Consider the following 224,605-nt stretch of genomic DNA (forward strand, 5'->3'; position numbering starts at 1 on the left):
CCCCCCCCCCCCCCCCCCCCCCCCCCCCCCCCCCGCCCGCGGGCGGCCCCCCCCCCCCCCCCCCCCCCCCCCCCCCCCCCCCCCCCCCCCCCCCCCCCCCGCGTGCGGCGTCCGTCAGCAGCCGGGAGGCGGGTCGACGGGCACGGGTGCCGGGCTGGCGCCCTCCGGCACGAAGTAGGTGATGTAGAACACCACCGGCTCCGGGCGGTCGTTGGCGAAGGCGTGCGCCTCCGCCCGGTGGACGAACGCCGTCCCCGGCCCGAAGGTCTCCTCGGTGCAGCCGTGGCCGCCCCCGTGCACGGGCTGGACCAGGCGGAGCGTCCCGCTCTGGACGACGACCATCGACGGCCCCGGGTGCTCGTGCCACGGGAGGGAGCTCTGCGGCGCCAGGGTGGCCCGGACCACGGCCACGTCGGTGGGCTGCTCGCCCCGCAGGTCGACCCCCGCCTCCTCGACGGCGAACTCGCCCGCGGCCCCGCGGGCCAGCAGCTCCGAGGTCAGGGCCGGGGGCGTGGCCGGGGGCAGCGGCGCCGGCGGGGCCGGCGCGGCGGAACTCGTGGCGGGCTCCTCCGCCGAGCGGGTGTCGGGCTCGACGTCGGCGGTGCCGCACGCCACCACGGGCGCGAGCAGGGCGCCGACCCCGAGCGCCAGGACCTTGGACCTGGTCACGTCTGTCCGGGGCATCTCCGCCTCCCTGACGGTGGGGCCTGACGGTGAGCGCCGCCCGTCCCACGGGCGGGCGCCGCCGACGCTAGGGCGCCCTCGTGCGGCGAGGATGACCGCCGGATGAGACTTCGATGAGAGCCGACGGCCCCGTCCGGGGCGCCATCCCGGGCCGGCGAGGCGAGGGGCTCCCCCGTCAGCTCAGGTGGTCGCGCCAGTCGGCGCGCAGCCGGTAGCCGGCCCCCCGGACGGTCTCCACGACGTCGGCCTCGGCGCCGAGCTTGGCCCGCAGCGTCCGCACCACCGCGTCCACCACGTTGCTGCCGCCGGTGAAGTCGGTGTCCCAGACCTCGCGGAGCAGCTCCGCCCGCGTGACGGGCCGGCCGGCGCGACCGGAGAGGTGGCGGAACAGCCGGAACTCCAGCGGCGTCAGGGTCCGCGGCCCGCCCTGGACGATCAGCTCCCGGGTGTCCTCGTCGAGCTGCTGCCCCCGGTCCAGCCCGAGCTGCGTGCCGACGAGCGCGGCCAGCCAGCCGTCCACCGAGTCCGGGCCGAAGTCGAGCGCGACGCTGCCGAAGCGCACCCCCTCGAGCTCCACGTCCCCGTGCGGCACCGGGCGGAAGCCCAGCTCCCGGACCACCGGCCAGTACGTCGGCACGTCGCGGACGACGACGTACATCCGCCGCAGCGCCGGCCGCAGGGCCAGGTAGGTGCGCTTGACGTCGAGCCAGCACGCGGCCTGCGACGCGCACGGCGACTCGCCGTGCTCGGCGTCCAGCCACCGGCGCAGCCCCAGCGCCACCTGCCCCCGGGGCAGCGGGCGGTCGCGCAGGTCGCGCACCCATGCGGCCAGCACCGGGTCGTCCGCGACCGTGCCGGCGCGCAGCCGCCGTCCGTCGAGCAGGGTGAAGAACGCCGCGACCTCGCCGTGCCGGTCGCGGACGACGGAGAAGCTGTCCGGCGCGACCTCCCACCACCGCTCGAGGACGGCCGAGGCGCCGGGCCCGTCGTGCCGGCGCGCGATGCGCCGGACGGCCGCGGCGTCCCCGGGACGGGCCGGCTCGACGGCCATCGCCTGGGTGCCGCTGGGGAAGAACGCCTCCCGGACGACCGGGTTGTCGATGAGGTAGAGCATGTCCGCCGTGTAGCGCCACAGCTCCTGGGGCGGGGCGCCCCGGGCCTGCGCCCGCAGCTCCCGCCAGGCCGCCCGCCGGTGGTCGAGGTACCGCTGCGGCTGGGCGCTGCGCAGCAGGCCCGCGATGGCGGTCCGCACCGCGTCGTGGACGACGAGCCCGTCGCGGCAGGTGTCGACGAACGGCTGGTCGAGCAGCCGCGCGACGGCCGCGTCCCCGTCGGTGCCGGGCAGCATCGCGGCCAGCACCGGTCCGGTGGCGCGCCGGACGACCGACGCCGCCTCGAGGGCCTGCCGGGTCAGCGCGTCGCCCGCGTCGAGGTAGGACCGTGCCAGCTCGTCGACGACGCGGGTCATGGCCGCGTCCTCGAGGGCCAGCTGCGGGTGCTCCGCTACCCCCGCCGCGGCCAGGGTGAGGGCCAGCGGGTGCCCGCGGGCGACCCGGTTCAGCCGGGCCGCGTCCCCGGCGGGCACGCCGAGGTGGTCCAGCAGCCCGAGCGCGTCGGCCTCCTCCAGCGGCCCGAGCGGCAGGCTGCGGAACCCCTCCACCGAGAACCAGCCGGCCAGCGGCGGTGCCCGGCCGGCCAGCAGCAGGGTGACCCCGTCGGGCAGCGCCGGGGCGAGGACCTGGCGCAGCCACGTGTCCATGAGCCCGAAGGCCTCGCAGTGGTCCAGGGCCAGCACGGTGGCCGCCGGCCCCCGCCCCAGGGAGGCGACCAGCCCCGCGACGTCCGGGCAGCCGCCGACGGCGCGCAGCAGGCCCCGCTCGGTGGGCTCCACGGTCCGGCAGTCCAGCTCGACGACGGCGATCCCGCGGTCCCGGGCGGAGCGGAGGAACCGGTGCAGCAGGGCCGACTTGCCGATCCCGGCGATGCCGTGCAGGTAGCCCACCCGTCCGGAGCCGTCGTCGACCAGCTCGTCCAGCACCCGGAGCTCGTCCAGGCGACCGGCGAACACGCGTTCCTGCCGCACGGCGGGCCGGACCACGCGGCCAGTATCGGCGGCGCCGCCCGGCCCCACCAGGGCCGCCGGCCCCTGCCCACGGGCCGGCACCGGCCGCGCACCGGCAGGTGACGAGTTGGTCACGATCTCACCCGTCCGCGCGATGGCGGCGGTGTACGCCGCTCGGCCCCGGGTAAGCCGCGTACCGTGGACCTCGTCAGATCCAGCAGAGGACACACCGCACCGGCCGCCGGCCGGTGATGCACCACCCAGCACGACTGCACCACCAGCACGACCGAGTACGGCACCGCACCAGTGACGTCCCCTGCTACCCCGCCCCTCGAGTCCCTCCGGTTCCCGCCCCCGGCGAGTCCTGGAGCGAAACGACGGGGACGGGAATGGGAGGGGCCATCCTGGCGCTGTGCAGGAGGCCGATCCGCAGCCGCGGGTCCGTGCGGTAGAGAGCGAGTGATGACCCAGATGACCCAGACGCTGACGACGACCCCGCCCACCGACGACCTGGTCGTGCCGTTCCACTGTGACCGTTGTGGCGCCCTGGCGAAGGTGCGCGTCGTGCTCGCCAGCGGGAGTGACCTCGTCTTCTGCGGTCACCACGCCCGCGAGTACGAGAGCAAGTTGCGTGACATCGCGGTCGACATCATCGAGACTGACGGTGAGCAGCGCATCACAACGTGAGAGAGGCGCTATCTTGGCGCCGCAATGAAGCTCTCTCCCGACGATGCCGCCGCGTCCTCCGTCCCGCTCCGTGCGGGCGAGGGGCCGGCGGCTCCGTCGTTTCCGGGGACGCCCGAACGACGGCGACCCGAGGACGACCCCGCCATGCAGCAGCAAGCCTCCGCCGAGCAGGGCGCCGCGCCCGACGAGACCACCCGGCTCTCGGGCGGTCCTCTCGGCAGCCCGCCGCCGACCGGAGCCGCCCCGGCCGCGCACGGCCAGTCGTCCGTGGCCAGCCGCCCCGCCCCGGCCGGTCCGCAGCCGACCGAGCCGGTCCCCGGGTCCGCGGCCGCTCCGACGCCGCCCTACGTCGAGCAGCCCGACGACACGCGCCCGGTCTCCAAGGACTGGATGAGGGGCGCCCCCGAGGCCACCGCGGCCCCGGCCGCTGCCGAGCCGTCCCCCACCGGGGAGCAGGCCCCCGCCGGGGAGCAGGCCCCCGCCGAGGAGCAGGCCCCCGCCGGGGAGCGGGCCCCCGCCGAGGAGCCGACCCCTGCCGCCGCGACCACCCCCGCGGAGGCGCCGGCCGAGCCGGGGACCGACGAGGACCGGTCCACCCAGCAGCTGCCCGGCTACGTCGAGCGCCCGCCCGCGGCGGCCGCCGTCCCGGAGCCGTCCGCCGACGACACCACGGTGCTTCCCACCGAGCCGGGCCCCGGCACGCCGGGTGGGCCGCCGGCCGGGGGCGGTGGCGACGGCAGCGGCGCGGACGGCGCCGGCGGCACGCCCCGCCGGGCGTGGTGGCGGCGCCCCGCGGTCCTCGCCCCGGCCGCCGCGGTCGCGGTCCTCGGCGGCGCCTACGGGGCCGACCTGCTCCTCTCCTCCGGCGACGTCCTGCGCAACACGGTGGTGGCCGGCGTCGACGTCGGCGGGCTCTCCCCCGCCGACGCCGCCCGCACGCTCACCGACGAGCTGGGCACCCGCGTCGCGGCCGACCACACCGTCGTCGCCGACGACTTCTCCACGACCCTCTCCCCCGCCACCGCCGGCATCGCGCTGGACGTCGACGGCACCGTCGACGTCGCCACCGAGCAGCCGCTGAACCCGTGGACCCGGCTCACCTCCTTCTTCACCGAGCGCGAGGTGGAGCCGGTCCTCGAGGTCGACGACACGGCGCTGGCCGGGCAGGTCGAGGCGATCGCCGGCCAGGTCGACGTCGCCCCGGTCGAGGCGTCGATCGCCCTCGACGGCACCACGCCGTCCCTGGTCGAGCCGGTCGACGGCCGGGCCCTGGACCGGGAGGGCGCCGCCGCGGCGATCACCGACGCGCTCGCCTCGGGCGCCGACCCCGCCGAGGAGATCGAGCTGCCGGTCGAGGTCGACAGCCCCGTCGTCGGCACCGCCGAGGCCCAGCGGGTGCTCGACGGGACCGTGACCCCGGCGCTGTCGGCGCCGGTCGAGCTGGTCAGCGACGACGGCGCGACCTCGGTGGAGATCCCGGTGACGGCGATCGCGGCCGCGCTGCGCTTCACGCCCCAGGAGGACGGCACGCTCGCCGTCTCCCTCGACCCGGCCGCGCTCTCGGCGGAGCTGGGCGAGGAGCTCGGCGAGTTCGGCACCCCCGCCCAGGACGCCACCTTCCAGGTGCAGGGCGACACCATCAGCGTCGTCCCGTCGGTCGACGGCACCGGCGTGGCCCCGGCCGCCCTGGCCGAGCAGCTGCTGCCGGTGCTCACCGCGCCCGCGCCGCGCACGCTGACCGCGCAGCTGGGCCCGGTGCCGGCCGACTTCACCACCGAGCAGGCGCAGTCGCTGGGGATCGTGGAGCAGGTCAGCACCTTCACCACGAACTTCACCAGCCAGGCCAGCGGCACGAACATCCGCGTCGTGGCCGCGGAGGTGGACGGCGCGATCGTCCGGCCGGGCGAGACGTTCAGCCTGAACACCTACACCGGCCCGCGCGGCACCGCCCAGGGCTACGTGCCGGCCGGCGTCATCAGCGGCGGCCAGATCACCCAGGCCGTCGGCGGTGGGGTGAGCCAGTTCGCGACGACGATGTTCAACGCCGTCTTCTTCGCCGGGCTCGAGGACGTCTACCACAAGCCGCACAGCTTCTACATCAGCCGCTACCCGGCCGGCCGCGAGGCGACGGTGTACGAGGGCCAGATCGACCTGGTCTGGAAGAACGACACCGACACCGGCATCTACGTGCAGACCGAGTGGACCCCCGGCTCGCTCACGGTCACCTTCTGGGGCACCCGGCACTACGAGATCGAGTCGATCAGCAGCGACCGGCGCAACATCCGCCAGCCCGGCCTGATCGAGAAGCCCGACGACGGCAACTGCTCGCCGCAGTCCGGCTCGACCGGCTTCGACATCACCGTCACCCGGGTGTTCAAGGACCTGAACACCGGCGCGGAGATCCGCCGGGAGGAGTTCAACACCCACTACGCGGCCGAGGACGTCATCCGCTGCGTGCCGGTGCCGCCCGCCGCGCCGGAGGGCACCACTCCCCCGCCGGCCACCACGCCCGGCGGCTGAGCGGTCCCTCCCGCGGGGGAACCGACCGGCCGCGCGGCGGCCGGTCGGGCTCCCCCGCAGGTCGGCGCGTGCACACTGGGGAGGTGAGCGCGGTCCTGCCGAGCGGTTCCCCGGCGCGGGCCGGGGACGAGCCCGACCAGGCACCGCCCCCGGAGCGCGGCGACGTGCCGGCCGAGCAACCGGTCGCCGCCGCGCCGGCGACCCCGGCGGAGGACGCCGGGGCGGGCCCCGCCGACCTCCCGGGCCGCGGTCGCCTCGCCGGCTGGCCGGGCTGGATGCGCACGCCGCTGCAGGTGACCGGGCGGACGGCCGCCAAGGCCTGGCAGGACCGCATCCTGGGGCTGTCGGCCGAGGCCTCGTTCTGGCAGATCCTCTCGGTGCCGCCGCTGCTCATCGGGCTGCTCGGCAGCCTGGGCTACCTCGGCACGTTCATCGGTGCGGGGTCGGTGCAGGAGATCGAGGACCGGCTGCTCACCGCCTCGGCCGAGGTGCTCACCCCCGACGTGGTGGACTCGCTGGTCGAGCCGACCCTCAACGACATCCTGAACTCCGGCCGGCTCGACGTGGTCAGCGTCGGCTTCCTGCTGTCGCTGTGGGCCGGCTCCTCGGCGACCGCCACGTTCATCAACACCGCGGTGATCGCCTACGACCAGCGCGACGTCCGCGGGCCGATCGCCACCCGGCTGATGGCGCTGTGGCTGTTCGTGGTGGGCCTGGTCGTCGCCGTCCTCACGCTGCCGCTGCTGGTGCTCGGCCGCGAGGTGCTGGTGAACCTGCTGCCCGGCGGCTGGCGGCCCGTGGCGACCGTGCTGATCAACGCGGTCTACTGGCCGCTGGTGGTGGTCGGCCTGGTGCTGGTGCTCACCAGCTTCTACCACGTCATGCTGCCGCGCCGGCTGCCGTGGCGGCGGCACCTGCCGGGCGCGCTGCTGGCGATGGGGTTCTCCGTGCTCGCCGCCGTCGTCCTGCGCACCTACGTGGCCGACATCCTGGTCGCGGCGCTCCCCTACGGCGCGCTGGCCACCCCCATCGCGGCGCTGCTGTTCTGCTTCTTCTTCGCCATGGGCATCCTGCTCGGCGCCGAGCTCAACGCCACCATCCAGCAGCGCTGGCCGGCGCCCCTGCGCCGCCACGAGCGACGCCGCCGCGCGCGACGGGCGGCGAAGCTCGCGACGGAGGCGAGGAAGCTGGGGTTCGGCGGCGACTAGGGCCGCAGGGACTCGTAGATCTCCTTGCAGGCGGGGCAGACCGGGCTGCCGGGCTTCGGGGCCTTGGTCACCGGGAACACCTCGCCGCAGAGCGCCTCGACCATCGTCCCCATGACCGCGCTCTCCGCGATCTTGTTCTTGCGGACGTAGTGGAACAGCTCCGGCGGCTGGTCGGTGTCCTGGTCGCGGACGTCGGGCTTCTCGAGGATGTCGGTGCTGCTCATGGCGCCTCCCTGCGGCACGGGGCTCGGTCGTCGACCTCCATGATGGCAGCGTGCACCCGACCTCCCCGATCCCCGGCACCGATCGGTCGCCCCAGGTGGCCCTCTCCCCCGAGGTGGCCGAGGCGCTCGGCGCCGGCCGCCCCGTCGTCGCCCTCGAGAGCACCCTGCTCGCGCACGGCCTGCCCCGCCCCGAAAACCGCAGGGCCGCCGACGACGTCGAGGCCGCCGTCCGCCGCGGGGGGGCCGTGCCGGCCACGATCGCCGTCCTCGACGGCGTGCCGCACGTGGGCCTCTCGCCCGAGGAGGTGGACCGGGTGTGCGGTGACCCGGGACTGGCCAAGCTGGGCATCCGGGACCTGCCGGTGGCCGCGGCGCGGGGCTGGTCCGGGGCGACGACGGTCTCCAGCACCGCGCTGCTGGCCGCCCGGGCCGGCATCGAGGTCTTCGCCACCGGCGGGCTGGGCGGCGTGCACCGGCAGTCGGCGGAGACCTTCGACGAGTCCGCGGACCTCGGCGCGCTGGCCCGCACCTCGATCGTCGTGGTCTGCGCCGGCGTGAAGTCCATCCTCGACGTCCCGGCGACCCTGGAGCGGCTGGAGTCGCTGTCGGTGACCGTGGTCGGCTACCGGACGACGGCGTTCCCCGGCTTCTACGTCGCCGACTCCGGCTCGCCGCTGGACTGGTCGGTGGAGGACCCCGAGCAGGCCGCCGCCGTCTTCGCCGCCCGCCGGGGGCTGGCGGACGGCGCGGTGGTCGTGGCCAACCCGCTGCCCGACGACGAGCAGCTCGACCCGGCGCTGCACGACCGGGTGATCGCCGACGCCCTGGCCGCGGCCGAGGCCGCCGGGGTGCGCGGCAAGGCGGTGACCCCGTTCGTGCTCGACCACCTGCACCGGGCCAGCGCCGGCGCGACGCTGGAGGTCAACGTGCGGCTGGTGCTGCGCAACGCCGAGCTGGCCGGGCGGATCGCCGCGGCGCTGCGGGCCGGCTGAGCCGTGCGCCCGGTGCTGGTCGTCGGCGACCTCGCCACCGACGTCGTCGCCGTCCTCGACGGGGACCCGGCACCCGGGTCGGACCGGCCGGCGGCGATCCGCACCCGCGGCGGCGGAGCCGGGGCCAACGTCGCGGTCCACCTCGCGCGGCTCGGTGTGCCGGTGGTGTTCGCCGGCTGCGTCGGCGACGACCCGGCCGGGACGGCGCTCGCCGCCGAGCTCGGCGCCGCGGGCGTGGCGCCGGTGCTGCGCGTCGTGCCCGGCCTGCCGACCGGCACGATCGTCAGCCTGGTCGAGCCCGACGGGCAGCGCAGCATGCTCGCCGACCGCGGCGCCAACCTGGCGCTGCGCCCGGAGGACGTCCCGCCGCTGCCCGCCGGCGGCCACCTGCACCTGTCCGGGTACACGCTGCTCGACGACCGCCCGCGGACCGCGGGGCTGGCGGCGCTGGCCGCGGCCGTCGAGGCCGGGGCCACGGTCTCGGTGGATCCCGCGTCCACCGGCCCGCTGCGCCGCTACGGGGTGGACCGGTGGCTGGCCGACACCGCCGGCGCGACGGTGGTGCTGCCCAACGCCGAGGAGGCGCTGCTGCTCACCGGCTGCGCCGACGTGACCGCCGCGGCGCGGGCGCTGGCCGGCCGGCACCGCTGCGCGGCGGTGAGCCTGGGCGCCGAGGGCGCGCTCTGGGCCTCGGGCGCGCGGGTCGTGCACCGCCCGGCGCACCCCGCGACGGTGGTGGACACGACCGGGGCCGGCGACGCGTTCGCCGCGGGCCTGCTGTCGGTCTGGCTGGCCGACCCCGACGGCGACCCGGCGACCGCGCTGGACGCGGGCCTGGCGCTGGCCGCGCGGGTGGTCGCGCGGCCGGGTGCCCGCTAGTGGTCGATGACCCGCGAGCCCTCGATGGCCTTGAGGTCCGGTGTCTCGAGCGTCCGCTCGGGCCGGTAGCGGTTCACGTGCTGCTTGCTCTTGGGCGGGCCGTCGTTGGCCATGACGACGGCGATCCACGGCAGGACGGTGCCCAGGATCGCCAGCAGCAGCACCAGCCAGAGGAGCTGGGTGGCGGTGTAGACGACGGCCGCGGCCACGATGCTCAGCGCGCGGACGCCCATGGTGAGGACGTAACGCTTCTTGCGGGCGGCGTACTCGTCGAACTGGCTCGGTCGGGCGTCGGTGATCAGGACCGGCTCGGCCCGGTTCGACCGTGCGGACTCTCGGCTCGAGGCCACGGCAGCCATCCCTCCGCCGGCCGGTCGCGTGAGGGCTCCACGCCGACGGGTCCGGCTCGCAGGGCCCATCGTGCCACCGCGAGCGGGTCCGTGCAGGTGCCTCCCCGCGTCGGTCAGGCGCCCGACCGGGCGGCCTTCGCGGCCTGCTTCTGCGCCTGCTTGAAGGCGCGGACCTCGGCCAGCGACTCGGGCCCGGCGATGTCGGCGACCGACCGCCGCGAGCCCTCCTCGCCGTAGGCGCCGGCGGCCTCCCGCCAGCCGGGCGGGGTGACGCCGTACTGCTTGCCGAGCAGCGCGACGAAGATCTTCGACTTCTGTGCGCCGAAGCCCGGTAGCTCCCCGACCCGCTCCAGGAGGGTGGCGCCGTCCGGGGCGTCGGCCCACAGGTTCTCCGCCCGGCCGTCGTAGCGCTCGACCAGCAGCCGGCAGACCTCCTGGGTGCGCGCGGCCATCGAGCCCGGGTAGCGGTGGACCGCGGGCGGCCCCTGGAACAGCTTCGCCAGCCTCTCCGGGTCCTCGGCGGCCAGCGCCGCGGCGTCGAGCGTGTCGACGCCGAGCCGGTCGGCCAGCAGGCGCGGCCCGGCGAAGGCGCGCTCCATCGGGAACTGCTGGTCGAACAGCATGCCGAGGAGCAGCGCGAGCGGGTCGCGGCCGAGCAGCTCGTCGGCGGCGGCGTCCTGGGTCAGGGTGAGGGTCGGCACGGGCAGGATTCTGCCGCGCCGGAGCGGAGCGCCGGGGCGGGTGGTGCGCAGGCGGGAGGCCCCGACCGGCCGGTCCGCGTGCCCCCGCCGGCGCCGGGGGAGGATGCGGTGGTGCGCGCCGTGGTCACCCGGGTCCTCTCCGCCGCCGTGACGGTGGACGGCGAGGTCGTCGGCGAGATCGGGCGCGGGCTGCTCGCGCTGGTCGGCGCCGGCCGCGACGACGACGCCGACCGCGCCCGGTCGCTCGCCCGCAAGGTCCACGAGCTGCGGGTGTTCCCCACCGACGACGGCGCCCGCTCGGCGGCCGACCTGGGCCTGCCCGTGCTCGTGGTGAGCCAGTTCACGCTCCACGCCGACACCCGCAAGGGCCGCCGTCCCTCCTGGGACGGCGCCGCGCCCGCCGAGGTGGCCGGGCCGCTGGTCGACGAGGTGGTCGCGGAGCTGCGCCGCCGCGGCGCGCCGGTGGCCACGGGCGTGTTCCGCGCCGCGATGCAGGTCAGCTCGGTGAACGACGGGCCGATGACCCTGCTGCTCGAGACGTAGGGAAGAAACCCCCGACATCGGACGTTGAGGGCGGAATCACACGGGTATCACCCCCGTGACGGAACCCACGCCTGTGGTTTCCCTGTGATTCACGCCCCCGTGGAACACCGGGGGCGGTGGCCGCCGTTGGACTCGGCGTACCACACCGGAAGCGAGAGCCAGGTACCGGGCCCGGCGATCCCAGGTCCGGGGACCACGACGAGCGGATGATCCTGCGACGGCGCGGGGACATGCATCCGACCAGAAGGCAAGGACGAAGACCCACCGTGACCCTGTTGCAGTCTTCCCCCAACGACACCCTCGAGGTGCGCCCGCCGCGCCGGGAGTCCGACACCACCGGCCTGGTGTCGACCGACCTGGTGCGCGTGTACCTCAACACCATCGGCAAGACCGCGCTGCTGACCGCCGAGCAGGAGGTGGAGCTGGCCAAGCGCATCGAGGCCGGGCTCTACGCCGAGCGGCTGCTGGCCGAGAAGAAGCTGACGCCTGCCCTGCAGCGCGACTACCGGGCCCTCGCCATGGACGGGAAGGCCGCGAAGGCGCACCTGCTCGAGGCGAACCTGCGCCTGGTCGTCTCGGTGGCCAAGCGCTACACCGGCCACGGCATGACGTTCCTGGACCTGATCCAGGAGGGCAACGTCGGTCTGATCCGCGCGGTCGAGAAGTTCGACTACACCAAGGGCTTCAAGTTCTCCACCTACGCCACGTGGTGGATCCGCCAGGCCATCACCCGGGCCATGGCCGACTCCGGCCGCACCATCCGGCTGCCCGTCCACCTGGCCGAGCAGGTCAACAAGGTGGTGCGCACCCGTCGCCGGATGCACCAGGAGCTGGAGCGCGAGCCCACCGCCGAGGAGCTGGGCCTCGAGCTGGACATGCCCGAGGAGCGGATCACCGAGCTGCTCGAGTACAGCCGCGACCTGGTCAGCCTCGACCAGACGGTCGGTGCCGACGAGGAGTCCCGCCTCGGTGACTTCATCGAGGACGCCGACGCCGCGGTGGCCGAGGACGCCGTCGCCTTCCAGATGATGAAGGGCGACGTCCGCAAGGTGCTCGACACCCTGGAGGAGCGGGAGCGCGACGTCGTCGTCCTCCGGTTCGGCCTCGAGGGCAACCAGCCCCGGACGCTGGAGCAGATCGGCAAGCAGTTCGGCCTCTCCCGCGAGCGGGTGCGGCAGATCGAGCGCGAGACGATGGCCAAGCTGCGCGACCCGCAGCGCGCCGACGCCCTGCGCGACTACCTCGCCTGAGCGGGGCCCCTCAGGGGGCCGCTGACGAGCCGGGCCCCGGAAGGGGCCCGGCTCGTCGCGTCTGCAGGGCCGCCTGCGTGCGGCTGGTGACGCCGAGCTTGGCGAACACGCTGCCGACGTGGTGCTCGACGGTCCGCTTGCTGAGGAACAGCCAGCCGGCGATCTCGCCGTTGGACAGCCCCGCGGCGAGCAGCTCGAGGACCTCCCGCTCGCGCCGGGTCAGCGGCCCCGGGATGCGCGGCGGCGGCCCGGTGCGCACGCCCAGCCGGCGCAGCAGGCCGGCGACCCGGTCCGCGTCGGGGCCGGCACCGAGGTCGCGGAAGACCTGCCAGGCCGCGGACCACTCGGCCGCGGCCACCTCGGGCGAGGTCCGGGCCAGCGCCGTGCCGAGCGCGACCCGGCAGCGTGCCGCATCCCACGGCAGGCCGGCCCGGGTGAACCGGCGCAGGGCCGCCTCCAGGTGCGCGACCGCACCGTCGGCCCCCTCGCCCGCCAGCACCAGGCCGCAGGCCAGGTCGGCGCGGGCCTGCACGTGCGCCAGCCCGGTGCGCGCCGCGAGCGACCGCAGCCGGGCGACGAGGGCCCCGGCCTCGGCCGAGCGGCCCGCCGCGGCGTGCAGCTCGGCCAGCAGGCCGAGCTCTTCCCACCCGAGCACCTCCGCCGGGAGGTCGTCGAGCGCCCGGCGGAGCACGGTCGCGGCGAGCTCGGCCCGCTCCAGCGCGAGGTGCAGCCGGGCGAGCGGGACGGCGGCGCGGCGGTCACCCTCGGCGCCGTCCAGCAGCGCCGCTGCCTCCTCCGGGCGGCCCTGCCGGACCCGCAGGTCGGCCAGCCGCGCCGCGGCCCCTGCCCGCAGCGCCCGCAAGCCCGTGTCGTAGAGCCGCAGCGAGGCGGTGAGGTCGGCCTCGGCCTCCGCCCACCTGCCGGCCGCGGTGAGGACGCCGCCGCGGTGCATCCGGCAGATCGCCGGGATCCACAGGTCGTGCGAGGCGCGGCCGGCGGTGTCGGCGACGGCGGCCCACTCCTGCGCCCGGCGCACGTCGAGCACCGCCTCGCAGCAGACCAGCATCTTGCAGTAGATCTCGCCGACCACGAGGTGGTCGCGCACCTCCCCGCTCGCGGCGGCCACGACGGCCTCGTCGAGCCGGCGCATGCCGTCGGCGATCCGGCCGTCCAGCACCAGGGCCGCCCCCGCGTAGGCGAGCGCGCAGAACGCCAGGTCGGCGTCGGCGCACCGGCGGGCGAGCGCGATGGCGGCGCGCGCGTGGCCGGCGACGGCCGCCGGCTCCTCGGTGGCCATGGCCTCGGCCAGCTCGACCCAGCCCCGCTCGGGGCAGTCGCCGGCCTCGGCGGCGAGGCTGCGCGCGCGGGCGAGCCAGCCACCCGCGGCGGTCCCGTTGCCGTGGACCGCGGCGTGCAGGAACGCCAGCTCCCGACCGGCGATCAGGGCGGGCCGGCGGACCTCCCCGCGGGCGCGGTACCCGGCGAAGGCCCGTTCGTAGGACCGGACGGCGGAGGCGAAGTCGCCGGCCCACTCCTCGGCGCGGGCCAGGCCGTACCAGGCGTCCGGCGAGTCCCGCTGCCGCAGGGCACCGGCGAACACGCCGCGGGCCGCCGCCCAGTCGCCGCGCTCGAGGGCCGCCTCGCCGTCGGACAGGAGCACCGGCTCCGCCGCCATGCGCCGAGCATGCCACCGGCGCCGCCGCGGGGAGCCCGCTCGGCGCGCGGGTGCGCGGATGGGTGCGCGCACCGATGTGCCCGGCGGCGGGCGTCGCCATCCTCGGCCGGCGGGGGCGGAGTCGAGGAGGGTGCGATGTCCACGGAGACGTTCCAGGTGCCGGCCGAGGCCGCCGAGCTGTACGAGGCGCGGTTCGTCCCGGCGATCTTCGCGGAGTGGGCGCCGCTGCTGGCCGACGTGGCCGGCGTCCGGCCCGGTCAGGCAGTGCTGGACGTGGCCTGCGGCACGGGCGTCGTCGCGCGGGAGGTGGCCGCACGGCTCGGACCGGACGGCCGGGTCGTGGGCGTCGACCTCAACCCCGCGATGCTCGCCGTCGCCCGCCGGGTCCGGCCGGACCTGGAGTGGCGGCAGGGCGACGCCGGCGACCTGCCGTTCGCCGACGGCGCCTTCGACGTCGTCCTGTGCCAGATGGCGCTCATGTTCTTCCCCGACCGGGTGGGGGCGCTGCGGGAGATGGCCAGGGTGGCGCGGCCCGGGGGCACGGTCGCGGTGTGCGTGCCGGCCGCGCTGCGCGACCAGCCGGCGTACGGTCCGTTCGTCGAGCTGGCGGTGGACGTCGCCGGCCCGGCGGCGCGGTCGCTCCTGGGCAGCTACTGGTCGTGCGGGGACGCCGGCGAGCTGGTGCGCGCGTTCACGGCCGCGGGCCTGCCCGGCGCGACCGTCACGACCCGGCTGGGCACGGCGGCGTTCGGCTCGCCCGAGGAGCTGGCGGCCGTCGAGATCGACGGGTCGCCGCTGGGCGCGCGGATCAGCGCCGACGTGCGCGCGGGCATCCTGCGGCGCAGCCGGGCGGTGCTGGCGCCGTTCACCGAACCGTCGGGCGGGGTCGCCGCACCGCTGCGCTGCCACCTGGTGGCCGCGCCGCGCTGATCCCTCACACCGGGTTGCGCAGGCGGCGCGGGCCCTGGTCGACGCGGCCGGACGGCGGACCGACCCGGATCCCGCCGCCGGCCACCACCAGGGAGCGGCCGCCGTGCCAGGGGTTGGCCGGCCCGACGATCACGGGCTCCAGGGTGAGCGCGAGCACCTCGGGCAGGTCGTCGGCCAGCCGCGCCACCCGCAGCAGCAGGTCCTCGAGGGCGGCGGTGTCGACCGGCTCGGAGCCGCGGTAGCCGTCCAGCAGCGGGAAGGCGCGCGGCTCGCGCACGAGCTCGGCGGCGTCGAGGTCGGTCAGCGGCAGCGTGCGGTAGGCGCGGTCGCCGAGCAGGTCGGTGGCCACTCCCCCGAGCCCGAAGCTGACCAGGGCGCCGAACGAGGGGTCGTCGACGATCCCGACCACCGTCGCCACGCCGGGCGCGGCCATCTCCTGGACGATCACCGGGTCGCCGGCCGGGATGGCGGCGTGCGCGGCGCGGACGTCGTCGGCGTCCTTGAGGTCGAGGCGGATGCCGCCGAGGTCGGTGCGGTCGCGCAGCCACGGCGCGGTGGACTTGAGGACGACGGGGTAGCCGATCTCCTCCGCGGCGGCGACCGCCTCCTCCGCGGTGGCCGCCCGCCGGCTGCGCAGCAGCGGGATGCCGTAGGCGCCGAGGACGGCCAGCGCCTCGTCGTCGGTGAGGTCGCGGCCGGCCGGGCCCTCGGCCAGCACGCCGCGCACGACCGCGCGGGCCGCCGCCTCGTCGAGGTCGGCCAGGTCGGGGATCTGGCCGACCGGCCGCTGCCGCCAGCGGGCGTACTCGGTCACCTTGGCCAGGGCGATCACCGCCCGCTCGGGGGTGGAGAACGACGGCACCGACCCGCGGGCGGGCATGCCCTCCTCGTCGACGACGGCGAGCTCGGCCGGGATGCCCTCGCTAGAGAGGAACGTCGCCACGACCGGCTTCGCCGACCCGCTGGAGACCTCGCGCAGCGCGGCGCCGACCGCCTCGGCGCCCCGGATCTGCGGCGGGAGGTAGACGGCGACCACCGAGTCGACGCCGTCGTCGTCGACGGCCGCCTGCAGCGCCGCCCGGAAGACCGCCGGCCCGGCGCTGGTGCCGGTGTCGACCGGGTAGCCGTCGGCCAGCTGGAGGCCCTCCTCGAGGACGGCGTCGGCGACCAGCACCCCGAGCGCGGTGGAGTTGCCGACGACGGCCACCCGGCGGCCCCCGGGCAGCGGCTGGTGCGCCAGCAGCGTGCCGACGTCGAACAGCTGGGCGACGGTCTCGACGCGGATGACGCCGGCCGAGGCGAACAGCGCGGCCACCGACTGCTCGGGCACCTGCACCGACGTGCCGGCCAGGCCCGGGGCCATGCCCACGTGCCGGCCGCTCTTGACCGCGACCACGGGCTTGGTGCGGCCCACCCGACGGGCCAGGCGGGCGAACTTGCGCGGGTTGCCGAAGCTCTCCAGGTGCAGCAGCACGACCTCGGTGCTGGGGTCGGTGGCCCAGTACTGCAGCAGGTCGTTGCCGCTGACGTCGGCGCGGTTGCCCGCCGAGACGAAGGTGGACAGCCCGATGCCGCGGCTGCGGGCCCGCTCGAGCAGGGCCACGCCGAGCGCGCCGGACTGGGCGAAGAACCCGACCCGGCCGCGGCCGGGCACCATCGGCGCGAGGCTGGCGTTCAGCCGGACCGCGGGGTCGGTGTTGACCACGCCGAGGCAGTTCGGCCCGACCACCCGCATGCCCGAGGCCCGCGCGGCGGTGACGAGGTTGCGCTGGGCGATCCGCCCGTCGTCGCCCGACTCCCCGAAGCCGCCGGACACCACCACCAGGCCGCGGACCCGCTTGCGCCGGCAGCCCTCGACGACGCCGGCGACCTGCTCGGCGGGGACCGCGATGACGGCCAGGTCGACGTCGTCGGGGATCGCCTCGACGTCGGCGTAGGCCGGCACCCCGCGCACGTGCCGGACCCCCGGGTTGACCGGGTAGACGGGCCCGTCGAAGCCGTGCCCGAGCAGGTTGCGCAGCAGGACGTTGCCCAGCTTGCCCTCGTCGTTGCTGGCCCCGACCACGGCGACCGAGGACGGGGTGAGCAGCCGGCCGATCGACCGCGACTCGCTGCGCTGCTCGCGCTCGTAGGCCACGGCCAGCGCCGTCTCGGTCTGCGCGATCGGGAACGTCAGGTGGACCACGCCGTCCTCGTACTCGCGGCGGGGCTCGTAGCCGGCGTCGAGGAAGACCCGCACCATCCGGCTGTTCTGGGCCAGCACCTCGGCGACGAACTTGGTGACGCCGCGCTCGCGGGCGGCGGCGGCGAGGTGCTCGAGCAGCACCGAGCCGAGCCCGCGGCCCTGGTGGGCGTCCTCGATCAGGAAGGCCACCTCGGCCTCGTCGGTGCCGGGCAGCCGGTCGTAGCGGCCCACCCCGATGAGGTCGCCGCCGAGCAGCAGCACCAGGGCCACCCGGTCGACGTGGTCGACGTGGGTGAAGCGGTGCAGGTCGCGGTCGGAGAGCTTCTTCATGGGGCCGAAGAAGCGGTAGTAGCGGGTCTGGTCGGAGCTGCGCTCCATCAGCCCGACCAGGCCGCCGGCGTCCTCGGGGCAGATCGGACGCAGGTGGACGGTGCCGCCGTCGGCGGCAATGACGTCGGCCTCCCAGTGGGCCGGCGGCGGCGCGGGCGGCGCCGCGTCGGCGGCGGGCGGGGTGGCGGCGGGCGGGGTGGCGGTCTGCTCAGTCACGGGGGTCGTCCGGGTCGAGGCCGAAGTAGGGGAAGGCGGCGCGGCGGGCTCGCAGGATCGCCCGGTCCACGCGGGTCTCGCTGAAGGCGTCCCAGTGCGAGAAGCCGGTCCAGCCGCCCTCGGTCATGTGCGTCGGCGGGCGGGCGCGCAGCCCCCGGCCGGCGACGTCCTCGCGCCAGGACTCGGGGATCTCGGTGGCCGGGTCGAGCGGCACGCCGCCGGCGACCGCCAGCAGGTGGGTCCAGGCGCGGGGGACGCAGCGGACCAGGCCGTAGCCCCCGCCGCCGAGCGCCACCCAGCGACCGTCGCACAGCTGGTGCGCCAGGTCGTGCATCAGCCGGTAGCTGGCCCGCTGGCCGTCGACGGTGAGCGCGAGGTCGGCCAGCGGGTCCTCGTGGTGGGCGTCGCACCCGCACTGGCTGACGAGGACCTGCGGCTGGAAGGACCGCAGCACGCTGGGGACGACGGCGCTGAACGCGCGCAGCCAGCCCGAGTCGTCGGTGCCGTTGGGCAGGGCGAGGTTGACCGCGCTGCCGAGCGCCCGCTGGGGGTCGCCGGTCTCCTCGGGGAACCCGGTGCCGGGGAACAGGGTGAGCGGGGTCTGGTGGACGCTCACGGTGAGCACCCGCGGGTCGTCGTAGAACGCCGCCTGCACGCCGTCGCCGTGGTGGACGTCGACGTCGACGTAGGCGATCCGCTCGTAGCCCTGCCGCAGCAGCCAGGCGATGGCGATCGCGGCGTCGTTGAAGACGCAGAAGCCGGAGGCGCGGTCGCGCATCGCGTGGTGCAGCCCGCCGGAGATGTTCACCGCGTGCTCGGCGCGGCCCTCGTGCACCAGCCGGGCGGCGAGCACGCTGCCGCCGGCGATCAGCGCCGCGGCGTCGTACATGCCGTCGAAGATCGGGTTGTCGGGGGTGCCCAGGCCGTGGCCGACGTCGGGGTCGGCCGGTGCCCGCTTCACCGCCTCCAGGTAGGCCGGGTCGTGGACGAGCGTGAGCAGCTCGACGTCGGCGGGCGTGGGCTGCACGACGTCGATCCGGTCGGCGGACAGGACGCCGAGGGAGTCGGCCAGCCGCATCGTCAGGTCCAGGCGCACCGGGTGCAGCGGGTGCTCGCCGCCCATCGTGTAGCCGAGCAGGGCGTCGTCCCAGACCACCGTCACCGCGTCGCTCATGGGGCCTCCTCGCCGGACGCGTCGGCGGTCCGCCCGCCGCCCCGCCGTTCTCGGACGCTACCTGCTCGGCGGCGTGGCCGACGCCGCACCGACCACCCGCTCGAGGAAGCCTCCGCGGCCCCGCGAGTCCGTAGAATCCAAGGCCGAGACCGAGGAGCTGCTTGTGAACGACCTCATCGACACGACGGAGATGTACCTCCGGACGATCTTCGAGCTGGAGGAGGAGGGCATCGTCCCGCTGCGCGCGCGAATCGCCGAGCGCCTCCGGCAGAGCGGTCCCACGGTCAGCCAGACGGTGGCCCGCATGGAGCGCGACGGGCTGCTGCGGGTCGAGGGTGACCGCCACCTGCAGCTGTCGGACAAGGGCCGCGCCCTGGCGACGGCGGTCATGCGCAAGCACCGGCTGGCCGAGTGCCTGCTCGTCGACGTGATCGGCCTCGACTACGCCGACGTGCACGAGGAGGCGTGCCGCTGGGAGCACGTGATGAGCGAGGCGGTGGAGCGCAAGCTGCTCACCCTGCTGGGCAACCCGACCGTCTCCCCGTTCGGCAACCCGATCCCCGGCCTGGACGCCCTGGTCGGTGAGACGCCGCTGGGTGGTGAGACCTCCGCGGTGCTCGACTCGCTGACGCTGCTGTCGTCGACCGCCACCCCGGAGGGCCGGCCGGTGACCATCGCCCGGATCAGCGAGCAGCTGCAGGACCCGGAGACGCTGCGCGTGCTCGACGAGCGGGGGGTGCGGCCGGGTGCGTCGATGACCGCGCGCCTGGTCGACGGCACGGTCACCCTCGACGACTTCCCGCTGCCGCGCGGCGCCGCGCAGCACCTGTTCGTGCACGCCCAGGACGAGCAGCTGTCCCCGCAGGAGGCGGCCGCCGCGCTCTGACGCGCCGGCCGGAACGAGAGCCGCGGTCCCCTCCGGGGCCGCGGCTCTCGTCGTCCCCGGGGTCGCCGGGTCCGCCGCCGCGACCGCCGCGGGGGGCTCACTACGGTGGGGGCGTCGATCCCCGCACGTGAGAGAAGGCGCCCCGTGAGCCAGGCCGACGCGTCCGAGACCGCCGCCGAGACGCCCGCCCCCAGCCCGTTCCACCGGCTGGCCGACTACGTCGCGATCCCGCGCGTGGGCGGGCTGGCCCTCTCCCCCGACGGCCGCCGGCTGGCGATCTCGGTGCAGACGCTGGACCCGGAGAAGAAGAAGTGGCAGTCGGCGCTGTGGGAGGTGGACCCGGAGGGGCGCGCCGAGGCCCGCCGGCTCACCCGCAGCGCGCCCGGGGAGTCCTCGCCCGCCTGGACCCCCGACGGCTCGCTGCTGTTCACCTCGGCGCGGCCCGACCCCGGCGCCGCGGACGGCGACGGCGAGCCGAAGGCGGCGCTGTGGGCGCTCCCGCCGGGCGGCGGCGAGGCGCGCCCGGTGCTCACCCGCGGCGCGGGGATCGGCGGTCTCGCCGTCGCGGCCGACAGCGGCGACGTCGCGGTCGTCGTCGCCACCATGCCCGGGGCGGCCGACGCGGAGGCCGACGAGGCGCGGCGCAAGGAGCGCAAGGACGCCGGCGTCTCCGCCGTCCTGCACGAGAGCTACCCGGTCCGGTACTGGGACCACGACCTGGGCCCGGCGGCGCCGCACGTGTACTGGCTGGGGCAGCTGCCGGCCGAGCCCGCCGCCGGGGCCGCCGCCGAGCCGCCGGCGCTGCGCGACCTCACGCCCGACGCGCTGCCCCCGCTGGGCGCGGGCGAGGACGTCGCGCTCTCCCCCGACGGCCGGCTGCTCGCGCGCAGCGAGGACGTCCCCGACGGTCCCGCCGGTCGCCGCCTGCGGTTGGTGCTGACCGAGACGGCCACCGGCGGGACGCGGGTGCTCGTCGACGACCCGCTGGCCGACGTCCAGGGCGCCCGCTTCAGCCCCGACGGCCGCTCGCTGGTGTGCGTCCGCGAGGCGCTGTCGAGCTACACCGAGCCGCCGGACTACACCCTGCTGCTCGTCGACGTGGAGAGCGGCCGCGCCACCGACCTCACCGAGGGCTTCGACCGGTGGCCCAGCGCGCCGCAGTTCAGCGCCGACGGGACGGCCGTCTACTTCCTCGCCGACGACGACGGCCGGCACGCGGTGTTCCGCGTCGCGGTCGACGGCGGCGCACCGGTGCGCCTCACCGGCGACGGCGCCTACAGCGACCTGCAGGTCGCCCGGGACGGCAGCGCCCTCTACGCGCTGCGCTCGGCCTACGACTCCCCGCCGGTGCCGGTGCGGCTGGACCCGGCGGCGGAGCGCCAGGAGCCGGTCGTGCTGCCCAGCCCCGGCACGGTCGACCGGCTGCCCGGCCGGCTCGAGGAGGTGTCGGCCACGGCGGCCGACGGCGCCCGCGTGCAGTCGTGGCTGGTGCTGCCGGAGGGCGCCTCGGCGGAGAACCCCGCGCCGCTGCTGCTGTGGATCCACGGCGGCCCGCTGATGAGCTGGAACTCCTGGTCGTGGCGCTGGTGCCCCTGGGTGCTGGCCGCCCGGGGCTACGCCGTCCTGCTGCCCAACCCGGCCCTGTCGCAGGGCTTCGGCCAGGACTTCGTCCGGCGGGGCTGGGGCGAGTGGGGCGGCGCCCCGTACACCGACCTGATGACCGCGGTCGACGCCGTCGTCGAGCGACCCGACGTCGACGCGGAGCGGACCGCCGCGATGGGCGGGTCGTTCGGCGGCTACATGGCGAACTGGGTGGCGACCCAGACCGACCGGTTCCGGGCGATCGTCACCCACGCCAGCCTGTGGGACCTCGACTCGTTCACGGGCACGACGGACGCCGCCTACTACTGGGAGAAGGAGTGGGGCGACCCGCTGCGCGAGCCCAAGCGCTACGAGCAGAACTCGCCGCACCGCTTCGCCGACGCCATCCGGACGCCGATGCTGGTCATCCACGGCGACAAGGACTACCGGGTGCCGATCGGCGAGGCGCTGCGGCTCTGGTACGACCTGCAGAAGCGCGGCGTCCCGTCGAAGTTCCTCTACTTCCCCGACGAGAACCACTGGGTGCTCACCCCCGGGAACTCGATCGTCTGGTACGAGGCGGTGATCGCCTTCCTGGCCGAGCACGTGCTGGGCGAGGAGTGGCAGCGCCCGCAGCTCCTCTGACGGGCGGTCAGCCGGCACGGGCGGGGTCGCCGGGGCGGTCCAGCGTGGCGGCGACCAGGGCGCGCAGCTCGTCGGGCCGCACGCACTCGGTCAGGGCGGCGCGGAGGAGCTGGGCCAGCCGGTAGTCCTCGTCGGCGTCGAGGGCGTGCTCGAGCGCGATGCCGGCCATCGCGCCGTCGCCGCGCAGCCACGCGCAGACGGCGAGCAGCGTGGCCGGTGCCGCCGCCAGGCCGAGCGGCGCGCGGCGGGTGCACTCGGTCCACAGCACCTCCGCGGCGGCCGCGTCGTCGCCGAGCGCCAGCCCGAGGGCCCGGTCGCGCAGCGGGCTGCGCACGAGGCCCCAGAGGACGGCGGCCAGCTCCTGCGCGGGGAGTGCGGGTGCCGGCGCACCGAGGCGGCGCCGCCGCACGGCCGCCTCGACCGCCCGCCACGCCTCGTCCTCGACCGCGGTCCAGCCGGCGTCCCGGGCGCGGGACCGGAGGGTCGGCACCAGCGCGGCGCACGCCTCGCGGACCGCTGCCCGGTCCAGGCCGTCGAGGGTCTGCAGCCGCGCCCCCAGCTCGTCGCGGCTCCGGGCCACGACCTGCCCGGTGGCCACCGAGGCGGCCGCCAGGGGGCTCACCCCCTCCGGCAGCGGCGTGCCCGCACCGGGGCGGCAGCACGGGTGGGCGCAGTCGTAGGACCACCAGCGGCCGCCGCGGACCAGCAGCGCGTCGCGCACCGGGATGCCGGCCGCCCCGAGGGTGACGACCAGGGCGTGCACCAGCGGGCGGTGCGGCAGGTCGGCGCCGCCGGGCTCGTCCCGCGCCTCGGAGACGACCGCGAGGAGGACCGCGGTCGGGTCGTCGGTGGCGATGCTGCGCGTCAGGGCTGCGGCGAACGCCTCCGCGTGCCGCGGGGGCGGGAGGTCCATGCGGACCGTGAGGCCCACGCGGCCGCCCGAGTCACCGCCCAGGGCGACCACCACCACCGACTCGGCCGGCCGGAACCCGAGCAGGTGCGGCAGCCCCGCGGCCACCTCACCCGGGTCGGAGAGCCGGACCTCGTACTCGCACTCGTCCATGCCCGGGAGCCTGGGCGGCGGCGGGCCGGCGCGGGGACGACCGCGTCGATCTGTGGACGGCGTCGCCGGCTGTGGACGGCGGCGGCCGCGCGGACGCCCGGCCGCCCTACCGTCCGGATCGGTCGAGGGCGCCGTCAGTCGAGGGCGCCGTCAGTCGAGGGCATCGGACGCGGTGTCGTAGGCGCGCTCCAGGAGGGCGGTGAAGGATGCGGGGTCCGGCTCCTCGTCCCAGGACATCTGGGCGAGCCCGAGCACGCGGTCGCCGTCCTGCGCGATCCCCACCAGGGAGGTGGCGTCCCACGTGCCGCCGGGCCGCTCGCCCGAGACGCTCACCCGGAAGGCCGCCATGTCCTCCGGCGCGTCCAGGGGCTCGACCCGCACGGTGGCCGGGCCGTGGTCGTCGTCGCCGTCCCCGCGGTCGATGGTCACCGAGGCGCAGGCGTCCGCGACGGCCCGCACCGCCGCGACGACGTCCGTCTCCGTCGACGTGGCGGGGACGGCCAGGACCTGGAACGTGCGCACCCCGTCGGTGCGCGCGACCTGGGCGGCCGCGTCCTCGACGCCCGTGAAGGAGGAGGTGGCCCGCTCCAGCGCGGTGGCGCACTCGGCGGGCGTCACCGTGGGCTCGCCGTCGTCCCAGCGGTGCCCCCACCGGTGCCCGCCCCCGCCGAACGGTGCCCCGTCCGGGAAGAACCGGTGCACCTCCGCGTCCGCACCGAAGGCGTCGGCGGGCAGCAGACCGGGGGCGAGGGCGGAGTCCGCGGCGGAGGGCTCGTCGGACCGGTCGGCCTCGTGCGTGGCCGCGGCCGGTGCCGTGCGGGTCGGCGTGGCGCCGCCGCAGCCGGTCAGCACCAGCCCGGCGAGCAGGCCGGCCCCGAGGACGGCGGTGGAGCGACGGACGGCCGGCGCATCGCGCAGCATGCGACGACGGTAGGCCCGTCGACGGCGGCTGTGCAGCCCTCGGCTCCGCATTCACAGGGAGGCGACAGGCTCGGTGCAGGCGCCTCAGACCTCGTACTGCACCGCGCTGCGGGCGGCCAGCCACGGCTTCACGTGCTCGTCCAGCACCGCCAGGTGCAGCGGGTGCCGCGCGTAGCGCTCGTAGGCCGCCACGTCGGGGAAGTCGGCGACCAGCGCGGTGTCGGCGTTGCCCTCGCGCAGACCGGCGTCGTCGCCCACGGCGAACGCGGTCATCCCGCCGACCTCGTCGGGCAGCCGCCGCAGGGCGGCCAGGGTGGCCGCGCGACGCTCGGCGTCGGCGGCCTCGGACCAGGTGAACACGACGACGTGGCGCAGCACCGGGACAGCCTGTCAGATCGTGCTGACCGGGCGGTGAGGACCGCTGGTTAGAGTCCCGGCCATGGGACGGTCGTTGCGCATCGCACTGCTGTCCTACCGGAGCAAGCCGCACAGCGGCGGTCAGGGCGTCTACGTCCGGGCGCTGTCGCGCGAGCTCGCCGGGCTCGGCCACCGAGTCGAGGTGCTCAGCGGCCAGCCGTACCCCGAGCTCGACGAGGGGATCCGCCTGACCCGGCTGCCGAGCCTGGACCTCTACCGTGAGCCCGATCCCTTCCGCACGCCGCGGCCCTCGGAGTTCCGCGACTGGGTCGACGTCGCCGAGTGGGCCACGATGTGCACCGCCGGGTTCCCCGAGCCGCTGACGTTCAGCCTGCGCGCGGCCCGGCTGCTGCTGCGCCGCCGCGGTGAGTTCGACGTCGTCCACGACAACCAGTCGCTCGGCTACGGCCTGCTCCGGCTGACGCGGGCGGGCCTGCCGACCGTCGCCACGGTGCACCACCCCGTCGCGATCGACCGCGACCTCGAGCTGGCCGCGGCCTCGACGCTGCGCCGCCGGCTCACCCTGCGGCGCTGGTACGCCTTCACCCGCATGCAGGCGCGCGTCGCGCCGCGGCTGGACGGGCTGACCACGGTGTCGGAGAACTCCCGCCGCGACATCGAGACCCGCATGGGCGTGCCCGGCGCCGGCATCGAGGTGATCCCGGTCGGCATCGACCCCGCCGTCTTCACCCCGCCCCCGGCGGGCCGGCGGCGCGACCCCGGCTCGATCGTCGTGATAACCAGCGCCGACGTCCCGCTCAAGGGCCTGGTGCACCTGCTCGAGGCCGTCGCCAAGCTGCGCACCGAGCGGGCCGTCCGGCTCACCGTGGTCGGCACCGCGCGACCGGGCGGCCCGGCGGAGGCGGCGCTGGACCGCCTCTCGCTGCGCGACGCGGTCCGCTTCACCGGGTTCCTCCCCGAGCCGGAGCTGGTCGCGCTGCTCCAGTCGGCCGCCGTCGTCGCGATCCCGTCGCTGTACGAGGGGTTCTCGCTGCCGGCGATCGAGGCGATGGCCTGCGCCACCCCGCTGGTCACCACCGACGCCGGGGCGCTGCCCGAGGTCGTCGGCAGCAAGGCCGGTCTGCGGGTGCGGGCCGGGGACGTCGGCGAGCTCACCGCCGCGCTCGCCCTGGTGCTGGACTCCCCCGCCCTCGGCGAGCAGCTCGGCCGCGCCGGCCGGCGGCGGGTGCTGGAGTCCTACACCTGGCGGGCGACGGCGCAGCGCACCGCCGACTGGTACGCCGACGTGCTGCGCGCGAAGGGACGTCCGTGCTGACCATCGACTACGACCGGCTCGACCTGCGGCCGGGCATGCGGGTGCTCGACCTCGGCTGCGGCGAGGGCCGGCACGCCTTCGAGGCCTACCGCCGCGGCGCGCACGTCGTCGCCGTCGACTGGGGGCAGCACGAGGTGGGGACCACCAAGCGCTGGCTGGGCGCGATCGCCGAGGCGGGCGAGGCCCCGGCGGGGGCCCGCTTCGAGGTGGTCCGCGGCGACCTCACCGCCCTGCCGTTCCCCGACGCCGCCGTCGACCGGGTCATCGCCTCGGAGGTCCTCGAGCACATCCCCGACGACGTCACCGCCTTCGCCGAGATCGCGCGCGTGCTCGCGCCGGGCGGGCGGGTCGCGGTCACCGTGCCGCGCTACGGGCCCGAGCGGGTCTGCTGGGCGCTGTCCGACGCCTACCACGCCAACGAGGGCGGCCACGTGCGCATCTACCGCGGCGACGTGCTGCGCACCCGGCTGCTGGCGGCCGGGCTCACCCCTGGCGGGAGCCACCACGCGCACGCGCTGCACGCGCCGTTCTGGTGGCTCAAGTGCGCGGTCGGCGTCGACCGGGACACCGCCGCCGTCCGCGCGTACCACCGGCTGCTGGTCTGGGACCTCGTGAAGCGTCCCCGGCTGACGCGCACCGCCGAGAAGGTCCTCGACCCGCTGATCGGCAAGAGCCTCGTGGTCTACGCCGACAAGCCGGGGATCGCCCGGCCGGCCGGGCGGCCGGTGGCCGCGGCGGGCACCACGGACGCGGAGCGGACCGCTGCCGCCCGCTGACCGCGCCGGGCTGCCGGAGCTGCCGGGGGTGCTCGGCGCCGACCAGGTCCGCCGCACCGTGGCCGCGATCGCCGCCGAGCAGGGCCGCGACGGCGCCCTCCCCTGGTTCCGCGGCGGCCAGCTCGACCCCTGGGACTCCGTCGAGGCGGCGATGGCCCTCGAGGTCGGCGGCGAGCACGCCCGCGCCCGCGCCGCCTACCGCTGGCTGGGCGCCCGGCAGCGCCCCGACGGCTCCTGGGCCGCCGAGTACCGCGACGGCGTGGCGACCGCCCCGGCGGCGGAGAGCAACCACGCCGGCTACCTCGCCGTCGGCCTGTGGCACAGCTGGCAGGTCAGCGGCGACGAGGAGCTGGTCGGCGAGCTGTGGCCGGTGGTCCGCCGGGGGCTGGACCTGGTGACCCGCATGCAGCTGCCCGGTGGGGCGGTGGGCTGGGCGCTGCGGCCCGACGGCAGCCCCGACGACGTCGCCCTGCTCACCGGCAACGCCAGCCTGTTCCAGGCGCTGCGCTGCGGCATCGCCCTGGCCGGGCTGCGCGGCGAGGCCCAGCCCGACTGGGAGCTGGCGGTGACCGACCTGGGCACCGCCCTGCGCGAGCGCCCGGAGGCCTTCGCCGACCGCTCCCGCTACTCGATGGACTGGTACTACCCCGTGCTGGGCGGGGCGGTGACCGGCGCGGCGGCCCGCGAGCGGCTGGCCGCCGACTGGGACCGGTTCGTCGTCCCCGGGCTGGGCGCCCGCTGCGTCGCCGACCGGCCGTGGGTGACCGGCGCCGAGACCTGCGAGCTCGCCCTCGCGCTGGCCGCGGCCGGGCAGCGCGACGCCGCGCTGGAGCAGGTGGCGGCGATGCAGCACCTGCGCCACGACGACGGCTCGTACTGGACCGGCTACGTCTACGCCGACGACGCGCGGTGGCCGGTCGAGCGGACGACGTGGACGGCGGCCGCCGTCGTCCTGGCCGCCGACGCCCTCGCCGGCGCCAGCGGCGGGGCGCGGCTGTTCACCGACCCCGGCGCGTTGCCCGCGCCGGGTACGGCGCAGGTCACGGAAAGCGCTGATTGGCTGCCAGGGGGCGCGGGCACCGTCCGACCGTGACCTCCCCTCCCGACGTGACCGTCGTCGTCGCCAGCCGCAACCGCAAGGACGACCTCCTGGCCACGCTGCCCCGGCACGAGGCGCCGGTCGTGCTGGTCGACAACGCCTCCACCGACGGCACCGTCGAGGCGGTGCGCGCGGCGCACCCGCAGGTCACCGTGCTGCCCCTGGCGCGCAACGAGGGGGCCCGCGGCCGCACCCTGGGCGTGGCGCGCGCCGGCACCGAGTTCGTGGCCTTCGCCGACGACGACTCGTGGTGGGCGCCGGGCGACCTCGCCCGCGCCGTGAAGATCATGCAGGCGCACCCGCGGCTGGGGCTGCTCAACGCGCGCATCCTGGTCGGCGCCGAGGAACGGCTCGACCCCGTCTGCGCCGAGATGGCGGCCAGCCCGCTCGGCACCCCCGACGACCTCCCCGGCCCCGCCCTGCTCGGCTTCGTCGCCTGCGCGGCCCTGGTCCGGACGGCGGCGTTCGAGGAGGTCGGCGGCTTCGACCCGGTGGTGCGCTTCCCCGGCGAGGAGGAGCGGGTCGCGCTCGACCTGGCCGCGGCCGGCTGGGGGCTGGCCTACGTCGACGAGGTGACGATCCACCACCACCCGTCGCCGCGGCGGGACGCCCCCGCCCGCCGGCAGGCCGCGATCTGGCGCAGCCGGGTCCTCACCGCGCTGATGCGCCACCCGGCCCGCGAGCTGCCGGGGCTGCTGGTCGGCGCCGCGCGGGCCGGCGAGCCGGGGCTGCGCGGCCTGGCGCGGGCGGTCCCCGACGTCCCGGCCGCCCTGCGCCGTCGGCGGCGCGTGCCCGCCCACGTCTGGGCCGACGTGCGGCGGCTGGCCGGGGCATGACGGAGAACCCCCCTGCCCCCCACCACCCGCACGCCCGCGGCGGAACCCTGCAGGAGGGCCGGCCGGACCCGCGCGTCGCCGTCGTCGTCATCACCCACCAGCGGCGCGAGGAGCTGCTGCGGACGCTCGCGCTGCTGCGCGACCTGCCGGAGCGGCCGCACGTCGTGGTGGTCGACAACGGCTCGACCGACGGGACGGCGGACGCCGTGCGGGCGCGGTTCCCGGAGGTCGAGCTGGTCGCCAGCCCCACCAACCTCGGCGCGGTCGGCCGCAACCTGGGTGTGGCCCGGCTGAGCACCCCCTACGTGGCGTTCTGCGACGACGACACCTGGTGGGACCCGGGCGCGCTGCGGGCGGCCGCCGACGCGCTGGACCGCCACCCGCGGCTGGCCGTGGTGACCGCGCGGATCCTGGTCGAGCCGGGCGGTCGGGAGGACCCGATCGTGGCGGAGCTGCGCGACTCGCCCGTCCGCGGCGCCCCCTGGCTGCCCGGCCCGGCTCTGGGCTCGTTCCTGGCCGGCGCGTCGGTGCTGCGCCGCGAGGCGTTCCTCGAGGTGGGCGGGTTCTCCGAGCGGCTGTGGCTGGGCGGGGAGGAGGAGCTGATGGCCGGCGACCTGGCCGCCGCCGGCTGGGAGCTGTGCTACCTGCCGGAGCTGACGGTGCACCACCAGGCCAGCCGGGCCCGCGACGCGCACAAGCGGCGGCGCGACGGCATCCGCAACACCCTCTGGACGACGTGGCTGCGGCGGCCGCTGCGCCCGGCCGTGCGCCGCACCGCCCACCTGCTGCGCACCCTGCCGCGCGACCGGGTGAGCGCGCTCGGCCTGCTCGACGCCGCCCGCGGCGTGCCCTGGGTGGCGCGCGAGCGCCGGGTGCTGCCGCCGCACGCCGAGGCGCGATTCGCCGCGCTGGAGCAGGCCCAGCGGCGCTCCGCCGCGCGCCGGTACGTCAGCTGACGGCGAGCACGTCCGCAGGAGCGGCCGGGACCGGCTCCGGCCGGCCGGCCGCCCGGGCGTCCGCGCGCGCCAGCAGGTCGACCGCGCGGCGCAGCACGTCCGGTGGCTGGGTGAACGGCAGCCGGAGCCGGTCCTCCAGCGCGTGGCCGGCGCTGAACAGCGGTCCGGCCGCGAGCCGCACGCCGACCCGCTCCGCCTCGAGGACCAGCGCGCTCGACCGCGGCCCGGGCAGGGCGCACCACACGAACAGCCCGCCCGGCGGCATCGGCACCCGCCAGTCCGGCAGCCGCCCGGCGAGCGCCCCCAGCAGCACGGCGCGCCGCTCCCGCAGCCGGGCCCGGACCCCCTCGCGGGCGGCGTCGGCGCCGTCGAGCAGCGCGCAGGCCGCGAGCTGCTCGACCACGGCGACCGCCATCGTCGTCCGGGCGAGGGCCACGGTCAGCCGGCGCACGACGTCGGCGTCCGCGCGGACCCAGCCGATCCGCAGGCCGCCCCAGAACAGCTTCGACAGCGTCCCCACCGAGATCGTCCCCGGGGCGTACGCCGCGAACGGCGCCGGCGGCTCGGCGTCCAGGCCGAGCTCGACGAACGCCTCGTCGACGACGGCGACGGTCCCCGCCCGGCGCAGCTCGCGGGCCAGCCGTTCCCGGTCGGCCGCGCCCAGCAGGCGGCCGGTCGGGTTGGCGAAGTCCGGCACCAGGTAGGCCGCCGGCGGCCGCACGGTGCGCAGGGCCCGCGCGGCGGTCGCCGGCCACTCGTCCGGCGCCTCGGGGTCCAGGGCGGTGGGCAGGAGGCGGGCCCCGTGGCCGCGGGCCGCGTCGAGGGCGGTCGGGTAGGTGGGCTGCTCGACCAGCAGCGGCCGGCCCGGGCCCAGCAGCAGCGACAGCGCCAGCGACACCCCGGCCATGGCGCCGGCGGTGACCAGCACCTCCTCCGGCGCCGTCGGCAGGCCCCGGGCGGTGTACCGCTCGGCGACCCGGGCGCGCAGCTCGGGCAGGCCGGCGGGGTGGTAGCCGTGCCCGGGCAGGTGGCGGGGCAGCTCGGCCAGGGCGGCGGCGAAGGCGGCCGGCACCTCCGGCGGCGCGGCCGGCGCCGCGTGGGCCAGGTCGATCGCGGCGTCGTCCGGCGGGGCCGGCAGCCAGGCGCCCCGCGCCGGGCCGGCCGGCAGCACCGCGAACGTGCCGGCGCCCTGCCGGGCGGCGGCCCAGCCGTCCTCGCGCAGCCGCGCGTAGGCGGCGGTCACGGTGGCCCGGCTCAGCCCGAGCGCGGTGGCCAGCTCGCGCTCGGCCGGCAGCCGGGCGCCCAGCGGCACCCGGCCGTCGGCCACGAGCAGGCGCACGCGGTCGGCGAGCGCGGCGTAGCGCGGCGGTCGGACGGCGCCGAGGTCGCCCACGAGCTGCGCCAGGCGGGCGGCGGAGACGGCGACCACGCCACTTCCTCTCGATTGGCCTGTGGGGAACGGGCCAATCGTGCCGGACACTGGGGCTGTGCCACCACACCTGCTCCGCCGGCTCGTGCAGCTGTACCTGGGCCTGGCCCTCTACGGCGCCTCGATGGCGCTGATGATCCGCTCCGCCCTGGGCAACATGCCGTGGGACGTCCTCCACCAGGGCCTGTCGGAGCGGCTCGGCTGGTCGCTGGGCACCGTCACCGTCGTCGTGGGCGCGCTGGTGCTGCTCTGCTGGGTCCCGCTGCGCCAGCGCCCCGGGCTGGGCACGGTCAGCAACGTCGTCGTCATCGGCATCGCGGTCGACGCCGCCCTGGCGGTGGTGCCCGCCGTGGACGCCCTCGCCGGCCGGATCGCGCTGGCCGCCGGCGGCATCCTGCTCAACGCCGTCGCGACCGCGCTCTACATCGGGGCGCGGTTCGGCCCCGGCCCGCGCGACGGGCTGATGACCGGGCTCGTGGCGCGCACCGGGTGGTCGCTGCGGCTGGTGCGCACCGGGATCGAGGTGGCCGTCGTCCTCTCCGGGTGGGCGCTGGGCGGCACCCTCGGCGTGGTCACCGTCGTCTACGCGCTGGCCATCGGGCCGCTGGTGCACGCGCTGCTGCCGCTGCTCACCGTGCCGGGTGCTCAGCGGGCGCAGGAGATGCAGGTGCGCGCGGCCGGACGGGCGGCCAGCCGCTCGGGGGCGATCGCCGCCCCGCAGGACTCGCAGACGCCGTAACCGCCGGCGGCACGGCGGGCCAGGGCGGCCTCGACGTCGGCCAGCCGGCGCCGCGCCGAGTCCAGCAGGGCGGCGACCTGCTGGCGCTCGAAGGCGATCGTCGCCCCCTCCGGGTCGTGCTCGTCGTCGGCGTTCGACGACGCCGAGGCCGCCACGACCTCGTCGAACTCGCTGGTCAGCGCCTCGATCTGGCGGAGGGCGGCGGCCCGCTCGGCCAGCAGCGGATCGCTCACCGCAGCCGCCGCAGCACCCGCAGGGACCCGGTGCCGGGCAGCTCGGTGAAGTCGCCGGTGGCCAGCACCCGGGTGTAGACGCCGAACGGCGCCTGGCCGCCGTCGGCCGGGTCGGGGAAGACGTCGTGGATGGCGAGGGTGCCGCCGACGGCGAGCTTGCCCACCCACGCGTCCTGGTCGCGGCGGGCGGACTCCTCGGTGTGGCTGCCGTCGAGGAACAGCAGCGCCAGCGGCGTCGTCCACAGCGGCGCGAGCACCTCCGACCGGGCGACGACGGCGATCACGACGTCCTCGGCGCCGGCGTCGGCGATGGTGCGGCGGAACCGCGGCAAGGTGTCGATCCGGCCGACCGCCGGGTCGACCAGCGACGGGTCGTGGTACTCCCACCCCGGCTGGTGCTCCTCCGACCCGCGGTGGTGGTCGACCGTCACCACCTGCCGGCCGGTCTCCCGGGCCGCGGCGGCGAGGAACAGCGCCGACCGGCCCATCCAGCTGCCGACCTCCAGCAGGGGCCCGGGCACGGCGACCTCGCGCGCCGCCTCGTACAGCGCCCGCCCCTCGTCGGCCGGCATGAAGCCGGGGGCGGCCTCCGCGGCCGCCAGGAGATCACTCACCCGACCAGTCTCGCCTTCACCCCTGACAGCCCGCGCTCGGTGGTGCCGCCGGGGCGCGAGAACCGGGCGAGGAACGCGCCGACCGCCGTCGTCACCGGCGTCGCGAGCACGAGGCCGATGCCGCCCACCAGCGTGCGGATGACCTCCTCGGCCACGGCGTCGCCGGTGAGCACGGTCCCCGCCGACTGGCTGGAGATGGTGAACAGCATGATCAGCGGCAGCGCGGCGCCGGCGTAGGCGAACACGATGGTGTAGACGGTCGAGGCGATGTGGTCGCGGCCGATCGCCATGCCGCGGGAGAACAGCTGCCGCCAGCTCATGCCCGGGTCGACCTCGTGCAGCTGCCACACCGCCGAGGCCTGGGTGATCGTCACGTCGTTGAGCACGCCCAGCCCGGCGACGACGACCCCGGCGATGACCAACCCGGAGAAGTCGAGGGTGGGGTCGTACTGCCCGAGCTGGATCGTCTCCTCGCTGGAGAAGCCGGTCAGCCGGCTCACCGCCACGGCCAGCGCCCCGAGACCGGCGACCAGGGCCAGCCCGAACAGCGTGCCGACCAGCGCCGTCGTCGTCCGCGCGGAGAACCCGTGGGCCAGGTAGAGGACGACGAACATGATCGCGGCCGAGCCGGTCAGGGTGACCAGCGTCGGCGAGCTCCCCTCCAGCAGCGCCGGCAGCATGAACCACAGCAGGACGCCGAAGGCGAACGCCAGGCCGAGCAGGGCGGCGAGCCCGCGGAGCCGGGCGACGGCGCCGACCACCACCGCGAAGGCGATCGCCAGCACGACGATCGGCGAGGTCCGGGCGTAGTCGGAGAACTGGTAGGTGGCGCCCTCCGCCGCGCCCGGATCGCGCTGCAGGACGATCTCGTCGCCCTCCTCGATGCCGAACTCGACCACCTCGGCCGGGACGTCGACCTGCACGAACTCCCCGGCACCGTCCCCCTCGGTGACCTCGACGACGACGGTGGCGCAGGTGAGCTGCTGCGGCCGGCCGGCCTGGTCGGTCACCGAGCAGTCGTAGGGGGTGACCGTGGAGACCGTGCCCTCGGGGTAGGTGGTGCCGGCCGGGACCGCGGCCGCCGCGGCCTGCTCGGCGCGCCCCGGCTCGCCGCTGGGCCACAGCAGCACCAGCCCCAGCACGGTGGCCAGGCCGACGGGGACCAGCAGGAACAGCATCAGCCGGACGGCGCGGCGCCGGCCGGCGAGGGTCCGCTCGTCGGGCGGCGGCGCGTCCGGCTCGGGACCGTGGCTGTGCGGGTGAGAAGGCGGCACCCGATCAGGCTAGGAGGCGCTCCCCTCCTCCACCGGGAAGCGCAGCCAGAGCCCGGCGAGCTGCAGCGGCCGGGCCACGGCGTCGGGCGGGTCGACCAGGGCGACCTCCACGGCACGCGGTCGGCCCAGCTTCTGCAGCTGCACCAGCACCGCCATCCCCGCGGAGTTCATGAACGTCACGCCGGCCAGGCGCAGCCGGGTGCGGCGCAGGGTGGCGTGGCTCAGCAGCAGGTCGGTGAAGCAGCGCACCAGCGGCCGGCGGGCCGCCTCGGTCAGCTCCCCCACGACGGTGACGACGGCCGTGTCGCCCTGGAGCTCGGAGGTGACCTCCGGCTCCCCGGGGGCCGGCTTCTCCTCGGTCTCGCGCGTCGGTGCGGTCGGGTGCTCGTCCACGCCCCTGCGGGTAGCCGGGACGGCGCGACTTCACACGCCGGGCGGGCGCGGGACCGGACCGGGCAGGCCGGCCGCGCCGAGGTAGCCGGCCAGCAGCGCGAGGGCGACCTGGCGCACGGCGTCGTCGTCGGGCAGGAACCGCGGCGAGTGCAGACCGGGCCGCTTGCCCGCCGCGTCGGGCTCGCCGCCGTCGACGCCGAGGAAGAGCATGAGCCCCGGCCGCGCGGCGCAGTAGTGGGCGAAGTCGTCGCTGCCGAAGGAGCGGAACGTGTCGTCGACCCCCGCGCCGGACCGCCGCAGCCACGGCACCGCCGCGGCGGCGAGGTCGGGGTCGTTGACCAGCACGGGGTCGGACTGGTGGATGTCGACCACCGCGGTGCAGCCGTGCGCGGCGGCCGTGTGCCGGGCGACCTCCTCGACGGCCGCGTGCACCAGGCCCCGGTCCTCGAGGCGCATCGTGCGCAACCCGCCGCGGGCCCGGGCGGTGTCGGGCACGACGTTGAACGCGGTGCCGGCGTCGAGCTGGGTGACCGCGAGCACCGCACCCACGACGGGGTCGACCCGGGAGACCACCTGGGAGCGGAGCGCGACCACGATGGCGGCCAGCGCGAGGACGGGGTCGACGGTGGTGTGCGGGTAGGCGGCGTGCCCGCCGCGGCCGCGCACGGTGACGGCGAAGTCGTCGACGGCGGCGTTGACCGGACCCGCCGTGGCGGACACGACGCCGGCCGGGAGCTGCGGCTGCACGTGCACCCCGATGACCGCGCCGACGTCCTCCTCGTCCAGGACGCCGGACCCGGCCACGTCCCGGCCGCCCGACGGCTCGCCCTCCTCCCGCGGCTGCAGCACGGCGAGCAGCGGGGCCGGGCCGCCCACCCGCCGCACCGCCCGGCACAGCGCGACCAGGCCGGCCAGGTGCACGTCGTGCCCGCAGGCGTGCATCACCCCGCCGCGCGCCGCCCACGGCACCTCGGTGGCCTCCGCCACCGCCAGCCCGTCCAGCTCGGCCCGCAGCGCCACCGTGGGCACGCCGCCTCCGGCGAGGACGCGCACGACCCGCCCGGTGACGCCGGTCGGCCGGCCCTCGCCCGCGCCCAGCGCGGCGACGACCGCGGCCGCCGTGTCCTCCTCCTCCCCCGACCGCCGCGGGTCGGCGTGCAGCCGGTGGCGCAGCTCGACCGCCGCCGGGACCTCCGCGAGCACGGCGTCCTCGAGCCGGCGGTACCAGGCCCCCAGGGCGGGATCGGCGCTCACCGCGGCTGGTCGAGCCGGTAGGCGCGCACCGCGTTGCCGCGGCCGACGAGCTCGGCCACGCGGAGGGCGTCGGCCGCCGTCCAGTCGCCGTCGGCGACCCCCTCGGCGAGCAGCCCGCCCAGGGCGCGCCGGAAGAGCACCGCGCCCAGCAGGTGGAGCTCGGCCAGCCCGAAGGCGTCGCTGGAGTACAGCACCTTGCCGAAGGGGGCCAGCTCCAGCAGCTCGGCCAGCAGCGCGCCGGCCCGCCGGCCGAGGTTGTGGGTGGCCAGCCCGACGTCGACGAACACGTGCGGGAAGACCTGCGCCAGGTAGCCGGCGTGGCGGTGGAACGGGTAGTTGTGCAGCAGCATCACCGGCACGCCGGTGGGCGCGGTGGCCCGCAGCAGGTCGGTGAGCAGCAGCGGGTCGCCGCGGTGCAGGTCGGCGTCGGCGTCGCCGTAGCCGACGTGGAACTGCACCGGCAGCCCGAGGTCGACGCCGGCCCAGACCAGGAACCGGTGCAGCACCGGGTCGGCGACGCGCGGCCGGCCGCCCGCGCGCAGCAGCGCACCGGCCGCCGCCACCACCTCGGCGTCGGTCGGGCGGGCGCCGTCGAGGGCGAGCCCGACCCGGTAGGCCGCGATCGACTTGACCCCGGCCGCGCCCGCCGACCGCCGGGCCAGCCGCTCGCGGACGGCGTCGGGGAACGCCGCGGCGTCCCCGCCGCCGGCCAGCACCTCCTCGGCGACCGCCTCCAGCCGCACGACCTCGCGGGCGCTGCCGCCGGCCAGGGCGGCCAGCTCGTCGGGCGCGGTGATCGGCTCGGGCACGTAGCCGGTGTCGACGAGGAAGGTGCGGGCGCCGGTGGCCGCGAGCATGCGGCGGTTCACCTCGGCCGCGCCCAGCTCGGCGCGGCGGGCCAGGTACTCGTCGACCGGGGCGTGCGGCTCGAGGTCCAGCACCGGTGCGCACCAGCGGCGCAGCGCCAGCCCGATCTGCGAGTCGAGCAGCGACCCGGCGAGGCCAGGGGTCTCGGCCTCGGTGAGCATCGCCTCGAGACCCGCGCGGTCGACGTCGCGGGTCACGACCCCGTGGCAGTGGTGGTCGACGAGCGGGAGCGCGGCGATCTCCTCCGCCAGGTCCGTCACCGGCGCTCCCTCTCCTCGCGCGCCCCCAGCTCGGCCGAGGTGAGCGCGGCCCCGGCGCGGCGGGCGGCGGCGCCGGCGGCGAGCACGGCGACGAGGCACGCCAGCAGCCAGGCGCCGGCCACCAGCGGGTTCCAGAACGCCGCGCCGTCCTCCGGGGCGGGGAACGGCACCACGTTGCGCCAGAGGGTGTAACCCAGCACGACGAGGGCGAGCACCGGGACGACGACCTGCCACATCGGCACGTCGGGCATCCGCCGCTCGACGAACACCAGCTTGATGGCGCCGATCGTCGTCAGCACGTAGACGACCAGCAGGATCAGCGTGCCGATCGTGCCCGACCACAGGAAGGCGTTGAACGCCTCGCCGCCGCCGGCCACCGCCATCACGACCATGATCACCGCCATCACGGCCAGGACCAGGACGGCGGCGGCGCCGGGCGTCCCGGCCCGCGTGGTGCCGGCCAGACCGGTCGGGGCGGTGCCCTCGCGGCGCATGTCGCGGGCGAAGGCGTACGCCAGCCGGGAGGCGCCGACCATGCAGGCCAGGCAGCAGCCGAAGGCGCTGATCGCCGCGCCGAGGGTGATGAGGTCGCCGACCCAGCCGGCGATGTACTCGCTGCCCAGGTCGCCGAGCAGCGAACCGGAGGCGATGAACTCCTGCACCCCCGCCTCGTCGGCGCCGAAGCCCATGACCTCGATGGCGGTGACGACGGTGAAGTAGACGCCGCCGAAGATCGCCGTCCACAGGATGGCGCGCGGGATGTCCCTGCGCGGGTCGCGGGCCTCCTCGCCGAGGGTCGCGGCGGCCTCGAAACCGGCGAAGGAGAGGAAGCCGAAGACGACGCCGAGGAACAGCGCCGAGGCGTCCGTGCCCTCGGGCACGGTGAAGACCGAGAGCGTGAACCCCTGCCCACCGGGCGCGTTCCCCGAGACCAGCCGCACCAGGACGATCGCGCTGATCACCAGGATGAGCGCCACGGTCGCGCCCTCGACCGACAGCAGCACGCTGGTGCCCCGCTTCGCCGGCACGACGGTCAGCGCCAGGCAGCCGAGCAGCGCCAGGCCGGCGAGCAGGAACGGCGCCCACGACGGCGGGTCCGGCCAGACGCCGACGACCGAGAGGAACTCGGTGCCGAAGATGCCGGTCGCCGACGCGGTGACCACGCCGTAGAAGCAGTAGGTGCCGAACAGCGCGAACCCGCTGACCAGCCCGGCGCGGGCGCCGAGGGTGGCGCCGACGAAGGCGTACACCGAGCCGGCGTGGTGGAAGTGCTGGCAGAGCCGGACGAAGCCGTAGGCCACCAGCAGCACGCCGACCGCGGCAAGTAGAAAGGCCAGCGGCACCGCCCGGCCGACCGTGCCGGCGGTGCCCTGAGGGTTGATGTTGGCCGCCATGCTCGGCGCCATCAGCGCCACGGAGAGGCCGACGGCCTGCCAGACCGACAGGGAGCGGCGCAGACCTGGGCCGGTGGGCTCGGCGGGGGCGTCGGGGCGGGACGGCGTGACGGCCATGCGGACCTCCGGGGCGGGGACGCTTGCGCAGGTCAACCGTGCGGAGTGTGCTCCCGCAGGGAGCCGGACGGGAAGATCCGGGCGTCTGGGGAGGTCGACGTGCTGCAGCAGGAGGAGCGGGAACGGCGGCGGGCGCGGGCGGAGGGGCTGCTCGACGGCCTGCGCGCAGCCGGGGTGGTCGGCGTCGTCCTGCCCTGGGTCGACACCACCGGGGTGACGCGGGTGAAGTCGGTGCCGCTCGACCGGCTGCCCGCCGCGGCGGCGTGGGGCGTCGGGATGAGCCCGGTGTTCGACGCGTTCCTCTTCGACGACTCGATCGTCGCCGGGCGCTTCGCCGGCAGCGCCGTGGGCGACCTGCGGCTGCACCCCGACCTCGACCGGCTCACCGTGCTCGCCGGGCAGCCGGGGTGGGCGTGGGCGCCGGTCGACCGCTACGACCAGGACGGCCGTCCGCACCCGCTGGACGCCCGCCTGCTGCTGCGCCGCGTCGTCGACGGGCTCGCGGCCGACGGGTTGTCGGTGCGGACGGCGTTCGAGGTGGAGTGGGTGGTCGGGCGCGCCGACCTGCCGCCGGGCAGCGAGCCGGGCGCGTTCGTGCCGGCGCTGTCGGGGCCGGCCTACGGCATGACCCGGCACGTCGAGGTCTCCGACTACGCGCGCGACCTGCTCACCGCGCTGGCCGCGCAGGGGGTGTCGGTCGAGCAGTTCCACCCCGAGTACGCCGCCGGCCAGCTGGAGATCAGCGTCGCCGCCGAGGACCCGGTGGCCGCCGCCGACACCACCGTGCTGCTGCGGCACACCATCCGGGCGGTGAGCGCGCGGCACCGGCTGAGGGCCTCGTTCTCGCCCAAGGTGGAGGCGGAGGGGGTGGGCAACGGCGGGCACGTCCACCTGTCGCTGTGGCGGGACGGCGGGAACCTGATGAGCGGCGGTTCCGGCCCGCTCGACCTCACCGCGGACGGCGAGGCGTTCACCGCCGGCCTGCTCGCGCACCTGCCCGCGCTGCTCGCCGTCGGCGCGCCGAGCGTCGCCTCGTACCTGCGGCTGGTGCCCTCGCACTGGGCCGGGGCGTTCGCCGTCTGGGGGCTGGAGAACCGGGAGGCGGCGGTGCGGCTGGTGACCGGCCCGGCCGGGCACCGGCGGTCGGCGGCGAACGTCGAGGTCAAGTCGCTCGACGCCACCGCCAACCCCTACCTGCTGCTGGCCGGCCTGCTCGCCGCCGGCCGCGCCGGCCTGGCGGGTGGGCTGCGGCTGCCCGAGCCGGTCGCGGTCGACCCCGCGGGTCTCGGGGAGGGGGAGCGGCGGGCGGCGGGCATCCACCCGCTACCGGCGTCGCTGGAGGAGGCGGTGCGCGCCTTCGAGGCCGACGACGTCCTGGCCGGGGTGTACGGCGAGCAGCTCGCGGCGACGATCGTCGACGTGCGCCGCGGGGAGACCGCGGCGCTGGCCGGCCGGTCACCCGAGGAGGTGGCGGCGGCGCTGCGCTGGGTGCACTGAGCGCGCCGGGCGCCGCGCGCGACGCTCGCCGGATCGGTGACGTCGAGCGGGATGTCCTGCTCAGCGGCCCGGAACTGTCGTACCCCCTTCCGTAGCCTGGGGCATGGCAGCGACCGCGACCCACGCCTCGTTCGAGGAGATCGTGGTCGACGTGCTGTGGCGGCCCGGCGTGCCGCGGCCGGCCACGGCAGCGGTGTCCAAGGAGGTCACGGCGGCCCGGTTGCAGCTGATCCAGGCCAACCGGGCGCGGCAGGCCGTCGAGGAGGCCGAGACCATCCTGCGGATGGCCGAGCTGTCCCCCGACGACGACGACCCGGCCCTCGGCACGCCCGGCGCGGGCAGCCGCACCTGGCGGCAGACCGAGCGCTCTTCCCCGGCGTCTCGGAGTCCTTCCCCCACGAGCTGTCGCTGGCCCTCGGCGCCGGCTACGGCACCGCGCTGCACAAGATGCGCCCGGCGTTCACCTGGCGCGACTCCCTCCCGGCGACGTTCGCCGCGATGCGCCGCGGCGAACTGGACGAGCGGCGGGGGCAGGTCCTCGCCGACACCTGGCGCACACCTGACCCTGCGCCGGCTCGGCAGGTGGAGGCGGTGGTGCTGCCGGAGGCGGTCGATCTCACCTTCGGTGCGCTGAAGCGGCGCATCCACGAGGTCCTGCTCGCACTCGACCCCGCCGCCGCCGACGAGAACCGGGAGCTGGCGGCGAGGAACGCAGACGTGTTCGTCGAGCCCGGCGGTGACGGCCGGGCGACGCTGGGGGCGGACCTGCCGGCCGACGAGGCCGCCGAGGGGCGCGAGTTCAACGACACCCTCGCGGCGACGGCCAAGGCCGACGGCGACGACCGGCCGATCGGGCAGATCCGCGCCGAGATCTTCTCCCTGCTCGTCCGCGGCGCCGCCCTCCCCGGCGCCGCCGGAGCGCGGGCGAGCCTGGTCATCACCGCCGCCCTGGAAGCGCTCGACGGCCGCTCCGCGGAGCCGGGCGACGTCAACGGCCATGCCATCACCCAGCGCACCTGCGCGATCTGCTCTCCCGGGTCGGCGCGCTGGGGTTGCGGAAGCCGGACGGCGGCAGCCTCACCCTCGCGATCACCGACGAGAACGGGGAGCTGCTCGGCACGCTGTCGCACGCCGATCTGGCGCGAGCCGTCGAGCGGGGGGAGGGACCGGACCCGCCGGCCGCGACCGGCCGCTGCACGCCGACGCCGGAGCATCGGGAGTTCGTCTCCACCCCCGATCGCACCTGCCGTGCCCCGTTCTGCGGGCGACGGGCCGCCTGGGCCGACCACGACCACGTCGTCCCGCACCCCTGCGGCGGGCAGACCTCCTGCACCAACCTGTGCTGCCTGCGCCGGACCCACCACCGGCTGAAGACGCTGTTCCAGGGGTGGCTGTCCGTCATGGAGCCCGACGGCACCCTGCCCGTCACCACGCCGTCCGGGATCACCCGCACCACCGAGCCGTGACTGCTGCGACGACGACCCCCACCGCCACCGCCCGACCGGGACGACGACCCGCCACCGTTCTGACCCTCGCCCGGTCCGGCCCTCGCCTCGACGACCCGACATGTCGGCTCGTCCCCATGTCGACGTGCCGACACGTGCTGCGGTCGATCACCGCAGCCGCTCGCCCCCTTCAGGTCGAGGCCGCCGGCATCACCGCGTGCCGGACGACTCGGAGACGGCCGCGGTCACCGGCAGCTGTTCCCGCGCGGGTGCCCCCTGCTGCCGCGGGATGGCCGCCAGGACGTCGTCGGCGGTCGCGCGGGCCCGGCGGCGGTAGCCGACGGCGTACATCGCCGGGATGGAGAACATCCCCGTCTGCGGCGCTTCCTCGACCCCCGCGGCGCGCACCGCCCGGACCAGGTCGTCCATCCGGCCCCCGGACTCCTCGCTGTCCCACGTCTCGACGGCCGTCATCGCGCCGCCCTGACGCCGCAGGTGCCGGGCGAGGCAGCCGGGCGGCAGGTCGCCGTCCTGCGGTATGGCGCGGACGATCTCCTCGTACCGGTCCGGGCCGGGGTCGTTCCAGCGCAGGTGGACGCAGATCAGTGACATGGCTTCCCCCAGTCGACGCTGCTCTTGCTCGGTCGACGTCCCCCGGCGCCACGGGCGGAACCCCGAGAAGAGGCGGGTGGCGTCGAACGGCTGCTCCGACCCGTCAGGGCACCGGACGGTCCTGCCGGACGCGGGCTCCTGCTGACCCGCACGGGCAGGGATGCAGCCCCCCCTGTATGGCCCACCCCGACACCGGGAGACAGAGGCGAAGGGCTCGCTCCGGCAGAGGGAACAAATCTGGCGAGGAGACGTTTACTCGGGTGAGCGACCGAGGTAATCTCCAGTTGCCACTGGAGGTTCCACCTCGGGCAGCGAACACCACAGCGAGACCCAGGAGGTTGACACAGCGATGGCCATGCTGACCGCCTACGACCCGTTCGCCGCCACCAACAGCGCCTTCCGGCTGCTGGACCAGCTGACCGGCCGCATGGGGACGGCCCGCCCGCTCTCCGGGATGCCGATGGACGCCTACAAGGTCGGCGACAACTTCGTCGCCCACTTCGACCTGCCCGGCGTCGACCCCGGCTCGATCGACCTGTCGATCGAGGGCAACACCCTCACCGTGACCGCGGAGCGGTCGGTACCGCAGCTCGAGAACGCCGAGTGGATGGCGGCCGAGCGCCCGTACGGCAGCTACACCCGCCAGCTCGTCCTCGGCCGGAGCCTCGACACCGACCGGCTCGAGGCCAGCTACCACGACGGCGTGCTCACCGTGAGCATCCCGGTGGCCGAGAAGGCGCGTTCCCGCAAGATCCAGGTGACCCGCGCCGACACCCCCGCATCGGTGGAGCACCGCACGATCGAGGGCGAGTCGCACGAGTCCAAGGCCGTCGAGGCCTGATCGACGGCGGACGCACGAGGGGCCGGCCCCGGACCGGGGCCGGCCCCTCGGCCTTTCCCGAGGAGGTGCCGTGACCGAGCAGGACCCGCTGCGCCGGCTCGACGACCCGGACTACCCGGCGCTGACCATGAGCCAGGCCGCCGAGCTGCTCGGCGTGCAGGCCGCGTTCCTGCGCAGCCTCGACAGCTCCGGCGTGCTGCAGCCGCACCGCTCCCCCGGCGGGCACCGGCGCTACTCCCGCACCCAGCTCACCGTCGCCGCCCGGGTCCGCGGCCTGCTCGACGACGGCCACTCCCTCGCCTCGGCCGAGACGATCGTGAACCTGCAGGACGAGCTCGCCGAGGCCCGCGCGGACGTCGACCGGCTGCGCGCCGACGTCGACCGGCTGAGCCAGGAACGCGGAGAGGGGCGGTGGCACAGGAAACCCTAGGGGGGTATGGTTCCTGTCGTGACCGCGGGCGGACGCCCGCCACCGGCACGGCAGGAGGGACGACGTGGCGATCGAGGAGCCCGGCAGCGCGCCGGCCCACCACGGGTACATCAACCGCAAGCAGGACTACCTGACGCGCCTGCGCCGCATCGAGGGCCAGGCCCGCGGGCTGCAGCGGATGGTCGAGGACGAGAAGTACTGCATCGACATCCTCACCCAGGTCTCGGCGATGACGAAGGCGCTGCAGTCGGTCGCCCTCGGCCTGCTGGAGGAGCACCTGTCCCACTGCGTCGTCTCCGCCGCGCAGGCCGGCGGCCCCGAGGCCGACGAGAAGGTCCGCGAGGCCGCAGACGCGATCGCCCGGCTCGTCCGCTCCTGACCCCCGAGAGGAACCCCCATGAGCACCGCCACCTACACCGTCACCGGCATGACCTGCGCCCACTGCGTGAACGCGGTGAGCGAGGAGGTCGGCGCCCTGCCCGGGGTCACGCACGTCGAGGTCGACCTCGACTCGGGTGCGCTGACCGTGACCAGCGACCAGCCGGTCGACGACGACGCGGTCGCCGCGGCCGTCGACGAGGCCGGGTACGCGCTCGCGGGGCGCTGAGCGCACCGTGAGCACGCCCGTCAAGGTCGCCGCCTTCGCCCTGGGCCTGGTCGCCGTCTTCGGCGCGGCCCTCGGCGTGGGCGCGGCCGTCGGCCCGGTCGCGGCCGCGCCGGCGCCCTCCGAGGGCGGGCACGCCGACGACGGTGGGCACGCCGCGGCACCTCCCGCGGCCGCCGCCCAGCCGGCCGGCCTCGCCGTCTCCGACGGCGGGTACGCCCTCGGCCTCGATGCGGCCGCGCTGCCGGCGGGACCGGCCACCGAGCTCGCCTTCCGGGTCCTCGGACCCGACGGCCACGCCGTCACCGGCTTCGAGGTCGAGCACGAGCAGCGGCTGCACCTGATCGCCGTCCGCCGCGACCTGTCCGGGTACCAGCACGTGCACCCGCAGATGGCGGCCGACGGCACCTGGACCGTCCCGCTGGCGCTCACCCCCGGCAGCTGGCGGGTCCTCGCCGACTTCGTGCCGAGCGCCGACGGGCGGAAGCGCGTGCTCGGCGCCGACCTGACCGTGCCCGGCGAGCTGGCACCGGCCGAGCTGCCGCCGCCCTCGCCGACGGCCGAGGTGGACGGCTACACCGTCACGCTCGACGGCGCCCTCGCCCCGGGCGAGGAGTCGCGGCTGGCCTTCGCGGTGAGCCGGGACGGGCGGCCGGTCACCGATCTGCAGCCGTACCTCGGGGCCTCGGGCCACCTCGTCGTGCTGCGCGCCGGCGACCTCGGCTACCTGCACGTGCACCCCGACGAGGGCGCCGACCTGTCGTTCGCCACCACCGCGCCGACCGCGGGCACCTACCGGTCGTTCCTCGACTTCCGGCACGGCGACGTCGTCCGGACGGCGGAGTTCACCCTGGAGGTCCCCCGTGGCTGAGCGGACCACCGAGCTGCGGACCACCGAGCTGCTCATCGGCGGCATGACCTGCGCGTCGTGCGCCGCCCGCATCGAGAAGAAGCTCAACAAGCTCGACGGCGTCACCGCCACCGTCAACTACGCCACCGAGAAGGCGAAGGTCTCCTTCGCCGACGGCGTCACCACCGACGACCTGATCGCCACCGTCGAGAAGACCGGCTACACCGCGACGCTGCCGCAGCCGCCGGAGCCCGAGGCCCCGGCGGAGGCGGACGCGGTGGACGCGCTCCGCACCCGCCTGCTCGTCTCGGTGGTGCTGAGCGTGCCGGTGATCGCGCTGGCGATGGTGCCGGCGCTGCAGTTCGAGCACTGGCAGTGGCTGTCGCTCACCCTGGCCGCGCCGGTGGTGGTGTGGGGCGGGCTGCCGTTCCACCGCGCGGCCTGGACCAACCTGCGGCACGGCGCGGCCACCATGGACACCCTCGTCTCCCTCGGCACGCTGGCCGCGTTCGCGTGGTCGCTGTACGCGCTGTTCTGGGGCACCGCCGGCGAGCCCGGCATGACCCACCCCTTCGAGCTCACCGTCGAGCGGGGCGACGGCAGCGGCAACGTCTACCTCGAGGCCGCCGCCGGCGTTACCGCGTTCCTGCTGGCCGGGCGGTACTTCGAGGCCCGCTCGAAGCGGCGGGCCGGGGCGGCGCTGCGGGCGCTGCTCGAGCTCGGCGCCAAGGAGGTGTCGGTGCTGCGGGGCGGCACCGAGCACCGGGTCCCGGTCGCCGAGCTGCGCGCCGGGGACCGGTTCGTCGTCCGGCCGGGCGAGAAGATCGCCGCCGACGGCGTGGTGACCGAGGGCTCGTCGGCGGTCGACGCCTCCGTGCTCACCGGCGAGTCGGTGCCGGTCGAGGTGGGGCCGGGCGACGCCGTCGCGGGCGCCACCGTCAACGCCGGCGGCCGGCTGGTCGTACGGGCCACCCGCGTGGGCGCGGAGACGCAGCTGGCGCAGATGGCGCGGCTGGTCGAGGAGGCGCAGAACGGCAAGGCCGACGTGCAGCGCCTGGCCGACCGCGTCTCCGGCGTCTTCGTGCCGATCGTGCTGGCGCTCGCCTTCGGCACGCTCGGCTTCTGGATCGGCGCGGGCGCCGGGCTGCCGGCCGCGTTCACCGCCGCGGTCGCCGTCCTGATCATCGCCTGCCCGTGCGCGCTGGGACTGGCCACGCCGACCGCGCTCATGGTCGGCACCGGCCGCGGCGCCCAGCTGGGCATCCTGATCAAGGGCCCGGAGGTGCTGGAGAGCACCCGCCGGGTCGACACCGTCGTCCTCGACAAGACCGGCACCGTCACCACCGGTCGGATGACCCTGCTCGACGTCGTCGCGGCGCCCGGCGAGGACGCCGGCGAGGTGCTGCGCGTCGCCGGGGCGCTCGAGTCGGCCTCGGAGCACCCGATCGCCCAGGCGGTGGCCCGGGCGGCCGCGGGGGCCGGCCGCCTGCCGGCGGTGGAGGGCTTCACCAACGTCGCGGGGCTGGGCGTGCAGGGCGTCGTCGAGGGCCGCGCGGTCGTCGTCGGCCGCCCGCTGCTGCTGGCCGACTGGTCCGCGCCCCTGCCGGCGTCGCTGGACGACGCCCGGCGCGCGGCGGAGGCGGCGGGCCGCACGGCGATCGCGGTCGCCTGGGACGGCGCCGCCCGGGGCGTGCTCGTCGTCGCCGACGCGGTCAAGCCGACGTCGGCCGCGGCGGTGCGCCAGCTGCGCGCCCTGGGCCTGCGCCCGGTGCTGCTCACCGGCGACAACGAGCGGGCCGCCCGCGCGGTCGCCGCCGAGGTGGGCATCGACGAGGTGGTCGCCGAGGTGTTGCCGGCCGACAAGGTCGACGTCGTGCGGCGGCTGCAGGACGAGGGCCGCGTGGTGGCGATGGTCGGCGACGGCGTGAACGACGCCGCCGCGCTCGCCCAGGCCGACCTCGGGCTGGCCATGGGCACCGGCACCGACGTCGCCATCGAGGCCAGCGACCTGACCCTGGTGCGCGGCGACCTGCGGGCAGCGGCCGACGCGATCCGGCTCTCCCGCCGGACCCTGGCGGTCATCAAGGGCAACCTGTTCTGGGCGTTCGCCTACAACGTGGCCGCGCTGCCGCTGGCCGTGGCCGGGCTGCTCAACCCGATGATCGCCGGCGCGGCGATGGCGTTCAGCTCGGTGTTCGTGGTGAGCAACAGCCTGCGGCTGCGCGGGTTCGCGCCGCTGCCGGAGAACCGCGACGCCGCGCTGCCGGTGCCCGCCGGGCGCGTGCGGGAGCCCGCCGGCGCCTGAGCGCGGGCCCGCCCTCGGCACCGAGAAGGCACTCCGTGCACGGGACACGGCCGGACACGCCGCACGGCCGTGCACGGAGTGCCTTGTCGGCCGCCGCCCGGCCGCCGTCCGGCCGTGCTCAGCCCTGCTGCTGCTCGGCGAAGCGCCGGCGGGCGTCCTCCAGCGCCTTGACCCCGCCGGCGGCCTGCTCCCAGTGGCCCATCTCGGTCGTCTTGTCGGGCTCGAGCTGCTTGTAGACGTCGAAGAAGTGCCAGAACTCCGCGATCTGGTGCATCGGCACGTCCTCGAGCTCGTGCAGGTGCGCGAACCGGGGGTCGTCGGCCGGCACGCACAGCAGCTTGGCGTCGGGGCCGGCCTCGTCGCGCATCCAGTAGACGGCGATGATGCGGGCCCGGACGAGGCAGCCGGGGAACGTCGGCTCGCCGACCATGAGCAGGACGTCGATCGGGTCGTCGTCCTCGGCCAGGGTGTCGGGCACGAAGCCGTAGTCGGCCGGATAGCCGGTGGCGGTGAACAGCGTGCGGTCCAGCCGGATCCGCCCCACCGCGGGGTCGTACTCGTACTTGTTCCGCGACCCCTTGGGGATCTCGACGACCACGTCGACGTCCACGGCAGCGACCCTGGCCCGGCGCCCGGGCCCCCGCAAGCCGAGGGCATCCCGCGTCGCCGCATCCCTTCCCAATCCGGTCGACGCGGAGCACGCTCGTCCTGCCCGGTCGAGGTCGCTGTCCCTGCGCCGAGGGTGGTGGGCCGTGAGTGCAACCGCTGCCGCGTTCGAACCGAGGCTCGCGCCGTGCGGACACCGGCACGGCGGCGAGCAGTACGTGACCGAGGACCACGAGGGCCTGGTCACCGAGGACCTGCGCTGGTCCTGCGGCTGCCGGACCACGCGGGAGGAGTTCCACGACGGCAGCTGCCACCGGATGGTCGTCCACCACAACGGGAGGGTGCTGACGGACGAGGAGTGGCGCGGTGAGTGACGGCGCCGTGCGCGCCGCGCACGACGTCCTGATCGTGGGAGGGGGCGCCGCGGGCCTGCGCGCCGCCATCGCCATCGCCGAGACCGGGCCCCGGCTCGACGTGGCCGTGGTGAGCAAGGTCTACCCGATGCGCAGCCACACGGTCTCGGCCGAGGGCGGCGCGGCGGGCGTGATCGCCGCCGACGACAGCCTCGACGAGCACTGCTACGACACGGTGTCGGGCAGCGACTGGCTCGCCGACCAGGACGCCGTCGAGGCCTTCGTCCGGGCGGCCCCGGAGGAGCTCCTCCAGCTCGAGCACTGGGGCTGCCCGTGGAGCCGGCGACCCGACGGCCGCGTCGCGGTCCGGGCCTTCGGCGGGATGAAGAAGATGCGCACGTGGTTCGCCGCGGACAAGACCGGCTTCCACATGCTGCACACCCTGTTCCAGACGTCGCTGCAGCACGGCGGGGTCAGGCGGTACGACGAGCACTTCGTGACCCGGCTGCTGGTCGACGACGGCCGGGTGCACGGGGTCGTGGCGATCGAGCTGGTGACCGGCCGGACCCAGGCGATCACCGCGAAGTCCGTGGTCCTGTGCACCGGCGGCTGCGGCAAGGTCTTCCCCTTCACCACGAACGCCACCATCAACACCGGCGACGGCATGGCCCTGGCCTACCGCGCGGGCGCGCCGCTCGAGGACATGGAGTTTGTGCAGTACCACCCGACCGGGCTGCCGTTCAGCGGCATCCTCATCACCGAGGCCGCCCGCGCCGAGGGCGGCTGGCTGCTGAACCGGGACGGCTACCGCTACCTGCAGGACTACGACCTGGGGCGGCCGACCCCGACGCCGGAGCTGCGCAGCATGGAGCTCGGCCCCCGCGACCGGCTCTCGCAGGCGTTCGTGCACGAGGTCGAGAAGGGGCGGACGACGGACTCGCCGTACGGCCCGATCGTCCACCTCGACCTGCGGCACCTCGGCGAGGAGCTGATCGACGCGAAGCTCCCCTTCGTGCGCGAGCTGTGCCTCAAGTACGAGCGGATCGACCCGGTGCACGAGCTGGTCCCGGTGCGCCCGGTGGTGCACTACATGATGGGCGGCGTCGCCACCGACCTCGACGGGGCGACCCCGCTCGAGGGCCTCTTCGCCGCCGGTGAGACCGCGTGCGTGAGCATCAACGGCGCCAACCGGCTGGGCTCCAACTCGCTGCCCGAGTGCCTGGTGTTCGGCGCCCGGGCCGGGCGGGCGGCGGCGCGGTACGCCGCCGAGGCGGGCGCGACGCCGTCCGCGGTCGAGGCGCAGGCGCGCGACGAGGTGCGCCGCCTGGAGCACGACCTGCTGGGCGGCGGGCCGGGCACCGAGAGCATCGCCGCCCTCCGCGACCAGATGCAGGCCACGATGGAGGAGGCCGCCGGCATCTTCCGCACCGGCCCGGAGATGGCGAAGGGCGCCGACACCCTCGCCGAGCTGCAGGAGCGGGTGGGCGACGTCGGGCTGGCGGACACCAGCCGCTCGTTCAACACCGAGCTGCTGGCCGCGCTGGAGCTGGCCAACATGCTCGACGTGAGCGAGTGCATCCTGCGGTCGGGCATGCAGCGGGAGGAGTCCCGGGGAGCGCACCAGCGCACCGACTTCCCGGCGCGCGACGACGCCCGCTTCCTCTGCCACCTGCTGGTGCACCGCGAGCCGGACGGCACCGCCCGGGTCGAGCGCAGGCCGGTGACCATCACCCGGTGGCCGCCGGGCGAGCGGGTCTACGGCAGGTGACGGTGCCTCGGGAGGGGACGGTGCCTCGGGAGGGGACGGTGTCTCGGGAGGGGACATGGCGGACAGCATCCGGATGAGGGTGTCCCGGTACCGGCCGGAGACCGACACCGAGCCGCACTGGCAGGAGTACGACGTCCCGCTGCGCAAGGAGTGGACCGTCCTCGACGGCCTCAACCACGTCAAGAACGAGGTCGACACCACGCTGTCGTTCCGCTGGTCGTGCCGCATGGGCATCTGCGGCAGCTGCGGGATGACCGTCGACGGCGAGCCCGAACTGACCTGCGGGGCGTTCCTCAGCGACTACGCGCCGGGCCCGGTGACCGTCGAGCCGCTCGCCCACTTCCCGGTGGTGCGCGACCTCGTCGTCGACCTGTCCGACTTCATGGCGAAGCTGCCGCGGGTCAAGCCGTGGATCATCCGGGACGACGACCACCGGACGGTCGAGCCCGACGTGGAGTACCTCCAGACGCCCGCGGAGCTGGACGCCTACAAGCAGTTCAGCATGTGCATCAACTGCATGCTCTGCTACGCCGCGTGCCCGGTCTACGGGCTCGACCCGGAGTTCACCGGGCCGGCCGCCATCGCGCTCGCCGAGCGGTACGACCTCGACTCGCGGGACCAGGGGAGCCGGCAGCGGCTCGACGTGCTGGTCGAGCACGAGGGCGTCTGGGGCTGCACCTTCGTCGGCGAGTGCACGCGGGTGTGCCCCAAGCACGTCGACCCCGCGGCGGCCATCCAGCGCTACAAGCTCAAGGCGGCGGCGGCCACGGTGAAGGCCTTCCTCCTCCCCCGGGGCGCGCGGTGACCGCCGCCGGGGGCACGCCGACCGGGCTGCGCCCCTACCGCCGGCCGGTCTCGACCTGGTGGTGGACCCGCAAGCGGACCTACCTCGTCTTCGTGCTGCGCGAGCTGAGCAGCGTCTTCGTCGCCTGGCTGGTGGCGTACCTGCTGCTCCTCGTGCGCTCCGTCGGCCGGGGCGAGGCGGCCTACCGGGACTTCCTCGAGTGGGCGTCGGCGCCGTGGGTCGTCGCGCTGAACGTCCTCGCGCTGGCCTTCGTGCTGCTGCACGCCGTGACCTGGTTCAGCCTCACGCCGCAGGCGATGGAGGTGCGGATCGACGGCCGCCCGGTGCCCCGGTTCCACATCGTCGCCGGGCAGTACACGGGCCTGGTCGTGGTCTCCGCGTTCGTGTTCTGGCTGGTGACCCGGTGACCAGGCGGCGGGTCGAGCCGCTCGTGTGGCTGGGGTTCAGCGCCGGCGGGGTGCTGGCCGCGGTGCTCCTGCCGAGCCTGGCGTTCCTGTTCGGGCTGGCCGTGCCTCTGGGCTGGGTCTCCCCGGACCACGGGCACCTCCGCGCCGTCGTCGGGCACCCGCTGACCTTCGTCGTCCTGCTGGGCGTGTTCGTGCTGCTGCTCGTGCACAGCGCCCACCGGTTCCGGTACACGCTCTACGACGGGCTGCAGATCAAGCGGAAGCGGACCGTGGCGGTGCTCTGCTACGGCGCGGCGGCGGTGGGCTCGCTGGCCGCGCTCGCGGTGCTCTGGTCGGCCGCCTGACGCACGGTCAGAAGGCGGGTAGCAGGAGCAGCAGGGTCGGCAGGAGGAGCAGCAGGGCGGCCGCGGCGAGCGCGCCCCAGCGGGCGGCGGCGGGCAGCGGGGACGGCGGCTCGAGCAGCCGGACGACGCGCGCGCCGGTCGCGCTGCCGGCGACGGCGAGCGCCCCGGCCGGCACCCCGCCCCCGGAGCCGCCGGCGACCGCCACGATCGCCTCGGCCAGCGTCCGCCGGGACCCGCCGGGCAGCAGCCGCAGGGCGACGTCGTCGGCGCGCATCTCGACCAGCTGCCGCACCGACGCGTGCGCCCGGGCGGCGGCCGGCAGCACCGGCAGCGCCTCCTCCCACGCGACGAACGGCAGCAGCAGGAGGTGGTGGCGCTCCTTCAGGTGCGCCCGCTCGTGGGCGACGACGGCGGCGAGCTGGGCGTCGTCGAGCTCCTCGACCATGCCCGAGGAGAGCACGAGCAGCGGGCGGGCGCCGGGGATGCAGAACGCCACCGGCGCGGGGTGCTCCAGCAGCCGGGTGTCGGGCTGCGCGGCCGGCCGCACGACCAGCTCGAGCAGCTCGCGGTGCCGCCGGCGGGTGCGCGCGGTGCGCACCCAGGACAGCGCGAGGACGCCGAGCAGCTCGGCGGCGAGCACGCCGGCCAGGGTGAGCGTGACCCAGTGGTCGCCGCGCACCGGGTCGACGGCGGAGTGCCCGCGCAGCACGGCCCACGCGGCCTCCGGCAGGGAGTGACCCCACGGCGCGAGCCCGTGCACGAGCAGCGCGCCGATGATCGACAGGCCGCCGGCCAGCCCGATCGCCTGCCAGCAGACCAGCGCCACCAGCGGGTCGCGCCGCGGCCACCGGGCACGGGCCAGCACCGCCGGCACCGGCCAGGCGAGCAGGGCGGCGAGCACGGCCAGGGCGGCCGCGGAACCGGGCAGCACGGCGGGTCGGGACGGCTCAGCCGCGGGCGAGCAGCTCGCGCAGCAGCTGCGCCTCGTCCTCGCTCACGGTGCCGACGAAGCGGGCCAGCACGGCCTGCCGGTCGGCGGACTGGCCGAGCACCTCGTGCATGAGCTCGGCGGCGTGCTCCTCGCGGCTCGCCCGCGGGGCGAAGCGGCGGGGCCGTGCGTCGTCGTGGACGACGAAGCCCTTCTGCTCCAGGCGGGTGAGCACCGTGTGCACCGTGGTCAGCGCAAGCCCGCGGTCGGCGAGCTCGTCGCGCAGCGTCGTCGCCGCGACCGGTCCGTCGGCCGCCCACAGCCGCTCCATCACCGCACGCTCCAGGTCACCGAGCGAGGCCACGAACCCTCCTGTCGGGCAGGTCACACCGCGAGTCTTCTACGCAATGTAGAAAACAGTCTTCTACGGGGCGTAGAAAGAACACGTCGATGGTACGACAGAGGGAGACCGCACGGTGGACGTGCTCGGCCTTGACACGTTGGACGTGGCCCGGTGGCAGTTCGGCATCACGACCGTCTACCACTTCCTGATGGTCCCGCTGACCCTCGGTCTGGGGGTCCTGGTCGCCGTCATGCACACGCTGTGGCTGCGCACCGGAAAGCCCGAGTGGCTGCGGATGACCCGCTTCTGGGGCCGCATCTACCTGATCAACTTCGCCCTCGGCGTCGCCACCGGCCTGGTGCAGGAGTTCCAGTTCGGCCTGGCCTGGAGCGAGTACTCCCGCTTCGTCGGCGACGTCTTCGGCTCGCTGCTGGCGATGGAGGCGCTGCTGGCGTTCTTCCTCGAGTCGACGTTCCTCGGCCTGTGGATCTTCGGCTGGGACCGGCTGCCGAAGAAGCTGCACCTCGGCGCGCTGTGGGCGGCGGTGATCGGCTCCTGGATCAGCGCGTACTTCATCATCGCGGCCAACTCCTGGATGCAGCACCCGATCGGCGTCACGCTCACCGACGAGGGCCGCCCGGAGCAGGTGGACTTCCTCGCCGTCCTCACCAACAACACCGCGCTGGCCGCGTACAGCCACGCCGTCGTCGCCTCGCTGATGGTCGCCGGGGCCCTGCTGGTCGGCATCGGGCTGTGGCACCTGCGCCGCCGCAAGCTGGCCGGCAAGGCCACCACGGACGTCGACCACGCGGTCTGGCGCCGCTCGGTGCGCCTCGGCGGCTGGGTGTCGCTGGCGGCGTTCGTGCTGGTCGCGGTCACCGGTGACTGGCAGGGCAAGCTCATGTACGAGCAGCAGCCGCTGAAGATGAGCTCCGCCGAGGCGCTCTGCGAGACCGAGGCGCCGGCGCCGTTCTCGGTCTTCGCCTGGGGCAAGCTCGGCTCCAACGAGTGCGACGACGTCCACTCGATCACCGTGCCGGGTCTGCTGTCGTTCCTCGCGCACAGCGACTTCTCCACCGCCGTCCCGGGCGTGAACGAGCTGCAGGAGGAGTACGCCGCCGTCTACGGCGAGACCTACCCCGACGACCCGTCGTTCGGCGACAAGGCCGGCGAGCCGATCGACTACACCCCGGTGCTCGCGGTGACCTACTGGAGCTTCCGGCTGATGATCGGGATGGGCGCGGTCTCCGCCGCGGTGGCCGCCTACGCGCTGTGGGCCACCCGGAAGGGCCGGGTGCCGACCTGGCGGATCGGCGTGTACGGCTCGCTGCTGGCGGTCGCCGCGCCGTTCGTGGCCAACGCGGCCGGCTGGGTCTTCACCGAGATGGGCCGCCAGCCGTTCGTCGTCTACCCCAACCCCGACGTGCCGGTCGGCGAGCAGGTGTACTTCTTCACCGCCCAGGCCGTCTCGCCCGGCATCAGCGCCGCCGAGGTGTGGACGTCGCTGATCACGCTCACCGCCGTCTACGGCGTGCTCGCCGTTCTCGAGCTCTTCCTGATCACCCGCTTCGTCCGCACGGGCGCGTCGGACGACGACGCCCCGACCCCCGGTGAGCCCCGCGGGGGCACGCCGGAGCAGGACGACGTCCTCTCGTTCGCGTACTGAGGAGCGCCCTCCGTGGACCTGCAGACCCTCTGGTTCGTCGCCGTCGCCGTGCTCTGGACCGGCTTCCTCCTCCTCGAGGGCTTCGACATCGGCGTGGCCGCGCTGCTGCCGGTGCTCGGCCGCTCGCGGCAGGACAAGCACCTCATGCTGCGCACCATCGGCCCGGTCTGGGACGGCAACGAGGTGTGGCTGATCACCGCCGCGGGCGCGATCTTCGCCGCCTTCCCCGGCTGGTACGCCAGCTGGCTGCCGGCGCTGTACCTGCCGTTCGTGCTGGTGCTGCTCGGCCTGATCGTCCGCGCGGTCGCCTTCGAGTGGCGGCACTCGCACCACGACGAGCGCTGGGACACGACCTGGACCCACGTCATCACCGCCGGCTCGCTCGTGGCCGGCCTCGGCGTCGGCGCCGCGCTGGGCGCCACCACCCTCGGCCTGCCGATCGACGACGCCGGCAACCGGGTGGGCGGCGCGTTCTCCGGCCTCGGCTGGTCGGCGCTGCTCGGCGCGGTCGCCGTGGCCGCGTTCGCGGTGGTGCACGGCGCGCTGTTCCTGGCGCTGAAGACCGACGGCGACGTGCGGCTGCGGGCGCGGGCGTTCGCGCTGCGCTGGTCGCCGGTGGCCGCGGTGCCGCTGCTCGCCTGGGCCGGCGTGGTGCACCTGCGCTACGGCACGGCGGTCACCGCGGTGCTGTGGGTGGTGGCCGCGCTGGCCGCCGTGGTCACCTGGACCCGCATCCGGCTGGACCGCGAGGGGCAGGCCTTCACCGGCTGGGCCCTGCTGCTGGTCGCCTCGGCCGCGACGCTGTTCGGCGCCGCCTACCCGGTGCTGATCCCCTCGACGGTCGACCCCGCGTTCGACCTGACCGTCGCCGAGGCGTCGGTCAGCGACTACACGCTGACCGTCATGACCTGGGTGGCCGCGGTCGGACTGCCGGTGGTGCTCGCCTACCAGGCGTGGACGTACTGGGTGTTCCGCAAGCGGCTGACCGCCGAGCCGGTGCACGACGAGGCCGCGGCCGCATGAGCGGACGCGGACCCCTCGGCGCGCTGGCCGGAGTGCCGGGGCTGCGCGGTGCGCTCGCCCGGGCGGCGCTGGCCGCGTTCGTCTCGACCGCCGGGCTGGTGCTGCTCGCCGGGGGGCTGGCGACGGCGATCGCCCGGATCGCCGGCCTGGCCACCGGCTCCCCCGGCACCCCGTTGGTGATCGCGGTCGCCGGCGTCGCGTTGCGGGCGCTGGCCTCGACCGCCGGTGAGGCGCTGGCCGCCCGCGACGCCCGCCGGGCCGAGGACGCGCTGCGCCGCGCCCTGCTCGACCGGCTGGCCGCCGAGCCGGCCGCGGTGACGGCGGCGGGCGGGCCCGGGCCGGCCGCCGTCCTGGCCACCACCCGGCTGGCCGACCTCGGCCCGGGGCTGGCCGCCTTCCTGCCGGCGCTGGCGCAGGCGCTCGTCGTCCCGCCCGTGCTGCTGCTCGTGCTCGCGTGGACCGACCTGCTCTCGGCGGTGATCGTCGCGCTCACCCTGCCGCTGGTGCCGCTGTTCATGGTGCTGGTCGGCAAGCACACCCGCGAGGGCACGACCGCCGCCGCGCGGGCGCTGGACCGGATCGCCGCGCACGTCGCCGAGCTGGTCCGGGGGCTGCCCGTGCTCGTCGGCCTGGGCCGGGCCGCCGACCAGGCCGCCGCCCTCGCCGAGCTGGGCGACTTCTCCCGGCGCAGGACGCTGGCCACGCTGCGGCTGGCCTTCCTCTCCGCGCTCGTGCTCGAGCTCATCGCCACCCTGTCGGTCGCGCTGGTGGCGGTGACCGTGGGCCTGCGCCTGGTGCACGGCGACCTGGCGCTCGCCGTCGGGCTCACCGCGCTGCTGCTCGCGCCCGAGGCGTTCGCCCCGCTGCGCGCCGTCGGCGCCGCGCACCACGCGAACGAGGCGGCGTCGCTCGCGGCGGCCGAGGCACGTTCGGTGCTGGCCGCGCCGGCCGCCCCGCCGGTGGTCAGCGCAGGGGCGGACGACGACCCGCGCGGCGCCGACGTCGCGGTCTCGGGGCTGTCGGTGCGGTACCCGGGGCGCGGGGTGCCGGCGCTGCCGCCGGTCGACCTGGCCGTGCGGCCGGGCGAGCTGGTCGCCGTCCGCGGGCGCAGCGGGTCGGGCAAGTCGACGCTGCTCGCGGCCCTGGCCGGGCTCACGCCGCCGGACGCCGTCGTGTCCGGGACGGTCACCGGGGTCGCCGCCGTCGCGTACGTGCCGCAGCACCCCCGCACCACCGGCGCGACCGTGGCCGACGAGCTGCGGCGGCACGCCGGCAGCCGGCCGGGCGCCGACGAGGTGGTCGGCGAGGCGTTCGTCGTGGAGGCGCTGGCCCGCGTCGGGGCGTCGCCCCTGGCGGGGCGGGACTGCGCGACCCTCTCCCCCGGCGAACTGCAGCGGGTGGCGCTGGCCCGCGCGCTGGTGCGGATCCGCCGCGGTGCGCGCCTGCTGCTGCTCGACGAGCCCACCGCCCACCTGGACGAGGCGGCCGCGGCCACGGTGACCCGCGTGCTCGCCGACCTGCGCGGCACGGTGACCGCGGTGCTGGTCACCCACGACCCCGCGCTGGCCGCCCTCGCCGACCGCGCCGTCGACCTGGCCGCCCCCGACGCCCCGGGCGCCCGTGCCACCCCCCGCGGCGTCCCGGGGGACGGCCGGGTCGGCGTCCGCCGGGGACGGCGGGCTGCGGTGGCCGCGGCGGGCGCTGGTCGAGGCGGTGGCCGCGGGGGCGGCCTCCTCGGGCGCCGGTGTGGCGCTGACCGCGGTGTCGGGCTGGCTCATCGTCCGGGCCGCGGAGATGCCGCCGATCCTCACGCTGATGGTCGCCATCGTCGGCGTGCGCGCGTTCGGCATCGGGCGGGCGGGGATGCGCTGGGTGGAGCGGATGACCGCGCACGACGCCGCCCTGCAGCTGGCGGCCGGCACGCGGGTGCGGGTGTGGCGGGCGCTGGCCGCGCAGGGCATCGCCGCCGACCGGACGCCGGGCGCCGCGCTGGCCCGCGTGGTCGGCGACGTCGGGCTGGTGCAGGACCTGTCGGTGCGCGTGGTGCCGCCGGTGCTGGTGGCGGCCACCGTCCTCACCGGCACCGTGGGCGCGCTGGCGCTGCTCGACCCGGCGGCGGCCGGCGCGGTGGCGGCGGTGCTGGCGGCCACGGCGGCCCTCGTCGTCCTCGTGCACCGCCGGGTCGACGCCGGCGCCGCCCGGGCCGACGGCGCGCTGCGGGTGGCCGCGCTGCGCGAGACCGCCACCGCGCTCGAGGGCGCCGGCGACCTGCGGGCGCACGGGCTGGCCCGGCACACCGCCGCCGACCTCGCCGCGCTGGCCGACCGGCAGGGCGCGGCGGCCCGCACCGGCGCCCGGGCCGCGGCGCTGGGCACCGGCCTCGTCGTCCTCGGGTCGGGGCTGGCCGCCGTCGTCGCGGCGGCGGTCGGCGCGGCCGGTCCGCTCGACGGCCCCGGCGTCGCGGTGCTGGCCCTGGCGCCGCTGGCGCTGGCCGAGCCGCTGTCCGCGCTGGTCGCGGCGCTGCAGCGGCGGGGCGCCCTCGCCGACGCCCGCGCCCGGCTGGACGCCGTCCTCACCGCGCCGGTGCCGGCCGACCCGGCCGCGCCCGAGCCGGCGCCGTCCCCGGTGCGCGCGCTGGCCGTCAGCGGCCTGACCGCCGGCTGGCCCGGCGGCCCCGACGTGTTCACCGGGCTGGACGCGGCGGCCGGCACCGACGGCTGGCTGGTCGTGCGCGGCCCGTCGGGGTCGGGCAAGTCGACGCTCCTCGCCGTGCTGCTGGCCGCGCTGCGACCGCGCGCCGGCGCGTACTCCCTGGCCGGCGTCGACACGGCGCGCCTCGCCGGCGACGACGTGCGGGCGCGGATCGCCTGGCTGCCGCAGGAGTCGCACGTGTTCGCCTCGAGCATCCGGGCCAACCTCGCCACCGCCGCGCCCCGCGGGGAGCTGGCCGGCCCGGACGGCGAGGCGCGGATGCGGGCCGCGCTGACCGCGGCCGGCCTCGGCGGGCTGCTGGCCACGCTGCCCGAGGGGCTCGACACCCCGGTCGGCGCGGGCGGCACCGCGCTCTCGGGCGGGGAGCGGCGCCGGCTGGCCGCGGCCCGGGCGCTGCTGGCCGACCGCGACGTCGTCCTGCTCGACGAGCCGACCGCGCACCTGGACCCGCCCACCGCGCGGGCCCTGGTGCGCGACCTGCGCGCCGCGCTGGCCGGCCGGGTCGTCGTCTGCGTGACCCACGACGACGACGTGGCCGGGCCCGGGGACACCGTGGTGCGCCTCGGCGCGCCCGCCGCGGTGACCGCCCGAGGCGTGGCGGGAACGGCACGCGGGCGCGGCTCGTGATCCTGGCGTGGACGGTCTCCGCCTCGTGCTCAACCTCGTCTGGTTCGTGATCCACGGCTGGCTGCTCGCGCTGGCCTACCTGCTGGCCGGGCTGATCGCCTGCGTGCTGGTGGTGACGATCCCGTTCGGCGTCGCCTGCTTCCGGCTGGCCGGGTACGCCGCCTGGCCGTTCGGCCGCACCACCGTGCGCGCACCGGGCGCGGGCGCGCCGAGCGCGCTGGGCAACCTGCTGTGGTTCGTGCTGGTCGGCTGGTGGCTCTCGCTGCTGCACGTGCTCGCCGGCATCGCCTACTGCGTGACGATCATCGGCATCCCGTTCGGCGTCGCGCTGTTCAAGCTGGCGCTGGTCGGCCTCTTCCCGCTGGGCAAGCGGGTCGTCGACACCGACCTGCCGCAGTCGTACTTCCGGGCCGGTACGACCGTCGGCGCCGCCCCCGCTCGCTGAGCTACCCCGCCGCCGAGGTCGGCGCGGCGGCGACGCCGTGCCGGCTCAGGAAGTCGAGGGCGGTGTCGGCGACGTCCCGCCAGCCGGAGTCGGCGCCGTAGGAGTGGCCCCGCCCGGGGAAGCTGGTGAACTCGGTGACCCCGGCGTTGCGCTTCGCCTGGATCCGGTGGGCCGCGCGCACGGTGGACTCGGGCACGGTGCGGTCCTCCCCCGCCGCGACCATCAGCAGGGGCCCGCGCTCGGCGCGGGTGTCCACCGCCGCCTCGCTGCGCGGCGCGAGGTTGGCCAGCCCGGCCTGGAACAGCGGCCGGGCCGGTGACGGGATCACGTGCGCCTCGTACAGCGCGTCGGACTCCGCCCGCGGGACGGCGCTGGCGAACGCCCGGTGGAAGCTCTCCGGCGTGTGCATCCAGGTGCGGCGCAGCAGCCAGGGCCGCGACAGCACCGGCAGCGCGTTGCGCAGCTGCACCGGCGGCAGGCCGAGGACGCCCTTGAACTGGGTCGGCGAGAGCGCGATGCAGGCGCGGGCGAACCCCATCGCGTGCAGCCGCTGCGCCACCAGCCCGCCGAACGAGTGCCCGACCACCACCGGCGGCGCCGGCAGCTCGGCGATGAACGCCGAGTAGGAGTCGGTCACCGCGGCGATGCCGACGTCGGCGACGGCCTCGGGGCGTGCCCGCGTCCCGGCGGCCGTCGGGGCGTCACCCGGCCAGCCGGGGGCGTGCGCCGCGAAACCGCGGGCGGTGAACAGCTCCACCCACGGCGCCCAGCTGCTCGAGTGCAGCCACAGGCCGTGCACGAAGACGACGGGGACGCGGTCGGGCTCGCTCACGCAGCACCTCCAGGACGACGGGGTTCCCGACGCTAGGGACGCGCCGGCCGGCGCGGTGTGCTCTGCGTGCCAGCTTCCGGTCCTCCCCTGCCGCCGGGGGCCGGGGCATGTACAGCCCGCGGGCCGACCGGCCAGGATCGGGCTCCTCGGCAGCGCCGCCGGCCGATCCGGAGAGGAGCGCCGATGGTCACGGTCCTGGACTCCCGCACGCTCGACGCCCCGGACCGCCGTCCGGCCGCCCTCGTGGCGCGGCTCCAGGAGGGGGTCGCCTCCCGGGTGCGGCCGGTCGACGACGCGGTGCCGCTCGACGTGCGGCTGGACGCCTGGGACGTGCACGGGCTGCCGGTCCTCGGCTCCGCGGTGGACGGCGAGCTGTGGATGGAGGGCCGCCGGCCGGGCGCCGACGTCGTCTCGCTCTACGTGCAGGACCGGGGGACCGGCCGGCACGAGCAGGGCGGGCTGCAGCGGTCGTTGGCGCCGGGCGAGCTGGCGGTGACCGACCTGACCGCGCCCTACGCGTTCTCCTGGGGCCGGCACGGCGGCCGCGGGCGGGCGCTGCAGGTCCCCGCAGCGCTGCTGGGCCTGCCGGCCGACGTCGTCCGGCGCGCGGCGCCGCGGGTGCGCCGCAGCCCGCTCTACGACCTGGTGCGCGGGCACCTGCGGCACGTGGCCGACGAGCGGCTCGCCCGCGACCCGGCGCTCGGCGCGCTCGCCGGCGTGACCGTGGAGCTCACCCGGGCGCTGCTGGCCTCGGCCGCCGGGCCGGAGCCGGCGACCCGGGCCGCGCTGGCCGGCACGCTGCTGCCGCGGGTGCGCGCCTACGTCCGCGCCCACCTGCGCGAGCCCGACCTCGACGCCGCGCGCGTCGCCGCGGCGCACAACGTCTCGGTCCGCCAGCTGTACCGCCTCTGCGCCGCCGAGGGGTTGCGGCTGGAGCCGTGGATCATCGAGCAGCGGCTGGCCGGGGCCCGCGCCGAGCTGGCCGACCCGGCGGCCCGGCACCGGTCGATCGCGATGGTCGCCCGCCGCTGGGGCTTCGCCGACCCGTCGCACTTCAGCCGCCGGTTCCGCGAGGCGTACGGCCTCAGCCCGCGGGACTGGCGGGCCGCCGTCCCCGCCGGGGTCGGGTGAGCCGGTGGCCGTGCTGCTGGACACCGCGCTGCTGCCCCGCGCCGAGCGCCGGGAGGCGCTCACCGAGGCGATGTACGCGATGACCCGGGCGACCCGGCTGGGCCTCGGCGGGGGGCCGGACGGGCCGAGCGGGCGGCTGGAGGTGTGGGGGTACGGGCCGCTGGGCTTCTTCCGCGCCGAGGGACGCGGCATGGCGATGGACCGGTCGGCCGCGGCCGCGGCGGCCGACGACGAGCCGTACCTGTCGCTGGCGGTGCACCTGAGCGGCTGCGGGCGCAGCACCCACCTGGGCCGCGACCGGCTGCTGCGGCCCGGCGACCTGGCCGCGATCGACCTGCGCGCGGCGTACGCCTTCGCCTGGGACGGCGAGGCCGCCAACCTGGCGCTCAACGTGCCGGTGGCCGTGCTCGGGCTGCGCCGGGACGTCGTGCAGGCCGGGAGCGCGCACCTGGAGAGCAGCCCGGTGCACGCGCTGGTGCGCGACCACCTGCGGGCGCTGGCCGCCGACGTCGACGGCGTCACGGCCGACCCGCAGGCGGCCGACGCCGCGTCGGCCACGCTGCGCCTGGTCCGGCTGCTGCTCACCACCGCCGCGCAGGCCGCGGGCCCGGCGCGCGACGCGCACGACGCCGCCCTGCCCGACCTGGCGCGGTTGTGGGCGGCGCGGGCCGCCGGGCCGGTGGACGCCCGCCGGGCCGCCCGCGCCCTGGGCACCGGCCCGCGCTACATCGCGCGCCGGTGCCCGGGCGTGGCCGGCCGGTGAGGGGTCAGCGGCCGCCGCGGTAGCGGACCAGCGCGCCCGCGCCCCGGGTGCGGGCGGCGGCCAGCGACAGCAGCGCCCCGCGGCGCACCTCCTCAGCGGTCAGCCCCGGCTCCAGGGCCGCGAGGCCCGCGCAGGCGGCCACCCCGGTGACGACCCCGCCGACGGCACCGACGAGCCGGCGCACCGCGACCTCGGCGCCGTCCGGGCCCCCCGCGACCAGGACGGCGAACTTGGCGGCGCCCTCGCGGGCCAGCCAGTCCTCCCCGCGCACGCCGCTGGCCAGCAGCGCGGTGACCGCGCGCATGGTGGCGGGCGCGGTGGGCCAGCCGTCGTCGCGGCGGAGCAGGCCGACGACGGCGAGGGTGGCGGGCGACCCGGCCCGGTCGGCGAGACGGCCGGCCAGCCGGCCGAGCAGGGCGGTGGGGCCGGGCAGCAGCGTGTCGTCGGCGAACGGCCCGCCGGGCAGCACGGCGGTGGTCGGGGAGGAGGACATGGCCTCCTGATCGGAGCCCCGCCGCGGCCGGCGCAGCCCGACCCGGCGGACCACCCCCATCGGGTGGCCCGCGGGCTCACCCGCCCGCCGGCACGTCGACGGCGATCTCGTCGCCCAGGGTGGCGCCCTGCAGCAGCCGCAGATCGTCGCCGGACCAGAACTTCCCGGGGTCGTACCAGTTGCGCGGCCGCTCGGCCGGCAGCAGGCCCATCGCGGTGTAGGTGGCGGCCACCAGCTCGGCGCAGTAGACGGCCTCGGTCGAGGTGCGCCGCCGCAGCCGGCCGCTGATCCAGCCCTTCGCCAGCCCGCGGGTCGTCGGGAACGGCCTGCCGTCGAGCCGGGCGACGGTGCGCAGGACGGCGTCCTCCATCTCGCGGGTCACCCCGCCGTCGTCGGCCGGGCCGACCAGCTGGCGCAGCCAGGCGCGCTGCCCGTACCGGCTCCGCCAGGTGACGACGGCGTCGCGCAGGTCGTGCAGCTGCACCCCCCGGTGGTGCCCTCCGGTCCAGGCGTCGGGCAGCGACCTGCCGAGCTCGGCGTGCCAGAGCAGCGGCGGCAGGTCCTCGAGCACGACGGCCATGCCGACGTGGTTGACCGGCGCGTTGGTGACCGCCTGGATGACCCGGTCGGCGGGCGAGCCGCCGCGGAAGATCCACACGTCGCCGGTGCGGGTCAGGTCGACGGCCTCGTCGAGCGGCAGGGCGCGGCGGGCGGGCACGGCGCTAACTTACGGAGGTGCGCCTGTGGAAGCTGCTCGGTCTGGCCGGCCTCGCCGGGGTCGCCGCGACCGGCGCCGTCCTGGCCCGCGGCGAGCGGCAGCGGCGGGCGTACACCCCCGACGACGTGCGCGCCCGGCTCCGGGAGCGGCACGCCGCGCTGGAGGCCGAGCCCGGACCCGCTCCCCCGACGACGGCCGAGCTCACCGCCGGGCGCACCCACCGGCTGGCCCGGCTGCTGCCGGCCCGGGGCCGGCGCCCGCGACCCCCGACGCGGGCGGGCGCGCAGCGGGAGCGCCGTGCCGGCGGGTGACGAGGAGGGCCGCAACGCCCCGGTCGGGTTCCACGACCGATCGGGCGGCCGGTCGGTCGAGGAGAGCCTGGGCGAGGCGCTGCTGGGCTCCCTGCTCGACCGCGCCCACCTCATCCCGCCCCGGCTGGTCGGCCCGATGGTGGCCCAGGAGGTGGTCGCCGCCGGCGGCGGGGACGTCGCGATCCACGTGCAGGACCACGACCAGGTCAGCCTCTCCCCGCTGGCGGGCCGGGGCCTGGGCGGGCGACGGGTGCCGATCGACGAGTCGCCGGAGGGGGAGGCGTTCCGCACCGACCAGCCGGTCGAGATCGAGCTCCCCGACGGCAGCTGGCGGCTGCACCTGCCCATGCTCGACGGCTCCGACCGCGTCGGCGTCCTCTCCCTGACCCTGCAGGCGGTCACCGACGGCGACCGGCGGCTGGCCCAGCGGCTCGCCGGCCTGGTGGCCGACCTGATCGTCACCAAGTCCGCGTACACGGACACCTTCGAGCGGGCCCGCACCGCCCGGCCGATGACGCTGTCGGCGCGGCTGCAGCGCGACACCCTGCCCCCGCTGGCGATGACCACGCCCGACGTCGACCTGGCGGGCATCCTCGAGCCCGCGTACGAGGTCGGCGGCGACAGCTTCGACTACGCGCTCGAGGAGCACGCGCTGCACGTCGCCGTCTTCGACGCGATGGGGCACGGGCTGGAGGCGGCGACCATGGCGACCGTCGTCATCGCCGCCTACCGGCACGGCCGCCAGGAGGGCGCCGACCTGCCGGAGCTGTACGCGCGGATGGACCGTGCGGTGGCCGCCACGTTCCCGGGCAGGTTCGCCACCGCCCAGATCGGCCGGCTGGACACCGGGAGCGGCGAGCTCCGCTGGGTCAACGCCGGCCACCCGGCCCCGCTGCTCGTGCGCGGGGGCCGGGTGGTCGGCGAGCTGACCGGTCCGGTCACCCGGCCGGTGGGCCTCGGCGGGGACCGGGAGCCGCGGGTGCGGTCGGCACGGCTGGAACCCGGCGACCGCGTGCTGTTCTTCACCGACGGCGTGGTGGAGGAGCGGGTCGGCGGTGAGCAGTTCGGCGAGGAGCGGCTGCGGGAGGTCATCGAGCGGACGACGACGGCGGGCCTCCCCGCCGCCGAGTCCGTCCGGCAGCTCTCCCACGCCCTCATGGCCGCCCGCCGGGGCCGCACCAGCGACGACGCGTCGCTCCTGCTGGTCGAGTGGAAGCGGCCACCCCGCGACGACGAGCTGGCGCCGGACGTCCCGGAGGCGAAACCCGAGGGGGTCCGCAGCCGCTAGGGCAGCGCGGCCTCGTGCTCGAGCGCGCCGACGGAGCCCCGCCCCGCGGCCGCCACCCGGCGGCGCTCGGCCTCGAGCGCGGGCCGGTCCGGGATCAGCACCGTCAGGTCCCGCACGTAGACACCGGTGCCGTGCCCGAAGCCGGACACCACCGGCTGCAGCCGCCCCACGGTGGCGACGGCCCGGTCGAGCAGCGCTCGCGGCCGCGGCAGCCGGACCCGCTCGCCCGAGACGGTGAGCACGAGGACGCCGGCCACGACCGCCAGCACCGCCACCGAGCCGACCGCCACCGGCAGCCCGGCGGACTCGGCGAGCAGCCCGATCACGGGCGGGCCGCCCAGCAGACCCGTGTAGCCGACCGTGGTGGACAGGGCGATGCCCCTCGCGCCGCCGAGCAGCCCGGCGCGGGCGATCGCCAGCGGGAAGACGTTGGCCAGGCCCAGCCCGACGAGCACGAAGCCGCTCAGCGCGACGGTCAGCGACGACGTCGTCACCGCGGCGAGGGCGCCGATCGCGGCCAGCAGCGTGCCGCCGACCAGCAGCCGCCGCTCCCCCACCGCCTGCAGCAGCCGGCCGCCGGCGAGCCGCCCCGCGGCCATGGCGAGCGAGAAGCCGGCGTACCCCGCGGCGGCCACCGTGGCCGGCGCGGCGAGCTGCTCGCGCAGCAGCAGGGCGCCCCAGTCGGTGAGCGCGCCCTCGCCGAAGGCGGTGCAGCCGGCGACGGCGCCGAGCACCACGAGGACGGCGGTCGGCCGCCGGCGCGGACGGTCGGGGTGGCCCGGCGCGTCCGGGGCCGCGGCGGACCGCCGGGCGCCGACGAGGGCCGGCAGCGCCCACGCGCTGACGAACAGGCCGGCGGCGGCGACCAGCGCCAGGTGCGCGGGGACGCCGAGCAGGGAGGAGACGGCGCCGCCGAGCAGCGCGCCGGCGAGGCCGCCGAGGCTGAAGCCGGCGTGCAGGCCGGACAGGAGCGGCCGGCCGACGCGGGCCTCCACCTCGACGCCCACGGAGTTGGCGGCGACGTTGACCATGCCGGTGGCCGCACCGAACACGAACAGCGCCGCGCACAGGCCCGGGACGGTGGCGACCAGGCCGGGCAGGACCGCGCCGGCGGAGACGGCGACCGCGGCGACGGCGGCCACCCGCCCCGCGCCGAACCGGGCGCACCACGCGCCGGTGACGCGCATGCAGACCAGCGCGCCGAGCGACAGGCAGAGCAGGGCGAGCCCCAGCGTGCGGTGGTCGGCGCCGACCCGAGCCGCCACGTCGGGCACGCGGGCGGCCCAGCTGCCGAAGACGGCGCCGTCGAGCACGAAGAGGGCGGTGACGGCGGCGCGCAGCCGCTGCGTCGAGGGCTGCGGGGCGCGGGCGGCGGTCGAGCGGACCAGGTCCGCGACCGGGACGCGGGCGCGCGTCAGCAAGGAGGGAGTCGTCATGGGGGTTCGTCTCTCGGGAGGGCGAGGGGCAGGGAAGAGCACACGACCTCGGGCACCCGTACCTCCACCGTGCCCCAGGACCGGCGCCGCTTCACGCGCATCCGGGGGAACTCCCCGTGAGTCGAACCACGCCCGTGCCACAGGAGCCGCCACCGGCCCCTCCGGTGGCGGCTCCCGTGGTGCCGATCTCAGGCCGGCGGTGCCCAGGCGGGGTCGCGGCCGGCGAGGCCGAGCGCCCGCGCGAACGCCGGGGCGTCGGCTGGGACCGGCACCTCGGCGCCGAACCAGCCACCGTCGCGCCCCATCGCCGCGATGCCCGCCACGGCGCTGAGCACGGACCGGCCGAGCCCCTCGGGCACCGGGTAGGGCGCGCCCACCGCGCGGGCGACGTCCCAGCCGTGCACCGCGAACTCGGCGAGCATCATCGGGCCGACGACGGCGGCGGGCATCGGCGACGTCCCCATCACCGTCTCCCCCTCCCAGGCGCCGGGCCCGGCCCAGGCGTCGGCGGCAGCGCGCAGCTCGCGCGCCACGGCGGGCGCCCACCCGTGGGGCGCCAGGCCGGCGAGGAACGGCGGCGGCTCGTCGCTGCTCCAGTCCCGCTCCAGCGGGGTCCGCTCGGCGGCGTTCCGCGACAGCAGGGCACCCCACGCCAGGTGCTCGACCAGGCTGCGGACGTCGTGGTCGGCGCACGGCGACGGCGCGGACCAGCGGTCGGCCGGGACGGCGGCGACGGCGGAGGCCGCGAGCTCGGCGGCGGTGCGGACCTGCAGGGCCTCGGTGTGCGCGGTCGTGTTCGTCATGCCCTCAGTCCACCCGCGGGGGTGGTCCCGGGTCTTGAAGATCCGCGACAGAATCGGCCGGTGCCCGCCGACGGACCGCCCGGTGACGACCGCGGCATCCTGCACCCGCGGACCGCGGAGACCCTGTTCGACGTCCGCCGGCATGCGCCCTCACCCCGGCTGGCCGCCTTCGCGTCCTACCTCTGGACGGTCGAGTGGGCGCTGCCGGCCGGCCGCGGCCACGTGCAGCGGATCCTGCCCAACCCGTCGGTGCACCTGTCGTTCGAGCCCGACCGCGCCCGGGTCACCGGCCCGCCGCGCCGCTCCGACAGCGGGTACGAGCTCAGCGGGCGCGGCCGTGTCGTGGGCGTGCGTTTCCGGCCCGGCGGGGCGCGGCCGTGGCTGACCGGGCCGGTGTCGGCGCTGACCGACACCGAGGTGCCGGTGCGCGCGCTGGTCGACCTCGACGCCGACGCCGTCCGCGCGGAGGTGGCGGCCGCGCCCGACGCCGCGGCGGCCGCGGCGCTGGTCGACGCCGTCCTCACCCCGCTGTGCCCGCCGCCGGACCCGGCCGTCGACCGCGCCGACGGGCTGGTCGCCCTGGTCGACGCCGAACCGGGCATCCGCCGGGTGGAGGACCTCGCCGCCCGGCTGGCCACCACGCCCCGCAGCCTGCAGCGGTTCTGCGCCGGGTGGATCGGCGTGGGGCCCAAGGAGCTGGTGCGCTGGGCGCGGCTGCACGAGGCCGCCGGTCGCGCCGCGGCCGGTCCGGTGGACTGGGCGGCGCTGGCCGCCGAGCTCGGCTACGCCGACCAGGCCCACCTGGTCCGCGACTTCACCCGCGTGGTCGGCGAGCCGCCGGCCCGCTACGCCCGCGCGCAGGCCTCCGGCTGACGTCCCCGCGGGAACGCCCCGGCGCCGAGGAGGCGATCCGTGCACGGTCGGTCGGCGTGCCCGACCGTGTCGCGTGCACGGAGGGCCGTCTCGGCCTGGGGCCGGCGCGGAGCTCCGCCCGTCAGATGCCGCGCCACGGCCCCTGGGTGGCGTTGGTCTCCGGGCGGGACTCGAAGACGTTGCCCTCGGTGGGACCGACCTCGTCCCGGGAGACGGCGAACGTCCGCAGCATCGGCCCGACCAGGGCGTCGTACACCGCGGGGAACAGCCGGAAGCCGGCGATGACCAGCGGGTTGAGCGGCCCGGCGTGCACCATCCGCCGCGGCCGGTCGAGCACGCGGGCGATCCGCCCCGCGATCCGCTCCGGCGAGTAGACCGGGATGGGCGGGCGGCCGGTGCGGCCCATGTAGGAGGCGCCCTGGTAGTAGATCGGCGTGCTGACGCCGCCGCAGGCGACCGCCGACACCTTGATCCCGGGCACGTCGCGGACCTCCTGCTGCAGCACCCGGACCAGGCCCATCTGCCCCCACTTGGCGGCGATGTAGCCGCCCATCAGCGGGGTGGCGACCGAGGCCAGCAGCGAGCTGACGACGACCAGGTGGCCCGCGCCCTGCCGGCGGAAGACCGGCAGCACCGCCCGGCCGAGGTTGGCGGTGCCGTGCAGCGCGGTGTCGACGACCCGGTCGAACACCGCGGCCGGCACGTCCTCGACGCGGCCGTAGGCCATGACCTGCGCGGAGTGCACGACCACGTCGAGCCGGCCGAACCGCTCCACGGTGGCGTCCACCACGGCATGCAGGGCGTCCTGGTCGGTGACGTCGGCCGGGCTGACGACCACCTCGGCGGCGCCGGCCGCCCGCGCCTCCTCCGCGGCCGCCTCGAGCGACTCCCGGCCCCGCGCGACGAGCACCAGCGCGTCCCCGCTCCCGGCGAAGCGGCGGGCGGTCGCGCGGCCGATCCCGCTCGAGGCGCCGGTGATCAGGACGGTGCGCGGTGCGGCGGGCATGCGGGGAACTCCGGTCTGCTCGGGAAGGGTTGTGCGCGACCTACCCGTCTCCGACCGATCCATGCCCCAGCCGGTCGAGCAGCCAGCCCGGGCCGGTCACCGGCGCCCCCGCGGGCAGCCGCGCGCGCAGGCCGCGGTCGGCGGTGACCACGAGCGGCGGCTCCCCCGCGCCGGCCAGCTCCGCGGCGCAGGCGGCCAGGGCGTCGTCCCCGCTGCCGGGCGCGCGGACGACCCGCACGCCCTCCGGCGCCGCGACGTCGCGGGCCCGCCCCTCCACCACCGCGACCACGCCGGTGCAGTCCAGGCGGGCGCCGTCCGGGCCGGGCAGCGCCGTGCCGGGCAGGGCGGCCAGCCGCGCCAGCAGCCGCGCGGTCGCGCCGGCGCGGTCGCGCCACCAGCCGTCGGGCCGGGAGCCGACGACGTTGGCCGCGTCCACGAGCACGACCGTCACGGCGTCCCCCGATCGGGCGACGCCGGACCCCGTTTCCGCCGTCCTGACCAGGGGAATCCACGGTCCGACCTGCGACGGAGGAGGCCGGCCATGGCGCGCCACGACACCGCACCGGACCGCGACGGGACCACCACGACCGAAGGCTCGCACGCCACGCGCGGCGCCGCCCGCGACGCGGTCGCCGCCCAGCGCGCCCGCTTCGGCGGCATCAAGTGGGGGGCGGCGTTCTTCGGCTGGCTGTCGGCCAACGGGCTCGCGGTCGTACTGATCGCGCTGCTCTCCGCCGCCGGCGTCGCCATCGGGCTCACCAGCGGCCTCGACACGGCCGACGAGGCCGCCGCGCAGGCCGGCACCCTGGGCCTGGCGGGTGGGATCGGCATCCTCGTCGTCCTGTTCCTCGCCTACCTCGCCGGCGGCTACGTCGCCGGGCGGATGGCCCGGTTCGACGGCGTCCGCCAGGGGCTGGCCGTGTGGCTGATCGGCCTGCTGGTCGTGCTGCTGCTCGCGCTGGCCGGCGTCGCGCTCGGCGCCGAGTACAACGTGCTCCAGCAGCTCAACCTGCCGCGCATCCCGGTCGACGAGGGCACCGCCACCACCGCCGGGATCGTCACGCTGGCCGCGATCCTCGTGGTCACGCTGCTCGGCGCGGTCCTCGGCGGCACGCTCGGCGACCGCTACCACCGCAGGATCGACCGCGCCGGTTTCGGGGTCTGAACGTCCCGCCCCGCTCGTAGGCTGCCGGGCATGTGCCGGAACATCCGACCGCTGGCCAACTTCGAGCCGCCGGTGACGTCCGACGAGATCCAGGCGGCGGCGCTGCAGTACGTCCGCAAGATCAGCGGGACGACGCGGCCGTCGCAGGCCAACGCCGAGGTGTTCGAGCGGGCCGTCGCCGAGGTGGCCGCCGCCTCGCAGCGGCTGCTCGACTCCCTGGTGACGACCGCGCCGCCGAAGGACCGCGAGGTGGAGGCGGCCAAGGCGCGCGCCCGGGCCGCCGCGCGGTACGGGACCCCCGCCTAGGTCCCGATGTCCCGCGGGTCCGGCGTCCGGAACGACACGTCGTCGCGCGGCAGGTCCGGCGGGTCGTCGGGTGGGTCGGCCCGTTCGTGGTGGGCGACGTCGGGCTCCTCGCCCTCGATCCCGAACCCCTCGGCCGGCTCGGGTCCCCCGGCACCCGGGTCGGCGGCCGGGATGCCGTCGTCCGGCATCCCCTTCTCGGGTTCGAGCGGGCTCGTCATCGACATGCCGCCGCGGTACCCGCGTGTGCGGCATCCTTCCGCGGACGAGGTGAACACCAGGTGAACGGGCGTCGTGATCCGAGGTGACACCGTCGGAGGAGAGCGAGGCGTCGGCATGGGCAGCAGCGTGCGCGAGAGGTCGCGGCCGGACCGCGGGGAGCCGGGCGAGAGCCGGCAGGAGCGCATCAACCGGGAGCTGATGGAGCTCCTCAACGAGCTCCGGGTCGCCCTGCCCGGGGTGCAGTTCCTGTTCGCCTTCCTGCTGGTCGTGCCCTTCCAGCAGCGCGTGGAGGAGATGACCGCGTTCCAGCGGGACGTCTACTTCGTGAGCCTGGTGTCCGCGGCCGTCGCGACCGGCCTGCTCATCGCGCCCACCGCCCAGCACCGCATCCTGTTCCGCAAGCACGACAAGGAGAACCTGCTCAAGCGGAGCAGCAAGTCGACCATCGCCGGCACGGCGGTGCTCGCGCTGGCCATCTGCTCGGCGGTGCTCCTCGTCGTCGACGTGCTGTTCAGCGCCACCCAGGCGTGGCTCACCGCCGGCGCCGTCGCCGTCCTGCTCGGGTGGTGGTGGTTCGCCACCCCGCTGTACCACCGGACCCGGGACCGCGCCGACGACCGGGACGGCGACGACGGCTGAGCGGCCGCAGGGTTGCCTAACCTCTAGCGCGTGACCTCGACGGCGCTCCGCGACGCCCCCGCGACCGCGGACCGCTCCGGTGGCCGGCGCTCCGCGCGGCTGCTCGAGCTCCTCCCCCCGGCGCTGGTCCTCGCCCTCGGCGGGCTGCTGCTCGCCCCCGGGCACGGGCTGTGGTTCGACGAGCTGTTCTCCGCGGAGGTGGCCCGGCTCCCGCTGGGCGACGTCCTCGCCGCGGTCGCCTCCGGCGAGGGGACGACGAGCTACCTGGCCGGCGTCCCGCCGTCCTACAACGCGCCCTACTACGTGCTCGCCCACGCCTGGCTCGCGCTGCCCGGCGTCGCCGGCGACACCTCCCTGCGCGTGCTGTCGCTGCTCGCCACGGCCGGTGGGCTGGCGCTGGTCACCCGCGCGGTCGGCCGGCTCGCGGGGCGGCCCACCGGGGTGCTCGCCGGCTGCGTGCTGGCCGTGAGCCCGCTGGTGCTCGAGCAGGCCGTCGAGGCCCGCAGCTACGGGCCGGCGGTGCTGGCCACCGGCGCCGCGGCCCTCGGCCTGGCGCGCTGGCTGGGCGGGGCCCCGCGCGGCCTGCTGCTGTTCGGCCTCGGCGGCGCCGGCGCGGGGCTGATGCACTGGTACGCGGTCACGGTCGTGGCCGCGTTCGTCGTCGCCGGGCTGCTGCTGCGCGGCCGGCGGGCGCTGCCGCTGCTCGCCGTGGGCGCCGCGGCCGCCCTGCCGCCCGCCGCGCTGATCGGGGTCAACCTGCTCAACGGCACCGGCGCCCGCAACGCCGAGCACCTGCACGACACCGGCGGGCGGCTGGCCGACCTCGCGTTCGCCGCCTGGACCGGGCACTCGTGGCCGCTGCTGTTCCTGACCGCCGGGCTGGCGGTCGTCGGCGGCCTGCGCGGCGCCGGCGTCCGGGTGGTCGGCACGGCGTGGGCGGTCGTGCCGCTGCTGCTGCTCACGCTGGCCGAGCTCCTGCGCCCGGTGTACCTGCCCCGGTACCTGCTCGCCGGCCTGCTCGGGCTCGGGGTCCTCGCCGCGGCCGGCGCCTGGGTCCTCCCCCGCGCCGCCCGGCTGCCGGTGGCCGCGCTGCTCGTCGGCTGCGCCCTGCTGGTGTCCTCCCCGCTGTTCGTCCGCGAGGCCCGCGAGCGGTCCGACGACGTCGTCCGGTACCTCGCCGGCGTGCAGCGCGCCGGCGAGCCGGTGGTCGCCGCCGACCAGCGCTCCGCGCTCGGGCTCGACCACTACGTGCGGCTGCTCGCGCCGCGGCTGCGCGCCGACGTCGTCCTGCCGCCCGACGACGCCCCGCCGGGCGAGGACCGGGTGTGGGTGGTGCGCCGGCTCATCGACGGCGAGCCCGAGCCAACCGACGACGACGCGATCCTGCGCGGCGCCGGGCTGCGCCTGGCCGACGAGCGCTCGTTCCCCGGGTCGAAGACCGACCTGGTCGTGCAGCTCTGGACCCGCTAGCTAACCCCGCCGCCGGGCCCGGGCGGCCCACAGCAGGGCCCGCGCCGACTGGCGCAGGCGCCGGCGGGCGGTCCACGCCGACCGGCCCTCGGCGCGGCGGTCCCGCGCGACCGGCACGCTGGCGACCGGGCGCCCGGCCAGGCCGACCGCGAGCACGACGCTGGGGGCCTGGGCGGCGACGACGGCGTCGCGCACGGCCCGGGTCATCGCGAGGAAGGCCCCCGCGTCCGGCGGCAGGCCGGTGAGCCGGGCGGCCAGCCGCCGGTGCAGCCCGCCGGTCGCGCGGCGCAGCGCCGACTCGTAGCGGCCCCGCCGTCCGGCGAAGACCGCCTCCACGTCGCCGCGGGCGAGCCGGTCGAGCAGCGCGGGCACCGCCTCGGGCGGGTCCTGCAGGTCGGCGTCCATGCACACCCAGACGTCGACGTCCTCCTCGGCGGCCAGGCCGGTGGTGAGCGCCGCGTGCTGGCCGACGTTGACGGTGAGGCCGGTGACCGCCACCCGCCGGTCGGTGGCGGCGAGCTCGTGCGCCACCCGCACGCTGTCGTCGGGCGAGGCGTCGATGACCAGGCGCAGGTGCCAGTCGTGGCCGTCGAGGGCCGCGGCCAGCCGCTCGCAGAGGGGCCGCAGCGTCGGGGCGTTGCGGTACACCGGGACGACCACCGCGACCCGGGTCACGACGCCGCGCGCCAGGTCCGGGCCAGCCCCTCGGCGAGGTCGACCGTGGGCGCCCAGCCGAGCAGCCGCCGCGCCGCGGCCGGGTCGCACACCCAGTCGGCGCTGTCCCACTCCCGCCCCGGGTGGGCCCCGGGCGCGGTCGCGATCCGCCGTCCGGTGACCCGCTCGGCGGTGGCCACCAGCTCCTCGGTGCTGGTCTGCACGCCGGTGCCGACGTTGAGCACGGCGCCCGGGGGCAGCCCGTCGGCGAGCGCGGCCCGGACGCACGCGTCGACGACGTCGCCCACCCACACCCAGTCGCGACGGCTGACCCGTGCCGGCAGCGGGACGACCGCGCCGGTGCGGGCGGCGGCCAGCACCACCGGCACCAGCCGGGCGGGGTGGTCCTGCGGGCCGTAGACCTGGAACGCGCGCAGCACCGCGGCGCGCACGCCCCGCTCGGCGGCGGCCGCCTGCAGCAGCAGCGAGCCGGCCGCCTTGGTGGCGCCGAAGAAGCCGCGGGGCCGCAGCGGCGCGGCCTCGTCGAGCGGCTCCGGCCCGGCGGCGTACTCGGTCGAGGAGCCCAGCCGGACGACCGCCCGGCACCGGTCGGGCAGCGCGTCGACCAGCCAGGGGCTGGTGTTCACCGCGACGGTGGCGGCGCGCTCACCCGCCGTAGTCCTGGCCCGGGCGGCGGCGAGGGAGAACACGACGTCGGGATCGGCGGCGCGCACCGCGGCGGCCCCGGCCACCGGGTCGGCGAGGTCGGCGTCGGCGCGGGTGAGACCGACGACGTCCCAGCCGTCGGCCCTCAGACGCGCGACCAGGTGCCGGCCGACGAACCCGCCGGCGCCGGTGACCAGAGCCCTCACGCCGGCGCGGCCAGGGGTTCGGCGACGTCGCGGCCGGACACGGCCGCCACGAACCGGGCGCGGCGCTCCGCCACCTCCTCCGACCCGGCCGCCCGCAGGTCGGCCAGGAAGCCCAGCAGGCGCGGCACCTCGACGAACGGGTCGCGCCCCACCATGTCGGCGGTGAACGACCGGCGCAGGAAGGTGAAGTCGACGTCGAGGCGGACCAGCTCGGCCGCGAGCAGCGCGCCGGGGACCGGGGAGCCGCCGCCGGGCAGGGTCAGGCCGGCCACGCCGAAGGGCACGTCGACCAGCGCGCGCACCTGCTCCACCGTGCCGTCGACGAGCGGCGCGAACAGCGAGGTGGACCGGCGGTCGATGCGCAGGTCGTTGAGCCCGACGTAGACCCGCGACAGCGGCCGCCGGACCAGCTCGGCGGCCCGGTCGACGGCGTCCTGGGTCTCGACGAGGATGCCGAGCCCGCACCGGCCGGCGACCATCTCCAGCGTGCGGTCGACCTCGTCGGTCGTGCGCACCATCGGCAGCAGGATCTCGTCGGCGCCGCGGGCGAGGGCGACCTCCACCTCCCCGGCCGTCCACCCGCCGAAGCCGTTGATCCGGCAGAGGATCCGGCCGTCGACGGCGGCGCGCACGCGGCTGAGGTCGGCGGGGGTGTCGGAGTTGATCTGGGTGCCCTCGCCGGCCTGCCGGCGGGCCTTGCCGCGGCGTTCCCAGTCGACCACGAGCCCCGCCGCGCCGGCGGCCAGCACGTCGCGACCTCGTTCCGCGTCGACGGTGAAGAGGAAGAGATCCACGCGGTGAGCTTAGGCACACCTAACCGCTGCGGACAGCCCGATCGGCGGGGAACGCCAGGGCGGCGCCGCGCACCGAGATCGAGACCTGCTGGCCCGCGACCGGCAGGTGCATCCCCTCCAGCCGCGCGCACACCGACTGCCCGGACGGCAGGTCCAGCCACACCCGGGCGTCGTGGCCGAAGAAGTCGACGCTGCGCACCCGCGCGGCGGGCAGCGCCGGGTCGGGCTCCCCGAGCCGCAGCTGCTCGGGGCGCAGCAGCACCCGCGCGGGCCCCGCCGCGGGCGCGCCCTCGACCGGCAGCGACCCGAGGACCGACCGCGCCCGCCCGTCGCCGACCTCGGCGTCGAGCACGACCGCCTCCCCGACGAAGGTGGCGACGTCGAGGTCCCGCGGGCTGCGGTAGAGCGTCCGCGGGTCGGTGAGCTGCACCAGCCGGCCTCCGCGCAGGACGGCGACCTGGTCGGCCGTGGACAGCGCCTCCGCCTGGTCGTGGGTGACCAGCACGGCGGTGGCGCGCGCCTCCCGCAGCGCGGCCGCGACGGCCTGCCGGGTCTCCTCCCGCAGCGAGGCGTCGAGGGAGGAGAACGGCTCGTCGAGCAGCACGAGCGACGGCCGCGGGGCGAGCGCCCGGGCGAGCGCGACCCGCTGCTGCTGGCCGCCGGAGAGCTGGTGGGGGGACCGCGCGGCCAGCTCGGGGTCGAGGCCGACCAGGGTCAGCAGCTCGCGCACCCGGCCGGTGTCGCGGCGGGCGCGGCGCGGCAGGCCGAAGGCGACGTTGCCGGCCACCGACAGGTGCGGGAACAGCCCGCCCTCCTGGGGCACGAAGCCGATGCCCCGGCGGCGGGCGGGCACGCTGCGCCCGGCGCCGGCCACCACGGTGCCGCCCAGGGTGATCGTGCCGGAGTCCGGGTCGTCGAAGCCGGCGACCAGCCGCAGCAGCGTCGTCTTCCCGCAGCCCGACGGCCCCAGCAGCGCGGTGAAGCTGCCGGTCGGCACGTCGAGGTCGACGCCGGTGAGCACCGGGGTGGCGCCGAAGGACTTGGTCACGCCCCGGACGGTCAGGGAGCTCATGTGGTCAGACCTCGTCGGGCATCGCGGGACAGCAGGACGGTGGCCGGCGCGGAGAGCAGCACCATGACCAGGGCGTACGGCGCGGCGGCCCCGTACTCGAGGGCGCTGCTGGCCGACCAGAACGCGGTGGCCAGCGTCGTCGTGCCGGTGGGGGCCAGCAGCAGGGTGGCGGTGAGCTCGGTGACCACGGCCAGGAAGACCAGCGCGGCGCCGGCCCCGATGCCCGGCGCCAGCAGCGGCAGGGTCACCCGGCGCAGCCGGTCCAGCGGCGCCGCGCCCAGCGAGGCGGCGACGTCGTCGTAGAGGGGCGGGGACTGCTCGACCGCGGCGCGCACCGTCACCACCGCGCGCGGGAGGAAGAGGATCGCGTAGGCGGCGAGCAGCACCGGCACCGTCTGGTACAGCCACGGCGTCGCCCGGATGCTGAGCGTCACCAGCGCCAGCGCGATCACGATCGCCGGGACGGCGCTGCCGAGGTAGGTGCTGCGCTCGAGCAGCGTGCTGACCCGCCCGCGCACCCGCACCGCGAGCCGGGCGACGGGCACCGCCAGCGCCGTCGTCACCACCGCCGCGGCCGCGGCCAGCGCCAGCGTGCTGCCGGTCGTGGCGAGCAGCCGGGCCGTGTCGAGGGTCGCCGAGGTTCCGCGGACCAGCCAGAGCACCAGGACGCCCAACGGCACGGCGAGGGCCAGGCCGACCAGCGCGCCGAGCCCGGCGAGCGCCGGGGCGGTGAGCGCCCGCAGCGGCACCGGCCGGCCGGGGCGTGCCGCGCCCCGGCCGGTGCGGGCGAAGCCGTGCCGGCCGCGCAGCCGCAGCTCGGCCAGCAGCAGGCCGAGGCAGAGCAGCACCAGCACGCCGGCGAGCATCGTGGCGCCGGGGCCGTTGAACGTGGCGCGGTACTGGTCGTAGATCGCCGTCGTGAAGGTCGGGTAGCGCAGCATCGCGAACGCGCCGAACTCGGCGAGCAGGTGCAGCGCGACCAGCAGGCTGCCCCCGAGCACGGCGACCCGCAGCTGCGGCAGCTGCACGCGGCGGAACACCGCCCAGTTCGACAGGCCCAGCCCGCGGGCGGTCTCCTCCAGCGCCGGGTCGAGCCCGCGGAAGGCGGCCACGGCGGGCAGGTAGACGAACGGGAAGTACGACAGCGTCACCACGAGCAGGGCGCCGCCGTAGGTGTCCAGCCCGGGCAGCAGCGAGATCCAGGCGTAGCCGTTGACGAAGGCCGGCACCGCCAGGGGCGCGACGAGCAGTACGTGCCAGACCCGCCGGCCGGGCACCGAGGAGCGCTCGGTCAGCCAGGCCGCGCCCACGCCCAGGACGGCGCAGCAGGCCACCGTGCCCGCGACCAGCCGGGTGGTGTTCCACAGCAGCTCGGCCACGCGCGGCCGGAGCACCAGCTCGCGCACGCCCGCCCACCCCACGTCGGCGGTGTAGTAGGCGATGTAGCCCAGCGGCAGCAGAGCCAGCACCGCCACCGCGGCGGCCAGCAGCAGCGTCACCGGGTGCCGGCTCAGCCGCGCGGGGCCCCGGGCAGGACGAACCCGGCCCCGGGGCGGGGCCCCGGAGCCGGTCGTCGTCGCGGGCGCCGCCGTCAGAGCAGCCCCACCTCCTGCATGAGCTCGGTGACCGTGGGCGCGTCGAGCGAGCCGGGGTCGAGCTCGGGGGCCCGCAGGTCGGCCAGCGGCGGCAGCACCTCGGCGGAGGCGACGTCGACCCCCACGGCGTACTCGAGGGCGTCGCTGTCGGCCAGCCGCTCCTGCGCGGCCGGGCTGGTGAGGTACTCCACCAGCTGCTGCGCCTGCTCGGGCTGGTCGGAGGAGGCGAGCACGCCGGCACCGGACACGCTGACGAAGGCGCCCGGGTCCTGGTTGCGGAAGTAGTGCAGGACGACGTCGTCGCCGACGAGGCCGTTCTCGGCCTGGTCGCGGTACCAGTAGTAGTGGTACATCACGCCGACGTCGACCTCGGCCTCGTCCACGGCCTTCATGACCGCGGTGTTGCTGGCGTAGACCTCCGCGTTGCGCTCCAGGCCCTCCAGCCAGGCCCGCGTCGCCTCCTCGCCGCGCAGGGCGAGGACCGCGCTGACGATCGCCTGGAAGTCGGCGCCGCCGGCGGCGATCCCGACCCGGCCCTCCCACTCCGGGTTCGCCAGGTCGAGGATCGAGGCCGGGACCTCGTCCTCCGCGACCGCGGCCGGCTGGTACCCGAGCACCGTCGCGCGGGCGGCGAAGCCGGTCCAGGTGCCCGACGCCGGCCGGTACTGCGGCCCGACCTGGTCCAGCGTCGCCCGGTCGAGCGGGGCGAGCAGGCCGGCCTCGTCGACGACGCGGATCGAGGGGCTGTTCTCCGTGAGGAAGACGTCGGCCGGGGACGCCTCCCCCTCCTGGACGATCTGGTTGGCCAGCTCGGAGTCGTTGCCGTCGCGGAACTCCAGCTCGATGCCGGTCTCGGCGGTGAAGTCCTCGAGCATGGCCCGCACGAGGCTCTCGTGCTGGGCGCTGTAGACGGTCAGCGTCTCGGCGTCGGCCCCCTCTGCGGAGCCGCAGGCGGCGAGCGCGGACAGCGTGGCGAGGACGGTGGCGGGGGCGACGACGACCCGGCGGAGCCTGTGCACGAGCAGATCCTCCCAGCGGATAGGCGAGGCACACCTAACCAGACGCACGGCCCGCAGCGGGGGGACGGTGACGTCGTCGTCGAGCGGCTGCGCTACAACGGCTGGGTGACCGAGCTCCCCGAGCCGCGCATGCGGCAGGCCCGCTTCCCCGAGCTCACCGGGCGGGAGGTGTACGACCTGTGCCGCCTGCGGGTCGACGTCTTCGTCGTGGAGCAGGAGTGCCCCTACCCGGAGCTCGACGGCCGGGACACCGAACCCGACACCGTCCACCTCTGGTTCGAGACCGGCGGCGGGCCGGTGGCGGCGATCCGCGTGCTGCGCGAGGCCGAGGGGTGGGCGATCGGCCGGGTGGTGACCGCCGCCGGGTGGCGCGGCCACGGGCTGGCCGCCCGGTTGATCGAGACCGGGATCGAGCTGTGCGGCGGCGCCCCCATCGCGCTGGGCGCCCAGGCCCACCTGGAGGGGTGGTACGAGCGGTTCGGCTTCCGGCGCAACGGACCGGGCTACGTGGAGGACGGCATCCCGCACGTCCCGATGCGCCGGGGCTGAGGAACCAGGGGGGCCGGGGGCCCGGCGCACCCCCGTGAGCGCCGGGACACCCGGCGTGACCCGGGACGAGACTATCGGTGACGAACAGGTTCCGCTTTGTAGGCATCTACGAAGTCGCGGCGCCTCACTCGGCGGCTGGGCACAGAAGTTGCCCGCAACGCACGGTTTCGTACCGTCAAGGGGTGACACGCGAGGAGCTGCACGCCGCCGCCGACCGCCTGGCCGAGGCGGCCCGGCGGGCCACCCCGGGGGACTGGCGGCTCGGTGGCCTGCTGGCCAGCCGACCGGAGGTCGTGGCCCACGGTCCGGACGGCGCCACCGAGCACGTGGCGGAGGCGCGGGCCCGCAGCGCGGCCTGGATCGCGGGCCTGTCCCCCGCCGTCGCCGGGCCGCTGGCCGCCTGGTTGCGCTCCGCGGCGGACCGGGACCCGGACGACGAGGCGGCGCTGCGCGTCGCGCGGGTGCTGCTGGCGCGCCTGGGGTGACCGTTCAGCGCCGCGGCCGCGGAGCCGGTGGACGGCGGGCTGCGCGGGCGCCCGTCACCAGGCGACGCCGGGCTCGTAGGTGCCGAAGCTCCACTCGCCGCCCTCGGGGTCCAGCACGCGGGCCCGGCGGGTGTGGAACGGGGTCTGCTCCGGCGGGAACACGGAGCGGCCGCCGGCGGCCACGGCGCGGTCGTGGCAGCCGTCGACGTCGTCCACCCGCAGGTAGAGACCGTCGCCGGTCGAGCTGCCCACCAGCGGCGGCCGGGAGTAGCCGGCTTCGTCGCTGGAGACCATGAGGACGACGTCGCCGAGACGCACCTCGGAGTGCACGACCCGTCCCGACTCGTCGTCCTGGCGGCGGACCGTCTCGAAACCGAGGGCGGCCAGCCACTCCAGGGCGGCGGGGGCGTCGCGGTAGCTGCGGTAGGCGAAGAGCCGCGCCATGCGCGCAGGCTAGAGGCGCACGACCGGATGGCGGAAGATCCTTCCGGCTGGCTCGGCGGGTCAGCCCGTCGGCGGCCCCGGGGCGCGCAGCTCACCCGGCACGGCGCCGGCCTGCCCCGCGCAGGCGGCCGCGCGGTCGAGCAGCAGCGTGCGCTCGCGCTCGTTGCGGGTCAGCGACGCCGCCTGCGCGAACTCCGCGCGGGCCTCGGCCAGCCGGCCCAGCCGCTCCAGCAGGTCGCCGCGGACGCTGGGGAGCAGGTGGTAGCCGCGCAGCGCCGGCAACCCGCGCAGCGCGTCGACCAGCTCCAGGCCGGCGGCCGGGCCGTAGGCGCGGGAGACGGCGACCGCCCGGTTGAGCTCGACCACCGGGGACGGCGCCAGCTCGGCCAGCGCCTCGTAGAGGGCCGCGATCCGCGCCCAGTCGGTCTCCTCGACCGTGCGGGCGCGGGCGTGGCAGGCCGCGATGGCCGCCTGCAGCGCGTACGGGCCCAGCGCGCGGCCGGTCGACTCCGCGCGCTCGAGGGCGGCCAGGCCCCGGCCGATGAGCACCCGGTCCCACCGGCTGCGGTCCTGGTCGGCGAGGAGCACCGGGGCGCCGTCCCGGCCGACCCGGGCGCCGAGCCGGGAGGCCTGGATCTCCATCAGCGCGACCAGGCCGTGCACCTCCGGCTCCTCCGGCGTCAGCGCGGCCAGGATCCGGCCCAGCCGCATCGCCTCCTGGCACAGCGTCGGGCGGATCCAGTCCTGCCCCGCGGTCGCCGCGTAGCCCTCGTTGAAGACGAGGTAGAGCACCTCGAGCACCGAGGAGAGCCGGGCGGTGAAGTCGGGCCCGATCGGCACCTCGAAGGGCACCTTCGCCGCGCTCAGCGTGCGCTTGGCCCGGACGATCCGCTGCGCCAGCGTCGACTCCGGCACGAGGAAGGCGCGGGCGATCTCGTCGGTGGTCAGGCCGCCGACCAGCCGCAGGGTGAGCGCCACCCGCGCCTCGCGGCCGAGCACGGGGTGGCAGGAGATGAACACCAGGCGCAGGACGTCGTCCTCGACCACCTCGTCGAGCGCCGCCGCCCAGTCGGGCTCGTCGGCCTCCTCCAGCTCCCGGCCCAGCTCGGCGGTCTTGCGCCGCAGGGTCTCGTTGCGGCGGAAGGTGTCGACGGCCCGGTGCTTGGCCGTCGCCATCAGCCACGCGCCCGGCCGGTCGGGGACGCCGGACGACGGCCACTGCTCCAGCGCGGCCACCAGCGCGTCCTGCGCCAGCTCCTCGGCCAGGCCGACGTCGCCGGTGACGCGGGTGAGGGCGCCGACGAGCCGGGCCGACTCCATGCGCCAGACGGCGTCGACGACGCGGTGGACGTCCACCGTCGTCATCGACGCCGCCCCGGACGACCCGCCATCAGCTGCCCTGCTGGGCCTCGACCTGCGCCCGGATCCGGTCCTCCTGCTCGCGGATCTCGGGCGTGTAGGCCTCGCCGAAGTCGTCGGCCTCGAAGACCTGCCGCACCTCGATCTCGGTGCCGCGGAACGGCGCCTTCTTCACCCACTCCAGCACCTCCTCGCGCGAGGAGACCTGCAGGATCCAGTAGCCGGCGATGAGCTCCTTGCTCTCCGCGAACGGACCGTCGATCACGGTCCCCTTGCCGTCGGCGTCGAAGCGGACGCGGGCGCCCTTCGAGCTGGGGTGCAGGCCCTCGCCGGCGAGCATGACGCCGGCCTTGGCCAGCTCCTCGTTGTAGGCGCCCATCTCGGCGAGCTCCTGCTCGGTGGGCATCGCGCCGGCCTCGGTCTGCTCGTCGGCCTTGACGATCACCATGAAACGCATCGGTCTGTCCTCTCGTCGTGGCGGGGCGCCTCCCCCGCTCTGCACGGACGTCGAACGGCCTGCCGCCGGATCGACACGGTCGCCGGAGGATCTCCGAGGATTTCCTTCAGGACGTCGCCGCGGCGCCCAGGTCGGCCGCGCCGAAGGAGACGGAGAACCGGTCGCACCAGACCACGACGCTGGTGAAGGCGGTCGCGTCCACGCCGTCGGGGACGACGTAGTTCTGGTCGCCGACGTTGCCCTTGAGCGTGCCGAGGCTGACGTAGTCGTCGTCGAAGGCGTCCTCGGGGCCGGTCGCGCTGCCCTGCGAGAGCCAGACCGACAGCGTCGGGCCGTTCGACGTCTCGAAGCCCTCGAACCGGACGACGACCTCCCCGTCGGGCAGCTCGAGGACGCGCACCGTGCCGACGGTCTCGTGCTCGCGGGAGACGAACGTGCCGACGGCCAGCTCGACGGCGTCCCCGCCCTCGGCGGCGGGCAGCGCCTCGTCGACCCGCTGGTCGTAGAGCAGCTTCTGCGGCTGGAACCACACCAGGGTCACGGCGGCGACCACCACCAGCGCCCCCGCCACCAGCCACAACCACGTCCGTCGCCTGAGAGCCATGGCGGCGGAGGGTAGTGCGGGGCGGGCCGGCGGGGCGGGAGGACGCTCGCCGTCCGGACCGCCTCTGGCGCGTCGGGCTCCCGGGGTGGTATGTGCCCACCCCGGGAGGCCCGGGTCAGCGGCTCAGAGCGCGCCGGCGCAGAGGACGGTGCCCTCCTCGCCCTCGGCGCCCTGCCAGATGGGCTGGACCGTCTCGGGGAAGTCGGCGCAGGTGTTCGGGTCGGCGAGGTACTCCTCGTAGGTCTGCTCGCCGTCCTGCACGCCGATCACCTCGAACAGCGCCTCCGACGAGCCGCAGTCGACCTCCTCGGCCTCGCCCTCGGCGCTCAGCGTGACGCAGTCGCCCACCTCGAGCCGGCCGGAGCCGAGGAAGAGGAAGAGCAGCACGCCGACCGCGACGAGCAGGACGGCGCCGGCGATGATGCCGATGAGCTTGCCCTTGCCGCCCTTGCCCCCCGTCGGCGCCGGGGCCGGGGCGCCCCACTGCTGGTCCGGGCCGCCCTGGCCGGGAGCCCACTGCTGGTACGGCTGCCCCTGCGGCTGCTGGCCCTGCGGGGGCTGGCCGGGCGGGGTCCAGCCGCCCTGCGGTCCGTGCTCACCGGGCCCCTGCGGGCCCTGGGCGTACTGCCCCGGGCCGTGCTGCCCCGGGCCGTGCTGGCCCTGGGCGTGCTGGTCCTGCGGCGCCGGCGATCCCCACCCGGAGGGCGGCGGGGGCGGCGACTGCTGCGGGGCCCCCGGCGGCGGGGGCGGGGCCCAGCCGGACGGCGGCGGGGGCGGCGGGGTCTGCTGCTGCGGGGTCTGCTGCTGGGGGGCCTGCTGCGGCGGCGGGGGCGGGGTCTGGTGCGGTGCGCCCGGCGGCGGGGGCGGCACCCGCGGCAGTTGGACGGCCCGGGTGGGCTCGGCCGGCCGCTGCGGCGGCGGGTTGTCCTGGCCGGGGTTGGTCATCGATGCTCCTGGGAGTTGCCTGTACGAACGGTCGCGGCAGCATCCCCTCGGGCGCTGCGGCGCGGGCATCCTGACACGCCGTCGTGCCGATGGGGGCTCGTCCGGCCCCCTCTCCCCGAAGTGCTCGCGCCCCGCGCCCGGGCGGGGCAGGGCACGGGCGTCAGAGCCAGGGAGCCAGGGTCGGCAGGTCGCCGTCGGCGGTCAGCCCGTCCCCCGCGCTGCGGCCGGTGACCCAGGCCGTCACCGCCGGCAGGGGCCCCGCGACGGCCAGCGCGCCGGTGCCCCACTCCCGGTCCCCCGCGAACAGCACGACGTCGGGCACCTCGTCGCGCACGTCCCACATCCGGAAGACGTCGTCGACCAGCGCGGCCTGCACGTCCTCGGGGACGTCGTCGAAGGTGACCCCGGTGGCGAGGTCGACCGCGTGCACCCACACCTCGCGGCAGCGCATCCACGGCACCTCGGCCGCCGGCACGGCCCGCCCCTGGAACGTGCGCACGGCCCGCCCCTGGAACGTGCGCACCTCGGCGGTCCATGCCTCCTCGGGCATGCCGCGCACCGCCTCGGCGAGCCGCTCGGTGGCCCGCAGCAGCTCGCCGCGCAGCTCGTCGGGCGCCAGCCGCGCGGTCTCGGCGATGCCGGCGTCGCGGGCCTCCGGTGAGGGGTACATCGGCGTCTCCACGCCGGTGCGGGCCCAGGTGAGCAGGTTGACGAGGGCGTCGGCGTTGCGGGCGACGTGCGCCAGCACGTGCCGGCGCGACCAGCCGGGGAGCAGCGACGGCGCGTCGAACTCCTCGTCGACCAGGCGGCCGAGCGCGGTGCCGAGGTGCCGCTCGCCGTCCTCCCACCAGGGCAGCGTCTCCGGGACCATGACGCCGACGCTAGCGATCGGCGCCCGCCGGCACGACCTCGCGGGCCAGCCGGCGGCCGATCCCCTCGAGCAGCGCCCCGGCGTCGGCCATGGCGCGGGGCCGGTCGCCGGACGCCTCGTCGAGCAGCGTCCGGACGGCGCCGATGCCGGCGGCGCGCAGCCGGTCCGCGGGCACCGTGCACTCCCCGCACACGGCCACGACCGGCACGCCCGGCGGCACCCGGCGCGCGACTCCGACCGGCGCCTTGCCGCCCAGGCTCTGCGTGTCCAGCCGCCCCTCCCCCACCACGACGAGGGCGGCGCCGGCGAGGGCGCGGTCGGCGCCGATCTCGTCGAGGACGACGTCGATGCCCGGCCGCATCCGGGCGCCGAGCACGGCGAGCGCGGCGAAGCCGGTGCCTCCGGCCGCCCCGGCGCCGGCCGTCGCGGAGAGGTCCCGGCCGGTGGCGGCGGCCACCCGGTCGGCCCACCGGGCCAGGCCGGCCTCCAGGACGGCGACGTCCTCGGGCCGGGCGCCCTTCTGCGGGCCGAACACCGCCGCCGCCCCCGAGGGCCCCAGCAGCGGGTTGTCGACGTCGGAGGCCAGCGTGACGGCGCAGCCGGCCAGCCGGGGGTCCAGACCGCCGAGGTCGAGCTCGGCCAGGTCGCGCAGCGCGGCCCCGCCCGGGGGCAGCGGCCGGCCGGCGGCGTCGCGCAGCCGGGCGCCGAGCGCCTCGAGCAGGCCGGCGCCGCCGTCGGTGGTGGCGCTGCCGCCGACGCCGAGCACCAGCGCGCGGCAGCCGAGGTCGAGCGCGGCGCGCAGCAGCTCACCGGTGCCGCGGGTGGTCGCGGTGAGCGGCCGCGGCGCACCGACCAGCTGCAACCCGGAGGCCTCGGCCAGCTCCACCACGGCGCGCTCGCCGGACACGGCCAGCGTGGCCTCGACCGGGTCGCCGTCGGGGCCGGTCACCGTGCGCACCACCGGGGTGGCGCCGGCGCTGACGACGGCGGCCACCGTGCCCTCGCCGCCGTCGGCGACGGGCAGCGCCAGGCCGTCGGCCCCGCCCGCGGACAGCCCGCGCACGAGCGCCGCGCACGCCTCCACCGCGGTCAGCGAGCCGCGGAACTTGTCCAGGCAGACGACGACCGGTCCGCTGCGCGCCATGGGGTCATCCTGCCGTCCGCGGGTAACGGCGCACCCATGAGCGACGACGCAGCGACCGGCGGGTTCGCCGCCCGCCTCGGGGCCCGCGCCGAGGACGCCGCCGACGGGCGCGCCACGGTCGGCTTCGAGGCGGCCGACGAGCACCTCAACCCGGCCGGCACCCTGCACGGCGGCGTGCTGGCGACACTGGTCGACACCGCCATGGGGCTCGCCGTCCGCAGCACGACCGGCGAGGGCGACGTCCCCGCCACCAGCCAGCTGACGGTCACCTACCTGCGCCCCGGCACGCCCGGACCGCTCACCGTCACCGCGCAGGTGCGCACGCGCGGCGAGCACCTCACCGTCTGCGACGCCGACGTCGAGCAGGACGGCAGGGCGATCGCGCACGCCGTGGCGACCTTCGCCCTGCTGCACGGCTGAGCCGCACGGCCGACCGGGATCAGCGGTTGATCGTGCTGACCAGGTAGATGAACAGCATGACCAGCAGGACGGCCACGACGAACGCGGTGGGGATCACCCACCGCGCGCGGCGCCGCCCCGTCTCGCTGGACTGCGGCGACCGGCCGCGGTCGGACGGGTCGGACGACATGGGCGGGCTCCTCGGGGAGGACAGGGGCCCGGCTCGGCTCGCGCAGACCTGGTCGGGACATGCCCACGCGGCGCCCGCTCATGCCCGCCGCCTAGTGGCACTGAGTGCCACCAGGCTGTGACGAGCGCTACGGTGGCGCCCGGTGCCACGACGGGCGCCCCTGGGGATCGGAGCCGGCATGGCGAACGCGTGGTTCGAGACGGTGGCCGAGGCGCAGCGGCGTGCCCGGCGCCGGCTGCCCAAGGGCGTCTACGGCGCCCTGGTGGCCGGGGCGGAGAAGGGCCTGACCGCCGCCGACAACGTCGCCGCGTTCGACGAGATCGGCTTCGCCCCGCACACCGCGGGCCTGGCCGACGACAAGCGGATGACCACCACGGTGATGGGCCAGGAGGTCTCGCTGCCGGTCCTCATCAGCCCGACCGGCGTGCAGGCCGTGCACCCCGACGGCGAGGTCGCCGTCGCCCGCGCCGCGGCCGCCCGGGGCACCGCCATGGGCCTGTCGTCGATGGCCAGCAAGCCCATGGAGGAGGTCATCGCCGCCAACCCGAAGACGTTCTTCCAGCTCTACTGGGTCGGCGACCGCGACACGATGGCCGCCAAGGTCGAGCGCGCCCGGCGCGCCGGCGCGGCCGGCCTGATCGCCACGCTCGACTGGTCGTTCTCCTACGGCCGCGACTGGGGCAGCCCGTTCATCCCGGAGAAGATCGACTTCGAGGCGGTCCGCCGCTACGCCCCGCAGGTGGCGCTCAAGCCGCGCTGGCTGTGGGACTTCGCGAGGACCCGCAGGCTGCCCGACCTCACCGTGCCCAACATGGTGGGCACCCCCGGCGACCCGGCCCCGACGTTCTTCGGCGCCTACGGCATGTGGATGTCCTCGCCCATGCCGACCTGGGACGACGTCGCCTGGCTGCGCGAGCTGTGGGGTGACGCGCCGTTCATGCTCAAGGGCGTCATGCGGGTCGACGACGCCGAGCGCGCGGTCGACGCCGGCGTCACCGCGATCTCGGTGTCCAACCACGGCGGCAACAACCTCGACGGCACCCCGGCGTCGATCCGGGCGCTGCCGGCCATCGCCGAGGCCGTCGGCGACTCCGTCGAGGTGCTGCTCGACGGCGGCATCCGCCGCGGCGCCGACGTCGCCAAGGCCCTCGCCCTCGGCGCCAGGGCCGTGATGATCGGCCGCGCCTACCTGTGGGGGCTGGCCGCCAACGGGCAGGCCGGCGTCGAGAACGTGCTCGACCTGCTGCGCGACGGCCTCGGCGCGGCGATGGTCGGCCTCGGCCGCGAGTCGGTCGACCAGCTCTGCCGCGACGACCTCGTGCTGCCGCCGGGCTTCGAGCGCCGGCTCGGCGTCGCGGGTCCCGACGCGCCGGTCGACGTCCGCGCCGTGCCCGGGACCCGCTCGGCCTAGCCCGCGCGCTCGACGAGCTGGCGGACGATCACGGTGCGCTGGATCTCGTTGGTGCCCTCGCCGACGATCATCAGCGGCGCGTCGCGGAAGTAGCGCTCGACGTCGTACTCGGTGGAGTAGCCGTGGCCGCCGTGCACGCGGACGGCGTCCAGGGCGATCCGCATCGCGGTCTCGGAGGCGAGCAGCTTGGCCATGCCGGCCTCCATGTCGACCCGGCGGCCGGCGTCGAACTCGCGCGCGGCGTAGAGGGTCAGCTGCCGGGCGGCCTCCAGCCCGGTGGCCATGTCGGCGAGCAGGTTGCCCACCGACTGGTGCTGCCAGATCGGCCGGCCGAACGACTCGCGCTGCCGGGCGTAGGCGAGCGCGTCCTCGAACGCGGCCCGGCCGACCCCGAGCGCGCGGGCGGCGACCTGCAGGCGGCCGGTCTCCAGGCCCTTCATCATCTGGGCGAAGCCGCGACCGGGGACGCCGCCGAGCACGCTGCCCGGGCCCGCCCGGTAGCCGTCGAAGCGGACCTCGCAGCTCTCCACGCCCTTGTAGCCCAGCTTGGGCAGGTCGCGGGAGACCGTCATGCCGGGGCCGGGCTCGACGAGCAGCACCGAGATCCCGCGCGAGCGCGGCCGCGCCCCCGGATCGGTGACGCAGAGCAGCGCCGTCAGCCCGGCCCGGCGGGCGTTGCTGATCCAGGTCTTGGCGCCGTCGACGACCCAGCCGCCGTCGGCCTCGCGGGCGGTCGTGGTGATCGCCTGGAGGTCCGAGCCGCCCTGCGGCTCGGTGAGCGCCATCGTCGCGCGCACCTCGCCGGTGGCCAGCCGCGGCAGCCATGCCTGCTTCTGCTCGTCGGTGCCGAAGCGGGTCAGCAGGGCGCAGACGACGGAGTGCCCGCCCATCGCCCCCGCCAGGCTCATCCAGCCGCGGGCGAGCTCCTCGGTGACGAGCACGAAGCACTGCATGCTCACCCCGGTGCCGCCGTGCTCCTCGGGCACCAGCAGCCCGTAGACGCCCAGCGCCTTCATCGTCCCGATCAGCGCCTCGGGGTAGGCGTCGGCGTGCTCCAGCTCCCGCGCGACCGGCCTCACCTCGCGGTCGACGAAGTCGGCGACGGTGCGCACGATCTCCCGCTCGTCCTCGCTCAGCGCGTCCAGGGACCCCATCGGTGCTCCTCCGCTCGGGTGCGGTCACGATCATCGAAGCCCACGACGACAGGAGGCGGAGCATGGACCTCGCCGAGGTGGCGCGCACGTGGCGGCCGGGGCCGACGGAGGACGAGCAGGTCCTCGACGCGGCGGTGGGCGCATCGGTCGCCGGCATGTGGGACCAGCCCGCCCCCGGGGAGCTGGTGCCCCCGCTGTGGCACTGGTTCCACTTCCTCGAGTGGACGGCGCAGTCGCGGGTCGGCGCGGACGGCCACCTCAGCGACGGCACCTACCTGCCCCCGCTGCCCGACCGGCGCCGCATGATCGCCGGCGGGTCCTGGCGGCGGGAGGCGCCGCTGCGCTACGGCGTGCCGACGCGGCGGCGCCGCCGGCTGCTGGCCGCGACCGCGAAGACCGGCCGCTCGGGCCCGCTGCTGTTCGTCACCGTGCGCAGCGAGCTCTGGCAGCACGGCCGGCGCTGCGTCGCCGAGGACGCCGACGTCGTCTACCGCAGCGGACCGAGCTCGCTGGACCACCGCGGCACCCCCCTGGCCACGACCGAGCCCGAGGCGACCGGCGAGGTGCTGCCCCTGCGCACCGACCCGCCGCTGCTGTTCCGGATGAGCGCGCTCACCGGCAACCAGCACCGCATCCACTACGACGCCCCGTACGCCGTCGAGGTGGAGCACTACGCCGGGCTCGTCGTCCACGGGCCGCTGCTGGTGCTGCACATGGCCGAGCTGCTGCGGCGTTCCGGCCGCCCGGCGCCGTCGGCGCTGGAGCACCGGCTGCGCGCCCCGGCGTTCGTCGGGGAGCCGCTGGCCGCGGTCGCCGAGCTCGAGGCGAACGGCGTGCGCGCGCTGCGGGTCGCCAGCGCCCGGGAGCCGGCCCACGCCACCGCCACCGCGCGCTGGTGAGTGCAGCCGCTGCAGCGGGTGGCTGCAGCGGCTGTACCCGGTGACCGGGGAACAGGCCCGAGGGGCCGGGGAGTTGACGTGGGCATGGCCACCGCGACCTGGAACGGCACCGTGCTCGCCGAGTCCGACGACATCGTCACCGTCGAGGGCAACGCCTACTTCCCCCGCGAGTCGGTGCGCGACGACGTCCTGCGCCCCTCCGACACGCACACCGTCTGCCCGTGGAAGGGCACCGCCTCGTACTTCAGCATCGAGGTGGACGGCCAGGTGAACCGCGACGCGGCCTGGTACTACCCGGAGCCGAAGGACGCCGCGGAGGAGATCACCGGCCGCGTCGCCTTCTGGCGGGGCGTCCGGGTCAGCTGACCCACCACCCGGCTCGCGGCGGCATCCGCACCTAGGGGCGGGCGCCGGCGAGCTCGCGGGCGGCTGCGGCCTCGGCGGGGTCGAGCCCGCTCGCGGTCAACTCCTGGTAGACGTCCCAGGCCTCGGCCGGGGACAGGCCGAGCGCGCCGGCGATCTGCTCCCACCCGGCGCCGCCGCGCAGGGCCGCCCGCATGCCGGTGAGCCGGCTGTCGTGGGCCTTGCGGCTCACCACCTCGCCGAGGGCCAGCAGCTCGAGGGACTCGTGGACGTCCAGCGAGGTCTCCGCGTTCGCGATGGCGCTCCAGTCGTCCTCGTCCACCTGCGCGACGGTGTTGAGCGTGGCGCTGCCGGTGTCGCGGCGGCTGAGGAAGTCCAGGCGGGTGGCGGCGGTCGTCAGGGAGAACTCGTGCTCGAGGGCCTCGGGCGTGATGTGCATGGGCTCCACCCTCCCCTGCCGCCCGGGCGCGCCGCACCCCGGTCCCGGGCGGCTCCGGGGGGACGGACGGCGGAGGGCCCGCGCCCCGGACGGGGTGCGGGCCCTCCGGCGTCGGGACGCGGTCTCAGCTCTCGATGCCGACGGCCTCCTTGGCCAGGGCGGCCAGCCGGGTCTGCGCGGCGCTGGCCACGTCGCTGCGGTTCTTGTGCGTCTCCTCGTACCGGATCACCACGTTGACCTCGCGCGGCGTCGCCAGCTGCTGGACGGCCTTGACGGCATCGGGCGTGCTCAGCGAGTCGTAGCCCTTGATCGGCAGCTCGTCGGCGGAGACGTCGCCGAGCTGCTCGCGGGTGGCCCGGACCGCGTCGGCCTCCTCGCGCCGGCCCTCGCGGCGGGCGATCCGCTCCGCGCGGCGCAGCGACGCGCTGCGGCCGGCGGCGAGGGTCTCGCGGACCGCGGAGGTGAGGTGGCCGGCCTTCCCGGCCACCTCGCCGAGGCGCTCCTCCGCCTGCCCGCGCCGCTGCGCGAGGCCGTCGAGGGTCTCGTTCACCTGGTTGGCCAGGAACCGGTACGGGCTCACCGCGGCGTGCGCCACGCCGCCGGCGACCCGCTGGAACGGGGTCGGCTGCAGCGCGGCCGGGCCGCCCAGCGCCTCCTCGGCGAGCACCACGGTCAGCCACTCGACGGTGGCCTCGTGGGCGGTGACCAGCCGCTGCGCGAGCTGCTCGACCTGCGGCAGCGAGGCCTTCTGCGCCAGGACCTTGAGGTAGGTGGCGCGGTCGAGCAGCTGGTGCTCGAGCTGCAGGTCCTGCAGCAGGGCCTCCTCCAGCGGCTCGGCCTGCTCGAAGGTGGCCTTGAGCACCGCGGCCAGGCGGCCGACGGCCGGCGTCACGACGTCGGGCACGCCGCCGAGAGCGCGCAGCTGCTCGGTGATCGCCCGCGTGCGCTCCGCGGCGTGGTCGGCGTTCTGGGTCAGCTCGCGGCGGACGGCGTCGGTGCGCGCCTGGGCCACGCGCGTGCGCGCGACCTGCTCCTCCGTCTGCGTGAGCAGCACCAGCGCACGCAGCTGGTTGACGATCTTGGCCCTGTCGTTCTCGAGAGCGGGATTGTCGGTCACTGGGAACTCCAGACCTGGGGGGATGACCTGACGTCGGCATCCCTGCCCAGCCGGCCGGCCGTGCTAACTGGAGCAAGCGGATTGCTAGCAGTGAGCCCGCTCACGCCCGCCGCAGGGTGGCGTACGCGTCGGCGATGCCGAGCATCCCGGCGACGCCGTGCATCTCCGACTCGAAGAACGCCTCGGCGTCGTCGAGCGCGAACTTCAGGTGGCCGAAGATCTCCATCGCGACCAGCCCGTAGAGGCGCACCCAGCAGGTGAGGAAGACCCGGACGACGCCGAGCGGCAGCTCGACCGGGAACTCGCACATCCAGATCCGCAGCTGCTCGGCCAGTGCCGGCGGGATCTCGTCGTCGGCGGGCACGGGGAACGGCTGCGCGAGGTACACCTGCGCGACCAGGGTGGCGAAGACGGCGCCGAAGCGCTGCGCCGCCGCGTGCGCCGGGCTGCCGGGGTCGGCGTGCAGCTTGTCGCTGTTCGGCACCACGCCGTCGCCGGCGGCGCCGAAGAGCAGGCCGAACTCCTGCTGGTGGGCGATCGCCCAGCGGCGGAACGCGCGGGCGCAGGCCAGCAGCTGCACCGGCGCGGTGGCCGGGTCCGCCGCGTCGCGGGCCGCCTCCAGCTCGGCGACCAGCTCGTCGTAGAGGTCGGCGACGACGTGCTCGACCAAGTCCTCGCGGCTGGCGAAGTACCGGTAGAGCGCGGGCGCGGTCATGCCCATCTCGCGGGCGATCGCCCGCAGCGCGAACCCCTCGCCCCCGTGCTCGACCAGCACGCGCCGGGCGGTCTGCCGGATCTCGCGGAGCGTGTCGGCGCGGACGCGGTCGCGCCGGCTCAGCGGCTCCGCCGGGACATCTGTCATGACTCCTGCTCACCCTGTTGACAGCCGTGAACGGTGTATGCAGAGTTAGCACCGTTCGCTAACGCTGTTTACCAACGTGATCGACACTAACACGGGAGACGTGATGTTCGAGGCACTCGGACGAGTGGTGTACCGGTGGCGGCGCTGGGTCGTGGCCATCGCCCTCGCGCTCGTCGCCTTCGCCGGGGTGTGGGGCACCGGCGTCTTCGGGTCCCTCACCGGCGCCGGGTTCGAGGACCCCGACAGCGAGAGCTCCCGCGCCGCCGAGGTCGCCGCCGAGGAGCTCGGCCGCGACGCCGCCGACGTCGTCGTCCTGTACTCCAGCGACGACCTCACGGTCGACGACCCGGCCTTCCGCGACGCGGTGACCTCGACGCTGGCCGCCCTGCCCGCGACCGAGGTGGAGCGGGTGACCAGCTGGTACGGCACCCCCGCGCCGCCGCTGGTCAGCGACGACCGGCACGCCACCTACGCCGTCCTCACGCTGGCCGACGGCGCCGACGTGGCCGAGGTGCGCGACGACCTCGACGCACCCGGCCTGACCACGCAGGTCGGCGGGAACGCGGTGGTGCAGGAGGACATCAACGAGCGGGTCAGCAGCGACATCGCGCGGGCCGAGTCGATCTCGATGCCGGTGCTGCTGGTGCTGCTCGTGGTCATCTTCGGCAGCCTGGCCGCGGCCAGCCTGCCGCTGGCGATCGGCGGCGCGGCGATCCTCGGCTCGTTCGCGGCGCTGCGGGCCTTCACGAGCTTCACCGACGTCTCGGTGTTCGCGGTCAACGTCGTCACGATCATGGGCCTGGGCCTGGCGATCGACTACGGCCTGTTCATGGTGAGCCGGTTCCGCGAGGAGATCCGCCGGCAGCCGACCACCGAGGAGGCGCTGGCCCGCACCATGGCCACGGCCGGCCGCACGGTCGCCGTCTCGGCGCTGACCGTCGCCATCTCCCTGGCCGGGCTGCTGATCTTCCCGCAGGTGTTCCTGCGCTCGATGGGCTTCGGCGGCATGAGCGCGGTGCTGATCGCGATGCTGGCGGCCCTGACCCTGCTGCCCGCGCTGCTCGGCATGCTCGGCCCGAAGGTCGACGCCCTCTCGGTGCGCCGCCTGTTCCGCCGCCGTCGTCCCACCGACATGGCCGTTCCGGTGGAGAGCGAGCACGGCGCCTGGTACCGGATCGCCCGCGCGGTGATGCGCCGGCCGGTCGCCATCACCGTCGCCGTCACCGCGCTGCTGGTCGGCCTGGCGCTGCCGTTCCTGAACGTGCAGTTCGGCGGCATCGACGAGCGCGTGCTGCCGGCCGGCACGGAGAGCCGGGTGGTCGCCGAGGCGCTGGAGCGCGACTTCCCGCAGGCGGCCGACGGCCCGATCGAGGTCGTCGTGAGCCTGCCGGAGGCGGTCGACTCCCCCGCCGGCGGCGCGGCGCTGCAGGCCTACGTCGACGACGTCGCGGCCGTGCCGGGGGTGGACGGCGCCCAGGTGACCGCCGCGGCCGGCGACACCGCGCGCGTCGCGGTCGCCTACGACGGCGACCCGGTGGACGCCGACGCGCGGGCGCTGGTCGGCGAGATCCGCGACGTGCCGGCGCCCGAGGGCGGGACGGCGCTGGTGGGCGGGGAGAGCGCGGTGCTCACCGACCTGCTCGACAGCCTGGGCTCGCTGCTGCCGTGGATGGCGCTGCTGGTGGTGGCGACGACGTTCGTCCTGCTCTTCCTGGCGTTCGGCTCGGTGGTGCTGCCGCTCAAGGCCGTGGTGATGAACGTGCTGTCGCTGGGCGCCTCGTTCGGCGCGCTGGTGTGGATCTTCCAGGACGGCAACCTCTCCGGGCTGCTGGACTTCGAGCCCACCGGGTTCCTCGAGGCGACCCAGCCCATCCTGGTGCTGGCGATCGTCTTCGGGCTCTCCATGGACTACGAGGTGTTCCTCATGTCGCGGATCCGGGAGCAGTACGACCTGACCGGCGACAACGCGCGGGCGGTGGCCACCGGCCTGCAGCGCACCGGCGGGATCATCACCAGCGCGGCGCTGCTGCTGATCGTCGTCATCGGGGCGTTCTCGCTCTCCGGGATCACCTTCATCAAGATGATCGGTGTCGCGATGCTCATCGCCATCGTGGTCGACGCGACCGTCGTCCGGACGCTGCTGGTGCCGGCGACGATGCGGCTGCTCGGCGACGCCAACTGGTGGGCCCCCGGGCCGCTGCGCCGGCTCTACGCCCGGTACGGCATCCGGGAGTCCGACGCGCCGGCGCCGCCGGCGCGCGCGGAGGAGCCGGCGCTGGTCTGACCGGGCGCCCCGGGGTCGCTCGAGCGCGGGAACCGCGCCCGGGCGGCCCCGCAGCGCGTGCCGCGGGTGCGACCCTCGGGGCATGACCGGGCACCGGCGCCTGGCGGCGGCGAGCGCCGCCGCGGTGCTCGTGCTGTGCGGCTGCACCACCGCCGACCCGCCCGCGGCCGCGCCCGCCCCCGCGCAGCCGGCTCCGGTCACGTCCCTCCCCCGGCCGGCCGACGGCGGTCCGCGGCTGGTGCTGCGGGCCGCCGTCGACCTGACCCCCGCCACCGGCGGCACCGCGGCCGTGGCGGACGCGGTCGCCACCGCCGACGGCGGCGCGCACGTCGTCCTGGCACCCGCCGACGGGGCCGGCCCGCTCACCCTGGTCACCGTGGACGGCGCCGGCACGCCGGTCGGCTCGGTGCCCGTGCCGGCGCTGGCGCAGGTGTTCGGGGTGCACCTGCTGCCGGGCGGGGAGGTGCTGGTGAGCGGTCAGTTCCCGCGGCCCGGGCGGGAGTACGGGTTCGTCGCGGTGGACCCGGTCAGCGGCGCGGCCCGCACGGTGGTGGCGGTCCCGTACGAGGAGGGGACGGCGTTCTCCTTCGGCCGCTCGGCGCTCGCCGCCGACGGCGCCACCCTGTTCCTCTTCGTCGCGATCGCCGTCGGCCCCCGGCACCTCGACCTGCTGGTCGCGGTCGACGCGCGCAGCGGGGCCTTCCGCGGCGGGCGGGACCTGTTCGAGGAGGTCCGCCAGGTCTCCGGCTTCCCGGTCGCCACGCACTCCAGCGGCCTGCTCGCCCGCCCGGACGGCGGTGTGACCCTGGTGTTCGACACCTGGGTGGCGGCGGCGGTCGAGGACGGGCCGGCGCCGGGGCTGCTGTCCTACGACGCCGCGCTGGAGCCGCTCGGCGATCCGGTGCGGCTCGACCTGGGCGACGGCGCCGAGCTGCAGGCGGTCGCGGCCGGGGCCGACGGCACGCTGCACCTGACCGTGCAGCCGCGCAGCGGCGACCTGATCGCCACGGTGCGCGGGTCCGGGGCCGACGTCGTGCGGATCGGCGGGCACGCCTACGACAACTCCCTGGTGGTCGACCCGGCCGGCCGCGTGGCGGTGCTGCCCGCGCCGGCCGGCGCGCGGGCGGTCGACCTGGCCACCGGCGCGACCGGCGAGCTCGACGTCGGCTGCGCGGCGGTGGAGCCGGTCGGACGGGTCGTGCCGGGGGCGGGGCCGTCCACCGCGCTGCTGCTGGGCCGCTGCGCCGCCGGCCGCCCGACGATCTGGCTGGTCGGGACCTGACCGCCGTTCACCCGCCGGTGCTACACCTGACCCGTGTCCGCACGACGGGGTGCCCGGGTCGCGCTGGCCGGGGCGCTCCTGGTCGCGCTGACCGGCTGCCCCGCGCCCCCCGAGCGGGCGGAGCCGCCCCTGGAGCCGACCGCGCCCACCCCCGCGCCGCAGCCGGCGCTGGAGACCGAGGCCACCACCGACCTGCCGGCCTACGCCGGCCCGCCCGCCGGCGCGGCGAGCGCCGGCCCGCTGACCACCCTGCGCGCCGCGGTCGACCTCACCCCGGCCACGCCCGCGGTCTTCTCCGTGCCCGAGGCCGCCGCGGCGACCGCCGACGGACGGGTGCTCGTGCTGCTCACCCCGGTGGACCGGTCGGGGCCCTGGCTGGCCACGGTGGGCCCGGCCGGCGGGGGGTGGGCGGTCACCGGCGCGGTGCCGCTGCGCCAGTTCCGCTCCGCCGGGGAGCTGCACGCCCTCCCGGACGGCCGGGTGGCGGTCGTGGGCGAGGTGGCGCCGGCCGCCGACGGCCGCGGGGGGTACGGGGTGGCCGTGGTGGACCCCGTGACCGGGCAGGGCCGCTCGACGGTCGCCGTCCCGGTCGACGGCGACGTCCGCTCCTTCGGCCGCTCGGCGCTGTCGGTCGACGGCGGCACCCTCTTCCTGTACGCCACCCCGTCCGGCCGGTCCGGCTTCCCCGACCAGCTGGTCGCGGTCGACCTGGGCGCGGGCGAGGTGCGCGACCGGCACGCGCTGGCCGACGAGGTGGCCGGGGTGTCGGTGTCCCGCGCCGCGTTCGAGGTGGCCGGGCTGGTCGCCCGGCCCGGCGGCGGGGTCACCGTCGTGCTTGACGCGACGCCGCTGAGCAGCCGGCTGGAGCGGATCCCGACGCTGCTCCCCTTCGACGCCACCCTGGCGCCGGACGGGCCGCCCGCCCGGCTGACCGACCTCGCCGAGGGCGCCGAGACGCAGGCGGTCGCCGCCACCGCCGACGGCACGGTGTTCGTCGTGGTGGAGGTGCGCGACGACGTCTGGGTGCTCGCCGTCCCCGACGGCGGCGGCGCCGGGCCGGTGCTCGCGGTGCTGCCCGACCGGGCGCACGACTACGCGCTCGTGGTGGAACCCGCGCAGGTGTGGGCGCTGCTGCCGGCGCTGGAGGGCGCCCGCGCGGTGGACCTGCGCAGCGGCGAGGTGCGCGGACCGCTGGACGTCGGCTGCGCGAGCGGCGCCCACGTGCGCGACCTCGAGCCGGGGGCGACCGGCGCGGTGCTGCTCGGCGAGTGCGGCCTGCCGTCCCAGCGGACGGCGATGCTCTGGCTGGTCGGCCCGTGAGGCGCGCCGCGCTGGCCGCCGCCCTGCTGCTGGGCGCGGCCGCCGGCTGCACCTCCGGTCCCGGGCCGGCCCCCGAGCCGACGCCGTCCCCGCTCTCCTCGACGCAGGCGCTGCCGGCCCGGCCCACCGACGCCTCCACCGACCTGCCGGGCTACGCCGGCCCGCCGGCCGATGCGCCGCCGAGCGCCGGCCCGCTGACCACGCTGCGCGCCGCGGTCGACCTCTCCCCCGCCGCGCCGGGGCCCTTCTGGAAGGCGGAGGCGGCGGTCGCCCGGCCGGACGGCGGCGCGTACGTCGTCCTGACCGAGGAGTCGGCGGCCGAGCAGCGGCTGGTGACCGTCGCGCCCGCCGGCGACGGGCTGGCGGTGGCCGGCGCGGTGCCGTTCCCGGGGGTGCGCAACGTGGTCGCGGCGCACGTGCTGCCCGACGGCGCGGTGGCGGTCGCCGGGCGGCTGCCGTCGTCCGCCCTCGGGTACGTGGTGGTCGACCCCGTCTCCGGCGTGGTGCGGACCTGGCCGCTGCCGCTGGGCGGCGGCGCCGAGGCCGACGCCCGGTCGGCCCTGTCGCCCGACGGCCGGGTGCTCCACCTGTTCGCCACCGTGGCGGCCGGCGACGGCACCCGCGAGACGCTGGCCGCCGTCGACGCCGCGACCGGCCGGGTGCTGGCCGAGCGGGACGTCACCGCCGACGTCGCGGCCGTGTCGGCGTTCGGGGTCGGCCGGCAGCTGGCCGCGCTGGTGCCGCGGCCGGGCGGCGGCGTCACGCTGGTCTTCGACGCCTCGCCGACCCCGGTGCCGCAGCGCCGGATCCCGACCCTGCTCCCCTACGACGCCGGCCTGGTGCCGGCCGGCGAGCCGGTGCGGGTGACCAGCCTGGCGGAGGACGCCGAGACCCAGGCCGTGGCGGCCACCCCCGACGGGACGGTGTTCCTCACCGTCGACGTGCAGGACGGCGCGTGGGTCCTGGCGGTGCCCGACGGCGGCGGCGCCGGGCCGGTGCTGGTGCAGCTGGCCGACCGGGTCTTCGACTACACGATGGCGGTGGAGCCGGCCCAGGTGTGGGCGCTGCTGCCGGCGCCGGAGGGGGCGCGGGCGCTGGACCTGCGCACCGGGGAGGAGCGCGGTCCGCTGGACGTCGGCTGCGCCGGCGGGCCCGACGTGCGGGCCATCGTGCCGGCGCCGCAGGGCGCGCTGCTGGTCGGCCAGTGCAACGAGCGCAGCGCCTGGGTGCAGATGCTCTGGCTCGCCACGCCCTGACCACCGAGACGGCCATCTCGGTGGTCAGGCGAGGGCGGCGAGCAGGCGGTCGAGGAAGGGCAGCTGCCCCTTCACGAGCTTCTCCCGGGCCACGTCGACGGTCACCCAGGCGGCGCGGTCGATCTCGGGGAACTCCTGCACGCGGCCCGAGCGCGGCGGCCACTCGAGGGAGAACGTGTTGCTCGCGCAGGCCGACGCGTCGAGGTCGCCCTCGGCGGCCCAGACGGTGAGCGTCTTGCCGCTGGTCCGCACCTCGCCGAGGGGGGTGAAGTCGGTGGCGGGCACCGGCGAGCCCAGCTCCTCCTCGAACTCCCGCCGCGCGACGGCGAACGGGTCCTCGCCGGCGTCGTGCTCGCCCTTGGGGATCGACCAGCCGCCGGCGTCCTTCCTCGCCCAGAACGGCCCGCCCATGTGGCCGATGAGCACCTCGACCTCGTCGCCCGCCCGGCGGTACAGCAGCACGCCCGCGCTCGTCCTCGGCACGGCCCCACCCTCTCAGAGGTGGACCAGCGCCTCCGCCAGGTCGACCACGTCGCCGCACTTGGCGTCGACGTCGGCGAGGTTGTTCTCGTGCAGTGCGGCCGACCGGTCGGCGCACGCCTGGCGCACCACCTGCGGCCGGAACCCGGAGTTCAGCGCGTCCATGGCGGTGGCCCGCACGCAGCCCGAGGTCGAGACGCCGGCGAGCACGAGCGTGTCGACGCCGAGCGTGCGCAGCGTGGAGGCCAGCGGGGTGCCGAAGAACGCCGAGGCGTACTGCTTCACCACCACCGGCTCCCACGGCTCCGGCGTCAGGGTCAGCTCGCCCCACCCGCCGGGCGCGCCCTCGGCGAAGCAGGCCAGCGCGGGCACCTTCTGCACGAACAGCCCGCCGTCGGCCAGCCCGGTGGCGTAGCGGACGGCGGTCCACAGCACCGGGTGCCCGCCGGCCCGCGCGGCCCCCACCAGCGACGACGTCGCCGCCACCGCCGGCGCGGGGTCGGGCAGCGCGAACGGCCCGCCGGGCTCGGTGTAGGCGCGGCACAGGTCGATGACGAGCACCGCCGGGCGCGCCCCCCAGCCGACCCGGCCGGCGAACGCGGCGCCGTGCGGACCGGTCCTCATGCGCGTCCCCTACCCGTCGACATCGGCGTTCTCGCACGCTCGCGCCGCGCAAGGTGTGCGACACCGCCGATGTCGCCGCACGGACGCCCTCAGACCCAGACCGGGCGCTTCGGCGCGGGCAGCCCGGTCTCCTGCTCGCAGCGGGCCAGCAGCTCCTCGACCGGCGGACCCATGTCGAACACCGGCAGGTCCGCGGGGCGGCCGGCGCGCAGCTGGTCGCGCAGCGCCCCGGTCGCCCCGTCGTCGACGTCGCCGTCGTCGGTCACGACCACCCCGTACCGGCGGGCGCCGTCGGCCGAGACCAGGCCGCGGCGCACCTCCAGCGCCACCAGCGACGGGTCGCGCTCCAGCGGGTCGCCCCACCCGCCGCCGCCCCAGGTGACGAAGTGCAGCACGTCGCCGGGCGCGACGGGCACGCCGTGGCACTTCGACGGCAGCACCTCGCGGGTGCCGTCGGCGCGGTCGACCCACTTGGTGCCGCGGGCGCCGGGGTGCCCGCCGTTGACGCCCCAGGGGTAGGTCAGCCAGCGGTCGTCGTGGATGGCGATCTCGCCGGGCTCCTCGAAGACGTAGGCGACGTCGACGCCGTTGCCGCCGCGGTGCAGGCCCGGGCCGCCGGTGTCGGCGACGGTCTCCCACTTCTCGATGCGCAGCGGGTAGTAGGACTCGAGGTACTCGCAGGGGATGTTGACGAACGAGGGCCACAGCGAGTGGCCGTCGGGGCCGTCACCGAGCGGCCGCCCGGGGATGCCGCCGAAGCCGATCGAGTAGAGCTGGAACCACTCCCCCTTCCGCTCGCCCCGCGAGTAGTGCCCGGAGTACATGAAGTGCGGCGAGGAGGAGAAGCCGGCGGCGTTGAGCAGCGCCGGGTTGGTCTGCCCGAGCAGCCCGCCGAACAGGTCGAACACCCGCCCGATGCCGTGGTTGCGGCCCGACAGCGCCGCCGGGAACCTCGGCTTCCAGTAGGAGCCCTCGGGGATCGTGACGTCGACCAGCGGGTAGAAGCCGTCGTTCCAGAGGATCTGCGGATCGGCCACGGTGATCATGTAGATCCCGAAGAACATCCGGGCCAGGTTCTCGTTCAGGTAGTAGTTGATCGGCCCGACCGCCTGCGGGGACGACCCGGTGAAGTCCAGGTGCACCTTGTCGCCGGTGCGGGTCAGCGACAGCTTCAGCTCGTACGGGCCGTTGCCCACGCCGTCGTCGCAGATGTAGTCGGTGAACGAGAGGGTGCGGCCCTCCTCGAACACCATCTGCAGCAGCACCCTCATCGCGTCGTGGTTGCGCTGCAGCAGGGCGTCGAGCGCGGAGAGGTAGGTGGCGGTGCCGAACCGCTCGCACATCTCCACCACCCGCCGCGACGCCGTGCGGCAGGCGGCGACCAGGCCGTTGAGGTCGGCGCGGTTCCAGTCGGGCTTGCGCACCTGGTTGAGGACGATCCGCAGCGCGTCGTCGTTGAGCCGCCCCTGGCGGTAGAGCTTGAAGGGCGGGATGACCACGCCCTCCTCGTAGATCGTCCGCGCGTCGGTGGGCATGGACGACGGCGTCTTGCCGCCGACGTCGCTCATGTGGCCGAACATCGACGCCCAGCCGACCACCCGGCCCTCGTGGAAGATCGGCAGCACCAGCAGCCAGTCGTTGGCGTGGCTGATCGCCGCGCCGCACGAGTACGGGTCCGACGTCAGCAGGACGTCGCCCTCCTCGATGGTGTCGTCGAAGCCGGCGAGGAAGTCGGGGATCGACAGGCCGAACTGGCCGACGACCATCTTCCCGGTGGGGTCGCCGATCAGCGGGAACTCGTCGTGCTGCTCGCGGATGCCCGGCGACAGCGCGGTGCGGAACAGCACCTCGTCCATCTCGTAGCGGGCGTTGCGCAGGCCGTTCTCGATGAGGTCGAGGGTGACCGGGTCGACGTCGACCCGGCCGAGGTCACCGGTGGCGGTCTCGATGATCCGGGCCATCTCTCACGCCTCCGGGGTGATGAGCAGCGAGCCCGACGCGTGCACGGTGGCCGCGTGCCCGGGCAGGACGAGGGTGGTGGAGTCCATCTCGGTGACGATCGCCGGGCCGCGGACGACGTCGCCGGCGCGCAGCCGCGCCCGGTCGTAGACGCCGGCGGTCACCTGCTCGCCGCCGACGTGGACCGGATGGCTGGTCACCAGCGCCGCCGCGGGGTCCCCGTCGCCCTGCTCGAGGTGGACCGGCGCGACGTCGGGCCGCGGGCCGGTGATCGTGGCCCGGGCGTTGACCAGCTCGTGGTCGACCTCGAGCAGGAAGCCGAACAGCCGGTCGTGCTCGGCGTCGAAGGTCTGCGCCAGCCGGGCCAGCGCGTCCTCGCCGTCGAGCCACGCGGGGTCGACCTCGACCGGGATCTCGAAGCCCTGCCCGTGGTAGCGGACGTCGACCGAGTACCGCACCGTCTGCGCGGCCGGCTCCAGCCCCTGCCGCGCCAGCCGCTGCCCCGCGTCGGCGGCCAGCTCGCGGAGCACCTGCGCGAACTCCGCGCCCGGCAGCCCGGCGAACCGGCGCAGCACGGTGCGCGCGGTCTCGTCGCGCAGGCTGGTGGTCGCGTCGCCCAGCGCGCAGAGCACCCCTGGCGACGGCGGCACGATGACCGGCCAGGCGCCGGTGAGCCGGCCGAGCGCGTTGGCGTGCAGCGGGCCGGCGCCGCCGAAGGCGACCAGCGCGAACTCGCGCGGGTCGAAGCCCTGCTGCACCGACACCAGCCGCAGCCCGCCGAGCATGTTCTCGTTGACGATGTCGACGACCCCGGCGGCCGCGGCCTCGGGCGACTCCAGCCCCATCGCCTCGGCGATCTTGCTCACCGCGGCCCGCGCCGCCTCGACGTCCAGGGTGATCTCGCCACCGGCCAGGGCCGACGGCAGGTACCCGAGGACGACGTTGGCGTCGGTGACCGTCGGCTCCACGCCGCCCTTGCCGTAGGCCGCGGGGCCCGGGTCGGCGCCGGCCGACTGCGGGCCCACCCGCAACGCCTTGGTCAGCTCCGGCACGTGCGCGATCGACCCGCCGCCGGCGCCCACGGTGCGCACGTCGACGCTGGACGCCCGCACGGTCAGGTCGCCGACCCTGGTCTCCCGGCCGATCCGCGGGGAGAGCCCCTGCACCAGCGCGACGTCGGTCGAGGTGCCGCCCATGTCGAAGGTGATCAGGTCGGAGTAGCCGCACTGCTCGGCCACCCAGACCGCGCCGGTGACCCCGCCGGCCGGGCCGGACAGCAGCATGGTCACCGGGGCGGCGACCGCGGCGGCCGCGGACTGCAGCCCGCCGTCGCTGCGCAGGATCGCCAGCTCGCCGCCGACGCCGCCCTCGGTGAGCCGGTCGGAGAGGTTCTGCACGTACTTCTTCACCTGCGGCTGCACGTAGCCGTTGGCGACGGTGGTCAGCGTGCGCTCGTACTCGCGCAGCTCGGGCAGCACGTCGGAGGAGAGCGAGACCGGCACGCCGGGCAGCAGCTCGGCGGCGAGCTCGGCGATCCGCCGCTCGTGCGCCGGGTCGGCGAAGGAGTTGATCAGGCTGACCGCGAGCGCCTGGACGCCGCGCCCCCGCAGCGTGGCCAGCTGCGCGCGGACGTCGTCCTCGTCGAGGGGGCGGACCACGCCGCCGTCGCTGGCGATGCGCTCGTCGACCTCCACGGTGTTCTGCAGGTCGGCCAGCGGCTCGGGCTTGGGCCAGATGATCCAGCCGGCCAGCCCGCCGGGGACGAACGAGCGGGCGATCTGCAGCACCTGCCGGAAGCCCCTGGTCGTCACCAGGCCGACGGTGGCGCCCTTGCCCTCGAGGATCGCGTTGGTGGCGACCGTGGTGCCGTGCAGCACCTGCGCCACCTCGGCCAGCCCGATCCCGGCCTCGGCGCAGACCTTGCCGATGCCGGTGAGGACGCCGACGGCCTGGTCGGCCGGGGTGGAGGCGGTCTTGGCCCGCCAGGTGGCGCCGCTGCCCTCCTCGACCAGCAGCACGTCGGTGAAGGTGCCGCCCACGTCGACACCGAGCCGGTAGCTCATGGGGCCTCCTCTTCTCGGACCGCCTGCTCACGGGCGGCGCGGACCATGACGGCCCGGGCGTTGCTGATGTGCGCGGTCATGACGGCCCGCGCCCAGACCGCGTCGCCGGCGCGGACGGCGGCGACGATCTCGGCGTGGTGGGCGAGGCTGCGGCGCAGCGACGCCTCGTCGTAGGTGTGGAAGTTGCGCAGCACGATCGGCGGGTGGATCGCCGCCGCCAGGGCGGTGGCCAGCGCCGGGTGGTCGGCGAGCGCGACGAGCCGGTCGTGGAAGGCGCGGTTGAGCGGGATCAGCGCGTCGAGGTCCTGGCCGGGGCCCGGGAGACCGACGACGAGCATCCGCCGCGCGAGCTCCTCGAGGTCCTCGACGTCCCCGGACGTGGCCCGGGCGACGGCGAAGCCGGTGAGCTGCGGCTCGAGGGCGGCCCGCAGGTCGAAGACGCCCTCGAGCTCGGCCACGGTCCAGGTGGCCACGCGGGCGCCGCGGTTGGGCGCGAGCTCGACCAGGCCCTCGGCGGCCAGGCGGGTGAGCGCCTCGCGGACCGGCGTCCGGCTGACCCCCAGCCGGTCGGCCAGCTCCACCTCGCCCAGCCGCGTGCCCGGGCGAAGGTCGCCGTCGAGGATGAGCTCCCGGAGCGTCGCGAGCGTCCGCCCGGCTGACGTCAAGGACCGTGTCACCCGTCACACCCCCCGGAGATTGTGTGCAAACCTAGGGCCGCGCCGTCGCCGAGGGCAATGGCCTCGCGGGACGCGGACGTGGATGCATACAAGGAGGCGGCTGTGGGGAACCTGCTGAGCACGGGCGGCAACCCGCGGGCGCGGCTGCGCGAGCTGCTGTCCCGCCCTGAGCCGCTGCTGGCGCCGGGCGCCTACGACGCGCTCTCGGCCCGGCTGGTCGAGCAGGCCGGCTTCGACGTCGTCTACATGACCGGCTTCGGGACGACCGCGTCGCTGATCGGCCGCCCCGACGTCGGGCTGCTCACCGGCAGCGAGATGGTCGACAACGCGCGGCGGATCGTCGCGGCGGTCGACGTCCCCGTCATCGCCGACGCCGACACCGGCTACGGCAACGCGATCAACGTGCTGCGCACGGTGCAGCTGCACGAGCAGGCCGGGGTGGCCGGCGTGCAGCTGGAGGACCAGGTGATGCCCAAGAAGTGCGGGCACATGAGCGGCAAGGCGCTGATCGGGCTCGACGAGATGGTCGGCAAGATCCGGGCGGCGGTCGAGGCGCGGCACGACCCCGACCTGGTGGTCATCGCCCGCACCGACGCGGTCGCGGTCGCCGGCCTGGACGAGGCGATCGGCCGCGCGAGGGCGTTCGCCGACGCGGGGGCCGACCTGCTCTTCGTCGAGGCGCCGACCTCGGAGGACGACGTCGCGCGGGTGGCCGAGGAGCTGCGGGGGGTCGCGCCGCTGGTGTTCAACTGGGCCGAGGGCGGCCGGACTCCCCCGCTGCCGCTCGCCCGCATCGCCGAGCTCGGCTTCGCGCTGGTCCTCTACCCGATCGGCACGCTGCTGGCCGCGACCGCCGGCATCCGCGCCCTGCTCGCCGAGCTGCGCGCCGACGGCGTGCCCCCGCTGCAGGGCCTGCCCTCGTTCGGCGAGTTCACCGACCTCATCGGCCTGCCCGAGGTGCAGGAGCTGGAGCAGCGCTTCTCGGGGACGTGACCGGTCAGCCGGCGCGGGTCATCGTGGAGGAGTAGCCGCCGCCGGGCCACCGCCAGGCCCCGGCGTTGGTCGTGCCGTCGGCGCCGAACCGCCCCTCGAAGCGGGCCGGGGAGTCCGTCCCGCCGAACCAGATGCGCAGCAGGTCGCCCTCGACGCGGTAGGTGTACTCGAGGACCTCCCCGCGGGCGCCGAAGAAGTGCGAGCGCAGCTCGCCGTCGTCGCTGTCGTAGCCGATGTACTCCACGCCGCGGGTGTGGTCACCGGCCGAGCGCAGGTCCACGTGCTGGACCAGGAAGCACCCGCCGTCCATCCACTCGTAGCGCACCTCCCCGGTGAGGCCGTCGGGGCCGGAGACGGTCCAGGCGCCCACCAGGCGGTCGAGGGTGCGCAACGCCGCGGCCCGGGCATCGGGGGTGGCGGTGTCGGTGCTCATGGGGGCCTCCTGCGCGGACCGGGCCCGGCGCCGTCGCGAGGCCTCACCAGTTGGACGGACCGGCGGGCGCGGCCTCATCGGTGCCGCCGGGCGGGACGACCACCCATCGCCCCTCCCCGAACACGCTCGTGCTCTGCCCACCGTGATGGGCAGAGCACGAGCGTCCGGGGTAGGCCGTCGACGGCGGCGAGCACCCCGGCTCCCGCACGCTGGTGCTCTGCATGCACCCGGCACGCACAGCACTAGCGCCCGCGCCGCAGGGGTAGGGCGGCGGCATGAGCGAGCGACTGGCGGCCTGGGTCGACGAGCTGGGCGCGATCGGCGGCCGGCCCTCCGGCGGGGTCACCCGGGTGGCCTGGTCACCGGAGCTGGCCGAGGCGAACGCCTGGCTGGTCGCGCGCGCCACCGAGCTCGGGATGGACGCCGGCGTCGACCCGGCGGGCAACGTCGTCTGCCGGTGGGCCGGCGCCGAGCCGGACGCGACGGCGGTCGTCGTCGGCTCGCACCTCGACACGGTCCCCGACGGCGGCCGCTACGACGGCGCGTTCGGCGTGCTGGCCGGCCTGGAGGTGCTGCGCCGGCTGCGCGAGCGGGGCTTCACCCCGCGCCGTCCGGTCTGGCTGGTGGCGTTCGACGACGAGGAGGGCACCCGCTACGACGCGTCGATGTTCGGCAGCCACGCGTTCTGCGGCGACGACGTCGGGCACTTCCTCGACCGCGCCGACGCCGACGGCGTGGTGCTGCGCGACGCGATGCGGGCGGCCGGCAGCGACCCGGCCGACCTGCCCCGCGCCGCCGCCGTCGACCGCGTGGGGCACTACCTGGAGCTGCACATCGAGCAGGGCCCGCGCATGGAGCGTGCCGGCCACCGGGTCGCCGTCGTCTCGGCGATCGTGGGCATGGCCGGGTACGTCGTCACCCTGACCGGCGCCGCCAACCACGCCGGCACGACGCCGATGGACGCCCGCGCCGACGCGCTGGCCGGCGCCGCCCGCGCGCTGCTCGCCCTGCGCGACGCGATCCGGGCCGAGGAGGGCATGACCGTCAACGTCGGCCGGATCGAGGTGGAGCCGGGCGGGGCCAACGTCATCCCCGGCACCGCCCGGTTCACCGTCGACGTCCGCGGCCCGACGGCGGTGGCGATGGAGCGGGCCGACGAGCTGGTGCGCGGCTGCGTCGAGGACGCCGCCGAGGCCGAGGGGCTCTCCGCCGACGTCGCCCCCACCTTCCAGCACCCCGCGACCGACCTCGACCCCGAGCTGCGGGCGCTGCTGGCCCGCCGGGTGGCGGCCGCCGGCGCGGAGGTGGTGGAGCTCGTCAGCGGCGCCGGGCACGACGCGATGGTGCTGGCCGCCCACGTGCCGGCGGCGATGCTGTTCGTCCCCAGCCGGGGCGGCATCAGCCACGCGCCCGACGAGTACACCGCCCCGGAGCACTACGAGCCGGCGCTCACCGTGCTCACCGAGGCCGTCGCGGAGCTCGCCGGCCGACCCGGATGACCTAACGTCCGGCGCATGACGACGCGGTCCTGGCGCACCCTGTTCACCGGAGGCTCCTACTTCGAGGGCCCGCGCTGGCACGAGGGCGCGTGGTGGGTCTCGGACTTCTACACGCACCGGGTCACCCGCGTCACGCCGGACGGCGCGGGCACCGTGGTCGCCGAGGTCGAGCAGCAGCCCTCCGGGCTGGGCTGGCTGCCGGACGGGTCGATGGTCGTCGTCTCGATGAAGGACCGGCGGCTGCTGCGACTGGCCGACGGGCGGCTCTCCACGCTGGCCGACCTCGGCGAGCACTGCGGCGGCCCGCTCAACGACTGCGTGGTCGACGACGCCGGGCACGTGTTCGTCGGCGACTTCGGCTTCGACCTGATGGGCGGCGGCGCCGTCGTCCCGACGACGCTCAAGCGGGTCGACCCCGACGGCACGGTCACCGTCGTCGCCGACGACCTGCACTTCCCGAACGGCGCGGTGATCACGCCGGACGGCACGCTGATCGTCGGGGAGACCTGGGGCAACCGGTTCAGCGCCTTCGACGTCGCGGCCGACGGGTCGCTGACCAACCGGCGGGTCTGGGCGCGGTTCGGGCCGCTGCCCACCGGCTCGAGCATCGAGGAGCGGGCGCCGCAGATCGTCCTCGGCCCGGACGGCTGCACCCTCGACGCCGAGGGGCACGTCTGGGTGGCCGACGGCTTCCACGGCCGGGTGGTCCGGGTGGCCCCGGGCGGCGCGGTCGTCGACGAGATCCCCGGCCCGGACGGCATGGGGGTCTTCGCCTGCATGCTCGGCGGCGAGGACGGCCGCACGCTGCTCGCCGCCGCCGCCCCGGACTTCTTCGAGCACACCCGCGCGCCGGTCCGGGAGGCGGTCCTGGTGACGACGGAGGTGGAGGTGCCGCACGCCGGCCGGCCCTGAGCAGGGGGGCGCGGCGCGGGGATCCGCTGCGGAGCCGTTCCGCCGTGCTAGAACACGCGCCCGTGTCGAGACGTGCGGGAGCGGTGCTGGTGCTGGTGGCGGCCGCGGTGAGCGGGTGCGCCCCCGTCGTGACCCGCACCGGCGGCCCGGCGGCGGCGGCGTTCGAGCTGCCGTCCTCACCGCCCACCGCGGCGTCGACCGGGGAGCCGGTCTACGCCGGCCCGCCGGAGGGCGCGCCGCCGTCCGCCGGCCCGGCGGCCACCCTGCACGCGGTCGAGCTCAGCTCCGCGTACCCGGGCGTCGACCGCTCCTTCAGCGAGTTCGCGACCGCGTCCCTCGACGGCGGCGCGCACGTCGTGCTCCGCGACGACGACTACACCGGCATGCGGATGGTGACCGTCGGCGCCACGGGGGACGGCTTCGCGGTGACCGGCTCGGTGGTGGTGCCCACCGTCTCCGAGGTGTCCGGCATGCACCCGCTGGCCGACGGCACCGTGCTCGTCGCCGGCCAGTTCGCCGCCGACTCCTCCGGCGGCCCCGGGGAGACGCCGGACTACGGCTACGAGGTCGTCGACCCGGCCACCGGCGAGGCCGACGTCGTCGTCGTCCTGCCGCACGCGCAGGGCACCGACTTCTCCTACGAGCAGTCGGCCCTCTCGCCCGACGGCGCGACCCTCTACCTCTACGTCGGCTACAGCCTGCACGAGACCGACAGCCGGCCCGATCCGCAGGAGGTCGGGCGGCTGTTCGCCGTCGACGTCGCCTCGGGCGAGGTGCTGGCCGAGCGCGACGTCGTCCCCGACCTGGCGTCGCTGTCGACGTACACCAGCGGCGTGTGGAGCCGCGGCCTGGTCGCGCGGCCGGACGGCGGCGCGTCGCTGGTGTTCGACGCCACGCCCTCGGCCGCCGACGAGGAGGCCCTGCTGCCGACGGTGCTGTCCTACGACGGCGACCTCGAGCCGACCGGCGTCGTGCAGGTGACCGACCCCGGCCCGTCGGTCGAGACGCGCGCGGTCGCCGCCGGCGTCGACGGCACGGTGTTCCTCACGGTCGTCGGTCGCGACGGGCCGCGGGTGCTGGCCGTGGGCGACGGCGCGTCCTCCGCCGTCGCCCTCGCCGACCACCCCGACGGGTACGTCGGCCACGGCCTGGCGGTGGAGCCGGGGCAGGGGTGGGCGCACCTCTACACCGAGGCCGCGGTGCAGCCGGTCGACCTCGCCACCGGGGAGGTCGGGGCCGCGCTGCCGCTGGAGTGCGAGGGGCAGGGGGTGCGCGACCTGTTCTCCGGCCGGGACGGCGTCGTCGCGGTCCTCGTCGGCGAGTGCGACTCTCCCGCCGAGCGCACGCAGTACCTCTGGCTCGCCACCGCCTGAGGGCCCGCAGAACACCCATCGGCGTGCACGCGGCGTCCCCGGGCCCCTCCGCAGCGTGTCCACGCTGTGATCCGGGGCATCCACCGTGCGCACGCGTCACATCCGTCACAGACACCCGACCCGAGGGCGGACTGGTCCGTCCTGACCCGGTAGACAGATCCCGTGGACACCGCTGACCTCCGGACGGACGACGTCGTCGTCCCGGCGGCGTCGGTCACCATCGACCTCACGAGCACCCCGGTGCTGAGCTACGCGCTCGCCCACAACCGGGTGCCGGTGGTCAGCCGCCTGGCGCTGTCCTCCGCCGCGGCGGTGGCCGGGGCGACCGTGCGGCTGTCGGTCCGCGACCCGGAGGGCCCGATCGGCCCCGTCGTCGAGCTCACCGCCGACCTCGACGAGGGGCGGACGACGGTCCTGCAGGACGTCGCGCTCACCCTCGACCCGGCCGCGATGCTGCAGGTCGACAGCCAGCGCCCCGGGGTGATCGACGTCGAGGTGGCCGCGGGCGAGCGGGTGCTCGGGCACGCGAGCACGCCGGTGCAGGTGCTGGCCGCCCAGCAGTGGCTGGCCACCCCGCTGCCGCTGGCGCTGGAGATGCTCGCCGCGCACGTGCAGCCCAACCACCCGGCGGTCGACGGGCTGCTGCGGGAGGCCGCGGCGATCCTCGACCGCGACACCGGCAGCGACCTCGTCGACGGCTACGACGGCGGCCCGGAGCGGGTCGACGCGATCGTCGCCGCGCTCGGCGAGGCGGTGCGCGACCACGGCATCCGGCACAGCGAGCCCCCGGCCAGCTGGATCGAGATCGGCCAGCAGGTCCGCTCCCCGGGCGACGTCCTCACCTGGCGGGTCGCCACCCCGCTGGACACCGTCGTGCTGCTCGCCGCCGCGCTCGAGCAGGCCGGGATCCGGCCGATGCTCTGGCTGGCCGAGGGCGCCGGCGGGGGCGGCGGGGCCTTCCTCGGCTACTGGCGGGAGGAGCGCGGCGCCGAGAGCGCGGCGACCACCGACGTCGCCCCGCTGGTGAACCTGGTCGACCTGGGCCTGATCGGCCTGGTGGACACCCGCCTGCTCACCACCCTCGGCGAGCGCGGCGCCGAGCAGGGCGGCACCGACCTGCACCGGCCCGCCTACACCACCTGGCTGGCCGGCGACCTCGACCGCGTCCTCGGCGTCACCGACGTCCACCGGGCCCGCCGCGACGGCATCCTCCCGCTGCCGGCCCGCGCCCGGGACGCCGACGGGGTCCTGAAGATCGTCGAGTACCGGCCCGCCGCGCACCGGCACGCGTCCCCGGCCGCGGTGCCGCACGCGGGCGCCGCCCGGCCCGACGCCCCGCCTCGGGTGCAGCAGTGGAAGAACGCGCTGCTGGACCTGTCGCTGCGCAACCGGCTGATCAACTACTCCGGGCGCTCCGGACTGCCGCTGGTCGTCCCGGCGGAGTCGCTGGGCATCCTCGAGAACTTCGTCCACGACGGGACGCCGCTCACCCTCCTGCCCGGCGACCAGCTGGCCGCGGTCGCCCGCGAGCGCGGCGCCGCCACCGCGCGCGACCTGCCCGCCGAGCAGCTCGCCGAGGCCCTCGTCGAGCGCCGCTCGGTGCACGCCGACGTCTCCGAGGCCGGCTACCTGTCGAAGCTGCGCACCCTCGCCTACAAGGCGAAGACGGTCGTCGAGGAGACCGGCGCCAACAACCTCTACCTGGCGCTGGGCAGCCTGGTCTGGGAGCTCGACGGGCGGCCGCTGCGCTCGCCGCTGGTGCTGGTGCCGGTGACGGTGACGCCGACCAGCCGCACCGGCCCCTACCGCATCACGCTGGACGAGGCCGGCTCCAGCACGCCCAACTACTGCCTGCTGGAGAAGCTGCGGCAGCTGCACGGCGTCGTCGTCCCCCGGCTCAACGAGCTGGCCGCCGACGGCCCCGGCATCGACCTCGACGCCGCGCTGGAGGCCGTGCGGACGGCGCTGGTCGGCTACCGGCTGCCCTACCGCGTCGAGCCGACCGCCGACCTGGCGATCCTGCAGTTCGCCAAGTACCGGTTGTGGAAGGACCTCGACGAGCACTGGGCCGACTTCGCGCGCAACGCGCTGGTGCAGCACCTGGTCCACGAGCCCGACGAGCCGTTCGACGACCCGGTCCGGGGCGGCGGCGAGTTCGCCGACCTCGACGAGCTGGCCGCGCAGCTGCCGGTGCCCGCCGACGCGTCGCAGCTGCGGGCGATCGCCGAGGCCACCGCCGGGCGCACGTTCGTGCTCGAGGGCCCGCCCGGCACCGGCAAGTCGCAGACCATCACCAACCTGCTCACCCGCGCGGTCGCCGACGGCCGGAAGGTGCTGTTCGTCGCCGAGAAGCGGGCCGCGCTCGACGTCGTCGCCCGCCGGCTCGAGGCGGTCGGCATGGGGCCGTTCTCCCTCGACCTGCACGACAAGGGCAGCAAGGCCGGCGCCGTGCGGGCGCAGATCCGCGAGGCGCTGGAGCACGCCGTCGCCGTCGACAGCCAGGGCCTGGCCGCCGACGGCGAGGACCTGCGCAGCGCCCGCCGGCTGCTCGCCCGCTACGCCGACCGGCTGCACGCGCCCAACGCCGCCGGCCTGTCGCTGTACACCGCCCGGACCGCCCAGCTGTCGGCCGGCCCCGACGTCGCGCCGCTGCCGGTGCCGCTGCCGTTCGTGGCGGGTGCCTCCGACGAGACCTTCGCCGCGGTCCGGCGGGCGCTGGTGCTGCTGCCCGACATCGCCGACCTCACCCGCCCGTCGCCGCGGCACCCGTGGGCCTTCGTCGACTCGCCGCTGGTCGACCTGCCGGCGGCGCACGCGGCGGCCCGGGAGGTCGACGCCGCCGTCCGCGACCTGCCGGTCGGCACCGGGCTGGCGGGCGTGCTGCGGCACGCCCGCACGCCGGAGGACCTCGACGCCGTCGCCCACCTGCTCACCGGCCCGCCGGTGGGCCTCGACGTCCTCGACGAGACGTTCACCGAGTGGTGGACGGCGGCGACGTCGGCGGTGCAGGGCGAGGTCGCGGCCTTCACCGCGTTCCGGCACCCCGGCATGGACGTCGCGACGCCGGAGGCGCTCACCCTGCCGCTGGCCGAGATCTACGTGCAGGCGCAGACCGCCGCGGCCTCGGGCTGGTTCGGCCGGCGGCGCAAGCTGCTCGCCGTCCGCGACCGGCTGGTGCCCTACCTCAAGCCCGGCGCGCAGGTGCGGCCCAAGGAGGTCCCGGGGCTGGTCGAGGGCCTGTGGCGGGTGCAGAACGGGATGACGGCGATGGCGCAGCGGGCGGCGTCGATCCCGGGCCTGCGCATACCCGTGGGCTGGAACCCGTTCCTCGACCCGGGCCTGATCGACCGGCAGGTGGGCTGGCTGCGGCGGGCGGCGGTCGCCGTCGACGGCTCGGCCGCCTTCCACGTCGCGCTGCGCAAGCTGATCGTCGCCGGGGAGACCGACGACCCCGCCGGCGCGGCCCGGGTGACCCGGCTGCGCGACGCCGTCGTGCGGCTGCTCGAGGTCTGCCGCGCCACCTCCCCCGCGCTGTCGCGGTGGACCGGCGACGACGGGATCGTGCTGCGCTGGACGATGACCCGCCCCGAGCGCGGCGTCGAGCACCCCGGCCTGATGTCCCTGCGCCGCTGGGTGACCTTCCTCGACACGCTCGAGCCGCTGCGCACCGCCGGCCTGCTCGAGGCCCGGCACCTGCTGGTCACCGGCACGGTGCTCGCCGACGACGCCGTCCGCGCGTTCGACCGGGGCGTCGCCGCGGCCTCGGTGGAGGAGCGCCGCGACGCCACCGGCCTGGACACCTTCGACCCGGAGTTCCACGAGAAGGCGATCCGCCGGTTCACCGCGGCGTCGCAGGCGGTGCGCCGGCACCTGACCTCGGCGCTGCCGGCGGCGGTGATCGGGGCCCGGCCGTTCGACGCCGCCCTCGGCGCCGGGCGGGTCGGCGCGCTGCAGCGGGAGCTGGCCCGCCAGCGGCGCGGGCTGGGCGTGCGGCAGCTGCTGGCCGAGTACGGCGACCTGATCACCGCGGTGATGCCCTGCGTGCTGGTCAGCCCCGACTCGGTGGCCCGGTTCTTCCCCGCGCAGAGCCGGCTGTTCGACATCGTGGTCTTCGACGAGGCGTCGCAGATCCGGGTCGCCGACGCCATCGGCGCGCTGGGCCGCGCCCGGTCGGCGGTCGTCGTCGGCGACTCCCGGCAGATGCCGCCGACGTCGTTCGCCGAGCCCACCCCCGGCGCCGAGGACGAGGCCGGCGACTTCGGCGGCACCGCGGTCGAGGACGAGGAGTCGATCCTCAGCGAGTGCGTGCAGGCGCGGGTGCCGCGGCAGTGGCTGTCGTGGCACTACCGCAGCCAGGACGAGTCGCTGATCGCGTTCTCCAACGCCCAGTACTACGACAACCGGCTCGCCTCGTTCCCCGCGCCCACCCACGGCCGCCCGTCGGCCGCGCCCGACGGCCGCGGGGTCTCCCTGGTGCGGGTGGACGGCACCTTCCACCGCTCGGGCGGCGGGCGGCTGCTGCGCACCAACCCGGTGGAGGCCGAGGCGATCGTCGCCGAGATCCGCCGGCGCTTCGCGCTCTCGCCGGACCTCCCGCCGTCGATCGGCGTCGTCACCTTCAACGCCCAGCAGCGGGCGCTGATCGAGACGCTGCTGCGCGACGCCGACGACGACCGGCTGACCGAGGCGCTGGACCGCTCCGACGGCGAGGGCCTGTTCGTCAAGAACCTGGAGAACGTGCAGGGCGACGAGCGCGACGTCGTCTTCTTCTCCACCGCGTTCTCGGTGAACGAGAAGGGGCAGCTGCCGCTGAACTTCGGCCCGCTCAACCGGGTCGGCGGCGAGCGGCGGCTCAACGTGGCGGTCACCCGCGCGCGGCGGCAGGTCGTCGTCTTCTCCTCGTTCGACCCCGGCCAGCTGCGGGCCGAGGAGACGTCGTCGGTCGGCATCAAGCACCTGCGCGCCTACCTCGACCTCGCCGCGATGGGCACCGACGTGCTGCCCCGCAGCTCGGGTCTGGGCGCGCGCTCCACGGCGACGGTGGACCGGCACCGCGAGGAGGTCGCCGCCGGGCTGCGCTCGCGCGGTCTGGTGGTGCGCACCGACGTCGGCCTGTCGGAGTTCCGCATCGACCTCTCCGTCGCGCGCGCCGCCGATCCCGACACCCCGGTCATGGCGGTGCTCCTCGACGGGCCGTCGTGGGCGCGCCGGCGCACCGTCGGCGACCGCGACGGGCTGCCGGTCGAGGTGCTCGGCGGCATGCTGCGCTGGCCGGTGGTGGAGCGCGTGTGGCTGCCCGCCTGGCTGGCCGACCGCGAGGCCGTCCTCGACCGGCTGGTCGAGGCGGTCGAGGCCCCGCCGGTCGAGGCCCCGCCGGTCGAGGCCCCGCCGGTCGAGGCACCCGCGCCGGTCGAGCCGGCCGTGGCCGCGGTCGCGGTTCCCGGGGACGCGGCCGGGGAGGAGCCCTCCGGGGACGGGGCCACCCGGGACGAGGCCCCGCCGAGGGAGCCGGTCAGGAACGTGGCGGCGCTGCGCGGGGCGGTGTCCGCGTCGGTGGCCGTCCCCCCGCCGGCCCCCGCGCCGAAGCCGCGGCCCGCGCCGAAGGCGTCGCCCGCCCCGGCCGCGTTGGACGGCGAGACCCCGTTCGTGCCGTGGGCGCCGCGGACCGCGGGCGAGAAGGCGGTGCTCGACGAGCTGCCCGCCGCGCGGTCGGTGCGGACCGTGCGCCGCGTGCTCACCGCCGGCATCAAGGCCGAGGGGCCGATCCACGTCGACCGGCTGGTGCGGCTCACCGCCGGGGCGTTCGGCCTGACCCGCGTGACGGAGGCCCGCCGCACCGCGATCCTCTCGGTGCTGCCGCCCTCGGCGCTGGCCGACGTGTGGATGTGGCCCGACGGCGTCGAGCGGTCGTCCTACGCGGCCTTCCGGCGGCAGGCGTCGAGCACCGAGCGGCCGCTGGAGCACGTGCCGCCGGAGGAGATCGGCAACGCCATGGCGGCGCTGTGCCGGGCGGCGGCGGGCATGGCGCGCGAGGAGCTGCTCACCCAGGCCGCGGCGGTGTTCGGGTGCAAGCGGCGCACGCCGACGCTCACCCCGGTGCTCGAGGCCGCCCTCGACGCCGCGCTCGCCTCCGGCCGCCTCAGCCGGCAGGACACCGGCCTCCTGACCGCCTGAGCGCGTCCCACGCGCCCCACGCGCCCCGACCTGCGGGGCCGGAAGGCGCGGCAGCCGGGACGGTGTGATACCGGATGCTTACCGTCGGTGCATGCGCTGGACCGAGGACGCCTCCCCCGCCGGAGCCGCGCGCCCCGGCCGGTGGGTGGCGGGGCTCCTCGCGGCCGCCGCGGTGGGCGTGGCGCTGGTGGGCGGGCTGACCGCGGTCGCCCCCGCCGGCGTCGAGCGCGAGGCCCCCCGCCCGCCCGCGGTGGTCCCCGACGGCGGCGCCGAACCGACCGGCGGAGACGAGCTGCTGCAGGGCACGCCGACGCCGTCCCCGACGCCGTCGGCGGTGCCGACCCTCGCGCCGCTCGCGCCCCCGGAGCCGGTCGTCGTCCCCGCCCCGAGCACGGCGCAGGCGCCGCCGGCCGCGGTCCCCGCCGCCGACGTCGTGCCGGTCGGCGAGCCGGGCAGGGCCTGCCCGTTCGAGGGGGCGACCGCGGTGAGCCAGGCCGGTCGCGCGCTGGTCTGCACCGCGCCCGGCGGCAGCGACCTGCGCTGGCGCCAGGCCTAGGCCCTCGACCGGGGCGGCCCTCAGGCGGGCGCCGGGCGGGCGGCCAGCGCCCGGCCCAGGTCCGCGCCCCAGCGCAGCGCCCGCGCCTCCTCGCCGTCGGCGAGCGGGCCCCTCGCGTCGGTGACCCGGAAGTGCTCGGCGCCGGCGAGCAGCGTGGCGCCGCGCTCCTCGAGCAGCTTCTCCTCCTGGCGCGACGCGTGGTCCATCTTCACCAGCAGCCTGGGGTGGTCCATGCGGGTGTCGAAGGCCGCCGCGGCGATGCCGGCGGGCAGCCGCACCGACGACAGCCACTCCCGCAGGCCCGTCGTCGGGTCCTCGACGTGGACGCCGTACTGCTTCTCGGCGCCCTCCCGGGTCGCCTGCTTCGGCATGCCGAAACCGTGGGTGGGGCCGCCGACGACGAGCAGCGCGACGTCCGGCCCGACCTCGGCCGGCGCCGCGGCGGCGGCGACGACGCCGGCCGGCATCGTGCCCGACAGGCCCTGGGCCACCGCCTGGGCGACGGTGCGGGCGTCGCCGAACAGGGACTCGTAGACCACCAGTGCGCTGCGCATGCGGCGACGCTACGGACGCCCGCCGCGCCCCGCCGCCGGTCCAACGGCGCCGGCGGGTGGACCGAAGGTCACAACGGGCGTTCCGCGCCGACGCCGATCTCCCGGCTGCAGGTGCGGCCGTCGTCGATCTCCTGCGGCGTGAAGTACACCGTCGACGTCGTCACGTCGTCGCCGAAGGCCTGCGTGGCGCCGTCGGCCGACGACGAGTCGATGGAGAAGCGCACGACGCGGGTGAACTGGCAGTCCGGCGCCACCGACTCGATGCTGAACTCGATCGGCGGGCGCTCGTCGCCGCGCACGATGTCGTTGAGCCCGCCCGCCCCGGTCGACCCCTCGACCAGGTCGATCACGGTGTCCTCCTGGATCTCGCCGGGCTCGTTCTGCCGGTGCACGTGCCCCGAGACGGTCTGCCGGACCTGGTCGGGCAGCAGCTCGCGCACCTCCTCGGCCTGCACCGGCTCGTGGGTGGCCACGATGTCGAAGAACGGCTCCGCGCCCTCCCCGTCCGGCGCCGCCGAGGCGGTCGCGGCGCCGTCCTCCTCGTCGTCGCCGAGGACGCCGGCGAGCGCCTCGGCCACCGCCTCGCGCTCCAGCGGCTCGGTGACCGCCGGGTCGTCGGAGCCGTAGGCGCCGGGCCCGCCGTAGACCCGCGGGTCGGCGATGCCGGCGATGGTGAGCCCGAAGGCGTCCACGACGCCGCCGCGCACCGCGTACCCGTCGGCGGTGCGGGTCTTGCTGCCGAGCACGGTGACGCCCGGGATGGAGCGCATCGTCTGCTCGACGTCCGGGGAGTCGTGGTTGCCGGCGATCCACAGCATCGGCGTCTGGGCCGCGACGGCGCGCACCGAGTCGAGGTAGCCGGGCGTCAGCTCCACGCCGGTGCCGAACAGCGACTCGTCGCCGGTGTTGACGATGAGCGAGACGTCGTAGCTGCGGGCGTAGGCCAGCACCAGCGGGTAGGTGGCGGCCAGGTGCATGTCGGAGATGAACATGATCCGCAGCGCCGTCTCGGGGGCCTGGTCGGACTCGATCTGGTCCTGCAGCTCGGCCTGGATGCCGAGCACCGAGCCGAGGACGTCGAAGGCCTTGTTGCGGCCCTCGTAGTACTGGGCGAGCTGGTCGGGGAACAGCTGCGCGGCGGCGAGCGTGCCGGTCAGCCGCGACTGCTGCACCCAGTTCGGGTTGTAGGTGAGGACGCCGTAGCCGGCCACGAGGACGACGACGCCGAGCGCGCCGCCGAGCTGGACCGCCAGCCGGCGCAGCTCGTGCGACCGCCGCGGCCGCCCGCGCAGGTACCGCAGCGACATGTGCACCGCCGCCGCGACGAGCAGGCCGAGCAGCACCCCGAGCACCACCTCGGCGACCAGCCACGCGGCGATCCGCGGGAGCTGCTCGGCGAAGTCGGCCTGCAGCCGGGCGACGAAGCCCGCCCGGTCCTCGCCGGCGGCCCGGGTGAGCTCGAGCAGGTCGACGTCACGCGGGGTGATGGTCACCCCCACCGGGACGCCGGTGAGGTCGGGGAACTCCCAGCTGCCCAGGGTGGTGTCGGCGGACAGGCCGGGCCGGGCGAACAGGTTGCCCTCCACCGAGAAGGGGACCCCCTGCACGGTGGCCCGGTACGGGAAGGCGTGCAGCAGCGCGGCGGCCCCGGCGAGCGGCAGCAGCAGCCGCAGCGCCCAGCGGCCCAGCCCGCGGGCGACGACGGCGAGGACGCGCAGCACGCGGGGCAGGACGGGCGGCCGCGCCTGCTGCGGCGGGTCGGTCCGCTCGTCGGCGGCGCCGGGCTGCTGCGGCTCCATCGCACCCATTGTCCGTCACGCGGGAGCACCGGACCGGTCGCCGCCCCGATCCCCTAGTGTCCGGCGCATGGCGGACAGGGACGTTCGGACGGTCTTCAGCGGCGGCTCCTTCTTCGAGGGGCCGCGCTGGCGCGACGGCACCTGGTGGGCGTCGGACTTCTACCGCCACCGGGTCAGCCGCTACACGCCCGACGGCCGGGAGACGCTGGTCGTCGAGGTGGAGCACCAGCCGTCCGGGCTGGGCTGGCTGCCCGACGGCTCGCTGGTCGTCGTGTCGATGAAGGACCACCGGGTGCTCCGGTTCGCCGACGGGGAGCTGTCGACGCTGGCCGACCTCACCGAGCACTGCGGCGGCCACCTCAACGACCTCGTCGTCGACGAGGCCGGCCGGGTGTTCGTCGGCGACTTCGGCTTCGACCTGATGGGCGGCGGCGAACCGCGCACCGGCAGCCTCAAGCGGGTGGACCCCGACGGCACGGTGACGGTCGTCGCCGAGGGCCTCCACTTCCCCAACGGCGCGGTGATCACCCCCGACGGCGGCACGCTGATCGTCGGGGAGACCCTCGGCAACCGCTACACCGCGTTCGACCTCGGCGCCGACGGGTCGCTGACCGGCCGGCGGGTGTGGGCGCAGTTCGGCCCGGAACCCAGCGGCAGCACCGAGGAGGTCCTCGGGCAGCTGGTCGTAGCCCCCGACGGCTGCGCCCTCGACGCCGAGGGGCACGTCTGGGCGGCCGACGCGGTCGGCGGGCGGGTGGCCCGCGTCGCCCCCGGCGGCGCGATCGTCGACGAGGTCGCCGCACCCGGCGGGCTGGGCGTCTACGCCTGCATGCTCGGCGGGGACGACGGCCGCACCCTGCTCATGTGCGCGGCCCCGGACTTCTACGAGCACAACCGGGCGCACACCACCGAGGCGGTGCTGCTGGCCGCGGAGGTCGACGTCCCGCACGCCGGCCGGCCCTGACCCGGGCGGTCCCGGCATGCGCGCGCCGCTGACCCCCGACGACCTCGAGCGCCTCGAGGTCGCCGCGACGACCCCGGCGGCGCACCGGGAGGCGGCGCAGACCCTGGTCGGCTGGGCCGAGCACCCGCACCAGGACGACGGGGAGGTGGGCCCCGCCGCCCTGCTGTCGGCCGCCGCGTGGCACCTCGACCGGGCCGGCGACGCCGCCGGGGCGCTGGCGCTGCACCGCCGGGCCGCGGCCGCCGCCGGCCACGTGCCGCCGGACACCCGTGTCTACCTGCACGCCGCGCTGCTTCGGGCGGGCGAGACGGAGGAGGCCCGGCATCTGGCCGACCAGCTGCGGCGCGAACGGCCCGAGGACCCGGACGTCTACACGTTCATGGTGGAGAACTTCGAGCAGGCGGGGGACCTCCGGCAGGCGCACCGCTGGGCGGAGCTGGGCGCGGGGCTGCTGGAGTCGGCGGCCGCGGAGGGGCTGCTGGCCGACGAGCGGTCCACCGAGCTGCTGCTGCGCAGCCGCCGGCGGGTGCGGGAAGCGCTGGGCTTCCCGCCGGACGAGCTCGACGCGGTCGTCCCTCCCCCGCCGGCGGACGACCTCGCCTAGTAGCGGCGGCCGCCCTTGCGCGCGGCGCCCTTGTTCTGCATCTGGGCGATGAGCTGCTTGATCTTCGCCTGGTTCTGCGGCTTGCGGGCCTCGTCGATGACCTTCTTGGCGATGGCGCCCACGATGGCGCTGCGGACCAGCTTCACGTCTACTCCTCCGTCGGGATCGACCGTGATCACCGGCAGGTGGCTGCCCGACACGGCGTCGGGGCAGCCGTCCGCCGGTGATCACGGCGGGGTCGGCCTTCCAACGCCCTGTGCCCGCGGATCGGTTCCGCCGAACCCCGCCTCACCCGGGCGGCGGAACGCCCGCCGGTACTCGGCCGGCCCGATGCCGCGCTCGGCGGCGAAGTGGTGGCGCAGGGTGTCGCCGCTGCCGAAGCCGACCCGCCCGGCCACCGCGTCGACCGGCAGCTCGGTGGTCTCCAGCAGCTGCTCGGCCAGCCGCAGCCGGCGGTGCAGCAGGTGCCGGTGCGGCGTCGTGCCGGTCACGGCGCGGAACCGGCGGGCGAAGGTGCGCGGCGACATCAGCGCCCGCGCCGCGAGCACCTCGACGGTCAGCGGCTCGTCGACGTGCGCGTCGATCCAGTCCAGCAGGGCGGCCAGCTCGCCGTCCCGCCGCGGCTCGGGCACCGGCGCCTGCACGAACTGCGCCTGCCCGCCGGCCCGGTGCGCCGGCACCACCATCCGCCGGGCGAGCGCGTTGGCCACCGCCGCGCCGTGCTCGGTGCGCACGAGGTGCAGGCAGGCGTCGATCCCGGCCGCCGCGCCCGCGCTGGTGAGCACCGGCCCGTCCTCGACGTAGAGCACGGTGGCGTCGACCCGCACGGCCGGGTGCGCCCGGCGCAGCGCGTCGGCGAACTGCCAGTGGGTGGCCGCCCGGCGCCCGTCGAGCAGCCCGGCAGCGGCGAGCAGGAACGCCCCGCTGCAGATCGACAGCACCCGCGCGCCGCGCTCGACCGCGGCCCGCAGCGCGCCGGCCAGCGCGGGCGCCGGCGGCTCGGCCAGCTGCGGCCAGGCCGGGACGACGACCAGGTCGGCGGTGGCCAGGCGCTCGGGGCCGTGCGCCACCTCGACCGGGAAGCCCGACGTCGTCGGCACGGGCCCCGGGCGGGCGGCGGCGACGGCGAAGTCGTAGCGCGGGAGCCCGTCGTCGGAGCGGTCGAGGCCGAACACCTGGCAGGCGATGCCCAGCTCGAAGGCCGCCGCCCGCTCGCCGAGGACGGCGACCACGTCGCGGATCACCCCGGCATGATGGCAGGAACTTCCGACATGTGGGCATTCCTGCCGGTGTCCGGCGTCCGGCGGGCGCGGCACGGTCGACGCATGACGACCTTCCCGCTCCCCGGTTCGGTCCCCGCCGTGACCGTCGTCCCCGCGCCCGGCCCCGGCCCCGGGCGGTGGGCGGGCGCCGCGGCCGTGGCCCGCGAGGCCGACGGCTCGCTCGTCGTCGCCTACCGCGAGCGCTCCGCCGACGGCGACCGCGACGTGCTCGCCCGCAGCCACGACGGCGTGCGGCTCACGACCGTGGCGACCCTGGAGCCGGCGCGGATCGGCGCCGCGATGGTGGAGCGCCCGGCGCTGGTCCGCACGCCGGAGGGCCGGTGGCGGATGTGGGTCTCGGCCGCCACGCCCGGCACGAAGCACTGGTACGTCGCCCTGCTGGAGGCGGCGTCCCCGGAGGAGCTGCCGGACGCCGAGCCGCGGCCGGCGTTCCCCGGCGACCCGGCGACGGTGGGCGTCAAGGACCCCGTCGTCCGGCTGCGGAACGGCCGGTGGGAGGCGTGGCTGTGCTGCCACCCGCTCGACGTACCGGGCGCCGAGGACCGGATGACCACCGCGTACGCCACCAGCGCCGACGGCCTCGACTGGACCTGGCACGGCACCGTGCTGCGCCCGCGGCCCGGCGCCTGGGACGCCCGCGGCGCCCGTGTGACCGCCGTCCTCGACGACGGCCGGGTCGCCTACGACGGCCGGCCCACCGCGGCGGCGAACTGGTTCGAGCAGACCGGCGTCGCCGTCCCGGCGGCCGAGGGCCTGGCGCCGGTCGGCGACGCGCCTGCCTACGACGCCCGCTACCTCACCGTGCTGCCGCTGCCCGACGGGAGCACCCGCATCTGGTACGAGTTCCGGCTCCCCGACGAGAGCCACGAGCTGCGCACGGAGCTGCTCCCGGGGTGATCCCGACGCACCGCCGCCCCTCGCGCCCAGCCCCGCGAAGTACCGTCCGGGAACCGGGCAGCGGCCCCCGCGCGTGAGAGGGGGCGACCGGGGGACGAGGAGGAGGGCGCCGTGGTGGAAGAGGAGCTTCCCCCCACCGAGGAGGTCGCCCTCATCGGCACGCGGCGGGTGTACCCGCTGGAGTCCGGCGACCCGGCGACGATCGGCCCGTACACGGTGCTGTGCCGGCTGCCGCGCGGCGGGCAGGGCGCCGACGTGTTCGTCGCGCGCACCGACGAGGACGGCGCGCTGGTCGTGGTGAAGTGCCTGCCGGCCAGCGCCGGCGAGCTCACCCGGCGGCGGTTCGCCCGCGAGGTCGAGAACGCCGCCCGGATCAGGAGCCCGCGGGTGGCCCGGATCGTCGGCCAGGACCTCGAGGCGGCCCGCCCCTACTACGTGCAGGAGTACGTCAGCGGCATCCCGCTCGACGAGTTCCTGGCCCAGCGGGAGCGCGGCGGGCTCAACGCCGAGGAGCTGCGGCGCATCGCGATCGGCCTGCTGCGGGCGCTGCGCGACGCCCACGCCGCCAAGGTCGTCCACCGGGACGTGAAGCCGGGCAACATCGTCATCAGCGAGCGGGGCGTGCACCTGGTCGACTTCGGGATCAGCCGCTACCTCGGCACCGAGCGCCCCGACGGCACCGTGACGACGGCGATGGCCGGGTTCGGCTCGAAGCTCTTCGCCAGCCCCGAGCAGCTGCAGGGGCAGCCGCTCACCGAGGCCAGCGACGTCTACAGCTGGGCGATGGTCATCGCCTACGCCGCCGGCGGCCGGCACCCGGTCGACCCCGAGGACGAGCTCTCCCCCGCCGACTACTGGCTGGAGCTCAAGGCCGGGCGGATCGACCTGTCCGCCGTCCCGTCGAACCTGCTCGACAGCGTCACGCACGCGCTGCGGTTCGCCCCCGAGCGGCGCCCCACGCTGGCCGACCTGGCCCGCGACGTGGAGTCCAGCACCCGCTGGCTCAACCAGACCTCGCAGATCCCCTCGCCGCAGACCGGCCTGGGCGACTTCCGGTCGCTGGCCTCGGTGCTCGACGTCGCCCGCTACCACCTGTCGCGGCTGGAGCGGGCCATCGCCGACACCACCAGCGGGTTCGCGATCGCCATCGCCGTCGTCCTGGTGCTCGGCGCGGTCACCGGGCTGGTGCTCGCCGTCCTGTACCACGTCTTCTTCTAGGAGGTCCCGTGTCCGGCATGTACCAGCGGGCGCTGGCCCAGCAGGCGCTGGAGGCCCGGCGGCACCGCTACCTGCAGCGCCAGCGGGTGCTGCTCGTCGTCTTCGCGCTCGCCGCCCTGGCCGTCTTCCTCCTCACGGTGCGCTGACGTGCCGCGGACCGTCGTCTGCCCCCGCTGCCTGGAGCGGTTCAGCGAGCCGCTGTGGATGAACTCCGCCGGCCAGCGCGTCGCCCCGCCGCCGCCGGCCCGCGGCCGCTGGTCGCGGTTCACCGACGCCTTCCGCGGCCCCGAGCCCAGCGGGCCGGGCCCCTCCCCGCAGTTCCGCGCGGCGATGGGCGACGCCCGCCGGCTGACCGCCGTCTGCCCGCGCGGGCACCGGCTGCCGCCGGACTACCTGGAGCGGCCGACCGTCGTCGTCGGGCTGGTCGGGCTGACCGGCGCGTCGAAGTCGACCTACCTGACGGTGCTGCTCGACCAGCTCTACGCCGGCGCGCTCGCCCCGCTGGACATCTCGGTGGAGATGGACGAGGAGAGCGCCGACCGCTTCGAGCTCAACTACCGCCAGCCGCTGCTCGTCGACCACCGGCAGCTGCCGCTGACCCCGCTGCTGCTCGAGGAGGGGCAGTCGCCGGAGCCGCTCACCGTGGTGTTCCGGCGCTCGGCCCGCGGCGAGGCGGAGCGGTCGCTCAACGTCGTCTTCTTCGACGCCTCCGGCGAGCAGCTGTACCGCAAGGAGGACCTCGGCCGGTTCGGCAAGTTCCTCTACGTCGCCAGCTCGGTCGTCGTCGTCCTCTCGCCCGGCATGTTCCCCGGGCTGGCGTCGGTGGCCGACCCCGGTGAGTCGTCGATCGGGCTGGCGCGGCCGACGCAGATGCTGGTCAACCTGGCCGACCTGCTGCGCTCGGCCCGCGGGCTGAGGAAGGACGCCTACCTCTCCGACGTCTCGGCGTCGGTGATCCTGAGCAAGGCCGACAAGCTGCTCGGCCGGCCCGACTTCCCCGCCGACGCGCTGCGCGACCCCGAGCTGTCCCCCGCCGCGCTGCCGCGGCTGTTCGAGGAGGTGCGGGTCAACTCCGGCCGGCTGGTCGACTTCCTCGAGACCAACGGCGGCTCCAACCTGCTGACGGCGCTGCTGGGCCGGCTGCCCGACCCGACGGTGCACGCCGTCTCGGCCACCGGCTCGGAGCCCACCGGCGGGCGCTACCCCACCATCGCGCCGCGGGGCGTGCTCGACCCGCTGCTGGTGCTGCTGGCCCGGCACCGGTTCCTCCCGCGGGAGGGGCTGGAGCTGGAGTCGGCGCTGGCCGAGTGGCCCCGCGCATGACCAGCTGCCCGCAGCTCGTCTACACCTCGGCCAGCCGGACCCTGGAGGGGCCCGGCTTCGGGGTGTTCGCGATGTCGCGGGACTGGCCGGCCGGCCTGGGCACGTCGCGGTCCTCGCTCGGGTCGCTCATCCGCCCGCCCGGCGACGGCGCCGCGTTCGGGCTGCTGTCGAGCGCCGGCGGGCGGCTGGCCTACTCCAAGGTGCCGGCGGCCGCCGACGACTTCGGCCGGGCGGGCAACTACGTCGTCCAGCTGCTCTGGGACGGCACGGCGACGCTGGGGGCGCGCGACGTGCTGGCGCTGCACCGCGCCGGCGGCTTCCTCGTCTCGGTGGACGGCGCGGAGCCCTCCCGGGAGGCGCCCGCGGTGCCGGTGCCCCGGGCGCGGCGGACGGCGCCGGTGCTGGCGGTGCACGAGATCGAGGCGCTGGTGCCCGCGGTGGGGGCGGTGCTGGCGGCGCTGGCGGCCGGCGTCGGGCAGGTGGGGCTGCCGTCGGCGTCGGTGGTGTTCGACGTGCTGCCGCGCGCGCTCGCCGACGGCGTCTCGCTGCACGTCGGGACGGCGGAGACGATGGGCGACGCCGGCGCGGTGCAGGTGCTGGTCGGCGCCTACCGGCAGCCCCCGGTCGACGCCGGGAACGCCGAGCGGGCGCGGGCGCTGCTGGAGGCGGCCGCCAAGGGCGACCTGTGCCCCGACGACGTGGCCCGGCTCGACGAGCTGGACGCGTGGTTGTTCGCCGACGAGTGGCGGGAGCTCGACCCGGCCACGCTCACCGACGCGCAGCTGGTCGCGGTGCTCGCCTCACCCGCGGCCGGGGCGTGGCTGCAGTCGCCGCGGGCGGCGGCGGTGGCGACGCAGGCGGCCACCGGGTCCCCGGCCGTCGAGACCGCGCTGCGGGCGGCGCTCGCCCGCGACCCCGCGGCGCGCGCAGGCGTGCGGGCGGTGGAGACCGCCGCGGTGCTGCGGGCGGTGTTCGACGGCGGGCGCGGGCGCACCACGGACTTCGCCGGGCTCACCCAGGGCGACCTGTGCGCGGCGTTCGCGCGCGAGGTGGCGCGCGGTCGGCGGGTGCCGCGGATCGGCGCCGAGGCGGGGCTGCTCGTCGAGCAGGCGCTGGGCCTGGGCCACGACGTCCCGCTGGTCGGGCTGACCGACGACGCCGAGGGGCTGGCCGGGCTGGTCGCGCGGCGGCCGGTGGTGCGCGAGGCGCTGCTGCGGGAGTGGTCGCTGACCGCGTGGAGCCCGGCGCACGAGGAGCTGTTCGTGCAGCTGCTGCGCTACGACGCCGAGTGGTTCCCCGCGCTGGCCCCGCTCACCCCCGAGAAGCCGACGCGGGCGGCGCTGCGCGCGGCGGCGCGGGAGATGTCGGCGCGGCAGGTGGAGCGGCTGGCGGTCACGGTGGCCTCCAGCGCGGCCGCCGGGCACGGCCTGGCGCTGCGCTGCGTGCTGTTCCCCTCGGGCCTGCCGCCCGAGGAGGTCTCCGCGATCGTCGCCCGCAACTTCGCGCTGCTGGCCCGCGACGACGGCTGGCCCCGCGGGATCGCCGCGCGGACCGCCGCCCGGGTGGCCGACGACCCGCCGCCGACCCGGCGCCGCCGCCGCTGACCCGCTCGCCGGGCGCTGGTGCTCTGCCCGCTCTCGTGGGCAGAGCACGGGCGTCGGCGGGCCCGGATGCCGGCTCCCGGGCCGGATGGCGACGGGGGGTGAGCCGTGTCACAGTCGTGCCATGTCCGGCACAGCGGGCCACGACTCGACACGACTCGACGCACGTCCATGAACGAGCTCTCGCGGCGTCAGTTCCTGGCCGCCGGGGGCGGGATCACGCTGGCCGTCGCGGCGGCGGGGTGCGGGTCACCGGTCGCCTCGAGCCTGACCGGGGGGCAGCCGCAGACGGCCGACGTCATCTACTGGCACCTGTTCGGCGGTGGTGACGGCGAGAACATGGCGACGATGGTCGAGGAGTACGTGCAGTCCTCCGGCCGGTCGGTCGAGTCCTCGCTGCTCTCCTGGGGCAACCCCTTCTACACCAAGCTGGCCCTGGCGGCGTCGAGCGGTCGGCCCCCCGACGTGACCATCGCGCACCTGTCCCGGCTGCCCCTCCTGGCGCAGGCCGACCTGCTCGAACCCGTCGCGGACCAGTTCGGCGCGCAGGGGATCACCGAGGACAAGTTCACCCCGGCCGCCTGGGAGAAGGCCACGGTCGACGGCACCCCCTACGCGGTCCCCCTCGACACCCACCCGTTCGTGCTCTTCTACAACACGGAGCTGGCGGAGCAGGCCGGCCTGCTCGACGGGTCCGGCGAGGGCCTCCGGCCCATGAGCAACAGCGAGGACTTCGTCGCCGCGCTGCAGGCCATGAAGGACGCCACCGGGGAGGACTACGCGGCGGTCGCCTCGATCACCGCCGACCCGTCGACCTGCTGGCGCTTCTTCCTGATGGTGTACTCCGGCCTGGCCGGCCCGATCGTCTCCGACCTCGGCGCCACGGTCACGATCGACCGCGCCGCCATGGAGGAGACGTTCGTCTTCCTGCAGAGCCTCACGCAGGAGCGGGCGCTCATGCCGGGCAACGCCACGGCGACGACGTCGTCCACCCTCTTCAGCCAGGGCAGGGTCGGGTTCCTGTTCGACGGCGTGTGGCAGATCCCGACGTACCGCGACGTCGAGACCCTCGACTTCAACGTCGTGCCGTTCCCGCCGCTCCTCGGCCCCGAGCCCGTCGCCTACGCCGACTCGCACTCGCTGGTGATCCCCCGGAGCGCGGGGCGCTCGGACGAGCGGACCGACGACGCGGTGCGCTTCGTCAAGGGCCTGCTGGACCAGAGCTCGACCTGGGCCGAGGGCGGCCACGTCCCCGCGTGGCTGCCGGTGCAGGAGAGCGAGGAGTTCCTCGAGCTCCAACCGCAGAGCAACTACACCGAGGCGGCCTTCAACGCGGTCTACGACCCACCGGGTTGGTACACCGGGGCGGGCTCGGACTTCCAGACCGCCATGGGCTCGGTCGTCGCGAGCGTGCTCACCGGGGGCGCCGACCCCGCGAGCGGTGTCGACGCCATGACCACCAGCCTGCAGAGCTTCTCGACCGCACGGCCACCCGTGTAGTTCGGAGACCCAGATGCCCGCCACCGCCCTCGCCACGCCGGCAACCGGGGCCGAGCCCACGGCTCGGCCGGTGACCGCGGACGGCGCGCCCCGCCGGGAGAACCGGGCAGGCTGGCTGTTCGCCACACCGTTCCTGGTCCTCTACGTCGCCTTCCTGATCGGTCCGGTGATCATCGGGCTGGTCATCAGCCTGTTCAACACGACCACCGTGAGATCCGGCATGGGCAGCTGGGTGGGCCTGTCCAACTACGCCGAGGTCCTGACCGAGGGCGACTTCTGGGCCTCGATGTGGCACTCGGTGCTCTTCACGCTGCTGACGACGCCGCTGCTGGTGCTGCTGCCGCTGCTGTTCGCGGTCCTGGCCTCGCGCATGACCCGCAACCGGTGGTTCTACCGGCTCGCCTTCTTCGCCCCGTACGTCGTGCCCTCCTCGGCGGTGTGCCTCATCTTCGCCTTCATGTACACGCCGGAGACCGGCCTGATCACCAACGCCTTCGGCTGGGTCGGGCTGGAGGCCCCGGACTTCTTCGGCAGCACGTCCGGAGCCTGGTTCGCGGTGGTCCTGCTCACCCTGTGGTGGACCTTCGGCTTCAACTTCATCCTCTACACCGCGGCCCTCCAGGAGATCTCGGAGGAGGTCTACGAGGCGGCGTCGATCGACGGGGCCGGGCCGTGGCAGCAGATCCGGATGATCACCATCCCGCTGCTGCGCCCGACGATGGCCCTCGTCCTGATGCTGCAGATCCTGTCCTCGCTGAAGGTCTTCGACCAGATCTACATCCTGCTGGCCGGCGGCCCGGCCTACTCGACGCGTCCGGTCATCCAGTACATCTTCGACACCGGGTTCAGCGCCTACCGCGGCGGCTACGCGGCCGCCGCGACGATGGTCTACTTCGTGATCCTGGTCCTCGTCTCCGCCGTGTGGCTCCTGGCCCGGCGGCGCGCCACCACCGCGAACGCCTGAGGGGAACCCCAGCCATGGCGACCACCGCAGCCGCGCCGGCGACCGGCACGGCACCTCCGCCCGCGAGGCCCTCGCGCCGGCGGGCCGACCCGGACCAGGCGGGCAAGCTGTTCAACCGGCTCGCCGCCACCTGCGTGACGCTCTTCGCGCTGATCTGGCTGGTGCCCTTCTTCTGGGCGCTGATCACCTCGCTGCGGCCCAACGAGGAGATCGCGGCGAACCCGACGACGCCCTGGTCCAGCAACTGGACCTTCGACGCCTACAGCTTCGCGTGGAACTCCAACCCGCTCGGCTGGTGGTACGTCAACAGCTTCATCATCTCCACGCTGACGGTCGTCTTCACCGTGGTGGTCTGCTCGATGGCCGCGTTCGCCCTGGTGCACCTGAACTTCCGGGCGAAGTACGCGGTGTTCGGGCTGATCCTGGCCGGCCTGATGATCCCCACCGAAGCGCTGGTCCTGCCGCAGTTCCTCGAGTTCCGCGCCCTCAACCTGCTGGGGACCTACTGGGCGATCATCCTGCCCGCGGTCGCTCTCCCCGTCGCCGTCTTCGTCTTCCACTCGTTCATCAAGGCGATCCCCGTCGCCCTCATCGAGGCCGCCCGGCTCGACGGGGCCAGCTGGTGGCGGGTCTACTACCAGATCACCATGCCCCTGTGCCGGCCGGCGATCTCCGCGGTCGCCATCCTCACGTTCATCACGTCCTGGAACGCCTTCCTGTGGCCGCTGCTGGTGCTCACCCAGACCAAGTCGCAGACCATCCCCGTCGGCCTGAGCAGCCTGGTCGGCGGAGCGGCGATCCAGTACGCCGAGACCATGGCGTCGGCGGTCCTCGGCATCCTGCCCCTGCTCGCCGTCTTCCTGCTCCTCCAGCGCCAGATCGCCCAGGGCGTCGCGTCCACCGGCATCAAGTAGCCGCCGGGGAACGTCCCCGCCGGGGAGGCGCGGCTGCCGGCCTCAGGCCTCCCCCATCACCAGGCCCTCGATGCTGTGCTGCTGCACGATCGGCTCGAGCCGGTCGACGACCCGGCCGAGCAGGTGCGCGCGCACGTCCGCGGGGATCGAGTCGTGGAACCCCCGCGTCATCGCCATGTCGTGGAACTCGTCGTGCCCGGCGCCCGGCGCGTCGACCCCGACCACCAGGACCGGCCGCGACTTCTCCGACCGGTTCGCCGTCCCGCGGTGCACCGTCAGCGCCGAACGGGCCGACATGTCCCCCCGCTGCGGGTACTTGCGGACGGCGACCGACTCGAAGCGGGGGTACTCGCTCTTCGGCGGGAACATCCGGTGGTGCCAGTCCAGGCCGGGGTCGAACTGGGTGCCGAGCGCGATCTCGAAGGGCCCCATGTCCTCGGCCGTGTCCACCGCGGTGAGGTTGAAGGCCAGCGAGGTGAGCCGGCGCCCCTCGTAGGTCTCCGGCGGCGAGGGGAAGTCGCGGTGCCACGGCTGGTTCACCGCGCCGGCGAACGGGATGTCGAAGCCGAGCTCGAGGACCTGGTAGTCCGGCCCGAGCGCGGTCTCGCAGACCGTCCGGAACCACGGGTGGGAGACGATGTCGAGGAAGCCGCGCAGCTGCTCGGGGTGGATCTCGACGTAGTAGCGGTGGGGCCCGCGGCCGACCGCCCCGCCCTCCCGGGCGATCGCCTCGTCGAACGCGGCCTCGATGTCCTCGCGCATGCGGTCGGCCCACTCGGGCGGGAAGGCGCCCTTCAGCGCGGTGATCCCGTCGGTCATCAGCGCCTGCTGGATGCCGGCGCGGTCGTACCGGGTCTGCGAGCTGGTGGCCGTCATCGCCGGACTCCTTCGTCGGGGACGCCGTGCCCATTGACGACGCCGGAACGGCACGGTGTCAAATCGGGCGGTGTCACATCGGCGGTGTCACATCGGCGGTGTCACATCGGGCGGTGTCACATCGGGAGCCGCCCGCCTGCCGGCTCCCCCGTGCCGTGACGCGCGCCACACCGCCCCGTGCGACGATGGACCCCCCGCCTCGAGCCCTGAGACGTCCGCCGCACCCGACCTCCGGACGGTTCGCACGCACATGACCGACGCCTCCCTCGTGCTCGACCCGCGGTTCGTCCTCGCCGAGATCGACCGCCGCCTCTTCGGCTCGTTCGTCGAGCACATGGGGCGCTGCGTCTACACCGGCATCTACGAGCCCGACCACCCCACCGCCGACGAGGCCGGGTTCCGCGGCGACGTCCTGGAGCTGGTCCGCGAGCTCGGGCCGACGCTCGTGCGCTACCCCGGCGGGAACTTCGTCTCCAGCTACCGGTGGGAGGACGGCGTCGGCCCGGTCGACGAGCGGCCCACCCGCCTGGACCTGGCCTGGACCGCGATCGAGCCGAACAGCGTGGGCCTCAACGAGTTCATGCACTGGGCGGGCACCGCCGGCGTGGAGCCGATGATGGCCGTCAACCTCGGCACCCGCGGCGTCCAGGAGGCCTGCGACCTGCTCGAGTACAGCAACCACCCGGGCGGCACGTACTTCTCCGACCTGCGGCGCGCGCACGGGGTCAAGGACCCGCACGCCATCGCGCTCTGGTGCCTGGGCAACGAGCTCGACGGCCCGTGGCAGGTCGGGCAGAAGACCGCCCACGAGTACGGGCGGCTGGCCGCCGAGGCGGGCAAGGCCATGCGGCTGGTCGACCCGTCGATCGAGCTGGTCGCCGTCGGCAGCTCCAACAGCACCATGCCGACGTTCGCCTCCTGGGAGGCGACGGTGCTGGAGCACACCTACGGCGTGGTCGACTACGTCTCCCTCCACGCCTACTACGAGCAGCACGGGGACGACGTCGCGAGCTTCCTGGCCACCGCCACCGACATGGACCACTTCATCGACGCGGTCATCGCCACCGCCGACCACGTCGGGGCGCGGCTGCGCTCGCGCAAGAAGCTGCGGCTGGCCTTCGACGAGTGGAACGTCTGGTACCAGGAGCGCTTCGTCGGTCAGGGCAACCTGGACTGGCAGTTCGCCCGGCCGCTGATCGAGGACAGCTACTCGGTGGTCGATGCCGTCGTCGTCGGCAGCTACCTGATCTCGCTGCTCAACCACGCCGACCGGGTCGCGGTCGCCTGCCAGGCGCAGCTGGTCAACATCATCGCACCGATTCTCACCGAGCCCGGCGGCCGCGCCTGGCGGCAGACGATCTTCTACCCGTTCGCGCAGGCGGCGGGGCTGGCCCGCGGACGGGTGCTGCGGCTGCTGGTCGACTCGCCGGTGCACCCGACCGAGCGCTTCGGCGAGGTGCCGACGCTGCACGCGACGGCCACCTGGGACGAGGACACCGGCGACGTCTGCCTGTTCGCGGTCAACCGCAGCACCACCGATCCGCTGCCGCTGACCGCGGACGTGCGCGGCTTCGGTGCGCTCGAGGTGGCCGAGCACTCGGTGCTCGCCGACGACGACCTCTCCGCCCGCAACACCGCCGACTCCCCGGACCGCGTCGTGCCGCGACCGGGGCAGGGCGCCCGGCTGGCGGACGGGCAGCTCGCCGTCCCCCTGCCGCCGGCGTCCTGGACCGCCCTCCGGCTCCGGCCCGCCGCGGCGTCCTGACGGCGCGGGGCGGGGCCGCAGGGGGATGAGCGTCCGACGGGAGGTCTTCGGCGTCCTGCCCGACGGGCGGGAGGTCCTCCGGTTCGTCCTGGGTGCCGGCGAGCACCGGGTCGCCGTCCTGACCTACGGGGCGGTGCTGCAGTCGGTCCGCGTGCCCGACGCCGGGGGCGACGTCGCCGACGTCGTGCTCGGGTTCGACGACCTCGAGGGCTACCTCGCCGACGACGGCTTCCAGGGCGCCGTCGCCGGCCGGTACGCCAACCGGATCGCGGGGGCGCGCTTCACCCTGGACGGGGTGGAGCACCGGCTGCCGGCCAACCACGGCGACGCGTGCCTGCACGGCGGGCCGGAGGGGTTCGCCCGGCGGCTGTGGTCGGCGGAGGAGGTGCCGGGCGGCGTGGAGCTGACCCTGGTCAGCCCGGACGGCGACCAGGGCTTCCCCGGCGAGCTGGTCGCGACCGTGCGCTACGAGCTGTCCGAGGAGGGCCTGGCGCTCACCTACGGGGCGGTGACGGACGCGCCGACCGTGGTCAACCTGACCAACCACGCGTACTGGAACCTCGCCGGGGCGGGCACGGTCGAGGACCACGCGCTGGAGCTGGCGGCGTCGCGGTTCGTCGCGGTGGACGAGGCGCTCATCCCGGTCGCGATCGAGCCGGTCGACGGCACGCCGCTGGACTTCCGCACCCCCACCCGGGTTGGCGACCGGCTGCGCGCGCCGCACGAGCAGCTGCGCCGCGCGCAGGGCTACGACCACGCGTGGGTGCTGGACGGCTCGGGCCTGCGGCGCGCCGCCCGGGTGGTCGACCCGGCGTCGGGGCGGGTGCTGGAGGTGCACACCGACCAGCCGAGCGTGCAGTTCTACTCGGGCAACTTCCTCGACGGCAGCGCGGCCGGGCGCGGCGGGCGCGCGCACCGGCAGAGCGACGGCCTGTGCCTGGAGACGCAGCACCTGCCCGACTCCCCGAACCGGCCGGAGTTCCCCTCGACGGTGCTGCGGCCCGGCGAGCGGTACGCGACGCGGACGGTCTTCCGCTTCGGCACCGCCCCGCTCCCCTGATCCCGGCGCGCTGGTGCTCCGCCCAGGACGGTGGGCGGAGCACCAGCGCCGCGGGACCTCAGCTGAAGCGCGGGTCGGGGGGCAGCCGCGGGTTGAGCAGGTGGGCGACCAGCGCAGTCCACCCGGTCTGGTGGGTGGCGCCGAGCCCCTCGCCGGTGTCGCCGTCGAAGTACTCGCTGAAGGTCGGGTGCGCCCGCCACAGCGGTGAGTCGGCGGCCTCGATCCGCTTGCCGTCGGCGGGGCGCTTGCCGTCGACCGGGCGGAACAGCGCGGTCAGGCTGTGGTCGATCAGGTCCGCGGCCTCGACCAGGGTGCGGCGGTCGCCCGAGCCGGTCGGGATCTCGATGGTGAAGTCGTCCCCGTAGAACCGGCCGAGCGTGCGCAGCTTGTCGGCGAGCAGCACGTTCACCGGGAACCACACCGGCCCGCGCCAGTTGGAGTTGCCGCCGAACAGCCCGGTGCGCGACTCCCCCGGCTCGTACTCGATCGACGCGTCCCGCCCGCCGACCCGGGCGATCACCTGGCCGGTCGCCTTCGACAGCGACCGGATGCCGTACGGGGAGAGGAACTCCTCGGTGTCGAACATCCGCTGCAGGATGCGCTGCAGCCGCTCCTTGCTGACCAGCGACAGGATCATCTTGCGGCCCTCGGGGGCCGACCGGCTGCGCAGCGGGCTCATCAGCTCGGGACGACGGCGCTGCAGCCAGCGCACCTGGTTGGCCAGGTCGGGCAGGTCGCGGGCGACCCAGCCGGGCACCTCCGTGACGCCGAGGATCGGCAGCAGCCCCACCATCGACCGCACCCGCAGCGGCTCCGCCGTCCCGTCCGGGGCGACGAGGACGTCGTAGAAGAAGCCGTCCTCCTCGTGCCACAGCGACACCTCGTGCGAGCCGAACGCGTTCATCGCCTGCGCGATGGAGAGGAAGTGCTGCAGGAACTTGGTCGCGGTGACGTCCCACGCCTGGTCGAACCGCGACAGCTCGAGGGCGATCTTGAGCATCTGCTGGCAGTAGAACGCCATCCAGCTCGTCGCGTCGGACTGCTCCAGGCGGTAGCCGGGCGGCAGCGGCGCCGACCGGTCGAACAGCGCGATGTTGTCCATGCCGAGGAAGCCGCCCTCGAACAGGTTGGACCCGATCGCGTCCTTGCGGTTGACCCACCAGGAGAAGTTCAGCAGCAGCTTGGTGAAGACGCGGATGAGGAACTGCTGGTCGCGGTAACCGTCGATCCGGTAGACGTGCCAGGCCGCCCAGGCGTGCACCGGCGGGTTGACGTCGCCGAACGCCCACTCGTAGGCCGGCAGCTGGCCGTTGGGGTGCATCGCCCACTCGCGCGTCATGAGCAGCAGCTGCTCCTTGGCGAAGTCGGGGTCGACGTGCGCCAGCGGGATGCAGTGGAACGCGGTGTCCCACGCGGCGAACCAGGGGTACTCCCACTCGTCCGGCATCGAGATGACGTCGGCGAGGGCCAGGTGCCGCCAACCGGAGTTGCGCCGGCCGCGCCGGCGGCGGGACTCCGGGGCGGGCGACTCGGGGTCGCCGTCCAGCCACTCGGAGACGTCGAAGCGGTAGAGCTGCTTGGTCCACAGCAGGCCCGCGTACGCGCGGCGGGCGACGTGCCGGTCCTCCTCGGCCAGTCCCGGGTGGATGACCTGGGCGTAGAACTCGTCGGCCTCGGCGCTGCGGCCGGCCAGCACCTGGTCGAAGCCGTCGCCGAAGACGTCCTCGTCCGGGTCCTGGCGGCGCAGCCGCAGCCGGACCTCGACGGTCTCCCCCGGCGCGACGGCGTCCCACCGGTACCAGAAGGCGGCCTTGGTGCCGGAGTTCGACGGGCTGACCGCGCCGCGGTCGTCGTGGACGACGCAGCGGTTGATCCCGTCCTTGGGGTACTGGCTGGCGTTGCGCTCGGCGGCGAACAGCGCGACGGCGTTGGTCTCGTTGTCGCAGCAGAGGACCATCGGCGCGCCCTCGGCGGCGAGCACGTACCGGCCCAGGTAGCCGTGCTCGGCCTCGACCGCCTCCAGGCCGCTCACCGTGAGCGTCGGCGCGAGCAGCTGGGTGATCAGGCCCTGCCGGTGCTCGCGGCCCCACGACCAGGTGTTGCGGAACCACACCTGCGGCAGCAGGTGCAGCGGCGCCGGGTCCGGGCCGTGGTTGGTGGCCGAGACGACGATGCACACGTCCTCGGGGTCGGCCTTGGCGTAGGTGACCTGGACGTCGAAGAAGCGGTCCTCGTCGAGGACGCCGGTGTCGGCGAGCTCGTACTCCCGCTCGTCGCGGCTGCGCCGGGCGTTCTCCTCGCGCAGCTCGGCGTACGGGAACTCCGCCTGCGGGTAGCGGTAGAGCCACTGCATCCACGAGTGCGTGGGCGTGCCGTCGACGGCCCACCAGTGCTCCTTGGCGTCCTCGCCGTGGTTGCCCTCGGCGTTGGTCAGCCCGAAGAGCCGCTCCTTGAGGACCGGGTCCCTGCCGTTCCAGAGCGCGACGGAGAAGTTGAGGAAGCCCCAGCGGTCGCAGATGCCGCCGAGGCCGTCCTCGCCCCAGCGGTAGGCGCGGGCGTGCGCGTGGTCGAACGGGAAGGAGCTCCAGGCGTCGCCGTCCTCGGAGTAGTCCTCGCGGACGGTGCCCCACTGGCGGCCGGCGAGGTAGGGACCCCACTGGCGCCAGGGGGCGGCCATGTCGGAGGACTCGGCCAGCCGCGCGTGCTCGGCGGTGCGGGGCGGGGCGGCGACGGGTCGGTCCCGGTCGCCGGGTACTGCGGAAGACACCACCCCACGGTGCCACGGGTGCGCGCACCCGGGCCGTCTCCCGGGTGACGGGCGGTACCCCCGGCGCCGGATGGGGCGCGCGGGTCGCCGGTCGGCGGCGACATGCCGGCGCTCCGCGCGCGACGGCCTTCCCGAGCGCGCCCGGTTGCGGTACGCAGAGGTCCGGCGGAACCGAGCGGGGGCCGGGGTCACGCGCGTGATCACGTGCCGGCGCGCGAGGAGGCCGATGGTGCAGGGAGACCTGCGGTTCCGTGACCTCGGCCCGCTGGAGGTCGAGCGCGCGGGCGCCCCGGTCGCCCTGGGCGGGGCGCGGCTGGCCGCGGCCCTCTCGCTGCTGCTGATCCACGCGGGCCGGCACGTGGCGGTCGACGCCCTGGCCGAGGCCATGTGGGGCGGCCAGGGCCGGCCGCGCTCGCCCTCCACGCTGGACTCGCACGTCTGGCGCCTGCGCAAAGCGCTCGAGCCCGACCGCCGCCGGGGCGCGCCGTCGGCGGTGCTGCGGCACGAGCCCGGCGGCTACCGGCTGGTGGCCGGGCCCGCGGACGTCGACTCGCTGCGGTTCGCGGAACTCGCCGACGAGGCCCGCTCGGCGCTCGCCGCCGGCCGGGCACCCGACGCGGCCCGCCGCGCCGAGGAGGCCCTCGGCCTGTGGCGCGGCCGGCCCTACGGCCCGTGCGCCGACGGGCCATGGGCCGGGGCCGCGGTCGCCCGGCTGGAGGAGCTGCGCGACCAGCTGCGCGAGGTGCTCGCCGAGGCGCTGGTGGCCGCCGGGGCGCCGGAGCGCGCGCTGCTCGAGCTGGGGACTGCGCTGGCCGAGACGCCGCTGCGGGAGCACCTGTGGGCGCTGCGCATGCTCGCCGAGCACCACCTCGGCCGCCCCGACGACGCGCTGCGCACCTACCAGCGCGCCCGCGCGCTGCTGCAGGAGGAGCTCGGCCTCGACCCGGGCGCGGAGCTGCGCGAGCTGCACGGCCGGATCCTGGCCGAGGACCCGGCCCTGGGCCGGCCCGCGCCGCCCGCCGCGCAGCACGCGAGCGCTTGAGCCCACCGCGTCGCGCACCGCCCGGGCGTTGGAGCGGGATTGGAGCGCGGGCCACGACGGTGGGCACCGCGAGGCGGGCCCGCCGCCTCCCCGACCACCGGAGGAGATCCCGTGACCACGCCGACCACCTGGCCGTCCCACACACCCCGAGGCACCCACCCGGGCGCCGACCGCGGTCGCCGGGTCGCCGGCACCGCGGCGTGAGGAGGGCTCCGGTGCACACCTTCTTCAAGCACGCCGACTTCCAGTTCGCCGTCGAGAACGTGCTGGGCGGGACCTACTCCCGCGCTGCCGACGTCGGCGAGGTGCTGACCACCGTCGACCGCATCCACGACGGCGACGCCAAGGGCTGGGTCCGGGAGTGGACCGCCACCGCCGAGCGGCTCGCCGGGCTGGCCCGCGAGGCCGAGGCGGCCGAGCACCGCCGGTCGGCGGCGGCCCGCTGGCTGCGGGCGGCGAACTACTTCGCCGCGGCGACGGAGAAGGCCGACGCCACGGGCACCTTCGCCGAACTCTGGGAGCGGCACCGCGAGGCGTGGGACCGGTGGGTCGACCTCACCGACGTCGACGTCGAGCGCGTCGCCGTCCCCTACGAGGGGACGACGCTGCCGGGCCACCTCTTCCGCCCGGGGCCGGCCGGCGGGCCCCGCCGCACCCTGGTCTACACCAACGGCAGCGACGGGTCGGTGGTCGGCGCGTGGTCGCGGTGCGCGGCCGACGCGCTGGCGCGCGGGTGGAACGTGCTCACCTACGACGGCCCGGGGCAGAACGCGGCGCTGGTCCGGCAGGGCCTGCCGTTCCGGCCCGACTGGGAGCGCGTGCTCACGCCGGTCGTGGACTGGCTGGTCGGGCGGCCGGAGGTCGACCCCGCCCGGATCGCGGTCGTGGGGATCAGCCAGGGCGGCTACTGGGTGCCGCGCGCGGTGGCCTACGAGCACCGGGTCGCCGCCGCGGTGGCCGACCCCGGCGTCGTCGATGTCTCGACGTACTCAGCCGCGCAGCTGCCGCACTTCCTGGTGAAGCTGCTCGACGCCGGGGACCGCGAGAAGTTCGACAGGGAGATGGAGCTGGGGCTCAGGCTGTCCGGCGGCACGCGGGCCACGCTGCAGTGGCGGATGCGGCCCTACGGCGTGACGTCGGTGTTCGACTTCTTCACCGCGATGCGGCAGTACGCGCTCACCGACGAGCAGCTGGCGGCCATCGAGTGCCCGCTGCTGGTGACCGACCCGGAGCACGAGCAGTTCTGGCCCGGCCAGTCGGCGCGGATGGTGCGCGGGGTGGGCGCGGGCGCGCAGCTGCAGCCGTTCACCGCCGCCGAGGGCGCCGACGCGCACTGCGAGCCGGCCGCGACCGGGCTGCGCGGCGAGCGGGTCCTCGACTGGCTCGACGAGCAGGTGCCGGCCTGACGCCCGCCGTCGGAGGACGGCGGCGCTAGCCGGTCGGGCCGGTGGCGTCGGAGATGCCGGGCGCCTTGGCGTCGGCCCCCTCCTCGACGTCCCGGTCGCCCGGCACCTGCGTCACGTCGTCCGACATCGGGCCCTGCGCGGCGCGCGGCGACTGCTCGGGTGCGGCGGTCACCTGCTCCTGGTCGTCGCGGGTGCCACCCTGCGGTCCCTGGGTCATGGCGGGTTCGGTGCCCGGAGGGTGGCCGGCGAAACCGTGCCGCTGCGGCAGCGGCCGCCTACGGCGCGTGCGGCCACGCGGACGATCACCCAATTCGCCCGACCTGCGGTTTTGCTCGGGCACAGCGGCGGGGCTTTCCGCGTCGGCGCAGGTCGCGCGGGCGTGTCGGGTGGCAGAGGGAGGCGCGCCGCGGCGGAGGCGTCGCTTTGCGACGTCGTCGGCGATCTTCCTAGCGTTCTCGCGTCCGTCGGGCCGCACCCGTCCCCGACCCCCTGGGGACACCCGCCGGACGCCGCCGAACCGGGCGGCCGGCACCGCCGGCGCCCGGGCCGGGGACCCACCGCAGTCCTGGGGTGAAGCGCGACGACGCCGTCGCGCCGGGCAGGTTCTCCCGCCCGAACCCGTCAGCTAACCCGGTAGGCGGCCACGGAGAACAAGGAGAACCCGTCGTCGATGACGACTGCACGCACGTCCCTCGCACGCCGCCTCACCGGTCCCGCCCTCGCCGTCGCCGCGGCCGCCGGGATCGTCGTCACCCCGGGGGTGGCCTCGGCCAACGCCGCGGCCCCCGCCGCACCCGCCCTCACCGCGGCCGCGGTCGCCGCACCCAACTCCGCCGCGCAGACGGCGGTCGACACCGCCCTGGCCCAGCAGGGCAAGCCCTACGCCTGGGGCGGCGCCGGGCCGAGCTCGTTCGACTGCTCGGGCCTGGTCCAGTACGCCTACGAGGCGGCCGGGGTGTCGCTGCCGCACTCCTCGCGCACCCTGTCGACGATGGGCACGCCGGTCGACCGGGGCAGCCTGCAGCCCGGTGACCTGGTGTTCTTCTACAGCTCGGTCAGCCACGTCGGCATCTACATCGGCAACGGCCAGATGGTGCACTCGTCCACCTACGGCAAGCCGGTGAGCGTGGTGGACGTGGACTCCATGCCGAGCTACAACTCCGCCCGCCGGGTCGTCTGAGCCGCCCGAGGAGTCGTCGGCGGGTGGCCCGCTCCCGCAGCGGGCCGCCCGCCGGTGGTCAACCGGCCGGCGCGGGCACCGGCACGCCCTGCCGCTGCAGCCGGTTCATCGCCTCGATCATCTGCGTGAACTGCTCGTGGTCGGGCGGCACGTCCGGCTCGGCGTCCGGGACCCGCGCCAGGATCGCCAGGAACTCGTCCAGGGACGTCCCGCCGGCCGCCGGCAGGTGGGCGGAGAGGATCCGGGTCGGCTGCAGGTCGTGCACCCGGCGCAGGACCTCGCCGAAGCGCGCCCGGTCGACCAGGTGCGCCCACGGGGAGTCCGAGGTCGCCCAGCCGAGCATGCCGCCGGCCAGCGCCTCGGGCGGCACGTCGGAGGCGTGCTGCGTCGGCTCGGGGAGGATCGCGCCGAACGCGTCGACGCTGAACAGCGCGCCGGTCGCCCCGTCGAGCACCCCGATCGACATGGGGTTGTCGAACAGCGGCGGCGTGACGGCGGTGAGCGTGCGGTCCCCGACGGCGATCGCGTCGCCGGGGCGCACGGCGTGCACGCGGTCCATCGGCACCGGCCACCACGTCGACATCCGCAGCGCGGCGAACCCGTGGGTGACCAGCCGCGCCCGCGGGGCCAGCTCCATGACCCGCTGGAGGTTGCCGGTGTGGTCGGCGTCGTCGTGGGTGAGCCACACCCACCGCAGGTCGCGGGGGTCGATCACCGAGCTCAGCGCGGCGACGAAGTCGTCGCCGTCGACGGCGAGCCCGCTGTCGACCAGGACCGGCTCCTCGGCCATGAGCAGGAACGCGTTGACCGGCAGCACGCCCGTGCCCGGCAGCGTCACGTTCGCGGGGAAGACGTGGACGTCGGGGGCGGCCTGGTACGGCGTGTCCATGAGGACCTCCGGCGGGGTGAGGCCGCCACCGTAGGGCCGCACCGGGGCGGCGGACACGGCCGTTGGACCCTCCCCGACCGGCCCGACACCCCCCGGATCGGGCACTTCCGGCCGGCGCCCTCCCCAGGTTGTCTGGACACGGCCACCGGAGGACGCGGGACCGAGGGGGACACCTGGTGAGCGGTCGGCGGGCGCGCGGGACCTCAGCCGTGCTGACGGCTGGGCTGACGGCGGCCGCGCTGCTCGCGCTGCCGCAGTCGGCGGTGCCCGGTGCCGAGGTGACCGCGGCGTCGGCCGCGACCGGGGCCCGGCTCTCGCCCGCGACGCCGTCGGCGGCCCCGTCCCCGACCACGGACGGCGAGGAGGTCGCGGCGGCCGACCGGGCTGCGGTGCCTGCGGACAGCACGACGTCGGCGGCCGCCGCGTCCGTGGGGTCGCCGGAGCCCTCCGCCGACCCCTCCGCCGAACCGGCGCAGCAGGCCGCGGCCGCCTCCGCGCTGACCGCCAGCGGCATCCCGGCGACCGCGATGGAGGCCTACACGCGGGCCGCCGACGGCGCCCCGGCGTCGTGCCACCTGGACTGGACGCTGCTGGCGGCGATCGGCCGGGTGGAGTCGAACCACGGCCGCTTCCGCGGCGCGACGCTGCACACGAACGGGCTGTCGGACCCGCCGGTCGTGGGGGTGCCGCTGAACGGGAACGGCGTCTCGCGGATCACCGACACCGACGGCGGGCGCTTCGACGGCGACACGGTGCACGACCGGGCCGTGGGGCCGATGCAGTTCATCCCGTCGACGTGGGCGTCGTACGGCCGGGACGGCGACGGCGACGGCGTCGAGGACCCGTTCAACATCTACGACGCCGCCGCGGCGGCCGCGGCGTACCTGTGCCGGGCGGGCGGCGACCTGTCGACCCTCGAGGGGCGGCGGCGGGCGGTGTTCGCCTACAACCACTCCGACAGCTACGTGGCCACCGTCCTCGGGCTCGCCGCGGCGTACGCCGGCGAGGCGCCGCCGGTCCTGCCGACGACGCCGATCGAGGCGGCGCCGATCCCGCCGGCCGCTCCCGCTCCGCCGCCCGCGCTCGAGGAGGAGACGGCGGCCGCTCCGCCCCCGCCCGCGGCCGTGACCCCGCCGCCGGCGCCGAGCCCGACGCCCGCTCCGGCACCGACCCCGGCACCGGCGCCCAGCCCGACCCCGCCGCCTGCCCCGGCGCCCGCGCCCACGACTCCCCCGGCGCCCACCACCACGACACCGCCGGCGCCGACGACCACGACTCCCCCGCCGGCCGCCAGCCCGAGCCCGAGCCCGGCGCCCGCACCCCCGCCGAGCCCGACGCCGGCGCCCGCACCACCGCCGGCGCCCGCTCCGGCGCCACCCCCGCCGGCGCCGAGCACCACCCCGCCGGCCGCGTCGCCCACGCCCGGCGCGACCGCGTCGACCACGCCCAGCGCGACGGCCGCGAGCACGCCCGGCGCGACCGCGTCGGCGACCGCGGCCACCTCGGAGGCGACGCCGTCCCCGGCCGCGTGATCATCGGCAGGTGGTCGGCCGACACGCCGCCGGCGGCCACCAGCCGCCGATGATCAACCGGCGGTGGGCAGGGTGAGCGCGGACGGCGAGGCGACGTCGTGGCCGATCCGGTGGGTCACCGGCACACCGCGGGTGGCGCGGCCGATCGGGTCGCCGGTGCCGAGGTTGCGGGCGTAGCGCGGGTGGGCGCCTCCGGAGACCTGCAGCCGCACCCGGTGCCCGGCGAGGAAGCGGTGCGCGGTGTCGGGCAGCGTCACGTCGAGCGTCCGCTCGAGGGCCGGCTCCTCCCCCTCCGCCGGGTTCAGCCGCACCAGCCGGTCGGTCACGTTGACCGACCGGCCGCGCTCGTCGACGTCGCACAGCCGCACGAACACGTCGGACCACGGGTTGTCGGAGCTGACGAACAGCCGCACGCGCGCCCCGCCGAGCAGCTCCACCGGGCTCTCCAGCGGCGCGGTGGTGAACGTGCGGACGTCGGGGCGCGCCTCCAGCCGCCGGTTGTCGCGGCGGCCGGCGCCGCGGGCCAGCACCCGCCCGCCGACCGACGGCGTGGGGTCCATCGGGTCGTACCGGAAGAAGGTGCCGGCGCCGGGCTCGGTGGGCGCGTCGGGGGTGAGCCCGCCGGCGGGGGCGAGGTACCAGGTGCGGTCGGTGGTGGCCGGGGGCCAGTCGGGCAGGTCGCGCCACCGGTCCGCCCCGGTGACGTACACCCGCACCCGCGGCCGCTGCGGGGCGGCGCCGTCCCCGACCGGCAGGTGCGCGCCGAGCCAGGCGAGGCTCTCCCGGGTGGCGACCTTCGCGTCTAGGGTGAGGTGCGCCCAGGGGCCGATGGTCATGGCGACGTCGACGCCGCGGTCGCGCAGGACGGCGTACTGGTAGAGCGTCTGCTCGACGAACCAGTCCTGCCAGCCGCCGACGAGCAGCGCCGGGACGGTCGAGGACTGCACGGCCGGCGTGGCGCGGTAGCGGTCCCAGTACGGGTCGGCGGGGTCGAAGTGGTCGATCCACTCGTCGAACCAGGGCGCCGGGTTGCCGCCGAACCGCTGGGTCAGCCCGGCGATCGGCAGCGCCCGCAGGTGGGGGGCGAGCCGGCGCTCCGCCGTCATCAGCCGGACCATCCCGCGCAGGGCGCCGACCCGTTCCTGGTGGGCGATGAGCTCGGTCCACACGGCGAGGTTGAGCAGCTGCGGGACGCCGTCGAGCATCCCGGCCCGGGCCAGGTCGTGCGGGCCGATGTGCAGCACCATGGCCTTGAGCTCGGGCGGCGGGTCGAGCGCCAGCGCCCACTGCGTGTAGGCCAGGTAGCTAGGGCCCAGGGTGGCCAGCCGTCCGTCGAACCACGGCTGCTCGCGCAGCCAGGCGACGGTGTCCTGCCCGTCCTCCGCCTCGTTGACCACCGGCTCGAACTCGCCGCCGGAGCCGAACGTGCCGCGCACGCTCTGCATGAGCACCGCGTAGCCGCGCGCGGCGTACGGCGCGGCGAGGGTGGCGGCGAACTGCCCGGTGCGGCCGTACGGGGAGCGCAGCAGGACCGTCGGGTGCGGTCCGTCGGTGGCCGGCAGCCAGACGTCGGCCCGCAGGACGGCGCCGTCGCGCACCGGGACGTCGACGTCGCGGACGACGCGGATGTCGTCGGTCGCCGGCGGCAGCTGCCAGCGCCGGTCGAGCGTGCGGGCGATCAGGCGGGCGGGACGGGTCAGCGGCTCCCCGGTCGCGGGGACGAGGCGGTCGAGCTCCGGCACGACCGCGGACGATATCCGCGCGGATCAGTGCCCGGGACCGGCGCTCCCGCCGGCGTCCTCCGACAGCGATCCGGTTCCCGGCGGCCGCTCCGGCAGCACCGTGTAGCGCACCTCGGAGCTGGAGTCGTGGACCCGCACCTCGACGTCCGGCCCGAGCTCGGTGCCCCACTCCGCGAGCGCGGCGCGCGGCTCGCGGACGACGCGCGTCCGCTCAGTCCACCAGGTCGAGCGCGGCCCCGACGATCGACCCGGTGTCCAGGCCGTGCAGGCGGTGGACGCTCGCCAGGTCGCCGCTCTGCCCGAAGTGCGTCACGCCGAGGTGGGTGGCCGGCACGTTCCGCACCCCGGCGAGGAAGGCCAGCGTGTGCGGGTGGCCGTCGAGGACGGTCACCATCGGCCGCGCCCGGCCGGCCGGGAACGCGGCGTCGAGCACCCAGGTCGGCGCGTCGTCCAGCCCGCGCCGGGCCTGCAGCGCCCGGAACAGCAGCCCGGGCGAGGTCACGACGACGACGTCGGCGGGGATGCCGAGCCCGTCGAGCCGCGCGGCCGCCTCCAGCGCCTCGGGGACGACGGCGCCCATGGCGACCAGGGTGACGCCGGGGTCGGAGACGTCGTGCCGCAGCGCGTAGGCGCCGGCGACCACGTGCCGGCGCCGCCGCTCGCGGGCGGCCGGGTCGTCGGGGATGCGCGCCAGGGACTGGTCGACCGGCCGGGTGGACAGCCGCAGGTACGCCGAGGAGCCGCCCGGCTTCCCGAGCCGGGACAGCGCGGCCAGCAGGCACCACTCGGTGTCCTGCACGAACGCCGGCTCGTAGGAGATGCAGCCCGGCTGCTCCAGCCCCACCGACGGCGTGGTGATCGACTGGTGGGCGCCGCCCTCGGGGGCCAGCGTCACGCCGGACGGCGTCCCCACCAGGATCGACTGCCCGCCGGCGTAGATGCCGAACGACCAGGGCTCCAGCGCCCGCTCGACGAACGGGTCGTACAGGACGCCGATCGGCAGCAGCGGCTGGCCCCACCGCGACCAGGTCGCGCCCAGCTCGCCGATCGCCCCGACCAGGTTGGTCTCGGCGATGCCGAGCTCGATGTGCTGGCCCGACGGCTTCTCGCGCCAGTGCAGGATCGTCTCGGCGTCGTCGGCGAACCAGTCCTGGCGGGCCTCGTGCGACCAGACGCCGACCTTGTTCACCCAGCCGCCGAGGTTGGTCGACGACGAGACGTCGGGGCTGACGGTGACCACCCGGTGGCCGACGTCGGGGGCGGCGCGGTTGAGGTCGAGCAGGGTGCGGCCGAGCGCGGCCTGGGTGGTGCCGGTGCCGTGCGGGGTGCGGCCGAGGTCGGCCGGCACGTCGGGCGCGGGGACGGCGACCGGCGGCACCCGGTCGAGCCGGGCGGCGGCGGCGGCGAGCAGGTCGGCCGCGTCGGTGCCGGGCTCGAAGGCGGCCCACGGGTCGGCCGGGTCGACCCCGAGGTGCAGCGCCAGCTCCTCGACCTGGGTCTCGGTGAGCAGCGCGGAGTGGTTCTGCGGGTGCCCCTCGATCGCCAGCCCGTAGCCCTTGAGCGTGTAGGCGATGACCACGGTCGGGCGGGTGTCGTCGATCTGCGCGAACGCCTCGCGCAGCGCGGCCAGGTCGTGCCCGCCGAGGTTGCGGACGGCGGCGGTCAGGTCGTCGTCCGGGACGTCGGCGATGAGCCGCGCGACGTCGGCGGCCCCGGGGCCCTCGCCGGGCAGGTACCGGCGGACCTCGTCGGGGGTGCGGCGCAGCATGCGCTGGTACTCGGGGTTGGACATCGCGTCGATCCGGTCGCGCAGCGCGGCGCCGCCGGGGCGGGCGAAGAGCTCCTCCAGCAGCCGGCCGTACTTGACGGTGAGCACCTGCCAGCCGGCGGCGGTGAACATGCCCTGCAGCCGGGTGGTGCCCATGGTGGGGACGACGCGGTCCAGCGACTGCCGGTTGAAGTCGACCACCCACACCACCTCGCCGAGCTCGGCGACCATCGGGTCGAGCACGGCCTCCCAGACGGCGCCCTCGTCGAGCTCGGCGTCGCCGACCAGCGACCACTGCCGCCCGGTGCCGCCGGCGCCGAGCTGGGTGTTGACGTACCGGCGGGCGATCGCGCCCCAGATGGGGGCGGTCGCGCCGATGCCGACGCTGCCGGTGGAGTAGTCGGCCGGCACCGGGTCCTTCAGCCGCGACGGGTAGGACTGCAGGCCGCCGAACTCGCGCAGGGTGGTCAGGTACCTCCGGTCGAGCGTGCCGAGCAGGTACTCCAGCGCGTGCAGCACCGGGGAGGCGTGCGGCTTGACGCTGACCCGGTCCTCCGCGCGCAGCTGCTCCAGCCACAGCGAGGTCATGATCGTCACCATCGACGCGCTGGACGCCTGGTGGCCGCCGACCTTGAGCCCGGTCGGGTTCGGGCGGACGTGGTTGGCGTGGTCGACGATCGCCGTCGCCAGCCACAGCACCCGCTGCTCGATCCGCCGCAGGGCGTCGTCGGTGGCGCTGCCGGGTCGGGCGGCGGTGACGCTCATGGCCTCTCCCCCATCGTTCGGAGGTGCACAACAAGATCTCGGCACCACCGGCATACTGACCCCGCTCGCGTGGCCTGCGCCACAGCGGTGGCGGAGACCAGCCCTTCCCGAGGAGAGGTGAGGGTCCATGACCACCCCCCAGCTCGAGCAGTTCCGGCTGTTCATCGGCGGTCGCCCGGTCGACGCGCTGTCCGGTAAGACCTTCGAGTCGCAGAACCCCTACACCGGCCGGCCCTGGGCGGTCGTCGCCGACGGCGGCCCGGAGGACGTCGACGAGGCGGTCGCCGCGGCGCGCGCGGCGTTCGACGGCGAGTGGGGCGCCATGACCGGGTTCCAGCGCGCGGCGGTGCTGCGCTCGTGCGCCGAGGCGATCGCCACGAACGCCGAGCGGCTGGCCCGGCTCGAGGTGCAGGACTCCGGCAAGCTGCTGCGCGAGATGCGGGGCCAGCTCACCGCGCTGCCGCAGTGGTTCTTCTACTTCTCCGGCCTGGCCGACAAGCTCGAGGGCCGCACGATCCCGCCGGTCAACGCGAACTACTTCGGCTACACCCGCCGGGAGCCGGTGGGCGTCGTCGGCGCCATCACGCCGTGGAACTCCCCGCTGCTGCTGCTCACCTTCAAGCTCGCGCCGCTGCTGGCGGCCGGCAACACCTGCGTCTGCAAGCCGTCGGAGCACTCCCCCGCCGCGACCGTCGCCTTCGCCGAGGTGCTGCACGCGGCCGGGCTGCCGGCCGGGGTGTTCAACGTCGTCACCGGCTGGGACCGCTCGACCGGCGAGCGGCTGGCCGGGCACCCGGGCGTGGACAAGGTGGCGTTCACCGGCTCGACGGCGACCGGGATCCGCGTCGCCCAGGCCGCGGCGGCCAACGTCAACCGGGTCACCCTGGAGCTCGGCGGCAAGAGCCCGCAGATCGTCTTCCCCGACGCCGACCTCGACGCCGCGGCCAACGGGATCGTCGCCGGCGTCTTCGCCGCCACGGGGCAGACCTGCATGGCCGGGTCGCGGCTGATCGTGCACGCCGACGTCCACGACGCCCTCGTCGAGAAGGTGGCCGCCCGCGCCCGCGCCATCAAGCTGGGCGACCCCACCGACGCGGAGACCGAGATGGGGCCGGTGGCGAACCACCCGCAGTACGAGAAGGTGCTCGGCTACCTGCGCGGCGCCCAGGAGGAGGGCGCGACGTTCGCCTGCGGCGGGCGCGAGGCGGCGCTCGGCGGGCTGTTCGTCGAGCCGACCGTGGTGACCGGGGTGACGCCGGAGAACACGATCGTGCGGGAGGAGGTCTTCGGGCCGGTCGTGGCCGCGCTGTCGTTCACCTCCGAGGAGGAGGCGCTGAAGCTGGCCAACGACACCCCCTACGGGCTGGCCGGCGCGGTGTGGACCAAGGACGTGCACCGGGCGCACCGGGTGGCGGCGAAGCTGCGGGCGGGCACGGTGTGGATCAACGCCTACCGCGTCGTCGCCCCGAACATGCCCTTCGGCGGGTTCGGGCACAGCGGGCTGGGCCGGGAGAACGGCATCGAGGCGCTCGACGAGTACACCGAGACGAAGTCGGTGTTCGTCGAGCTGACCGGTGGCACCCGCGACCCCTTCCAGCTCGGCTGATCCCCTGGCAGCGGTGCGCTGGTCATCGGCAGGTGGCTGCGCACGTCGGCGTGGCGACCAGCCATCTGCCGACGAGCCACCGGGCGCTCACACCTTCGTCAGGAGCTCGACGAGGCGGTCGGGGTCGGCGTCGGGCCAGTCGTGCACGGTGAAGCCGGGGGTGCTGCGGGCGCGCTCGGCGGACGGGGCGGGACCCGTGGCGACGTAGTGCTTGGCCGGCACCTGCTCCCAGTAGCCGATGAGCGTGATCTTCTGCAGCAGCGTGGCGCGCGGGTGCGGCCGGGCGCGCGGGTCGTGCGCGGGCAGCGGGGGGACGGCGAGGTCGCCCCGCTCGGCACCGGTCAGGAACCAGGCCCGCTGCTCGTCGTCGGCGAGGGCGTAGCAGGACTCGCCGTCCGCGGGCAGGAACCCGTCGAGGTAGACCAGCGCGCGCACGTACCAGGGCAGCCGGTCGGCGACACCGGTGACGACGGCGCCGCCGTAGCCGTGGCCGACCAGCACCAGCCCCTCCTCGTCGCGGTGGGCGACGAGGGTGCCGGTGGCCTCGGAGACGTGGACGTCGAGGTCGACCGGCCGCATGCGGGAGAGGTCGTCGAGCCGGCCGAGGCCGCTGAGGGTGACGGGCTCGGCGCGGTGCCCGAGCGCGGTGAGGCGCTCGGCGACCGGCTGGAACCACCACCCGCCGTGGCAGGTGTCGGGCACGAGCAGGAAGGTCGTCATCGCGGTCCCTCCCCCAGCCCTCCAGGGTGCTCCGCGGTGCGGGCGCGGGGTGTCTCGTTTCGCGACGCCGCGGAGCGGCCCCGGTGGCTACGGCGTGATCACGCGGACCGGCTCGCCCCGGAGCCAGGCGGCGACGTCCTCGACCGCCTCGCGGTAGAAGACCTCGTAGGTCTTCTCGGTGACGTAGCCGAGGTGCGGGGTGAGGACGACGCGGCGCAGCTCGCGCAGCGGGTGGTGCCTCGGCAGCGGCTCGGTGTCGAAGACGTCGAGGCCGGCGCCGTGGATGGCCCCGCCGCGCAGCGCCTCGACGAGGGCGTGCTCGTCGACGATCGGGCCGCGGCTGGTGTTGACCAGGATCGCCGTCGGCTTCATCAGCGACAGCTCCGACCGCCCGATCAGGCCGCGGGTCCGGTCGGACAGCTGCAGGTGGATCGTGACGACGTCCGCGGTGCCGAGCAGCTCCTCCTTGCCCACCCGGCGCACGCCGACCTCGGCGGCGCGCTCGTCGGTGAGGTTCTGGCTCCACGCGACGACGTCCATGTCGAAGGCCTGACCGATGCGGGCGACCCGCTCCCCCAGCCGGCCGAGGCCGACGACGCCGAGCGTGCCGCCGGCCAGGTCGAGGCCGATCGTCTGCTGCCAGCCGCCGGCGCGCACGGACGCGTCCTCCTGCGGGACGTGCCGGGCGACGGCGAGGACGAGCGCCCAGGTGAGCTCGGCGGTGCCCGGCGGGTGCGCGCCGGTGCCGCACACCGTGACGCCGTGCTCGTTCGCGGCCGCGACGTCGATCGACGGGTTGCGCGCGCCGGTGGTGACCAGCAGCTCCAGGTTCGGCAGCCGCTGGAGCAGGCCGCGCGGGAACGGCGTCCGCTCCCGCATCGCCACGATCACGTCGAACGGCTGCAGCCGGCGGACCAGCGTCTTCAGGTCGTCGACGTGGTCGGCGAACTCGACCACCTCGACCGGCTCGGGCAGCCGCGACCAGTCGGCGTAGGTGGCGGCCACGTACTGGTAGTCGTCGAGGACGGCGATCCGGTGCACGGGACGGGTCTACCGGTCGCCGGCGCCCGCCGCACAGGGGTTGACACCCGGCAGGGAACCCCGCTGTCCTGGGTCGCCCCAGCGGAGGAGGCGGGGTCGTGACCGAGATCCTGCTCTGCGGCGGCACCGGAGACCTCGGCGGCCGGATCGCCGCGCGGCTCGCCGAACGGGGCCTGCCCTTCCGGGCGCTGGCCCGGCCGACCAGCCACGTCGCCGCCCTGGAGGCGCTCGGTGCCGAGATCGCCGTCGGGGACCTGACCGACCGACCGGGCCTGGACCGGGCGCTGACCGGGATCCGCACCGTCGTGACGACGGCCAACGGCATCGGCCGCTCGCTCGCCGGTGACCGCAGCACCTCCGTCGACGCGGTCGACGTCCGCGGGAACGAGAACCTGGTCCGGGCGGCCGAGGCCGCCGGCGTGGAGCGGTTCGTGTTCGTCTCGGCGACGGGGCTGACCGACCTCATGGTGGGCACGGCGCCGTTCATGGCCGCGAAGCTGCGCACCGAGCGGCTGCTGCGCGCGTCCGCGATGCCCTCGGTCGTGGTGCGCCCCGCCCCCTTCCAGGAGCTGTGGCTGTCGCCGCAGGCGGGGATCCGCCCGGACAGGCGGCTGGCGGTCGTCTTCGGCCGCGGCCGGTCGCCGTCCAACGACGTCGCGACCGACGACGTCGCCGAGGCGTGCGTTCGACTGGCGACCATGGCGGACCCGCCGGCGGTGATCGAGCTCGGCGGGCCGGAGGCGCTGACGCGGCAGCAGGTGGTGGACCTGGTCGAGCGCGCGTACGGCGTCCGGTTCCGGCGGCTCCGGGTGCCGCGGGCCGTGCTCGGGGTCGGCGCCCGTGCGCTGCGCCGCCGCAGCCCGGAGCTCGCCTCGCTGCTCGGCATGGCCTTGGTGCGCGATCTCCAAGGGGATCGTGTCGACCCGGAACCGCTGCGCCGGCTCGGCCTCGAGCCGCGCGCGACGTCCGACCGCATCGCCGCCATGGCGCGGGAGGCGGCGCTCCGCTGAGCGGCCGGCCGGGGGTGCGACCTCGGTCAGCAGCGTCGACATGTCCCCTCCTCGAGTCGGTCCCCCGTGCAGGAGGGAGCGTGGGCCGAGGCGGTGTCCCTGCCTGCTGCGGTGAGGGAGGCGCGGTGCGGCGGGTGGACGCGGACGACGTCCTCGTGGGTGGATGCCTCCGAGCGCCGATGACTTCGCCGCGCAGGCCAGGTCTACCGGGCAACGATGACGGCGACGAGGAGGCCAGACATGACCGCGGTGGAGCAGAAGAGCGCGTCGTTCGAGACCACGGTGACGGCGACCGGGAACAACACGGGCATCGTCGTCCCGCCCGAGGTGATCGAGCGGCTGGGCGCCGGCAAGCGGCCGCCGGTGCTGGTCGACGTCAACGGCTACGAGTACCGCAACACGGTGGCCGTGATGGGCGGGAGGAGCATGATCAGCATCAGCGCCGCCGTCCGGGAGGCGACGGGGCTGGCCGCCGGCGACCCGATCCGCGTGACCCTCACCGTGGCCGACACACCGCGCGAGGTGGACGTGCCGGCCGACCTCGCCGCGGCGTTGGCGGCGGACGAGCAGGCGGGGGCCTTCTTCGCGAAGCTGTCGAACAGCCTGCAGCGCTACCACGTCGACAACGTCAACGCCGCCAAGACCGCCGAGACGCGGCAGCGGCGCATCGACAAGGCGGTCGCCCTGTTCCTCGCCGGCAAGAAGCGCTAGCGGACCCGCTCGAAGGCGTGCCCGTCCCAGCGCCAGCGGACGGTGATGGGCACGGAGGGCCCGGTGGCGTGGGAGTCGCCGACCCCGTAGGCCGCCATCTCGGCCACGATGACGCCGTCCTCGACGGAGAGCCCCTCGGGGTCGTACAGCGGCGGGAGGAAGACGCCTTCGCGGAGGGTGCGCGGGCTGGGCAGGACGCCGAGCAGGTCGCCGGAGGCGGTGAAGACCTGCACCTCCTGGACGATCCCGTTCGACGGCTGCGGCGAGCACTGCAGCAGGACGACGGTGTCGGCGGCGCCGTCGCCGTCGACGTCACCCTCGGCCCGGCCCTCGTACGCGACGTCGTAGTGGTCGTAGGTCGGGGGCCTGCTCGCGTCGTCGGGGACGCGCGCGGTGCCGTCGACGAGGGCCGCGGGGAAGCCGCCGGGGACGATCCCGTCGCAGGTGATGGTGTAGGTGGCGGTGCGCCAGTCGCGGGCCGGTGCCGCGGTCCGGCCATCGCCGGCCCCGGCGCCCCCGCCGCTCCCGCCGCACCCGGCGAGCAGGGCGCCGGCCGCGAGGCCGGCGGCGGACCACCGTCGCAGTGCCGCTGTGGACATCGGTCTCACCTCGGAGGGATGGGGAGGATCCCGTCCGGAACGGAGCGTCCCAGCGCGCGGCGCCGCGATCGGCCGCCGGTGCGCGCCACGGCGGCGGGTGGGCGAGCCGGATCGGTGGGTCGGCGGCGTGACTGCGGACGGTGACCCGGCGCACCATGCCTGCATGGCCGCAGCCGACGTCCCGATCCTGCTGCTCGACGTCGACGGCGTGCTCAACGCCGCGCGCGCCGAGCTGCCCGACGGCTGGGAGCGCGGCACCTTCAACGGGTACGTGCTGTCGTGGGACCCGACCGTCACCGCCCGGCTGCGGGAGTGGCACGAGTCCGGGCGGGTCGAGATCCAGTGGCTCACCACGTGGACGACCGACGCCGACCGGCTGCTGGCCGAGCCGATGGGCCTGCCGCGCGGGCTGACCACGCACGACCGGGCGGACGCCGCGCCGGTCGGGTTCCTCGGCCGGCTCACCGGCCTGTCGGGCTGGTGGAAACTGGCCGCGGCCCGGGCGGTGGCCGAGGCGGAGCCGGAGCGGCGGATCGTCTGGATCGACGACGACCTGGCCGAGCAGGCTGCCGACACCGGTGAGTGGCTGGCCGCGAACCCGCACGTGCTCGTCGTCGCCCCTGACCTGTACGAGGGCCTCACCCACGCCCAGCTGGACGAGATCGAGGCCTGGCTCTGACCTCGGTGGCTCAGGGCCCTACCGCGCCTCGTCAGCCGCCCAGAGCAGTTGGTCCAGCTCCAGCTCCGGCACTCCCAGCTCGGCCGCCGCGCACTGCGCCACCGTGAGGACCACGTGCGGGTCCCGGCTCACCGGCAGCCCGAGCGTGGACAGCGCCGTGCGGACACGACCGTCGGGCTTGATCCCGTCCGCGCCGCAGCGCATCCGTAGGTAGCAGAAGAGGGCCAGCCCGACGCCGGGGACGTCGCCCACGTGCGGCTCCACCCGGAACGCGTGCTCCATCCCGGCCGCCTGCTCCGCCCACGCGCGGCAGGAGGCGTCCTCGTCACCGTCGGGCGGGCGGGTGGCCAGCAGCGCCGCCGCGAGCGCGCGCACGGTCTCGGGCTCGCGCGTGCGCATCCCGAGGAGGGACCGCTCCGGCGGGGAGGCGACGACGTCGCGGAGCGTGGCGACCCCGGTGTCGGCGTACTTCTGCACCTCCCGGCCGACACGCTTGTAGCTGCGGAAGGCCGACATGACGACGTCGACGACCATGAGGCCCCGCCGCCCCTCGTAGGCGGCGCCGTAACGGGCGGCGGCGGCGCGCGCGTCGGCTCCCCGCTCGGTCCAGAGTTGGCTGAGCCGGGCCATGCCCTCCGACCACCGCGGATGTCGTCTGAGGGCGGGCAGGGCCGGAAACGACGGTTCGAGCACCCGCGGTCCTCCTTCGGCAGCCGTCATCAGGGCTCCATGCGGGCGGCGAGGTCGTCGTGGTCGAGGTGCGGGTGCGACGCCAGCACGCCGAGCAGCGCCGGGTCGCGCCGGGCGCCGGCCGACTCGACCTCGACGCAGGAGCCGCCGATCTCGTGCGCACCGCGGTGGATGCGCACGCGCATGCCGGGGCCGCTCAGAGGTCGCACCTCCAGCAGGAGCCGCTGCGGGACCGGTACTCGTTGTGCGTCGGGCACTTCGTGCCCCAGACCGCCTCGGCCGAGGGGGAGCCACCGCCGCCGCCGGCGCGGTAGTCCGGCAGCTCCACGAACTCGTCAGCCGAGGGGTTGACGTAGGTCTTGCCGGCCCACGCCACGGCTCGACCGTCGCGCCCCAGGGCGATGTACGAGCCGCTGGCCACGATCCACACCTGGTCGTGCTCCACGCCCTCGAGGAGCTCGAGGATGCGTGGCCAGTTGCTCCGCGCCGCGCCGAACTCGCGCAGCGCGGCGTCGAGCGTGGGGAAGTACCGCCGTCCCTCACCGCGCAGCTCGCGCTCGCACATGGTGCAGAGCTCGCCGTCGGCGCCGGTGGCCGGCACGACCTCCTTGCCCAGCAGGTGCGGGCACTCGCGGATGTGCCGGCGCCCGCCGGTCTCGGTGCGGAAGAGCGGCACGACCTTCGTGCTCATGCGATCACCCCCGTGATGTCGCAGGGAGAGTCCCGCGCAGGTCCGACGATTCCCGCGCGATCCGGCCTGCCGGCCGTCGAAGGTCGCCCGAAAGGATGAGCGGGACGGTGGATCCGGGTGCCGGCCTCAGCCCTCGGCCGTCAGTTCGGACCGCAGCCGGCTGCGGGTGCGGCGCAGCGGCGTGGCGTGCTGCCCTGCAGGTCGAATGGCCGACGGCTCCGGCAACGACTCCGACGCCTCGCGGACGAGGTCCCAGATCGTGTCCGTGCCGGTCATCGGACGCCGTCCCCCTTCGTGAGCCGGTTGGCCACGCCCTCCCCGCCGAACCGGCGGATCAGCTCCAGGTCGCCGCAGACGACGAGCAGGTCGCGGGCCCGGGACAGGCCGACGTAGAGCATCTCCCGCGCGCGGGCCTCGTCGCGGAAGCCGTTGACCGCCAGGACGACGGCCGGCCGCTCGAGGCCCTTGAAGCCGAGCACGTGCCCGTAGAACAGGTCCTCGTCGTCCCAGTACGTCGCCCAGTAGGCGTCCTGCCCCCGGGCCTGCCGCTCCACCTGCACCGGGTGGCGCCGGTGCGTGGTGAGCAGCGCGACCGCTTCCGGCGGCCAGCCCTCGTCGAGCAGGTCGGCGGCGACGTCGTCGGCCACCCCCACCGCCTCGTCCGTCGTGCACGGCACGAAGCGCACCGGCACACCGGACTGCCCGCGCACCTTCATGCCCGGCACGAAGCTGGAGAACGTGCCGGCGATCTGCTTGGTGTTGCGCAGGTTCTCGCTCAGCGGGATGGGCACGAGCTCGACCGTCGGCCGCCCCTGCCGCGCGAAGATCCGCTGGCCCTCGTCGGAGAAGACGTAGAGCGAGCCGGCGGCGGGGTCGCGCAGCGCGGCCAGGACGGCGTCCCACCAGCTCTGCGCGAAGTCCTGCCCCTCGTCGACGACGATCGCGTCGAACTTGCGCTCGTCGGGCAGGTCGGCGGCCAGCGACACCATGCGCGCCGGGAGGAACTCCTCCCAGTACGGGCTGTCGTCGTCGGAGCCCTCCGGCACGCCCCACCCGATGCCGAGGTAGTGGAACGTGCCCACGTAGTCGGGCCGCTGCCTCTTCGGGAGCTTCTCGACGCGGCGCGCGAGGAATTCCGCAAGACCGCGCGAATAGCACATGAGCGCCACCCGCCGGCCGTCCGCCGCGAGCCGCCGGGCCTTCTCCACGGCCAGCCAGGTCTTGCCCGAGCCGGCCCCGCCCTGGATCTCGACGCGCGGGAACGCCTCGAGCACGTCGAGCACCTTGGCCTGGTCCCTGGTGAGCAGGTCGCACGCGGCTTCGCGCTCGGCCAGCTCGGCGAGCAGGTGCTGCTGGGGGATCGCCGTGCCGGCCAGGCAGTCGACGAGGTCCTCGACGTCCTCGACCAGCGGCGGCTCCGGCTCGTCGCGCACCTTCTCCAGCGCCGTCCGGATCCGGGTGGCGGCGTGCGGGACGTCGGTCCTGTCGATCGCCATCCACCGGGCCAGGCCGGGTGCGCGGAACGCCTCCGGCAGCGTGGTGGCGGGCAGCGCGACGAGGTGCGCGGTGCGCGGGCGGCCGGCGGTCCAGCGGGGGTGCTCGGCCAGGTACTCGCACAGCAGGTGCTTGCACGCCACGGCCTGGTCGACGGGGTGGATGACCCGGTCGACGCCGTCCCCGACCTGGCGCCACTCCCCCTTGTCCAAGGAGACGCTGCCGCCCTTGACCTCGACCACGGCGATGCCCAGCCCGGGCCAGCCGACGACCAGGTCGGCCTCGCGGTCCTGCCGGCCGTCGCTGAAGCGCAGGTTGCAGAAGAGGACGGCGTCGTCGGGCAGCTGCTCCTGCAGCGTCCGGACGAACAGCTCCTCCGAGCGCGTCCGGTGCTGCGGCTCGTCGGGGAACAGCCGCGCCGTCACGAGCGGGCCCCGGTGCCGGACAGCGACTCCCAGAACACCGCCTCGCTGACGACCCGGACGCCGAGGGCGCGGGCCTTGGTGGCCTTGCCGGACCGGGAGTGCGGGTCGGCGCAGACGAGGACGCCGGTCTGCTTGGACACCGACGACGTCGGCACCAGGCCGGCGTCGCGCGCGGCCTGCTCGAGCTCGTCGCGGGTGCGGCTCATCGCGCCGGTGAAGGCGACCTTCGTGCCGGGCGGGAGGAACGCCTGCCGCGGCAGCGACACCTTCGCGCCGCTGCGCACGACCGTCATGGCCAGGGCGACGTCGCGGCCGTCCATCCCCAGCAGGACGGCGACCCGCTCGAGGTCGGCGCGCTCCTCCGGGGTGACGACGCCGTCGGCGTGGGCCGCGGTGGCCAGCGCGTCGAGGTAGAGCCGGTGCGCGGTGCGGACGTGCTCCCGGCCGCAGCCGAGCTCGGCGGCGAGCGCCATGAGCTGCTCGCCCTCGGTGACGCTGACCAGCCGGTCCTCCAGCACCTGGTCGAGCACGGTCAGGTACGGCGCCATGCTCGGCGGGGCGTCGTCCAGCGCGGGCAGGGCGGCGACGAGGCCGCCGAGGTACCCGTCGCGCTGCCGGGCCGCGGCGGTGGCGGCCTCGCGCGGCAGGGTCGGGCACGGCGGGCACGGCTCGGCGGGGACGCTGCCTGCGAGGCCGACCAGCTCGCCCCAGGACGCGTCGAGCGCCTCGAAGCCGCGGTAGCTGCCGTCGTCCTCGAACTGCACCCGCACGCCGGCGCCGGCCAGCGAGCCCTCCCCCAGGTGCGACGACAGCATGTGCAGCATCAGCTCGGCGGTGGCGCGGGCGTCGTGCAGCGCCGCGTGGCCGTGCACGAGCGGGATGTCGACGAAGTCGCACAGCGCCCGCAGCGAGCGGGTGCCGGGGCCGAAGAACAGCGGCGCCAGCCGCATGGTGCACAGCGTGGGCGGCAGCTCGACCGGCAGGCCGGCGCGGCCGAACTCGCGGGCGAGGAAGCGCAGGTCGAACAGCGCGTTGTGCGCGACCACCACCCGCCCGGCGAGCAGCGACCGCAGGTGCGGCGCGACGTCGGCGAACGCCGGCGCGTCGACGACGTCGGCGGCGCGGATGCCGTGCAGCGGGGTCGGGCCGACGTCGCGTCCCGGGTCGAGCAGCGTCTCGAACTCCGCCTCGACCTCGCCGCGGTCGTCGAGCAGGACGACGCCCACCTCGACGATCCGGTCGGTCCTCGGCGACAGCCCCGTGGTCTCCACGTCGATGACCGCGACCGTCACGACGCCTCCTCTGCGCTCCCGGCCGCGCCCCGCCGCGGCCGACTGGTTCGGCGTGCGGCGGACCATGACACGGCGGGGCGGGGAAACCCGGTGTTTCGGACCGGTAGCGGCCGCATCCGTCCCACTCGCCCCAGGAACGCACTCGTGAACGGGAACGGCCCCCGGCGAGCGGGGTCGCTCCGGCGGCGCTTTCCCCTCCACTGCGGCCCCGTGGCCGTCATCCTGGGTCCGGAGCGGCCGGACGCCGTCCGCGGCGCACCTGTCCCGTCAGCGGGAGGAGGAGCGGTGGGCAGAACGAGCGGGACGCCGACGCGAGCGGTGGTCGTGGGCGGCAGCATGGCCGGGCTGCTGGCCGCGCGGGTGCTCGCCGACCACTTCGAGGAGGTCGTCGTCGTCGAGCGCGATCCCCTCCCCGAGGGGCCGGAGCAGCGCCGAGGGGTGCCGCAGGGCTGGCAGCCGCACCTCGTGCTGGGCCGGGGCCGCCTGATCATCGAGCGGCTGTTCCCCGGCTACGTCGACGAGCTGCGCGCGGCCGGCGCCGTGCCGATGCGCCTGCCCGCGGACCTGCTCATGCTCACCGCCCAGGGCTGGATGGACCGCCGGGCCCCGGGGTGGGAGGCGATCTCGGCCAGCCGCCCGCTGCTGGAGGCGGTCGTGCGCCGCCGGCTGCGCCAGCTGCCCCAGGTCACCGTCCTCGACGGCCACGGGGTCACGGCGCTGCGCGCCGGCGGGGCCGGCGAGGTGGTCACCGGGGTGACGGCCGGCCCGGTCGGTGCGCCGACCGGAGCCGCCGACCTGGAGGCGGACCTCGTGGTGGACGCGTCCGGGCGGGGGTCGCGGGCCGCGGCCTGGCTGGCGGAGCTGGGCTACGCCGCACCGGCGCGCGACGACGTCGACTCCAGCACGACGTACAGCAGCCGGCTCTTCCGCATCCCGGACGGCTTCGCCGGCGACTGGACGGCGGTGCTGCTCACCACGCGACCCCCGTCGATCCGGCGCAGCGGCTCGGTGTTCGCGATGGAGGGCCGCCGGTGGCTGGTCACGATGACCGGCGTCGGCGGCGAGCGGCCCCCGGACGACGAGGACGGCTGGCTGGACTACGCCCGCAGCCTGCGCCACCCGGTCATCGCCGACGCCGTCGCGGGCGCCGAGCCGGTGTCGCCGATCCGGGTCCACCACGGGACGAGCAACCGGCGGTGGCACTTCGAGCGGATGCGGCGCCGTCCCCGGCGGTTCGTCGTCCTGGGCGACGCGGCGTGCGTCTTCAACCCCATCTACGGGCAGGGGATCACCGTCGCCGGCCTGGCCGCCGAGACCCTGGACGCCTGCCTCCGCCGGTCGACCGACCTCGACGGGCTGGCCGAGCGGTTCCAGCGCCGGCTCGCCCGCGTCCTCGCCGCCCCGTGGGCGCAGTCGACGGGCGAGGACCTGCGCTTCCCGACCACCACCGGCGCGCGCCCGACCGCGGCCCAGCGCGCCCAGTACCGCTTCCTCGACCGGCTCGGCGCCGCCGCGACCGGGGACCCGCACGTCACCGACGTCGTCTTCCAGGTCTACGGGATGCTCGAGCGGCCGGCGGCGCTGCTCAGCCCCCGCCTGCTGCTCGCCGCGGCCCGTGCCCGTGCCGGCGACGGCGTCGGCGACCCGCCGCCGCGCCCCCGGGACGACGCCGGCGCGCGAGCGGCGGCCGCTCCCTGACGGCGTCGCCGCGAGCCGTCACCCGCCGGCGTGCGCGACGGTCGACCAGCACCGCTCGCAGGTGCCGTGGCCGCCGACGAACGTCTCGGGCGCGTGCGCGCTGCGGCACGTCCGGCACCAGCGGAACGACCGGCGGCGGCGCGAGGCGATGTCCTCGGCGGCCTCGGCGACGACCTCCGGGAACCAGAGGACGTCGTCGCGACCGAGCCGGCCGCCGTCCGGCGGGTAGACCTCCTGCGGCTCCTCGCCCCAGCCGGCCCGCGGGCGCGCTAGCACGAACAGCGAGTCGGCGACGCCGAGGGCCAGTTGCGCCGGCTCGCCGCTGACGAACCACTCCAGCCCGTCGTCCGCGCCGACCGCCTCGCGACGCCAGCCCCGCCCCAGTGCTCGGACGACGTCGTGGTGGCCCACGCCGAGCAGATCGGCCAGCGCCTGCTCGTCGGCGGTCGGGTCGTCGTCCCGACCCCAGTGCAGGCCGCACGAACGGCACGCGAGCACCGGGTCCTCGCCCGGGAGCATGCAGCCGCCGAGGGCGACCAGCCCGCGCTCGGCGAGGCGGAAGGCGTCGATGCCCGGCAGCCCCCAGATCAGCGGGACCGAGTCCTCCTTGCCGCACTCGGGGCAGATCCGCCCCACCTGCACGCCGACCGATCCGCTCATGCCACTCCCGTCCGCGGCCGCCGCCGTGACGACCGGACCGGCAGGGTGGCAGACGCCAACGACAGAAACGGGCGCGCCGGGCGGGCACCCTGTCCCCGTGACGGACGACGACGCCCCGCGCTGGCCCCGCGCCGCGGGCCGCGGGCCGGTGGTGGCGCTGGGCAAGCTGGTGGGCGACCAGGTGCTGGAGCTGTCCGCCCCCCTGGTGGTCGGCGACCAGCAGCGGGTGGTCCGGACGACGGCGGCGGGCGGGGCGCCGGCCAACGTGACCGCGAACCTGGCGCGGCGGGCCGTGCCGGCGCGGCTGGCGGGCTGGGCCGGCGCCGATGCGCTCGCCGACGAGCTCCTGGCCGAGCTCGAGCGGCGCGGGGTCGAGCCGGCGGTCGTGCGCCGCGGGCGGACGCCGACGACCACCGTCCTCGTCCACCCGGGCGGTGAGCGGACGCTGCTCGCCGACCGCGGGGACGGCGGCCTCGAGCCCGGCGACGTCCGCCGGCGCTGGCTGGCCGACGCCGCCGTGCTCCACCTGGACGGCTACGACCTGCTGCGCTTCCCCGGCGCGCTGCGGGCGGCCGCGAAGCTCGCCCGCGACCTCGAGGTCCCGGTCAGCGTCGACGTGGCGGCGGCGGCGCGGATCCGCCGGCACGGCGTCGACGACTACGTGGCCCTGCTGAGCGGGCTGCGGGCGGACGTCCTGTTCTGCAACGCCGCCGAGGCCGACGCGCTGGGCCTGTCCGACGACCCGCCCGGGTGGGCGCCACCGCTGGTGCTGGTGCACGCCGGTGCCCGGCCGACGCGCATCGTCGCGCGGGCCGGCACCTGGTCGGTCGCGGTGGAGGCGCTGCCACCGGGGCGGCTGCGGGACACCACCGGCTGCGGCGACGCCTTCGCGGCCGGCGTGCTGTCGGGGTGGCGCGCCGGGGCGACGGCCGTGGAGGCGGTGCGCGCCGGGCACACCGCCGCCGCGGTGGTCGCCGGCGTCATCGGCGCGCAACCACCGCCGTGACGGTCAGCGGGCGGCCGGTTCCTCCGGCGCGCCCGGGACCGGCGGCTGCCGGCGGGCGAGACCGGCGTCGAACCGCCGGGTCTCCTCGAGCTCGTCGGCGTCCTGGGCGGCGTGCCGCCCGAAGCCGGGCAGCTTGAACTCGGCCGTCTCGTCGAGCAGGTGCTTCCCCACGTCGTCCCTCTCCTCACGCTCGGTCGTGACCAGAGTACGGAGCGAAACCGGTCGCGTCCCGCCCTCCGGGCGAAAAACCTGGTGGGCCGGAGCGGACGGGGCGCGTGTGACGCCCGGGAAGCGCGCCGAGGTGGCGTCGTCCCCGAGCCGCACTTACCTCGGATGCGCGCGAACTGTCGGGGGGAGCCGGTAGGAAGGGGGTGTTCCCGAGCGAAGGAGCCCGATGACCACTCCTCCCCCGCCCCTGGAAGCCCGCACGACCCTCGGCGCCGGCGCGCTCACGACGAGGTTCGACGACGCCCTGCGGTTCGCCTTCGAGCGGCACCGCTTCCACTTCCGCAAGGGGTCCCGGGTCCCCTACTTCTCCCACCTCATGAGCGTTTGCGCGCTGGTGCTCGAACACGGCGGCAGCGAGGACCAGGCGATCGCGGCGCTCCTCCACGACGCGGTCGAGGACGCCATCCCCGGCCAGGGCCCCGAGGTGCTCCGGGCCATCGGCGAGCAGTTCGGCGCCGAGGTGCGCGCGATGGTCGAGGCGTGCAGCGACTCGCTGAACGACGAGCACGGCAAGCGTCCGTGGCGCGAGCGCAAGCTCCGCTACGTCGCGGGGTTGACGCAGCCGGGCGCGAAGTCGGACGACGCGCTGCTGGTCACCGCGGCGGACAAGGTCCACAACGCCCGGTCCATCGCCCGCGACCTGCGCACCTACGGGCCCGGCTTCTGGGGCACGTTCAGCGCCTGCGAGCACGACCTGCTCTGGTACTACACCGCGGTCGAGGCCGCGATCGCCCGCCGGCTGGGGACCCACGAGATCGTCGACGCGCTGCACCGCGCGGTGGACGAGCTGGTCGCCGCCAGCGGTACCGAGCGGGCCGACGTCCCGGACCAGCCGTCGGAGGGCGGCTGCCCGCGTCACGCGTCAGCCGGCTGAGCGCGCAGGCCGCCGGCGGTAGAGGGTCGCCGGGCGGCCGACCGCCCGCTCCGTCGTCCGCCCGGTGCCGTCCAGCTGTGGCTCCATGCGACGGCGGAAGGTGTCCGGCTTGAGCTCCTCGACAGGCACACCGGCGACGGCGGCGTGCAGCCGGCGCAGCTCGCGCATCGTGAACGGCTGGGGCAGCAGCCCCTTCGGATCGGGGCGGTCGCGGTAGAGCGCGCGCACCCGGCGCACCGCCATCCGCACGATCGCGTCGTGGTCGAACGGCAGGCCGCGCGCCTCGCGGGCGGGGCGGAGCCGGACGTCGTCGCGCCGCCCCTCGAGGGTTGGCGCGATCCTGCGGAACGGCAGGACGAGCACGTGGGCGACCGAGAGCACCCAGCCCCGGTCGTCCCGCTCCAGGTCGTCGAAGACGTGCAGCTGGCGCGGGGTGAAGCTGCCGCGGAGGCCGACCTTCTCATCCAGCGCCCGCGCGGCCGCGTCGGACAGCCGCTCCCCCGCGTGGAGGAAGGTGCCGGGCAGCGCCTCCGCCTGCGTGCGGTACGCGCTGTCGCGCCGGACGAGCAGCACGTCGAGCGTGCCGTCGGGCCCGACGGTGAGGACGGCGGTGTCGACGGCCACCGACGGTCGCGGGTAGTCCTGCAGCGACCTGCCCGACGAGTCGCGGTACACCATCCGGCGACTTTACGCTCGACTGCACGAACTGCGGGAGATCAGCCGGTGGCGACGTCCCCCGTGCCGTTGGGCACCAGCTCGATCCAGGTGGACCCGGGCGCCAGCGTCACCGGGTCGCCGTCGGCTCCGGTCAGCGCCACGGCGTCGCCGATCCCCGGCTTGGACCAGGTGGCGGCGACCGTGCGGCCCCCGGACGCGACGAGCGCCGAGCCGCTGCCGGTCAGGAGCGTCTCGGGCACGGGGTTGCCGGCCGGGTCACGGGCCTCCGTCGGGACGACGTCGACGCGCAGGACGACGACGTTGGCGGCCCCGATCTGCCCACCTGCGGCGTCGACGGCCGGCGTGCTGCCCTCGGCGCGCAGCCAGCGGCTCTCCGGGGCGCTCCAGGTCCACCGCGGGGCGCTGATCCCGGACAGCTCGAGGGCGAGCGTGGAGGTCGGCTGCCCGTCGGTGACGGCGGTGGGCTGCTCGCCGGCCGCCGCGTGGTCGAACTGCGGGTCCGGGGCGGCGCGGTGCCCGGCGTCGGCCTGGTCGACGAGGGTCTGCGGCACGGCGTGGACGTTGTGCGGGGCCCGGCGCGTCGCCGTCCGGTGGAACCCTGCGGCCCCGGAGTCCTGGCTGAGCACCTGCAGCCCGGCCGCCGCCACGGCGTCGACGTACCGCTGCTGCCCGCCGGAGAAGGCGAGCAGCCCGTGCAGCGGCGCGGCGATCGCCGGGTCCATCGGGCGGATCGACCGCACCGGGCCGATCTCGGGCGGCAGGGTGGAGTGGTAGACGGCGACGAACCGGGTGATCCCGCCCTCGACCACCTGCTCCCACACCACGTCGGCGGCGTTCAGCCCGGTCTGCGGGCGGGCGTCGACCGAGTTCTCGATCTTGACTGCGAGGGCGGGCCGGTCGGCGACCGCAGCGGTCGGGACGCCGGTCAGGGGCCAGGCGGGCGACGACGGGGCCAGGTCGGCCCGGGCCGCCTGGTAGCCGGCCGTGCCCAGCACCAGGAGCACGACGAGCGCGGCCGCGTTGAGTCCCGGCCGAGAGCGCTGTCTGCCCTTCGTGCGCGACCGGGAGGTCGGCCTCGCGGGAGGCCGGCGGCGCGGTGGGGTGGACCTGGGCACGTTCGGGCTCCGGAGCTCGAGGAGGAGGTGCCCTTCCTGAATCGGCACAAGCCGTCCCGGTGCGCACCGCCGCGGATCAGGCGCGGGCGGGGCGGACGGGCTTCACCCCCACCACCCCGAGCGCGTCCCGCACCCGCGCCGACCTGCGGTACAGGTGCGCGGGGCGGCCGGTCGGGGACGGGCGGTTCCCGTGGGCCCGTTCCACCAGCGCGTTGTCGAGCATGTACCGGCGGAAGGTGTCGAACGACGGCCGGACCTCGCCGGGGCCCGGTTCCGGGGCCACGGCCTCGTGCAGCGCGTGCAGTTCCCGGAGCGTGAAGGAGTGTCCGAGCAGGCCGACCGGGTCGGGACGCAGGGCGTACTGCTCGCGGACGTGCGCGGTGGCCAGCCGGACGATCGCGTCGTGGTCGAACGGCAGGCCGCGGACCTCGTCGGCCGGCCGCAGGTCGACGTCGTCCGCACGCTCGCGCACCACGGCGTCGACGGCGGGTCGGCGCAGGAGGACGACGTGCGCCACGGACAGCACCCACCCGCGGTCGTCGCGGTCCGGCCGGTCGAACACCCGCAGTTGCTGCGGCTCGGTGCCCTCCAGGCCGATCTTGTCCCGGAGGCAGCGCAGCACCGCCCCGGCCAGCGTCTCGCGCGGCCTGGCGCCCGGACCGTCGTCCCCGTGGACGAACGTCCCGGGCAGCGCCCACTCGTCGGGCAGGTGGCTCCCGTGCCGGCGGTGGACGAGGACGTCGAGCTCGCCGGGCGACCCGCCGGCGACCAGGACGGCGCAGTCGACCGCCACGGAGGGCCGCGGGTAGGCGGTGAGGTCGGGAGCTCCAGCCACGGGCTTGACTTTATCGCAACTCTGCCGGTAATACTTCTTGGCAATGTTGCAGATAACTACTTCGGGGGTGAGGAGCACGGACGTCCGCCTGCACGTCGGCCAGGGCACCACTCGCGGGGCCCTCAGCGTCTTCCCGGTCTGGACCGACGCCCCCGCGTCCGCCCGCGGCTACCGCACCGGCACCGAGGCGCCGGTCGACGTCGCCGAGCGGGCGGGGACGCCGGTCGTCGAGGAGCTCGTCGTGACCGGCCGGGCCGACCGGCCCGTCCTGCTGCTGGCCGGCGAGCTGCTCGAGGGCGGCTGGCAGGACCGCGCCCTCACCGCGACCCACCTGCTGGCCCCGCAGCGGCCGACCGTCCTCCCCGTGGTCTGCGTGGAGCAGGGCCGCTGGCACGGCGCCGCGGCGCACCGCCGGGCGGCCCGGCGGGTGCCGGTCGCGGTGCTGCCCCGGCTGCGCTCGCAGCAGGCCGTGTGGGAACGGGTGCGCCGGTACGAGGCGGTGGCCGGCGGCTCGGCCACGGAGTCGCTGACCGACCGGTTCGACAACGTCGCGACGACCACGGCGGCCATGACCCGGGGGCTCCGGCCGCTGGCCGGCCAGCGCGGCGTGCTCGTCGGCATCGCCGGCCGGCCCGCCTGGCTGGAGCTCTTCGACTCGCCGCGCACCCTCGCGGCGCACTGGGCGGGGTTGGTGCAGGCCGCCGCGCTCGACGCCCTCGGCCGACCGGAGGTCCGCACCCCCGCCGCGGCCGCCCGGGCGTTCGCCGAACGGCTCGAGCGCACCCGCCTCGCCCCGGACGGCCCGGCCGGGCTGGGACGCCGCCTGCGCAGCACCGGCCGGCTCGCCGTGGACGCCGTCCGCTGGGACCACCGCACCCTGCACCTCACCGCCGTCGACCTCACCCACCCCCTGCAGGAGGCCTGAATGACCCCGTCCATGCACCGCTCGCACCGCGTCGCCGGCGCCCTCGTCGGCTCCGCCGTCGGCGACGCCCTCGGGGCGCCGTTCGAGTTCGGCCCGCCCGGGCAGTTCTCGCGGCGCTTCCCGACGCCCGCGCGTGGCGCGGCGACCGAGATGTGCGGCGGCGGGTCGTTCGGCTGGGCGCCGGGCTCCTTCACCGACGACACGCAGATGGCGCTGCTCGTGGCGACGTCCCTCGTGGAGCGCGGCGGGCTGGACGAGGCCGACCTGTTCGACCGGTTCCGCGCCTGGCTGGCGGCCGGGCCGCCGGACGTGGGCAACCAGACGCGGGCGGTGCTCGGGTCGGGTCGGCCGTGGGACGTCGCCGCGGCGGAGCACTTCGCCCGGTCCGGCCACGCGGCGGGCAACGGGTCGCTGATGCGGACCACCCCGGCGGCCATCTGGTTCGCCCGGTTCGGCACCCAGGCGACGATGGACGCCGCGCGGCGCATCTCGGCGCTCACCCACGGCGACCCGTCGGCCGGCGAGGGGTGCGCGATCTTCCACGAGCTCGTCCGGGTGGCGCTCGACGGCGGCGACCCGCTGGCCGCCGTCCCCGCCGCGCTGGATCGCGTCGCGCCCGAGCACCGGGAGCGGTGGGCGACCGTGCTGGCGCCGGGCTGGACGCCCGAGCAGGCGACCGAGAGCAACGGCGCGGTGTGGCCGACGCTCGGCCAGGCGCTGTGGGCGCTGCGGCAGGGCGGCGGCTTCGAGGCGGTGCTGCGGCGCGTCGTCGACCTCGGCGGCGACACCGACACCGTCGCGGCGGTGGCCGGCGGGCTGGCCGGCGCGGTGTACGGGATGGCCGGCATCCCGATGCGCTGGACGTCGGCCGTGCACGGCCGCGTGCCCGGCTTCGCAGATCGCCCGTGGCGGCTGGCCGACCTGCAGGAACTGGCCGCCGGGCTCGACGGGAAGGCGTGGGTGCGCCACGACCCGGGCGTCATCCCGCGGATCGGGCCGGCCGAGGTGCTGCCGGGGGTGTGGGCGGCGAACCTCGACGGCGCGCGCCACAGCGACGACGACTTCGCCGTCGTCTCCCTGTGCCGGGTCGGCGAGCCGTTCCTCCACCGGGTGCAGCGCCTGGCGTACCTCGCGGACGACGAGCACAACACCGAGATCGACGCCGTGCTGCACGACGTCGTCGAGGACATGAGGGCGCTGCACGCCGAGGGCCGGCGGCTGCTGGTGCACTGCCACGGCGGGGCGTCGCGCACCGGCCTGGTGCTGCGGGCGTGGCTGATCGAGACCGAGGGGCTCTCCGTCGAGGAGGCAACCGAGCGCGTCGCGGCCCGGTGGCCGCACCTGGGGCTCTGGAACGCCAGTTTCACCGCCGCGCTGCACCGCTTCGCGGCGCGGCGGCGGACCGGGGGCGAGCGATGAGGCTGGTGGCGTCGTCCGACCCGGGGGCGGTCGAGCGGTGGGAGGCCGGGCGGCTGCTCGACGAGCGCGTCGTCCTGGCCACGGCCGTCGTCCGCGAACTGCAGGGCGGCGAGGGTCGCTACACGTCCGGCCGGGCACGTGCCGCCCTCGACCTGCTCCGCGGCTGGGTGGGGAGGCGCTACGAGGCGGGCGTCGAGACCCATCCCTCCGACGGCCTCGCGTCGATGGTCGTCCCGCCGGGCCACGAGGAGGTCATGGCCGAACTGGTGGCCGCGACGGAGGTCTGCGAAGCGCTCGCGATGCTGTGGACCGCCGACACGCAGCGCGAGTCGGACGGCGACAAGGCCCACCTGCGCGGCCTGCTGGAGCGCTACCCGTACTGACGCCGGTGGTCCGCTCGGCTCAGGCCGGCGCGCGCGGCGCGGCCAGCGGGCCCACGAGGAGCGCGGTCACCGAGACCGGCACCTCGTAGACCTCGACCGTCGGCCACTCGACCGACGCGACGGCGCCCCAGGCCGCGACCGCCTTCTCCCAGGTCCGCGCCGCGTCGACGACGGCCTGCGCGGACCCCAGCGTCTTCACGGCGCTGTTGTGGGAGCCGGCGTACTTGACCGCCGTCATCGCGTGCGCGGGCACCGTGCCGTGGAGATGCGTGAGCAGCGAGAGCAGGTAGCACGGTTGGCCGCCGGCGATCGACCGGGACATCTTCGCGACGTCCAGACCGTGACTGCTCTTGGTGCCGTCGAGGTAGGACTTGGCCTTCGTGGGGCTGGCCGCGTCGAACCCGTACAGCGCCTTCGCCTCCAACTCCATGAGCGGCTGCCCCTGCGCGTCGACGACCGCGAGGTCACGACGACCGGGCGGCCACTCGCGGCACACCTGCCAGCCACGGGGCGAGACTTCCTCGTGCAGGAGGAAGGCCAACTCGTCGCGGACCGGGGCCTCCACCTTCGAGGTCGCGGCCAGGTAACCGAGTCGCTGCGGGCCCATGCTGCCGGGGAGGCGGTGCAGGCAGTCCGCCAGGAGCATCGACCACTGCGCGTGGCTCATCAGCGACATCGGCTCAGTCTGCGGGCGGGGCCGCCGGTGGGAACCCGGTGCTCGCCCCTTCGGGTAGGACCTCGATCGGCTTGATCACGGCCGGGGTGGCGCAGGCGCCGGGGCGCCCGGCGGCCCAGCGGGCGGCCGCCGCCTGGGGCACCGCGGCCACCGGCACCGGCTCGCCGGTGGGGCCGGCCAGCGGCTGCCGCCGGTACCCGCCGACGTAGGCCAGGACGTCGTCCACCGGCCGCCCGTGCTCGGTCGTCACCGTCCCGGTGCGGAGGACGCCGAGGTCGTAGTAGCCGGCCGCCCGTCCCTCCACCCGGTCCAGGCGCGCCACCTGCGCGGCCGTGCACAGCAGGACGTGGTGGGTCTCCACCGCGCCCGGGGCGGCGATCAGCGTCGCGGGGATCTGCCCGTCGCTGCGCGGGTCGGTGCACCACGCGGCCGCGAGACCGGTGGTGGTCACCCGCAGGGCGACCACCGGCCCGATCCGCAGGCCGGCGAGTTTCGCCGGGTTGGCGTTGCTGCCGTAGGCCAGCACCGGCACCCGCTCGGCCAGGCCGGGCTCGCCTCCCGCGCTGAGCACGGCGTCGACGTCCACGCCGTCCGTGGTCGTCCAGCCGGCGTCCGGGCCGGGCCGCACCTGCCGGACCCGGTCGCCGGCGAGCAGGAACGAGCCGTCGGGACGGCGGCCCGGGTAGGGGTCGGCCGGGAAGTCGGTGGCGGGGGCGCCGTCCCAGGAGGCGACGGAGCGGCGAGGGGTGCGGTCGGTGATGTCCATGCCACCGACCGTCCGGAAGGTCAGGACACGGCCTCCGCGAGACCGAGCGCGGCGAGGACTCCCCGGATCACACCCGGGGCGGCCTGGGGGTCGAGGCCGACCTTCTCCGTGCGGAGGACCGACCGGCCGTCGACCGTGACGATCGCGCCGTCGGCGCCGCGCACCAGCACGTGCCAGACGTCGACGTCGCGCCCCTCCTCCTCCACCTCGTCCGCGTAGCGGCCGAGCGCCTCCGCCATCGGGTGCAGCACGAGCCACCGGCCGTGCCCCACCGCGACCTCGACGGTCGCGTGCGCCGGGTCGGACTCGCCCCGGATGCGGCCGACCCGGACCTCGTAGCCCTCGCGGTGCGCCCAGAACTCGGCCAGGACGGCCAGCACCCCCTGGGCCATCGCCGTCTCGGTGGCCGCGATCCGGCGCAGGTGCGGCTCCGCGCCCACCAGCGGGACGACGGAGAGGAGGTCGAGGGCGGTGCGGTGACCGGCGGCGTACGTGGCGAGGTCCATGGCTGCTCCTTCTCTGCGGCGGTCGGCGACCGCGCTGGAGCAGCACTCTCCGAGAGGTCCGGACACGAGCCGGGCGGAGCCGTGTCCGGACCTCGCCCATCCTCGGGGCCGACCGGCCGCCACCTCGAACCGGAGGGGGCGGCGGTCGTGGCTGGGCCCTCGATGGCCGGAGGGCCCAGCCACCCGGGGAGCCGCCACGGCCGTGTCCGGACCTTTCCCAGCATCGGCGGCGATGCCCGTTCCACCACTCCCGAGAGGACTCCCGATGGCGCCACAGCGCACGCCCGACGCCGTGTTCGTCTACGGCACGCTCAAACCCGGCCGCTCGCGGTGGCCGGCCCTCGCGCCCTTCGTCGACGGCGACGCCGACCTGCGCGGGACCACGGTGCGCGGCCGCCTGTGGGACACCGGCCACGGCTGGCCCGCGATGACCGCCGGCGACGCCGACGTGCCCGGTGTCGTGGTGCCGCTCGACCCCGCGCGGGCCGCGGCGGCCCTGCGCCGGCTCGATGCCGTCGAGGGCGTCGCCACCGGCCTGTTCGAGCGCGTCGAGGTGACGACGGCGGAGGGCACGGCCTGCTGGACCTACCGGTGGCCCGGCGCCACGGCCGGCTTCGTCCCGGTGGACGGCGCGTGGTGAGCGCGGCCGGCGAGCAGGCGCCGGCGTGGCGCGCGGTCGTGGCCGAGGCCTGGAGCCGCGCGCGGCGCCGGGTCGTCGTCGTCCTGCTCGCGGGGGCCGTCCTGGCCGGGACGGGCCTGTGCGGCACCCCCCGGGTCGCGGAGCCGCCGGCGCCCCCGAGCACGTCCGCGCCCGCTCGCTGAGGCCGTGTCCGGACCCTGCGGACAGTTCTTCCCGAGCACGCACCACCCACCGACGAGGAGTCGATCCGCCATGACCCACCACACCCTCGACCTCGTGCCCCTGCGCCGCGCCGCCACCGGCGGGTGGCGGGAGGCGACGTGCTGGCTCGACGAGGGCGTCGAGCGCGTCGTCCTGGGCTGCCTGTGCGGCTGGCGCGGGCGTGACCTGACCGCCGTCGACCTCGGCGGCGTCGCGCCGGGCGCGTTCGCCGGCGACATCGCCGACGAGGCCGCGTTCACCCGGGTCAGCCACGAGATGGAGGCGGCGCACGCCGCGGAGATCGTGCCGGCGCTGCGCGACCTGCCGGCCTCGCGGGAGGTCGAGGCGACGCTCCGCGAGGGCGTGTCCTGACCTTCCGGAGAGTCCCCTCCACCACCAAGCACCGTCCGTCCCCGAGAAAGGGCTCAGCCGTGTACTCCTCCCCCGACGCCCCGCACCTCCACCCCGGCACCGCCGGCTCGTCCCGGCCGAGCCTGCACGGCCGCCCGGCCCAGAACCGGCACCTCGTGCTCTCCCGCGACCTCTTCGAGCGCGCCCGCGCGAAGGCCGGGGCCGAGGGGCTGCCGCTGTGCGAGCCGCTGCGCCGGGGCCTGGCCGCCTACGCCGCGGCCGCGCCGGCCGAGGGGGCGGCGCGCCGCCGCCGGCCCGCCCTCCCCGAGCCGGCCCGCCGGTCGCTGGTGGACCTCTGGCACGAGGGCGACCGCGAGCGCGTCAACGCCTACCTGGCCGCGCTGGCGGCCGCGGGCTGGCCGTACCGCGCGCTCGGGGACGCGCTCGTGGCGGGCGGTGCCGTGCCGGGCATGACCCGCCAGGCCGTCGCCCTGCGCGTGCAGGCGGCGCCGACCGTGCGGCCGGTCGGCCTGCCGCCGGTGCCGGCCACCGGGCCGCGCCGTCCCCGGCGGGCGCCGGCGGCGGACCGGCACGACTACCCCGTGCGGATGTGCGACGACGACTGGCAGGCGGTCCTGCTCCGCGCCGCGCACGAGGGCGCGACGGTCACCGCGGTCGCCGACGAGGTGCTGCGGCGCTACCTCGACGACGACGCGTCCGCCGCGGTGCCGGCCTGACTCCGGGGCCTGCCGCTCAGGCGGTACCCGGCGCCCGCTGCAGCGCGGCCCGGACGTGGGCCACCTGGGTGAGCCACGACCGCAGTTCCTCCGCGGTGGGCGCCAACTCGTAGGCGTGGTGGTGGCAGGCCGCGCTGAGCAGGTCCCAGGCGTTCCCGGCGGCCCGGCCCACCGCCGGCCCGGCGTACTCCCGGCGGCCCAGGACGACGAGTTGGGCGCGCATCGGCGCCCGCTCGACGCCCGGACTGTGCCGCCGCCAGTAGTCGTCGATCTCCCGCTCCAGCACCGATCGCAGCAGGAAGGCGACCGTGCGGGGCCACAGCCCGCGGCTGCCGGGGACGACCTCCCGCAGCAGCCGGTCGGCCGAGACGAGCAGCGTCTGGGCCGTGGTCACCGGCGGAGGTCCGCGACGAGGAGGGCGACGTCCCTGACCAGTTGCTCCAGGTCGCCGCGGTGGCCGTCGTGGGCGCCGTCCTTGCAGGAGAGGTAGGTCGCCCTGGCGCGGGAGCCGAACCTGTTGGACAGGACGTCGGGGACCTTCTTGTCCTCGGGGTTGCCGTCGGGGAAGAGGACGGCCTCCACGGCGACCCGGACGCCGGAGAGCTCGGTGACCGCCCGCTCCACCTCGGCGTGGTCGTGCCCGGCCAGCCGGCGGCGCCGGCGGACGATCTCGTGGCAGGCGGCCTCCACCGCGGAGCGGCACAGCCCGGGCACGACCTGCCGCCGGACCTCGACGGGCATGGCCTCCGCCTTGGCCACCGCGCGGGCGTCGCTGAGGTAGCGGCTGACCGGGTCGTCGGTCTTCTTCACCTCCACGGTGCTGCCCTCGCGCCGCACGACCTGCCAGATCGTCACGGGCGCGCGGTCCTGGTCGGCGTGCTGCGCCTGCCGGCGCACGGCGGCCGGCAGCCGGTCGTCGTGGGTGAAGACGACGACCTGTCGCGTCTTCGCCACCTCGAAGAGCACCTCGGCCAGGCCCTCGACCTTGGCCGGGTCCATCGCCTGCACCGGGTCGTCGATCACCACGAACCGGAAGGGGCTCTCCTCGAGCGTGGCCCGCGGGAGGAACAGCGACAGGCCGAGCGCGTGCAGTTCGCCCTGGCTCATCACGCCGAGCGCCGCGCTGCCCAGGCCCTCCACGGTGACGTCGAGCGCCACCCGCCGCCGGTTCGAGCGCCGGTCGCCCTCCAGGCGCACGGGGCCGAGGTCCACGCTGCTGCCCTGGCGCAGTTTCTGCCAGGTCTCGGCGGCGCCGCGGGCGAGCGGCTCGAGCCGCTCGTTGCGCAGGTGGTCGGCCTGCGCCCGCAGCCAGGTGCAGGCCGCGTCGAGGTGGGCGCGGGTGTCGGAGCGCAGGACGACCTCGGCGGCGCGGTCGACGTGCTCGCGCAGCCGCTGGGCCAGCGGCTGCCAGGCGTCCTCGCGGCGCCGCAGTTGCTCGGCGGCTCCCGCGGCGGCGGCCCGCACCGCCGCGGCGAGGCTCGCGGTCCCGTCGCGCAGCGCGGCGAGGGCGGCTGCGGCGTCGGCCTGGGCGGCCGCGGCCCACGCGGCCCAGCGGTCGGCGAGCCCCTCCCCCGCGACGCCGGCCGGCGGGGTCGTGCGCAGCAGCGCCGGCACCCGGACGACGTCCTCGACCCGGGCCCGGGCGCTGCGCAGCGCGGCGTGCGCGGCGTCGGCTGCCGTCGCCGCCTGCTTCAGGCGCGCGACCTCGGCCACGGTGGCGGCCCGCCAGGCGTCGTCCAGGCGGTCGGCCGTGCCGCAGACCGGGCAGTCCCGGCCGGCCGCGTGCCGCGCGTGGTCGAGGGCGGCCTCGAGCAGCGCGGCCAGCCGCCGGGCCTGCTCGCTGTCGCCGTCGGCCAGGTCGGCGACGGCCGCGACCGCGGCCTCCAGCGCGTCGGCGGCGGCGGTGGCCTCCTCGACGTCGGGCGCGGCCAGGGTGCTCCACGCCCGCAGCGGGGCGAGGTCGCCGACCGGGCCGACCTCCGCGCGCAGCAGGCCGCGCAGCACGTCGAGGTCGGGGGCGCGCTTGCGCAGCTCCTCGGCGACCGCACCCGCCCGCTCGTCGTCGATCCCGGCGAGCGCGTCGAGCAGGTCCTCGCGCTCGGCCTTGAGCTGCTTCTCCTCCTCCTTGAACACGTCCAGCGCGGCCTTGAGCCGGTCCTGCGCGTCGACCAGGCGCTGCAGGCCGAGGATGCGGAACAGGGAGTCGTACATGTCGGAGGGGCGGCCGTTGAGCATGGCGCCCAGTTCCGAGTAGGAGAGGAACGGCCGGTAGGAGACCAGCGCCTCGTCCCAGCCGAGGCCGCCCGGCTCGCGCCGGGCGCCGTGCCGCTGCGTCCAGACCTCGGAGTCGGTCACCCGATCGCCCGACCACGTCCGGTGCACCCGGGTGAGCCCCGGCTCCCCCGTCACCTGCAGGTCCACGGTCACCGACGGCGGGGTGTCGCCGCGGTGCAGGTTCTGCCAGCCGTCCCGCCAGGCGGCGGTGCGCGACTCCCAGCGGGCGTTGGCGCCGGTGAGCGCGATCTCGGCGGCCTCGGCGAAACTCGACTTGCCCGAGCCGTTGCGCCCCACCACGAGCGTGAGCCCGGCCTCGCCCTTCAGGTGCAGGCTCGCCTCGGGGCCGATGCCGCGGAAGCCGGCCACCGTGATCCGCTCGATCCAGGCGTGCGGGACCTCGACCGGCTCCCCCGCGCGGGCGTCCGGCAGGGCGCCGGTCGCCGTGCCGTCGAGCAGCGACTCCAGTTCGTCGGCGCCCTCGTAGGCGGCGACGACGAGGTACTGGGCGTCGTCCGGGAGGTCCGACTCCGCCAGCCTCTCGATCAGCCGCGGCAGCAGCGGGTCCGCGGTCTCGGTGGTCGGGCGGTCGTCGACGGCGGTCATGCAGGCGGTTCCTCTCGTTCCCCGAGGCGGTGGAGCAGGGAGCGCTCCCCCACCGCAGGGGAACATCGGCACCCGCGGGGCCGGCTTGACCGGTTCCGGGCGCGATCGTTCCGCTTCGTCCCTCCGCGGAGGGACACCCGGCCGGACTTTCCGTGGTCGTGCCGGTACCGGCTGTGACACTGCGGGCGTGCCGACGATGACCCCCACCGAGCGGATGGCCGCGATCCTGCGCCGCCTGGCCCGCGCGCCCCACGACGCGCTGGTGACCACCGGCGACCTGCGCGCCCTGAGCCCCGACGACTACGACGGCGAGTCCGGCGACCGGACGCTGCGCCGCGACCTCGAGCAGCTGCGCCTCCGCGGGTTCGTGGAGACCGGCATCACCGACCACTTCCACGGCGCCTGGAACAGGACCGGCGTCCACCTGGTGCGGCGCACGGAGAAGGACCCCGCCCTGCACCTCTCCGCGGCCGAGCACGCGGCGCTGCAGCGGGCGCGGGCCCGCTTCCGCCCCGGCCCGGCGCTGGTCGAGGTGCGGCGCGGCCGCGGGAACCCGCTGGACGTGGTGCTGGCCGTCGTCCGGCACCTGGAGGAGGGCACCGGCTCCGCGACGGGCAGGCACCTCGCCGAGGTGCTCGGCGTGGACCTCCACCGGCTGCACGAGGCCCTCTACGCCTTCGTCGTCAACCCGGTCCGCGACCCCGAACCGGACCGGCCCGCCCTCGACGGGCTGGACCTGGTCGGCGAGTACGACGAGGAGACCGACGAACTGGTCGACTTCCAGGTGTGGCTGGCCGACGCGTCCGGCACCCGCGCGACGGCGAGCGTCAGCCCCGCGTACGGCCGCGGCCTGTACCACCTGGGCCGGTTCGGCTACAGCCCCGCCGAGACGCTCGAGCGGCTCGACCTCATCGACACCGCGCTCGACTCGGGGGACACCTCGCCGTCGGACGCCGAGGCGCTGCTGCGGGCCCACCGCAAGCTGTCGCGGTGGCTGTGCGACCTCACCGGTGAGGACCGGCAGGCCGTGTCCTGACCTTGCCCACGATGGGCGACGACCGAGAAGAGATCGTCGCGAGGAGCCCGTCGTGCCCCGTTCCACCACCGCCACCGTGCTGGTCGGCCCCACCGACCCGCGGGACTTCTACGGCGACCCGCTGCGGGCGCGCCACCTGCTGACGCTGACCACCAACTCCCGCGCCACGTGGACCGTGCACGCGCTCTCCCCGGAGGAGCGGCCGGCGGTCCCGGCCTGGTTCGACGCCGAGAGCCCCGACCACCTGCTGGCCCAGGGGATGCTCGCGTTCCTGCACGTGGTCGTGCCGGAGACGCTCGCCGAGCGGCCCGACCTGCGGGCGCTGGTGGTCCCGGCGCAGCAGCGGCACGGCGTCATCGCCGCGATGCACGGGCGGCAGGCCTACGACGTCGCCGGCCTGTTCGGCGAGGTCGCGCAGGCCGTGGTGACCACGCTCGACGCCTGCTGCGTCACCGTCGAGCAGGTCCGGGCCGCGCAGGCCGCCGGGGTGGCTCTGCGGTGGGCCGACGCGGCCGAGAGGCCGTGACCCGGCTCAAGCGGAGCGGCCTTCCGGCCGATACCAACCCGAAACGTTCGGCGTCCCCTGGAGACCCGTTGCCCCAGATGCTCACCGGTGGCGGCAGCAGTGCCGTCGCCGCTTCCACCCACGCGGCCTGCGAGCGCTTCCGGCGGACCGACCCGCTGGTCACGACGGTCACCCGCCGCCAACTGGCGGCCGAACTGGGCAAGCCCGACGTGACCGCCGGCATCCCCGAGGCCCGGTGGATGCGGGCGATGATGTTCGAGGCGATGGTCAAGAACGACCGCTTCGTCTCCCGTCTGCTCACCACGGCCGTGGGCCGGCTCGACCTCCCCCGGCCGGCCGGCGTCCGCACCCGCTCGGCGCACGGCTCCCCCGCCGAGACGGCGCGGGAACTCGCCCGGGCGCACGCGGCGGCGGTCGTGGCCTCCGAGGCGACGATGCTGACCGCCCTCGGCCTGCCCTTCTTCGGCATGGAGGACGAGAACGCCACCCTCGTCAAGCCGGACTTCGCGATCGTCTGCCCCCGGGCCGACGGCGAGCCGGCCGGCTCGTGGCTGATCATGGGTGACGCCAAGGACTACGAGCGGGTGCGCTCCCGCATCGACGACGGCCGGCTGCTCAAGGGCTTCCTGCAGGTCGCCGTTGGCGCGGAGTCGGCGGCGACCTGGCGGCACCTGCCCGCGGGCATGCTGGTGCACCCGTCCGGCGCCCTCGCCGTCCCGCGCAACTCCTTCCTGCAGCCCGAGGCCCTCGTCGAGCGCCTCGACGACCACCGGGCCGAGGTGAGGGCGCGCGCCGAGGAGCGCCGGCAGCTGCTCGACGAGGTCGGCCCCGGCGGCGTGCCGGCGGACCGGCGCGCGGACTGGGTGGCCCACGTGGCCGGCGAGTTCGACCCGGCCACCTGCCCGACGTGCAGCCTGTTCTCCTACTGCCGCGAGGAACTGCGCACGTCCGCGGCGCCCGAGGCGCTGCTGGTCGAGATCGGCATCGACCGCGCCGCCCGCCCGGCGCTGCGCGGCCTCGTGGACGGCACCGGCGTCGCGGGCCGGGCGCCGGCCGCGGCGGTCGCCACGGTCACCGCGACCGTGACCGGCCTCCCGGTGCGGTCGGCCCGGCGGCGCACCGACCCGGTCGGGCTGCCCGGCACGGTCAACGTCGTCCTGGCCAAGTCCGACTCCGCGGCCCTCGGCGTGTACGGGATCGCCGTGCAGCGGGTCACCGCGGCCGGGCCCGGCCCGTGGGTGCGCGCGGAGTTTCCGGAGCCGCAGGCCTCGGAGACACGGCGCGCGATCATGGGCTTGCTCGGCGCGGCGCTGCGCGAGGCCATGGCCGCGAACCGAGCCGCGGCGCCGGCCCTGCAGGACCCGGACCCGGTGCACCTGGTGGTGCCGGACACGTACACGGCCGACCTGCTCGTGGCGGTGGCCGACTCGCTCGCCGGCGGGGAGGTGAGCCGGCTGCGGTGGGAGCGCGACCGCGCGATGGGCCGCACGCCGCGCACGTTCTCCGGCGACGAGGCGACGATCCCCGCGCCGCTGGCCGCCGACGAGCGGCTGGCCGTCTCCTTCCTGCTCGACGAGGACCGGGCGCGGGCGATGACGCTGCGCCAGCCGGTCGTCGACCTGCGCGCCGTGCTGGTCACGCACGTCGTCGCGGGCGGGCCGGCGTCGGAGAGCGGCCGTCTGGACTACCTGCTGCGCTGGGCCGAGGCCACCGAGCGGCTCGACCACCGGGCCGTCTCCGACGACATCGCCCGGCAGCGGCACACCCCGGGTGCGCGGCTGTCGAACGCCGAGTCCGACGACATCCACGCGGCGCAGCGGGGCGACGAGGCCCGGTACCGCTCGCTCGTCCGAGCCGCCGTCGACTACAAGATCGACGTCGTCGATCGCGCCCTCGCCGTGCTGGCCGCGATGCCGGTCTCGCGGTTGCGCGCCGCCTACCGCGCCCTGGAGGGCGACGCGCAGGCCGTGTGGCGGCGCCGCCACGCGCTGCAGGCGTCGGACCTGGTGCGGTTCTCCCTGACCTGGCCGGTGTGGCGCAACGACCTGGTGACGATGCTGGACGCCGACGCGTCGTGCTCGGCGCAGCTGTCGGCGCTCGTCGACCCGGACCACGCGCTGGGCCGGGCCGAGGACCCCGGGATGCGCGAGCTGGCGATCGCCGAGGTGGTCTCCACCTCGCCGCTGCGGCTGGCGGTGGCGTCGCGCCGGATCGGCGACGGCAGCCGGGTGGTGGCGCTGCACGTGAACGGCGCGGCCGTCGCCGAGATGCCGGGCACCGGCCTGGTGGTCAACCAGGGCACGTTCAAGTTCCAGCAGATGCCGATCGGCCTGCTGGTGGCCGAGGAGGGCGTCGAGGGGCTGCACTGGCTGCAGGACCGGCTCCCGGGCCTCGCCGTCGGGGACCGGCTCGTCGTGGCCGACACCTCCTGGTTCGCCAAGGTCCTGGATTCCGGCCACGAGTTCACCGTGACCCGCCCGAAGACCGACACCCGCTCCGCCCCCAAGCCCACCTGCCTGCCGGAGTCCTACGCCGAGGCGCCGGACTCCCACCGGTACTGCTGCCGGCCGCACCCGGTGATGGAGGCCGAGACCGCCGACCGGCAGGCCGAGCGGCGGGAGCGCGGCGAGATGAACCCGCAGGCCTGGCCGCCGGTGATCGACGACGACCGGTTCGACGTCGCCGCGGTCGACGACGTCGAGGTGACCGTCGACCCGACCTCCCCGCCGGCCGACGCCACGAGGGACGAGTTCGAGTGAGCGAGCAGATGACCGTTTCCTTCACCATGCCGGCCGCGACGGGCGAGGACGCCCGCCACCACGAGGTCGCGGCCGCGGGCAACGCGGCGGCCACGACCGAGGCGATCACGGCGCTGCACGCAGCGCTCAGCCGCAGCAACGGCAAGGACAAGATCCTGCTGCGGGCGGCCGCCGGCGCCGGGAAGTCGCACGCGCTCAAGCGCATGGTCCGCGAGGCGCTCGAGCACGAGAGGTGTTCGCGGATCGCCGTCACGGCGTTCACGAACAAGCAGATCCTGCCGCTGGCGCGAGAGCTGGGCCGGGACCTCGGCAGGGAGCGGGTGTGCCTGTTCCTGTCCGGCGCTCGGGTCGGCGACGTCCCGCCGGACGTGGCCGCCCTCGTGACGGTGGCCGCCAAGGCGACCGAGATCCCCGTCGACGCCGGCGTCGTGGTCGCGACCTCGCACCGGCTGGGGGTGCCGCGCGAGCGCGGCCGGGTCGGCGACCGCCTGGGCGTGGCGACGAACGGGGAGCGGGTCTTCGACCTGCTCATGGTCGACGAGGCGTGGCAGCTGCCGCTGCACCTGTTCTCCGACGTGGAGGGGTACGCGCCGATCGCCGTCGGCGTGGGCGACGTCGGCCAGCTGCCGCCGCTGGACCCGGGGGCGAACCCCTGGCGCGGGGACTCGGGCCACAACCCGTACCGCGCGTGGCCGACGGCGTACGAGCACCGGCCGACCACGCACGCGGTCGACCTGCCCGCGGTGTGGCGGCCGACGGCCGAGCAGCTCGGGCTGTGGCGCGCCTTCTACGGCGAGTGGGACCGGCTGGACTGCGTCGCGGGGCCAGGCGACCGGTCGGTCAAGCTGCCGCCGCTGGCCGGCGCGGCGGCCGACGTGTGGGCCGAGGTGGCCACCGGCCGGCCGACGCTGCTGGAGGTCGACGGGCTCGCCGACCCGGAGGCGCCGGACGTCGACGGCCCGCTGCTGGCGGTGGTCGAGGAGCTGCTGCGCCCGCTGCTGGCGGGCGGCTTCACGCTGAAGTCGACGTCGTACGACGCGGCGGGCCGGCCGGACGGGGCGGCGGAGGTCTCGTCGACGGCGCCGGGCGAGGACGACGACCCGCTGATCGTCGTCCTGGCGACAAGGAACCAGGCCGTGGACGACGCGCAGGCGGTGGTGGACCGGCTGCGGGCGGACCTCGAGCTGCCGGAGAAGGTGATCCAGGCCTCGACGGTGGACTCGTGGCAGGGCCAGACGAACGGGATCACGATCGCGATCCACCCGCTCTCGGGAGCGGACCGGCTCGACGAGTTCAACTCGGCGTTCGGCCGGCTGGCGGTCACCTGCACCCGGGCCACCCACGGGCTGCTGATGGTCGCGCGAGCGGGGCTGGACGACCTGCTGGACCGGGCCCCGGCGCGACCGGGGACGCCGCACGGTGAGCCCGGTCCGCGGTCGCTCCCCCGGCAGACGCACCAGCGCATCCTCCAGGCATTCGCGCGCGGGAGGCTCGCCGTCGAGGCGTGAAGCCGGCCGGGTCGGCCGGCTCCGGCCTCGTGGCGGCCGCCGTCGGCGATGCCGACGGAGCGCCTGGTCCAGATGACCCGTGCGCCGCCCGGCCTCACGGCAGGGCGGCGCACGGGTCTGCTCATGGAGCGCTGCGCCTCAGGGGTTGACGAGCTCGGCCAGTTTCGCCCGCGTCGCGTCGTCCACGGCGTAGATCGTGGTCGCGGCCATGGCTCGGGTGAGCAGAACCCGGTAGTGATTGCGCACCAGGTCCTCGGCGTCGGCCTTTTCCTCCGGATTGTCGGCCCGCCTCGCCGCTGTCAGCAGGTGGCCGTACTTGGTCTTCGAGACGTCGACGATCCACCGGTCGGACTCGGGGTCCCAGCGGAAGTCCGGACCGATGATTACACCGCAGCGACCGAACTCGAACCCCTGCGCGGTGAACACCGACCCGACCTGCTCGACCCCCTCGGGCTTCGACGCCCACGAGGCGTCGGCCGGATATCCGTCGATGCCGTTGCGCAGGTTCCAGCGCTTCTTCCAGTCGCCGATCTCGATGTCGAACGGGACGTCCTGAATGCTGCGCGCACCCTGCGGCCACCGCTTCCAGTCCCAGCAGAAGCCGGCCACCAGGCGCGCCCCGGAGTCAGCTCCGCGGCCGTCCCGGTCGAACGTGACGCTCTCGAGCTCCTCCGGGGAGTCCACCACGCGCACCTGGAAGTTCGCTTCGTCCTGCCACACCTTCGGGTTGCCCTCCAGCAGGGCGTCGACCCAGGCTTCATAGGCCTCGCTGCCGCCGGACCGGTGCTGCTCGGTCAGGTGGAACTCCTGGTACGAGGCGCCGACCCGGTTCGCGATCTCCTTGATCCGGTCGATGGAGCAGTCGTCGTTCGGCGTGATGCTCTGGTCCTCGTCGATGAACAGAACCAGGACCTTCGTCGACCTCGCCAGCTCGTACAACTGCGTGATGCCACGCTCCTCGAGGTCCTGCTGGATCGCCCGAGAATGGGCCGGCCACGCGCGCGGGGTGTACTCGGTGATCCGGTGCGCTTCGTCGACGAGGAGCACGTCAAGCGGGTTGTCCCACTCCTCCTCGTTCCAGTACTTGCGAGCCGACGTGATGAGGGCGTCGACCGGACGGTCGAACATCCGGAGGCCCTGGCGGGCGCGCCGGGTCAGGGCGGTCCGGAGCGACGAGGAATTGGTCGCGTAGCTGACCTGCCGGCGCTCCTGAGCCGTGGAACCGAGCAGGTGCATGGCGATCCACGTCTTGCCGGTTCCCGGGCCGCCGTTGATGACGATCAGCGCCCGCGGGCGGTCGGCCCTCCTCGACAGCGCCTCTTGGATGGCGTGCAGGACCTTCGCGTGGATCTCCTGCTGCTGGTCGCTCATCGGGTAGTTCTCAGGATTGGTGAGGATCTCGCTCGCAGCGTCGAGCAGCGCGGGGGCCTGGCGGTACCTCGCCTCGAGGAGCGCGCGACCTGCCTCGGAGTGATCGCCGTCCTCGGCGAACCACGCCTTGAGCGTGTCGACGAATCGAGCCTCTCCCTGCACATCCCCGCTGAAGACGTGGCGCTCCTGCTGCCAGTCGCCGGAGAGGAGGGTGCGGATCGAGTCCTCGGTGGCGTTGTGCAGGTAGGCCACCGGACGGATGAGCACCTGCTCCTCGTCGTGCATCCCGTCGGTGTAGTTGCGGATGAAGACCGCGTAGCTGCGCGCCTGCTCGTACGGGTCCTGCAGCCCTTCCGGGCCCTCGTACCGGGCACCGGTCCCGTGAACCTGACGGGTCTCGGGGTGGCGGTCTGCAGCCGACCACTGCTTGACCTCGATCACGGCGTACGTGCGCTGCCCGGCCGGCGAGTAGCCCGCCACGATCACGTCGACGCGGCCGCCCGACTGATACGGGTTGTACTCGAGGAGGACGTGCGTGCGCTCTAGTCCGGCGTCCTCCAGCACCTTCGCGACCCGGGGCAGGCTCTGGGTCCAGCTGCCGGTCTCGCCACGCCGATGAGCATCGGGCCGGGCGAAGGCGGTCGGCGCGGCGAGCCGCTCGACCAACCGGTCGATGGTTCCGACCCTGGTTGAATCGATGAAGTCCTGCGCAGAGCCGTGCCAGCGGCAGCGAGACATGTTGCTGTTCCACCTTCCCGTCGAGCCGAGGGCTCGCCGTGGTGTCGTCGGTTCCTGATCGGCCGCGTTCGGCAGGCCACGGGCTCGGAGTGAGCCCAGAGGTGGTCATCGGCACGTGCGACCGGCACCAGGAAGACGTGGGCGGGGGGACTCACCCCCGGCGAGTGAGCCGCGAGGCACGAACCAGCGGCGGCGACAGGCAGCTGTGTGCAGCCCGTCCGCCGTGTAGGAGGCTCTCGACGTGCCGTCGGAGCAGAACGTGGGTGACCTGCAGAACCGCCTCAGGGACTTCGCCGAGGCGAGGGAGTGGATGCAGTTCCATTCGCCGAAGAACCTGGCCATGGCGCTGGCCGGTGAGGTCGGTGAGTTGGTCGCGGAACTTCAGTGGCTCACCGAGGTGGAGTCCGCGGACCTGATCCGCGCCGGGGAGCGCCGGGACCGCTTGGTGGACGAGGTGGCCGACGTCGCCATCTACCTCCTGCGGTTCTGCGACGTGCTCGACATCGATCTGCTCACGACTGTCAGGCGTCGCATCGAGCAGAACGAGCAACGCCTCCCAGTCGATCAAGTCGCCGGTCGCGCCGTCCGGTCGCGCGACCTGCCGGGTCCGCATACCTCGGCCTGACCGGCGGCGCCGTCAGCGCTGTGGGTGAGGAGCCGGATTCCACATCGCCGGGACGAACAGCTCGAACGCATGGACGCGGCCGGTACTGAAGACGCTGGACCCATGCTTCTCCTGCCCGGTAAGGGGGACACGAGATGAGTGACGGAAGCGCTTCTCTCCTACGACGCTCAGCCGTCCGCAAGATCACCAACTTGCCCTCACCGAACGGGAGGACGCCGGGCATCGCGAACAGCTTCGGCCTCCCCGCCGGGCCTGAGCACTCCTGTCCAGGCGCGACCGCGACGTGCGAGCGGGTGTGCTACTCGGCCAAGGCGGAGCGGTACACGAGCGTCCGGGCGATGCTCGAGAGCAACCTGCGGGCGCTTAAGAGCCATGACCGGGCGGGCATGGCGTACCTACTCACGGGGATGATCGCTGGCTTCCGGACCGACTGCGAACGAGCCGCCAGGAGAGGCGCGGTGGTGCCGCTCGACTTCCGCATCCACTGGGACGGCGACTTCTTCTCCTACGCGTACGCCGAGGCCTGGGCCGACACCATCCGGGCCAACGCGGACATCCGCTTTTGGGTCTACACGCGCAGTTTCGATCCGGCGAGGTTGGACGTTCTGCAAGCTTTGGCGGGCCTGCCGAACCTGACCCTGTACTTGTCGGTCGATCCCGACAACGTGCACGCAGCGAAGGCCGCCCGAGACCGCCATCCCTGGGCCCACTGGGCCTATCTGGCGGAAACCTTCGCCAGCGGAGAGCACGTCCTGGCCAGCGTGTCCGGCAAGCGTTACCCGTGTCCGGAGAACGGTGGACGCATCCCGCTGATCACAGAGAAGGGCTCGGCGTGCATCCGCTGCGGGGTATGTCTCGACGGTCGCGGTGACGTCGTCTTCTCGTCCACCAAGCGGTAGGGCCACACAGAGCGACAAGCGATTTGGTTCAGGTGTCCTCGCACAAGGGCTGACTCCCTGAGCACCGGTCGACGCCGGCGAAGAGGTCACGGAGCCTGGTTTGACCTCCGGTCGTCCAGACCGCGGCTGGTGCGCGGCCGCATGGCCGGACTGCGGAGGTATCGGCGGCGTCTGGCGCATATGGGAGTGCTGCGCCTGTCGCGCCGATCAAGTCACCCGAACGGAGGCGCGGAGTCACCCCCTGGGAGGCGCGGTGACGTGCGATGCGCGTGAGCCGCGCGGTCAGCGCGTCAGCCTTCCGGCCCGGTTTCGTCTGGATAGCTTCGCCGGGTGAACTCCCTGCCCGACGGCTTGTACGAGGACCTGCTGACGTCGAGTCTGCAGAGCCGGCTGCACCTGCTGCCCGACGGGCTCGCGCAGACTCAGGACCTCGACCCGGCCGACGCGCACGAGGCGCTCACCCGGCACATCACCACCCTCGCCCGCCGAGCGCTGCGCGGAATGAGCGGCAGCGACGGGAGCTCGGTCAGCCGCCAGGTGGAGCTGGCCAACAGCATCGTCAAGGCAATCACCGCGCTCGCGCCTGACGCTGCTGTACCGGAGGACGCCGTCGTCGACCCGGCCCGCAACCTGCTGGCCGTCGCCGCGCCGAGCGGGGTTCCTGGACCGCCGCCCTTCCCCGCCCGCCCCGAGGTGCCGCTGTCGACCAGCGCACTGCTCGTCAACGGGCGCGGCCAGCCCCGGATCGGCCATGAGGTCAACAGAGAGCTGGCTTCCGCCGACCGCGTCGACCTCCTGTGTGCGTTCATCAAGTGGCAGGGGCTGCGCGTCCTGGAGAAGGGCCTCACCGACTTCCGCCGCCGCGGCGGCAAGCTGCGCGTCATCACGACCACCTACCTGGGTGCCACGGACCAGCGGGCGCTCGACCACCTGGTGAGCCTTGGCGCCGAGGTGAAGATCTCCTACGAGACCCGGACGACGCGGCTGCATGCCAAAGCGTGGTTGTTCCACCGGGCCACCGGGATGTCGACCGGCTACGTCGGCTCCTCGAACCTGTCGGCGCCGGCGCTCACGGACGGGCTGGAGTGGAACGTCCGCCTGTCGAACGTCGAGCAGGCGCACCTGCTGCAGACGTTCGCCGAAACCTTCGACAGCTACTGGGAAGACCCGTCGTTCGAGTCATACCAACCGGCACAGGACGGCGAACGGCTTCGGACGGCGTTGAGCGCCGAGCGCGGTGGGCCGCGTGACCTGCCGCTCGAGATCTCGACGCTCGAGGTGCGGCCGTTCCCGTACCAGCAGGAGGTCCTCGACGAGCTGCGCGTAGAGCGGGAGGTGCACAACCGCTGGCGCAACCTCGTCGTGATGGCCACCGGTACCGGCAAGACGGTCGTGTCGGCGCTGGACTACCGGCGCCTGCAGGCCGCGGGGGCGGCGGAGACGCTGCTCTTCGTGGCCCACCGCAAGGAGCTGCTGACCCAGAGCCGGTCGACGTTCCGCCACGTGCTGCACCGCGGTGACTTCGGCGAACTCCTCGTCGACGGGGAGAAGCCGCGGGAGTGGCGGCACGTGTTCGCCTCGGTGCAGTCGCTGGCGCAGATGGACTTGAGCGGGCTGAGCCCCGAGCACTTCGACGTCGTCGTGGTCGACGAGTTCCACCACGCGATGGCGGCGACCTACCGGCGGTTGCTGGAGCACGTCCGCCCGACAGTGCTGCTAGGTCTCACCGCGACGCCGGAGCGCACGGACGGCGCCGACGTGCGCACGTGGTTCGATGGCCGGACGGCGGTCGAGCTGCGGCTGTGGGAGGCGATCGACCGGGGGCTGCTGGCCCCGTTCCAGTACTTCGGCATCCACGACGACGTCGCCCTCGACCGGCTGCAGTGGAAGCGCGGCCGTGGCTACGACGTCGCGGAGCTGAGCAACGTCTACACCGGCGACGACCACCGCGTTCGGCTGATCCTGCAGGCGGTCAAGGACAAGGTCGAGGAGCCCGGGCGCATGCGCGCGCTGGGCTTCTGCGTGAGCATCCAGCACGCGCAGTTCATGGCCGACCGCTTCACCCGGGCCGGCATCCCGAGCCTGGCCATCACGTCGCATACGAGCCCGGCCGAGCGGGACGGCGCCCTCGCCGCCCTGCGCGATCGCCGGGTGAACGTGCTGTTCACCGTCGACCTGTTCAATGAGGGCATCGACCTGCCCTCGATCGACACGGTGCTGTTCCTGCGCCCGACCGAGAGCGCGACGGTCTTCCTCCAGCAGCTCGGTCGCGGTCTACGCCTGGCCGAGGACAAGCCCTGCCTGACCGTGCTCGACTTCATCGGAGCGCAGCACAAGGAGTTCCGGTTCGACTTGCGCTTCCGCGCGCTGACCGGGACGTCTCGGCGCGGTTTGCAGCGGGAGGTGGAGCAGGAGTTCCCCACGCTTCCGGCGGGCTGCCACATCGAGCTGGACCGGGTCGCGCAGCGGCTGGTGCTGGACAACATCAAGCAGTCGCTGTCGGTGGCGTGGAAGGGGCTGGTGGCCGAGGCGAGTCAGCAGGACCGCCCGACGCTGGGCCAGTTCCTCGAGGAGACCGGCGTGGAGCTCGAGGACCTGTACCGGGGCACCGACCGCAGCTGGCTGGACCTGAGGCGAGCGGCAGGGTGGGACGTCGACGAGCCCGGTCCGGACGACAAGGCGCTGCGCGCGGCGCTCAGCCGGATGCTGCACATCGACGACCTCGAGCGGCTGGCATTCATCCGCGCGGTCACCGCGTCGGAGGCTGACCTGACCGAGTCACCGCGGCTTCGCCGGCTGGCGGCGATGCTGCACTTCTCGCTGTTCGGCGCGCGGACTCCGTTCAGCGCCGTGGAGGAGAGCCTTGCCCGGCTGCTCGCCAACCGCGGACGTGCTGCGGAGCTACGAGAACTGGCGGACGTGCTGCAGGACCGGATCCACCGGGTGACGCCGGCGGTGGAGGTGGCGGGCCCGCGACCGCTGCACGTGCACGCGCGCTACAGCCGGGAGGAGGCGCTTGCCGCGTTTGGGTTGGAGGACCTCAACGGCACGTGGGGGTCCGGCGTGCGGTGGGTGCCGGGTGACCGGGCCGACGTCTTCTTCGTGACGCTGGTGAAGACGAAGGCGCACTTCTCCCCCACGACGATGTACGCCGACCACGCAATCTCGCCGACGTTGTTCCAGTGGGAGTCGCAGAACTCGACCGCGGAGCAGTCACCGACCGGTCAGCGGTACATCCACCACCGCGAGATGGGGACGACGGTGCACTTGTTTGTCCGCGAAACTAAGACTGCCGACGGTAGCCTCGGAACGCCGCCGTACCTCTACGCCGGGCCGATGGCCTACATCTCGCACACCGGTGAGCGACCAATGCGGATCCTCTGGCAACTTGCGCACACGCTGCCCGCCGACGTCTTCCACGCGGCGAAGGTGGCATGAGCGGACACCGCACGTAATTCGGCTAGGAGTCTAGGCCGACTTGAGCCCTCGACCCTTTCGGTTCTGGAGGTCGGGTGTACTCAGTCCGCCGGGCGGCGCATGCTCCACATCTGCGCGGGACGCTCGAACTGTGTAGCAATCTCCCAGCTGACCGGCGTCGCAGTCTCCTTGCGGAAGTTGCCGACCGCCACCCGAGCCAGCGCTGGGTCGGCGGCCACGCGAGCGGCCAGCTCGAGAGCCCGACCGTCAACTGCGTCGTCGTCCACGGAGTCCCAGGCCAAACCGAGCTCACGGGCCCGGTCGCCGTTGATCTCCTCGCCGAACAGGGCCATCGCCGCGGCGGCCTCGCGGCCGATCAGCCGCGACAGGATGACGAAGTGGCCACCGCCGGGGTGCAACCCACGCTTGAGGAAGCCGCAGATCAGCCGGGCGTCCCGGGCGATGATGCGCAGGTCGGCCGCCAGTAGCATGTTCATCCCCGCACCCACGGCTGACCCGCGCACCGCCGCGATCGTCGGCACCTTCGCCTGCCCCAGCCGGTAGAAGGAGTCGTAGATCGCCGACATCCCGGCGTAGGCCTCCGGCGCCGCCGGGTCACGGCCGGCGTCGGTCAGCGTCTTGATGTCGCCGCCGGCGCAGAAGGACTTCCCCACCGCGCGCACCACCAGCCCGCCGACGTCCTCCCGCGCGTCCACCTCGTCGAAGACCGCGATCAGCTCCGCAGCCATCTTCGGCGTCAGCGCGTTGCGCCGGTCCGGCGCGTTCAGCGTCACGACCGCCACCGCGCCGTCGTAGTCGAGCAGCACCTCACCGGAACCGGCCACGAGCCCACCCTTCGCCACGGCAACCGGCTCCCCTGCCGGTCGACTCCACCTCGGGCATCAGACCACGCGCCCGATCCCCTTGCGCCGCCACCCGGACCCGCTGAGGCGACCGGGATCCCGAGCCCGGCAAGGCGGCCGTCGTGAACTTCACCCAGGGACTCCACCGCGCCGTCCCGTCCACCCGCATCGAGCAGGTGGTCCACGCCGGCGACGGCCCAACGCCCGGCGGCATGCTCGCCTTCGAAGAGCTCATCAGCAGCTCCGAGCCCATCGAGGCCGAGCACCGCGGCGGCGGCGACCTGGCCGCCGTCTTCTACACCGGCGGTACCACGCTCAACGCAAACTTCGGCGCTGAGGCTTCGGCCGTGAGTGCAGGCTCGAAGATTGCGGAGAACTCGAGTCGGTGGGTGAGGCTGACCAAGGAGTCCGCAGAGCGGGTCAAGAAGTACGGCCTGATGCAGAGCGAGACTCCGGGCGTCCATCACGCGATCGCGGGAGCGCGTCGTCGACGCCGGCTCGGATCGACGACGGCGTCGACACCTTCGTCGTCACCGGTGGGAAAGGCCGGCTACAGCCCGTCCCTTTCTCAGTGTCGCCTGGCTGAGCCGGGACACGGGCCGCGCTGCACCAATGGGTGACCTGCGACGCGACCACGTTGACGCGGCAACCAATGGTGATCGACGTTGACCCCATGGAGCCCCACGAGCAGGAAGGCGCGCGGCCAGACGAGCCGAGGCCGGCTGGTCCGCCGAACCGGCCTCCGGGCTTGCCACCAACCCCGTCGCAGGATCCCTGGGTCCTGCCGCCCGGCTACCCGGCACCGATGGGCTACTACGCGGTCCCCACGCCGATGCCCGTGGCGGCTCCGATCCCGGCGGGTGCCGAGAAGCCCACCAAGCTGAGCTCCTGGGGCCTCACTCTCAGCATCGGCGGGTTCGCGTTGCCGCTGCTGGCCCTCCTGTTCGGCGTACTCGACGGCCTCTTCTGGTTCCTGGGCGTGCTCCTCGCCTGGCTCGGGCCCTTGTCGGCTCTCCTGGGCCTGGTCCTCTCGGCGGTGGCGATGTCCGGGCGTCACGCCCGACGGGGGCAGGCCGTGGCCGGCCTCGTCGTCGGGATCGTGGCCGTCGTCTTCTGGCTGTTCTTCCTGATGATCGGTTTCGCCACTCGCGTCTGACTCGGGTGCTCCCGGCGCGAACTCTCGGTGCGATGACGATGACGGACGGTCAGCGACCGTCGGTCCGCCGTCCGTGCTCCCTGGTCAGCACGCGCTTCCGACGGTGTGATGCCGGTCACCGCCGAGACCGAGGAGGACTTCATGGACCGACTGCGCTTCGGGACCTTCCTGGCCCCCTTCCACCCAGCAGGCGAGAACCCGACCCTGGCCCTGCAGCGCGACCTCGAGCTCGTCGAGCACCTCGACCGGCTCGGCTACGACGAGGCGTGGATCGGCGAGCACCACTCGGCCGGCACCGAGCTCATCGCCTCGCCGGAGATCTTCATCGCCGCCGCGGCGGATCGGACCCGGCGGATCAAACTCGGCACCGGCGTCACCTCGATCGCCTACCACAACCCGCTCTGGGTGGCCGAGCGCATGGTGCTGCTCGACCACCTGACCCGCGGCCGCGCGATGCTCGGCTGCGGCCCCGGCTCGCTGCCCACCGACTCGATGATGCTGGGGCTCACCCCGACCGACACCCGCGAACTGCTCGAGGTCGACCTCGACATCATCATGCGGCTGCTCGCCGGCGAGACCGTCACCGCGCAGACGAAGACGCACAACCTGGTCAACGCGCGGCTGCACCTGCGGCCCTACACCGAGCCGCGCTTCGAGGTCGCCGTCGCCGCCGTCGCCTCGCCGACCGGTCCGCGCATGGCCGGCCGCTACGGCGTCGGGCTGCTCTCCATCGGCGCCACCCTCACCAAGGACGGCTTCGACGCGCTGGCCCACCACTGGAACGTCGTCGAGGAGCGCGCCGCCCACTACGGCCAGACGGCCAACCGCCGCGACTGGCGGCTGGTCGGCATCATGCACATCGCCGAGACCCGCGAGCAGGCCTACAAGGACGTCGAGCACGGCATCGAGACCTGGTTCCGCTACTTCCAGAAGACGGCGGCGTTCCCGCAGATGGCCGTCGAGGGCGGCGACCTCAAGGAGATGATCGACTTCGTCAACGAGGCCGGCATCGGCGCCATCGGCACCGTCGAGGACGCCCGCGCCCAGGTGCAGCGGCTGTGGGACCAGTCCGGCGGCTTCGGCTGCATGCTGCTGCTCGGCCACGAGTGGGCAAACCCGCAGGCCACCAAGCGCTCCTGGGAACTCATCGCCCAGCACGTCATGCCGCACTTCCAGGGCGGGGAGATCAGCCACGCCCAGCAGACGCTGAACTGGAAGTCCTACGCCTCCGGCAAGCGCGAGGACTACGCGGCCCAGCAGATGCAGGCGGTGGCCACCATGACCGAGCGCTACCAGCAGGAGCTCGCCGGCAAGGGCCAGGCCTGAGGACGACGGTCCGGCGGCGCCCACCCCGAGGAGTCCGGGTGGGCGCCGCCGGCTCGTGACGGGGCTTTCTCGATCGACTGCGGCCGGGACCAAGAAGTTTCAAGTTCTCACGCAGCTCCCCCTTGCCCCCATTGGATGGGCTGGGCAACCCTGCCGGATCGGCCGAGTCAAGACGAACCGTTCCGTCACAGGGAGGTTTCGATGCGTCGCCGCCACACCGTCCTCATCATCGGGTTCCTGTTCGCGGCCCTCGTGTGCTTCGGCTTGGCGGGGACCGCGAGCGCCCGGGACAAGGACTGCTCCGACTTCGCGACGCAGCAGGACGCCCAGGCGGTCCTGAACGCCGACCCGACCGATCCCAACGACCTGGACGCCGACGACGACGGCACCGCCTGCGAGGCCCTCGCCAGCGGGCTGGCGGAGGACGGCACGCCCCTGCCGGGCAGCTCGCCCTCCCCCACCACGACCACGCCGACGACCACCACCACCACGTCGACGTCCGGTTCGACGACCCCGACCACCACCACTCCCGCGGCCACGTCGACCACGGTCGCGCCGACCACCACCACCACCGCGACCACCACGACGGCGACCACCACCTCCACCGCCGCCGTCCAGGACCTCAACTGCTCCGACTTCGCGACCCAGGCGGACGCCCAGGCGGAGTTGACCCGGGACCCGACCGACCCGCACAACCTCGACGCCGACAACGACGGCATCGCGTGCGAGACGCTGTCCAACGGCCTGGCCGAGGACAACACGGCCCTCCCGGCCGCCACGACCACCGCGGCCACCACCGCCGCCGTGACCAGCCAGGTGTCGGTCCTCCCCGCCGGCGGGGTGAACGCCGGCGACGGCAGCACGGCCGACGGCGGGGGCAGGGCGATCGCCCTCCTCCTCGGTGGCGCCGCCCTGACCGGGGCCGGCGTGACGGCGGCCGTCGCCCGGCGCGGCTACCGCCGGGCCCACTGACGGCGCCTCATGCCCGACCGTGCACGGGGGAAGGTTCGCCGCACAGCGCGGCCCCGTGCGGCACGCGCCTGGGCGGCCACGTCGGTCCTGCTGGCCCTGATCGGCATTGGGTCCATCGCCCTCGCCCCGCAGCCGCTGCACCCCGCCGAGGTCGTCCGTCTCGACAGCCCGCGCGCCGTCGTCCCGGCACCCCCGACGACGTCGCCGACCACTCCCCCGGCCCCCACGACGGCGGACTCGCCGCAGGCCGTCCACCCGGCCGCCGCCGAGGAGTGGCCGGACGTGCCGCCGCTGGCCGCGAGCCCACCGGTGCGCGTGCGCATCCCCGGCCTCGGCGTGAGCTCGGCCGTCGTCCCCCTCGGCCTGGAAGCGGACGGCTCCATGGAGCTGCCGCCGGGCGCGTATCCGGTCGGCTGGTACGACCGCAGTCCCACACCCGGGCAGCTCGGCCCCGCGGTGCTCGTCGGGCACGTCGACTGGAACGGCGCACGCGGCGCGTTCCACGGGCTGCGCACCCTGCGCCCGGGCGACCGGATCGCCGTCGAGCGGGAGGACGGCAGCACCGCCACGTTCCGCGTCGGCCGGGTCGAGCGGCACCCCAAGGACGAGTTCCCGACCGGCGAGGTCTACGGCGACGTCGGCTGGTCGGCCCTGCGGCTGATCACCTGCGGCGGGAGCTTCGACGAGCGGACGGGCGACTACTCGCACAACGTCGTCGTCTTCGCCCGCCTCGTCGGCACCGGCTGACGGCGGGGCCCGGCCAACTGGACAGCGGGGCCCGAGAGCGAGAGCGTGTGCGCCACCGTCGCGCGAGAGGGGTCCCATGTACGCCCGGTCCACCACGGTCCACGCCGATCCGAACGCCATCGACGCCGGCGTCGCCTTCCTGCGCGACAACGTCATGCCGACCCTCGACCGCACCGAGGGCTGCATGGGCGTCTCGATGCTCGCCGACAGGCAGTCCGGCCGCTGCATCGCCACGACGTCCTGGACCACCGCCGAGGCCATGCGGGCCACCAGCGCCAAGCTCGGCCCCATGCGCAGCAAGTTCGCCCTCGCGCTCGGCGGCGAGCAGCCCGAGGTGCAGGAGTGGGAGATCGCCGTCGTCCACCGCGACCACCCCAGCGGCGAGACCGGCGGCGCGCAGGTGACCTGGGCGCGCATCCAGCCCAACCACCTCAAGGACCTGCTGGACGCCTACCGCGTCAACCTCATGCCCAAGCTCGAGGCCCTGCCCGGCTTCTGCAGCCTGAGCATGATGGTCGACCGCCGCAACGGCCGCACCGTCAGCGTCACCTGCTTCGAGAGCCGCGAGGCGCTCGACCTCGTCCGCAAGCAGGCCCGGATGATGCGCGAGCAGTTCGCCCAGGCCATGGGCGCCAAGATCCACGACGTCGCCGAGATGGACCTCGTCCTCGCCCACCTCGGGGTCCCCGAGACCGTCTGAGCCTGCCGATAGCAATCGAGGGCCATCCGAACCGCGGCCCGCACGACGAGAGGACGGCATGCTCGACCGCGCCCTGCCCGCTGCCCACCGGCTGGCCGCCCTCGGTGCGCCGCACCCCGTCTCCACCGGCAACCTGCTCGCCGACTGCGAGCGCTGGTGCCGCGACCACCTCCCGCCGCGGACGGTCCCCCGGCAGGCCGACGTCATCCCGATGGACCTCACCCGCCACCGCTGACCGCCTCGGGTCCTCGGGCCCTGGTTGCGCCACGGCAGGGACGCCGACGCTGGTCGGGTCACCGGCCCGGGAGGCGATCACCGTGGACGACGCGGCGCTGCCCACCGGCACGGTGACCTTCCTCTTCACCGACATCGCGGGCTCCACCCGGCTCGTCCGGCAGGATCGCCAGGCCTACACGCGCGCGCTGGCGGACCACCGGCGCCTGCTGCGGAGCGTCTTCGCCCGGCACGGCGGCCGGGAGGTCGACACCCAGGGCGACTCGTTCTTCGTCGCGTTCCCCGCCGCCGGGGAGGCGCTTGCCGCCGCAGCCGACGCGCAGCGCGCGCTGACGGTGCCGGTACGCATGGGCCTGCACACCGGCGAGGCGACGCTGGGCGAGGGCGGCTACGTCGGGCTGGACGTGCACCGGGCGGCCCGGGTCGCCGCCGCGGCCGCGGGCGGCCAGGTCCTGCTGTCGGCCACCACCGCCGCGCTCGTCGACGAGCAGCTGCCGGCCGGCACCGCCCTGCGCTCGGTCGGCCGGCACCGGCTCAAGGACTTCCCGCAGCCGGCCGCCCTGTACCAGCTCGACGTCGAGGGCCTGCCCACGGATTTCCCGCCGCCGCGGACCCGGGCCCGCGAGCAGCGGCTCCCGGTCCCCCCTGGCGAGCTGATGGGCCGGGAGGACGACCTGGCCGCCGTCACCACGCTGCTGCACGAACCGCACACCCGGCTGGTCACCGTCACCGGGGCCGGCGGCGTCGGCAAGACCCGGCTCGCCCTCGAGGCGGCGCGCGCCGTGGCTGACGACTTCCCCGGTGGAGCGGTCTGGGTGCCGCTCAGTGCCGTCCCCGATCCCGCGCTCGTGCTGCCCACGCTCGCCGACGCCGTCGGCGCCCGCCGCGAGCGCGGCGCCGAGGCGATCGACGCCGTCGCGACGGCGCTGGACGACGACCGGACGCTGCTGGTCCTCGACAACTTCGAGCAGGTCGCCGGCGCGGCCACCGACCTGGCGGCGCTGCTCGACGCCGTCCCCGCGGCCGTCCTCCTGGTCACCAGCCGGCAACTCCTCCGGCTGCGGTCGGAGCGGCAGTACCCGCTGGCGACGCTGCCCCAGGCCCCGGCCGTGCGGCTGTTCGCCGACCGCGCCGGCGCCGTCCGCCCGGGCTTCAACCTCGACTCCCTCAGCTACGCGGCGGTGAGCGAGATCTGCCACCGCCTCGACGGCCTGCCGCTGGCCATCGAGCTGGCCGCGGCCCGGGTCCGGCTGATGCCGCCGGTCGCGCTGCTCGACCGCCTCGTGCGGCAGCTCGACTTCCTCACCGGCGGGCCGGTGGACCTGCCCGACCGGCAGCGCACGCTGCGCGCCACCATGGACTGGAGCTACGAGCTGCTCGGCCCGCCCGACCGGGAGGTCTTCGCCCGGCTCGCGGTCTTCTCCGGCGGCTGGACCCTCGACGCCGCGGAGGCCGTCTGCGGGGCCGACGTGCTCGACTGCCTCTCCGCCCTGCTCGACGCGAGCCTGCTCGTGCGCTCCGGCGAGGACCGGCTGGACATGCTCGAGACGGTGCGCGCGTACGCGGCCGAGAAGTTGGCCGCCTCCCCCGACCGCCCCGAGACCGAGCGCCGCCACACCGCGTGGCTGGTCGAGCTCGTCGAGAGCCTGGTGACGGCGACCGGGCACGAGCACCGCACCCGGGCCGACCTCCTCGACGCCGAGCTGGCCAACCTGCGCGCCGCCCTGCAGCGGGCCATCGACACCGGCGACGTCGGCACCGCGGCCCTGCTGCTGCGCGACACGCTCTCGTACCGGACCCGCCGGGACGACGAGCGGGAGGCGGTGAAGTGGCTGGACAGGGCACTGGCGCGGGCCGACGACGCCGCCCCGGACGTCCGCGGCCGGCTGCTGGTGCTGCGCGCGTTCGTCGGCGGCGTCTTCGGCGACCTCGCGTCGGTGCGCGCGATGCTCCCCGAAGGCAGGGCGTTGCTCCCGGACGACGCCGCGCACGCCTACGACCACGCCATGGCCGCGGTGGCCGGCATCTACGTCGCGATCTCCGAGAACTCGCTGGCGGACGCCGAGCGCTGGATCCAGGACGCGCTCCACCGCTACACCGCGCTGCACCACGAGGTCGGCCAGGCGCACATGCATATCGCCAGCGGCGACGTGGCGATGCTGCGCTCCGACGTCGAGGCGGCCCAGCGGCACTACGCCGCGGCGGCCGACGTCGCCGACGCGGTGGGGGACGACGCCCTGGTCGGGCAGGCGCGCAACCTCCGCGGCCTCGCCCTCGCCGCGCGCGGGGACGTCGACGCCGCGCGACGTTCGATCCTGGACGGCGTGACCGCCTGCCGGCACGCGGGGCAACGGGCGAGCACCGCCCACGCCCTGGAAGGCCTGGCCGCGCTGGCCCTGGCCGACGGGCACGCCGCGGTCGCCGCCCGCGCCCTCGGTGCGGCCGCCTCGGTGCGCACGGCCATCGGGACGCCGCTCTCCCCCGCCCTCCCCCTGCTGCTGGACGACCTGGCCGCCCGGGCGCGGGAGCAACTGGGCGACGAGGCCTACGGAGCGGCGAGGGCCGAGGGCATGACGTGGTCGCTGCAGGAGGCGCTGGAGCGCACCCTGGCGTCGGCCTAACCGGCGACCGACGAGCCCCGGATCACCAGCCGGCAGGGCAGCGTCTCGACGCCGCTGTGCGGCTCGCCGTTCATCATCTGGAACAGCCGCTGCGCGGCGAGCCGCCCCAAGCGCTCGAAGTTCATGTCCACGCTGGTCAGCGGCGGACGCGCCTCGGCGGCCAGGATCTCCCAGTTGTCGAAGCTGACCACGGCCACCGACCCAGGCACGTCCCGCCCGCGGTCGCGGAGCGTCTCCAGCGCGCCCCGCGCGATCTGGTCGGACCCGCACACGATGGCGTCCAGGTCGGGGTGCAGGTCGAGCAGCGTCCCGGTCGCCGCACGGCCCCATCCCTCCGACCAGTGGCCGTACAGCACCTGGTCACCCACGAGGTCGAGGCCGGCCGCCGACAGCGCCGATCGCACGCCGTCGGCACGGTCGCGCGCCGCCGCGTACCCCACATCACCCGAGACGTGTGCGATCCGCCGCCGGCCGATCGAGAGCAGGTGTTCGGCGGCCATCCGCCCGGCGGCGGTGTTGTCGGGCACCAGCGAGACGTCGGCAGCGGAGGCCGACGGCGCGTAGGCGTAGACCACCGGCACCGGCAGGTCACCGAGCGACGGCCGGGGGTCGGTGCGCGAGCCCACCACGATCAGCCCGTCCACCCGCCGCGCCAGCAGCGCCGCCAGGTGGAACGACTCCCGGATCGCGTCACCCCGGGCGTCGCAGAGGAACACCGACATGCGGCCGGCGCCGAAAGCGTCTTCGGCACCCATGAGGATGGGGATCGAGAACCGGCCCTCGAGGTCGTTGGTGAGCAGCCCCACCGTGCCCGACTGGCCGGCCAGCAGCCCGCGCGCCAGCGGGTTGGGTGTGAACGAGATCCGCTGCGCCGTCTCCAGCACCCGCTGCCGCGTCTCCGGGTGCACCTGGTCGCGCCCGTTCAGCGCCTTCGACGCCGTCGCGATGGAGACCCCCGCGAGGCGGGCGACGTCCTTCAGCGTCGGTCGCCGGCCCTCCACCTCCGTCATCCGAACCCCCCTCGCGGATCCCGAAACGCTTTCGCACGGGCCGGTGCTTGACGCGTGACGAGCACCACTTTAGCGTGACGAAAAGCATTTCGGCAGAGTTTCGGTCCCGGTAAAGGTCCGAACTCCAGATCCGATCCGGAGGACCCATGTCCAGCAGGCAACGCCGCTTGCGCCGCTCCGCGCTCGTCCCGGTGACCGCCCTCGCGGTGGTCCTGACGGCGTGCGCCCCCGGAGGGGGCGGCGGCAACGAAGGCTCCAGTGACGGCGACGGCAGCATCACCATCGGCGTCGAGGCCGGCTCCCCCTGGGAGGCGTTCTACAAGGAGCATGCGCCCGAGTTCACCGAGGAGACGGGCATCGAGGTCGAGATCCTCGCCGTTCCCCACGCGAACATGCGCCAGCAGTTCCTCTCCGACGCCGTCTCCGGCGAGGGCGCCTACGACGTCTACACCGTCGACCAGCCCTGGATCCCCGAGTTCGCCGAGAAGGGGTACCTCGTCGACGTCACCGACCGGCTCGCCGACGAGGACCGCGACGACTTCCTGCCGCACACCCTCGACACCGTGAGCTACGACGGCGGCCTCTACGGCCTGCCGTTCATGGTCCACAACCTGGTGCTCTACTACCGCACCGACCTGCTCGCGGCCGCCGGCATCCAGAACCCGCCCACCACGTGGGAGGAGTACCGCGACGTCGCCATCCGGCTCACCGACCCGGCCGCGGGCGTCTACGGCACGATCATGCCGGGCAAGCAGGACAACGAGGTCTCCACCCGCTTCCAGAGCTACATCCAGCAGGCCGGCGGCGACATCGTCGGCGACGACGGCGCCCCGACCATCGACACCCCCGAGGCCCGCGCCGCGTTCGACCTCATGACCGGCGTCCAGTTCCAGGACCGCTCCAGCCCCGAGGGCCTGCACGACCTCACCGAGATTCAGGGCCAGTTCCTCGAGGGCAAGGTCGCCATGGCCCTGGTCTGGCCCTACCTGTACTCCCTCGCCCAGGACCCGGCGCAGTCGAAGGTCGCCGGCAACGTCGCCATCGCCCCCGCGCCGGGCAACCCCCACCAGGTCGCGACGACGTTCGCCTGGGGCTTCGGCATCTCCTCGGCCTCGCAGAACCAGGACGAGGCCTGGGAGTGGCTGCAGTGGTCGACCAGCGCGGAGATGCTCGAGCAGATCAGCCGCGACCAGACCGTCCCCACGCCCCGGCAGTCGGTCGTCGACACCCTCGCCGCCGACACCAGCCTCACCGACGCGCAGCGGCAGACCTTCCAGGTCTTCGCCGACTCGGTGGCGGCCAGCACCTCGATGCCGATGACGCCCGCCTACCCGCAGTACCAGGAGGCCATGGCGGTCGCCGTCTCGGCGGTGATGTCGCAGGGGTCGGACGTCGACAGCGCCCTGAGGACGGCGCAGGAGGCGATGGACGCGGCCTACGAGGAGTCGGGGCAGTGACCGCGGCGACGACGGCCGGGCGGCGCGGGCGGACGCTGGCCGGCCGGCGACGGCTCACCGGCGTCCTGCTCACCGGCCCGGCCGTCGTCGCCCTGGCCGTCACCGTCGCCTTCCCGGTGCTGTGGACGGTCTCGCTGAGCTTCCAGGAGTTCAGCCTCTCCCCCGCGGGGCCACCGGCCACCTTCGCCGGGCTGGACAACTACAGCCGGGTGCTGGGGTCGAGCGCCTTCCAGGAGGCCCTGCTGCACTCGATCGGCTTCGTCGTGACCTCGCTGGTCGTCGAGGTCGTCCTCGGGCTGGCCATCGCGGTGCTGCTCAACCGCGAGACGCGGGGCCGGAAGGTCATGCGGCTGGTCATCGCCCTGCCGCTGATGGTGGCCCCGGTCGTGGCCTCGCTGGCCTGGAAGTTCCTGTTCTCCAACGACTACGGGTTGATCAACCGGGGCCTGTCCGTGCTCGGCTTGCCGACCCCGTCGTGGTTCGCCGACGAGTGGCTGTCGCGGATCACCATCCTGGTCACCAACGTCTGGCTGGCCCTGCCGTTCGTCGTCCTGGTGCTCCTGGCCGGACTGGCCAACGTGCCCAGGGAGCTCGAGGAGGCGGCCCGCACCGACGGGGCCAGCCCGTGGCGGGCGTTCTGGCACATCACGCTGCCCCTGCTCAAGCCCGCGCTGCTGATCATCCTCGTGATCCGGCTCGCCGACGCCTTCCGCGTCTTCGACTCGGTCTACGTGCTCACCGGCGGTGGCCCCGGCGGCTCCACCGAGGTGATGAGCAGCTACCTGTACCGGCTGCTGTTCACCAACACCGACTTCGCCGGCGGCGCGGCGGCCGCCGTGGTCTTCGTCCTGGTCATCGCCGCCAGCGCGTGGGCGGTGTTCGCCCTGCTCCGCGACAAGGAGGACGCAGCGTGAGCACCCTGCTGAAGTCCCGTCCCCCGGCGGTCGCCGCGCCGGAACAGGCACCCCGCCGCAGCGCCCCCCGGCGGCGCAACCCCGTGAAGCCGATCGGCGCCGGCGTCCTCACCGTCGTCGCGACGTTCCTCTTCCTGCTGCCGATCATCTGGATCTTCACGACGTCGCTGAAGCCGACCGGCGAGATCTTCGCGATCCCGCCGACGGTGCTGCCCCAGGACCCGACCGTCGAGCACTTCGGCGACGTGCTCACCGGCACCGACGTGCTCCAGCTGTTCGGCAACAGCCTGGTCGTGGCTTCCGGGGCCACGCTGATCAGCCTGCTGCTCGGCGTCCCGGCGGCGTACGGCTTCGCCCGCTTCCGGTTCCGGCTGTCCGGCGTGCTGCTCGGCGCCGCGCTGGTCACCCGGTTCTTCCCGCCGGTCGTGCTGGCGCTGCCGTTCTTCCTGCAGTTCCGCTCGATGGGGCTGATCAACAACACCCTGGGCCTGGTCATCGCCTACATCCCGGTGGTGCTGCCCCTGGTCATCTGGATGCTCGAGGGCTTCTTCCGCAAGCTGCCCGAGGAGCTCGCCGAGGCGGCCCGGCTCGACGGCCTGGGCACGCTCGGCATCCTCACCCGCATCGTGCTGCCGATCTCCAAGCCCGCCGTCGGCGTCGCGGCGCTGTTCGGGTTCCTCGCGGCCTGGAACGAGTTCGTCATCGCCCTCGCGCTCACCCGCACCCCCGACGCCCAGACCATGCCGGTCGGGATCGCCGGCTACATCACCCAGTTCCAGACCTACTGGGGGCAGATGACCGCCGCCTCGGTGGTCTACCTGCTCCCCGTCCTCGTGGTCACCGTCGTGGCGCAGCGCGGCATCATCGCCGGCCTCATGAGCGGCGCCTCGAAGGGCTGACCGGCCCCAAGCCCCGAACGACCCCAGGAGAGACCGCACCGATGAAGCTGAAGGCTGTCCACCTCGACCCGGGCTCGGGCGTCGAGCTCTGGCACGGCGAGGAGCGCGCCGTCCGGCTGACCACCCCCGTGGTGGTCGAGCTCCCCGACGGCACCACCCTGCGCACTGCGTACGACGAGTTGACCGACGCGGGCGGCGTCCTCACCGGCACGGCGACCGTCCGGCACGCCGGCGGCGAGGTCGTCGTGCGCGACGCATGGTCCACGGGGGCTGGCGGCGTGAGCGTCGAGCGCGCGGTCACCGGCTCCGGCACCGTGCGCGTCTCGCTGGAGAGCACGCTGGTCGGCTCCCGGTTCTACGACGCCGTCCTGTTCGCGCCGCCGGCGCTGTACGACCTCAACGACGTCGACGGCGACGGCGTGGAGGACTACACCGACAGCCGCTCGCTGACCTTCCGCGACGACCGCCTGACCGGCCTGGCCGTGCTGTCCTACCTGCCGTCGGCCGGGCTGGGCATCGCGCTCAGCCGCGACGACGTCCCGGACTTCGACGACGTCCCCGACCGCGAGCGCGGCCAGCAGGAGTTCTTCCAGCGCACCGACATCGGCAGCCTGGGCCTGGTGCCGGACGACGACGAGCGGGTGAGCGCCGTCGCGTCGTACCCGTTCGTCGAGCAGACCCGCAGCCATGCGCTCACCGCGAAGGGCCGCGAGCCCTGGGGCGCGTTCTGGCCGCTGGCCGAGGGCGGCTTCGACGTCCGCTACGGCTTCACCGCCGTCGTCGCCGACACCCCGGTCGGCGCGCTGTGGGCGCTGTGGCAGCGGCGGATCGAGCACCTCGCCCCGCGCCGGGTGGAGCTGCCGGCGTCCTTCGACGAGCTGCACCGGCTGCGCATCGAGGCGCTGCTCCCCTACTACGCCGAGCGGGCCGGTGAGGAGCCGGTGCCGGCCGGCTTCGTGACCAACTGCCACCCGCAGAACGGCGAGCAGCTGCGCAACGTGCTGCAGTACGGCTTCACCGGGCAGACGGTGCTCAACGCCCTGCACGTGCTCGAGCACGCCGCGCGCACCGGGGACGACGACGCCGACGCCAAGGCCCGCAAGACCATCGACTTCTTCGTGCACCAAGTGCGCGAATCGCCGTTCGGCCTGTGCCCCACGCTCTACGACCTCGACGACGGCCGCAGCCGGGCCTGGTGGAGCGGGCTGCTGCTGCCGCTGGCCTACGCGGACGAGGCCACCGACCTCGAGGACCTCATGGGCCCGGTCTACACGCACATGAAGCACGCGATCGACGCCCTGTCGGGCGTCGAGGGCACCTACCTGCGGTGCATGGCCGAGGAGCACGAGGCGCTGCTGCGCGCCTACGAGGCCGAGGCCGCGCGCGGCCGGGAGCACGCCGACTGGCTGGCCACCGCCCGCCGGTTCGGCGAGTTCCTGCTCGACGTGCAGGAGGACGACGGCACCTGGCGGCGGGCCTACGACTTCGACGGCAAGCCGATCGTCGAGCCGCGCTCGTGGTTCGGGCCGACCGAGCTCAACCAGAAGTCCTCCACCGCCACCGTCGTCCCGCTGCTGCTGCGGCTGCACGCCCTGGACGGCGACCCGCGGTGGCTGGCCGCCGCCCGCCGGGCGACCGCCTTCGTCGTCGAGCACTTCGTCGACGGGATGAAGCACAACGGCGGCATCCACGACTCGATCTACGCCCGGCCGCAGCTGGTCGACAGCGAGAGCATCCTGTTCTGCCTGCGCGCCGCGCTGGGGATGGCCGAGGTGGAGCCCGACCGCCGCTGGCACGCCGCGGCGCTGGACGCGGCCAGGCTGCTGGCCACCTGGATCTACCTGTGGGACGTCCCGCTGCCTCCATCGAGCACGCTCGCCGGGTACGGCTTCCGCAGCACCGGCTGGAGCGCCTGCGACACCTGCGGCGCCGGCTACATCCACCCCTACGAGGTGCACGCCGTCCCCGACCTGTACGCGGTGGCACTGGCCGCCGACGACCGCGACCTGGCCACCGTCGCCGTCCTGTGCCTGCACGGCTCCAACGAGACGGTCGCCACCCCCGGTAAGACGTGGGGCTACGCCCGGCCGGGGCTGCAGGAGGAGGGGCTGCTGGTCAGCTGGTGGCTGATCGACGACCCGATGTTCCTCGGCACCGGGTTCGGCGGCCGCGGCAAGGGCGAGGGCAACAAGACCTGCCTGCCGTGGATCTCGGCCGTCGGCCTCGACGCCCACGCGCAGCTGCTCCAACGGTTCGGAACCACCGATCTCGAGGCCCACTGGGCGGCCCGGCGTGCGTGACGGCGACCTGACGTGGGGACGCCCCGTCGTCCCGGCCTGCGGCACCTGGCGCCCGCTCGGCATCGGCGACGTCCGGATCACCGGCGGCTTCTGGGCCGACCGCCAGCAGCTGAACGCGACGGCCATCCTCCGGCACTGCGAGCGGTGGATGGAGGACATGGGCTGGATCGGCAACTTCGACGCCGCCGTCGAGGGCCGCCTGCCTGCCGACCGGCGCGGCCGCGAGTTCTCCGACTCCGACGTCTACAAGCTCGTCGAGGCGATGGCCTGGGAGGTCGGCCGCACCGGCGACCGGGACGTGGACCGCCGGCTGCGCGCCCTCGTCGAGCGGATCGCCGCCGCGCAGGAGCCCGATGGCTACCTCAACACCAGGTTCGGCCGGCCCGGGCAGGAGCCGCGGTACAGCGACCTGCGGTGGGGCCACGAGCTGTACTGCTACGGCCACCTGATCCAGGCGGCCGTCGCCCGCGGCCGCACGCACGGCGACGACCTGCTCGTGACCGTCGCCCTGCGGACCGCCGACCACGTCTGCGAGGTCTTCGGGCCCCGAGGGATCGAGTCGGTCGACGGACACCCGGAGATCGAGGTCGCCCTCGTCGAGCTCGCCCGGTACACCGGCGATGCGAGGTACCTGGAGCAGGCCCGCCTGTTCGTGGAGCGCCGCGGTCACGGCGTGCTGGGCGACATCGAGTTCGGCGCCGCGTACTACCAGGACGACGTTCCGGTGCGGGAGGCCGCCGTCCACCGCGGGCACGCCGTCCGGTCGCTGTACCTGGCGATGGGTGCCGCCGACCTCGCCGTCGACACCAAGGACGACGAGCTGCTCGAGGCCGTCACCCGGCAGACCCGGCACACCCTCGCCACCCGCACCTACCTGACCGGCGGCATGGGCGCCCACCACGAGGGCGAGTCGTTCGGCCTGGACCACGAGCTCCCGCCCGACCGCGCCTACTCCGAGACCTGCGCCGGCGTCGCCTCGGTGATGCTCGCCCACCGGCTGCTGCTGGCCACCGGCGGACCCGAGTACGCCGACACGGTCGAGCGCACGCTGTTCAACGTCGTCGCCACCTCGCCCGCGGCCGACGGGCGGGCGTTCTTCTACACGAACACGCTGCACCAGCGCGTCCCCGGCGCCGTCCCGCCGCCGGACGTCGCGAGCCCCCGGGCGGCGTCGGCGCTGCGCGCGCCGTGGTTCAACGTCTCGTGCTGCCCCACGAACGTCGCGCGCACCTTCGCCACCCTCGGGGCGTACCTGGCGTCGGTCGACGACGGCGGGGTACAGCTGCACCAGTACGCGCCGGCGGAGATCGCCACGACGCTGCCGGACGGGTCGCCGGTGGGCCTGCGCGTGGAGACCGGCTACCCGGCGGACGGCGCCGTGCGGGTGGAGGTGACCCACGGGCCGTCGAGCTTCGTGCTGAGCCTGCGGGTCCCCGCGTGGGCGGGGACGGCGACGCTGCGGACTCCGTCCGGGTCGCAGACGGCCGGCCCCGGCTACGTGACCGTGCGGGTGGAACGCGGGGACGTCGTCTCGCTCGAGCTGCCCGTGGCGCCGCGCTGGACCTGGCCGCACCCGCGGATCGACGCGGTACGCGGGCAGGTCGCGGTCGAGCGCGGGCCGCTGGTGATGTGCCTGGAGTCGGTGGACCTCGGCGCGCCGGTGGACGACGTGCGGGTCGACGTCTCCCAGCCGCCGGGCGAGCGCGACGGGACGCCGGTCGTGCGGGCCGGCACCGTGCCGGTGCCCGAGCCGGCGTGGCCGTACGGGACGCCGGCCGAGGGCACCCGACCCGAGCTGCGCGAGGTACCGCTGGTGCCGTACCACTCCTGGGGCAACCGGGGTCCGTCGACAATGCGGGTCTGGCTGCCCGTCGCGCGGGACTGACGGCGCGCGGCCGTGTCCGGACGTCGCCCGAGGATCGAGGACGTCGGCCGCCGGGCCGGCGTCTCGCGGCAGACCGTCTCCCGGGTGCTCAACGGCTCGCCCAGCGTCAGCGACGACGCGCGGCGGCGGGTGGAGGCGGCGATCGCCGAGCTGCGGTACCGGCCGAGCTGGGCGGCGCGGGCCATGGTCACCGGCCGGGCTTCCGTCATCGGGATCGTGACGACGAGGCTCACCTCGTACGGGCCTGCCGAGACGCTCGCCGCCTTCGAGCGGGCCGCGGCCTGCGCCGGGTTCGCAGTCCAGGTGGCGAACGTCCCGGTCGCCGACCCGGACGAGGTGCGCGCCGCGGCCGGCCGGCTGCTCGACCACGGGGTCGCGGGGCTCGCCGTGCAGCTGCCGGTGCCCGAGCTCGACGTCGGGGTGCCGGTGGTGGGGCTGGGTGTGGCCGTCGGCGGCCACCCGGCCGCCCGGATCGACCAGCGGGCCGGCGCCCGTGAGGCCACGGCCCACCTGCTGGCGGCGGGCCACCGGACGGTCTGGCACGTGAGCGGACCGGACGACTGCCCGGACGGACGGGAGCGCGCTGCCGGTTGGGCGCTGGCGCTGCACGAGGCCGGGTCGGAGCCGCCGCCGCTCGTGCCGGCCGCCGACTGGAGCGCGGCGGCCGGTTACGCCGCGGGCCTGGACCTGCGCGAGCGCCCGGGCGTGACCGCCGTGTTCGCGGCCGGGGACTGCCTCGCCCTGGGTGTGCTGCGGGCGCTGCACGAGTGTGGTCTGGCCGTACCCGGCCGGGTCGCCGTGGTGGGGTTCGACGACGTCCCCGAGGCGGCGCACTTCACCCCTCCGCTGACCACCGTGCACGCCGACTTCGCCGGGCTCGGCGAGGCGGCGCTGCAGCTCCTGGTGGCGCAGCTGGGCGGCACGGACCCCGTCGTCGCGGAGCTGCTCCCACCCTGGCTGGTGGTGCGGGCCAGCGCCGCTGCCGCGCCCGCGGTCGCCGCTACGCGGCGTGGTGCCCTGGAGGCGGCGTCGCGATCACTGCCTGCTCCGCCGGCGAGGCCGGCCGAGTGGCAGCTCGCCACCGGTCACGGACGACGGTGAGGGCCTCCTCGGCGGGCACGCGGACGACGCCCTGGTGGCCGAGCGCGGTCTGCCACGCCTCTTCAGGCCATGTGGGGGTAGCGGTCGGCGTCGAGCAACTGGTGGCGAGCCGTTCCCGACCCTCCGGTGTGCTCGCGTAGTCGCGGGCGGCATCCAGCCAGCCGGGGTCTGAGGGCGCGAGCGCCTCGTACCGGCTGCGGGGATGCGCGCCGCCGGGCTCCTCCATGGTCGACGTCCTACGCGTTCTCGGCGCGCAGCCGCTCGAGCGTGCGCACCATCCGCTGAGCGCGCGCGATCTCCTCCAGGCGTCCGGGATCGCAACGGGGCAGCAGCACCCGGGTCGCGGCCCGGCACTCCTCGGGCATGCCGCCCAGCTCGGGTCGTCTGGTCAGGTCGAGCACCGTCTGTTCCGGGGTGGTGACGAGGGCCGGTCCGAGATCGGTGGGGCGCAGGGCCGCGTCGAGCCCGTCGACATCCCGGGCGACGAAGGTGACCGTGGCGGCAGGCCGGTCGGTGAGGCGGAGGGGGGCGTGCTGCCGGGGGACGGCGACGACGGCCTGACCGATGGCCCGGGGCAGTGCGCCGAGCAGCCGCGCGGCCGTCAGGTGCATGAGCACCGGCACCCGCTCGCCGAAGATGGCGGTGGCGACGCCCGCCGCGACGGCCTCGAGGGTCGGCATCCACGCAGGATCCTGGTCGTCCGGGACGGTGTAGTAGAGGCCGTGCGCGGCCTTGCGCACCCGCGGGTCCCGGACCAGCCGGTGCAGCTGCACGCTGGGCTGGCTGTAGACCTCGGCGAGGTCCTGCGGACGGAAGGTGCGCAGCGGCGCGCGGGTGATCTCCCCGGGTAGGGCTGCCATCCCGCCTCCTCTCACTACGCGGAAACTTATCTTCTGGATAAGGAATCGGCTAGTGAGGGCCTCGCCTTGAGGATCGGGGGGCGTCAGTCGCCCCAGTGGACGAACTCGGCGCCGCCGTCCTCCGTCGCCGAGGACTTCCCCGGCGACGCGGTCCGGGTGCCGCTGAGCGCCGCGCCTGATCCCGCGCTCGTGCTGGCCGACGCCGTCGGCGCCCGCCGGCAGCGCGGTGCCGAGGCCACGGAGGCCCTGGCGACGGCGCTGGACGACGAAGGGGCCCCGATGGACACCGGGACCCCTTCGCGTTCCAGCGGACGGCTACGCGGCGCGCACCTTGCCGACGGAGGGCGCGCTCGGCCTCGGCGTCGCACCGGCAGCGCCCTGGCCGACCTTGCCCGTGTTCACGAACTGGATGCACTGGCCCTGGTTCGGGAAGGCGGGGTCGGTGTACGTCCGCCAGCCACCGTTCTTGCAGTCCTCGGCCGTCGCCGGCTTCGCGGGCGGCTCCGGCGCCGGCTCCGCGCCGAAGTCGTAGACGGTGTCGTCGACCGTCAGCAGGTCGACCAGCGAGACCAGGCCGGCGTTGCCGCCGCCCTGGTTGACGCCGATGCCCATCGTGGTGGCGTTCCCAGTGACCTCCAGGACGTCGGCCCACGTGGCGCCGCCGTACTCGCTCGGGTCGTCCTGCGCGGCCTGCAGCTCCTGCTGGAGCGCCGACTGCGGAGTCCACCAGCCGCCCTCCGCGGAGGTCGGCGTCTGCGAGCTCCACGTGGTCGGGTTCGCGTAACCGGCCACCGCGTACAGCGGCTCGTACACCAGGACGGCGGGGACCCCCGCCTCCGTGACGATCTCGACGTTGATGGCAGGCGCCTGCCGCGGATCGCTCGACCCGGGCGCCGTGACCAGGTAGTCGTACGAGATCGTCCGGATGCTGCTCAGCAGCGCACCGCGGTGGTCGTACTCGAGGGCGAAGGCCTTGGCGTTGCCGTCGACGGGCGTCGAGAGCTGGAGGTGCGTGTCGCCTTCGACGTCGACGAGCGCGACGGTTCCGGCGCCGCGCTGGTAGGTGCACCAGCCCGACTCCGTGACCTGGCAGGAGCTCGTGGCACCGGTCAACGGCGTGCCCAGGTCCTCGGCGGACACGTAGGTCGTCCCGGCGGCCTGCGCGGTGCCGGACAGCGCGAGCAGGGACGCAGCGGCGGCTGCCACCACGGCGAGGGTGCGACGCATGAAATCGAAGCCTTTCCGGAGACCGTCCCGGTGACCGTCTCCCGCCGGGCATCGACCCGGCACGCGTCGACCCCGGTGGCCGACAGCAGTGAGAGGCTCCGCCACTCCGAGGTCGTGGCCGACGAACCGAGCTCGTCCGCACCGACGTGTCGGGCACGCGTGCACCAGCCGCCACTGGAGGCCCGGAGTTCCCCCACCCCGTCCGGACCGCGGCGCCTCCCGGGCCGCGCGACACCCATGGGCGCTCGGTCACGGACGCGCGCTAGCCACCCACGCTTCGAAACCGGCCGGTCCCGTCCCAGTTGCGGTGACCCTCTGCAGTTGGTACGACACCAACAGTCGAGCACGGCGTGGTGCTCGGCCACACGGGGGTCCTGCGCTCACACCGAGGGGGACCACATGCGCAGATTGATCGTCCTGTTCGCCGCGTTGCTCGGGCTGCTGGCGGTCGCCGGCCCCGCGCAGGCCGTCACCAACGGCATCCCGGACGGCGACAACCATCCCTACGAGGGCCTGCTGCTCTTCAGTGACGGCAGCACCTTCTGGCGCTGCACCGGCTCCTTGCTGAGCCCCACCGTCGTGCTGACCGCCGGGCACTGCACCGACGGCGCCACCGAGGTGTGGGCCACCTTCGACACCGACGTGCCCCGCGGCGACCTGCCGATCGCCGAGTTCTTGGCGACCGGGCCGTTCACCACCGGCACGGCGTACACCCATCCGGACTTCTGCATCGAGTGCGGCTCGGGTCTGACCCGGTTCGCCGACTACGACATCGGCGTCGTCGTGCTCGACGAGCCCTCGACCGTGACCGAGTTCGCGGTGCTGCCGACGGCGGGCCTCGTCGACACGCTCCCCATGCGGACGCCGGTCGACCTCGTCGGTTACGGGGTGCAGGAGCGCGTCGTCGGTGGCGGGCCGCCGGAGTGGACCGGCACGTTCACCCGCTACTACGCCCCCTCGCTGCTGGTGGCCAGCGAGAACGGCCTCAGCGACAGGTTCATCAAGCTGACCGCCAACCCGGCGCAGGGCCGGGGCGGCACCTGCTTCGGCGACTCCGGCGGAGCGGACTTCCTGGGCGGGACGGACACCGTCCTGGCGGTCAACTCCTTCGTGACGAACGGCACCTGCGCCGGCGTCACCTACTCCCAGCGCGTCGACCTGCCCGAGGTGCTCGAGTTCGTCGAGAGCTTCCTCTGATCGGCACGCGGTAGCACCACGGCGGCCGCCCGGTCACACGACCGGGCGGCCGCCGTCCGCCCACCGTGACGGTGGGGAGGGGACCGGCTGACGCCGCGCTCCGTCAGCGCGCTCGCGAGTAGAACAGGACGACGTTGCCGCCCGGGAAGGTGAGCACGTCGTCGAGGTCGAACCGGGTGGGCGCGAACTGCGGCCCGAAGGCCGTGCGCCCGGTCCCCGCGACGACGGGGTAGCACTTGACCACCAGGCGGTCGATCTCGTCGAGGAGCCGGCCCGCCAGCTGTCCCCCGCCGGCGAGGTAGACGTCCAGTCCCGTCTCCTCCTGCTTGAGCGCGCGCACCGCCGCGACCGGGTCGTCGCGCACGACGGTCACCTGCGGGTCCGGCGACTCCAGCGTGCGGGACACGACAACCTGGCGCAGGTGCGCGTAGGGGCTGGTGATCCCGGCCTGGAGCGCGGGGTCGTAGGTGCGCCGGCCCATCACGATGGTGTCGAAGCGCCGGTTGGGCACGGAGTCGATCCCCAGCGCCCGGCGGATGTGCGTGGGCAGCGCGTCACCGAACTCGGTGGCCATCCACTCCTCGTACGGCTGCGAGGCCGGGTAGAAGTCGATCTGGTCGCCCGGTCCCGCGATGAAGCCGTCGATGGTGACGCCGACGTAGTAGACGAGGTCGCGCACGTCGCCTTCCTACTCCGACCTGGCAGCGGGAGCAGCATCGGCTGAACGGCCGAGGGGCGGGCCCCCGCGGGGGGGGGGGGGGGGGGGGGGGCCGGGGGGGGGCCGGGGTGGGGGGCCCCCCCCGGCGCGGGGGGGCGCCGCCCCGGGGGCGTTACCACGGCGGTCAGACGCTCTCGGGCACCCGCTCGGCCGGGCGGCGGCGCACCGGCCGGAGCGCGCGGGAGGCGGTGCTGCGGGCCAGTTCGAGGATCGGGCCGGTGTCCCACGGCTTGCGGGCGGTGTCGTCGTCGGCCGCCTCGGGCGCGGGACGGGCCTCCGGCACCTGGCCCAGCACCGACCGCTCGGCCGCCGCGGCCAGCCGTGCCCGGCGGCGCTCCAGCACCGCCTCCTTCTGCCGGTCGACGCGCTCCTTCTCGGCCAGGACGAGCAGCTCCTGCTGCGCCTCCTCGACCTCGCGGCGCGCCGCCTGCTGCAGCTCCTCCACCGACAGGTCGCCGTCGTCGCGCATCTCGGCCAGCCGGTCGTAGGTGGTCTTCGGGCCGAAGTTGAGCAGCATCTTCATCAGCACCGGCAGCAGCTCGATGCAGATGAACAGCAGCGCCAGCATGTAGTGGGCGGCGGCCATCGTGGCGTTCGAGTCGGTCAGCCGCGACAGCGCCTCCAGCCGGATGAGCATCCCGGTGTTGTCGCTGTTGGTCGCGTCGAACGCCGCCTGCAGCCGCGCCTGGTCCCCGGTCAGCCGCGCCAGCTCCGCCTTGTCGGTCTCCAGGTCGGCGGCGGCCTGCTGCATCGCGCGCCCGGCGCCGGCCGACACCGCGGCGATCGCGGCGTCCAGCTCCGACCGGGCCGAGTCGACGACGCCGGCCTGCGCGTCGGCGGCGGCCCGGGCCTGCACGTAGGCCTCCCCGGTGCCGGCGTCGCCGGTGCCGCAGGTGCCGTCGAGCTCGCACTGCGCCTTGGCCGACAGCTCCCGCTGCGTGGCCAGCGCCTGGTCGTAGGCCGCCTGGGCCGCGGCCACCTCGCCCTGCAGCGGCGCGAGGTCGGGGTCGGACTGCCCGCCCGAGGCCACGATCGCCTGCTCGGCGGCCACCCGCTCCCGCAGCTCGGGCAGGCCGGCGAAGCGGGCGTCGGAGTCCAGCGACCGCTTGTACTCATCCGACTTCTCGGCCTGCAGCGCGACGATCTCGGTGTCGATCTCCTTGTGGAAGATCTGCAGCGTCAGCGGCGTGGAGATCACGATGCCCAGCACCAGAGCCAGGCCGACCCGCGGCAAGGCCATGAGGGCGTTGCGCTTCAGCGACGCGTCGTGGGCCATCCCGACCAGCAGCATCCGGTCGAGGTTGACGATCACGAAGCCCCAGCCGATGCCGACGAGCACCGCGAACGGCCACCACACACCGAGCGCCATGGACACCGCGAACGCGGCCGACAGCACCGCGAGGCCGCCGGTCGACAGCAGCACCCCGCCCAGCGCGGCGAACTTCGCCCGTGCGCCGGGAGCCACCTCGAGGATGTCCGGTCGCGCACCCGCCAGCGTCGCCAGCCAGTTGCCGACCCGTCCACGCCGTCTGGCCATCCCCCAGCCCCCTCCTCAGGTGGCGGGATCGAAGGAGCATCCGCCACCTCGTACCTCTATCGGCGGGCGCGGCGGCCACCGGCACGGTCGGGCGGCTGTGATCCCGTTGACCCCGCACCGCCGGAGGGAGGACCGTTCCGTCACCACCGGCACGGGAGGTCGGTCGTGCGCACCCGGTTCACGCAGCTCGTCGGCTGCACCGTCCCCGTCCAGCAGGCCCCGATGGGCGAGATCGCCGCCCCCGCCCTCGTGGCCGCCGTCGCCGACGCCGGCGCCGTCGGCACCCTGTCGGCCCTGAACGTCGCGCCGGAGCTCCTGCTCGAGCGCATCGACGGGCTGCTCAGGCGCACCCGCGGGGTCCTGGCGGTCAACTTCGCCGGTCAGGACGTCGACCCCGGCGTCGTCGCCGACGCGGCCGCGCGCGTCCGGCTCGTCGACTGCTTCTGGTTCGACCCCTCCCCCGCGGTCGTCGAGCGCGCCCACGGCGCGGGGGCTCTGGTCAACTGGCAGGTCGGCTCGGTCGAGGAGGCCCGCGCCGCCGTCGACGCCGGCTGCGACGTCGTCACCGTCCAGGGCTCCGAGGCCGGCGGTCACGTGCGCGGCTACGAGCCGCTGTTCCCCCTGCTGCAGGAGGTCCTCGACGCGGTCGACGTCCCCGTCCTCGCCGCCGGGGGCATCGCCGACGCGGGCACCTTCGCCGAGGTGATGCGCACCGGGGCGGACGGCGCCCGGATCGGCACCCGCTTCATCGCGACGGTGGAGTCCGGCGCCCACCCCGCCTACAAGCAGGCGCTCGTCGACGCCGGCGACGACGCCACCGTGATCACCGGCGCCTTCGCCGTCTGCCCGCTGTGCGCCACCAGCCCGCGCGCCCGGGTGCTGCGGTCGGCGGTGCAGCGCGTGGCCCGGGCGGCGGACGTGGTCGGGACCGCGGCGATGGGCGGCCGGCAGGTGCCCGTCCCCCGCGGCGCGGGCCTGCCGCCCTTCGCCGGCGTCGACGGCGACGTCGCGGCGATGGCGCTCTACGCCGGCACCGGCGTCGGGGCCGTCGACGACGTCCGGCCCGCGGCGGAGGTCATCGCCGAGCTGATGGCCGCCGTCGAGCCGACCGCCCGGGCCTGAGAGCCCTCGGACCCCGCCCGCGCGCTGCTACCTTCCCCGCCGATGAGCGAGGGACCGGGCGTGTTCGCCGAGCAGCTGCGGCGCTTCCGCGAGCGGGCCGCGCTCACCCAGGAGGAGCTCGCCGAGCGCGCCGGCGTCACCGCCAAGGCCATCGGCGCGCTCGAGCGGGGCGAGCGGCGCCGTCCGTACCCGCACACGGTCCGCGCGCTCGCCGACGCCCTCGGCCTCGGCGACGCCGACCGCGACGCGCTCTCCGCCGCCGCCCGGCCGGCCGCGCCGCCCGAGCCGCCGGTCCCGCCCGGCGTCCCGCTCCCCGCCGCGCCGCTCATCGGCCGCAGCCGCGAGCGCGAGGAGCTCGCCGCGCTGCTCACGGACGGCACCACCCGGCTGGTCACGCTCACCGGCCCGGGCGGCGTCGGCAAGACGACGCTCGCCCTCGACGTGGCCCGCGCGGCCTCGAGCGCCGTCACCGTCGTCGAGCTCGCCCCGGTGGGCGAGGCCCGCCTGGTCGTGCCCACGCTGGCCCGCGCCCTCGGCGTCCGCCAGCTCGCCGACCCGCTGATCGACGCCGTCGCCGCCCACCTCGGCAGCCGCGACCACCTCGTCGTCCTCGACAACGTCGAGCACGTGCTCGACGCCGCCGGCGACGTCGCCGAGCTGCTGCGCCGCGCCCCCGGGCTCACCGTGCTCGCCACCAGCCGCGCGCCGCTGCGCATCCGCGCCGAGCGCGACTACCCGCTCGCGCCGCTCCCGGTGCCGGGCAGCACGCACCCCGACGACGTCGGCCGCTCCCCCGCCGCCCGGGTCTTCCTCGACCGCGCCCGCGCCGCCGGCCGCGACATCGCGCTGGACAGGTCGGCACCCGACGTCGCCGCCATCTGCCGGCGCCTCGACGGCCTCCCGCTCGCCCTGGAGCTCGCCGCCGCGCACGCCCGCTTCCTCGACCCCGCCGCCCTGCTCGCCCGGCTCGACCGGGTGGTGGGCGAGCCGCGCTCGCGCGATCTGCCGCAGCGTCAGCGCACGATCCGGGCCACCCTCGACTGGAGCCACGACCTGCTCACCTCGGCCGAGCAGGTGCTGCTGCGGCGGCTGTCCGTCTTCGCCGGCGGCTTCCGCCTGGAGGCCGCCGAGCACGTCAGCGGCGGCGACGTCCTGCCCGCGCTGGAGGGCCTGGTCGAGCAGTCGCTGGTCGTCGCCGAGCACGGCCGCTACCGCCTGCTGGAGCCGATCCGGCAGTACGCCGCCGCGAAGCTCGCCGAGGCCGGCGAGACCGCGGTGATCGCCGGCAGCGCCGCCGACTTCTTCCTCGACCTGGCCGCCGACGCCCGCGCCGGGCTCAAGGGCCCCGACCAGGGCGACTGGCTCGACCGGCTGCAGGCCGAGCACGGCAACCTCGGCGCCGCCTTCGCCCACCTGCTCCAGGCCCGCCGGTACGGCGACGCCGCGCTGCTCGGCGTCGACACCTGGATGTACTGGGCGCTGCGCGGCAACGCCGTCGAGGGGCTCGGCTGGCTCGCCCGCGTCCCCGACGACGGCCTCGACGCCCCGGAGCGCGCCGGGCTGGACGTCGCGGTCGCCGCGCTGCGCTACGCCTCCGGCGACATCCCCGGCATCGTCGCGCCGGCCGCCCGCGCCGTCAGCAGCGCGACCGAGGTCGGGGACGACGAGCTGCTGGCCGAGGCGCTGGTGCTCGGCGGGTCGGCGGCGGTGTTCCTCGGCGACGCCGAGCGCGCGAGCCGGCTGGTCGCAGAGGCCCGCGACGTGGCGGCGCGGTCGGGCAGCCGCTGGGCGCAGGCGCACGGCGCGCAGCTGGAGGCGCAGCGGCTCATCCGCTCGGGCGCCCCGGCCGGCGCCGGCGCCGTCCTCGACGAGGCCGAGCGGGTCGCCCGCGAGCTCGGGAGCCCGTTCACGCTGGCCACGGTCCTCAACGCGCAGGCCAGCCTCGCCAGGGTCAGGGGCGAGGACGACGCCGCGCTCGCCCACCTGCTGGAGGTGGTGCAGCTCGCGGCCGGCATCAGGACGACGTGGAACACCGCCTACGCGCTGCCCGACCTGGGCGCGCTGGCCGCCGAGCGGGGGCAGCCCGAGCTCGCCGCGGAGCTGTTCGGCGCCGCGGCGGAGGCGGCGGCCACCACGGTCGCCGTCCCGCCCGACCCCGAGCACGCCAGCCGGCTGCTCAACGCCGTCCGCGCGGAGCTCGGCGAGGAGGCGTTCCGGCGGGCCTGGGAACGCGGCCGGCGGGTGGAGCCGGCCGACGTCCCCGGCCTCGCCGCGCGGATCACCCGCGTACCCGCCTGACGTACTTCCGGTACCTGCGGGCGAAGACGGTCCGGAACAGCAGCCGCGCCGGCGGCGGCACCTTGGCGTACATCTCGGCCGCCTCCTCCGGGGTGGCCTCCTCCAAGATCATCCAGCCCATCAGCGGCAGGTCGGACCTCTTCATCTGCCCGAAGCCGTGGTCGCCGAGCTCGGTCCACTCCTCCTGAGTCACGTGCCGCTCGGCGAGCGGGAGGATGTGCTGCTCCTCCTCGGCGAGGTGCTCGAACAACCCGTCGGCGAGGTCCTGGAACAGCGCGGCGACCTCCGCGGTCACCGCCGGGCGCGCCTCGGCCTCCCAGCGGGCCAGCGCGGTCCGCAGCTTCTCGGTGCACTCCTCGACCCGGTGGTGCTGGGCCTCCATGCGGTGGATCAACGCCTCGTCGGGCGGGCAGCGCTCCAGCAGCTTGGGCCACAGCAGCTCGTCCTCGCCGGAGTGGTGCAGGTGCAGCCCCGCGAGGATGCGACGGCCGTGCTCGGCCAGGACGGCGGCGCGGGCGGTGTCGCCGGCGGGGACGGCCCGCACGAGCCGGGGCATGAGCCCGAACTCGCGGCGGAAGGCGCGGTGCACGACGTACATGTCGTGGACGTCGGTGAGGGTGGCGGTCTCGGTCATGGCGACGAGCCTGCGGCCGGACCGGTGCACGGAACACCCACAGCGGTCCCACACCCGCCCCCACAGTTCGAGGTCGGTGTGCCCTGTCGCGGCCGGTGGGGACGGCGGCACACTGCCGCCCCATGAGCACGGTCCGCCGCGAGGTCGTCGTCGCCCGCCCCCGGGCCGCCGTCTTCGACTACCTCGCCGACGTGTCGCGGCACCACGAGTGGGAGAGGGACCTGGTCCGCACGGAGATGGTGGACGACGGCCCGATCGGCGTCGGGTCCCGCGGGGTCGAGGTGCGCCGCGTGATGGGGCGGGAGATGCGCTCGCCCTTCGTCATCACCCGGCACGAGCCGCCCGAGCGGCAGGACTTCCACACCACCGCCGGCCCCGTCCGGCCGGACGGCGTCCTGCGCTGCGAGGAGGACGGCGCGGGGACGCGGGTGTCGTACGAGCTCACGGTGGGCGGCCTCCTCGGCCCGGTCATGGCGCGGGTGATCGGCCGCGGCATGGACCGCGACCTCGCCACCCTCAAGCGGCTCCTGGAGGAGGGCGGCTGAGGCAGCGGCGCGTCGTCATCTGCTGACAGCGATCCGGGCCCGGGTCGGCAGGTGCCGTGCGGCGCGGCTGGCCCGTCTGCGCGAGGCCCTCCCCCACCCTGACGCCGTGGGCTACTTCGGCACCTTCATCTACTCCGACGGCCAGTGGCGCGACCGCGCCGACGGGACGCCCGAGCTGGTCGTCGACATCCACGACAGCGACATCGCGACCGTCGACTACCGACCCGCTCCCCCGGGGCTCGGCCGGTTCTACCTCGGCATCCAGCCGCGCGACTACTTCGCCGACCCCGACGCCAGCCGGCCGCTCGACGTCCCCGCCGAGGTGGACGGCTTCGTGAGCTGGGCGCGGCAGACCCTCGGCCGGGCGCCGCACCCCGAGGACGTGCGCGACCTGGTCGCCGAGGACGGCAGCACGGTGCCGGACACCGACTTCGTCGAGGAGACCGTCGCCGAGCTGCTCCAGCTGCTCGGCCTGCCCCTGCCGCCGGCCCTCGACGAGGTCACGAGCTAGTCCGCTGCCGGGGCCTTCCTCGCGCTCCGGGGGTGCTGCAGGACCCCTGGAGTACGAGGAAGACCCCGGGAGCGGCGGGCCGCTTCCGGTATCAGAAGGTCCACTCCCAGCCCCCGTCGGTCCCCGCCACGAGGAACACGAGCGAGCCGTGGTCGACGGGCGAATCCAGGATCACGGTGCCCCGGTACTGCTGGGCGTCGCCGAGGAAGTCCTGGGTGATCCGCCGGCTCTCGTGGAGGCACGAGTAGGAGTTGCCGTTCAGGCTGGTGACGGTCACCCCGTCGGGACCGATCACCTGGAACTGGTCGGCGGTGAACAGGACCGGGATGCCCTGCTCGGTGTAGTTGGCGGTCGTGCTCGCCCGGATGTCGACGGCGATGTAGTGGCCGTTCGCCGGCGGCTGGGCGAAGCCGCTGTCGCAGACCGGGTTCACGGTGATGTTGTCCACCGCGAACGAGAACACCTGCTCCTTGCCCGTCGTGTCGGCGAATCCGCCCTCCTGGCCGAGCTGCTTCACGATGTTGTTGCGCTCGTTGTGGGACGGCGTCGCGGCGGTCGTCGTCGGAGCGGTGCTGGTGGTCGGCGGGAGAGCGCTGCGAGAAGTGCTCCCGGCTGCGGCGGCCTCCGAGACGTCGTCACCACCGCACGCCGTCAGCGGGAGACAGGCGAGGACGAGAGCGGCCGACAGCGCGGCAGGTGTCTTCATGGGCAAGGCTTCTCCGTCGTCACACGTACCGATTCGACTCGGCAGCGTGTTCCGTGTCCCGCAGGCAGACCAGTCACTGCGGCCGAGGAGTGACCGAACCGGTCGAGATTTGGCCCTTCCGAGCGATGCTCGCGACCAGCCGGCGGTCTTGCGGTGCTGCGCCCGCGTCTGCGGTCCTGCACGACCGCGAACGCGCGCACGACACCGCGGGAGCAGTGCGCGCCCCAGCCCCTTTCCGCGGCAACCGACCGGTGGGACGCTGCGCCGCGAGGGAGGGAGTGCCATGACCGGAGCGGCCACCCGACCACCCCGCGTACCGCCGAAGTGGTTCGTGCGCGCGGCCTGGTGCGTCCACCGGGCGCTGTACCGGGTCAGCGGCGGCCGCTTCCTCTGGACCCCGGCGAACAAGCGCGGCTGGGGCGCGCTGCGCCTCACCACCGTCGGGCGGAGGTCCGGCCAGGAGCGCAGCGTCATCCTCGGCTACCTCGAGGACGGCGCCGACCTCGTCCTGCTGGCGATGAACGGCTGGCAGGAGGGCTCGCCGGCGTGGTGGCTCAACCTCCAGGCCCACCCGGACGCCGTCGTCCGCCTGGCGCACCAGCAGCCGCGCCCGGTGCGCGCCCGCGCCGCGACCGGCGAGGAGCGGGACCGGCTGTGGCAGCGCTGGCGCGCGGTCGACCCGGACCTCGACGGCTACGCGGGACGGCGGTCGACCGAGACGCCGGTCGTCGTCCTCGAACCCCGCGACGCGACCGCGTGACTCAGCCGACCGCGGGGATCGTCACCTCGCGCTCCCCGAAGCGGGCGGTCAGCGGCCTCGTCGGCGTGATCCCCTCCGGCAGCTCCACGACGGTGACGTGCCCGCTGAGGTCCGCGGTGCAGGGGTCCCGGTCGGGGAAGAGCGGCCCCAGGCGGACCTCGATCGCCTGGTCGCCCACGACGTCGAGGCCGTGCGGGCCGCTGGGGCAGCTGCTGCTGCCGTAGCCGACCACCGCGAGGTAGCGGCCGTCGTCCACCCACGCGACCGTCGGCTCGAACAGCGGGAGGTCCCCGGGAGCGGTCGGCGGGACCGGCTCGGACCGCATCGGCTCGGGGGGCACCGGCGCCGGGGAGGGCTCCGGCAGCACCTCCACCGAGGGCCCGGGGGTCGGGCCGAGCACGAACCCCGGGCCCTCGCCGAGCGCGAACTCCGCCACGTAGGGCAGCGGCTCCCCCGGCCCGCCGGCGCCGGCCCCGCACGCGGCGACCACGGCCGTCGCCAGGGCGAGCAGCGGGAGCCGGCGGTCGATCACGGCTCGCATGGTGCGGCTCGGCCGTCGCCCGGTCCAGCACCCGCGCCCTGCTCACGTTCGGATGACACGGCGTCACGCTGCGTTCAAACGGTTGGCATGCCCAACCCCCGCAGGCGTGACGCCTCCCCTCCGAACGAGTGGGCGATCTTGTGAACCCTCTGTGAGGTCACTCACCGTGATCGCGACCGCTCCATCCGACGGAACAGGGGGATCCGCCGTGAACCTCACCCAGGGCCTGCACCGGGCCGCGCAACACGACCCGGCCGGCGTCTCGACCATCTGCGGGCCGCGCGTCCGCACCCACGCCGAGACGCTCGACCGCGTCGCCCGGCTGGCCGGTGCGCTGCAGGGCCTGGGGCTGAGGACCGGCGGGCGCGCCGCGATCCTGTCGCTCAACTCCGACCGCTACGTCGAGTCGGCCTGCGCCGCGCTCTGGGCCGGCGGGGTCGTCGTCCCGGTGAACACGCGCTGGAGCGTGCCGGAGATCGTCGACTCGCTCGTCGAGATCGACGCGCGGATCCTCGTGGTCGACGACGCCTTCGCCGCCATGGCCGAGGACATCCGGTCGGCCCACCCGCGGCTGCAGCACGTCGTCCACGCCGGAGACGGCCCGGCGCCGGCCGGCATGCTCGCCTACGAGGAGCTGGTCGCCGCCGCGGCGCCGGTCGAGGACGCCTACCGGCACGGCGACGACCTGGCCGCCATCCTCTTCACCGGGGGCACCACCGGCCGCTCCAAGGGCGTGATGCTCAGCCACGCCAACATGATGACGTCGATCTTCGGCTGCCTGGCCACCGAGCAGTTCCTCACCCCGGGCGGCACGTTCCTCATGGTCATGCCGATGTTCCACGTCGGCGGCCTCGGCGTCGCCTTCGCCCAGGTGACCCGCGGCGGCCGGCAGGTGATCATGCCGGGCTTCGACCCGCTGGCCGTGCTCGAGGCGATCCCCGAGCACCGGATCACCGACCTCGGCCTCGTGCCCACGATGATCCAGATGCTCGTCGACCACGAGCGGGTCGAGGAGTTCGACCTCACCAGCGTCGGCCGGGTCTTCTACGGCGCCTCCCCCATCTCCGAGGGGCTGCTGCAGCGCGCGATGAAGACCATGCCCGAGGCCGCCTTCAGCCAGCTCTACGGCATGACCGAGCTCGCGCCGTCGGTCACCTTCCTCTCGCCCGAGGACCACGACGACCCGGTGCGCCGGCGCTCCGCGGGCCGCCCGCTCGCCCACGTGCAGGTGCGCGTCGTCGACAAGGACGGCGCCGAGGTGCCCCGCGGCGCCACCGGCGAGATCGTCGTCCGCGGCGGCAACGTGATGCTCGGCTACTGGGAGCGCCCGGTCGAGACCGCCGAGGCGCTGCGCGGCGGCTGGATGCACACCGGCGACGGCGGCTACATGGACGACGACGGCTTCGTCTACATCTGCGACCGCATGAAGGACATGATCATCAGCGGCGGTGAGAACGTGTACTCCGCCGAGGTCGAGAGCGTGCTGAGCCTGCACCCCGCCGTCGCGATGTGCGCCGTCATCGGCGTCCCCGACGAGCGGTGGGGCGAGCGGGTGCACGCCGTCGTCGTCCCGGTGGCCGGCGGCACGATCACCCTGCCCGAGCTGCGGGCCTTCTGCGCCGAGCGGATCGCCGGCTACAAGACCCCCCGGTCGATGGAGCTGGTCGAGGCCATGCCGCTGTCAGCCGCGGGCAAGGTGCTCAAGACCGAGCTGCGCAAGCCGCACTGGGACGGCCACGTCCGCGCCGTCTCCTGATCCCGACGACGCGGTGCCACCGCCCCGGGACCCGGCAGGGTCCCGGGGCGGTCGTCGTGCGGGTGGCGTCGCGGCGGCCCGCCCCCTACACCGCGGGCTGATCCGCTGCCAGGCTGGCGCTCTCCCGAGGAGGGCGCCATGACCGACTACGCGCTCGCGGTCAGCGAGGCCGAGGTCCGCCGGTACCGCTTCATGGCCGAGCGGGCCCGCGCCGACGAGGCCGACCACTGGCGCCGCGCGGGCATCGGCCCCGGCGCCGTCGTCGCCGACGTCGGCTGCGGCCCGGCCGCGGTCGCCGTCCAGGTGGCCGACGTCGTCGGCCCGTCCGGCCGGGTGCTCGCCGTCGAGCCCGACGCGTCGGCCCGCGCCGCCGCCCGGCAGGTCATCGCCGCGTCCGGCGCGACCAACGTCGAGCTCACCGCAGGGACCGGCACGAGCAGCGGCCTCGCCGCCGGCTCGGTCGACGTCGCGATGATGCGGCACGTCCTGGCCCACAACGGCCCGGACGAGCAGCGGATCGTCGACCACCTGGCCTCGCTGGTGCGGCCGGGCGGCAGCGTCTACCTGGTGGACGTCGACGGGACGGCGGCGCGCACCCTCGACCTCGACCCGGAGCTGGACGACCTGTTCGAGAAGTACCTCGAGTTCCACCGCCGCCGCGGCAACGACCTGATGACCGGGCTGCGCCTGCGCCGCCTGCTCGAGCGCGCCGGGCTCGACGTGGACCTGCACGAGAGCCGGTACACGATCGCGACGCTGCCGCCCGGGGTGCAGGCACCGATGTGGGCCGCCCGCGACGCGATGGTCGCCGAGGGCGTCGCGACCGCCGACGACGTCGCCCGCTGGGAGGCCGCCGTCACCCGTGCCGACGCCGCCGCCGCGCGCCCGACCTACTTCGCCCCCGTCTTCGTCGCGATCGGACGGCGGCGGTAGGCCTCAGCCGGACTGCTCGAGGTTGCGCGCGTCCCACTCGTTCGGCGAGCTGCTCCACACCAGGGACGCGGCCACCTCCCGGCCGTCGGGCAGCGTGACCCGCAGCAGCCCCTGGTGGATGTCCTCGGCGGGGCCGTGGCCGGCCGGGTGCGTGCAGCGCACCTCCCGCCCCTCGGCGACGACCACGTACGCCGGGCACGAGGTCACGGAGCCACCACCGACCTGGGGAAGGGGTCGTCGCCGGAGAGGTCGCCGACGGTCGCGACCAGCGGCAGCGCGACGGCCGCCGCGAGGACCACCGCCGTCGCGGCCAGCTTCCGGACAACACGCACCGACGCACTGTGCCCCGCGGACCGTCACGGTCCGTGGCGGCCGGCCCGCGGTGTAGCCCGTCCGGGGGCGGGTTCCACCCGTGCAGGCGACCCGTGGGCAGAGCTCGGGCCCCGCTCGTCTTCCCCCGTGCAGGACGAGCGGGGCCCGGAACTTCCCCCTGGTGCGGGCTCCCCCTGCCCGCACGGAGAACTCTGGCGGGCGAAGCGCGCGATCAGCTCCACGCATCCGCAAGAAAACCGCAGGAACCGCGAACCCCTACCGGCCTCCGCGACGATGACAGGGGTGAGGTGGCCGCGACCGGTGTCCGGCAGCCGGCCTTCCCCGTGGGCACGGGCACCGGCGCCGGCGCGGCCACCTCCCCGGCGGCACGCCCGTCGGCGGGCGCGGCGACGGCGCGCCGTCAGGCGGTGAACTCGCCGACGTCGTTGCTGTGCAGCACGCCGCGGCCGCGCTCCTTGGCGCCGTACATCGCGAGGTCGGCCTCGCGCAGGACGCTCTCCAGCGCCGTGCCCGGCCCGGCGACGGCCAGGCCGATGCTGGCGCTCACCCGCACGCTGCGCCGGCCGACCTCCACCTCGTCCACCAGCGCGCGGGCCAGCCGCTGCCCCACGGCCTCGGCGGTCGCGAGGTCGAGCCCGGGCAGGATCGCGGCGAACTCGTCACCGCCGAGCCGCCCAACCAGCGCGTCGGGCACGTCCTCGAGCTGCTCGCGCAGCCGGTCGGCCAGGCGCACCAGCAGCTGGTCGCCGACCGCGTGCCCGCCCCGGTCGTTGACCTCCTTGAACCGGTCGACGTCGACGAACAGCACGGCGCCGCCGCAGGCCGCGAGCGCCGCCCGGCCGGCCTCGAGCAGGTACGCCCGGTTCGCCAGGCCGGTGAGCGGGTCCTGCCGCGCGACGCGGGTCATCGTCCGGCGCCAGCCGTCGGCCTCGGTGGCGACCGTGGTCAGCCGGTCGACGGCCTCGTGGAGACCGGCCCGCTGCCGGTCGTCGGCGTCCGGCGAGAGCTCCCGGACGGCGGCGGCGAGCAGGTCGAGCACGTCGTCGAGCGGGCGGCGGGTGGCCACCGCCTCGAGCACCCGGTTCTGCACGGCGAGCAGGGCGGCGTCCCACTGGTGCATGGCCACCTGCCGGCGCAGCGACAGAACGGTGCGGACCAGGCGGACCTGGACGAGCAGCACGTCGAGCTCCTCGCCGGAGAAGCTCCGCGGCGCGTCGTCGAAGACGCCGAGCGAGCCCAGCACGTAGCCGTCCTCGTCGACCAGCGGCACCCCGAGGTAGGAGCGGATCGCGCCGGCGACGACCGCCGGGTTCGCGGCGAACACGGGGTGCGCGGTCGCGTCGGGCACCTCCAGGGGCACGCCCTCGGCCACCACGTACGCGCAGAACGACAGCTCGTCGGGCACGTTGGAGTAGGGCACCCCCACGCCGATCTCGGCCGGGAAGCACTGCCGGTCGGGGCCGACGAGGTTGATGATCGCGATCGGCGCGCGCAGGGTGCGGGCCATGTAGCTGACGACGGCGTCGAGGTCGGGGTCGCCGGCGTGCCCCTCCAGGCGGTAGCTGTCGATGGCCGCGAGGCGGGCCGGATCGGCGACGGCGGCGCGGGGGCTCAGCACGCGCGCACCGTAGCCGCCACCAGTCACGTTGTGAACACGGAGCGGCATCGCCCGTCGCGAACGGCCCCGCTCCGGGGTCGATCTCGTGGTCCGCGGGTCCGGCAGCCCCCGCGGAGCACGAACCCGACCCCGGGAGGGACCCCTCGCCGGCTCGGTCGGCCGTCCGGGCCACCCCCCGGGCGCTCGGCGCCGCGGGAGCGGGGACGTCGCCGCTCGAGCCGGCGATCAGGCGGTCCAGCGGGGGTCGCGGCCGGTCTGGCCGAGCAGCCGGTCGAACGCCGGGGCGTCGTCCGGCACCGGGACGACGGGGCCGTACATCGAGTCGCGCACCTCCGGCGAACCGGCGGCGAGGTCGACGGCGAACCGCAGGCAGGCCTCCACGGCCGCGGGGTCGGGGCGGTACTCCTGGCCGGTGGCGGCGGCGAGGTCCCAGCCGTGCACCAGCACCTCGTTGAGCGCGACCACGCCCATCGCCGCGCCGGGCATGCGCGCGCCGCCCACCTCCGTCAGGCCCTCCCAGGCGGCGGGCTCCCGCCACGCGGCCGCCAGCGCCTCGAGCCGGGCGGGCAGCTCGGTGCGCCACTGCGGCGTCAGGTCCTCCGCCGACGCCCGCGGCCCGCCGGCGAGCGGCGACTTCTCCGCCCCGTGCCGGAACGCCAGGGTCAGCCCCACGAGGTGGTCGAGCAGGCCGGCGACGGGCATGCCGGGGCAGGGCGTCGGGTCGCCGAGCTGGTCCTCCCGCACACCGGCGACGATCCGGGCGACCTCGGCGGTCTGCGGGCCGAGGTCGAGCATCTGCGTCTGCATGCCCGGTAGGACCGGGTCGGCGCGGTCAACTCATCGCGGCGGCGCGGGCTCCGTCGTCCGGCGCAGCGACGCGGCCGCCGCGGCGAGCACCGTGACGTCGAGCCACTCCAGGAGGAAGCGCGAGCCGTGCACCTCCACCACGGTCGCGCCGGGAGGGAGGGTGCGCTGCGTCGTGCTCATGTCGACATGTCAGCACCCGTTCGTTGCGGACATGTCGACTCGCCGCGTCGCTCCGGTGTCCAGGCATAGGAAGCCATGCCTGCGGTTTCCGCCGCGAATTCGCAGGCATGGCTTCCTATGCCTGGACCCCGGGCAGCACGATCGTCCCCAGTCGGAGACACGCGGGTAACGCCGCCGCACGAAGGTCGGGCGCATGACCGCACTGGAACGACCACTCGACCGGCCGGTCCGGGCCGCCGCCCTGGGCCGGGTCGCCGCCGCCCTCGCCGGGGCGTCGGCGGTCGTGCACCTGCTGCTGCTCGAGGCCAGCTCCCTCGGCTCGCTGGTCATGCTCTTCATGGCGCTGTTCTGCCTGCCCTGCGCCTGGCACCTGTGGCGGCACCCCACCGCGACCACCTGGGGCCTGACCGCCGCGGTCGACGGCGCGATGCTCCTGCTGCACGCGCAGATGCTCGCGACCGCCCCGCACCACGCGCACGCCGCCGCGCACCCGCTGATGTGGACCGGCCTCGCCCTGGTCACCGGCCAGCTCGCGCTCGCCGGCGCCGCCGCGCTGCGGCGGTAGCCCTCAGCCGTCGCGCCACCGGCGCAGCACGGGCAGGACGTCGTCGGCGCTGGTGACGACGCAGCCGACCGACTCCACCAGCCCGCGCAGGAACAGGTTCAGCCCGCGCCCCTCCATCGGCCGGCCGTCCCGGGCGACGGCGCGGCTGTCGGTGAGCACGCCGACGATCCCCCGCCGGCGCGGGTCGCCGGCCGTCAACCCGGCGAACAGGCCGACCTCGGCCGCGGTGCCGTCGTCGACCATCGGCCCGTCGAGCACGGCCACCACCGCGTCGGCCGCGTCGATGCCGCGCCGGTCGGTCTCGTGGACGACCGCTGCGGCCATCTCCTCGGCCGGCACGAGGAACTCCTGCTCGTGCGGGACGAAGACGTCGAAGCCGTCGGCCCGCAGGACGGCGGCCAGCTCGTCCAGGTAGCGGCGCTCGACGGGGGTGAACAGCGGACCGGCCAGGTAGACGCGCACGGGCCCAGCCTCGCGCCCCGTCCGCGACGAGCACGTTTCCGGCCGTGACAATCATGTTTCGCCGGTTGACCGGCGATCGCTCTCCTGCTCAGATCGTCGGCAATTCGACGTCAGCTCTGTTGGAACGAAAGTGTTCCTCGACAGAACTGACCGATCCCTCCCGGGAGCTGGGCGGTGCGGCTCCGTCCCGGGATCCGCCGTCCCGCCTGCCCCGAGAGGGTCGTGGATGTCCACACCACCACGGGCGCTGCCCCTGCCGGTCCAGGAGCAGCGCGCGACCAGGCCGGCGCTCCCGCCCGTCGGGAACGCCGCCGGCCCGGTCCGCGCCCTCGATCCGGCCGGCCTGCCGGGCGGGCGGCGCCGCCGGCTGCTCTCGCCGTCCTCCCGCGACGTCGTCGTCGCCGTCGTCGTCCTGGTGGCCCTGTGGCAGCTCGCCGCCGACGTCTTCTTCCCCGGCTCGTTCGCGCTGAGCTCGCCGCTCGACGCCGCCCGGCAGGGCTGGGCCGACCGGGACCTGCTGCTGGTCAACACCTGGGCCACCGTGCAGGTCGCGGTCGCCGGCTTCGCCGTCGGCAACCTGGCGGCGCTCGTGCTCGCCGTCGGCTTCGTGCTCTCGCCGCTGGTCGACCGGATCCTGTCCCAGTTCGCGCTGGCGCTGTACGCGCTGCCGACCCTGGTGCTCGCCCCGATCCTCAAGCTGTTCCTCGACCCGCAGGGGACCCGGATCACCGTCGCCGCCCTCGTCGTCTTCTTCCCGACCCTGATCGCGGCCGCCGCCGGGCTGCGCGCGGCCACCCCCGATGCCCTCGACCTCGTCCGCTCGCTGGGCGGCACCCGGTGGACGGCGCTGCGCCGGGTACGCCTGCGCGGCGCGCTGCCGGGAGTCTTCTCCGGCCTGCGGGTCGCGGTGCCCGGTGCGCTGCTGGGCGCCATCGCGAGCGAGTGGCTGGGCGCCGACACCGGCCTCGGCATCTTCATGGTCAACGCGCTGGGCT

219 protein-coding genes, 3 pseudogenes and 1 riboswitch (1 of these 223 cut by a window edge) are annotated in these 224,605 nt (G+C 75.6%); of the genes and pseudogenes, 121 read left to right on the forward strand and 101 right to left on the reverse strand.

Annotated features, from left to right (window positions below; translation table 11 throughout):
* Positions 1-114 precede the first annotated feature (114 nt).
* Positions 115-684: a hypothetical protein gene (locus ACI78S_RS04520; RefSeq protein WP_456971023.1), complete on the reverse strand. Its 570-nt coding sequence runs from the start codon at positions 682-684 to the stop codon at positions 115-117.
* Between the two features lie 175 nt (positions 685-859).
* Positions 860-2,782 (reverse strand): winged helix-turn-helix domain-containing protein, encoded by a 1,923-nt coding sequence (locus ACI78S_RS04525; protein WP_456971024.1) that lies wholly within the window; start codon positions 2,780-2,782, stop codon positions 860-862.
* Between the two features lie 426 nt (positions 2,783-3,208).
* Here ACI78S_RS04525 and ACI78S_RS04530 point away from each other — a divergent pair, with 426 nt between their 5' ends.
* The 3 genes from ACI78S_RS04530 to ACI78S_RS04540 all read left to right on the forward strand — a co-directional run bounded on the left by ACI78S_RS04530 (position 3,209) and on the right by ACI78S_RS04540 (position 7,161).
* Positions 3,209-3,433 (forward strand): DUF7455 domain-containing protein, encoded by a 225-nt coding sequence (locus ACI78S_RS04530; protein WP_456971025.1) that lies wholly within the window; start codon positions 3,209-3,211, stop codon positions 3,431-3,433.
* A 144-nt stretch (positions 3,434-3,577) separates the two neighbouring features.
* Positions 3,578-5,953: a VanW family protein gene (locus tag ACI78S_RS04535; RefSeq protein ID WP_456971027.1), complete on the forward strand. Its 2,376-nt coding sequence runs from the start codon at positions 3,578-3,580 to the stop codon at positions 5,951-5,953.
* 83 nt (positions 5,954-6,036) lie between these two features.
* Positions 6,037-7,161: a YihY/virulence factor BrkB family protein gene (locus ACI78S_RS04540; RefSeq protein ID WP_456971028.1), complete on the forward strand. Its 1,125-nt coding sequence runs from the start codon at positions 6,037-6,039 to the stop codon at positions 7,159-7,161.
* Here the strand turns inward: ACI78S_RS04540 and ACI78S_RS04545 are convergent.
* On the reverse strand, positions 7,158-7,385 hold the full coding sequence (locus ACI78S_RS04545) for a DUF3039 domain-containing protein (RefSeq protein ID WP_456971029.1): 228 nt from the start codon (positions 7,383-7,385) through the stop codon (positions 7,158-7,160). The genes ACI78S_RS04540 and ACI78S_RS04545 overlap by 4 nt on opposite strands.
* A 50-nt stretch (positions 7,386-7,435) precedes the next feature.
* On the opposite strand from ACI78S_RS04545, the gene ACI78S_RS04550 reads away from it, so the two are divergent.
* Both ACI78S_RS04550 and ACI78S_RS04555 read left to right on the forward strand, forming a co-directional pair.
* Positions 7,436-8,377 (forward strand): pseudouridine-5'-phosphate glycosidase, encoded by a 942-nt coding sequence (locus ACI78S_RS04550; protein ID WP_456971030.1) that lies wholly within the window; start codon positions 7,436-7,438, stop codon positions 8,375-8,377.
* 3 nt (positions 8,378-8,380) lie between these two features.
* A complete protein-coding gene (locus ACI78S_RS04555) occupies positions 8,381-9,256 on the forward strand; it encodes a carbohydrate kinase family protein (RefSeq protein WP_456971031.1) in 876 nt (291 codons plus the stop codon).
* Here ACI78S_RS04555 and ACI78S_RS04560 read toward each other — a convergent pair.
* Together ACI78S_RS04560 and ACI78S_RS04565 are read right to left on the reverse strand one after the other, a co-directional pair.
* Complete coding sequence (locus ACI78S_RS04560) at positions 9,253-9,606, reverse strand: DUF3099 domain-containing protein (protein ID WP_456971032.1); 354 nt, start codon at positions 9,604-9,606, stop codon at positions 9,253-9,255. The genes ACI78S_RS04555 and ACI78S_RS04560 overlap by 4 nt on opposite strands.
* 113 nt (positions 9,607-9,719) lie before the next feature.
* Positions 9,720-10,307, reverse strand: a complete 588-nt coding sequence (locus ACI78S_RS04565; RefSeq protein ID WP_456971033.1) for an HhH-GPD-type base excision DNA repair protein — start codon at positions 10,305-10,307, stop codon at positions 9,720-9,722.
* A 111-nt stretch (positions 10,308-10,418) separates the two neighbouring features.
* On the opposite strand from ACI78S_RS04565, the gene dtd reads away from it, so the two are divergent.
* Positions 10,419-10,850, forward strand: coding sequence for a D-aminoacyl-tRNA deacylase (dtd, locus tag ACI78S_RS04570; RefSeq protein WP_456971034.1), 432 nt, complete (start codon positions 10,419-10,421; stop codon positions 10,848-10,850).
* A 266-nt stretch (positions 10,851-11,116) separates the two neighbouring features.
* Entirely contained in the window at positions 11,117-12,100 is a 984-nt protein-coding gene (sigB, locus tag ACI78S_RS04575; RefSeq protein ID WP_456971036.1) for an RNA polymerase sigma factor SigB, read from the forward strand.
* Between the two features lie 10 nt (positions 12,101-12,110).
* Here the strand turns inward: sigB and ACI78S_RS04580 are convergent, their stop codons facing one another.
* Positions 12,111-13,775 carry a LuxR C-terminal-related transcriptional regulator gene (locus ACI78S_RS04580; RefSeq protein ID WP_456971037.1) on the reverse strand — a complete coding sequence of 555 codons (1,665 nt, stop codon included), beginning with the start codon at positions 13,773-13,775 and terminating at the stop codon, positions 12,111-12,113.
* A 135-nt stretch (positions 13,776-13,910) separates the two neighbouring features.
* Between ACI78S_RS04580 and ACI78S_RS04585 the strand changes: the two genes are divergently transcribed.
* Positions 13,911-14,705 carry a methyltransferase domain-containing protein gene (locus tag ACI78S_RS04585; RefSeq protein ID WP_456971038.1) on the forward strand — a complete coding sequence of 265 codons (795 nt, stop codon included), beginning with the start codon at positions 13,911-13,913 and terminating at the stop codon, positions 14,703-14,705.
* Between the two features lie 4 nt (positions 14,706-14,709).
* On the opposite strand, the gene ACI78S_RS04590 is transcribed toward ACI78S_RS04585, so the two are convergent.
* Together ACI78S_RS04590 and ACI78S_RS04595 are read right to left on the reverse strand one after the other, a co-directional pair.
* Positions 14,710-17,436, reverse strand: coding sequence for a bifunctional acetate--CoA ligase family protein/GNAT family N-acetyltransferase (locus ACI78S_RS04590; RefSeq protein ID WP_456971039.1), 2,727 nt, complete (start codon positions 17,434-17,436; stop codon positions 14,710-14,712).
* Positions 17,429-18,610, reverse strand: coding sequence for an acetoin utilization protein AcuC (locus tag ACI78S_RS04595; RefSeq protein WP_456971040.1), 1,182 nt, complete (start codon positions 18,608-18,610; stop codon positions 17,429-17,431). The genes ACI78S_RS04590 and ACI78S_RS04595 overlap by 8 nt, the downstream gene beginning before the upstream one ends.
* 163 nt (positions 18,611-18,773) lie before the next feature.
* Between ACI78S_RS04595 and ACI78S_RS04600 the strand changes: the two genes are divergently transcribed.
* The gene (locus tag ACI78S_RS04600) at positions 18,774-19,496 is read left to right on the forward strand and encodes an iron dependent repressor, metal binding and dimerization domain protein (protein WP_456971041.1); all 723 of its coding nucleotides are present in this window, start codon (positions 18,774-18,776) and stop codon (positions 19,494-19,496) included.
* A 144-nt stretch (positions 19,497-19,640) separates the two neighbouring features.
* Complete coding sequence (locus ACI78S_RS04605) at positions 19,641-21,722, forward strand: S9 family peptidase (protein WP_456971042.1); 2,082 nt, start codon at positions 19,641-19,643, stop codon at positions 21,720-21,722.
* A 7-nt stretch (positions 21,723-21,729) separates the two neighbouring features.
* On the opposite strand, the gene ACI78S_RS04610 is transcribed toward ACI78S_RS04605, so the two are convergent.
* The 3 genes from ACI78S_RS04610 to ACI78S_RS04620 all read right to left on the reverse strand — a co-directional run bounded on the left by ACI78S_RS04610 (position 21,730) and on the right by ACI78S_RS04620 (position 24,084).
* On the reverse strand, positions 21,730-22,785 hold the full coding sequence (locus ACI78S_RS04610) for a DUF4192 domain-containing protein (protein WP_456971043.1): 1,056 nt from the start codon (positions 22,783-22,785) through the stop codon (positions 21,730-21,732).
* 150 nt (positions 22,786-22,935) lie between these two features.
* Positions 22,936-23,706 (reverse strand): hypothetical protein, encoded by a 771-nt coding sequence (locus ACI78S_RS04615; RefSeq protein WP_456971044.1) that lies wholly within the window; start codon positions 23,704-23,706, stop codon positions 22,936-22,938.
* 84 nt (positions 23,707-23,790) lie between these two features.
* On the reverse strand, positions 23,791-24,084 hold the full coding sequence (locus tag ACI78S_RS04620; protein ID WP_456971045.1) for a Dabb family protein: 294 nt from the start codon (positions 24,082-24,084) through the stop codon (positions 23,791-23,793).
* Positions 24,085-24,145: 61 nt separating this feature from the next.
* On the opposite strand from ACI78S_RS04620, the gene ACI78S_RS04625 reads away from it, so the two are divergent.
* Genes ACI78S_RS04625 through ACI78S_RS04645 form a run of 5 tightly spaced genes read left to right on the forward strand, consistent with a single transcriptional unit; the run spans position 24,146 to position 29,066 of the window.
* The gene (locus ACI78S_RS04625; protein ID WP_456971046.1) at positions 24,146-25,399 is read left to right on the forward strand and encodes a glycosyltransferase family 4 protein; all 1,254 of its coding nucleotides are present in this window, start codon (positions 24,146-24,148) and stop codon (positions 25,397-25,399) included.
* A complete protein-coding gene (locus ACI78S_RS04630) occupies positions 25,393-26,175 on the forward strand; it encodes a class I SAM-dependent methyltransferase (RefSeq protein WP_456971047.1) in 783 nt (260 codons plus the stop codon). Before ACI78S_RS04625 ends, ACI78S_RS04630 begins: the two co-directional genes overlap by 7 nt.
* A gap of 28 nt (positions 26,176-26,203) precedes the next feature.
* Positions 26,204-27,268, forward strand: coding sequence for a prenyltransferase (locus ACI78S_RS04635; protein ID WP_456971048.1), 1,065 nt, complete (start codon positions 26,204-26,206; stop codon positions 27,266-27,268).
* Positions 27,265-28,110, forward strand: coding sequence for a glycosyltransferase family 2 protein (locus ACI78S_RS04640; protein ID WP_456971049.1), 846 nt, complete (start codon positions 27,265-27,267; stop codon positions 28,108-28,110). The genes ACI78S_RS04635 and ACI78S_RS04640 overlap by 4 nt, the downstream gene beginning before the upstream one ends.
* The gene (locus ACI78S_RS04645; RefSeq protein WP_456971050.1) at positions 28,107-29,066 is read left to right on the forward strand and encodes a glycosyltransferase family 2 protein; all 960 of its coding nucleotides are present in this window, start codon (positions 28,107-28,109) and stop codon (positions 29,064-29,066) included. The genes ACI78S_RS04640 and ACI78S_RS04645 overlap by 4 nt, the downstream gene beginning before the upstream one ends.
* Here ACI78S_RS04645 and yczR read toward each other — a convergent pair.
* On the reverse strand, positions 29,059-30,495 hold the full coding sequence (yczR, locus tag ACI78S_RS04650) for a MocR-like transcription factor YczR (protein WP_456971051.1): 1,437 nt from the start codon (positions 30,493-30,495) through the stop codon (positions 29,059-29,061). The genes ACI78S_RS04645 and yczR overlap by 8 nt on opposite strands.
* A gap of 58 nt (positions 30,496-30,553) precedes the next feature.
* On the opposite strand from yczR, the gene yczE reads away from it, so the two are divergent.
* Positions 30,554-31,234, forward strand: a complete 681-nt coding sequence (yczE, locus tag ACI78S_RS04655) for a membrane protein YczE (RefSeq protein ID WP_456971052.1) — start codon at positions 30,554-30,556, stop codon at positions 31,232-31,234.
* Here yczE and ACI78S_RS04660 read toward each other — a convergent pair.
* Genes ACI78S_RS04660 through ACI78S_RS04690 form a run of 7 tightly spaced genes read right to left on the reverse strand, consistent with a single transcriptional unit; the run spans position 31,141 to position 37,640 of the window.
* The gene (locus ACI78S_RS04660; RefSeq protein ID WP_456971053.1) at positions 31,141-31,467 is read right to left on the reverse strand and encodes a TraR/DksA family transcriptional regulator; all 327 of its coding nucleotides are present in this window, start codon (positions 31,465-31,467) and stop codon (positions 31,141-31,143) included. The two genes, yczE and ACI78S_RS04660, sit on opposite strands and share 94 nt — an antisense overlap.
* Entirely contained in the window at positions 31,464-32,081 is a 618-nt protein-coding gene (locus tag ACI78S_RS04665; RefSeq protein ID WP_456971055.1) for a class I SAM-dependent methyltransferase, read from the reverse strand. Before ACI78S_RS04665 ends, ACI78S_RS04660 begins: the two co-directional genes overlap by 4 nt.
* On the reverse strand, positions 32,078-33,355 hold the full coding sequence (locus ACI78S_RS04670; protein ID WP_456971056.1) for a YibE/F family protein: 1,278 nt from the start codon (positions 33,353-33,355) through the stop codon (positions 32,078-32,080). Before ACI78S_RS04670 ends, ACI78S_RS04665 begins: the two co-directional genes overlap by 4 nt.
* A 9-nt stretch (positions 33,356-33,364) precedes the next feature.
* On the reverse strand, positions 33,365-33,748 hold the full coding sequence (locus ACI78S_RS04675; protein WP_456971057.1) for an STAS domain-containing protein: 384 nt from the start codon (positions 33,746-33,748) through the stop codon (positions 33,365-33,367).
* A 30-nt stretch (positions 33,749-33,778) separates the two neighbouring features.
* The gene (locus tag ACI78S_RS04680; RefSeq protein ID WP_456971058.1) at positions 33,779-35,002 is read right to left on the reverse strand and encodes a M20 metallopeptidase family protein; all 1,224 of its coding nucleotides are present in this window, start codon (positions 35,000-35,002) and stop codon (positions 33,779-33,781) included.
* Positions 34,999-36,129: an amidohydrolase family protein gene (locus ACI78S_RS04685; protein ID WP_456971059.1), complete on the reverse strand. Its 1,131-nt coding sequence runs from the start codon at positions 36,127-36,129 to the stop codon at positions 34,999-35,001. Before ACI78S_RS04685 ends, ACI78S_RS04680 begins: the two co-directional genes overlap by 4 nt.
* A complete protein-coding gene (locus ACI78S_RS04690) occupies positions 36,126-37,640 on the reverse strand; it encodes an APC family permease (RefSeq protein WP_456971060.1) in 1,515 nt (504 codons plus the stop codon). The genes ACI78S_RS04685 and ACI78S_RS04690 overlap by 4 nt, the downstream gene beginning before the upstream one ends.
* Positions 37,641-37,739: 99 nt before the next feature.
* Between ACI78S_RS04690 and ACI78S_RS04695 the strand changes: the two genes are divergently transcribed.
* The 3 genes and pseudogenes from ACI78S_RS04695 (at position 37,740) to ACI78S_RS04705 (ending at position 40,603) form a co-directional block, all read left to right on the forward strand.
* Entirely contained in the window at positions 37,740-39,137 is a 1,398-nt protein-coding gene (locus ACI78S_RS04695; protein WP_456971061.1) for a glutamine synthetase, read from the forward strand.
* A 447-nt stretch (positions 39,138-39,584) separates the two neighbouring features.
* Positions 39,585-40,055: pseudogene (locus tag ACI78S_RS04700) on the forward strand (DUF222 domain-containing protein); the annotation flags it as partial.
* A 134-nt stretch (positions 40,056-40,189) separates the two neighbouring features.
* Positions 40,190-40,603, forward strand: a complete 414-nt coding sequence (locus ACI78S_RS04705) for an HNH endonuclease signature motif containing protein (RefSeq protein ID WP_456971321.1) — start codon at positions 40,190-40,192, stop codon at positions 40,601-40,603.
* Between the two features lie 189 nt (positions 40,604-40,792).
* Here the strand turns inward: ACI78S_RS04705 and ACI78S_RS04710 are convergent, their stop codons facing one another.
* Positions 40,793-41,194 (reverse strand): hypothetical protein, encoded by a 402-nt coding sequence (locus tag ACI78S_RS04710; protein WP_456971062.1) that lies wholly within the window; start codon positions 41,192-41,194, stop codon positions 40,793-40,795.
* A 349-nt stretch (positions 41,195-41,543) separates the two neighbouring features.
* Between ACI78S_RS04710 and ACI78S_RS04715 the strand changes: the two genes are divergently transcribed.
* The 6 genes from ACI78S_RS04715 to ACI78S_RS04740 all read left to right on the forward strand — a co-directional run bounded on the left by ACI78S_RS04715 (position 41,544) and on the right by ACI78S_RS04740 (position 46,224).
* Positions 41,544-42,035 carry an Hsp20/alpha crystallin family protein gene (locus ACI78S_RS04715; RefSeq protein WP_456971063.1) on the forward strand — a complete coding sequence of 164 codons (492 nt, stop codon included), beginning with the start codon at positions 41,544-41,546 and terminating at the stop codon, positions 42,033-42,035.
* Between the two features lie 70 nt (positions 42,036-42,105).
* The gene (locus tag ACI78S_RS04720) at positions 42,106-42,465 is read left to right on the forward strand and encodes a MerR family transcriptional regulator (protein WP_456971064.1); all 360 of its coding nucleotides are present in this window, start codon (positions 42,106-42,108) and stop codon (positions 42,463-42,465) included.
* A gap of 70 nt (positions 42,466-42,535) precedes the next feature.
* A complete protein-coding gene (locus ACI78S_RS04725; RefSeq protein WP_456971318.1) occupies positions 42,536-42,844 on the forward strand; it encodes a metal-sensitive transcriptional regulator in 309 nt (102 codons plus the stop codon).
* Positions 42,845-42,862: 18 nt separating this feature from the next.
* Positions 42,863-43,072 (forward strand): heavy-metal-associated domain-containing protein, encoded by a 210-nt coding sequence (locus ACI78S_RS04730; protein WP_456971065.1) that lies wholly within the window; start codon positions 42,863-42,865, stop codon positions 43,070-43,072.
* 7 nt (positions 43,073-43,079) lie between these two features.
* Positions 43,080-43,940 (forward strand): hypothetical protein, encoded by an 861-nt coding sequence (locus ACI78S_RS04735; RefSeq protein WP_456971066.1) that lies wholly within the window; start codon positions 43,080-43,082, stop codon positions 43,938-43,940.
* Positions 43,941-43,983: 43 nt separating this feature from the next.
* Positions 43,984-46,224: a heavy metal translocating P-type ATPase gene (locus tag ACI78S_RS04740; protein WP_456971319.1), complete on the forward strand. Its 2,241-nt coding sequence runs from the start codon at positions 43,984-43,986 to the stop codon at positions 46,222-46,224.
* 118 nt (positions 46,225-46,342) lie between these two features.
* Here the strand turns inward: ACI78S_RS04740 and ACI78S_RS04745 are convergent, their stop codons facing one another.
* Positions 46,343-46,834, reverse strand: coding sequence for an inorganic diphosphatase (locus ACI78S_RS04745; RefSeq protein ID WP_456971067.1), 492 nt, complete (start codon positions 46,832-46,834; stop codon positions 46,343-46,345).
* Positions 46,835-46,976: 142 nt separating this feature from the next.
* Between ACI78S_RS04745 and ACI78S_RS04750 the strand changes: the two genes are divergently transcribed.
* Genes ACI78S_RS04750 through ACI78S_RS04770 form a run of 5 tightly spaced genes read left to right on the forward strand, consistent with a single transcriptional unit; the run spans position 46,977 to position 50,507 of the window.
* Positions 46,977-47,204, forward strand: a complete 228-nt coding sequence (locus ACI78S_RS04750) for a hypothetical protein (RefSeq protein ID WP_456971068.1) — start codon at positions 46,977-46,979, stop codon at positions 47,202-47,204.
* Positions 47,197-48,951, forward strand: a complete 1,755-nt coding sequence (frdA, locus tag ACI78S_RS04755) for a fumarate reductase (quinol) flavoprotein subunit (protein ID WP_456971069.1) — start codon at positions 47,197-47,199, stop codon at positions 48,949-48,951. Before ACI78S_RS04750 ends, frdA begins: the two co-directional genes overlap by 8 nt.
* Positions 48,952-49,006: 55 nt before the next feature.
* Positions 49,007-49,756, forward strand: a complete 750-nt coding sequence (locus tag ACI78S_RS04760) for a succinate dehydrogenase/fumarate reductase iron-sulfur subunit (protein WP_456971070.1) — start codon at positions 49,007-49,009, stop codon at positions 49,754-49,756.
* Positions 49,753-50,163 carry a hypothetical protein gene (locus tag ACI78S_RS04765; protein ID WP_456971071.1) on the forward strand — a complete coding sequence of 137 codons (411 nt, stop codon included), beginning with the start codon at positions 49,753-49,755 and terminating at the stop codon, positions 50,161-50,163. The genes ACI78S_RS04760 and ACI78S_RS04765 overlap by 4 nt, the downstream gene beginning before the upstream one ends.
* Entirely contained in the window at positions 50,160-50,507 is a 348-nt protein-coding gene (locus ACI78S_RS04770; RefSeq protein ID WP_456971072.1) for a hypothetical protein, read from the forward strand. The genes ACI78S_RS04765 and ACI78S_RS04770 overlap by 4 nt, the downstream gene beginning before the upstream one ends.
* Before the next feature lie 7 nt (positions 50,508-50,514).
* Here ACI78S_RS04770 and ACI78S_RS04775 read toward each other — a convergent pair whose 3' ends face one another.
* The gene (locus ACI78S_RS04775; protein WP_456971073.1) at positions 50,515-51,438 is read right to left on the reverse strand and encodes a M56 family metallopeptidase; all 924 of its coding nucleotides are present in this window, start codon (positions 51,436-51,438) and stop codon (positions 50,515-50,517) included.
* Between the two features lie 16 nt (positions 51,439-51,454).
* Complete coding sequence (locus tag ACI78S_RS04780) at positions 51,455-51,799, reverse strand: BlaI/MecI/CopY family transcriptional regulator (protein WP_456971074.1); 345 nt, start codon at positions 51,797-51,799, stop codon at positions 51,455-51,457.
* 112 nt (positions 51,800-51,911) lie between these two features.
* Between ACI78S_RS04780 and ACI78S_RS04785 the strand changes: the two genes are divergently transcribed.
* From ACI78S_RS04785 to ACI78S_RS04805, 5 genes and pseudogenes are all read left to right on the forward strand, one after another.
* Entirely contained in the window at positions 51,912-53,444 is a 1,533-nt protein-coding gene (locus tag ACI78S_RS04785) for a cytochrome ubiquinol oxidase subunit I (RefSeq protein WP_456971075.1), read from the forward strand.
* A 12-nt stretch (positions 53,445-53,456) separates the two neighbouring features.
* Complete coding sequence (gene cydB / locus ACI78S_RS04790; RefSeq protein ID WP_456971076.1) at positions 53,457-54,467, forward strand: cytochrome d ubiquinol oxidase subunit II; 1,011 nt, start codon at positions 53,457-53,459, stop codon at positions 54,465-54,467.
* A pseudogene (locus ACI78S_RS04795) lies at positions 54,464-55,876 on the forward strand (ATP-binding cassette domain-containing protein); the annotation flags it as partial. The gene cydB and the pseudogene ACI78S_RS04795, both read left to right, overlap by 4 nt.
* Before the next feature lie 211 nt (positions 55,877-56,087).
* Complete coding sequence (gene cydC, locus ACI78S_RS04800; protein WP_456971077.1) at positions 56,088-57,806, forward strand: thiol reductant ABC exporter subunit CydC; 1,719 nt, start codon at positions 56,088-56,090, stop codon at positions 57,804-57,806.
* A 7-nt stretch (positions 57,807-57,813) separates the two neighbouring features.
* Complete coding sequence (locus tag ACI78S_RS04805; protein WP_456971078.1) at positions 57,814-58,251, forward strand: YccF domain-containing protein; 438 nt, start codon at positions 57,814-57,816, stop codon at positions 58,249-58,251.
* Position 58,252: 1 nt separating this feature from the next.
* On the opposite strand, the gene ACI78S_RS04810 is transcribed toward ACI78S_RS04805, so the two are convergent.
* The gene (locus ACI78S_RS04810) at positions 58,253-59,083 is read right to left on the reverse strand and encodes an alpha/beta hydrolase (RefSeq protein ID WP_456971079.1); all 831 of its coding nucleotides are present in this window, start codon (positions 59,081-59,083) and stop codon (positions 58,253-58,255) included.
* Between the two features lie 183 nt (positions 59,084-59,266).
* On the opposite strand from ACI78S_RS04810, the gene ACI78S_RS04815 reads away from it, so the two are divergent.
* Positions 59,267-60,214, forward strand: coding sequence for a helix-turn-helix domain-containing protein (locus ACI78S_RS04815; protein ID WP_456971080.1), 948 nt, complete (start codon positions 59,267-59,269; stop codon positions 60,212-60,214).
* Between the two features lie 4 nt (positions 60,215-60,218).
* Positions 60,219-60,977 carry an AraC-like ligand-binding domain-containing protein gene (locus ACI78S_RS04820; RefSeq protein ID WP_456971081.1) on the forward strand — a complete coding sequence of 253 codons (759 nt, stop codon included), beginning with the start codon at positions 60,219-60,221 and terminating at the stop codon, positions 60,975-60,977.
* A gap of 4 nt (positions 60,978-60,981) precedes the next feature.
* Here the strand turns inward: ACI78S_RS04820 and ACI78S_RS04825 are convergent, their stop codons facing one another.
* Together ACI78S_RS04825 and ACI78S_RS04830 are read right to left on the reverse strand one after the other, a co-directional pair.
* Positions 60,982-61,470: a hypothetical protein gene (locus ACI78S_RS04825; protein WP_456971082.1), complete on the reverse strand. Its 489-nt coding sequence runs from the start codon at positions 61,468-61,470 to the stop codon at positions 60,982-60,984.
* A gap of 76 nt (positions 61,471-61,546) precedes the next feature.
* Complete coding sequence (locus tag ACI78S_RS04830; RefSeq protein ID WP_456971083.1) at positions 61,547-62,188, reverse strand: hypothetical protein; 642 nt, start codon at positions 62,186-62,188, stop codon at positions 61,547-61,549.
* 17 nt (positions 62,189-62,205) lie between these two features.
* Here ACI78S_RS04830 and ACI78S_RS04835 point away from each other — a divergent pair, with 17 nt between their 5' ends.
* Positions 62,206-62,499, forward strand: a complete 294-nt coding sequence (locus ACI78S_RS04835; RefSeq protein WP_456971084.1) for a hypothetical protein — start codon at positions 62,206-62,208, stop codon at positions 62,497-62,499.
* The gene (locus tag ACI78S_RS04840; RefSeq protein WP_456971085.1) at positions 62,486-63,787 is read left to right on the forward strand and encodes a PP2C family protein-serine/threonine phosphatase; all 1,302 of its coding nucleotides are present in this window, start codon (positions 62,486-62,488) and stop codon (positions 63,785-63,787) included. Before ACI78S_RS04835 ends, ACI78S_RS04840 begins: the two co-directional genes overlap by 14 nt.
* Here ACI78S_RS04840 and ACI78S_RS04845 read toward each other — a convergent pair.
* Both ACI78S_RS04845 and ACI78S_RS04850 read right to left on the reverse strand, forming a co-directional pair.
* Positions 63,784-65,223 carry an MFS transporter gene (locus ACI78S_RS04845; RefSeq protein ID WP_456971086.1) on the reverse strand — a complete coding sequence of 480 codons (1,440 nt, stop codon included), beginning with the start codon at positions 65,221-65,223 and terminating at the stop codon, positions 63,784-63,786. The genes ACI78S_RS04840 and ACI78S_RS04845 overlap by 4 nt on opposite strands.
* Positions 65,224-65,411: 188 nt before the next feature.
* Positions 65,412-66,026: a TIGR03086 family metal-binding protein gene (locus ACI78S_RS04850; RefSeq protein WP_456971087.1), complete on the reverse strand. Its 615-nt coding sequence runs from the start codon at positions 66,024-66,026 to the stop codon at positions 65,412-65,414.
* 60 nt (positions 66,027-66,086) lie between these two features.
* Here ACI78S_RS04850 and ACI78S_RS04855 point away from each other — a divergent pair, with 60 nt between their 5' ends.
* On the forward strand, positions 66,087-66,899 hold the full coding sequence (locus ACI78S_RS04855; protein WP_456971088.1) for an AraC family transcriptional regulator: 813 nt from the start codon (positions 66,087-66,089) through the stop codon (positions 66,897-66,899).
* Positions 66,900-67,020: 121 nt separating this feature from the next.
* Here ACI78S_RS04855 and ACI78S_RS04860 read toward each other — a convergent pair whose 3' ends face one another.
* Complete coding sequence (locus ACI78S_RS04860) at positions 67,021-67,905, reverse strand: SDR family NAD(P)-dependent oxidoreductase (RefSeq protein ID WP_456971089.1); 885 nt, start codon at positions 67,903-67,905, stop codon at positions 67,021-67,023.
* Between the two features lie 40 nt (positions 67,906-67,945).
* A complete protein-coding gene (locus ACI78S_RS04865; RefSeq protein ID WP_456971090.1) occupies positions 67,946-68,356 on the reverse strand; it encodes a hypothetical protein in 411 nt (136 codons plus the stop codon).
* 90 nt (positions 68,357-68,446) lie between these two features.
* On the opposite strand from ACI78S_RS04865, the gene ACI78S_RS04870 reads away from it, so the two are divergent.
* Both ACI78S_RS04870 and ACI78S_RS04875 read left to right on the forward strand, forming a co-directional pair.
* Positions 68,447-69,070 carry a hypothetical protein gene (locus ACI78S_RS04870; protein ID WP_456971091.1) on the forward strand — a complete coding sequence of 208 codons (624 nt, stop codon included), beginning with the start codon at positions 68,447-68,449 and terminating at the stop codon, positions 69,068-69,070.
* Positions 69,071-69,100: 30 nt separating this feature from the next.
* On the forward strand, positions 69,101-69,376 hold the full coding sequence (locus ACI78S_RS04875) for a DUF2277 domain-containing protein (RefSeq protein WP_456971092.1): 276 nt from the start codon (positions 69,101-69,103) through the stop codon (positions 69,374-69,376).
* Here ACI78S_RS04875 and ACI78S_RS04880 read toward each other — a convergent pair.
* Positions 69,373-69,600 carry a hypothetical protein gene (locus ACI78S_RS04880; protein WP_456971093.1) on the reverse strand — a complete coding sequence of 76 codons (228 nt, stop codon included), beginning with the start codon at positions 69,598-69,600 and terminating at the stop codon, positions 69,373-69,375. The two genes, ACI78S_RS04875 and ACI78S_RS04880, sit on opposite strands and share 4 nt — an antisense overlap.
* 109 nt (positions 69,601-69,709) lie before the next feature.
* On the opposite strand from ACI78S_RS04880, the gene ACI78S_RS04885 reads away from it, so the two are divergent.
* Positions 69,710-70,234, forward strand: coding sequence for a DUF6328 family protein (locus ACI78S_RS04885; protein ID WP_456971094.1), 525 nt, complete (start codon positions 69,710-69,712; stop codon positions 70,232-70,234).
* A gap of 30 nt (positions 70,235-70,264) precedes the next feature.
* Complete coding sequence (locus tag ACI78S_RS04890) at positions 70,265-71,704, forward strand: hypothetical protein (protein ID WP_456971095.1); 1,440 nt, start codon at positions 70,265-70,267, stop codon at positions 71,702-71,704.
* On the opposite strand, the gene ACI78S_RS04895 is transcribed toward ACI78S_RS04890, so the two are convergent.
* The 6 genes from ACI78S_RS04895 to ACI78S_RS04920 all read right to left on the reverse strand — a co-directional run bounded on the left by ACI78S_RS04895 (position 71,705) and on the right by ACI78S_RS04920 (position 77,710).
* Positions 71,705-72,379, reverse strand: coding sequence for a glycosyltransferase (locus ACI78S_RS04895; protein WP_456971096.1), 675 nt, complete (start codon positions 72,377-72,379; stop codon positions 71,705-71,707).
* Positions 72,376-73,230, reverse strand: a complete 855-nt coding sequence (locus ACI78S_RS04900; RefSeq protein ID WP_456971097.1) for an NAD-dependent epimerase/dehydratase family protein — start codon at positions 73,228-73,230, stop codon at positions 72,376-72,378. Before ACI78S_RS04900 ends, ACI78S_RS04895 begins: the two co-directional genes overlap by 4 nt.
* On the reverse strand, positions 73,227-74,024 hold the full coding sequence (locus ACI78S_RS04905; RefSeq protein ID WP_456971098.1) for an aldolase/citrate lyase family protein: 798 nt from the start codon (positions 74,022-74,024) through the stop codon (positions 73,227-73,229). The genes ACI78S_RS04900 and ACI78S_RS04905 overlap by 4 nt, the downstream gene beginning before the upstream one ends.
* Before the next feature lie 19 nt (positions 74,025-74,043).
* Positions 74,044-75,096 carry an ABC transporter ATP-binding protein gene (locus ACI78S_RS04910; RefSeq protein WP_456971099.1) on the reverse strand — a complete coding sequence of 351 codons (1,053 nt, stop codon included), beginning with the start codon at positions 75,094-75,096 and terminating at the stop codon, positions 74,044-74,046.
* The gene (locus tag ACI78S_RS04915; protein ID WP_456971100.1) at positions 75,093-76,595 is read right to left on the reverse strand and encodes an ABC transporter permease; all 1,503 of its coding nucleotides are present in this window, start codon (positions 76,593-76,595) and stop codon (positions 75,093-75,095) included. Before ACI78S_RS04915 ends, ACI78S_RS04910 begins: the two co-directional genes overlap by 4 nt.
* A 92-nt stretch (positions 76,596-76,687) precedes the next feature.
* Positions 76,688-77,710 carry an iron ABC transporter substrate-binding protein gene (locus ACI78S_RS04920; protein WP_456971101.1) on the reverse strand — a complete coding sequence of 341 codons (1,023 nt, stop codon included), beginning with the start codon at positions 77,708-77,710 and terminating at the stop codon, positions 76,688-76,690.
* Between the two features lie 105 nt (positions 77,711-77,815).
* Here ACI78S_RS04920 and ACI78S_RS04925 point away from each other — a divergent pair, with 105 nt between their 5' ends.
* On the forward strand, positions 77,816-78,259 hold the full coding sequence (locus tag ACI78S_RS04925) for a GNAT family N-acetyltransferase (RefSeq protein ID WP_456971102.1): 444 nt from the start codon (positions 77,816-77,818) through the stop codon (positions 78,257-78,259).
* A gap of 182 nt (positions 78,260-78,441) precedes the next feature.
* Positions 78,442-78,744 carry a hypothetical protein gene (locus ACI78S_RS04930; RefSeq protein WP_456971103.1) on the forward strand — a complete coding sequence of 101 codons (303 nt, stop codon included), beginning with the start codon at positions 78,442-78,444 and terminating at the stop codon, positions 78,742-78,744.
* A gap of 54 nt (positions 78,745-78,798) precedes the next feature.
* On the opposite strand, the gene ACI78S_RS04935 is transcribed toward ACI78S_RS04930, so the two are convergent.
* From ACI78S_RS04935 to ACI78S_RS04965, 7 genes are all read right to left on the reverse strand, one after another.
* A complete protein-coding gene (locus ACI78S_RS04935; RefSeq protein WP_456971104.1) occupies positions 78,799-79,188 on the reverse strand; it encodes a VOC family protein in 390 nt (129 codons plus the stop codon).
* A 60-nt stretch (positions 79,189-79,248) separates the two neighbouring features.
* Positions 79,249-80,553 carry an RNA polymerase sigma factor gene (locus tag ACI78S_RS04940; protein ID WP_456971105.1) on the reverse strand — a complete coding sequence of 435 codons (1,305 nt, stop codon included), beginning with the start codon at positions 80,551-80,553 and terminating at the stop codon, positions 79,249-79,251.
* Between the two features lie 25 nt (positions 80,554-80,578).
* Entirely contained in the window at positions 80,579-81,004 is a 426-nt protein-coding gene (locus ACI78S_RS04945) for a YciI family protein (RefSeq protein ID WP_456971106.1), read from the reverse strand.
* Between the two features lie 106 nt (positions 81,005-81,110).
* Entirely contained in the window at positions 81,111-81,608 is a 498-nt protein-coding gene (locus ACI78S_RS04950) for a DM13 domain-containing protein (RefSeq protein WP_456971107.1), read from the reverse strand.
* Positions 81,609-81,731: 123 nt separating this feature from the next.
* Entirely contained in the window at positions 81,732-82,553 is an 822-nt protein-coding gene (locus ACI78S_RS04955) for an LppU/SCO3897 family protein (protein WP_456971108.1), read from the reverse strand.
* Positions 82,554-82,713: 160 nt separating this feature from the next.
* Positions 82,714-83,424, reverse strand: coding sequence for a maleylpyruvate isomerase family mycothiol-dependent enzyme (locus ACI78S_RS04960; RefSeq protein WP_456971109.1), 711 nt, complete (start codon positions 83,422-83,424; stop codon positions 82,714-82,716).
* Positions 83,425-83,434: 10 nt separating this feature from the next.
* Positions 83,435-84,568: a glycerate kinase gene (locus ACI78S_RS04965; protein WP_456971110.1), complete on the reverse strand. Its 1,134-nt coding sequence runs from the start codon at positions 84,566-84,568 to the stop codon at positions 83,435-83,437.
* Between the two features lie 36 nt (positions 84,569-84,604).
* On the opposite strand from ACI78S_RS04965, the gene ACI78S_RS04970 reads away from it, so the two are divergent.
* The gene (locus tag ACI78S_RS04970; protein WP_456971111.1) at positions 84,605-84,988 is read left to right on the forward strand and encodes a PaaI family thioesterase; all 384 of its coding nucleotides are present in this window, start codon (positions 84,605-84,607) and stop codon (positions 84,986-84,988) included.
* Between the two features lie 19 nt (positions 84,989-85,007).
* Here the strand turns inward: ACI78S_RS04970 and ACI78S_RS04975 are convergent, their stop codons facing one another.
* On the reverse strand, positions 85,008-85,157 hold the full coding sequence (locus ACI78S_RS04975; protein ID WP_456971112.1) for a hypothetical protein: 150 nt from the start codon (positions 85,155-85,157) through the stop codon (positions 85,008-85,010).
* A gap of 178 nt (positions 85,158-85,335) precedes the next feature.
* Here ACI78S_RS04975 and mftD point away from each other — a divergent pair, with 178 nt between their 5' ends.
* A complete protein-coding gene (gene mftD / locus ACI78S_RS04980) occupies positions 85,336-86,568 on the forward strand; it encodes a pre-mycofactocin synthase MftD (protein ID WP_456971113.1) in 1,233 nt (410 codons plus the stop codon).
* Here mftD and ACI78S_RS04985 read toward each other — a convergent pair.
* A complete protein-coding gene (locus tag ACI78S_RS04985) occupies positions 86,565-87,722 on the reverse strand; it encodes an acyl-CoA dehydrogenase family protein (RefSeq protein WP_456971114.1) in 1,158 nt (385 codons plus the stop codon). The two genes, mftD and ACI78S_RS04985, sit on opposite strands and share 4 nt — an antisense overlap.
* A gap of 62 nt (positions 87,723-87,784) precedes the next feature.
* On the opposite strand from ACI78S_RS04985, the gene ACI78S_RS04990 reads away from it, so the two are divergent.
* Complete coding sequence (locus tag ACI78S_RS04990) at positions 87,785-88,621, forward strand: hypothetical protein (RefSeq protein WP_456971115.1); 837 nt, start codon at positions 87,785-87,787, stop codon at positions 88,619-88,621.
* An 84-nt stretch (positions 88,622-88,705) separates the two neighbouring features.
* Positions 88,706-88,987, forward strand: a complete 282-nt coding sequence (locus ACI78S_RS04995) for a DUF427 domain-containing protein (RefSeq protein WP_456971116.1) — start codon at positions 88,706-88,708, stop codon at positions 88,985-88,987.
* Positions 88,988-89,018: 31 nt separating this feature from the next.
* Here ACI78S_RS04995 and ACI78S_RS05000 read toward each other — a convergent pair whose 3' ends face one another.
* The 3 genes from ACI78S_RS05000 to ACI78S_RS05010 form a co-directional block, all read right to left on the reverse strand.
* Positions 89,019-89,423: a hypothetical protein gene (locus ACI78S_RS05000; RefSeq protein ID WP_456971117.1), complete on the reverse strand. Its 405-nt coding sequence runs from the start codon at positions 89,421-89,423 to the stop codon at positions 89,019-89,021.
* Between the two features lie 124 nt (positions 89,424-89,547).
* Positions 89,548-90,540: a ferritin-like domain-containing protein gene (locus ACI78S_RS05005; RefSeq protein ID WP_456971118.1), complete on the reverse strand. Its 993-nt coding sequence runs from the start codon at positions 90,538-90,540 to the stop codon at positions 89,548-89,550.
* A gap of 100 nt (positions 90,541-90,640) precedes the next feature.
* Positions 90,641-91,402: a TetR/AcrR family transcriptional regulator gene (locus ACI78S_RS05010; RefSeq protein ID WP_456971119.1), complete on the reverse strand. Its 762-nt coding sequence runs from the start codon at positions 91,400-91,402 to the stop codon at positions 90,641-90,643.
* 103 nt (positions 91,403-91,505) lie between these two features.
* Here ACI78S_RS05010 and ACI78S_RS05015 point away from each other — a divergent pair, with 103 nt between their 5' ends.
* The 4 genes from ACI78S_RS05015 (at position 91,506) to ACI78S_RS05030 (ending at position 97,544) form a co-directional block, all read left to right on the forward strand.
* Entirely contained in the window at positions 91,506-93,686 is a 2,181-nt protein-coding gene (locus ACI78S_RS05015; RefSeq protein ID WP_456971120.1) for an MMPL family transporter, read from the forward strand.
* Between the two features lie 82 nt (positions 93,687-93,768).
* Complete coding sequence (locus tag ACI78S_RS05020; RefSeq protein WP_456971121.1) at positions 93,769-94,968, forward strand: hypothetical protein; 1,200 nt, start codon at positions 93,769-93,771, stop codon at positions 94,966-94,968.
* 33 nt (positions 94,969-95,001) lie between these two features.
* Entirely contained in the window at positions 95,002-96,288 is a 1,287-nt protein-coding gene (locus ACI78S_RS05025) for a hypothetical protein (protein ID WP_456971122.1), read from the forward strand.
* Entirely contained in the window at positions 96,285-97,544 is a 1,260-nt protein-coding gene (locus tag ACI78S_RS05030; protein ID WP_456971123.1) for a hypothetical protein, read from the forward strand. The genes ACI78S_RS05025 and ACI78S_RS05030 overlap by 4 nt, the downstream gene beginning before the upstream one ends.
* Positions 97,545-97,568: 24 nt before the next feature.
* Here the strand turns inward: ACI78S_RS05030 and ACI78S_RS05035 are convergent, their stop codons facing one another.
* From ACI78S_RS05035 to ACI78S_RS05055, 5 genes are all read right to left on the reverse strand, one after another.
* A complete protein-coding gene (locus ACI78S_RS05035) occupies positions 97,569-98,027 on the reverse strand; it encodes an NUDIX domain-containing protein (RefSeq protein ID WP_456971124.1) in 459 nt (152 codons plus the stop codon).
* 12 nt (positions 98,028-98,039) lie between these two features.
* Entirely contained in the window at positions 98,040-98,648 is a 609-nt protein-coding gene (locus ACI78S_RS05040; protein ID WP_456971125.1) for an isochorismatase family protein, read from the reverse strand.
* An 89-nt stretch (positions 98,649-98,737) separates the two neighbouring features.
* Positions 98,738-100,609: a hydantoinase B/oxoprolinase family protein gene (locus tag ACI78S_RS05045; protein ID WP_456971126.1), complete on the reverse strand. Its 1,872-nt coding sequence runs from the start codon at positions 100,607-100,609 to the stop codon at positions 98,738-98,740.
* A 3-nt stretch (positions 100,610-100,612) separates the two neighbouring features.
* Positions 100,613-102,670 carry a hydantoinase/oxoprolinase family protein gene (locus ACI78S_RS05050; RefSeq protein ID WP_456971127.1) on the reverse strand — a complete coding sequence of 686 codons (2,058 nt, stop codon included), beginning with the start codon at positions 102,668-102,670 and terminating at the stop codon, positions 100,613-100,615.
* On the reverse strand, positions 102,667-103,347 hold the full coding sequence (locus ACI78S_RS05055; protein WP_456971128.1) for a GntR family transcriptional regulator: 681 nt from the start codon (positions 103,345-103,347) through the stop codon (positions 102,667-102,669). Before ACI78S_RS05055 ends, ACI78S_RS05050 begins: the two co-directional genes overlap by 4 nt.
* A 102-nt stretch (positions 103,348-103,449) precedes the next feature.
* Here ACI78S_RS05055 and ACI78S_RS05060 point away from each other — a divergent pair, with 102 nt between their 5' ends.
* On the forward strand, positions 103,450-104,340 hold the full coding sequence (locus tag ACI78S_RS05060) for an isocitrate lyase/PEP mutase family protein (protein ID WP_456971129.1): 891 nt from the start codon (positions 103,450-103,452) through the stop codon (positions 104,338-104,340).
* A 4-nt stretch (positions 104,341-104,344) separates the two neighbouring features.
* Here ACI78S_RS05060 and ACI78S_RS05065 read toward each other — a convergent pair whose 3' ends face one another.
* Positions 104,345-104,773, reverse strand: coding sequence for a hypothetical protein (locus ACI78S_RS05065; protein ID WP_456971130.1), 429 nt, complete (start codon positions 104,771-104,773; stop codon positions 104,345-104,347).
* Between the two features lie 275 nt (positions 104,774-105,048).
* Here ACI78S_RS05065 and ACI78S_RS05070 point away from each other — a divergent pair, with 275 nt between their 5' ends.
* The 5 genes from ACI78S_RS05070 to ACI78S_RS05090 all read left to right on the forward strand — a co-directional run bounded on the left by ACI78S_RS05070 (position 105,049) and on the right by ACI78S_RS05090 (position 115,287).
* Positions 105,049-106,272, forward strand: a complete 1,224-nt coding sequence (locus tag ACI78S_RS05070; RefSeq protein ID WP_456971131.1) for a hydantoinase/carbamoylase family amidase — start codon at positions 105,049-105,051, stop codon at positions 106,270-106,272.
* A gap of 15 nt (positions 106,273-106,287) precedes the next feature.
* Positions 106,288-107,184, forward strand: coding sequence for an SMP-30/gluconolactonase/LRE family protein (locus ACI78S_RS05075; protein WP_456971132.1), 897 nt, complete (start codon positions 106,288-106,290; stop codon positions 107,182-107,184).
* 62 nt (positions 107,185-107,246) lie between these two features.
* A complete protein-coding gene (locus tag ACI78S_RS05080) occupies positions 107,247-108,557 on the forward strand; it encodes a hypothetical protein (RefSeq protein WP_456971133.1) in 1,311 nt (436 codons plus the stop codon).
* A 162-nt stretch (positions 108,558-108,719) separates the two neighbouring features.
* Positions 108,720-114,731 carry a DUF4011 domain-containing protein gene (locus tag ACI78S_RS05085; protein WP_456971134.1) on the forward strand — a complete coding sequence of 2,004 codons (6,012 nt, stop codon included), beginning with the start codon at positions 108,720-108,722 and terminating at the stop codon, positions 114,729-114,731.
* Between the two features lie 91 nt (positions 114,732-114,822).
* Complete coding sequence (locus ACI78S_RS05090) at positions 114,823-115,287, forward strand: hypothetical protein (protein ID WP_456971135.1); 465 nt, start codon at positions 114,823-114,825, stop codon at positions 115,285-115,287.
* A 20-nt stretch (positions 115,288-115,307) separates the two neighbouring features.
* Here the strand turns inward: ACI78S_RS05090 and ACI78S_RS05095 are convergent, their stop codons facing one another.
* A complete protein-coding gene (locus tag ACI78S_RS05095; protein ID WP_456971136.1) occupies positions 115,308-115,841 on the reverse strand; it encodes a hypothetical protein in 534 nt (177 codons plus the stop codon).
* 68 nt (positions 115,842-115,909) lie between these two features.
* On the reverse strand, positions 115,910-117,640 hold the full coding sequence (locus ACI78S_RS05100; protein ID WP_456971137.1) for a metallophosphoesterase family protein: 1,731 nt from the start codon (positions 117,638-117,640) through the stop codon (positions 115,910-115,912).
* Positions 117,641-117,707: 67 nt separating this feature from the next.
* On the opposite strand from ACI78S_RS05100, the gene ACI78S_RS05105 reads away from it, so the two are divergent.
* Entirely contained in the window at positions 117,708-118,604 is an 897-nt protein-coding gene (locus ACI78S_RS05105; protein WP_456971138.1) for an SMP-30/gluconolactonase/LRE family protein, read from the forward strand.
* 16 nt (positions 118,605-118,620) lie between these two features.
* On the forward strand, positions 118,621-119,208 hold the full coding sequence (locus ACI78S_RS05110; protein WP_456971139.1) for a tetratricopeptide repeat protein: 588 nt from the start codon (positions 118,621-118,623) through the stop codon (positions 119,206-119,208).
* On the opposite strand, the gene ACI78S_RS05115 is transcribed toward ACI78S_RS05110, so the two are convergent.
* Together ACI78S_RS05115 and ACI78S_RS05120 are read right to left on the reverse strand one after the other, a co-directional pair.
* Positions 119,205-119,354, reverse strand: a complete 150-nt coding sequence (locus ACI78S_RS05115; RefSeq protein ID WP_456971140.1) for a hypothetical protein — start codon at positions 119,352-119,354, stop codon at positions 119,205-119,207. The genes ACI78S_RS05110 and ACI78S_RS05115 overlap by 4 nt on opposite strands.
* 81 nt (positions 119,355-119,435) lie before the next feature.
* Positions 119,436-120,452: a helix-turn-helix domain-containing protein gene (locus ACI78S_RS05120; protein WP_456971141.1), complete on the reverse strand. Its 1,017-nt coding sequence runs from the start codon at positions 120,450-120,452 to the stop codon at positions 119,436-119,438.
* A gap of 81 nt (positions 120,453-120,533) precedes the next feature.
* Between ACI78S_RS05120 and ACI78S_RS05125 the strand changes: the two genes are divergently transcribed.
* The 8 genes from ACI78S_RS05125 to ACI78S_RS05160 all read left to right on the forward strand — a co-directional run bounded on the left by ACI78S_RS05125 (position 120,534) and on the right by ACI78S_RS05160 (position 128,908).
* On the forward strand, positions 120,534-121,388 hold the full coding sequence (locus tag ACI78S_RS05125) for a hypothetical protein (RefSeq protein ID WP_456971142.1): 855 nt from the start codon (positions 120,534-120,536) through the stop codon (positions 121,386-121,388).
* Between the two features lie 111 nt (positions 121,389-121,499).
* On the forward strand, positions 121,500-122,606 hold the full coding sequence (locus ACI78S_RS05130) for a serine/threonine-protein kinase (RefSeq protein ID WP_456971143.1): 1,107 nt from the start codon (positions 121,500-121,502) through the stop codon (positions 122,604-122,606).
* A gap of 8 nt (positions 122,607-122,614) precedes the next feature.
* The gene (locus ACI78S_RS05135) at positions 122,615-122,752 is read left to right on the forward strand and encodes a hypothetical protein (protein WP_456971144.1); all 138 of its coding nucleotides are present in this window, start codon (positions 122,615-122,617) and stop codon (positions 122,750-122,752) included.
* A gap of 1 nt (position 122,753) precedes the next feature.
* Positions 122,754-123,929, forward strand: coding sequence for a hypothetical protein (locus ACI78S_RS05140; protein WP_456971145.1), 1,176 nt, complete (start codon positions 122,754-122,756; stop codon positions 123,927-123,929).
* A complete protein-coding gene (locus ACI78S_RS05145) occupies positions 123,926-125,533 on the forward strand; it encodes a hypothetical protein (RefSeq protein ID WP_456971146.1) in 1,608 nt (535 codons plus the stop codon). Before ACI78S_RS05140 ends, ACI78S_RS05145 begins: the two co-directional genes overlap by 4 nt.
* A gap of 168 nt (positions 125,534-125,701) precedes the next feature.
* A complete protein-coding gene (locus tag ACI78S_RS05150) occupies positions 125,702-127,030 on the forward strand; it encodes a substrate-binding domain-containing protein (protein WP_456971147.1) in 1,329 nt (442 codons plus the stop codon).
* A gap of 13 nt (positions 127,031-127,043) precedes the next feature.
* Positions 127,044-127,994, forward strand: coding sequence for a carbohydrate ABC transporter permease (locus ACI78S_RS05155; protein ID WP_456971148.1), 951 nt, complete (start codon positions 127,044-127,046; stop codon positions 127,992-127,994).
* A 14-nt stretch (positions 127,995-128,008) separates the two neighbouring features.
* Positions 128,009-128,908, forward strand: coding sequence for a carbohydrate ABC transporter permease (locus ACI78S_RS05160; protein WP_456971149.1), 900 nt, complete (start codon positions 128,009-128,011; stop codon positions 128,906-128,908).
* 42 nt (positions 128,909-128,950) lie between these two features.
* On the opposite strand, the gene ACI78S_RS05165 is transcribed toward ACI78S_RS05160, so the two are convergent.
* Positions 128,951-129,784, reverse strand: coding sequence for a phytanoyl-CoA dioxygenase family protein (locus ACI78S_RS05165; RefSeq protein ID WP_456971150.1), 834 nt, complete (start codon positions 129,782-129,784; stop codon positions 128,951-128,953).
* A 250-nt stretch (positions 129,785-130,034) separates the two neighbouring features.
* On the opposite strand from ACI78S_RS05165, the gene arfA reads away from it, so the two are divergent.
* Positions 130,035-131,549 (forward strand): arabinosylfuranosidase ArfA, encoded by a 1,515-nt coding sequence (gene arfA, locus ACI78S_RS05170; protein ID WP_456971151.1) that lies wholly within the window; start codon positions 130,035-130,037, stop codon positions 131,547-131,549.
* A gap of 25 nt (positions 131,550-131,574) precedes the next feature.
* Positions 131,575-132,609 carry an aldose epimerase family protein gene (locus tag ACI78S_RS05175; protein ID WP_456971152.1) on the forward strand — a complete coding sequence of 345 codons (1,035 nt, stop codon included), beginning with the start codon at positions 131,575-131,577 and terminating at the stop codon, positions 132,607-132,609.
* 58 nt (positions 132,610-132,667) lie between these two features.
* Here the strand turns inward: ACI78S_RS05175 and ACI78S_RS05180 are convergent, their stop codons facing one another.
* A complete protein-coding gene (locus ACI78S_RS05180; protein ID WP_456971153.1) occupies positions 132,668-135,376 on the reverse strand; it encodes an MGH1-like glycoside hydrolase domain-containing protein in 2,709 nt (902 codons plus the stop codon).
* Between the two features lie 226 nt (positions 135,377-135,602).
* Here ACI78S_RS05180 and ACI78S_RS05185 point away from each other — a divergent pair, with 226 nt between their 5' ends.
* Both ACI78S_RS05185 and ACI78S_RS05190 read left to right on the forward strand, forming a co-directional pair.
* Entirely contained in the window at positions 135,603-136,418 is an 816-nt protein-coding gene (locus ACI78S_RS05185) for an AfsR/SARP family transcriptional regulator (RefSeq protein ID WP_456971154.1), read from the forward strand.
* A gap of 215 nt (positions 136,419-136,633) precedes the next feature.
* A complete protein-coding gene (locus ACI78S_RS05190) occupies positions 136,634-137,824 on the forward strand; it encodes an alpha/beta hydrolase family protein (RefSeq protein WP_456971155.1) in 1,191 nt (396 codons plus the stop codon).
* A gap of 25 nt (positions 137,825-137,849) precedes the next feature.
* On the opposite strand, the gene ACI78S_RS05195 is transcribed toward ACI78S_RS05190, so the two are convergent.
* The gene (locus ACI78S_RS05195) at positions 137,850-138,041 is read right to left on the reverse strand and encodes a hypothetical protein (protein WP_456971156.1); all 192 of its coding nucleotides are present in this window, start codon (positions 138,039-138,041) and stop codon (positions 137,850-137,852) included.
* 328 nt (positions 138,042-138,369) lie between these two features.
* Positions 138,370-138,459, forward strand: a riboswitch (cyclic di-AMP (ydaO/yuaA leader).
* 35 nt (positions 138,460-138,494) lie between these two features.
* Between ACI78S_RS05195 and ACI78S_RS05200 the strand changes: the two genes are divergently transcribed.
* Positions 138,495-139,004: an NlpC/P60 family protein gene (locus ACI78S_RS05200; protein WP_456971157.1), complete on the forward strand. Its 510-nt coding sequence runs from the start codon at positions 138,495-138,497 to the stop codon at positions 139,002-139,004.
* Positions 139,005-139,062: 58 nt separating this feature from the next.
* On the opposite strand, the gene ACI78S_RS05205 is transcribed toward ACI78S_RS05200, so the two are convergent.
* On the reverse strand, positions 139,063-139,950 hold the full coding sequence (locus ACI78S_RS05205; RefSeq protein ID WP_456971158.1) for an MBL fold metallo-hydrolase: 888 nt from the start codon (positions 139,948-139,950) through the stop codon (positions 139,063-139,065).
* A 152-nt stretch (positions 139,951-140,102) separates the two neighbouring features.
* Here ACI78S_RS05205 and ACI78S_RS05210 point away from each other — a divergent pair, with 152 nt between their 5' ends.
* Entirely contained in the window at positions 140,103-141,425 is a 1,323-nt protein-coding gene (locus tag ACI78S_RS05210; RefSeq protein ID WP_456971159.1) for a lytic transglycosylase domain-containing protein, read from the forward strand.
* Positions 141,426-141,478: 53 nt separating this feature from the next.
* On the opposite strand, the gene ACI78S_RS05215 is transcribed toward ACI78S_RS05210, so the two are convergent.
* From ACI78S_RS05215 to ACI78S_RS05225, 3 genes and pseudogenes are all read right to left on the reverse strand, one after another.
* On the reverse strand, positions 141,479-143,167 hold the full coding sequence (locus ACI78S_RS05215) for a CocE/NonD family hydrolase (RefSeq protein WP_456971160.1): 1,689 nt from the start codon (positions 143,165-143,167) through the stop codon (positions 141,479-141,481).
* A gap of 24 nt (positions 143,168-143,191) precedes the next feature.
* Positions 143,192-143,338: pseudogene (locus ACI78S_RS05220) on the reverse strand (nitrile hydratase subunit alpha); the annotation flags it as partial.
* A 40-nt stretch (positions 143,339-143,378) separates the two neighbouring features.
* Entirely contained in the window at positions 143,379-145,700 is a 2,322-nt protein-coding gene (locus tag ACI78S_RS05225) for a transketolase-like TK C-terminal-containing protein (RefSeq protein ID WP_456971161.1), read from the reverse strand.
* 127 nt (positions 145,701-145,827) lie between these two features.
* Between ACI78S_RS05225 and ACI78S_RS05230 the strand changes: the two genes are divergently transcribed.
* Positions 145,828-147,306: an aldehyde dehydrogenase gene (locus ACI78S_RS05230; protein ID WP_456971162.1), complete on the forward strand. Its 1,479-nt coding sequence runs from the start codon at positions 145,828-145,830 to the stop codon at positions 147,304-147,306.
* An 87-nt stretch (positions 147,307-147,393) separates the two neighbouring features.
* Here the strand turns inward: ACI78S_RS05230 and ACI78S_RS05235 are convergent, their stop codons facing one another.
* Positions 147,394-148,026 carry an alpha/beta fold hydrolase gene (locus ACI78S_RS05235; protein WP_456971163.1) on the reverse strand — a complete coding sequence of 211 codons (633 nt, stop codon included), beginning with the start codon at positions 148,024-148,026 and terminating at the stop codon, positions 147,394-147,396.
* An 87-nt stretch (positions 148,027-148,113) separates the two neighbouring features.
* A complete protein-coding gene (locus ACI78S_RS05240) occupies positions 148,114-149,067 on the reverse strand; it encodes a D-2-hydroxyacid dehydrogenase family protein (protein WP_456971164.1) in 954 nt (317 codons plus the stop codon).
* A gap of 98 nt (positions 149,068-149,165) precedes the next feature.
* Here ACI78S_RS05240 and ACI78S_RS05245 point away from each other — a divergent pair, with 98 nt between their 5' ends.
* Both ACI78S_RS05245 and ACI78S_RS05250 read left to right on the forward strand, forming a co-directional pair.
* On the forward strand, positions 149,166-150,077 hold the full coding sequence (locus ACI78S_RS05245; protein WP_456971165.1) for an SDR family oxidoreductase: 912 nt from the start codon (positions 149,166-149,168) through the stop codon (positions 150,075-150,077).
* Positions 150,078-150,317: 240 nt separating this feature from the next.
* On the forward strand, positions 150,318-150,788 hold the full coding sequence (locus tag ACI78S_RS05250; protein ID WP_456971166.1) for a YdeI/OmpD-associated family protein: 471 nt from the start codon (positions 150,318-150,320) through the stop codon (positions 150,786-150,788).
* On the opposite strand, the gene ACI78S_RS05255 is transcribed toward ACI78S_RS05250, so the two are convergent.
* Positions 150,785-151,387, reverse strand: coding sequence for a hypothetical protein (locus ACI78S_RS05255; RefSeq protein ID WP_456971167.1), 603 nt, complete (start codon positions 151,385-151,387; stop codon positions 150,785-150,787). The two genes, ACI78S_RS05250 and ACI78S_RS05255, sit on opposite strands and share 4 nt — an antisense overlap.
* A gap of 163 nt (positions 151,388-151,550) precedes the next feature.
* On the opposite strand from ACI78S_RS05255, the gene ACI78S_RS05260 reads away from it, so the two are divergent.
* Entirely contained in the window at positions 151,551-152,066 is a 516-nt protein-coding gene (locus ACI78S_RS05260) for an HAD domain-containing protein (protein WP_456971168.1), read from the forward strand.
* 18 nt (positions 152,067-152,084) lie between these two features.
* Here ACI78S_RS05260 and ACI78S_RS05265 read toward each other — a convergent pair whose 3' ends face one another.
* From ACI78S_RS05265 to ACI78S_RS05290, 6 genes are all read right to left on the reverse strand, one after another.
* Positions 152,085-152,696, reverse strand: a complete 612-nt coding sequence (locus ACI78S_RS05265) for a hypothetical protein (RefSeq protein WP_456971169.1) — start codon at positions 152,694-152,696, stop codon at positions 152,085-152,087.
* Between the two features lie 89 nt (positions 152,697-152,785).
* Positions 152,786-152,941: a hypothetical protein gene (locus ACI78S_RS05270; protein ID WP_456971170.1), complete on the reverse strand. Its 156-nt coding sequence runs from the start codon at positions 152,939-152,941 to the stop codon at positions 152,786-152,788.
* An 11-nt stretch (positions 152,942-152,952) separates the two neighbouring features.
* On the reverse strand, positions 152,953-153,447 hold the full coding sequence (locus ACI78S_RS05275; RefSeq protein ID WP_456971171.1) for a hypothetical protein: 495 nt from the start codon (positions 153,445-153,447) through the stop codon (positions 152,953-152,955).
* 126 nt (positions 153,448-153,573) lie between these two features.
* Positions 153,574-153,723 carry a hypothetical protein gene (locus ACI78S_RS05280; protein ID WP_456971172.1) on the reverse strand — a complete coding sequence of 50 codons (150 nt, stop codon included), beginning with the start codon at positions 153,721-153,723 and terminating at the stop codon, positions 153,574-153,576.
* Positions 153,720-155,366 (reverse strand): NERD domain-containing protein, encoded by a 1,647-nt coding sequence (locus ACI78S_RS05285; RefSeq protein ID WP_456971173.1) that lies wholly within the window; start codon positions 155,364-155,366, stop codon positions 153,720-153,722. Before ACI78S_RS05285 ends, ACI78S_RS05280 begins: the two co-directional genes overlap by 4 nt.
* Entirely contained in the window at positions 155,363-156,658 is a 1,296-nt protein-coding gene (locus ACI78S_RS05290; protein ID WP_456971174.1) for an exonuclease domain-containing protein, read from the reverse strand. The genes ACI78S_RS05285 and ACI78S_RS05290 overlap by 4 nt, the downstream gene beginning before the upstream one ends.
* 285 nt (positions 156,659-156,943) lie before the next feature.
* Here ACI78S_RS05290 and ACI78S_RS05295 point away from each other — a divergent pair, with 285 nt between their 5' ends.
* On the forward strand, positions 156,944-158,356 hold the full coding sequence (locus ACI78S_RS05295; RefSeq protein WP_456971175.1) for an NAD(P)/FAD-dependent oxidoreductase: 1,413 nt from the start codon (positions 156,944-156,946) through the stop codon (positions 158,354-158,356).
* A gap of 18 nt (positions 158,357-158,374) precedes the next feature.
* Here the strand turns inward: ACI78S_RS05295 and ACI78S_RS05300 are convergent, their stop codons facing one another.
* The gene (locus ACI78S_RS05300) at positions 158,375-159,016 is read right to left on the reverse strand and encodes a hypothetical protein (RefSeq protein WP_456971176.1); all 642 of its coding nucleotides are present in this window, start codon (positions 159,014-159,016) and stop codon (positions 158,375-158,377) included.
* Positions 159,017-159,113: 97 nt separating this feature from the next.
* On the opposite strand from ACI78S_RS05300, the gene ACI78S_RS05305 reads away from it, so the two are divergent.
* Entirely contained in the window at positions 159,114-160,022 is a 909-nt protein-coding gene (locus ACI78S_RS05305) for a carbohydrate kinase family protein (RefSeq protein WP_456971177.1), read from the forward strand.
* Positions 160,023-160,025: 3 nt separating this feature from the next.
* Here ACI78S_RS05305 and ACI78S_RS05310 read toward each other — a convergent pair whose 3' ends face one another.
* The gene (locus tag ACI78S_RS05310) at positions 160,026-160,193 is read right to left on the reverse strand and encodes a hypothetical protein (RefSeq protein WP_456971178.1); all 168 of its coding nucleotides are present in this window, start codon (positions 160,191-160,193) and stop codon (positions 160,026-160,028) included.
* Between the two features lie 223 nt (positions 160,194-160,416).
* Here ACI78S_RS05310 and ACI78S_RS05315 point away from each other — a divergent pair, with 223 nt between their 5' ends.
* Complete coding sequence (locus tag ACI78S_RS05315; protein ID WP_456971179.1) at positions 160,417-161,124, forward strand: HD domain-containing protein; 708 nt, start codon at positions 160,417-160,419, stop codon at positions 161,122-161,124.
* On the opposite strand, the gene ACI78S_RS05320 is transcribed toward ACI78S_RS05315, so the two are convergent.
* From ACI78S_RS05320 to ACI78S_RS05330, 3 genes are all read right to left on the reverse strand, one after another.
* Positions 161,113-161,802 (reverse strand): NUDIX hydrolase, encoded by a 690-nt coding sequence (locus ACI78S_RS05320; RefSeq protein WP_456971180.1) that lies wholly within the window; start codon positions 161,800-161,802, stop codon positions 161,113-161,115. The two genes, ACI78S_RS05315 and ACI78S_RS05320, sit on opposite strands and share 12 nt — an antisense overlap.
* Before the next feature lie 38 nt (positions 161,803-161,840).
* Positions 161,841-162,806: a DUF3048 domain-containing protein gene (locus ACI78S_RS05325; RefSeq protein WP_456971181.1), complete on the reverse strand. Its 966-nt coding sequence runs from the start codon at positions 162,804-162,806 to the stop codon at positions 161,841-161,843.
* A gap of 187 nt (positions 162,807-162,993) precedes the next feature.
* Positions 162,994-163,752, reverse strand: coding sequence for an NUDIX hydrolase (locus tag ACI78S_RS05330; RefSeq protein ID WP_456971182.1), 759 nt, complete (start codon positions 163,750-163,752; stop codon positions 162,994-162,996).
* Positions 163,753-163,819: 67 nt separating this feature from the next.
* Between ACI78S_RS05330 and ACI78S_RS05335 the strand changes: the two genes are divergently transcribed.
* Genes ACI78S_RS05335 through ACI78S_RS05345 form a run of 3 tightly spaced genes read left to right on the forward strand, consistent with a single transcriptional unit; the run spans position 163,820 to position 166,479 of the window.
* Positions 163,820-164,677, forward strand: coding sequence for an ARPP-1 family domain-containing protein (locus tag ACI78S_RS05335; RefSeq protein WP_456971183.1), 858 nt, complete (start codon positions 163,820-163,822; stop codon positions 164,675-164,677).
* Positions 164,678-166,096, forward strand: coding sequence for an ADP-ribosylglycohydrolase family protein (locus ACI78S_RS05340; protein WP_456971184.1), 1,419 nt, complete (start codon positions 164,678-164,680; stop codon positions 166,094-166,096).
* Positions 166,093-166,479, forward strand: coding sequence for a hypothetical protein (locus tag ACI78S_RS05345; protein WP_456971185.1), 387 nt, complete (start codon positions 166,093-166,095; stop codon positions 166,477-166,479). Before ACI78S_RS05340 ends, ACI78S_RS05345 begins: the two co-directional genes overlap by 4 nt.
* A gap of 19 nt (positions 166,480-166,498) precedes the next feature.
* Here the strand turns inward: ACI78S_RS05345 and ACI78S_RS05350 are convergent, their stop codons facing one another.
* The 3 genes from ACI78S_RS05350 to ACI78S_RS05360 are packed head-to-tail and all read right to left on the reverse strand — an operon-like array spanning position 166,499 to position 168,427.
* A complete protein-coding gene (locus ACI78S_RS05350; RefSeq protein WP_456971186.1) occupies positions 166,499-167,155 on the reverse strand; it encodes a hypothetical protein in 657 nt (218 codons plus the stop codon).
* 4 nt (positions 167,156-167,159) lie between these two features.
* On the reverse strand, positions 167,160-167,921 hold the full coding sequence (locus ACI78S_RS05355) for a hypothetical protein (protein ID WP_456971187.1): 762 nt from the start codon (positions 167,919-167,921) through the stop codon (positions 167,160-167,162).
* A 20-nt stretch (positions 167,922-167,941) separates the two neighbouring features.
* A complete protein-coding gene (locus ACI78S_RS05360; protein WP_456971188.1) occupies positions 167,942-168,427 on the reverse strand; it encodes a hypothetical protein in 486 nt (161 codons plus the stop codon).
* 265 nt (positions 168,428-168,692) lie between these two features.
* On the opposite strand from ACI78S_RS05360, the gene ACI78S_RS05365 reads away from it, so the two are divergent.
* The 4 genes from ACI78S_RS05365 (at position 168,693) to ACI78S_RS05380 (ending at position 170,356) form a co-directional block, all read left to right on the forward strand.
* Positions 168,693-169,067 (forward strand): gamma-glutamylcyclotransferase, encoded by a 375-nt coding sequence (locus ACI78S_RS05365; protein ID WP_456971189.1) that lies wholly within the window; start codon positions 168,693-168,695, stop codon positions 169,065-169,067.
* Entirely contained in the window at positions 169,061-169,249 is a 189-nt protein-coding gene (locus ACI78S_RS05370) for a hypothetical protein (protein ID WP_456971190.1), read from the forward strand. Before ACI78S_RS05365 ends, ACI78S_RS05370 begins: the two co-directional genes overlap by 7 nt.
* 70 nt (positions 169,250-169,319) lie before the next feature.
* Positions 169,320-169,640, forward strand: coding sequence for a hypothetical protein (locus ACI78S_RS05375; protein WP_456971191.1), 321 nt, complete (start codon positions 169,320-169,322; stop codon positions 169,638-169,640).
* 59 nt (positions 169,641-169,699) lie between these two features.
* Positions 169,700-170,356 (forward strand): hypothetical protein, encoded by a 657-nt coding sequence (locus ACI78S_RS05380; protein WP_456971192.1) that lies wholly within the window; start codon positions 169,700-169,702, stop codon positions 170,354-170,356.
* Positions 170,357-170,372: 16 nt separating this feature from the next.
* Here the strand turns inward: ACI78S_RS05380 and ACI78S_RS05385 are convergent, their stop codons facing one another.
* Together ACI78S_RS05385 and ACI78S_RS05390 are read right to left on the reverse strand one after the other, a co-directional pair.
* A complete protein-coding gene (locus ACI78S_RS05385) occupies positions 170,373-170,750 on the reverse strand; it encodes a hypothetical protein (RefSeq protein WP_456971193.1) in 378 nt (125 codons plus the stop codon).
* Positions 170,747-173,236, reverse strand: coding sequence for an AAA family ATPase (locus tag ACI78S_RS05390; protein ID WP_456971194.1), 2,490 nt, complete (start codon positions 173,234-173,236; stop codon positions 170,747-170,749). Before ACI78S_RS05390 ends, ACI78S_RS05385 begins: the two co-directional genes overlap by 4 nt.
* A 187-nt stretch (positions 173,237-173,423) precedes the next feature.
* On the opposite strand from ACI78S_RS05390, the gene ACI78S_RS05395 reads away from it, so the two are divergent.
* The 4 genes from ACI78S_RS05395 (at position 173,424) to ACI78S_RS05410 (ending at position 179,065) form a co-directional block, all read left to right on the forward strand.
* Entirely contained in the window at positions 173,424-174,272 is an 849-nt protein-coding gene (locus tag ACI78S_RS05395) for a hypothetical protein (RefSeq protein ID WP_456971195.1), read from the forward strand.
* A 52-nt stretch (positions 174,273-174,324) separates the two neighbouring features.
* Positions 174,325-174,798, forward strand: a complete 474-nt coding sequence (locus ACI78S_RS05400; protein ID WP_456971196.1) for a hypothetical protein — start codon at positions 174,325-174,327, stop codon at positions 174,796-174,798.
* Positions 174,799-174,866: 68 nt separating this feature from the next.
* On the forward strand, positions 174,867-177,557 hold the full coding sequence (locus ACI78S_RS05405; protein WP_456971197.1) for a hypothetical protein: 2,691 nt from the start codon (positions 174,867-174,869) through the stop codon (positions 177,555-177,557).
* An 8-nt stretch (positions 177,558-177,565) separates the two neighbouring features.
* A complete protein-coding gene (locus tag ACI78S_RS05410) occupies positions 177,566-179,065 on the forward strand; it encodes a hypothetical protein (RefSeq protein WP_456971198.1) in 1,500 nt (499 codons plus the stop codon).
* A gap of 138 nt (positions 179,066-179,203) precedes the next feature.
* Here ACI78S_RS05410 and ACI78S_RS05415 read toward each other — a convergent pair whose 3' ends face one another.
* A complete protein-coding gene (locus ACI78S_RS05415; protein ID WP_456971199.1) occupies positions 179,204-181,174 on the reverse strand; it encodes a DNA/RNA helicase domain-containing protein in 1,971 nt (656 codons plus the stop codon).
* Positions 181,175-181,433: 259 nt separating this feature from the next.
* Between ACI78S_RS05415 and ACI78S_RS05420 the strand changes: the two genes are divergently transcribed.
* The 3 genes from ACI78S_RS05420 to ACI78S_RS05430 all read left to right on the forward strand — a co-directional run bounded on the left by ACI78S_RS05420 (position 181,434) and on the right by ACI78S_RS05430 (position 186,136).
* Positions 181,434-181,799 (forward strand): nucleotide pyrophosphohydrolase, encoded by a 366-nt coding sequence (locus tag ACI78S_RS05420; protein WP_456971200.1) that lies wholly within the window; start codon positions 181,434-181,436, stop codon positions 181,797-181,799.
* A gap of 134 nt (positions 181,800-181,933) precedes the next feature.
* Entirely contained in the window at positions 181,934-182,698 is a 765-nt protein-coding gene (locus ACI78S_RS05425; RefSeq protein WP_456971201.1) for a GP88 family protein, read from the forward strand.
* A 330-nt stretch (positions 182,699-183,028) separates the two neighbouring features.
* Positions 183,029-186,136: a DUF3427 domain-containing protein gene (locus tag ACI78S_RS05430; protein WP_456971202.1), complete on the forward strand. Its 3,108-nt coding sequence runs from the start codon at positions 183,029-183,031 to the stop codon at positions 186,134-186,136.
* Between the two features lie 80 nt (positions 186,137-186,216).
* Here ACI78S_RS05430 and ACI78S_RS05435 read toward each other — a convergent pair whose 3' ends face one another.
* Positions 186,217-186,960 carry an enoyl-CoA hydratase/isomerase family protein gene (locus ACI78S_RS05435; RefSeq protein WP_456971203.1) on the reverse strand — a complete coding sequence of 248 codons (744 nt, stop codon included), beginning with the start codon at positions 186,958-186,960 and terminating at the stop codon, positions 186,217-186,219.
* A 140-nt stretch (positions 186,961-187,100) separates the two neighbouring features.
* Between ACI78S_RS05435 and ACI78S_RS05440 the strand changes: the two genes are divergently transcribed.
* From ACI78S_RS05440 to ACI78S_RS05475, 8 genes are all read left to right on the forward strand, one after another.
* The gene (locus ACI78S_RS05440) at positions 187,101-187,598 is read left to right on the forward strand and encodes a hypothetical protein (protein ID WP_456971204.1); all 498 of its coding nucleotides are present in this window, start codon (positions 187,101-187,103) and stop codon (positions 187,596-187,598) included.
* Positions 187,599-187,783: 185 nt separating this feature from the next.
* Positions 187,784-188,134 (forward strand): hypothetical protein, encoded by a 351-nt coding sequence (locus tag ACI78S_RS05445; RefSeq protein ID WP_456971205.1) that lies wholly within the window; start codon positions 187,784-187,786, stop codon positions 188,132-188,134.
* 108 nt (positions 188,135-188,242) lie between these two features.
* Positions 188,243-189,460 carry an LLM class flavin-dependent oxidoreductase gene (locus ACI78S_RS05450; protein ID WP_456971206.1) on the forward strand — a complete coding sequence of 406 codons (1,218 nt, stop codon included), beginning with the start codon at positions 188,243-188,245 and terminating at the stop codon, positions 189,458-189,460.
* 201 nt (positions 189,461-189,661) lie between these two features.
* Positions 189,662-190,432: an excalibur calcium-binding domain-containing protein gene (locus ACI78S_RS05455; protein ID WP_456971207.1), complete on the forward strand. Its 771-nt coding sequence runs from the start codon at positions 189,662-189,664 to the stop codon at positions 190,430-190,432.
* A 9-nt stretch (positions 190,433-190,441) separates the two neighbouring features.
* Positions 190,442-191,179: a class F sortase gene (locus ACI78S_RS05460; protein ID WP_456971208.1), complete on the forward strand. Its 738-nt coding sequence runs from the start codon at positions 190,442-190,444 to the stop codon at positions 191,177-191,179.
* 76 nt (positions 191,180-191,255) lie between these two features.
* Positions 191,256-191,879: a hypothetical protein gene (locus ACI78S_RS05465; protein WP_456971209.1), complete on the forward strand. Its 624-nt coding sequence runs from the start codon at positions 191,256-191,258 to the stop codon at positions 191,877-191,879.
* Positions 191,880-191,937: 58 nt separating this feature from the next.
* A complete protein-coding gene (locus ACI78S_RS05470) occupies positions 191,938-192,114 on the forward strand; it encodes a hypothetical protein (RefSeq protein ID WP_456971210.1) in 177 nt (58 codons plus the stop codon).
* An 82-nt stretch (positions 192,115-192,196) separates the two neighbouring features.
* Positions 192,197-194,734, forward strand: coding sequence for an ATP-binding protein (locus ACI78S_RS05475; protein WP_456971211.1), 2,538 nt, complete (start codon positions 192,197-192,199; stop codon positions 194,732-194,734).
* Here ACI78S_RS05475 and ACI78S_RS05480 read toward each other — a convergent pair.
* Positions 194,731-195,744: a LacI family DNA-binding transcriptional regulator gene (locus ACI78S_RS05480; protein WP_456971212.1), complete on the reverse strand. Its 1,014-nt coding sequence runs from the start codon at positions 195,742-195,744 to the stop codon at positions 194,731-194,733. The genes ACI78S_RS05475 and ACI78S_RS05480 overlap by 4 nt on opposite strands.
* Positions 195,745-195,890: 146 nt before the next feature.
* Here ACI78S_RS05480 and ACI78S_RS05485 point away from each other — a divergent pair, with 146 nt between their 5' ends.
* From ACI78S_RS05485 to ACI78S_RS05510, 6 genes are read left to right on the forward strand one after another with little or no spacing between them, the layout of a single operon-like run.
* On the forward strand, positions 195,891-197,201 hold the full coding sequence (locus ACI78S_RS05485; protein WP_456971213.1) for an ABC transporter substrate-binding protein: 1,311 nt from the start codon (positions 195,891-195,893) through the stop codon (positions 197,199-197,201).
* A complete protein-coding gene (locus ACI78S_RS05490; RefSeq protein ID WP_456971214.1) occupies positions 197,198-198,115 on the forward strand; it encodes a carbohydrate ABC transporter permease in 918 nt (305 codons plus the stop codon). Before ACI78S_RS05485 ends, ACI78S_RS05490 begins: the two co-directional genes overlap by 4 nt.
* The gene (locus ACI78S_RS05495) at positions 198,112-199,014 is read left to right on the forward strand and encodes a carbohydrate ABC transporter permease (RefSeq protein ID WP_456971215.1); all 903 of its coding nucleotides are present in this window, start codon (positions 198,112-198,114) and stop codon (positions 199,012-199,014) included. The genes ACI78S_RS05490 and ACI78S_RS05495 overlap by 4 nt, the downstream gene beginning before the upstream one ends.
* 41 nt (positions 199,015-199,055) lie before the next feature.
* Entirely contained in the window at positions 199,056-201,314 is a 2,259-nt protein-coding gene (locus ACI78S_RS05500; RefSeq protein ID WP_456971216.1) for a hypothetical protein, read from the forward strand.
* A complete protein-coding gene (locus ACI78S_RS05505) occupies positions 201,307-203,199 on the forward strand; it encodes a glycoside hydrolase family 127 protein (protein WP_456971217.1) in 1,893 nt (630 codons plus the stop codon). Before ACI78S_RS05500 ends, ACI78S_RS05505 begins: the two co-directional genes overlap by 8 nt.
* Before the next feature lie 12 nt (positions 203,200-203,211).
* Positions 203,212-204,300: a LacI family DNA-binding transcriptional regulator gene (locus ACI78S_RS05510; protein WP_456971218.1), complete on the forward strand. Its 1,089-nt coding sequence runs from the start codon at positions 203,212-203,214 to the stop codon at positions 204,298-204,300.
* A gap of 236 nt (positions 204,301-204,536) precedes the next feature.
* On the opposite strand, the gene ACI78S_RS05515 is transcribed toward ACI78S_RS05510, so the two are convergent.
* Positions 204,537-205,160, reverse strand: a complete 624-nt coding sequence (locus ACI78S_RS05515) for a type IV toxin-antitoxin system AbiEi family antitoxin domain-containing protein (protein WP_456971219.1) — start codon at positions 205,158-205,160, stop codon at positions 204,537-204,539.
* A 315-nt stretch (positions 205,161-205,475) separates the two neighbouring features.
* Positions 205,476-206,366: a hypothetical protein gene (locus ACI78S_RS05520; RefSeq protein ID WP_456971220.1), complete on the reverse strand. Its 891-nt coding sequence runs from the start codon at positions 206,364-206,366 to the stop codon at positions 205,476-205,478.
* Between the two features lie 420 nt (positions 206,367-206,786).
* On the opposite strand from ACI78S_RS05520, the gene ACI78S_RS05525 reads away from it, so the two are divergent.
* Positions 206,787-207,584, forward strand: coding sequence for a trypsin-like serine protease (locus ACI78S_RS05525; protein ID WP_456971221.1), 798 nt, complete (start codon positions 206,787-206,789; stop codon positions 207,582-207,584).
* Between the two features lie 103 nt (positions 207,585-207,687).
* Here ACI78S_RS05525 and ACI78S_RS05530 read toward each other — a convergent pair whose 3' ends face one another.
* The gene (locus ACI78S_RS05530) at positions 207,688-208,263 is read right to left on the reverse strand and encodes a dihydrofolate reductase family protein (RefSeq protein WP_456971222.1); all 576 of its coding nucleotides are present in this window, start codon (positions 208,261-208,263) and stop codon (positions 207,688-207,690) included.
* Positions 208,264-208,426: 163 nt separating this feature from the next.
* Entirely contained in the window at positions 208,427-209,839 is a 1,413-nt protein-coding gene (locus ACI78S_RS05535; RefSeq protein ID WP_456971223.1) for a DUF4407 domain-containing protein, read from the reverse strand.
* Between the two features lie 165 nt (positions 209,840-210,004).
* Here ACI78S_RS05535 and ACI78S_RS05540 point away from each other — a divergent pair, with 165 nt between their 5' ends.
* Both ACI78S_RS05540 and ACI78S_RS05545 read left to right on the forward strand, forming a co-directional pair.
* Entirely contained in the window at positions 210,005-210,961 is a 957-nt protein-coding gene (locus ACI78S_RS05540; RefSeq protein ID WP_456971224.1) for an NAD(P)H-dependent flavin oxidoreductase, read from the forward strand.
* A gap of 42 nt (positions 210,962-211,003) precedes the next feature.
* A complete protein-coding gene (locus ACI78S_RS05545) occupies positions 211,004-213,259 on the forward strand; it encodes an ATP-binding protein (protein ID WP_456971225.1) in 2,256 nt (751 codons plus the stop codon).
* On the opposite strand, the gene ACI78S_RS05550 is transcribed toward ACI78S_RS05545, so the two are convergent.
* Entirely contained in the window at positions 213,240-213,893 is a 654-nt protein-coding gene (locus ACI78S_RS05550; RefSeq protein WP_456971226.1) for a hemerythrin domain-containing protein, read from the reverse strand. The two genes, ACI78S_RS05545 and ACI78S_RS05550, sit on opposite strands and share 20 nt — an antisense overlap.
* Before the next feature lie 122 nt (positions 213,894-214,015).
* On the opposite strand from ACI78S_RS05550, the gene ACI78S_RS05555 reads away from it, so the two are divergent.
* Positions 214,016-214,438 (forward strand): SRPBCC family protein, encoded by a 423-nt coding sequence (locus ACI78S_RS05555; protein WP_456971227.1) that lies wholly within the window; start codon positions 214,016-214,018, stop codon positions 214,436-214,438.
* Positions 214,439-214,544: 106 nt separating this feature from the next.
* Positions 214,545-214,949 carry a hypothetical protein gene (locus ACI78S_RS05560; RefSeq protein WP_456971228.1) on the forward strand — a complete coding sequence of 135 codons (405 nt, stop codon included), beginning with the start codon at positions 214,545-214,547 and terminating at the stop codon, positions 214,947-214,949.
* A 91-nt stretch (positions 214,950-215,040) separates the two neighbouring features.
* Here ACI78S_RS05560 and ACI78S_RS05565 read toward each other — a convergent pair whose 3' ends face one another.
* Positions 215,041-215,655, reverse strand: a complete 615-nt coding sequence (locus ACI78S_RS05565) for a hypothetical protein (protein WP_456971229.1) — start codon at positions 215,653-215,655, stop codon at positions 215,041-215,043.
* A 283-nt stretch (positions 215,656-215,938) separates the two neighbouring features.
* Between ACI78S_RS05565 and ACI78S_RS05570 the strand changes: the two genes are divergently transcribed.
* Positions 215,939-216,415: a nitroreductase/quinone reductase family protein gene (locus ACI78S_RS05570; protein WP_456971230.1), complete on the forward strand. Its 477-nt coding sequence runs from the start codon at positions 215,939-215,941 to the stop codon at positions 216,413-216,415.
* A gap of 1 nt (position 216,416) precedes the next feature.
* Here ACI78S_RS05570 and ACI78S_RS05575 read toward each other — a convergent pair whose 3' ends face one another.
* On the reverse strand, positions 216,417-216,947 hold the full coding sequence (locus ACI78S_RS05575; protein ID WP_456971231.1) for a hypothetical protein: 531 nt from the start codon (positions 216,945-216,947) through the stop codon (positions 216,417-216,419).
* A gap of 217 nt (positions 216,948-217,164) precedes the next feature.
* Here ACI78S_RS05575 and ACI78S_RS05580 point away from each other — a divergent pair, with 217 nt between their 5' ends.
* Positions 217,165-218,712 carry a long-chain-fatty-acid--CoA ligase gene (locus ACI78S_RS05580; protein ID WP_456971232.1) on the forward strand — a complete coding sequence of 516 codons (1,548 nt, stop codon included), beginning with the start codon at positions 217,165-217,167 and terminating at the stop codon, positions 218,710-218,712.
* 138 nt (positions 218,713-218,850) lie between these two features.
* Positions 218,851-219,645 carry a class I SAM-dependent methyltransferase gene (locus ACI78S_RS05585; RefSeq protein ID WP_456971233.1) on the forward strand — a complete coding sequence of 265 codons (795 nt, stop codon included), beginning with the start codon at positions 218,851-218,853 and terminating at the stop codon, positions 219,643-219,645.
* Between the two features lie 3 nt (positions 219,646-219,648).
* Here ACI78S_RS05585 and ACI78S_RS05590 read toward each other — a convergent pair whose 3' ends face one another.
* The 5 genes from ACI78S_RS05590 to ACI78S_RS05610 form a co-directional block, all read right to left on the reverse strand.
* Positions 219,649-219,852 carry a hypothetical protein gene (locus ACI78S_RS05590; RefSeq protein ID WP_456971234.1) on the reverse strand — a complete coding sequence of 68 codons (204 nt, stop codon included), beginning with the start codon at positions 219,850-219,852 and terminating at the stop codon, positions 219,649-219,651.
* Positions 219,849-219,977, reverse strand: a complete 129-nt coding sequence (locus ACI78S_RS05595) for a hypothetical protein (RefSeq protein ID WP_456971235.1) — start codon at positions 219,975-219,977, stop codon at positions 219,849-219,851. The genes ACI78S_RS05590 and ACI78S_RS05595 overlap by 4 nt, the downstream gene beginning before the upstream one ends.
* Positions 219,978-220,378: 401 nt before the next feature.
* Positions 220,379-221,596, reverse strand: coding sequence for a diguanylate cyclase domain-containing protein (locus ACI78S_RS05600; RefSeq protein WP_456971236.1), 1,218 nt, complete (start codon positions 221,594-221,596; stop codon positions 220,379-220,381).
* Positions 221,597-221,821: 225 nt separating this feature from the next.
* Positions 221,822-222,403, reverse strand: coding sequence for a TIGR03086 family metal-binding protein (locus ACI78S_RS05605; RefSeq protein ID WP_456971237.1), 582 nt, complete (start codon positions 222,401-222,403; stop codon positions 221,822-221,824).
* Between the two features lie 30 nt (positions 222,404-222,433).
* The gene (locus ACI78S_RS05610) at positions 222,434-222,583 is read right to left on the reverse strand and encodes a hypothetical protein (protein ID WP_456971238.1); all 150 of its coding nucleotides are present in this window, start codon (positions 222,581-222,583) and stop codon (positions 222,434-222,436) included.
* A gap of 193 nt (positions 222,584-222,776) precedes the next feature.
* Between ACI78S_RS05610 and ACI78S_RS05615 the strand changes: the two genes are divergently transcribed.
* Positions 222,777-223,148, forward strand: coding sequence for a hypothetical protein (locus ACI78S_RS05615; protein ID WP_456971239.1), 372 nt, complete (start codon positions 222,777-222,779; stop codon positions 223,146-223,148).
* A 3-nt stretch (positions 223,149-223,151) separates the two neighbouring features.
* Here the strand turns inward: ACI78S_RS05615 and ACI78S_RS05620 are convergent, their stop codons facing one another.
* Positions 223,152-223,610 carry a nucleoside 2-deoxyribosyltransferase gene (locus ACI78S_RS05620; protein WP_456971240.1) on the reverse strand — a complete coding sequence of 153 codons (459 nt, stop codon included), beginning with the start codon at positions 223,608-223,610 and terminating at the stop codon, positions 223,152-223,154.
* A gap of 226 nt (positions 223,611-223,836) precedes the next feature.
* Here ACI78S_RS05620 and ACI78S_RS05625 point away from each other — a divergent pair, with 226 nt between their 5' ends.
* Positions 223,837-224,605 carry the 5' portion of an ABC transporter permease gene (locus ACI78S_RS05625; protein WP_456971241.1) on the forward strand. 119 nt of this gene lie beyond the right edge of the window, so only the first 769 of its 888 coding nucleotides appear in the window; the start codon lies at positions 223,837-223,839; its stop codon lies off the right edge, out of view.

The sequence above is a fragment of the Geodermatophilus sp. SYSU D00815 genome, assembly GCF_054050035.1.

Coding starts and splice junctions, on each gene's coding strand:
- ACI78S_RS04520 (WP_456971023.1), bottom strand. CDS start 684: ATGCCCCGGACAGACGTGACCAGGTCCAAGGTCCTGGCGCTCGGGGTC.
- ACI78S_RS04530 (WP_456971025.1), top strand. CDS start 3,209: ATGACCCAGATGACCCAGACGCTGACGACGACCCCGCCCACCGACGAC.
- ACI78S_RS04535 (WP_456971027.1), top strand. CDS start 3,578: ATGCAGCAGCAAGCCTCCGCCGAGCAGGGCGCCGCGCCCGACGAGACC.
- ACI78S_RS04545 (WP_456971029.1), bottom strand. CDS start 7,385: ATGAGCAGCACCGACATCCTCGAGAAGCCCGACGTCCGCGACCAGGAC.
- ACI78S_RS04580 (WP_456971037.1), bottom strand. CDS start 13,775: ATGGCGGCGGAGCCGGTGCTCCTGTCCGACGGCGAGGCGGCCCTCGAG.
- ACI78S_RS04585 (WP_456971038.1), top strand. CDS start 13,911: ATGTCCACGGAGACGTTCCAGGTGCCGGCCGAGGCCGCCGAGCTGTAC.
- ACI78S_RS04595 (WP_456971040.1), bottom strand. CDS start 18,610: ATGAGCGACGCGGTGACGGTGGTCTGGGACGACGCCCTGCTCGGCTAC.
- ACI78S_RS04610 (WP_456971043.1), bottom strand. CDS start 22,785: ATGGACGAGTGCGAGTACGAGGTCCGGCTCTCCGACCCGGGTGAGGTG.
- ACI78S_RS04615 (WP_456971044.1), bottom strand. CDS start 23,706: ATGCTGCGCGATGCGCCGGCCGTCCGTCGCTCCACCGCCGTCCTCGGG.
- ACI78S_RS04625 (WP_456971046.1), top strand. CDS start 24,146: ATGGGACGGTCGTTGCGCATCGCACTGCTGTCCTACCGGAGCAAGCCG.
- ACI78S_RS04645 (WP_456971050.1), top strand. CDS start 28,107: ATGACGGAGAACCCCCCTGCCCCCCACCACCCGCACGCCCGCGGCGGA.
- ACI78S_RS04690 (WP_456971060.1), bottom strand. CDS start 37,640: ATGGCCGTCACGCCGTCCCGCCCCGACGCCCCCGCCGAGCCCACCGGC.
- ACI78S_RS04710 (WP_456971062.1), bottom strand. CDS start 41,194: ATGTCACTGATCTGCGTCCACCTGCGCTGGAACGACCCCGGCCCGGAC.
- ACI78S_RS04715 (WP_456971063.1), top strand. CDS start 41,544: ATGGCCATGCTGACCGCCTACGACCCGTTCGCCGCCACCAACAGCGCC.
- ACI78S_RS04730 (WP_456971065.1), top strand. CDS start 42,863: ATGAGCACCGCCACCTACACCGTCACCGGCATGACCTGCGCCCACTGC.
- ACI78S_RS04740 (WP_456971319.1), top strand. CDS start 43,984: ATGACCTGCGCGTCGTGCGCCGCCCGCATCGAGAAGAAGCTCAACAAG.
- ACI78S_RS04760 (WP_456971070.1), top strand. CDS start 49,007: ATGGCGGACAGCATCCGGATGAGGGTGTCCCGGTACCGGCCGGAGACC.
- ACI78S_RS04815 (WP_456971080.1), top strand. CDS start 59,267: ATGGTCACGGTCCTGGACTCCCGCACGCTCGACGCCCCGGACCGCCGT.
- ACI78S_RS04825 (WP_456971082.1), bottom strand. CDS start 61,470: ATGTCCTCCTCCCCGACCACCGCCGTGCTGCCCGGCGGGCCGTTCGCC.
- ACI78S_RS04845 (WP_456971086.1), bottom strand. CDS start 65,223: ATGACGACTCCCTCCTTGCTGACGCGCGCCCGCGTCCCGGTCGCGGAC.
- ACI78S_RS04850 (WP_456971087.1), bottom strand. CDS start 66,026: ATGACGAACACGACCGCGCACACCGAGGCCCTGCAGGTCCGCACCGCC.
- ACI78S_RS04860 (WP_456971089.1), bottom strand. CDS start 67,905: ATGCCCGCCGCACCGCGCACCGTCCTGATCACCGGCGCCTCGAGCGGG.
- ACI78S_RS04870 (WP_456971091.1), top strand. CDS start 68,447: ATGGCGCGCCACGACACCGCACCGGACCGCGACGGGACCACCACGACC.
- ACI78S_RS04875 (WP_456971092.1), top strand. CDS start 69,101: ATGTGCCGGAACATCCGACCGCTGGCCAACTTCGAGCCGCCGGTGACG.
- ACI78S_RS04880 (WP_456971093.1), bottom strand. CDS start 69,600: ATGTCGATGACGAGCCCGCTCGAACCCGAGAAGGGGATGCCGGACGAC.
- ACI78S_RS04885 (WP_456971094.1), top strand. CDS start 69,710: ATGGGCAGCAGCGTGCGCGAGAGGTCGCGGCCGGACCGCGGGGAGCCG.
- ACI78S_RS04910 (WP_456971099.1), bottom strand. CDS start 75,096: ATGAGCTCCCTGACCGTCCGGGGCGTGACCAAGTCCTTCGGCGCCACC.
- ACI78S_RS04935 (WP_456971104.1), bottom strand. CDS start 79,188: ATGGCGCGGCTCTTCGCCTACCGCAGCTACCGCGACGCCCCCGCCGCC.
- ACI78S_RS04940 (WP_456971105.1), bottom strand. CDS start 80,553: ATGACGACGGTGGACGTCCACCGCGTCGTCGACGCCGTCTGGCGCATG.
- ACI78S_RS04945 (WP_456971106.1), bottom strand. CDS start 81,004: ATGCGTTTCATGGTGATCGTCAAGGCCGACGAGCAGACCGAGGCCGGC.
- ACI78S_RS04950 (WP_456971107.1), bottom strand. CDS start 81,608: ATGGCTCTCAGGCGACGGACGTGGTTGTGGCTGGTGGCGGGGGCGCTG.
- ACI78S_RS04955 (WP_456971108.1), bottom strand. CDS start 82,553: ATGACCAACCCCGGCCAGGACAACCCGCCGCCGCAGCGGCCGGCCGAG.
- ACI78S_RS04960 (WP_456971109.1), bottom strand. CDS start 83,424: ATGGTCCCGGAGACGCTGCCCTGGTGGGAGGACGGCGAGCGGCACCTC.
- ACI78S_RS04965 (WP_456971110.1), bottom strand. CDS start 84,568: ATGGCGCGCAGCGGACCGGTCGTCGTCTGCCTGGACAAGTTCCGCGGC.
- ACI78S_RS04970 (WP_456971111.1), top strand. CDS start 84,605: ATGAGCGACGACGCAGCGACCGGCGGGTTCGCCGCCCGCCTCGGGGCC.
- ACI78S_RS04975 (WP_456971112.1), bottom strand. CDS start 85,157: ATGTCGTCCGACCCGTCCGACCGCGGCCGGTCGCCGCAGTCCAGCGAG.
- mftD (WP_456971113.1), top strand. CDS start 85,336: ATGGCGAACGCGTGGTTCGAGACGGTGGCCGAGGCGCAGCGGCGTGCC.
- ACI78S_RS04985 (WP_456971114.1), bottom strand. CDS start 87,722: ATGGGGTCCCTGGACGCGCTGAGCGAGGACGAGCGGGAGATCGTGCGC.
- ACI78S_RS04990 (WP_456971115.1), top strand. CDS start 87,785: ATGGACCTCGCCGAGGTGGCGCGCACGTGGCGGCCGGGGCCGACGGAG.
- ACI78S_RS04995 (WP_456971116.1), top strand. CDS start 88,706: ATGGCCACCGCGACCTGGAACGGCACCGTGCTCGCCGAGTCCGACGAC.
- ACI78S_RS05000 (WP_456971117.1), bottom strand. CDS start 89,423: ATGCACATCACGCCCGAGGCCCTCGAGCACGAGTTCTCCCTGACGACC.
- ACI78S_RS05010 (WP_456971119.1), bottom strand. CDS start 91,402: ATGACAGATGTCCCGGCGGAGCCGCTGAGCCGGCGCGACCGCGTCCGC.
- ACI78S_RS05015 (WP_456971120.1), top strand. CDS start 91,506: ATGTTCGAGGCACTCGGACGAGTGGTGTACCGGTGGCGGCGCTGGGTC.
- ACI78S_RS05020 (WP_456971121.1), top strand. CDS start 93,769: ATGACCGGGCACCGGCGCCTGGCGGCGGCGAGCGCCGCCGCGGTGCTC.
- ACI78S_RS05040 (WP_456971125.1), bottom strand. CDS start 98,648: ATGAGGACCGGTCCGCACGGCGCCGCGTTCGCCGGCCGGGTCGGCTGG.
- ACI78S_RS05045 (WP_456971126.1), bottom strand. CDS start 100,609: ATGGCCCGGATCATCGAGACCGCCACCGGTGACCTCGGCCGGGTCGAC.
- ACI78S_RS05050 (WP_456971127.1), bottom strand. CDS start 102,670: ATGAGCTACCGGCTCGGTGTCGACGTGGGCGGCACCTTCACCGACGTG.
- ACI78S_RS05065 (WP_456971130.1), bottom strand. CDS start 104,773: ATGAGCACCGACACCGCCACCCCCGATGCCCGGGCCGCGGCGTTGCGC.
- ACI78S_RS05070 (WP_456971131.1), top strand. CDS start 105,049: ATGAGCGAGCGACTGGCGGCCTGGGTCGACGAGCTGGGCGCGATCGGC.
- ACI78S_RS05075 (WP_456971132.1), top strand. CDS start 106,288: ATGACGACGCGGTCCTGGCGCACCCTGTTCACCGGAGGCTCCTACTTC.
- ACI78S_RS05090 (WP_456971135.1), top strand. CDS start 114,823: ATGCGCTGGACCGAGGACGCCTCCCCCGCCGGAGCCGCGCGCCCCGGC.
- ACI78S_RS05095 (WP_456971136.1), bottom strand. CDS start 115,841: ATGCGCAGCGCACTGGTGGTCTACGAGTCCCTGTTCGGCGACGCCCGC.
- ACI78S_RS05100 (WP_456971137.1), bottom strand. CDS start 117,640: ATGGAGCCGCAGCAGCCCGGCGCCGCCGACGAGCGGACCGACCCGCCG.
- ACI78S_RS05105 (WP_456971138.1), top strand. CDS start 117,708: ATGGCGGACAGGGACGTTCGGACGGTCTTCAGCGGCGGCTCCTTCTTC.
- ACI78S_RS05110 (WP_456971139.1), top strand. CDS start 118,621: ATGCGCGCGCCGCTGACCCCCGACGACCTCGAGCGCCTCGAGGTCGCC.
- ACI78S_RS05125 (WP_456971142.1), top strand. CDS start 120,534: ATGACGACCTTCCCGCTCCCCGGTTCGGTCCCCGCCGTGACCGTCGTC.
- ACI78S_RS05145 (WP_456971146.1), top strand. CDS start 123,926: ATGACCAGCTGCCCGCAGCTCGTCTACACCTCGGCCAGCCGGACCCTG.
- ACI78S_RS05150 (WP_456971147.1), top strand. CDS start 125,702: ATGAACGAGCTCTCGCGGCGTCAGTTCCTGGCCGCCGGGGGCGGGATC.
- ACI78S_RS05155 (WP_456971148.1), top strand. CDS start 127,044: ATGCCCGCCACCGCCCTCGCCACGCCGGCAACCGGGGCCGAGCCCACG.
- ACI78S_RS05160 (WP_456971149.1), top strand. CDS start 128,009: ATGGCGACCACCGCAGCCGCGCCGGCGACCGGCACGGCACCTCCGCCC.
- ACI78S_RS05165 (WP_456971150.1), bottom strand. CDS start 129,784: ATGACGGCCACCAGCTCGCAGACCCGGTACGACCGCGCCGGCATCCAG.
- arfA (WP_456971151.1), top strand. CDS start 130,035: ATGACCGACGCCTCCCTCGTGCTCGACCCGCGGTTCGTCCTCGCCGAG.
- ACI78S_RS05175 (WP_456971152.1), top strand. CDS start 131,575: ATGAGCGTCCGACGGGAGGTCTTCGGCGTCCTGCCCGACGGGCGGGAG.
- ACI78S_RS05185 (WP_456971154.1), top strand. CDS start 135,603: ATGGTGCAGGGAGACCTGCGGTTCCGTGACCTCGGCCCGCTGGAGGTC.
- ACI78S_RS05195 (WP_456971156.1), bottom strand. CDS start 138,041: ATGACCCAGGGACCGCAGGGTGGCACCCGCGACGACCAGGAGCAGGTG.
- ACI78S_RS05200 (WP_456971157.1), top strand. CDS start 138,495: ATGACGACTGCACGCACGTCCCTCGCACGCCGCCTCACCGGTCCCGCC.
- ACI78S_RS05225 (WP_456971161.1), bottom strand. CDS start 145,700: ATGAGCGTCACCGCCGCCCGACCCGGCAGCGCCACCGACGACGCCCTG.
- ACI78S_RS05230 (WP_456971162.1), top strand. CDS start 145,828: ATGACCACCCCCCAGCTCGAGCAGTTCCGGCTGTTCATCGGCGGTCGC.
- ACI78S_RS05235 (WP_456971163.1), bottom strand. CDS start 148,026: ATGACGACCTTCCTGCTCGTGCCCGACACCTGCCACGGCGGGTGGTGG.
- ACI78S_RS05250 (WP_456971166.1), top strand. CDS start 150,318: ATGACCGCGGTGGAGCAGAAGAGCGCGTCGTTCGAGACCACGGTGACG.
- ACI78S_RS05255 (WP_456971167.1), bottom strand. CDS start 151,387: ATGTCCACAGCGGCACTGCGACGGTGGTCCGCCGCCGGCCTCGCGGCC.
- ACI78S_RS05260 (WP_456971168.1), top strand. CDS start 151,551: ATGGCCGCAGCCGACGTCCCGATCCTGCTGCTCGACGTCGACGGCGTG.
- ACI78S_RS05265 (WP_456971169.1), bottom strand. CDS start 152,696: ATGGCCCGGCTCAGCCAACTCTGGACCGAGCGGGGAGCCGACGCGCGC.
- ACI78S_RS05270 (WP_456971170.1), bottom strand. CDS start 152,941: ATGCGCGTGCGCATCCACCGCGGTGCGCACGAGATCGGCGGCTCCTGC.
- ACI78S_RS05275 (WP_456971171.1), bottom strand. CDS start 153,447: ATGAGCACGAAGGTCGTGCCGCTCTTCCGCACCGAGACCGGCGGGCGC.
- ACI78S_RS05280 (WP_456971172.1), bottom strand. CDS start 153,723: ATGACCGGCACGGACACGATCTGGGACCTCGTCCGCGAGGCGTCGGAG.
- ACI78S_RS05300 (WP_456971176.1), bottom strand. CDS start 159,016: ATGAGCGGATCGGTCGGCGTGCAGGTGGGGCGGATCTGCCCCGAGTGC.
- ACI78S_RS05315 (WP_456971179.1), top strand. CDS start 160,417: ATGACCACTCCTCCCCCGCCCCTGGAAGCCCGCACGACCCTCGGCGCC.
- ACI78S_RS05320 (WP_456971180.1), bottom strand. CDS start 161,802: ATGGTGTACCGCGACTCGTCGGGCAGGTCGCTGCAGGACTACCCGCGA.
- ACI78S_RS05340 (WP_456971184.1), top strand. CDS start 164,678: ATGACCCCGTCCATGCACCGCTCGCACCGCGTCGCCGGCGCCCTCGTC.
- ACI78S_RS05345 (WP_456971185.1), top strand. CDS start 166,093: ATGAGGCTGGTGGCGTCGTCCGACCCGGGGGCGGTCGAGCGGTGGGAG.
- ACI78S_RS05350 (WP_456971186.1), bottom strand. CDS start 167,155: ATGTCGCTGATGAGCCACGCGCAGTGGTCGATGCTCCTGGCGGACTGC.
- ACI78S_RS05355 (WP_456971187.1), bottom strand. CDS start 167,921: ATGGACATCACCGACCGCACCCCTCGCCGCTCCGTCGCCTCCTGGGAC.
- ACI78S_RS05360 (WP_456971188.1), bottom strand. CDS start 168,427: ATGGACCTCGCCACGTACGCCGCCGGTCACCGCACCGCCCTCGACCTC.
- ACI78S_RS05365 (WP_456971189.1), top strand. CDS start 168,693: ATGGCGCCACAGCGCACGCCCGACGCCGTGTTCGTCTACGGCACGCTC.
- ACI78S_RS05375 (WP_456971191.1), top strand. CDS start 169,320: ATGACCCACCACACCCTCGACCTCGTGCCCCTGCGCCGCGCCGCCACC.
- ACI78S_RS05390 (WP_456971194.1), bottom strand. CDS start 173,236: ATGACCGCCGTCGACGACCGCCCGACCACCGAGACCGCGGACCCGCTG.
- ACI78S_RS05410 (WP_456971198.1), top strand. CDS start 177,566: ATGACCGTTTCCTTCACCATGCCGGCCGCGACGGGCGAGGACGCCCGC.
- ACI78S_RS05415 (WP_456971199.1), bottom strand. CDS start 181,174: ATGTCTCGCTGCCGCTGGCACGGCTCTGCGCAGGACTTCATCGATTCA.
- ACI78S_RS05425 (WP_456971201.1), top strand. CDS start 181,934: ATGAGTGACGGAAGCGCTTCTCTCCTACGACGCTCAGCCGTCCGCAAG.
- ACI78S_RS05445 (WP_456971205.1), top strand. CDS start 187,784: ATGGGCTACTACGCGGTCCCCACGCCGATGCCCGTGGCGGCTCCGATC.
- ACI78S_RS05450 (WP_456971206.1), top strand. CDS start 188,243: ATGCCGGTCACCGCCGAGACCGAGGAGGACTTCATGGACCGACTGCGC.
- ACI78S_RS05455 (WP_456971207.1), top strand. CDS start 189,662: ATGCGTCGCCGCCACACCGTCCTCATCATCGGGTTCCTGTTCGCGGCC.
- ACI78S_RS05460 (WP_456971208.1), top strand. CDS start 190,442: ATGCCCGACCGTGCACGGGGGAAGGTTCGCCGCACAGCGCGGCCCCGT.
- ACI78S_RS05465 (WP_456971209.1), top strand. CDS start 191,256: ATGTACGCCCGGTCCACCACGGTCCACGCCGATCCGAACGCCATCGAC.
- ACI78S_RS05470 (WP_456971210.1), top strand. CDS start 191,938: ATGCTCGACCGCGCCCTGCCCGCTGCCCACCGGCTGGCCGCCCTCGGT.
- ACI78S_RS05480 (WP_456971212.1), bottom strand. CDS start 195,744: ATGACGGAGGTGGAGGGCCGGCGACCGACGCTGAAGGACGTCGCCCGC.
- ACI78S_RS05485 (WP_456971213.1), top strand. CDS start 195,891: ATGTCCAGCAGGCAACGCCGCTTGCGCCGCTCCGCGCTCGTCCCGGTG.
- ACI78S_RS05500 (WP_456971216.1), top strand. CDS start 199,056: ATGAAGCTGAAGGCTGTCCACCTCGACCCGGGCTCGGGCGTCGAGCTC.
- ACI78S_RS05515 (WP_456971219.1), bottom strand. CDS start 205,160: ATGGCAGCCCTACCCGGGGAGATCACCCGCGCGCCGCTGCGCACCTTC.
- ACI78S_RS05525 (WP_456971221.1), top strand. CDS start 206,787: ATGCGCAGATTGATCGTCCTGTTCGCCGCGTTGCTCGGGCTGCTGGCG.
- ACI78S_RS05535 (WP_456971223.1), bottom strand. CDS start 209,839: ATGGCCAGACGGCGTGGACGGGTCGGCAACTGGCTGGCGACGCTGGCG.
- ACI78S_RS05545 (WP_456971225.1), top strand. CDS start 211,004: ATGAGCGAGGGACCGGGCGTGTTCGCCGAGCAGCTGCGGCGCTTCCGC.
- ACI78S_RS05550 (WP_456971226.1), bottom strand. CDS start 213,893: ATGACCGAGACCGCCACCCTCACCGACGTCCACGACATGTACGTCGTG.
- ACI78S_RS05555 (WP_456971227.1), top strand. CDS start 214,016: ATGAGCACGGTCCGCCGCGAGGTCGTCGTCGCCCGCCCCCGGGCCGCC.
- ACI78S_RS05565 (WP_456971229.1), bottom strand. CDS start 215,655: ATGAAGACACCTGCCGCGCTGTCGGCCGCTCTCGTCCTCGCCTGTCTC.
- ACI78S_RS05570 (WP_456971230.1), top strand. CDS start 215,939: ATGACCGGAGCGGCCACCCGACCACCCCGCGTACCGCCGAAGTGGTTC.
- ACI78S_RS05585 (WP_456971233.1), top strand. CDS start 218,851: ATGACCGACTACGCGCTCGCGGTCAGCGAGGCCGAGGTCCGCCGGTAC.
- ACI78S_RS05605 (WP_456971237.1), bottom strand. CDS start 222,403: ATGCAGACGCAGATGCTCGACCTCGGCCCGCAGACCGCCGAGGTCGCC.
- ACI78S_RS05610 (WP_456971238.1), bottom strand. CDS start 222,583: ATGAGCACGACGCAGCGCACCCTCCCTCCCGGCGCGACCGTGGTGGAG.
- ACI78S_RS05615 (WP_456971239.1), top strand. CDS start 222,777: ATGACCGCACTGGAACGACCACTCGACCGGCCGGTCCGGGCCGCCGCC.